Source organism: Anderseniella sp. Alg231-50 (assembly GCF_900149695.1).
Taxonomy (GTDB): Bacteria; Pseudomonadota; Alphaproteobacteria; order Rhizobiales; family Aestuariivirgaceae; genus Anderseniella.
This window is the reverse complement of sequence record NZ_LT703003.1, coordinates 2004115-2230831: the sequence shown is the minus strand read 5'-3', so window position 1 is coordinate 2230831 and position 226717 is coordinate 2004115. Positions and strand designations below refer to the sequence as shown.

Below are 226717 nucleotides of genomic sequence, written 5' to 3'. Positions count from 1 at the left end.
GCTCAACGACGAGCCTTCGCAATTGCTCGGAGAACAAGGTCAGGCACGGGGTATCCGGCGGTGGCGGGCTTTCCCCATGTCCGAACAGGTCGTAGGAGATCACTGTATATCGTTCGGCCAGTGCGTTGCTCTGCCATTGCCACATATGCCGGTTCAGGCCCAGGCCATGAACCAGCACAACCGCCGGGCCCGGGCCTTCAAACACTTCGAAACGGGTACCATCACTGGCAGTTTTCACTGTCACGTCACTGGCCTTCGGGTTTATAGGCGACAACTTCCACTTCCACCCTCACATCCACCAGCAGTTCACTGATCACAGCGGACCTTGCAGGAGGGTCATCAGGAAAGTACTCACCGTAAACGGCATTGAAGCCCGGAAAATCCGCCCGATCACGCAACCAGATCATGGCCTTGACAACATCGCCAAGTTGGCAATCAGCAAGGGCCAATGTCGACTTGATGTCATCCAGTACCGCGCGCGTCTGATCCTCGATGGTGCCGGTGGTCATGACTTCGCCGCCCTTGAACGGAACCTGGCCCGTCAGAAAAACAAAATCTCCGGCCCGAATGGCACGGGACAAGGACAGTTTCCTGCCACCGATTACGATCGGTTCGCCGATAACGGTTTTCTTGTTCATCCGGTTTCCTCCCTGCACTGCTTCGAGGCTAGCCGACACCAGGGAAAGTCGATTATCCTGAATTCGCCAACAGGTGGCGAATTTTTCTGATTTGATCTGCCGGTTTGCAAGCTACGCTTGATCCAGACACTTCATGGAGGAAGCGGGTATGACTGAACTCAAGCGCTACAAAATGCTCATCGATGGAAACTGGGTCGACTCTGAAGACGGCAGGACATTCGAGAGCATAAACCCTGCTACCGGCGATCCCTGGGCGATCATTCCCGAGGCCACCGCAGGCGATGTGGATCGCGCTGTGAAGTCAGCCTATCGGGCTTTTACTGAGGGAGAATGGGCCAGGGCCCTGCCGACGGCGCGCGGCAAATACCTGCGAAAACTCGGTGATCTCCTGGCCGACAAGTCGGAGGAATTGGGACGGGTCGAAACCGTCGACACCGGCAAGATGCTCAAGGAAACCCGCTGGCAGGCCAAATACATCGCGGAGTTCTTTCACTTTTACGCCGGATGCGCCGACAAGGTGCACGGTGAAACTCTGCCGATCGACAAGCCCGACATGATGGCAATGACCATACGGGAGCCTCTGGGTGTCGTTGCAGCCGTGGTTCCGTGGAACTCCCAGATGTTCCTGGTTGCGGTGAAAATCGGCCCGGCGCTGGCAGCGGGCAACACCGTCGTGCTGAAGACATCGGAACATGCGTCTGCACCATTGCTCGAATTTGGGCGGCTTATCGAGGAAGCCGGATTTCCTCCAGGCGTGGTCAACATTGTTACCGGCCATGGCGACCCGTGCGGCAAGGCACTGACCTCGCATCCGCTGGTGTCACGCATCAGCTTTACCGGTGGGCCGGGCGCTGCCCGGCACGTGCTTTACAATTCCGCGGAAAACTTCGCCGAAGTATCACTGGAACTTGGCGGCAAGTCGCCGTTCATTGTGTTTGATGACGCGGATGTGGAAAGCGCCGTCAACGGTTCGATCGCCGGCATATTCGGTGCCAGCGGGCAAAGTTGCGTTGCCGGATCACGCCTCTACCTGCACGACAAGATTGCCGACAAGTTCCTCGACACCATGGTGTCACAGGCGGGAAAAATCCTGATCGGAGACCCGTTGGCGGAAGAAACCCAGATGGGGCCACTGGCGACAACGGGACAGCTGGACAATATAGAGCATCAGGTCGCACTGGCGCAGGAACAGGGAGGCAAGCTGCTCAACGGAGGCCGGCGGCCTCCCGATATCAATCGAGGCTGGTTCTATGAACCGACCATCATTGAGTGCCCGGACCAGAAAATGCAGATCGTCGACACAGAATTGTTCGGTCCGGTTTTGAGTGTGCTGCGGTTCAAGGAAGAAGAAGACGTGATCCGCATGGCCAACGATACCAAGCACGGTCTGGCTGCCGGGATTTTCTCCCAGAACGGCGCAAGGACGATGCGGGTGGCCAGGCAGATTCGTGCAGGCATCGTGTGGGTCAACACGTATCGCGTCGTATCGCCTATCGCCGAATTCGGCGGTTGCAAGGACTCAGGTTACGGCCGCGAAAGCGGTATGCAGGCGATTTACGACTACACCCGGCCAAAGACAGTGTGGATCAACACCTCCAGTGAGCCGATGGGAAATCCGTTTGTCATGAGGTAGTGCAAAATGCATGCAGACCTGATCGATCAGTTGGCCGCAAGCGACGCGGAGCCCGAGTTGGCGGTGAGCCTGCCACCGGCCTGCTATCGGGATCCGAGTGTCCAGGAGGATGAAACCAGGCGCATTTTCAGGACCGGCTGGATAGGTCTTGGCCGGTCCGACATTGTGGCCGAGCCGGGCAGCTACGCGGCAATGGAAATCGCGGCTGTACCCCTGATATTACTGCGCGACCAGGCAGGTAAAATCAGGTGTTTCGCCAATTCGTGCCGCCATCGTGGCGCTTTGCTGCTGCAGGGACAGGGAACGACCAGGGGCATAAAATGCCCGTTTCACGGTTGGAATTACCGTTTGGACGGCACCTTGGCCGGTGCGCCGCGCATGGAAGCGTCATCGTGCTTTCAGAAATCCGAGAACGGCCTGATCGAATTCGCATGTGGCGAACGGGCCGGGTTTGCATTCATTTCAATGGACGGCGAGCGAAACGATCTTGATGATCATCTGGGCGATTTCGAAGCCGTACACCAGCCGTGGCCACTGGCCTCGCTCGTCACCACGCGCCGCCGCCAGCTTGACGTCAACTGCAACTGGAAAATCTTTCTCGATGTGTTCAACGAGTATTATCACCTGACCTATGTTCATGCCGATACCCTTGGTGGCCTGTACCACGACCCCGATGCCGGCGATCTTGTCGATGGCGCATTCGCCAGCCAGTTCGGCGAAACCCACGGCACCGGTGGCCTGCTGGAAAACCAGCAGAACCATGCCCTGCCCCTGATGCCCGGACTGGAAGGCCGCCCGGCACGTGGCACGCGGTACACGTGGGCCTTCCCCAATATGACGTTCGCCGCCAGTACGGACGCCCTATGGGTCTATGAGGCTTATCCCCTGTCACCGGACCGGTGCATGGTCAGGCAGAGTATCTGCTTTCCACCGGAAACCGTGGCGCTGCCTGACTTCGAGCAACATGCCAGGCGTTATTATGAGAGATTTGACGCGGCCATGGATGAAGACATCGCGGCACTGGAGGCGCAGCAACAGGGGCTGTCGTCACCCTATGCCCGGCAGGGAAGGTTCCAGCCTCACCTTGAGGCCAATGTGGCTGCATTTGCCCGCTGGTATGCGCGTCAGATGCTCGATTGAACAGGCAAATCAAGCGAAGCCCTCCCGGGTTTCGAGGCATGTCTCAGCTTTCAGTGCGCGCTCTGGCCGTAACCACTGATGATATCGCGAATACAATCGCTCACCGCTTCCGGCCGGTGTCCGAACATCGAGAAATGCGCCATGCCTTTCAGCAAGTGGAAGTGTCCGTTGCCGGCGGCTTCCGCCACAGCCCGTCCCCGTGCGGGCGGTGTCTGCAGGTCCTGTTCAAAGGAAATCACATGCATCGGCACCATGCAGCCAGGCAGACGTTCCAGTGAATCATAGTCCAGGCACGCCTGCCACTGTGCCGCCAGCATGGCCGGGTCGCGATCACCATACGCACTGGCGACATAGGGCCGTGCCTTCTCCCACAAGGCGTCATCGCCCATGACCTCGGACGGGTAAGACAGGATCGCGTAGTGAATAACCGAGAAGTCCTCCGGCATCCTGATCCCGTCTCTCGCCATGGCGATTTCCGCCTCCTCCCATTCCCGCGCAAATCCGGTCTTCCGGGCAATGGTTCCCATCGGAATGGCGAGACGGACAAGGTCAGGGTAGGAAATCGCAAGCTCCTGAGTGATCAACGCACCCAGAGAAAGGCCGGCTACAATGACAGGCGGATCACACACCTGCCGGATCAGTTCAGCAACGTCCGCTGCGAAGGCCTCAATCGGCCACGGCGGAGGGGTTTTGGCAACTGTTTCGCCAGCACCGCGAGGATCCAGGCAGGTGCATCTGAAGTCGGACGTGAATGCCGCAAACTGGTCTCTGTATACATCGCACGCCTGATCACCTGCCGGGATCCAGACGATGTCCGGGCCGCTTCCTTCCTGGATGTAGTGAACCTCGGCATCCTGGACGGTGACTACGCCTTCGATCATTTTTCTCTCCTGTTCAGCGCACCAAAAAATAACGCCGCCGCCGGAATATCCGGCGCCGGCGTCGCTTTCTTAAACAACTGTCAGGTTTGCGTCAGGCAAACCACCAACGATCAAGACACTTCCAACCGTCCAGTTCCCAGTTAGATGCCAGTTTCTCCGGAGTTGCCACTTTCTTTGACCGTGCATCCACATTGTTGGCATACATCGGTATCAGAGCACCGCCGTCGTCACTGACAATCTTCTGCATCTCCGCATACATTTCGGTGCGCTTTGCATGATCAAGTTCGGCACGCGCCTCGAGCAGCAGTTTCATGAACCTGTCATTTGACCAGAACGACTCGTTCCAGGCGCCGCCGGCGGCATAACCCACGGTGAACATCCAGTCTGCAGTCGGCCGACCGCCCCAGTAACTCATGCTCCAGGGCTTCTTCATCCAGACATTGGTCCAGTAGCCATCGTCCGCCTCACGGATGACATTAATGTCGATGCCGGCCATTTTGGCCTGCGATTGATACAGAACTGCAGTATCGATTGCACCGGCAAAGGCTGTATTCGCAGCGTGCAGATCGACCTTGAGGCCGTCCAACCCGGCTTTTTTCAGGTGGTGCCTGGCCTTATCCGGATCATAGGCCCGCTGTGGCAGGTCCTTGTTGAAGTAGCGCTGTCCGGGTCCGATTGGATGATCGTTTGCCGGGGTGCCATGACCGTTGAGGATCTTCTTGACCAGTTCCTCCCGGTCGATCGCGTATTTCAGCGCCAGCCGCACATCGAGATTGTCAAACGGCGCCACTGATGAATTCATCGGAATTGTGTAGTGCTGGTTTCCCGTTATGTCGTCGATGGTGACGGTGGGGTTGCGGGCCAGCAGGTCAACCGTCTTCAGATCTACTCTGTTGACGGCATCCACCTGGCCGTTGATCAGTGCATTTTGCCGGGCGGTCCAGTCAGAAATGCCGAGCAAAACGACGTCGTCAAAGTGTGATCCCTTGTCACCCTTCCAGTAATTGGGGTTGCGTTTCAGTTCCATACGCACACCCCAGTCATGCTCGCCCAGGACGTAACCGCCGGCACCTATTCCCGATTGCCAGTCGGCCTTTCCGTCTTTGGACGGCAGTATCGGCAGATGGTAGTCGTTCATCACGAACGGGAAATCAGCATTGCCATTGGCAAGTTTGAACAGGACCGTGTGTTTGTCTGGTGCAGACATTTCCTCGATATCGGTCAACAGCGGTTTGGCGGCCGACTTGGAGTCTTTACCCATGTGATGTTGGATGGAGGCGATAACATCCGCTGCCTCAAGCGACTTCCCGTTGTGGAACTCGACGCCCTTGCGAAGTTTGAAATTCCACGTTTTGGCGTCCGGGGATGATTCAAAATTTTCCGCAAGTTCAGGTATGATCTCGCCACTGGCGGTGACCTCGGTCAGATTGTTGTGCGCCCCGAAATTCAGGCCGATTTGGGTAAAAGTGGAAATGAATGTCGCCGGATCAAGCGAGTCGGTGGTGCTGGCTCCGCCCAGGCCCAGCCGGAACGTACCGCCTCTTTTTGGCACTGCTGCCGCGACCTTGTCGGTAAACGCGGTTGCCGCACTGACGCCAAGGCCCAGCGCCAGGGCACCTTCCATGAAATGGCGGCGGGAAATCTGCTTGTTCTGGTAGCGTGTTTTCAGCCCTTCCAGCTTTGTCATTCTTGGTCTCCTCCGAAACTGAATCAGGTGTGGGAGATGCACGTTGGCATCCCGGGAACATGTCTGTCGGACTTGCGCCTGAAATATTGGGCTGTCTGCATCAAGTGTGGACTGCCCGGCTTTGCCCGATCTCGGTAGTTGTCAATTCAAGCAACCCCTTCGATACAGAATTGTCGGAAATTCGCCGGAATTGTTTAAAATTCGCCATCAGGGTGAAAACAGGCAGTTGAGACAGGCTTGGCTTCACTCCTGTTTCGACACTGATTCCGCAGGGGCCGTGATGTGCATCAGTGCATCCACCGCACAAAGATTGTTTTCATAGACAAACATCGGGTTGATCTCGATTTCCGCCACATCACCCCGATTGAGCACCATAAAGCCCGCCAGCTTGAGCAGTTGGTCCGCCAGTTTGCGTTTGTCTGCCGTTGCGCCGCCTCGAAAACCGTCAAGCAGCCGCGATACGCGCAAGCTGCCAATTGCCTCGATCAAATCGTCCCTTGTGCACGGCAGCAGCACGGTAGTGGAATCTGCCACCAGTTCCACCAGCACACCGCCGCTGCCGATTGTCATGGCCAGTCCGAACTGGGCATCTTCGCGCACGCTGACGATGAGTTCGGCCAGGGGCTTCGCCTGCATCTTTTCAACCAGCCATCGGTCACTCGCTGCATCAGGCAGGCGGGTTGCTACAGCATTTTGAATTCGTGCAACCGCATCGGTCACTTCTGTTCGAGAGTTGATGTTCAACACGACTGCGCCCGCTTCCGTCTTGTGCAGCAGCTTCTCGTGAACCAACTTGATGGCGACCGGAAAGCCCAGCGCGGCAGCAGCGGCGGCGGTGTCTGATCGGCAGCAGACGGTGCCCGACGGCACCGGTATGCCCGCTTCGGACAGCCGGTTCTTTGCCGCAGCTTCGTCGACAGCCACGACTTTCTGCATAACCCCGCCGCCCAGCAATTCTGCTGGCGGTTGATGCGCAATGCGCTGATGCATCTGTCTCCATGCCGCCGCGGCAGCAATTGCATCCAGGCAGTCATTGATGCCCTGCATTGGCGCAACGCCCCGGGAAATGAGGTGGTCGCGTGTTGCGGTATCCATGTTTTCCGGCAAGGTAGAGCAAACCACCGCCGGTGTACCGGCGGCCAGTGCTGCGTCTGCAAAGGCATCAGCGTCAGCAAGGTAAACCAGTCGCGACTCATCCAGCCCGGAAGCCGGATAATCCTGCACCAGCACGACTGTACCTGCTTCAGTGGCGAGCGCTGCGGAGAAAACCGGCCGTGTCATCTCGGCGTGACCCCAGATCGGTGTCGTGTAATCGAGAGGGTTGGAGACAGTAGCGGTAGACGGAAGCAACTGGCACAATTTGTCGGTAACGGCACCATCGTGCGCCGGAAACGCCAATCCGATTTTCTCGCCATGGTCGGCCAGCATTGTTGCGCCGCCGCCGGAGCAGGTAAAACCAGCGACGCGATTGTTGGCCGGTATTCCCGCAATGCACATGAATTTGAGTGTTTCCAGCATTTGTGCCGGGTTGAACACCCGCACGATGCCGCAGCGTTTGAACAGGGCATCGTATAAATCGTCCTCTCCCGACAACGAGCCGGTGTGACTTGTCGTCAGGGACTTGCCGATGGTTGACGATCCGCTTTTCAGCGCAACGATCGGCTTGCCAAATTGTGCCGCCCTGGTAGCGGCAGTTGCAAATCGACCGGCATGTTTCAGCCCTTCGATATGCAGACCGATGGCGCGCACTTCCGGTTTTTCGCACAACACCTCCACCAGGTCTTCAATCGCAATAACCGACTGGTTGCCGATTGAGATCATGTGAGACAGGGGCAAGGAGCGTTGAGACATGGTCAGGTCGGAAGACAGCATCCCCGACTGGGTAATGATTGCAGCGCCATAGCCCGGTGTTGATCCGCCATGTGCAAATGGCCACAAGGCGGATCGGGTCAGATAGTTGATCATGCCGTAGCAGTTTGGCCCGACCAGTGCCATTGAGCCTGCTGCCTCGATCAGGGCCTGTTCCGCCTTCTGTCCAGCTGTGCCGACCTCCCCGAACCCGGCCGAGTAGCAGACAATGCCACCGGCTCCGATACCGGCAAGCCGTCTCACCGTATCGATAGCCTGCTGCACCGGTACGGCGAGGAACACGGCATCAGGCGCCTCCGGCAAGTCCTCAACGGATGCAAAACAGGTGATCCCGTGCATCTCGGCACGTTTCGGATTCACCGGCCAGATGGAGCCTTCAAACCCGATCCGTTTTGCTTCACCGATTGCCACTGCTGCGTCACGACCGCCTACAAAGGCAATCTGGCGCGGTTGCAGCAGCCGTTCGAGGTTTGCCCGCTGCGCCGGTGTCATGCGCCAAGTGGCCTTAGCATGGAGCGCGAAATGATGTGGCGCTGGATTTCCGATGTGCCGTCCCAGATGCGTTCAAGCCGTGAATCGCGCCACAGGCGCTGCACGGGGAACTCTTCCATCAATCCCATGCCGCCGTAAATCTGGACTGTATCATCAGCCACCCGATTGAGCATTTCCGAGCAGTAGACCTTGACCATGGCGGCATCGGCATCACTCATCACACCCGCTTCGGCACGCGCAACAGCATCCATGACCATGAGATCGCCGGTGCGGATACCGATTGCCATATCAGCAAGCTTGAAACCGGTTGCCTGGAACCTGCCGATTGCCTGGCCAAACTGTTTCCGGTTTGCCGCCCATTCGGTTGCCATTTCGCTCAATCGTTCGGCCTTGCCGCAGCAGGTCGCTCCGACCCAGATGCGGCCCATGCCCAGCCATTTTCCGGAAAGTTCAAGCCCCCTGCCTTCTTCACCCAGTATCTGGTCCGGCCCCAGTCGCACATCATCGAACCGGAGTTCAAACGTCTTGTAGCCGCGATAGGAAACACACCTGGTGCCTTCCTGTATGGAAAACCCGGGCAAGCCGACATCCACCAGAAAGGCCGTGATGCGTTTGCGTTCGCCGCGCGGTGTTTCATCGACACCGGTTGCGGCAAACACGATGGCGAAATCAGGCATGCAGGGACCGGAGATAAAGTGCTTGGAACCATTGAGCACCCAGTCATCACCGTCCCGCCGTGCATTGGATTTCATGCCCATCACGTCGGACCCTGCTTCTGGCTCCGTCAAGGCGAACAGTTCGCGCTTCTCGCCGGTGACACACGGCAGGAGGTAACGCTCGATCTGGTCTCCTTCACACGCCAGTAGAATTTCCGTGGGTCGTGCAATCCATGAGTGCAGGGCATGAGTGGTGCGGCCATACTGGCGCTCCATCAGCGCCATGGCGGTTTTGTCCAGTCCGCCGCCGCCTATATCTTCGGGAAGGTTGGCGGCATAAAGCCCCGCCTCCATTGCGCGCTGCTCGATCTGCCGGCCAAGGTCTTCGGGAACTTCGCCCAGCTTGTCGACCATGTCTTCGTGAGGATGAACTTCGGCGTCCATGAAGGCGCGCAACGTGGAAAGCAGAAGTTCATTTTCATGAGAGATTGATATGCTCATTCTCTAAATCTCCAGAGTTAAACTCTCTTCAGCTGACACTTGCGATTGGCTTTCAGCTTTCGACCCTATCCGTCCGCGCCTCGAAGTTTTAGCTTGTTGCGGGCCTCCTGCGGTGTCAGCGCACGCCCCCCCATGCGCTCAATGATTTCAATGACCCGGTCTACCAGCTGTCCGTTTGATGCCAGCACACCGCGATCCAGATAGAGATTGTCTTCAAGGCCGACGCGCACATTGCCACCCATCGCAACCGCCGCAGCAGCCATCGGCATCTGCATGCGTGAAATACCGAAACTTGCCCAGCTTGCCTCTGGTGGAAGATGATCTTTCATCACCTTCATCGTATCCACGCTCTGGTCGGCTCCCCATGGAATTCCAAGGCAGATCTGAAACATTGGGGGGGTCGCGATCAGCCCTTCGGATATCATCTGCCGGGCAAACCGGATGTGGCCGAGATCAAATACTTCCAGTTCCGGTTTGACGCCCCAGTCCCGGGTCAGTTCCGCCATCATGCGCAGCGTCGGCGGTGTCGAGATGTAGATATTGTCGCCATCACCGAAGTTCAACGTGCCGCAGTCCAGCGAACAGATTTCCGGTAGCAGGTCCTGGACGTGGGCGAGGCGTTCAAGCGGTCCGATCATGTCGGTGCCGGGGCCCGGCTGGGCCGGATCTGCCTGGCTTGGCACCCAGTCTCCGCCCATTCCGGCAGTGAGATTGATCACCACATCAGTGTCACTGGAGCGCACCATGTCGACAACCTGCCTGAACAGCTCCGGATCGCGCGAACCCTTTCCGGTGTCCGGATCGCGGACGTGAATATGGGCGACGGCGGCACCAGCCTTGGCAGCCTCGATGGCGGCATCGGCAATCTGCCGAGGCGTCACAGGTACACCCGGGTGGCGGTTTACGGTGTCTCCGGCCCCGGTGACAGCACACGTTACAACCACTTCGAAATTCACTTTTTCTCTCCCTAGCGTTTTGTTCTGGCAAAATAATTCGCCGCCGGGGGCTCAGAAATTGTAAAAAATTCGTCACAATTACTTTTTATCCGCCGTTCTGTTCTGATATCGTCGTGGCCCCGCCAGCGGGTCGATCAATCAGACTGCCAACATCCCGGAGCGAAATGAGTTCTCGTCCCACCAGAATAAATCTCGTCCTGATCCCCCGGTTCAACATGATGACCCTGACCACGGTTATTGAACCAATGCGAGTTGCCAATTATCTCGCGCCGCAGCAATTGTATGAGTGGGATTTTCGCTCGCCCGTCGCCGGCCAGGTTCAGGCGAGCAATGACATGTATGTGGAATGCGGCCCTTTGGAAGAGGACGATCAGGTCCGGCCTGATGTTATCGTTGTGTTCGGAAGCTGGGGGGCGGAGCACTATGACAATGTTGCCTTGAGCAATTGGTTGCGGCGGCAGGAGCGCAAGGGGGCAATTCTCGTCGCGGTGGAACTGGGCGTGTATGCACTGGCCCGCGCCGGATTGCTGGCAGGACAAAAAGTAACCACCCACTGGTCCTGGAAACCCGGTTTTGCGGAAGCGTTTCCCAACATCGAGGTTTGCGAACAGCTCTTCACGGTGAGCAACAAGATCATGTCCTGCGCCGGCGGCGCGTCAGGGCTGGATTTGATAATGCATCTCATAGCACATCATCATGGCGAGCAACTCGCCGCGGAGGTTTCCAACCAGATCCTGCACTATCCGCGCCGGCCGGCGGAAGGACCGCAGCGGTATGCGACCGGTGGTATGGATGGAGACATCCATCCCGATGTAAGGGCTGCCATGCGCATTCTGGAATCCGGTATCGAGGAACCGTGCTCGGTTCCGGATCTGTGCCGGGAGCTGAATGTCTCGCAACGCCAGTTGGAACGTCTGTTCAAACGTGACACCGGATGCACCATCGTACAGTTTTCCAGGCTGCTGAGATTACAGTATGCACGCGTCCTGCTGACCAGCACGCGCATGTCCATAAGGGAAGTTTCCGCCGCCTGCGGGTTCAACTCGCTGTCGTATTTCTCGCTTTGTTTTTCAACCACTTTCGGCAAGAAGCCCAGTGAGTACCGGCAGGCCTGGCCTGACAACGAGGCGGCTCCGTCATGGCCGGGAACCGTCTATTCATTCATCAGGCAACCGAAATTACCTGATGGCGAATTTTGGGAGGTGGATTAGGGTTTGCTGGCCGTCTTGGCGGCCGCCACGGCCTTCAGCACGCCAACAATGGCCCTGTCACGTTCTGCGGCCATCTCCTCGAAGTGCCGTCCGGCTGCAACCTCATTGCATCCCTCAACCATCCGGTCACGCAGCTGCTGCGTCAGTTCCGGTGCGTCCAGCCGTGTCCAGGGCAGTTTCAGCGCCGGTCCGAACTGGTCAAGATTGGTGGCCATGCCGCCTTCACCGCACGCGACGTGAAAAGCCATGCACTGGCCTTGTATGGCCATGCGCGGGGCCGGCCCGTTGATCAGGGCTGTATCAATGTCTTCCGGAGACGCTTCGCCATTGGCGACCATGTGCAGGGCCTCGCGCCACAGGGCTTCCTGCAATCGGGTCGCAACGAAACCGGGTATTTCCTTTTTCATGACCAGCGGTGCCTTGCCGGCATGGGCATAAAAATCCCCCGCCCATTGCACTGCTTCGGCAGATGTTTGCCTGCCGCCGACAATCTCGACCAGCGGCAACAGGTAGGGCGGGTTGAACGGGTGCCCGACCAGGGTGCGCTGTGGGGTCGGGCACCGGCTCTGTATCTCCGTCATGGTCAATCCGGATGTGCTGGATGAAATCACGACGTCGGCGGGCACGATGCTGCCCAGCACCTCATACAGGCCTTGCTTCAGGTCGATCCGTTCCGGCGCACTTTCCTGTACGAACTGAGCCTGTGACACCGCCTGTTCCAGGTCATCGGTGATAGTCAATCTGTCCCGCGAGGCATCGCCAGCCAGACCGAGTGCCTCAAGGCTGATCCACGCCGTGTCGAGAATTTCATTGAACGCCGGTATCTCGTCCAGAGAATGCAGATAGGCTGTCACGTCATAACCGCGGGCCAGGAAATGCGCGGCCCAGCCCGCACCGATTGGTCCGGCCCCGATACTTGTCACTCTCGTCACGCTGTCCGGAGCCGGTCTGGTCATGTCGCTCACCTGCCCTTGAACACGGGTTCACGTTTTTCAACAAACGCCTTGACGCCTTCCGCGGCGTCTTCCGACTTCAGCATGGCCCGATAGGTTGTCATCTCGTCGGTGCGCATCTTGGCAAAGGCCTGCTCCAGCGGAACACATTCGATACCGCGCAGCACTTCCTTGACTGTCTGCAGGGCCAGCGGCGCCGATTTTGCCAGCTGGCCGGCCCAGTCGCGCGCCGCATCCATCAGCTGGTCATACGGCACCACCTTGTTGACCAGGCCATAGCGGGCGGCTTCTTCTGCCCCCATGCGGCGGCCGAGCAGGAACATTTCCATGGCGATGTTATGGGGAATGCGTCTTGGAAGCCGCTGCAGCGCGCCTGCATCCGGCACGATGCCCAGCGGCATTTCCGGCAAGGCAAACTCCACATGGTCAGCAGCAATGAGCAGGTCGCAGGCCATCGCCAGCTCAAACCCGCCACCGATGACCAGTCCGTTCAGGGCGGCGATCACCGGTTTGTTGAGTTTCCAGTTCTCCGTCAGCCCGGCAAAGCCGCCTTCGCCATAGTCGGCATCATCCCACCAGTTGTCGAGCTGGGTGTCGCCGGCGTCCAGCGATTTCAGATCCCATCCGGCCGAGAATATGCGGTCGCCTTGCGCCGTGATGATGCCCACCCGCAGGTCCGGGTCATCTCGCAATTCCGCAAACGCAGCGGCGATATGCTGGCTCATCGGGATATCGATCGCATTGACCTTGGGCTTGTTGAGCTTGATTTCCAGCACGTGGCCGTTGCGGGTCAATTCGACGAATTCAGACATCGGTACACCTTTTTCCTGTGACTTATGAGAAGGCCGGGATGACTTCCTTGCAGAACAGTTCAAGCGACCGTTTCTGTTCTTTCAGCCCGAGGCCCAGGCTGGCGTAATAGGTAAACTGGTCAACCCCGAGATCCTGATAGAGCTTCAGTTTGGCAATCACCTCGTCCGGCGTGCCGAACATCAGGTTCTGGTGCAGCATCTTCGGATCGTATTCATCCCGGTTGGAGATTTCGTTCAGGTCCAATTGCTTCGGAAAACCGTTCTTCACGTCGCCCTGGTTCTTGAACAGATTCTCAAACTGACCCAGTTGCCGCTGCGCCGCCCTGACCGGCACCTCCCAGTCGTCCTTGCGGTCGTAAAGCGCCGTGTGCCGCATCATCGAGAAGATCGGCCGTGGCTTGTCAGGATTGTTGGCCAGCGCCTCGTCAAGCCGGGATTTGTACAGTTCCGCCTCCGACATGGGCCGGGTCAGCGGCCACGACATGATGTTGAAGCCGTTTTTCACCGCAAATTCATAGGTGATCGGCGCACGGGCAGCGACCCAGATCGGCGGGTGCGGCTGTTGAACCGGCTTCGGAACCGAGGTTGCGGTTGGAAACTGCCAGTACTTGCCGTTGTGTTCATAGTCGCCCTGCCAGAGCGCAAGCACTGCCGGCAGCATTTCCTGCATGTACATCCAGGCATCCGATTGTTTGAGGCCATGATGCATACGGTCAAATTCACGCTGGTAGGCGCCCGAACCGATGCCGAATTCAAGTCGCCCGCCGGTCAGCAGATCCGTCATCGCCGCTTCACCGGCCAGCTTTATCGGGTGCCAGTATGCGGCAACCGCCACCGCGGTACCCAGGCGAATATTGTTGGTGTGGGCCGACCACCAGGTCAGCAACTGAAACGGGTCCGGAGCGATGGTCATTTCAAGGGCATGATGTTCAGCAGACCAGGCGATATGAAAGCCGCCCTCATCGGCCATCTGCACCATTTCCAGGGTATGGCGCGCGACTTCTTCCATGCTGATGTCGTCAGTTATTCTTTCCAGATTTATGGCGAGCTGGAACTTCATTCCGAAACCTCCCGATGACCTGATCTGCTCGATGCGTCGGGCAGGATTGTCAGAGACGGGCTCAAGCGGCACTATAAATAATTCGACAGTTTCTGATAATTTTTGGCTGTTCGTCTTTTCCATGGCCAACGATACCGGCCGGTGCAATCCGCCTGTATTTCAGTAAACAGGTCAAATTGCACAGACCCAGACGAGATAGGAACTAGCCCTCCAGATCCAACTCGTGCTTGCGCAAGAACTCTACCAGTTGCCCGGTGCAATGATCTTTTGAGTTTCCGTTCCAAATGGCAACTGTGTCCAGCCGCTGGGCAACGTGATCAACAGGTATTGATTTGAGACCATTGATTGCAGTGGATTGAGAACTCTCTGTTAGAATGGTGATCCCCATTCCGCTTGCAACAAGGCCCAGTATCCCGTCTGAGTTGAATGCCTCCTGCACAATGTTCGGCATGAACCCGGCCTCCCTGCACAACGGCATGAGGTAGGAATAAAAATGCTCCCAGTCCCGGTATGGTCCATGCACAAATTCCTCATTGGCAAGTTCAGCCAGTTCGATCGATTTTCGGCCCGCAAGAGGATGGTTTTCATGAACGAAACAAACGAACCTGTCCTTCTGAACCAGGATTTGCATATAGCCCTCTATGCTGACCGGCCCCGTCACAAACCCGATATCGAGCAGTCCCGCATCCAACTTCTCCAGTTGTGTTCTGGTCACGTCATGATGAGGTTGCAGGGTGATACCAGGTTGATCTTTGCGGAACGCCCGCAACAGGTTTGGCAGCGCGCCTGCTATGGCAAAGTCCGTATACCCGATGCGCAATGTTCCTTTCTGACCACTATGCACCTGGCGCGCGTTCTCGACCGTGTGATCCACCGCATTCATAATTCCACGCGAGCCGTTGAGGAACTCCCGGCCAGCACTTGTCAGCGCAACCTGGCGGTTGCTCCTTTCGAACAATACAATCCCGAGTTCCAGCTCCAGATGCTGGATTGCACGGCTTAACGCCGGTTGCGCCACCCCTAACCGCTCTGCCGCCCGCCGAAAGTGAAGTTCCTCGGCGACCGCAATGAAGTAGCGCATATGTCTGAGGCCAAATTTCATGATGCCCAAAACTTATCAATACAGACCCAATTGATATTATACAGGCAATAAAAACTGTGCAACTAATCCTGGTTAACTTTCGGCGACCAAGCCGAAGGATACAAAAATCGGGAGGAAAACATCATGAAGAAGTTCAAGTTCACCTCAATTGTTGCATCTGTTGCAGCCATTGTTTTTTCGGCACAAACAGCCCTTGCAGATGACGTTGTAATCAATCTCGGCTACGCGGCTGCCGAGGGAAGCTCCTACTCTGTGCTTGCCAACAAGTTTGAGGAACTGGCCGAACAGTATTCCGGTGGCTCGATCGACGTGAAAGTGCGCTGCTGCGGGCAGCTCATGGGTGAGGATGAAGCATTCAAGGCAATGCAGCTCGGCACAGTCGACATGCACATCATTACCGGCAACAACATTTCCCCGCACTATCCGCTGATGGACGCATTTGTCCTGCCTTATATTTTCAAGGACAAAGACCATGCTTACCGTGTTCTCGAAGGAGAAGTTGGCGCGAAATTCGCCGCTTCGCTGAACAAGGCGACCGGTGTGCACCTGTTGACTTACGGTTTTGTGGGTGACCGCGATTTCTACAACTCCCGAAACCCCATCACAAAAATGGAAGACATGAAGGGCCTCAAGGTTCGTGTTCCAAAGAACCAGGTCATGATCGATACATTCACCGAGTTTGGAGCGGCTCCGATCCCGCTGCCATGGGCCGATACACCGACTGCACTTCAAACCGGTACAGTAGAAGGCGCTGACAACGGAACGTCCTTTATCAAATCCCAGAAATTCTATGAAATCATGCCGCACTTCACGGTGCTTGAGCACTTTTCCTACTTTTCCCCGCTTTTCGCGAGTGAGCGAATTATGGGCAAGCTGGACGATGCACAAAAGGCAGCGGTGCTGAAGGCAGCACGAGACGCCGGAATCTACCAAAAAGACGACATGACCAACAAGATTGGTAAAATCCGTGCCTTTTTGACAGGAGAAGGCGGCATGAAAACCGTTGAATTTGACCGCAATGATTTCATCGCCGCCGGTCAACGTGTCCAGGACAAATACGCTTCTGACAAAGGCGCCGAGTTCACCGACCTAGTGACCGCAATACGCTCTGCAGCGAACTAGCCCAATTTTCCTGAGGACTTGGAGGCGCGTCTCCATTCAGGTTACGCGCCTCCCTTTTCGATCCAACTTTCACAGGAGGCTGCGATGCTGTCCAAGCTCGACCGCTATTTTGAAGAGGTCTTGTGCACATTCTTTTTGAGTGTGGTCGTTGGATCGGTACTGCTTCAGGTCGTACAGCGCTTCGTATTCCATTCAGCGTCTGCCTGGGCAGAAGAAACTGCCGTTTACGGGATGATTTTTGCCGTTTACCTCGGCGCGACCATGGCGGTGAGGGACCGGGCGCATATCCGTATCACCTTGCTGGTCAGCCGCCTTCCCCGCCCACTGCAAATCTGCTCGATTGTCCTGGCCGACCTGCTTTGGGTCGGCTTCGTGATCTTCATGATCGTGCAAACAACGACATACACCCAATTGCTGTTCAAGGTGACTTACCAGACACCGGGACTGGGCATCGAGCAGCGCTGGATTCAGATGTTCATCCCGGCTCTCTTCTGCCTCATGCTGTTTCGAATACTGCAGGTCTACTGGCGGTGGCGAGCGGACGGATTCAGGGAGCTGCCGCTATGAATGGCCCGATTGTCATGGCCATGGTCTTCGTTCTTACGATGGCCATTGGCGTCCCGATTCCATTCGCAGCAGGCATCGCAACCGTCGCGGGTCTGATTATTGCGGACATCCCGATGACGCTGATGGCGCAAGCTGCATGGACAGCATTTGAACCTTTTCCGTTGGTCACTATTCCATTGTTCATCCTTGCCGGTCAGCTCATGGAACAAGGTGGGATGTCTGAAAAGCTGGTGAACATCGCCCAGAAGCTCGTCGGGGCTTACAAGGGCGGACTGGGATTGGTCACCGTGGTGGCGTGTATGTTTTTTGCTGCCCTTTCCGGCTCAGGACCTGCGACAACTGCCGCCATTGGTTCCATTACAATTCCTGCCATGCAGGAAGAAGGCTATCGGTCCCGCTTCGCCGGCGCGATAGCGGCTGCGGCCGGTGCATTGGGTTCAATGATACCACCATCGAACCTCCTGATCATCTTCGCACTGGTCACCGACGTCTCGATCCCGCGGCTGTTTCTCGCCGGCATTGTGCCGGGTATCCTGTTGGGCCTGATGTTGATGGTTGTCGTGTTCGTGATCTCTCTGCGAAATGATTACGGTGGAAGCGGCGAAAAGTTCCGCTGGACCCCGCTTCTGGAGGCCCTGTGGGACGGCAAGTGGGCAGTCATGGCGCCGGTTATTATACTGGGCGGGATTTATGCCGGCATCTTCACACCGTCCGAAGCAGCAGGAGTAGCAGTAGCCTATGGTTTGTTTGTTGGTCTGTTCATCTACAAAGGTCTGACCTGGGCCAAGCTTTTTCATGCCTTCAAGTTCACAGCGATAGTGATCGGTACCGTTCTGTTTATCCTGGGCTCCACAAAAGCATTTGGACAGCTTGTTACGATTTTCGACATTCCCGCCGCGGTGCTGGCCTTGTTCCAGGGGCTGGCAGCCCATCCATGGGCAGTGATGCTTTTGATAGGCGCGTTCTATATCGTTGTCGGTATGTGGCTGGAAAGCATTCCGCAGATCATCATTTTTACCGCAGTCTTCTTTCCATTGGCCACAAGCCTTGGAATTGATCCGGTTGTATTCGGTATCTTTACGGTAATGACCTGTGAAATTGGCTTCCTGACGCCGCCTATAGGTGTAAACCTGTTCGTTGCCGCTCGAATAAGCAACATCACAATTGAGGACATCTCGGTCGGCGTCCTGCCATTACTCATTCCTTATGTGGCGATGATCCTGTTGCTGGTATTCTTCAACGAATGGGTCACATACCTTCCAGACCTCGTCTATGGGCCGTTGCGATGAGACAAGACCCGAACCCGCCACTGCTGGGATATGTGGACAGGCTGGAAGCACGTGCTGGCGAAAGTGTGAATTTCAAAGTGTCGTCGGCATCTTCCTTGCCATACGCTGCGCGCCTCACCAGATCGATCAGCGCGGACCCCAACCCCGCCGGCCAGGGAATTGTGGAACAGGATGCTTCTGAGTACTTCGCGCCGGCAACCTTTCCATCAATCCATCAGCCCTTCTATCCGGGTTCTTATGGCGTTGGCCTCGCCAGAGTTTCAGCGGCGGCACATGATGAAATCTCTCTTGGTGCCGTGATTTACCCAACGCTTGTCTGCGATCACGAACAAACGGTCCTGAGCGTCGGGCATTTGTCGGTATCTCTGTCAACGTCCGGACTGTTGGTGTTGCGGTTTGGCGAACGGGAAATTATCTCGAACCTGCAGCCGGTACTGCGGAAGTGGTCCAAGGTTAGAGTCAGGATTACTTCCAACGAGGCGATAGTCCAGTTGACATCTTTGGAACGGGGTGATCAGCAATCATCACAATACGAAGGCACACTCACAGCCGATCTTTCAGTTTCCGGATTTCCGGTGATTGCCGCCCGGTTGGAGAATGACAAGGCAATTGACCATTTCAACGGCAAGATCGAAGCACCCTGGCTTTCCGTTGATGGCAAAACCGTTGCAGCGTGGGATTTCTCAAAGGAAATCCCGACAACGAAAGCCATTGCCTCTGCAGGGCCTGATCTGAAACTTGTGAATTATCCTGCACGGGCCATGACAAGTTCCGCCTGGGATGCTTCCGAAATGAACTGGACCCACAAGCCTGAACATTACGCAGCAATTCATTTCCACGACGATGATATCTATGACTTCGAATGGGACACAGATTTCACATTCACGATACCTGAAGACATGCCGTCCGGCATATATGTAATGCGTTTGAGTTGTGACGGCAGCGAAGACGCGATCCCGTTTTTTGTGACACGGCCCCGTGGCAAACCCAATGCGAAACTCTGTGTCCTGGTATCGACCTTTACCTATACCATTTACGGCAACCACGCGCGGCCGGACTATGCGCCCGAATGGCAGGATCGAATGGACGCATGGGGTGCCTATCCACACAACCCCGCAAATCACCGGTCCTATGGCTTGTCGACATACAACTATCATTCCGACGGCGCCGGCATTTGCCACGCTTCGCATCACCGCCCCCTGTTTAACCTGCGCCCCGGTTTCCTTACATTTGGAACAACACCATGCTCAGGCCTCAGGCACTTTCAGGCCGACAGCCATTTGATTAGCTGGCTGCACGCCAAGGGAATTGAATATGACATTGTGACGGACCAGGATCTGCATCGCGATGGTGTATCTGCAATCCAAGGCTATGAAGCGGTGACGACCGGATCGCACCCCGAATACCATACGGCACAGACACTGAATGCACTGCAGGATTACCGGGACGGTGGCGGCCATCTTCTGTATCTCGGAGCAAACGGGTTTTACTGGCGCATTGCGGTGCACAATGAGAACGACAGCATATTGGAAATTCGCCGGGCTGAAGACGGCATCCGCGCCTGGGCAGCCGAGCCGGGCGAATACTACAACGCATTCGATGGCGGCTATGGCGGATTGTGGCGCAGAAACGCCCGTCCACCGCAGGAACTTGTCGGAATTGGCTTTGCTGCTCAGGGCGAATTTGTTGGTGATCCATATAAACGGGTTTGTACGGATCCCGAATTCGAATGGGTATTCGACGGTATCAAAGATGATATCCTGGGCGACTTCGGATACTCCGGCGGAGGGGCAGCCGGCTTCGAACTTGACCATATCGACTACAGGTTAGGCACACCGGAAAACGCGGTTTTGCTGGCACGTTCCATAACTCGTGATGATGAATTCATGCTTGTGCCTGAAGAGCAGCTGACCCACCTTACCAACCTGACCGGGGGAACCGAAAAAGACGCTCTTAGATCCGACATCGTTCATTTTGATGTGCCAGGCGGCGGATCGGTCTTTGCCGTCGGTTCAATTACGTTCTGTGGCTGCCTGCCCTGGAACAATTTCGATAACAATGTCTCGCAGCTTTTAGAAAACGTCTTGAGAAACAAGCTGTCGGGTTGACCGCGACTCAGCTCCCTGAACGATAGAGCGGTGGTGTGGGCAGTCTGTCGCGAAGCGGTCTCCGGCGCCATTTTCCCTGATATACGCGAAAATACAGGGAAAATTGCCGAAATGAGAAGGCGTCGGTTATCTGACAGTTAAAAATACCGCTTAAAAACAGACGCTTAAGGTTCGATTTCTCTAAAATTGCGAACAGGGAAAGAAATTCGTCTTTCAGCCGAACTTACAAAATCAGCAGGGAAACGCTCTTATCCGCTTCGGATCTAAGCCAAGCAGATAAAACTGCAATCTCGTGAGTGTTGCGCGGATGTGTGCGCTCTATACAATGTGGTTTACTCATCCAGTTAAGCACAGAAGAATTGTCGGACCATCGACGGGCCAACCTGGGGTCGAGCCTGGATGCTACAGTGCCTGGACGTAAAAACCCTATGACGCCGACATTGAACTAGAGATGCGCCGTCGCCACGGCTGTGTCACCGTCACCCGCGAAGCTCGTGACGAAATCTGAAAAGCTTCCCATGAAAGGCAAGAAAAGCAGTACTCCAATGACATTAAAGAACAGGTTGGCAAGTGCAGCCCGGCGTGCAATCAGGCTCATGTTTAGGGGCGCAATGAGAGCAGTGGATGTCGTGCACTCTTAATTTGGGCCACAATCGGTACCAATAATACCGACGAAGGACAGAGTCGGCTCTGGACAGCGGTGGCACTTCTGCTTTGACAGGTCTGCGAACACAGGTAAGGTTTTGACTTTGCGGTTTGTCTCAAGCAACTGATAACACAAACGAGATCCAACGGGAGAAACGTAGATGTTTAGAGTACCTGTCGCAGTTTTGTTCATGTTGCTTGTCGTTCCAGCATCCCACGCTGAAACCGGCTCAAACACGGTTTATACGGCCAAGAAAATCGTCACGATGAACGGCTCTGTTCCTGAAGCATCAGCAGTTGCGGACGGGCGCAAAGCGGGGATGCCGGAACAGCAAAAGAGCTTGCTGCGGATGCCGGGTCAAACTGGGCAGAAGCAACTTTTGACCCGCTCGACAGCCAACCAGCAACTGGCAAGGCCGTTTGCAGACGGTTTCTTTTGTCCGATTCATCAGCGTGTAGAATCGTATGGCACGGTTTTGAACAGAATGTTGGGCCGCTCCTCGGGTAACCTGGCCGGAGATCACAACTGACGGATCTGTCGCGGTTTGATGCCACTTCTTTGATAACATTTGTCGCAACAAGCGGACACTGCCGGAGGAAAACTGGTTGAGACCGTCAGGGCAGTTTTATAGTGCCTCGCTGTAACCAAACACAGTGTATTTCGATGTTTCAAAACCAGTCCCGAAATCATCCCTCTTGCGGTGATGCTCTATGACCGGTTTCCACTCTCACCTCGTAATGTCGAAGACATGTTGCATGAGCGTGGAATCGAATCGAGCCATGAATCGTTCCTATATTGGTGGAACCGATTTGGTCCAATGTTTGCCTCAGTGATCCGGAAGAAACGCGCCCAACGGTAATGATGCTGAACCCGCCATCAAGGGTATTCGCCGCGCGGCATCGGCAAAGCCTGTCATCCAACTGATCTGACGGGCGGTATACCCCCGCAGGCCACGCTGTGCCTAGAGTTCGTGATTTAAAATCTTCCACGAATTATCCGTCTCAAATTTCGTTCTAAGTCACGCAATCTCAGTCGAGCGATATATAATAACCATTCTAATTTACTTATATTTTTGCCAATATATTACTCACGTATTCCTGTATCTTCGTATTTAAATACTAAATCTTTTTTGGAATTCGATGATTGAATATTTTTTCGATAGCAACTAACAATTCAGCTCCGTCCACGAACAGATACTCACGATTGATTGGGTTTCTGTTGGAGTATCCGTCATAGCGGTCGACCCCCAATTCCGTGTACTGTCTATCCAACAGGCGACATAGGTTGTGGTAATCCGCCTTGTGAAAGTAAGGACGTACGGTCAATTCGCTGTCGCATTCTTCGTGGTCCGCCAGCATACCGTGAAAATGTAGGTCACATACTGGGTCACAGTTCCAGTGCTTTCTAAAGTTGTATTCTATCACCCCGCAATGCAGGGGCGTAAATATGATGTTTGAGCAGCCCGCCCCGTGGGCCGAGATGAATATCCTGGCGCCCCGGCACAATTGCGCCTGGTCTTTAGGTGTCATCGTGGAAAAATCACAGGATCTGAAAGGGATGCCGAGTTTGCCGAGTGAATTGTATAAATACTCTTGAAGAGGTAGACCGGAATTTTTCTCCATCAAATACCGGTTACCCACAGGGCGCTGGTTGAGCAAAACATAATCCTGTTCGGGGACCGTGGTACCGGTATTTTCCTTGATGAATTCGGTCAGCCGTATGTACTCCGCATTCGGAGGATAGTCTATAAATTTATGATGAATGTATCCATTAGAAGTATTAACCAGTACAGAATTGGCAATCCGGTAAAATTCAACCGCTCTGATGTATATCGCTTGGCAGAAAATTCTATAAAAAACAAATAGCCGCCATTTTTGACACGGGTCATTCTTGTCTATGTTATCTTCTATGATAAATATATTGCTTATTTTTAAATTTGAGGGATCTATATTAGCCAGCGAAAAGAATTCCAAGTGTAAACTATGAAATATATTGTTATCATCGAATCGAGTTACATAGTTAATAGATGAAGTCCTCTCACCTTGCGTTAAATAATCGGGGTTCCGGATGTTGTTGTCCGGGCTATGTGGATCCAGATATCGGGGCCTGTCCTTCCACCCCATGTTGAGGTGATGGAACACCCAGCTATCCGTCACGATGTAGAATGCGGCCTTGGTTGACCGCATTTTCATCCGCTCCTGAATATCAAATTCGTTGTTTCCGAACGGACGTTCGGGATCGAAGAACCGCCAGTCATCAAACAGCTTGAGCTCCGGCCTGCCCAGGGTGAAGCCCATGCAGAACCCCAGCAATCTCTTTGTGCGTCTCAGACCTTTGAACTTGGGGCCCGTTGCCAACTGCCGTTTTCCTCCCCCCGGCCGGTTCGTCAACGGGCTATAAATACAAAAGTCGGATTCAATGGCCTGGATGAAATTGCCCCCAGGTGTTGTCAACGATGACATCGTGATTCACGAGAATTACTTTGGCAAAGCCATGTTCTCGCGCCCTGCGTATTCCGTCATTCCAGGTTCCGGTAAGACCTCCGAAGGTTTTCTGGTCGTCAATGCGGATAAATTCGACTTCCGATCGGCTATCCGCAAGTTTCCTGAGGTTTTCAACTTCGGGATCGGTCGATTCATTGTCGTAAACATAAATACGGGCGCCACCGCTATGTTTCAGTAACGATTGCAGGCAGGGAAGCCCGAACATTTCAATGTGGTTGTGAACCGTAAGAATGATGGCACAATCAGAATTTTGACTTCCTTTTTTGACAATCATCAACGTCCACGAAAATGCAATCCAAGCCTGCTGACTGCCGTTGCCGTCGCGCTGTCTAACAGTGGTCAATCGGTGAGCGCGGCGTCAACTTCTGCAAGCATGCGGCCAAAGTCAGATTGTCTCGTCCTTGTGCAGGCGCGTGACCGCGGCACTGGTTACCAGGTCGCGCAACGCAGTCTCGCGTTTGTACTTGCTCGCCATTGCATCGCGCTTGGCAACCAGGCGACGGGGCACGGTGCCTTTGAGTTCTTGCATGTATTTCTCCATGTGGTCGACGGAATTGGCCCAGTGCAGGCGGTCCTTCACCAACTTGAACCCAGCGGCTCGCTTTTCTTCCAGCGCCGGTCGGCCTGCGTCGTACACTTCGCGCATTTTGGCCGCCAGATCTTTCACCCCAATTTCGCAAAAATCGACTGATTGCACTTCCATCACAAAACCCGCGGCCAGTCTGAAAGTCCGCGCATATGGCAGTTTTATTCGACGCGCCGGTACGAAAAAAGACGTCTCAGGCGAACAAAAATCCAAGCAAGCGCCGAAATTAGGAACAATGGCCGGCGTTCCGCTCGCCATGGCCTCTGCAATCGGCAGGGCAAAACCCTCTGCCCGATACGGGAACACTCCGACATCGCAACTGCGGAAAATCGCCGCCAGGTCCTCGCGATCAAGATGATCGTCAATGTGGACAATGTTTGGTGGGTCGTTGACGTCGCTGTCTCCCAAGATCTCTTCAACTTCGTTGAAGCCCTGATAGTGGAGGTTTTGCGAATTTCCCTTTATCACAAGGGATACTTTGTCAGACCCCGAAAATGTCGACTGGTACGCCTTGATCAGTGTGTCAATTCCCTTACGCAGGACGGCTCCCCCAACGAAAAGAAACGTAAAGTCATCGGGTGGAACGTAGGGGGACTTGGCGCCATCCGGTCGAAACGCCTCGGGATCAACGCCAAGCGGAATGACCCGAATGAGGTCGGGATCTATGCCACTTGCCTGCGCCTGTTGTGCTATCCAATCTGTATAGACCCAAAGTTGATCAAACTCTTCTTCGATCTTGCTTGCCCAGTTCTGAGGGTACGGCCCAAAATCCGAAGTTCGAACGGCAATATAATGGCCGGTTTCTGGTGGCACGAAGGTTTCAAAATCTTTCGAATAGTCATGCAAAATCACGTGGTCGGCCGGCAGATCGGTGTCCAGGCTCGCATCTGTGGTGTATCCGCGGGAATTTAGTTCCCGCGCCCAGGCCCCATTGACGATTGTGTTGGATTCTTTGCCGTCAATCCCGCCAACAAAAACGACGGTTTTCTTGTCACGCGCCGGCTTTGACTTCGCGCACAGAGTTTCTATTGTCTTGGCAACCACGTGCGCTGGCTCAGCCTTCAGAAAGGCACGGGCACGCAATTCCGCTGAATCCAACTGTTTCGAACCAATTGTCTGTCCGTCCAGCTGGTCGCGCAGTCTTTGCTCCCAAACTTCAATGCTTGTGAATTCGTCCACCCCCGAGGGACCGTCACCGATAATTTTGCACAGGCCACCTGTTCGACTTGCCAGAATTGGAATTCTGTTTGCCATCGCCTCGACCGCTATGCGCCCAAACGGTTCCGGCCATTGAGATGGGACGAGCACGAGCTTGCTGCTCGCAAGGAAGTCGCGCGGCCGCATGTGCCCCGGCAATTTAACGTTCTGGCAGGCCACGGCATCTTCGATGATCTTAGGAGGAAACTCGTTTCCCGGTGCGCCAGCCAGCATGAACTCTTCGTTCGGAAATCGACGTGCGAGCTCCAGAAAAATCTCGATTCCCTTGTGGGGGCTGGCACATACGGCAGTAATAAACCGACCGTCGCGGTCAGATGATTCTTGAATCAGGGCTTCCTGGTCGTCCCATGCGTTTGGCAATACGTCACTTTGCACCTGTGATCTGTTGTGCAGAAACTGCTGCATGAATTCAGAACAGGTGAAAACATGATCCGCAGTCTCAAGAACAAAGTCGATGTCGGCCTGTGGCAGAGGGCGAAAGCCCGGGTGAATTGCCCAGGCACACCGCTCCTGTTCATTTGGCGGCGTATATTCATAGCCGTGAATGGACAGGATACATGGAACTCCAAAACGGGCGCCGACTTTGAAAGCCATCACGGCATCGTGCAGCGAGCCGATGATGATATCCGGTTTTTCCGCCCGGGTAATCTCGGTCAACTCTTCCAGGTCACGAAATCCGCGCAGGCGAGTCCCATCGCGAACCTCGTCGTGCGGGATTGGGTGGCGGGAGAGCATTTCGCACTCGAACTCATAATGTTCCCGCAATCGTCGCAACAACAGCGAGGCGGTCTTTTCGGCTCCGCCAGAGATCCGAATTGCATCGCTGATAACGTAGAATACTTTCGTAGAGTTCATTTCATTTTCCAGTTTGACAGCGAAGTCCAGGGAGATGCACGGTTTAACAAATCCGTGGACGTGCAAGACGGGAGAATACCCGCAGAAAATTCGGCCCTATTCATCTGATCTGAGAAAATCAAAGAGATCATCGAGACCCTTGAAATCGCGGCTGAGTGTCAGTTCAAACACCGAAACCCGGTCAGCGATATCTGTAAGCATCTGCAGTGTCTTCGAATGGTCGCTGTGTCCCGCGAAACGATTGGCCGGGACAAGGATGCTCATCAACCGCATGACCAACTGGCTTGGCGGCAACCTCTTGATCAGAAAGTTCTCACCCACTTTTGGGAAAAAGATCCTATGAAGGCCATGATCGACGTATGGATCAGTGGAAAATTGAGTGGCTGTTCTGATCTCTTTCTTCAGAAAGCCGCCAAACTCCTGCGGCCGGACGTCCAATTTACCAAACAGGTATGCTTCGGTATCAGGCATAATCCGCATCCGTTCGTCGCAACCGCTGACCAAGACAGATTTGCCATCAAAGCGCATCATGACATCGTCGTCCGCGAGGATAAGACCGCCACGCTTGGCCAGGTATGCACATGTTGTGCTTTTCCCTGCACCACGGTCCCCGATGAATGCATTGGCCTTTCCGTCCAAAGATACCGCCGAGGAATGCAGCCTGATATACCCCATCTGAAAGAGTATCTTGTTCAGCAATACAACAAGGTACATATGTCTCCGGTCCATTCGCAAGCTCGTGTCCATGACCGTCAATCGAACACGCGGCGCCCCATTGCCAAAGGTCGTTCGGGTGAACATTGCCTCGGTGTACAACTCACCCGGTGGGACAATCACCAATCCGTCCTCCGGAATTTCGACATCTGGTTTTCCGGGATTCTCAACAATATCAAGATAGAGTTCGGCGGGAGGGATCTTATCTAAATCGTGCAACGCAGCAGCATAGATTGCAGCAAAATCTTCCAGATACATGCGGCTTGGGGCGCTTATATGGATGCAGAGATTCCCGAGACGCAGCGCTCCAAATTGGCGCTCGGAATCTGTGTCAATAAAATCCGTCACATCAAAGAACGCCTTTTGGCGCGCCTTAGGGTTCTTGGTATTTTCCCCAGTGCCGAAAGCGTCTCGCGGACCACTGCTCGACCCGTGGCCCGCAGTGCCACAAGCCGCCACTCCAGGCTTGACGACGTAATCCAAGATCCATCGCGGCACCTGGCCTCGGCTCGGCCAAGAACGTCATCGGCTTGAACATCGTCGACGTACTCTGGCCAACCGTCGCAGCGAACACTCAGCCCAGCGGCGCCTTTAAACAAAACACGCCGGGTTGGAAACTTGTCCTCGCTTCGATACGTTACAATGTCCCCGCACTTGATGTCTTCCCAGGACACAGGCCTTACGATGACCAAATCCCCTTCCCGTAGAAAAGGCAGCATACTCAATCCATGAAAATACAGAGCATGCTGTTCGGATGACAGCTCGAGTTGAAGCTCTTTTCCGACTAGTTTCACCTGCGCTGAGTTCATTTTGCCGGATTCACTCACCGCTAAGAATTAGCTGCTCGAGTTCCCCGTGGCGTTCCAAAATGGGCTTCTCGTATATTTCGGGCAAATCGACGTCATCGCCACCGTCAATGAACTTCGCTTCTGCGTTGTCTCCAGCTTTCAGGATAAGGCCTTCGGCTTCCAGCACTGCGATGGCGTCTTGGATGTCGCCCTCCAATTCCCCGGAATTCTTACCAAAATGACTCTCCATCGTGCTTGATATTTCGACCGGGCTACGACTGGAAACGATCAGCTCGCGCAAGACGAAAGAACCTGTTTGATTCAAGCTGTAATAGGCTGAAGTTTCAGCGTTAATCATCACCGCTTCTCGATCGATAAAACGGCAAGCTGATTGGTCCCCTTTAAGCGTATACATCTTCCTACCTATTCCGTTTTCAAATTCCAATGGACAGTGGACTAAAATTCTTCAAGACGTCCACTAATATAGAAACGCAATCCCAAGTTCTGCCACTTCACAAAAAAGACTTCAACCATCCAATGGCGGTTCAATCCTGAAAAAATGTGCCCTGACCGCAAGCGGCTTGTATCGATCAGCAAATTCTTGCGTTTCGTTCCCCCTGAGGTGACGACTTGGGCGGGCCTCCAACCAGATACTTTGGTCTTCGACCAGCAGATCCAGTGATCCGCTAAATCGCAAAATCACAACCCCCGATCGGCGCCAAAAGGTTCGCGCTCGAAGCCCCACCAAGTGCCGGGTATCCGTATTCAATTCAAACTCGATGGATCGGGTAGTGCCGGGACGGTCAATCTCCACCTCAAGCTTGAACTGGCAATGATGATTTCGCTGATCGTCAATTTTGAAAAGCTGAACTTTCTCTTCCGCAGGTGTGTGAGAAACGCCGTCCTTTATGGCGTGCGTAGTGACTCGCCCAACTATCGTAGGCCCGGTCCCAGCGGCCTTTTTCTCGCGCCTCCTGTCGATTGCCAGGGCAACTCCACGCCCAGCCATTGACACCAGATTCCAGTCCGTCCGCGGCTTTGCTCGCAGCACTGAAGAAACACGCGAAAGGTAACTTGACCCCCGGTTGTCAAATAACTGCGCCATAAAATCCGAAGGTATGGAACACCCGAGATGTCTTTCCAGATAGCTGAAGGCACACTGCGCCGGAACCGCTGATCCAGTACGATCCAGCGTTTTGGCTAGCCTGTCCCAATCCATGTTGTTTTCCATCAGAAACCGAGCGCAATCGACCAACCAATCGCTGTGATCATGTGATTCTCGACCGCTATGACCGATCGCCAGGGCAATCCGGTCCGATGGACATGGTACCAAAACCGTAACCCCGAAAAAATCTGCTTTTTGTGACTTCTTCCAAAGGTCGTCTTCCAACTCCAAATCCGGTGCTGCACTTCTAAATGCCCATTGGTGCAGGTCGATATCTCCAAACAGCCCTTTGAAAAAATTCAGGGACCGAATGTTACGTATTCGTGGCGCGATACGGAGTCGGGACTCACCCCGGACGTAGCTCCAACCTTCCTCAAAAAGCAACTCAATCGCCTCTGCGAAGTCGCCAGATTTAACGACGATATCCAGGTCATAAGACACTCTGGCAAGCTGCTCGTCGGGACGCAACGCAATCCGGGCACCACCTTTGATAAGCATCGGGACAATGCCCGCCCCCTCAAGCCTGCGCAGAACTGGTGTTGCCGTTGCAACTGACATGCTTGACGTCGTCCACAACTGCCGTTGCAACTTCACAAGGTCGTCATACTGGGGAAGATCTGCCAGCTCCCTTCCAAAGCGATGAGCAACGGCTGCTAGAAGGCGCTGTTCGCGGAATTCCGTCTCTTCAATTTTCTGATTGCAGATCCATTGTCTAAATGTAGCAAGCGCACGATCCCGATCAGGACAAACCGCTGCACAGATCAACTGATCCGTTGGTCCCGACGGCCATGCCCAACTCGGATTGGGAAACCGGCGGAAAAGACGGTCTTCGCGGGCAATCTTAACTGTTGCGATGTTCCGTCCTTTCGCTGCAATGTCTTTCAATATGGACTGATAACCATGAGCTGGCAACCGACTAAACTTCAGCCTGGCAAGCGGTGCCGGGGTGTTTCCAATCATTGAACGGTCAATAAACTCAGATGAAGATGGTGTCGCCCAACCTTGCTCTGGGTGATTGGCGCAACGCTCGTCAGGCGGACCGCGCAAAGGCCGCATTGATGCGCTGAACGGCAGCTTTCTTCTCGGCTTCGTAGGCGATCTCGTTTGCGAGGGTCCGTCCATTGGCTGCGATCTGCCGGCACTCCGCATCGTGTTCGCGACACCATGCGATCGTTTGCTTGAGGTCGGAAAGGTCCGACTCTATCGGAATGAAATGCACCCATGGTACAAGTGAATCATAGAACCACTGGCACCAGTTTTCGGACGAGCCCACCTTAAGCACGCAGCAGCCGAGAATTAGACGGCACAGCATTGTGCCGAACGAGTTCGAGTTGCCGTCGATGTCAATTGCGAATTTGTGCCGTGCCCAGGCCTCCACCGGCACGCGCGTGCCCATGATCCCGGCTTGCGCGAGGCGATCCCGGTCCAAATCGGGACTTTTCGATTGAACGATATCGGTGATCTTCATGTCGGTTCCAGGGATTTTTTTCGCCAACAGGCATAGTTGAATCCGTGGAAGCAGTTGATCGGGGATCATCTCGGGGTTGCTTAAATCGCCGGAGCCGGTCGTTGCACCTCGCCAGAGTACCGTTGGGTCGCGTGATGTCCATTCCTGCCAGTTGAGATCAGCCCATTGACGGAGGTCTGCATAACCCTTTGTCTGTAGAAACGAATAATCCGGAATGAGAGCTGCGGCCTGCCCAGGCGTGGCGCAAAATGCAATCATGAGATGATGATCCGCATCCTCGGAGGTGACGCCCTCACCAATACAGACAATGGTCTTTGTTGCGATGCAATCGGGGTGCTGCAGCAATTCCAGCACCCAAGGTGCACGATTTCTGAATGTTTGTCCCAACCGTCTCCCACTCTTGCGGTCGGTGTAGATATTGAAGCCCTTGGACGTTCGTTCGACCTCCAGCACCCCCCGGCGATACATAGGCTTGTCGAAAAACTTTATCCTCGCGGACCTGCCACTGGCCCGTGACACTGTCAACGAAATGGCCCGATCAGTTTGCCAGTGCAGGGGCCTCCGCAGTAGCGATGCAAGCCGGGACAGATCAATCGGGTACTTCATCGGTCTTATCGCTCTTGGCATTCTGATGGAATCCGTCGGCAGATGTTTTAGGGCAATCTGAAGTCAGAACCAAGAGAGTATCTGGCTCATCCGGATGGTCATTTTATTCGGCAGCTCTGCGGTGGTGCAATCGCCCGGATTCAAGTGCCCGTCGTTTGAGCCTTTCTCGTTGCGGCAGGAAGGTCTGGCCGCGTCCGAAGTAGACGTCGGCAGGCGCGAGGTTGTTCAGGCTCTCGTGATAACGCAGGTGGTTGTCGTGATCGACGAACGCTGCGACCTGGGCGTTGAGGTCGCCTGGCAAGAAGGAAGCGTGACTTGCCACGCAGGAATGTGCAGGACATCAACTATTTCGATATCTTAGCGCCCACCCGCACCTGAAGGAGCGGATAGAGTTCGCCGGTCCCATGGATGAAGTTGAACAGTTTGATCTTTACCGCAGAGCATTGTTCGCGATCATGCTGTCGTTTACTAACGGTCAGGGGGATGTGGTGTCTGCCTGTCTCGACTTTTCGCTCCCGGTTATCGTTTCAACGCATCCAGCTTTGATAGAGGCGGCACAGGGCCTCATGCCGATGATTGATCCCAACGACCGGGACGGTTGGTTGGCTCGCATTCTCCAGTTGACAGAAAACAAGACCGACCTGGCGGATATACAACGGTCTATTGTCCGAATCCATCGGCCGACTGTATAGTATGAGAGCTACAATACGATCCTTGCAGCGATCACTGAGTATTCCTGACCGTTGGAGGCGGGACGCACGATCTACTATAGAGATTATTACCCTTGACGAGATATTTTCCCAGTATGATTGCCACTCTCGGCGACGTCTGGCGCCGCGATATATTGGGAGATCCACCGATCGGCTCTGCGACCCTGGCGCATCTTCACGTCCCGAAGACGGCCGGTACCTCCATGCACCACTGGCTGGAAAAAAGGCTGGGACGCAGACGCGTATTCTGGCACGACAAAGAGAATAATCCCGACATAGATGTCATCATGGCCGAGCGTGGCGTGGAGTACTTCCGCCGATTCGCCGTCATCGGCGGTCATATTGCATTCACGGACCAGTCCGTCTGCGCGCTGCCAGGCCCAAAGATTTTTTCAGCTGTTTTCCGCCGGCCGGTTGAGCAAGTGGTGTCCCATTTCGAATATGTTTCTCGCCGGCCACAACATGGGCAGCACACAGGTGGCACTCTGGAAGACGCGCTGAGCAGAGATACCGCATTTCTGCGGGAATCCACCAACATTCAATGTCGCTTTGCGACCGGCAGCACCAATGCCGTCGATGCTTTGAAAGTCATTGAAGAGAACCCATTTATTCTCGGTTGCTTCGATTACCTACCCCAATTCATTGATTGCGTTGCCTCGACACTTAACATTCCGCGGCGGGGCTTGCCACGCAGGAACGTGCAGGGCCCCAATTACTTCGAGAAACACTACACGCCAAGGGTCGCCGAGATCATCAAGGAGATTACCCAGGAGGATGAAGTGATCTATCAACGCGTTCGCAAGGAACGGTTAATCTGCACCGTGCATCCCGGTGCAGATCCACCACGATCCGTTAGCAGCTGACTGGCAAGGTGGGCCTCAGGCCGGCGCGGCCATCTGGTCGCATGAGAACCCGGAAGATTGATTGGAATTCCAACCCGCATACTCCGAAGAAATCTGCTTTTATGCCTATCTGGCTCCAGCGCTCTTTAACCAGATTGCTTCGTCCGGCGTGGCCGCTTCAGCCGGACTCATGCATTGCAATGTTGACGCAGCAAACAACTTCCGGGACGATCCAAATGCTGTCGTCACCGCTCGGGAGGCTTTATCGTAGTCAGCGATGGCGCGGTTCGTGTCGCCGTTGTTGACAATACCCAAGGCCACGGTTGAGGAAAGCCCCGGCATCGTTCCACGAATAAGGTTTGATGATAATGCTATTCATGCGCAAACGTAAATTGCCAGACTTGGACCTCCAGGGGTTTTCATGGGCTTTTGCGAAGTCACTGTTTGAAGCCAGCGGACATAAAGAGGGAACACTGCTGTCTATTATCTCCGGAAGCCCCGCGCGCGCGCGCGAAATCAAAGCTCAGGTGAAATTCATTCGCGCAAACATAAAGGAGGGTGACCGAGTTCTTGAAATCGGCACCAATTGTGGGCACTTCTCCTACTTGGCGTCCCTTTTAGGGGCAACGTCAATCGTCACCATCGAGCTACGTGAGGAGTGTGCCCCTGCGATAGAAATGTTGTTAGCTGAACGAGCCGGGATTACGTCAATCATCGGTGATAGCGCCCATGTGGTGCCACAACTCCGCGGGCCTTTCGACGTTGCCTGGGTAGACGGCTCTCATTCTATGGCGTCGGCCCTCAAGGATTTACGGAACTGTGCCGGCAAATCACCGCTGCTTCTGGTCGACGATTACAACAATACCTCAGTTCGCGAGGCAGTTGCCGCATTCATCGCCGATAGTGAGTACGTGCTTGATTCTGTCTCCAATAGCAAACGGATAATTGCGAAGCTGATCAACCCCGAGGGTCAATCCACACCATGAGTACACGGCCAGTGTTGCATCGTTCTGGAGCTTGCGTTGGTCACCCGAAGCTGCGGCAAGAATTCCGGAAAGGTTGCTTCGACAAATTGCCGGAATACATGGAAAGCGTTGCGACAACGCTTGATGTGCCCCAGCGTGACTTGCCACGCAGGAATGTGCAGGACATCAACTATTTCGATATCTTGGCGCCCACCCGCACCTGAAGGAGCGGATAGAGTTCGCCGGTCCCATGGATGAAGTTGAACAGTTTGATCTTTACCGCAGTGCATTGTTCGCGATCATGCTGTCGTTTACYAACGGTCAGGGGGATGTGGTGTCTRCCTGTCTCGACTTTTCGCTCCCGGTTATCGTTTCAACGCATCCAGCTTTGATAGAGGCGGCACAGGGCCTCATGCCGATGATTGATCCCAACGACCGGGACGGTTGGTTGGCTCGCATTCTCCAGTTGACAGAAAACAAGACCGACCTGGCGGATATACAACGGTCTATTGTCCGAATCCATCGGCCGACTGTATAGTATGAGAGCTACAATACGATCCTTGCAGCGATCACTGAGTATTCCTGACCGTTGGAGGCGGGACGCACGATCTACTATAGAGATTATTACCCTTGACGAGATATTTTCCCAGTATGATTGCCACTCTCGGCGACGTCTGGCGCCGCGATATATTGGGAGATCCACCGATCGGCTCTGCGACCCTGGTGCATCTTCACGTCCCGAAGACGGCCGGTACCTCCATGCACCACTGGCTGGACAAAAGGCTGGGACGCAGACGCGTATTCTGGCAAAACAAAGGGAAAAATCGCGACTTAGATGTCATCATGGCCGAGCGTGGCGTGGAGTACTTCCGCCGATTCGCCGTCATCGGCGGTCATAAAGCATTCACGAACCAGTCCATCCGCGCGCTGCCAGGTCCAAAGATTTTTTCAGCTGTTTTCCGCCGGCCGGTTGAGCAAGTGGTGTCCCATTTCGAATATGTTTCTCGCCGGCCACAACATGGGCAGCACACAGGTGGCACTCTGGAAGACGCGCTGAGCAGAGATACCGCATTTCTGCGGGAATCCACCAACATTCAATGTCGCTTTGCGACCGGCAGCACCAATGCCGTCGATGCTTTGAAAGTCATTGAAGAGAACCCATTTATTCTCGGTTGCTTCGATTACCTACCCCAATTCATTGATTGCGTTGCCTCGACACTTAACATTCCGCGGCGGGGCTTGCCACGCAGGAACGTGCAGGGCCCCAATTACTTCGAGAAACACTACACGCCAAGGGTCGCCGAGATCATCAAGGAGATTACCCAGGAGGATGAAGTGATCTATCAACGCGTTCGCAAGGAACGGTTAATCTGCACCGTGCATCCCGGTGCAGATCCACCACGATCCGTTGGCAGCTGACTGGCAAGGTGGGCCTCAGGCCGGCGCGGCCATCTGGTCGCATGAGAACCCGGAAGATTGATTGGAATTCCAACCCGCATACTCCGAAGAAATCTGCTTTTATGCCTATCTGGCTCCAGCGCTCTTTAATCAGATTGCTTCGTCCGGCGTGGCCGCTTCAGCAGCAGGAGGTCCTGGTAGTTGAGTGCTCCGCGCTCGACGTGAGCCAGGACGTCGAAGTACCGGCTCCAATGTTGGAAGATATACCACGTCGCGTGATACGCCGATTGGTAAAAATCGGGAAGCCCAACGTCTTCATCAGGTAAGAACAGAAGGCCGTGTTTGTCTCGTCGCGCTCGCAGGAGTTTCGGATCCGCCCCTCGATTGGCTTCTTTCTGCATACGCCTCGCGAAGACGTGCTCTCCCATAAAACTGATCAAAAGTATCGCGTCGTCGGCAGTGACGCGGCTCAACTCCTGGAGCCAGGCATCCTGGTAGGTCTCATCTAGGTGCGTGAACACGCTGTGACAGAGCACAAGATCGAAATGCGTGGATGGGTAGTCGAGGCCCGGGAGGGGCTCGTTACTGAGTATCGCGAATTGAGGTAATTCTGATCGGAGCCACTCCGTGGCCTCGGGATCGATGTCACATCCGTGCACTGACGTCGTGGCGGGCAGATCGTTGAGCCAGCGCAACACGCGACCGCAGCCGCAACCGAAGTCCAGCACACGCTCGAAATCCTCGAAACGTCGTCCGATTCGCCCGAGAGCCCGGCGATAGTCGTCGACCGACTGCCGACCAGATTGATCAAACCAGTTGGCGTCCGGGTTCCCGGCCACTCTCCTGCGGAGCCGTTCCGGTGGTAGCGCGCCGGCAGGCCGCGCTGTCGCAGCATTCGAAGGGAATTTGAGCCAGCCAAGCAGGCGATGCAAACGGCGCTCCATCTCTCTAGCCGATTTCACGGTGTGTCTAATACCTGACGACCTCCGGCAAGCCGAGATTTGAGCCCACGCGACCATTGGTGAGCGACGAACAAAGCCGACCGACCGGTTGCAACAGAGAGATCATCTCATACTTTCGGAGATATTACGATTACTGCAGTGCAGTTTGTTTACGCTAGCGCCATTATGACAATAATTGTCTTATGGGCACAGGTGCTGCACATGCTTCTCGTAAAGCAGCCTCATCATCTCATACACCTGGTGGCAGTCCTCGAGCTGAGGTTTCCTTGTGCGTCGGTGCGCAAGCCTTGTCAGCGGCCCCCGGTGCGACCGAAGTCTCTTCGTCAGTTTGAGAGTTTCGACCAGATAAGTCTCCACCTCACGCTCCGCTCGGTTCTCATAGGCGCTTGAAATCTTCCGCGCAAAACCAACCGCGTGGAGCAGCTTGGTCTGTCGTGACGTCACGGCCCCGGCTGAAATATGTTGCCAACGAACATTGTAGGCGTCCGGCAGCAGTTGAAACCGATAGCCTTGGAGTTGTAGGGTGTGAATGGCGGTCGCGAGCGACGGTTGGTTACTGATAATATTGTCGGCACCTGTAACATGCGGCGGTAGGTTCCGGATCCGTTCCAGATGCTCTCGCCAGAGGTTGCCCAAGCCCGCGGCCCACGGCGAATAGACGATCCCTCCATTGTAGTAGGGCGGGAAGCGGTCCTCACGGCGGTAGCGAGCGCGCTGGAAGGTATCGAGTTCCACATTCAACGGAATACTCTGGTGTTCGGGGTACGGCAGCCCCAGCGCCTGGTGGATCTCGCGCCAGGGCTTCCCCCGGAGCGGGCAAGGCCCGTTCGTCGCGGCAGCGGAGATGGTGTTTTCACCGATTGCAGAGGGAAGCAAATGGATCTCAGAGAGCACCAGCACGTCTGAATCCACGAGCAGGATGTGATCCGTTTTCGGGCGTGCCTCGAACCCGCGCAGCTTGTTGGCGAACCCGCCAAACAGCAGAGGGGCGTGTTCCGTAATCTCAGCACCGCATCGCGCGGCGAGAGTCCGCACACTCTTCGGAGCCTCGCCAATGCCGGCGATATGTAGCGGCAACTCTCGCGAGCCGCCGCCAAATTCCAACCATGAAGCCAGAAAAAAGAGGGTCTGGATTTCGAAACTGCGCGCGAACGGGCCAATGAAGTCGGGTACGACGACCACATCGAATGGGTGGGCCGGATCCGTCGAATCTTCGACGATAGACATAGGCTGCTCCTGAAGGTGAGATCTCTGAACTTTTCGGTTAGCATACCCAGGAAGACGAAGCGGTCTATCAATTCGTTCTGAAAAAAGGGGGCAACGCCACCGTGCGCGGTCGTTAGGGTGAGTAATTTCTCAGCACCTACATCACCGCCACCGGGAAAATTTGTCCTCTGCCAACCGTCGTCTTCTACGGATTTTGATCTGAGCCGGAATTCGGTGACTTCCGGCCGAAGAATGTCATGTAGTTCCGGATTGATGTTCTTGTTGGTCCTTCCATCATCTCGATCAATTCGATTGCGTTGCGGCGGAGGATGGCATGAACATTGGGTTGGGGCAGCACATGCATTTCCATGCCGGTTTGCGGACTCGCCAAATAGGCGTGGACGTCGAACTGGTAAGATTCATTATAAGTCGGAAGTTGGAAGAGGCATAGTCCGCCCGGAGATAGTCGGCTGAGCGAGACGTTCAACACATGCGCCATGACCGGCGGCGGGTTGTGCTGTAAAGTGAGCCGTGAATAGAAAAAATCGTGTACCGAAAGACCCTGAATATCCTCCACCTTCTTAAGATGAACAAATTCAACATTTGATTGCCCGAGCATTGCGATCCGTTTGGCGGCAAGGCGGAGGTGCGGTGCGGAGACATCGACCGCAACGACGCGGTCAAACATGTTGGCGAGCTGCGACGTCACCCGCCCGACACCACAGCCGAGTTCGAGACAGGAATCCCCCGCCGCCTCGGCCAATCCAGCCCGGGCGAGACACGCTTCGATTAGATCGACATCCCAATGGGCCGTCTTGAAGAAGGAATCCTTGGTCTGGTCGATCTTTTCCCTTCGATAGATGCTGTTTGTCAGCACCGACCAATAGGGCTCGCTAGCGCCGAGTTCGCTCCACACCGAGGCGACACGATCGAAGAGCGCAGACATCACGGCTTCGTCGACGTCGACGTCCACCGATAACGGTGGAGCGAAAATGTGACGACCAGCCGTCGACCACGGTGGCCTTGGATCGGACAGCAATCCGAAATTGCGGAGCAATTTGGAAAGACGACTCATTCGGCGCGATTCCAAGACCCCAGCCAGTTGCGATCTGCCGCCAAACTCCAACCATGATGCGAGAAAAAATGCACTTGGACTTCGAAGCTGCGCGTAGCTGGGCCGCTAAAGTCGGGTACCGCGACAACATCGAACGGGTGGGCTAGTGGCTGGGGCAGTTCGTCCATCTCTGATATCGGCCTGCGCTGATGATGAATTCAGTACTCTGTTAGGTTAGCATAGCTTGTGACACATTGCGGGACAACCAGGAGCAACTGACGGCAGCATTTGGCACATCTCGGACTCTCTGCCCCAGTGCCAAGTGGGTCCGTTGTCGGGGGTACAGCAGACGTGCCTTCCGTGTGCCACGGACTTCCGAAGTTGACCCTGCGCGGACATCTCGGTGCAGCGCAGCGAACAACAACAACAAGGCGCCCATTTGAGACCTTGAGTGATTGTCGCGATCCGAACAATCTAACATGCACCTGATCGTCAATGTTGACCCCTTCCAGACATGCGGCACGGTTGCAGCTTACCAGGACGTCGGCGGAGAATCGACGACGCGCGACAAAATGCGAGGCTTGCCGCAGAGACTATATTGAAGGGCGAGCCTATAGCGCTATCGGCAACAAATCTTGTATTGAGTTTTTAGATCGGACAAATTGGCTTATGGCATCAGAAGAGCACATCACCGGGGTAAGTTGGCCGCGAAGTGGCCACCATTTGCTCGCGCGCATTTTGCGAGCATATTATGGCAGAGAGTTTAAGTACTGTGGTTATTATAGTTCTGCAAATTGCTGCAAAACAATCCCGTGTTCTCGTAGTAATATTATCAATTTTAGTAAAAACCATGACTATAGGAGTATCGTTCCCATAATAAGTGGTGGAAAATACATTATACAATATAGGAAATTTTTACCATCTGTCGTATCAGATTTTGAGTTATATTTAAGACACACCAATAGAAATAATAATACTGCAAGTGGTTTTCTGAACTTTGCCACAAGGAAAGTAAAGGTATACCTACGATTCATGGAGCGGTGGTCACGCGCGGAGGCAACGAACGCGACCTTCGTCAGATTGTCATACGAAAGACTGACCAGCTCACCTGAGCAAACATTAAGATCCCTCGTCAATGTGTTTTCCCCAAACCTGCCATGCGACGAGAAGAAACTCGCCTCTTCGATAATAGGCGTCCGTGAGGAACGTGAAATTCGCTCTTTCCGTTTCTGCGACGAGGAGCTGTTTCAATCCCTCGATCAGCTGACCACGCCGGCATACGACAAAATGGCGGAGCTGCCGTGGCTCACGAGAATTGACGGGCCCACAAAAGGTCCCGGCGCAACCAGTGTTTCGGAGCCCAATCGTCGAGAAAAGTCGCGGCAGCTATTTATCGATACAACCGGCGCACTCGAAAACGCCGGAAACGCACATAACGGTGCTACTCGCCTTCAGTACTTTGTAGCACGGCGCGCGCTTGAAGACCCCAACGTTGAAGTCGTTCGTTATGACCGCAGAATTCATACATTTCGCAATCTCACCGTTGGCGAAAAAATACTGCTCGACATCGGGCCGCAGTCGGGGTTGACAACAAAGCTGTTCAAAAGCACCAGCAAGCCGGCCTTGCAGATTGCGGCCCTCTGCTTGGCAATTAAAAGCTGCTCGATCGCAATTGGCTTTGACCACAAGGACCGCAAGTACGCCGCCAAGATCGCGAACGCCAGTTTTATCATGTCGGGTTACTTCTTCGTCAGAAGATTTATTCGCGCCTATCACCACAAGCGACGCGCGCTGGACGCGAGCAAACAGCGCATTAAATCCATCTCCGCCGAGATTGATGATCTCAGCAACGGCATTCTATTGATGCCCGACATAGTACCATTCGGCTCGCAAGATCCCGATAGAATGGCAGCGAATGCACGTTATGCATTCATTTGCAACGATCTCAGTGCATGGCGTCATTCAGAACTCGTCAACGACTCAATGTCAGAGCAACGCATAGACTCACGACGGACGAACCGGTGGGAGAGCGGAGCACTGGTGCTTTGTCCCTCGGATACTTCACGGGCGATGCTTCAGGAGTTGATTGATCCGTCGGGCAGCCCAAACGTCCAGATTGGTCAGTTCCGGCCAGCCTCGCTTCTGCTTGAAAAGGCACAATCACTTGGTCGCGCGTCGCGGATGAAGCCAAAGCAGCCGTTCATACTTTGTAATTCGACCATCGAGCCGCGCAAGAACCACCTGCTGCTCGCAAGGGTCTGGAAGCAAGCGCATGACGAAGGCGTCGCGCTTCCCAAGCTGGTATGCGTCGGAAAATGGGGGACGGGCGTTGACGAGCTCCGCAATTATCTTGGCGCGCACGCTTATCTGAGGGAACGAATCGAGTTCCGGGGGCCGGTCAACGATTTTGAATTGATTGATCTCTATCGCAGTGCGCTATTCGCCGTCGTGCCGTCATTCGTGGAGGACTGCAGCAATGGCGCCTCCGAGTGTCTCGATTTCTGGTTGCCAGTCATCGTGTCAACTGCACCGGCTTTGACAGAGGCGGTACAAGGCCTCATGCCGATAGTAGAGCCATACGACCAGGACGGTTGGCTGGCTCAAATTCGACGGTTGAGCGAAAACAGTGACGAACTGGCAGACTTGCAAGACGTGTTCATTGACCACTATCTATCGATCGAGTTTCAAGAGAGCTGGAATTCGATAAAAAGACCTATCGTCGATTATTCGTGACAGATGAATCTCGTAATACTTTGAAGAAGAGTTCCAGCCAGATTCCTCCCCGACCGCTGCAATCATTGTCCGCCCCGCTCTGGAAAGTGGCTATTGATGCGAATTAGAGTTCGACGCCAAATCAGGCGATAAGATTGCTGAAGTAACACAATTTGGTTGAAGGGATTGTCGCGATAGCATTGACAACTTAACATCGCCTGGGCGCAGTAAACTCACTTGCTATAAGCACCTATGCAGCCCTGACGACATCAAGCCATTCCGCTGCTGCAGCACCGCGAAACTCGCGCAATGTGTTTCGTGAAATCAGATGGCGTTGAAAGTTGAACAGATTGTGGAAGGAGGAATGAACTGAGAGAAAGCGTTGCGCAGAACCGGCTGACTTGAACCGTTGCATCTTTCGTTCCCGCCGTCGGACAGGCTGATGTGAGTTTTCAGCTCGATCGTTCTTTCTGCCACCAAAATCATGGCGCCTAAATAGTCCCAGTTCCCTCAATGCAGCGCCATATGAAGGAAGTCTGTCGGTTACAATGGCGGATGGCAGAAAACAATGTTTCTTCAGCAATTTGCGCATCAGTTTCAGCGCAACTTTCTTGTTCCGGCGTGTTTGAACCAGGACTTCCAGAACCTCGCCTTCATCATCAACAGCACGCCAAAGGTAGTGGATCTGACCGTTGATTTTCGCGAACACCTCGTCCAGATGCCATCGGCAACTTGGGCTTGATCTTCTGCGATCTATCCCTCGAGCATATTGTTTCCCGAACTTGAGAACCCAATATCGGATGCTTTCGTAGGATATGTCCAAACCACGTTCTGCGAGAAAGTCTTCCACGTCACGGAATCTCAACGTGAACCGGAAGTACAGCCAGACAGCGTGTTGGATAACCTCTGCTGGAAACCGGTGTCGTTTGTAGGAAATCTGGGTCATGCAATTAAGCTAAAGCTTCTGGCAAAACCAATCCAGCGAGTTAACTTGTCAATGCCGCCAGAAGGTTCCACCAACTGTCCCGCTAACCCGCCGGAATGTCGGAGTATTCCTGGAGCAGGTCAAATTACACAGACTGAGACAGATAAGGGTGGTGGGCCCGGCAGGACTCGAACCTGCAACCAGACGGTTATGAGCCGTCGGCTCTAACCAATTGAGCTACAGGCCCACCATATAAATCACCTTTCAAAATCGGCATTCGAGCCGGATTGTGCGAAAGGGTGATCGCTCGATTGGCGAACGCTGCATGTATTATTGAAATCTGCGAAAACCGCAACAGGCAATCAGCACATTCCGGACGCGGCGCCCTAACTGGTGATTGACTTGCGCACCCGGCGCACACCCATGGCGACGACAAGCAGGACAACCGGAATGGCAAAGGCGGTAACAAGGTCAGGGCTCACCGGCAACACGCCCAGCGACTTGGCGCCCTTGGCGGCATACCCCACCAGGCCGACAATGTAGTAGGTGATGGCTGCAATCGACAGGCCTTCAACGGTTTCCTGCAGCCGCAATTGCAGCTTGGCGCGATTATCCATGCTTTCCAGCAGCGCCTGGTTCTGTCGCTCGCGGCTGATCCCGACCCGGGTCGACAGCAACTGCGTCGCCCGCGCCACGCGCTCTGAGGTGATGGACAGGCGCGCGGCTGCCGCCTCGCAGGTGCGCATGGCCGGTGACAGCCGCCGCTCGGTAAATTCGGAAAACAATTGCAGGCCTTCAATACGATCTTCGCGCAGTTCCGAAATACGCAAAGCCACCAGGTCGGCATAGGCCCGCGCCGCGGAGAACCGGAACTGGCTGCCGGTATGCTCGCGCACCACATCTGCATGCAACAGTGTCAGCCGGTCCAGCAATTGCGGTTCGTCAGCTTCGTCAGCTCCACTCATTGTGGAGGTGGCCTTGCTCAGCTCGGCCTCAAACCCTCCCAGCACAGGCATCAGCTTGCGGGCAACCGGCAGGGTCAGCAAAGCCAGGACACGATAGGTGTCTATTTCAAGCAGGCGCTGCACGGTTCGCCCGCGCTGGCGCGGGGTCATCGCATTGTCAAAAATCAGCATCCGGCCGAAGCCGTCAGCATGAATGCGGAAATCGGTAAATGCCCGGCCCAGCCCGCCGGCGATTTCAGCGCCGACCATCGGATTGCCGTCAAAATGCTCCTGCGAGAGCTTGTCTTCATTCAGCCTGGTTTTCGGCAGCGGCTGCATCTCGACATGGTTGGCAACCAGCACCTCACCGGCCAGCGTGCGCAACCAGTCCTGCGGCACGGCTTCCAGCGCGGTCGAGCCAAACAGGTTGGCAACGCCTTTTGCCGGCACAAAAAACCAGTAGCGGGTAAATTCCGTGTGGCGTTCCCACTTCAGCCGGAACGGCCCCAGATCAGCACTGAAATGATTGGCGTCCGGTGCCGGCGGCAACACCCCGAAGCGCTTGCACAAGTCAGCCAGCGGCGCCATGTCCAGCTCGCCGAACAATACCAGGTAGGTAAGACGCGCCCGTTTCGGCAGTGCTTCCGGCGGGCGGGCGTGAACCTCGTTGTTCAGCGGCAGGCGTGCCACATGGTCAGCCGGCAAAGCATGTCCGTCCCTGCCAATCATCGTTGCGTGCCCTTTGTGATGGTTTCCCGGTAGACGGCGCAACGATAACAATACACACGGCCTGCACCAGCAGTCGAACTGACGCATGACATTTCACAACCGGCTTCAACCCGGTTTCAAAAGATGAGGGTTACCGAAACCCGGTCAGGCCGAAGAGTCCCGGTCCGATGATTTCGCCAATTCGGCAAATTGTGGCGCATTGGGACAGAAGTCGCCTGCCGCCAGATCGCCACGCTTGCCCGCCAGCCATTTGCTGCACACCCGGCGCTGGCCGCAATGACCGCAGGCGCGGGCCATGTCGACTTCACGCCAGTGCTCGCGGCTCAATACGTCCGGCGCAAGCCCGTGCGCTGCAGCCATCGCCTCCATGCGATCGCGGGTGTCGGTGGGACACGAAGACAGTGACCGCAGGTCCGTAGAGGAAATGCCAACATCCGATTGCTCGGCACTGTTGAGGGCAAACAGGAACTGACTGTCTCTGCGCTGGTTCAACATGCGGCGAACCCGTTTCAAAACCGACGTCATGATTGTCACCTTTCCCGAAATCCATTGGCCCTGACAACACACTCCCACAGGGCAACGCAATGCACATTGATCTCGATCAACGGAACCTTTCCCGACCGATGCAACGATGGTCTCTGTCAAAACTGTGCTGGAGGTGAGCGATGAAGCTGTTGATTGCCTATGCGACCACGGAAGGGCAAACCCGTAAAATTTCCCAGACGCTAGCCGATCAGGTTGTTGAACTGGGCCATCAGGTCGAATTGCTGGATACGGCCCGTAAACGCCGGGATGTTCATATCGATGATTTCGACGCCTTCATCGTTGCCGCCTCAGTCCACCAGGACAGGCATCAAAACGAGATCGAGGTGTTTGTCGCAGCCAGCCTGGATGTCCTCAAGGCGAGACCGGGCCTGTTCATTTCCGTCAGCCTGGCCGCAGCTTTTTCGGAAAAGGCAACTGACGCTACCGCCTACATCTCGGATTTCATCAGCCGCACCGGCTGGACGCCTGACCACAGCCTCACTGTTGCAGGCGCGGTGAAAAGTGAGGAGTATGACTATTTTCAACAGCAGATCCTGGAACACATCATTCTCAAGGATCGCGATGAGTTGCGCCCTGATGAGCCGCAGGAGTTCACTGACTGGACGGGACTCGCCAATTCGGTGAAGAAATTTCTGGCGCAACTTGACTCAAAGTGAGTTCAAACTGCCACAACACTTTGGAAACGTTCATCTTTCAGATTAGACAGCCATGGAATATCTGGCTGCCTTTTCTTTCATCCTGGTATCGAACCATGACGCCACTGTGCGCACAAATCCATGCCCGTGGGGCTGGATCCAGAACGTATCCCCGTCAAAAATGGCAAGGTCATGTGCGTCAGCGTCCAACGCATCCTGGATGTGAGAGGCGATCCGGTCTGCCAGCGGGCCATGGTCGCGACGCAGCGCTGAAATACTGAACGCATACCGGCACATCAGATTTTCGATGATGTCTGCGTGCAGTTTGTCTTCATCCGTCAACGCGATGCCGCGTGACACTGGAAGCCGGCCCGATGCCACTGTGCGCATGTAGTTGCCTGTTGCCGTGTCGTTCTGGATGTAGCCCGCCGGCAGGTGCCCTATTGATGACGCGCCGACGCCCAGCAGGGTGGCGCAAGGGTCATCGGTGTAGCCCTGGAAGTTGCGGCGCAACCTTCCTTCGACTGCCGCTATCGCCAGTGAATCCTGCGGCAACGCGAAATGATCCATGCCAATCGGCAGGTAGCCGCCATCCTGCAGAATGTCGGACGCCACGTTGGCCTGCCGGACCCTTGCAAGCGCATCAGGCAGTGCTGCTTCAGGTATCAGTTTCTGATTTGGCTTCATCCATGGCACATGCGCATAACCGAACAGTGCCACCCTGTCAGGCTCCAGCGTCCGAACCTGCTCAATGCTTTGCGCAACGGTTTCCTCGGTCTGATAGGGCAGTCCATACAGGGCGTCTATGTTAAGCGACCGGACGCCGACACCGCGCAGGCCTTCCACAACGGCAGCGGTTTGCATGAATGTCTGGGGACGATTGATTGCCTCTTGAACACGCTCGTCAAAGTCCTGGACACCGATGCTGGCGCGGGTAACGCCGAATGCCTTGTAGGCTGCAAACTCCTCGCCGGACAAGTCGGACGGGTCGATCTCGATGCTGATCTCGGTGCCTTCATGCAGGTGAAAATGCGTGTCTATGCTGGTCCGCAGGCGTTCAAGGTCATCGCGCCGCAGCATGCTGGGAGATCCCCCACCCAGGTGGACCCGGTTGAGTGAGGGTGAAAATCCGATGGCATCCCTCAGCAGGACAATTTCCTGCCTCACGGCAGACAGGTAGGGAGGGATCGGATCGTAACGATTGATCTGCTTGGTATGGCATCCGCAAAACCAGCACATCCGGTCGCAGAACGGAACATGGATGTACAGCGACAAGCCTTCGTGTTCCGGCAACTGGCGAAGCCATTTGCCGTACTCCGCCTCGCCAACACCGTCATGGAAGTGCGGCGCAGTCGGATAGCTGGTATAACGCGGCACCGGCGCACTCAGACGGCTGACAATTTCCGCTTCGCTGATGTTTTTCATATCAAGCCCTCTGTTTGCGATTGCAGTAGACCTGAGCTGGGGAATTTCAACCTTGATTTGGATCAACGGCGACCCAACCTAGCAGGAACGGATCCGGCAACGGCAAACCTGACTTTCGCCGCATTCCGACCTAAAGTCTGCTCGAACCAACAACCCTGTTTTTTGAAAAAGGCCCCTGCCCCATGCTCTCTCATGTCATGCCCAGACCTGCACTCAACCTCGCTTTCGCCGGCGTGCTTGCCGCCGCCGCAGTGCTGGCCACGCCTGCACTTGCCCAGACCACACAACAGGTCCCGCAACGCACACTGTCGCTGACCGGACAGGGCGAGGTGAAATCGGCCCCCGACATTGCGATCATTTCTGCCGGTGTCGTGTCGGAAGCCAAAACCGCCCGCGAAGCCCTGACAGTGAACAATGAGGCCATGGCCAGCGTGCTGCAAACCATCGAGGCTGCCGGCGTCGCAAAGAAGGACATTCAGACCTCGAACTTTTCCGTACAGCCGAAATACAAATATGCAAAGCGCTCCAGCACTGGCGAACAGGAGCCGCCCCGCATAACCGGTTACACCGTCTCTAACTCGGTTACGGTGATCACACGCGATCTGGCAATGCTTGGCCCCGTCCTCGATGCGGTTGTGTCATCAGGTGTCAACCAGATGAACGGCCTGAGCTTTTCCATTGCCGAGCCGGCGCCGCTGCGCAACGAGGCGCGCAAACTCGCCGTGGCCGAAGCCAGGGCACGCGCTGAACTCTATGCCGCCGCAGCCGGGGTGTCACTCGGCAAAATCCTGTCCATTTCCGAGGCTGGCGGACATCGCCCGCCGCAACCGGCATATCGCCGCGCCGCACTGGAATCCGCCGCCGCCGATGCCGTTCCCATCGCACAGGGCCAGCAGTCGGTACAAATGCAGGTCAACATCGTGTGGGAGATTGAGTAGAGAAACCTGTACCCCGGACATGGGTTCCCAGGCTGTGCAAAAGCGAACCCGCGCTCCGGTCGTGGCCGAAGCGCGGGCTGCTAAACGGGGAACAGGGAGGCCTCCCCCGCTTTATACCCCCGGTATCTGAATACCCCCGGTATCTACAGATTGCCTTTCGACATTTCGCCGGCAATGAAATCTGCCTGGCGAAGCGCCAGCGCCACAATGGTCAGCGTCGGGTTCTCAGCCGCCCCCGTAGTGAACTGACTGCCGTCGGACACGAACAGGTTTGCGATATCATGGGTCTGGCCATGCTTGTTCACCACCCCGTCCTTGGCGTCCGAACTCATGCGGTTGGTGCCGAGATTATGGGTCGACGGATAAGGCGGCGTGCGGAAAGTCTTTATTGCACCGGCAGCCTTGTACACTGCTTCACCCTGGCCGAAGGCGTGGTCGCGCATCTTGATGTCATTGTCATGATCATCGAAGTGCACATTCGGCACCGGCAGGCCATGCTGGTCCTTTTCGGTAGCATGCAGGGTAATGGCATTCTTCTCCTGCGGCATGTCTTCGCCCACAAGCCACATGCCGGCCATGTTCTCGTAATTGTCCATCCACCACGAGAAATCCTTGCCCCATCCGCCCGGATCAAGGAACGCCGCCATGAACGGCAAGCCCAAAGCAAGTGTCTCCATCTCGTAGCCACCGACGAAACCGCGCGACGGATCATTCTTGGACTCGTCCGTGATGATGCCGGCCATTGTCGTGCCGCGATACATGTGCACCGGCTTGTCAAACACTGCATAAACCGAGCCGGTCATGTGTCGCATATAGTTCTTGCCGACCATGCCGGACGAGTTGGCCAGCCCATCGGGAAACTTCGACGACGCCGAATTCAGGAGCAGGCGCGGACTTTCAATCGAGTTGCCGGCCACACACACCACGCGGGCTTTTTGCAGGTGCTGTTTGCCGTCCTTGTCGGCATACAGTACGCCCGTCACCTTGCCACTGTCGTCATGCTCGATCTTGAGCACCTGCGCATTGGGCCGCACTTCAAGATTGCCGGTCGCTTCGCCTTTCGGAATTTCAGCAACCAGCGTTGACCATTTTGCACCCGACTTGCAGCCCTGGAAGCAGAACCCGATCTGCAGGCACGAAGCCCTGTCGTCACGTGGCTCGGAATTGATCGCCATGCGGCCGGTGTGGACTTCCTTGTAGCCCAGCTTCTTGGCGCCGGCTTCCAGCACCTTGTAATTATTGTTGCCGGGAAGCCCGGGAATGCCATTGGTGCGGGTAACGCCCATGCGGTCCTCCGCCTTGGCATACCACTGATCCATTTCCGCCATGTCGATGGGCCAGTCGAGCAGGCTTGCGCCAGCCACGTCGCCATAGGTGGTTTTGGCTTTCCATTCATGTTCCTGGAAACGCAGCGATGCGCCCGCCCAGTGTGTCGTAGAGCCGCCCACCGCCTTCACGATCCACGCCGGCAGGCCGGCAAAGTCCTTTGCCACCCGCCAGGAGCCTGACGTGGTGCGTTTGTCGAGCCAGGAGATCTGGCCGAACGAGCCCCACTCATCGTTTTGGAAATCGTCGGTTTCGTGGCGGCCGCCTGCTTCCAGGATCACGGTTTTCACACCCTTGATCGCCAGTTCTGCGCCCAGTGTACCACCGCCTGCGCCAGAGCCGACGACGACCACGACGCTGTCGTCATTCATGTCAAATGTAGCCATATTGTCGTCCTCCCTTACAGCCAGTTGATATCGTTGAAGCCGCGATCGATGTATCCGCCCTTGTCGGCAGACGCACCCTCGTAGCCAAACAGCGGCCAGGCTTCCTTGTTGTTGTACAGTCCGGTCACCAGGTTGCCGCGCACCTTCTGGAAGAAGCCGTCACTCTCCATGGCCTTCAGAAGCGCCACCCGCTTGTCTGCATCCTTCTCGCCGGAATAAGAGCCTCCCGCGGCCTTGTTCAGGCCGGCAACACCGTCCGTGAGCATGGTTTTCAACGCACCGTCATCCTTGGCCGCCTTGTCCAGGCCGGATACGGCAGCAGCATAGAACTTGTCCTCCAGCCGGTCGTGCGGATAGGTATCGCGCGACATCTGCACCAGCGTTGCAAAGGTATCGGCATCCAGATTTTCAGCCGTTGCAGCCCATGCATCATTGTGGCCGTAAACCAGGCCTCCGGCACCAGTGCCGGCAACAATGAGGCCCGCACCGGCAGCTTTAAGCGCGGTACGCCTGGATATGTTCGTCTTTCCGTTCATCTTGCCATTCCTCCTCGGTTTTCTTGTCTTGATTTCAGGTGTACCTGCCATGGCGCTGCAGAACCTCGATCTTGTATCCGTCCGGGTCCTGCAGAAAAAAGAACTTGGCCATCAGGGCACCGTCGCGATGAAATTCCTTCACGTCGGTCGGGTTGAGGCCATGGGCCTGTGCCGCCGCATGCTGCTCATCGACATTGTCGACGGACACCGCCAGGTGACCATATCCGTCACCGTGCCCATAAGGCTCGGTGCGGTCATGATTGATGGTCAGCTCGACTTCAAAATCGTTTTCAGGGTTCTTCAGATAAACCAGTGTGAACCCGTCAAATTCAAAGCGGTCTTCTATGCCCAGGCCAAAGGCCTTGCTGTAAAACTCAACAGACTTCGCCTCGTCGAGCACACGCACCATGGTATGAATGGCTTTTGCCACCGGCACTCCTCCCTTGCAGTCTTGTTATCCTGCAAAGGCTAACACCATCGCCATCCATGTGGTGTTATTCAGCTACTACACCCTCGAAAGCGTCAATAACGACTTCCCTTGGTGTTACTCGGCAGCAACGACGTCCATTTTGGCACGTGCATCCTGCGCTTCCAGCGCCAACTGCTCGTGATTGAATGCCGGGTCGAGAAAATTGATGCAGCAGCATCTCAGCAGAGATGCAAAATTGCTGACTTCGCCGTGTATTTCTGAAGCTTCCTCATACAAGGCGGATAAAAATTTGGACATCGGCATGTCCTGGGCATCAGCAAGTTGCTCCAGAACAACCCAGAATTTGGCTTCAAGACGCACACTGGTCGGGTGCCCCATCAGGCGAACCGATCGTGTTTCGAAAGTATAGTTGGACGGTGACTGACCCGCAAATACGTGACACATGACAAACATCCTCCCTGTCGTGCGCACAAAACTGCTCACCAGAAGTAGCAAAACGCGCACTTTTCGGCCTGTTTCAGGCTCTATGAGTGTCAATGATGTCTAGTTGTGAAGTGATTGGCAACCGCTGCGTGCATCAATTCTGCCATGCGAGAGCACTGGTCCTGTCGTCAAACCCATGTCGATGTTTGTCGGCAGGCACTGGTCAGGCTGGATCAGCGCCCTCCAGCATGGACCAGTCGCCGCTGCGGTCGTCAAGCACATGCAGTTCGCCAAGAGCAATATCAAACCATGCTCCGTGCACGCTTAGTTCGCCACGCTGCTCGCGTTGCCGGATCCAGGGAAATGTTCTCAGGTTCGCCAGTGAATGTTCGACATTGGCCCTCTCCACCCGGGTTTCATGATGGTGTTCCGAATTGCCGCTGTCGCGTTCCACAAACTGCGCCACGTCGCGTATCTGACTCAGCCACTGGCCAATGAAGTCGCCGCTGCTCAGCGGATCGGAGTCGTTCACAATTGCTGAAATACCGCCGCAGCGGCCGTGTCCCATGATGACAATGTGTTCAACCCGCAACTGCAGCACCCCGTATTCAAGCGCAGCCGAGGTGGAATGATGACTGCCGTCCGGTGCATATGGCGGCACAAGATTAGCAACATTGCGGACCACAAAAACCTCGCCCGGACTGGCATCAAAAACGATCTCCGGAGCAGCCCGGGAATCGCAGCAGGCAATGATCATGATCGTCGGCTTCTGGCCATGCGAGGCCAAAGCATCATAGCGTTGCCGTTCGCGGGCAAAGGAGTCTGTGCGGAAGCTGCGATAGCCTTCGCTCAGCCGCTTTGGAAAAGAACTCGTCAATTGAGTGCCCCTTGTCTATGTCGGTTTCAGAAATGCTCAGAGCGTAGCACTTCTACATCGCAAACCGACACAATGCCAATATAGCGTTCGACAATTTCCTTGGTTGCCAACAGGACATCTTCCTCTTTCGACGGGTCGGTAATACACACCACGCTCACAATGCGGGCAGTATCGCCAAAGGCATCATCGCGCTGCCAGTCTCCAGACATACCGCGCCCGGCCAGCACCGGCAGGACCGTATATCCGGTGACGCCAAACCGGTCCAGCACTTCGACAATCCGGTGCAGTGCCGCCGCTTCGATCATGATCTCGATGCGCTTTTTCTTGTGGGTCTTCAGCGTCATGTCAAAACCTCTGCAAGCCAGATATAGAGTGGAATGCCAATTGCCAGATTAAACGGGAAAGTAATGCCCAGAGACAAGGTCAGATAGATGGATGGCGTTGCTTCCGGCAGCGCCAGCCGAAGTGCGGCCGGAACGGCAATGTACGACGCTGAGGCTGACAGGGTAATCAACAACGCCGCACTGCCGGCGGTCAGACCGACGAACATGGCCGCACCTGCGCCGACAGCCGCGCCAACCAGCGGCATGTACAGTCCGTACAGCAGGACAGGCATCGACAGTTTGCCCAGACCGGAGCGCAACCCACGCGCTGCAATCAGGCCCATGTCCAGCAGGAACAGACACAACACGCCACGGAACGGATCGACAATAAACGGCGCGATGGCGTCCAGCCCGGGCTTGCCGGTAACGTAGCCGATGATGAAAGCGCCCGTCAGCATGAGCACCGACGAATTAAAGAAAATCTCGCGACCGATGTGGGCACCGTGATCGTCGGGCGGACCTGCCGCATCGGCCCGCTTGGCCAGAAGCAATGCCATCATGATCGCCGGGCTTTCCATCACCGCTGCGACAGCGATCATGTAACCATCATAGGCCAGCCCCGCCGTTGCCAGCGCTTGTGTGGCAGCGACAAAAGTAACAATGGAAATCGAACCGTAATGGGCGGCAACCGCCGCTGCATCCACGCGCGACAGGCCGCTGGTCGCGCGCAACAGGCCAAAGCCGATTACCGGCAGCAGGGCAGACAGAATTGCACCGGCAATCAACACCGCAAACAGTGTCGCCGTCAGGCCGCTGCCGGCAAGCTCCACACCACCCTTGAAGCCGATAGCCATCATCAGATACAGCGCCATCGTCTTGGCGATGGCTTCCGGCACCGAAAGATCGGACCTCACAAAGGAGGCAAACAGGCCAAGGGCGAAGAACAGCACCATGGGGGAGATCAGGTTTTGCTGAGCAATTTCAAGCATGCCGCCCGTACCCCGTTTTCATGTGTTGCCAGCTGGTACCTTGGTCGCGACCCTAGTCGAGTAGAACCGTCCGTGCACTGGGAAGCAATGCCGCACCCGGCTGTTCTCCCCAGTGATTATAGGTTTGCACGCCGCCTGATCCGCGCACCTTCGCAAGCAAGCCAAGATCCACCTCGGCATACACCCACTGCGGCTTGTTCAACTCGCCAAGAGCAATTACCCCGCCGGCAGGAAATCCGGTATCAGATGCGACATACACCCCTGCCGCGCCAACATTCATCTCTACCGGCGGGCACCAGGGTGCCACGCCGACAGTCGGCGAGTGCACCGTGTAAACCTGGTTTTCCAGTGCGCGTGCCATGCACCCGGTGCGCACTCTCCAGTAGCCGTGCTCTGTTTCAGTGTTGGATGGCGCCAGTATGACTTCAGCGCCCGCCTCCGCCAGAGCGCGGGACAGTAGCGGAAACTCGATGTCATAGCAGATCACCAGCCCGACCTTCACATCGCCGAGATCAAACACGCACAGGCCATCAGGCGGTCCGGCGCTCACCTGCCATGGATCGCGCTCCCACGGCGTCATCATGAGCTTGTGATACTCACCTTGCCTGGCGGATGGCGCAAAAATCCGGGCCACATTGGTTGCACTGCCGTCTGCATGGCGTTGCGGGCCGGATGCCGCAACAATTGTCACCCCGTACTCGACCGCCAGCTGCTGATGCAACTCCGCCTGCAGTGGCAGCCGCTCTGACACCGCATCAATTGCCCCTTGCAGGTCCGCTGCCGCATCCTGGCCGGCAAGTGCTGCCAGTTCCATCGCACCATATTCCGGGAACACCAGCAATTGCGAACCCGCTGCTGCGGCCTCGTCCACCCAGCCGGTGATCTTGTCTGTGTATTCAGCCAGCGATGACAACTCATCGAGCGGATATTGGGCAGTAGCAATCTTGAAGGTACGGGTCATAATTGCTTCATCCAGAACTGCATCGACTTCTCGGTTTCTTCCGGCGCGCCGACATCTTTCCACGAATAGGCCGTCGTCATGCCGTCCAGCTTGTCAAACCCGCGCTTGCGCCAGAAGGCATCCAGCGGAACGTAAGTCTCCGGCTTCATCGGGTGACCGCTGGCGCGCACCACACCACAGAATACCGCGTGGCTGTAACTGCCGAAGCTGCGGGCATGGGCTTCACGTGCCTCGAAGAATTTTACGCCTGCTCCCTGACCGCGATAGGCAGGCAACAACAGGCTTTCAGCGAAATAGAAAATTTTCGACGTATCAAACCCGGCACGCTCGAACGGTCCTCGAAATTCTGCCGCCTCGCCTGCCATGGGAGCGGCTGTGGCGGCTCCCACAATGGTATCGCCATCGAAAGCGGCCGCCAGAAAGGCCCGGTCCGCATGCCTGAACCGGGCCAGGTAACCTTCTTCATAAGCCGGGTTTCCGTCATACAGGTACGGCCATGCCCGAAACACCTTGATGCGAAGGTTCGCCAGTGCGGGAATTGCAGCATCGAAATCAGGCCCGGCAAGCGATCTTACTGTGACGCTCATCGGTTAGCCGATCACCTGCCGGGTCCAGTCAGGCAGGCTGTAGTGAGTGGACACACGGCTAATCTTGCCGTCCTTGACCTCAAAGAAGGCGCCAACTGTCAGTTTGTAGGTTTGTCCGGCAGCCGGCGGCAATCCTTCATCGGTTGCAAGGTACTTGCCCTTGAGTTTGAATTCCGCCGCAGCGCGAGATCCGTCCGCCGACGTCATCACCACAATGTCTGACAATTGCTCATGGTAACACGCGTGCATATGGGCCAGGAACTCGGCAAACTTCTTCTTGCCCCTGCGCCTTTCACCCTGGCTTACGTCATGCACGAAACCTGCGCCCAGGCAATCCAGCATGGTGCCGGTGTCTTGCGCATTGAAGGCGGTGTAATAGCGATTGATGAGTTTACGTGTCGCTGCTGCGCTCATGGGTGAACTGCCCCGGAGTTTCGAGTTTGATGCCTGCTTCAGCGTCATAGCAGTGGCAGTCAAACCGGGGCAAGCCGGATTACGACCGGTCAGGGTACCGTTTCCGGCAGCAAAAAACCTGGCGCGCCAACCGGAGGGGAAATCACGGTGCGAGACTGGCGCGCCAGCAGTTGCCGCATCCGGGATTCGGATGTCGGCGTGGTGGAGACCCGGTTACGGTTTCAGGACCGGATAGGCGTACGAATAAATCAGGTCGCTGTCGCGCACCGGTTCATGGCAGGCAAGACACTCAGCCTTGTAGTCTTTTGTCGTTGTCTGCTTTTTGTCGTCCGCGCCGAAGAACGCCCAACCCCATCCGTCACCCCAGAGCGGGCCGGTATTCTTGCCTTCGGCATCCTTGACCATGACGAAATAACCGGCCACCTCGGCAGCAGACGTGGCACTGCCGGTGGTCAGGTCTTCGGTCTTGCCTTTAAACAACTCCTTTACGAGTACAGCACCATCAGGGAATTTCCCGGTTTTCCGATAGGCTTTGACGGTGCCGGGTGACGCATAAACTATGTGCTGGCCGATGTTGCCGCCGGTGTCAGCATCACCTGAAACCGCCCACGCGCCGAGGAACTCGTAATCGGTGCGGAAGTTGGCTGGAAGCTGTATGGTCTGTCCGCTTTGGGCGTTGGCCTGCTTGGTTGCCGGCAAGTCGCCCATCACAAGGCCTGCGACCATTGCCAGTCCCAGTATGCCGACACCGGCCTGGACTTTAGTGAAGTTCATTTCAATTTTCTCCGTTATCTATCTGAATTTTCTGAATATTTACTCGTTCAGCGGGCCGTAGAACCTGGTGAACACCATGTCCTTGGTCGCATTGTCGATATGGCACTGGGCGCAGTTCTCGACTGGCGCGGCAGCGGCTGTCTTGGCATATGGCGGAGCATGATGGCCGAAGTTGAAGTAGCCCCAATTGTTGCTTTCCGCGAAGCGTTTGGAGTCTTTCACGGCGATATCGATGCCGTTGAATGCGCCGGGGAAATATCCGCGCCCTGAAACTTCCGTCCGTGATCCGTCGGCTTCTTCGCTTTCCATCACAAGCTGCAGCTCCTTCAGCAGGATGGTGCCTTCCGGAAACTTGCCGCTCTGCTTGTAGATCTTGTAGGCCTGCGGCTGGATGTAGACATTGTGGTATTCCGGAAAACCTGCCTTGCCGTCGTTCAGGGCATTGGGTGTCAGGGGCGATCCCAGATAAACCCATTCGCGGTAACCGACGGGCAATTGCAGCTTGCCGTCACTGGCCCATTTCGGGCCCCAGTCGGCCATCTGCGCCGTGGCGGTCTGGTGCACACTGCCTGCGGAAAGCACTGCAACGGCACCGGCCAGAGCCACGGCCACTATAGTAGACTTCTTCATGATGGTTTCTCCTTGGACATATTCAGGCCTTCAGGCCCGGTTGCCACACAGTGTTGCGGCGACCGGCGCTTGCAACCAGCGCCCAGCGTTCTAGAATTCATGCAGATCGTACAAAGCAGGCCGATCGACATTGGCAATTCGAAAGGACGGAGGTAGGCCCGGTAGTCATGGACACAATCAGCAAGATCCTGGACATGATCCATGTGCGCAGCACGGTGTACTTCTCCAAGTCCGTGCTGGCTCCCTGGGGCATGGAAGTCATCGAGCAGCCCGGCATGTGCAGGTTTCATTTGATCATTGCCGGCTCGACCTGGATCAGGCTGTCGGATGGCAGCGAGGAGGTGCAACTGCACGCAGGTGATTATGTGATCATACCGCGTGGAAAATCCCATGTGCTTTCAAGCGAACCCGGCATCGTTGCGAACTCGACGCACAACGTCCCCGGTCCCGAACCGCTGCCGGTACCAATGTTCGAACCACGCCCGGCTCCGGAGCAGTCGACCCAGCTGCTGTGCGGTTACTTCCGCATTTCCTCGTTTGCACCGGACCTGATACCGGAACAGTTGCCGGCACTGCTGGTGGTTCGGGCCAGCGGTGCGCAGCGCCCCGAATATGTCGCGAACGTCAGATCACTGATACAGCACGAACTCGACACAATGGGTGCGGCATCCCTCATCATCCTGAACCGCCTGACCGAAGTGCTGTTTTTCTGCGCGCTTCGCGAATGGGCCAGCCAATCGTTTGTCGAGGGAGGCGCGCTTGCGGCCCTTTCCGATCAAAGACTGCAACGCGCGCTCAGTGCAATCCATGACAGTCCGGACCGCAACTGGACGATCGAGAGCCTGGCCCAGGTCGCGGGCCAGTCCCGCACTGCATTTGCATCAGGCTTTCGCCAGGCCATGGCGACAACCCCGATGGGCTATGTTACCCGGTATCGGACACTGCTGGCGCGCCGCATGCTGACCGAAACCAGCCTTGCTCTTGATGATATTGCCAGCCGCACCGGGTATTCCGACACCAACGCCTTCAGCCGGGCGTTCCGGCGCGCCATCGGCACATCACCCGGCGCATTCCGAAAATCTTCACGTACCTAGGATCTGTCGTCCGCCAGCTGCGTCACATCTTTGTACAAATAATCAACATATACGTTGACTATCAACATTACGGTTGATAGTTATCCAGCATGACACGAGCTCAGCCGACCAACGTCACCGATATCGCCGAACATCGTCTGGATGCCGTGTTTTCGGCTTTGTCGGATCCGGTCCGGCGCACCATTCTGGAGATGATCGCCGAGCGCGAATTGCTTGTGTCCGAGATTGCATCTGCTTTCGATATTTCGCTGCAGGCGGTCTCCAGGCACATCCAGGTTCTGGTGCGGGCCGGCCTGGTGCAACAGCAGCGCAGCGGCCGCATCAGCCGTTGCCGTATCGAAACCGGTCCGCTTTACGACGCAGCCGTGTGGCTCAACAGGTACACACAATACTGGCAGGACCAGTTCGATCTGCTCGCCACGCTGCTGGACACAGGCACCGCGCCAACCCGTGAGGAGAACAGTTCATGACCGTACACAAGCCGGATTTACAGAAGATGGGCGACTTGCATCAGCGCATCGTCGAGCTTCGCAAGCAGATGACCGAATTGATGAAAGCCGCACCACTCGAGGTGCCTGACTATACGTTCGAAACAATCGAGGGCAATGTCACTCTTTCCGGCCTGTTTGCCGGCAAACCCGATTTGCTGATGGTTCACAATATGGGCACCGGTTGCACCGGATGCACCTTGTGGGCGGACGGCTTCAACGGCATCTATCCTCACCTGGCAAACCGGGCGGCGTTTTGCGTATCCAGCCCCGACAAACCTGAAACCCAGCAGAAGTTTGCCACATCGCGCGGTTGGCGCTTCCCGATGGTCTCCCATCAAGGCAGCAGTTTCGCCGAAGACATGGGATATCGTGGCGAAGACGGAAGCTGGCATCCCGGGCTGTCGTCGTTCCGCATGGACAACGGCAAGATCACCCGCATCGCCACCACGCCAATGGGTCCGTTCGACGATTACTGCGCCATCTGGCACATGTTCAACCTGCTGCAAGACGGACCTGACGGATGGGAGCCGCAGTACAAATATGACGAAGCCGGGTAAAGCTGCTACCGGGGCCGGGTGGCGCAAGTCCCCGGCCGACCTGATTGACCTGTTTGCCTCGGTCCTGCCGGACGCGCCGAACGTGGAAAAACGGCAGATGTTCGGTTATCCGTGCGCATTCGTGAACGGCAACATGTTCACCGGCCTGCATCAGGAAGCACTGATTGTGCGGTTGGACGAAGAACACAGGAAACAACTCATTGACGAGGCCGGCGCCTGGCAGTTTGAACCCATCCCCGGTCGGCCGATGAGGGAGTATGTAGCCCTTCCCGATGCAGTGCTGGAAGACCGGGGCAAGCTCACCGAAGTCATCACTTCGGCCATGGAGTTTGCAGCGTCGCTTCCACCCAAGGTGAAAAAACCGCGCAAGAAGAAAACTACTGGCCTACGGTAGGCAAGGCGTCCACCCCTGACGGAAAAAAGCCGGGCCACGATTTCGCGAGGCCCGGCTTTCATTCATGTTTTCAGGGCTTACTTGTAGCAGGGATAACCTGCTGCTCTGCAATGATGCCATTTGCCCTTCTTGGTGCAATCATAGTGACGCACATGCGCCCAGTCCCACTTTCGGTAGCTGAGACCCACGAGAGCGGCCTTTGTTTGCCACTTGCGGCGGGCCCGCTGTTTGGCCTTTGACAGCTTCTTGGCCTTGGCAACGTTGGAGTGCAGGTAGCCCATGCACACTTCGCCATGGGGTGCGGCTGTTGCCGGTCGGCCGGCGTTGGCGGTGGAAGCCAGCGAGGTTGCGGCAATCGTCACGGCAACCGCCGCAAGAGTCAGTTTCAACATTTTCATCGTTTCGTTCCTTTACGTGTTCTTGTGGTTGCGCCGGTTCATTTGCACGGATAGGCAGCGGCCTTGCAGTGCCACCAGCCGCCGGGCTTGGAACAGTCATAGTGCTTGAACTTGCCCTTGTTCCACTTGCGATAGCTCCAGCCATAGTTCTTGCGAGCAAGCGATTCCCACTTGCCGCGAGCCCGCTGTTTTGCCTTGGATTGCTTCTTGGCTTTCGCCGTTGGGGAGTGGTGAAACCCCTTGCAGTCCAGTCCGTTGACGAAACCGGTGGGCAGACCGGCGCTTGCCGATCCGGCGTTCAGGACAAACAGTCCGGCAGCAATGGTGGAGAGAGTGAGTACGCGGGAGTACATGATAGTTTCCTTTTCGTTGCTCAAGTCGCCCGACCCGATGATCCGCACATTGATGAACTTGATCTGAACGAAAAGTGACTCCCGTGTTCACGGCGGGTTCAGGTTGCAGCAACGATTCTCGGAAGCTTTGTCCGCATAAAGAAAAAGGCCGGGCAAACTGCCCGGCCTTCAATAAGCCGTTGAAAGATTTGTATGCAGCCGTACCTGGCTGCAGCCGCGCTAGTTATCGAGGAAGCTCCGCAGTCTGCGCGACCTGCTTGGGTGTTTCAGTTTCCTCAGCGCCTTGGCTTCAATCTGGCGAATACGCTCGCGCGTCACCGAGAACTGCTGGCCGACTTCTTCCAGTGTGTGATCGGTGTTCATGCCGATACCGAAGCGCATGCGCAGCACACGTTCTTCACGCGGTGTCAGTGAGGCAAGCACGCGCGTCGTTGTCTCGCGCAGGTTTGCCTGAATGGCCGCGTCAATCGGCAGGATGGCGTTCTTGTCTTCAATGAAATCACCCAGATGCGAGTCTTCTTCATCGCCAACCGGTGTTTCAAGGCTGATCGGTTCCTTGGCGATTTTCATCACCTTGCGAACCTTTTCCAGCGGCATGGACAGCTTTTCAGCCAGCTCTTCCGGCGTCGGCTCGCGGCCAATTTCATGCATCATCTGACGCGATGTGCGCACGATCTTGTTGATGGTCTCGATCATGTGCACCGGAATACGGATGGTGCGCGCCTGGTCGGCGATCGAGCGGGTGATCGCCTGCCTGATCCACCAGGTTGCATAGGTCGAGAACTTGTAGCCGCGGCGGTATTCGAACTTGTCGACCGCTTTCATCAGGCCGATATTGCCCTCCTGGATAAGATCCAGGAACTGCAGGCCGCGATTGGTGTACTTTTTCGCAATGGAAATCACCAGGCGCAGATTGGCTTCGACCATTTCCTTCTTGGCGATGCGGGCTTCACGTTCGCCCTTCTGCACCGCATGCACGATGCGGCGGAATTCCGGAATCTGCAGGCCGGTATCGGATGCAAGCGAATGGATTTCCTCGCGGATATCCTTGATCGTGTCCTTCTCCTTGGCCACGAAGTCCTTCCAGCCGTGCTTGGAGAGCCGGGAGATACGGCGCAGCCAGTTGGCGTCGAGTTCTTCGCCCTGATATTCCTCAAGGAAGACCTTGCGCGGCACCTTGTGGCTTTCGGCCAGACGCAAAAGCCTGCCTTCCAGGGAAATCAGGCGACGGTTGATATCATAGAGCTGCTCAACCAGCGCTTCGATACGCGCCGCGTTCAGAGACAGGGATTTCACATCCTCGATGATCTCTTCGCGAAGCTTGCGGTAACGGCGTCCCTGGGACGGAGACAGCGCCGTCTTTTCGGAAACTTCCTGATCCTGCAGCTTGCGCAGTGACTTGTAGGTCTTGGCGATGCGGTCGAAGGTTTCGAGAACATGCGGCTTCAGTTCCGCTTCCATTGCGGCAAGCGATACATTTGCCTCTTCATCCTCATCATCTTCATCTTCGTCCGGCTGTTCAGCGGGTTCAAAATCATCCGCAGACAACACGTCATCGCCACCACCGCGGCGCGACCGCGACTTGGCGCGCATTTCTTCAGCGGCCTTTTCGCGTTTGTCGGCTTCCGCCTTGCGGGCTTCCTTTTCCTTGCGTTCACGCTCTTCAGGCGTCGGGGCTTCCACCTTCTTGGCATCCGGCCCGGCATAGGTTGCTTCGAGATCGATGATGTCACGCAGCAGGATTTTGCCTTCGTTCAGTTCGTCTCGCCAGATGATAATGGCCTGAAATGACAGCGGGCTTTCGCACAGGCCGGAAATCATTGCCTCGCGGCCGGCCTCGATGCGTTTGGCGATGGCGATCTCGCCTTCGCGCGACAACAGCTCGACCGTGCCCATCTCACGCAGATACATGCGCACTGGATCATCCGTACGGTCAGCTGACGCAGGCGTGTTGGAGGCCGTCTTGACGATGCCGGTCTGGGCGGTTTCGGCAACTTCCGTGGTGTCTTCGGTTTCTTCTTCGGTCTCGACCACGTTGATGCCCATATCAGTGAGCATCGCCATGATGTCTTCGATCTGTTCAGAAGATGTGTCGTCGGACGGCAGCACTTCGTTCAATTCGTCATAGGTCACAAACCCGCGTTGCTTGGCGAGTTTGATCATCCGCTTTACCGCAGCATTGCTGAGATCAAGTACCGGCCCGTCGGCAACGGCTTCTGTCGTTTCTGTATCGTCGGCCGACTTACCGGCTGCCGCATTCTTAGCGGGTGCTGCTGCGCTGCGTGCCTGTGCTTTCGCCATGCGTGTACGCTCACTTTTCTGTTTCGCGCTGTGCCCGATCTCTTTAAAGAAGGCTGTCACAGCACTATTGATTCGCTCGTTCGGTTTGCATGTCTTTATGCGGGATACCGCGTTAAACATGCCTTAATCATGTTTGGCCTGCCGCCAGAGCCGTTCATCTTGCCTCATTCAAACTTTCATTGGAGCTGGTAAGTCGGCCGGAATGCCTGTTTGCCTACCCGGCAGGGTTTGCCGTTCGACCGGAAGCTTCTCCGTATCCGTCAATCGTTGCCTCCGCTCCTGCCATGGAATTCAACTGTTCTCTCACCTCGTTGAGATGATTGAGATTTTCTTCCGTGGGGTCTTCGGCAAGGCGCATTTCCGCGCGTTTGAGTTCCTTTTCCAGCGTCACCAACTTCCGGTTCATCACCACCAACTGCTTTAGGCCGGTTCGAGCATCTGCGTCCGCAGCGTCCGTACCGGCAAACCAGCAATCATGATGCCTTGCCTGGGTATCGAGTGCATCAAGAACTGCGCCCATCCCGGTGTGGATTAAGTGGTCACGCAAGTCGTGCTTTTCAAGGTCTGCCCCAGAGGCACACGTATCTATGATTCGTCTGCGCAAAGAGTCAAGCTCGCTTGTTGGCACATCCATTGCGACAATATCGTCGATCATCTCTTCCGCCAGCACCGGATGGTTGATCAGCGTCAGCAGAATCAACCCTGTCCGGCGCTGCGTCGCGGCGTCGTGAACCGGCCTGCCCGCCATGGCCCGTAATTGCGGCGAGGCCGGGGTTTCAATCTCCCACGGCTCCTTCTGCCAACGTCCGCGCCCGGCTCCCGACGCACGGGCACCGCCAAACTTGCGTCCGCGTGATTTCTGCCATCTGTTGCCGCCGGAGCCCTGCAGCAGGGCTGCTACCCGCCCGCGCATGTCGTCGGCATAGTATTTACGCACTGTCGGATCTGCGATCGCGTTGACCGTCTGCATGAGATCCGCCTCGAAGCGGGCCTTGCGCTCAGGCGTTGAACGGTCGTTGCGCAACAATGCCCGCCGCCACACCATGCTCGCCATGGGTTCTGCCTGCTCTATGACCTGTTGCACGGCTTGCGAACCGCCGGAAGCCAACAGATCGTCCGGATCCTCGCCTTCCGGCAGGACCGCAAACTTCAACGAACTGCCCGGTGTCAGGCGCTCCAGCGCCAAATCAAGCGCCCTGTAGGCAGCTTTCATCCCGGCATCGTCACCATCAAAACACAATACCGGTTCCGGCGTGACCTTCCACATCATGGCAAGCTGGTCTTCGGTAAGCGCTGTGCCGAGCGGAGCAACCGCATGTGGCAGTCCTGCACGCGTCAGGGCGATCACATCCATATAGCCTTCGCAGGCAATCAGCGCGCTCACATCATGGGCGGGCTTGCGCGCCTTATCCATGTTGTACAACACGGTGCCTTTATGAAACAGCGGCGTTTCCGGCGAATTCAGGTATTTGGCCAGTGCATCCGGATTCATGGCCCGGCCGCCAAAGGCGATCACCCGTCCGCGAGGATCCCTGATCGGAAACATGATGCGGTCACGAAAGCGGTCATAGGCAGGCTTGCCATCATCCGGACGGATTACCAGCCCGGCCTCGTCCATCTGGTCGATTGTAATGTCACTGCTTGCCAGCACCTTCGACAGCGCATGGCGGTCATTCGGCGCAAACCCGATGCCAAACTCCCGCTGCACGTCTCCTGACAAACCGCGGTCGGACAGGTAACCGCGTGCCCTGGCTCCGGCCGATGCCTGCAGCTGCGCCACAAAAAACGCCTGGGCCAGTTCCATCACATCATACAGATTGGCCCGGCGTTGTTCGCGCGCTTCGGCCTCCGGGGAAAGCTGCGGCAGCTGGAGACCGGCCTCGGACGCCAGCCGCTCGACCGCTTCGGGGAACGGCACGCCCTCCTTCTGAACAAGATAGGTGAAGATGTCACCGCTTTCCTTGCAGCCGAAGCAGTGATAGCGGCCCTTTCGATCCTCACAGTGAAAGCTCGGCGTCTTTTCCCCATGAAAGGGACAGCACGCCCAGTAATCACCCTTGCCGGCATTTGTCTTGCGCTTGTCCCACTGCACAGACCGGCCGATGACCGAAGATATCGAAATCCTCGCTCTTATCTCGTCCAGAAATGATTGCGGAAAACGCATGTTCTACCCGTATGACCCGATCCAACGCCTTTGAACTAGCACGGTATCGGTATCACAGCATACTGCTACTCAACAGGCCCCAAAAGCAACGGCCGGCCTTCCATTCAGACACGGGGTTATCGCAACGAACAATGCGTCCGATTATGTCGTATGACAGCACGTTGTCCGGCAAATCATGCCAGGTTCACAAACGGCACTATCCAGGTTCCATTTACACAAATACAATCTGGAGTTGTGCTCGCCTCACCTGTCGTCGCCGAAGCGGGTGCAGCTTTGCGATTGAAATTTCTACGTTTTCTGAGTCTGACGGCATCAAATTTGACCGTCGTCAGTTTCAGTGCTTATTGATGTCTCTACCAAAAAATCGATGGTAAATCTATTTACCCAATCTGCAACACGAATCACCATGATCGGCACACGGTATTTCACTAAGGTAATGCATTCTTGCAATTGTTTTGACCCCCTCTAACTGAATAATATTCCTTCAACAACGCAACACAGCCCCTAACAGGGTTGCGTATCAGTGGGTGCGGCTGAAGGGATTGCGGAGTACTTGCTCCCCCCAGTTAAGGCATCGTGATCAATTCGAGGTCGCACCCACTGACTACTTGCGCTGACATCCTGATCCTGAAAAATCTGCACGACGGCGACAGCATGGATTGCGTCAGCCGAACATTTTCACGCCAAACTGATCTCGACGTACGGTCGAACCATTTCCGCTTCAGCCGGGTTCAGCCAGTTGTCGGCTCAAGCCGAAAATGCCCTGAAATCCTGAACTCGAACAAGCGATCCTCTATCTGGGTACCCGCACCAATATTGTGCACCACCAGTGCATGATTGCGCCCTTTTGCCGGGCGATTGGTGACAATGGCTATATGCGGCAGGTTTCCCGGCAGGCGCTGCGTGACAAGGTCCCCGGGCTGATAGTCCGCGCCGTCTTTCGTCACCGGCAGGTCAGCACCGCGGCGTTTCAGAAAATGTTCCAGGTTCGGCACTCTGCGATGGTCGATATTGCGGTCCGGCCGCTTTAGCCCCCAAATGGCCGGATAACCGCCAAACGCCGATTTCATGTCCTCATGAACGAGCTTCTGCAGATCGATACCGAATGCCGCCCTGTACGCCCGGATGACAACATCCGTGCACACGCCTCTTTGCATCGGCACATCTCCCAGCGGATAGGCAAGCCGTTTATAGGCCGGGTCATAGACCGTGGTCAGCCCGACCTGGGATTCCGCAGCCTCTACCAGCTTAACCGCCCAGTCTTCGGCCTTGAAAAGCGGCCGGTTGCTCTGTTGAGCCTCAACAGCAGAACCGGCAAACATGGACGCTGCAGAGCCGCCGAGTATGCCGGTGATACCCAGACCAAAAATCACGTGTCGCCGCAAAATCATAACTGTCCTCCCTGGCAATCAGTGCGATTCTTGAACACTAATGTGGCGAAAAACAGTGCTTCCGGGTTGTTGCAGATCATTCACGGCTTCAGCCGGGCACGCTGCATTCAACAGCTCCTAGCCGAGCAGATTCTTGACGATGGCACCGGCTTTGGCAAAGTCCATCTGTCCGGCATGGCGTTCTTTCAGAGCCCCCATCACCCGGCCCATGTCTTTCAAGCCTGATGCGTCCAGCTCTTTTACGACACCGGACACGGCAGCCTCGATTTCCGCAACCGAGAGCTGACGCGGCAGAAACTCTTCGATGATCTCTATCTCGGCGTTCTCGGTTGCAGCAAGTTCCGGTCTGCCGCCTTTTTCATAGGTTTCGGCAGACTCCCTGCGCTGCTTGATCATCTTGGACAGGATTTCCTGCATGCCGGCTTCCGTCAGGCTGTCATCCTTGCCGGTGCCACGGTTCTGGATTTCGCGATCCTTGAACGCCGCTGAAATCAACCTCAGCGTTGAAAGCCGCGTCTTGTCCTGGTCACGCATGGCCTCTTTCATGAGGGCGCTGACACGATCACGGATAGAATCACTCATCTGTATTGCCTTTCATGGCGGAGCGTCAAAAAGAGGGGCGACAATCGCACAATTGATACCCCCACCGTCTGACCCGCGCAAGCCGCACAGCCAAAACGTCACAATTCATGCAATTTCACGGGGACTGCGGGTCCGGCAGTGCTTGACGCAGACAGCACTGCTAACTAGTTTCCCGCCAAATTGCCCGAACGCATCTTTTGCGCACGGCAGCACCTCTCAAGTAAAAGGCCAGGAATTTCCTGGAAGGCCGATGTCGCCCACAAAGTCATCTTCCCGCCCGGCAAATCCCTTAACCGGCAGCGGTGTTGCAACCACGCCTGCCTGGACCGAGCAAGCCATGACAGCCCGGCTGGTTCTGGCCGACGGAACGGTGATCGAGGGCATCGGGCTCGGCGCAACAGGCCACGCTTCCGGCGAGCTGTGCTTCAACACCGCTATCACCGGCTATCAGGAAATCCTGACCGATCCGTCCTATGCCGGCCAGATCATCACGTTCACCTTCCCGCATATCGGCAATGTCGGTGCCAACGATGAAGACATCGAGACATTCAACCTTGCTGCAACGTCAGGGGTGCGCGGCTGCGTTCTGAAAGCCGATGTCACCAATCCTTCCAACTACCGCGCCGCAAAACATCTTCATGCCTGGTTGAAGGCCCGCAACATCATCGGCATTGCCGGAGTAGACACCCGCGCTCTCACGTCCCTGATCCGCGACAGGGGAATGCAAAATGCCGTAATCGCGCACAATGCCAAAGCAAAGTTTGATACCGGCGCACTGACCAGGCAAGCGGCCAAATGGCCCGGCCTTGAAGGAATGGATCTGGCAAAGGAAGTCTCCTGCACCCAGCGCTATGACTGGGATGAGACCTTGTGGGACCTGAAGACCGGCTACGGTCGCCAGCAGGACCCGAAACATCATGTCGTGGCGATGGACTTCGGTGCCAAGCGCAACATCCTGCGGTGCCTGGCGCAGCAAGGCTGCAAGATCACCGTGGTGCCCGGCAACACAAGCGGCGAGGAGATTCTTGCCCTCGAGCCGGACGGGGTATTTCTGTCAAACGGGCCCGGCGACCCGGCAGCAACCGGCGAGTATGCGGTACCCGAAATCCGCAAGCTGGTTGACAGTGGCAAGCCGGTGTTCGGCATCTGTCTCGGCCATCAGATGCTGGCACTGGCACTGGGCGGCACCACCGTAAAAATGCATCAGGGTCATCACGGGGCCAATCATCCGGTCAAGGACCACACCACCGGCAAGGTCGAGATAACCTCCATGAACCATGGCTTTGCGGTGGACGGAAAATCCCTGCCCGAAGGTGTTGCCGAAACCCATATATCGCTGTTCGACGGCTCCAACTGCGGCATTCAGCTTGAAGGCAAGCCGGTATTTTCGGTACAGCACCATCCGGAAGCATCACCCGGTCCGCAGGATTCGCACTATCTGTTCGCCCGCTTTGCTGATTACATAGCCGAAACGAAGTGATCCCGACCCAGTCCGGCCAGGCCCGATATGAACAAGACAAATATTGCCACCATGTTTGGTGCAACGGATGTATCCACTTTTCTCGGACTTCCATCGTGCCCGTCACCTGACCAGGTAAACGCCAAGGCCGCCATACTGGGCGTACCATGCGCGACACCTTATGCGTCCGTGGGCCCGTATTGCGCCAACGGTCCTGACGCCATCCGCGCAGCGGCGGCACCATATGCGGCCAATCTGGAGCACATGGACTTTGATTTTTCCGCCCCGCTGTTACCCGGAGGCCCGCAGGATGCATGTGATCTGGGAGATCTTGATTTCAGCGAAGACAGCGCATCCAATCGTGCTGCGATCAAGGCCGCGGTTTCCGCGATAGTCGAGCGTGGAGCCGTACCCATGGTTCTGGGTGGTGACGACAGCATACCGATCCCCATGTTGCAGGCGTTTGAAGGCCGCGACAAATACACCATTGTCCAGATTGACGCCCATATCGATTGGCGCGATGAGGTTGACGGTGAGCGCTGGGGGCTGTCGTCCACCATGCGGCGCGCATCCGAGATGGATCACATCGAACGCATCATACAGGTTGGCGCCCGCAATATCGGCTCGGCCCGGCCACAGGACTATGCCGATGCACTGGCCTGGGGCGTGAAGTTCTTCACGGCCCGCGACATCGCGTCCGGCGGCATGACACAGGTTGCAGATGCCATTCCGAACGGATCCAACGTAATCATCTGTTTCGACTGTGACGGACTTGATCCGGCAATCATGCCCGGCGTCATTGGCCGGGCGCCCGGCGGTCTCGGTTACTGGCAGACAATCGAACTGCTGAATGCAATCTCCGCAAAGGCGCGGATTTCAGCATTTGACCTGGTCGAGTTCATGCCGGATTGCGATGTTGACGGGCTTGGAGCGCTGACCGCCTACCGCATGGTGGCCGCAACGCTGGGTCTCGTTTGCCGGCAATAGGCCGGTACATGGGCAACGGCAATCAGTTCACGAACTGCAGCTTCCTGCCGCCGGCGTAAAAACCATCCGACTTCTGCTCAAAACTGCGACATCCGGCACCGCGGCCGGGGAAGTCACCGGATGGATCATAGCGATCACATATCCGGCCCTTTTCAACCCACCATCTGCCCTGCCCGCTGCTGGAGGCCGTTTTCCAGTTCAGGACACCTTCTTCACCCAACGTGATGGTTGCTCTTTTTCCATCGATACGCGAGGCAAGCACCTTTCCGGTCAGAGCTTCCTTGATCTCTGTTGAGTCCAGCGAACCGCGATAAGGAGCACTTGTGTTGCCTGATCCGTTGTCCGACGGGGTAAGCCCGGCCTGCACATCCGCCTTCGGTTTGGTCTTCTTGCGCGGCACAGGTGCCTTCTTGGTTTCCTTTTCCGCCGTTTTTGCTCTGGCTGCATCTGCTTTCGCAGCTTTGCTGCCGGGCTTAGGCCGGGGCACGGGAATATCGGATGCGGTACTGGTGTCGGTCTCTGTGGGTTTTTTTGCGTCACTGGCTTTCTTTGACCAGTTTCCGGCCCGCTTTACCCCGCTTTCATCAGAAAATGCACGATCACCCGCCAACACTCCCGGGCTGTCCACCACAGTAGCAGCAACGCCAAATGCAGATGCAGCCAGCAACACAAAAACACGTCTCATAAGGAACCTCTGTCACAATCCGTCTCCCGGCATAAACCGGGTTGATGACGACAAGTTACCAGTACTGCGGTTCAATCTCAACGTCGAGTAAGAAGTCTTCTGTCGAGCGCTGTTGCCTTCACCATCGCGTGTACGGCTTTGCCCGGTTTCAATTGCAATTCGTGGGCAGATGCCCGGCTGATACGCGCCCGTACCGCCTGACCTGCAACTGACAGCCTCACTTCGGCAAATGCCGTGTCTGCTTCCGCCTGTACTTCTTCGACCCTGGCCGGCAGGACATTGCGCAAAGACACACCCTCCGGCTTCTTGACCGCAATGGAAACGTCACGGGCCCGGATACGCAGCCGCACGACCTCTCCCACGGGAAAATCCAGGAACGGCACCTCGACCTGGACGCCTTCTGCGACGTCAAGCTCCGTCAGCGCAAACGCGGCGTTATGTTGCTTTACCTTTGCCTCAATGATCGATCCGGCTTCGAACCTGCCGGTAAACGGCGGCAAATCGAGCCGTGACATGAGATCAGCCGCGCGCCCGCTAGCCTCGATGCGTCCGCCGGCGATCAGCACCAGTTGGTTGGCCAGCCGGACAACCTCGTCGATCTGGTGCGTGACATAAATGACCGGCACCTGAAACCGTTCCGGAATCTGTTCGATGAAATTCAGTGCCTGGGCCCGCCGTTGCACATCCAGCGCACTTAGAGGTTCGTCCATCAACACGAGCCGCGGCCGGGTCAGCAGCGCGCGCGCCATCGCCACTCTTTGCCGTTCCCCGCCGGAGAGGCCCTGCGGCATGCGCTGCAGCAGATGCGCGATGTCGAACACCTCAATCACATCGTCGCGTGAAACCTCGGAGCCGTCGCCCTTGGCGCGGCGCTGCGCAAACGCGAGATTGCCCGCCACATCGAGGTGCGAAAACAACCGCGCATCCTGAAACACATGCGCCACCGGGCGTCGATGGGCCGGCACGAAAGTTTCGGCACCTGACTGCAACCAGGCCGTATCGTCAAACCGCACAACACCTTCGGCACCGCTCTCCAGTCCTGCTATTGTGCGAAGCGTCATGGACTTGCCCGACCCGTTTGGCCCGAACAGAACCGTTACGCCGTCAAGCGTCAGGGTTTCTGAAATGGCCAGATCAAAGCCGCCGCGAACCAGGCGGAAATCCAGGTCTAGCCGGCCGGCGCTCATTGACCCACCTTCATCGGTATAGACCGGTTCGCCGCAAAAACCCCGACCAGCACCGCAAACGACAGCAGCAGCAGGCCCGCTGACAGCATGTGGGCGGTTGCATAGTCGAGAGTTTCAACGCTCTCATAGATTGCAATGGAAACAACTTTCGTACGGCCGGGAATGTTGCCGCCAACCATCAACACGACACCGAACTCGCCCAGCACATGGGCAAACCCCAGTACCGATGCTGTCACGATGCCGCGCTTGGCCTGGGGAAGGCCGACACTGAAAAACCGGTCAAGCGGTCCTGCCCCAAGAGTGGCGGCATCTTCCAGCGGACCCGTACCCATGTCCTGGAATGCCTGCCGCATGGGCTGCACCACAAACGGCAGCGAATGGATCATCGAGGCAACCACAAGCCCGGTGAAACTGAATGTCAGCGTTCCTCCGGTCAGGCTTACCCACCAGCTGCCCAGCCAACCGGCGGGTCCTAGCAGTATCAGCAGATAAAACCCCAGCACCGTAGGCGGCAGCACAAGCGGCAATGTCGTCAGTGCTTCAACCGGTATCTTCATTCGCGACCGCGTGAACGCCAGCCACCACGCAACCGGCGTCGCCAGTATCAGCAGCAGTACCACGGAGATGGTGGCCAACTGCGCAGTGAGCCATATGGCATCGAAAACCTCAGCCGTCATGGACGAGACACTCCATAGCCGAACCGGCTGATAATGCCGGCAACCCGGTCTGATTTCATGAAGTTCATGAACGAGCGTGCCACGGGATTGTTCTCGGCCCGCATGATCAGCACCCCGTCCTGCAATATCGGCTCGTGCAATGTGTCCGGTACATCAATCCAATGGCCCTTCTGGTTTTCAGGCAGGCTGGCAAGTTGTGACTTTGCAATCAACCCCGCCGTCACGTTGCGCGACGCGGCCATTGCAAAAGTCTGGCCGATGTTCTCGCCGTATACAAACCTGCCTGCAAGGGTTTTAAGCAAGTCCAGCCGATCAAGTGCCTGCTCTGCGGCAAGGCCGTATGGGGCCAGTTTCGGATTGGCCATGGCAATCCGCGAAACTCCCGTGACGTCAAGAGATCCAAGCTCAGTTCCCGTCAACGGCAATCTGTCGCGTGACCACAATACCAGCGTTCCGGTTGCATAGGTGAACCGGCTGCCTGCCACGGCCGCCTTTTTGTCGATCAGCAGTCGGGGCCGCGCCTGGTCGGCAGCCAGGAAGACATCAAACGGCGCGCCGGCCAGAATCTGTGTTGCCAGTTTGCCCGTTGCACCAGCCACCAGCACTACCGAATGGCCGGTGTCTTCTTCGAAGACTGCGGAAATATCACGTGCAGGCAGCAAGAAATTGGTCGCCACGGCAACCACCACCTCACCTGCCCTGGCCGAATCCGCGGACAACGCCATCAAGATCATGCCGGCGACAAGCCAGTTCAGCGCGATTTTTTTCATGAACAGTGCATACACCAGAAACCGGCGAAGTATTCAAGGTTTCACCCTTGCATCGCAAAAAACCCCGAAAATCAGCCATTTCTACATGTGTCTGATTCCTGAACGGCAGATGAACGGCCTGTTCAGCCAACATTCGGCCCTGCCCGACTAGTGTGATCTTCATCAGACGGCCTCCGGCACCCCTCAACTGCCGAAACGAAAAGGAGGAAGAAATGACAAAGACACTAACAGCAGCAGGCCTGGCAGGCGCGCTTGTGATTTTCGCAGCCTTCTCATCCATGGCAGCACCGGCAATTCAGACACTGGAAACCAACGAAACCAACGTCACGGTGATTTACAAGACCAACCCCAACTGGCCGATCCGCGGCATGATGAGTGTTGACCCTTGTGACCTTCGCCAGTGTCAGGAGATTTAACGTATCGAACGAACAGCCTTTGAAGAACCACTGTCCGGGGCAGCCCCTGGACGGTGTCAGGGAACCGGGTCGCGACGAGCTCCGCATGACCCATCCGCCCCTCTCGCCATGCTTGTTTGGCGTGTGCCCGGTCCCTGACTTGGATTCGTCTCTGACGCTCACTATATCAATGAGTATGAGACTGGTAGCCTGCCCCAATCCTCTCGACCCCTAGAGGATCTCCCCTGCAAACCGGGACGGACTGCCAAAACTCGAAGGGCCCCGCTCACACCATGTGTGACGGGGCCCTTTTCTTAATCTGAAGAAGATGGGAAGTTTTAATCCACAATCACTTTCGCGCCAACCTTCACCATGTCGTACAGCGAGATCACGTCTTCATTGCGCAGGCGAATACAGCCTGATGATACCGATTCGCCGATCGTCCATGGCTGATGCGTGCCGTGGATCCGGTACAGTGTATTGCCCAGATAAAGCGCGCGCGCGCCGAGCGGGTTGTCTTCGCCGCCTTCCATACGCTCCGGCAGGTGCGGCTCACGCTCGCGCATTTCTGCCGGCGGATGCCAGGCCGGCCATTCGGCCTTTCGTGACACTTTTTCTTCGCCACGCCAGCGGAAACCGCGACGACCGACACCAATGCCGAACCGCTTCGCCTTGCCGCCTTCCTGTACCACGTACAAATACTTCTTGCGGGTGCTGATGATAACAGTTCCCGGCTTTTCGCTACTGCTGTAGTTTATTTCGGCAGGCAGGTATTTGGAGTCCATTTTCCAGGTGTTGGACCCGAAATTGTATCTCACATTGTTGTAGACCGACCCGGTCTGGTTTTCAGCACTCGCTACGCCCGCATTCATCGAGACTGCTGCCGCAACAATGGCCACTGCTGAAAGAATAGTTCTCGCCTGCATCGTCCACTCCTCTGTCGCCATGTGATTAATCCCACATCTTCGACGCCACAATCACTCTACATTCTACCCAACGTCAAGACTTGACACCGCATTAACCGCACCTGAACACACCATTCAGGCGAGATTTTGCCAGACTGTGGCACAAAAGACACACAGAAACACCGTTGCAACAGGTGTTTAACAAAGAATCAGGAATGGAACCGATCATGATCAGAAATTCAAAGGCAAAAGCCCTGTTACCGGCCAACGGCTCCACAGCGATGTTCGCCATCGCTGCGGCACTGGTATTCAACACCCTGTCTCCGGCACACGCGGCAACATCTGCAAGAATGTTCTCTTCACCGGACTATCTCGGGCAGCCGGTTGCATTCTGCCTTGAAGGCGACCGGGGCTGCGGCAAGCCTGCAGCAACCGTATGGTGCCAGCGGAACGGATATGAAACAGCCCTGAGCTACGCCCGGCGCTCGCCTGCGGCCGGGACTGAACTGCGCTTTGTCGATACCGGCAACATCTGCACCTCCGGCAACTGCATCTCGTTCCGGCAAATCAGGTGCCTGAGGCAGACCGACTAGGGCCCCAGCGCCGACCCGCCGCGTCAGATCATCCGGTATCACTCAATTGGTGACAGCAGTTCCGGCGCCGTCACCAACTGACGAATACCGTGAGAGTGATCTTCCTCGAACACATTGCCGTCCCCGGCCCATTTGTGCAGTGAATTCACGTCAATCTTGGCGCACTGCGGACGCACGCTCCAGGTAACCTGCAAAGGCGAACACTTGGATTGAGTGTACTTCGGCCCTGTCGTGGACCCGGCAAAAACGACCGGCGTACCGGTTCCCTCCGGCAACGACTTTGGCTGATGCAATCCATTCTGGATATTGCCCGCATATGCAAAGTCCGCAAAATTCAGGGCATTCTTGTCGTTCACGACCAGAAAGACCTGGGTTTCCACCCGTAATTCGGGGTTGCTGCATTTTTCACTGAGGCAGGAACCAAGCCCTTTGCCTGGTGAGACATCACATGACGAGTGAACCCAGTGCACCTCAATCGTATCGCCCGGCTTGATGCCTTTGAACGAGGCGGTTCCGGCATCCGGTTGCTTCAACTCCGCTTCAGTCAGTTCGGAAGTCTGGTTACATTTGTAACCGCCATGCTCGCCGGGCCCGGCATGTACAGTAAAACCCGGTCCTTTGTGTTCCGCGTTTGTGTGAGTGTGAATGTTACAGAGATTCATTTCAGATGCTTGCGGCGCAAGAGTGAATTTGCGTGCATTTACACCCAGCTTGCTCGAAATATCTCGTGGCGTTTGCGGGCCAAATCCTACGCACAAGTCCTGACCAGATGCTGTACCTGACACCATCAATCCTGCTCCGAACGCAAACATGCAACTCGCTAAACCCACTTTGTTCATGGCTCTCATGTTCCTCTGTTGTCTTCAGCCAGATCCCAGGGGCCAAATGCTCCTTGATGCAAAGCGATCTGGAAAAAACCGGGAATCCATCCGCATTCATCACCGGACATCTCGGCTCAACGAGTACACCTGCGCTTCCACAATGAAACGAAAGATTTACGCTTTGTTTACCTGTTGGGCGGCAATGTTTCCAATCAACTCATCAACCTGGCTTTTTGGACATTTGCTAACCTATGCGCGCCGGCACCCCTGACACCTCACTGCTCTCAAAGCTCTTGCGCGAGCGCATTTCGTCGAGCCGGCAGTCAGCAACCGGCGAACCGGCAACGGCCAGCCAAGCTTCACCTGAGCGCATCGAACAACGCTCATCTGCCGTTATCGGCGCGTTGATGCGCGATACCCGTGACGCCTATGATCGCCAGCAGGCTACCCGGCCAGCACCTGAAGCGGATACCGCCGAACCGGTGCCGGAAGTCCCGGCCCAGGTATCCACCGACGACCCCGAACCTGGAGATTTGTCGGCCTTCATCCTGGCCACCCTCAACGACTGTGAATGGCCCGAGTGGGTTTCAGCGCGGTGCAGTTTTCCACAAAACGGGCCTGTCGCGGCCACCGGCAGCGAAGCCGCGCTTGCGGCCATTGCCGCGCTGACCCAGCAGGTGTTCACGGATGCCGGTGAAGATGGCGACGATCTGACCGTTGAGGTGTTCACCGGCTCTGCGTCCGGTTCAGCCCGCCTCATCGTATCCGGCCCGTTCGGACTGTCCATGAAGACACTGAAATTGATCATGAAGTCGCGTAGCGAAATTGAAGCCATAGGCGGCGCGCTGATTACCGTCAGGGCCTCCGACACCGCGGGCTTTGAAGCGCTGATTCCCGAAAAGCAATAGCAGAACATCCGTTTGCACCGGCGAATCTGCGCAAATTTCGTGCAATTCATCGCCAAACTGTGGATCGTCCGCCTCAAATCACCTTGCGCGACAGCTTGGCCTTTGCACCGGGCGGATTGATAGTGTAACTCACACGGAATTTGCGCCCGCCCATCCGACGGCTTGGGCTGCATCCGCAAAAAGAGTGCTCATGCCCAAACGTGAAGATATCGACACGGTCCTGATTATCGGCGCAGGGCCGATAGTTATCGGCCAGGCCTGCGAGTTTGACTATTCCGGCACCCAGGCCTGCAAGGCCCTTAAGGCCGAAGGCTACCGCATTGTCCTGGTCAACTCCAATCCGGCCACGATCATGACCGACCCTGATCTTGCGCATGCGACATACATCGAACCCATCACCCCTGCCGTCGTTGAGAAGATTATCGAGAAGGAGCGCACCGAACGTCCCGGTGACAAGCTGGTATTGCTGCCGACCATGGGCGGTCAGACCGCTCTTAACACCGCCCTTTCACTGAACAAGCAGGGCGTGCTGGACAAATGGGACGTGGAAATGATCGGCGCGCGCGCCGAGGCCATCGACAAGGCTGAGGACCGCGACCTGTTCCGCACCGCCATGAAGAAGATCGGGCTGGAGACGCCGCGTTCCGCCTTCGTCAATACCTCAGACCTGAAGCAACGCTTCAGCAAGAGCTATGAACAAGGTCTCGAGCAGGCGTCCGGAAACGGTCCTGACGCAGTTTCCGCATTCAAGACCGAATGGGCCAAAACCGAATTTGAACGCCGCGAAGAGCAGCGTCTTACCGCGCAGCAGCAGGCCTTTGAAGCCTACAAACTCACCGGCCTGCCGGCCATTATTCGTCCGTCCTTTACGCTGGGCGGCACCGGCGGCGGCATCGCCTACACGCTCGAGGAGTTGTATGACATCGTTCTTTCCGGCGTCGAGGCTTCTCCCACTTCCGAGGTGCTGGTCGAAGAATCCGTACTTGGCTGGAAAGAGTTTGAGATGGAGGTTGTGCGTGACCGCGATGACAACTGCATCATTATCTGCTCCATCGAAAACCTTGATCCGATGGGCGTGCACACAGGCGATTCGATTACCGTTGCTCCGGCTCTGACGCTGACCGACAAGGAATACCAGGTGATGCGCAATGCATCCATTGCGGTGCTGCGGGAAATCGGTGTTGAAACCGGCGGTTCCAACGTGCAGTTCGCTGTAAACCCGGCCAACGGCCGCCTCATCGTTATTGAAATGAACCCGCGGGTTTCGAGATCATCCGCGCTCGCCTCCAAGGCAACCGGCTTTCCGATTGCCAAGGTCGCGGCCCGCCTTGCCGTGGGATACACGCTGGATGAGTTGGACAACGACATCACCGGCGGTGCCACGCCGGCATCGTTTGAGCCATCAATCGATTACGTCGTGACCAAGATCCCGCGCTTCGCCTTTGAAAAATTCCCCGGCTCCAGGCCCAACCTGACCACCGCCATGAAATCTGTCGGCGAAGTGATGGCCATCGGACGCACGTTCGCTGAATCCCTGCAAAAGGCGCTGCGCGGCCTGGAAACCGGGCTTTCCGGCCTCGACGAGATTGAACTGGAAGGTCATGGCAAGGATGAGGACAAAAACGTCTTCCGTCGCGCCATGTCGCTGCCCACACCTGACCGGTTGCTCAAGGTTGCCGAGTGCATGCGTCGCGGCGCCACCAAAAAGCAGGTGTTTGAATCGTCGAAGTACGACCCGTGGTTCATTGAGCAGCTGTCCGCGATAATCCAGACTGAAAACCGTGTGCGCGAACACGGCCTGCCAAAGGATGCCGCCAATTTTCGCATGCTCAAGGCTGTGGGTTTTTCGGATGGGCGCCTTGCTGACCTTGCTGGTACCAGCGAGGCCAGGGTTCGCAAGGCCCGTCACAAGCTGAAGGTCAAACCGGTCTACAAGCGCATCGACACCTGCGCTGCCGAATTTGCTTCGCCGACAGCTTACATGTACTCGACTTATGAGGTTGGCCTGCCCGGCAATGATGGTAACGAGGCACAGGTATCCGATGCGAAAAAGGTCGCCATTCTCGGCGGCGGGCCAAATCGCATAGGCCAGGGCATCGAGTTCGATTACTGCTGCTGCCATGCCGCGTTCGCCCTGTCGGATGCCGGCTATGAAACCATCATGATCAACTGCAACCCAGAGACAGTGTCTACCGACTACGACACTTCGGACCGGTTGTATTTTGAGCCACTGACCGAAGAAGACGTGCTGGAAGTTCTTCTGGCGGAGCAGGCAAACGGTGAACTGCACGGCGTTATCGTTCAGTTTGGCGGCCAGACGCCGCTCAAGCTGGCCGACGCCATAGAAAAAGCCGGCATTCCCATTCTCGGCACGTCTCCGGACGCCATTGACCTGGCCGAAGATCGTGACCGGTTTGCAAACCTGCTCAAGAAGGTCAAGGTACGCCAGCCGAACAACGGCATTGCCAAGTCCGGCCCCGAAGCCGTCAAGATCGCGGAAAAGATCGGGTATCCGGTCGTTATACGCCCGTCTTATGTGCTGGGCGGCCGCGCCATGGAAATCGTCCGGGACACCGAAGATCTCAAACGCTACATCAACGAGGCTGTTGTTGTTTCCGGATCGTCCCCGGTTCTCATTGACAGTTATCTGTCCGATGCCATTGAGGTTGATGTGGACGCACTGTGTGACGGCAAGGATGTATTCGTCGCCGGAGTGATGCAGCATATCGAGGAAGCCGGCGTCCATTCGGGCGACAGTGCATGCTCGCTGCCGCCCTACTCGCTCAAAAAGGCCACCATTGATGAACTGGAGCGCCAGTCGGCCGTGCTGGCGCGTGCGCTCGGGGTGGTCGGTCTGATGAATGTGCAGTTTGCCATCAAGGACGGCGATATCTATGTGCTCGAAGTAAACCCGCGTGCCTCGCGCACGGTACCATTTGTGGCCAAGGTGGTCGGTCGCTCGATCGCCAAGATCGCCTCGCGCATCATGGCCGGAGAAACGCTCGCCTCGTTCAAATTGAAGAAGCACAAGCTCAAACACATCGGCGTCAAGGAAGCAGTATTCCCGTTTGCGCGCTTTCCCGGTGTTGATACGGTGCTCGGCCCGGAAATGCGCTCCACCGGCGAGGTCATGGGAATCGACACTGATTTCGCCATGGCATTTGCCAAAAGCCAGATTGGCGGCGGAACAACGGTTCCGGTTGACGGCACCGCGTTCATTTCAGTGCGCGACCATGACAAGTCCCGCATCCTGCCCACAGCACGGCAACTGGCCGATCTGGGCTTCAAGATAGTCGCAACCGGAGGGACCCAGCGCTATCTGACGGAAAAGGGTGTCTCTGCACAGCGCGTCAACAAGGTTCTGGAAGGCCGCCCGCATATTGTGGATGCCATGGCAAATGGCGAGGTTCAACTGGTAATCAATACCACGGAAGGTCAAAGCGCACTGTCGGATTCAAAATCGATCCGGCGAGCGGCCCTGATGGCCAAGATCCCGTACTACACGACCCTGCCCGCGTCCCTCGCCGCGTCCCAGGCGATTGCTGCCGTCAAACATGGTGACTTGTCCGTCAAGCCGCTTCAGGACTATTTTGACCGAAAATTCTCCTGACCAGGCCCGATAAACCGGGTTGCAACACCGCTATGGAGCCATATACATCTCCATCCGGTCCGAACAGATGACCCTGTGATCGGCTTTCCTCTACGACAATCAACGTTAAACAGGTCTTGCAGGACGCATTTGTTTTGCGCATATTTACATCAGACCGAAACATTCCCGCACACAGTCAACAGACGAACGCGTTGGTAGCTTAACGGCTTCCATGGAGTTCTGAGGCTTGGGCGGCTAACAAGATTCTGGATTACGTAGCGATGGTTGAAAAAGTTCCCATGACTGCAGAAGGACATGCCGCCATGTCCGATGAAGTGAAGCACCGCAAGTCTGTTGAGCGTCCCCGCATCATCAAGGCCATTGAGGAAGCGCGTGCCCATGGCGATCTTTCGGAAAACGCCGAGTACCATGCGGCAAAGGAAGCCCAGGGCTGGAACGAAGCCAGGGTTTCCGAGCTGGAAGACATGATCAGCCGGGCAGAAATAATCGACGTGTCGAAACTGGGCGGTGATACTGTCAAGTTCGGTGCGACAGTAACGGTTGTGGATGAAGACACGGACAAGGAAGCGGTGTATCGCATTGTCGGTGATTTTGAAGCTGACGTGAAATCCGGCAAGCTTTCCATCTCCTCGCCGATTGCGCGCGCCCTCATCGGCAAATCGGCTGGCGACAGCGTAGAGGTGATGACGCCGGGTGGCGGTAAAAGCTACGAGATTCTGAAAATAGCGTTCAAGTAAGTCGTTTTCAGGCATCTTCAACCTGACACCGGGAAACCCCCGTATCAGATCAGGGTGACAATAAAACTGTGAGTTGTTAGTGAACTGACAGACTGAAAGCTATGCGGTCAGGTCATGGCTGTGGCAGATTGTTATGGAGTACGGGGCAAAAAACACCCCTTTCAGGCATCTTGTGATCGTCGGGCATGACCTGTCCGAAGCAGAGATGTGCGACGTCGAGAGATCAAATTATTGCCGGAGACTGAAATCATGAGCGTACAACATTCACGCGTGCTTATTCTGGGATCTGGCCCTGCTGGATATACGGCAGCCATCTATGCCGCACGCGCCATGCTGGAGCCCACCCTGATTCACGGCATTCAGCCTGGCGGTCAGCTCACCATCACAACCGACGTTGAAAACTATCCCGGATTTGCGGACCCCATCCAGGGTCCATGGCTGATGGAACAGATGCAGGGCCAGGCCGAACATGTCGGCACAAACCTGGTCAGTGACCACATAGTCGATGTCAATGTGGAACAGCGGCCGTTTCGCCTCAAGGGTGATTCCGGCGCCGAGTACACCTGTGATAGCCTGATCATCTGCACGGGAGCGCAAGCCAAGTGGCTCGGCTTGCCCACTGAAGAAAAGTTCAAGGGTTTCGGCGTATCCGCCTGCGCAACGTGTGACGGATTCTTCTACCGCGACAAACGCGTCGTGGTTGTGGGTGGCGGCAATACCGCGGTCGAGGAAGCTTTGTTCCTGACCAGGTTTGCCTCCGAAGTTGTGGTGGTTCATCGCCGCGACGAATTCCGCGCCGAACGCATCCTGCAAAACCGGCTGTTTGAAAACCCGAAGGTCAAGGTCATGTGGGACACCACTCTGGATGAGGTCATCGGGGACGAAAATCCGCTTGGCGTTACGGCGGCCCGTCTGCGCAATGTGAAAACGCAAGCTGTCGAAGACCTGCCCTGCGATGGCATTTTCATTGCCATTGGCCACAAGCCGGCGACCGAGTTGTTTGAAGGCAAGCTGGAAATGAAGAATGGCGGCTACCTGATAACGCAGCCCGACTCCACTGCCACCGACATTGCAGGCGTCTATGCGGCCGGCGATGTCACTGACGACATTTACCGTCAGGCTGTCACAGCCGCCGGTATGGGATGCATGGCAGCGCTTGAAGCTGAGAAATTTCTGGCTGAAGCAGGCAACGAAGCCTCGCAGGCAGCCGAGTAGGACAAGGCCGGAATTCCATGCCATTTTCAAAGCGGGACAACAACTTTGACTGGGACAAGTTGCGCATCTTCCACGCGGTGGCGGAGGCCGGCAGCTTTACCCACGCAGGTCACGATCTGAACCTGTCGCAATCTGCGGTCAGCCGCCAGATTTCAGCCCTGGAATCGGAGCTGCACGTTACGCTTTTTCACCGCCATGCTCGCGGCCTGATCCTGACCGAGCAGGGTGAGATGCTGTATCGCACGGCACATGATGTGTTCACCAAACTGGCAACGGCGCGAACCCGCCTTACAGACAGTCGTGACAAACCGACCGGCGACCTGCGCATTTCCACAACCGTTGGCCTGGGCACAATCTGGCTGACCCCGCGCCTGCAGGAATTCATTGAACTGTATCCGCAAATCAGGGTCCAGCTGATCCTGACCGATGAAGAGCTCGATCTTGGCATGCGTGAGGCTGACGTGGCCATTCGCCTGCGCCGGCCGACCCAGCCTGATCTGATTCAGCGCAAGTTGTTCACCGTGCACAATCATGCCTATGCATCGCCGGACTATGTGCAATCGAACGGCCTGCCGAAAACCGCAGAAGAACTCGACAATCACAAAATCCTGGCGTTCGGACCGACGCCTACGTTCCTCAGCGACCTCGGCTGGCTGCTGCGCGCGGGCCGAGCGGAGGGCGAAACGCCGCGTGAATCAAGTTTCATGATCAATTCCATCTACGGGTTGCGGCGTGCCGTCGAATCCGGCCTGGGCATCGGGGTTCTGCCGGATTACATAGTGGGCGAAGACTCACCCCTCATCCGTGTTTCCCTGGGCGCGGACGCACCGGGAATAGACACCTATTTTGTCTATCCGGAAGAGATGCGGAATTCCAAAAGAATCGCTGTATTCAGGGATTTCGTGGTGTCAAAAGCACGGCAATGGAAGTTCTGACGCTCACGTAAGTGCGTGCAATATATGTGCTTTTGCCTGATATGCAGTCACCGCATGACATACATGCCCAATACCGGATTGCACTTGATGGTTCATCCGTGTGAGCCTTGTTTTGTCAGCGGCTAGTTTACTCCCTCATAAAACACATGGCCGCATGCCCGAAGGGTTCACCGAAGCGCGAGGCAACAACAAGTGCTTCAGGTTGAACCGCCGGGTTCCTGACGACGAAGGGGCCAGACACACTCTCCACCCGGGTGTCTGGCCCCTGATTTTTCAAACAGGCAAGATATCTCTCGAAAACCTGCTCGGGATCACTTGAACAGCGCAGTTCCCAATTCGTCCTTCATGCCGTCGTAAAGCGACGCGACCTGCTCGGCGTAACCATTGTAGATCACGGTCGGGATCTTCTCACCCGTTTCCAGATCACGTTCCGACGCCTGGCTCCAGCGCGGATGCGAAACGTCCGGGTTTACATTGGCCCAGAAACCGTACTCTTTGGGCCCGAGCACTTCCCAGAAGCTCTTGGGGCGTTCGGACGTGAAAGTGATCTTGTTGATCGACTTGGCCGATTTGAAGCCGTACTTCCAGGGCAGGTGCAGACGGATTGGCGCGCCCATGGACTTGGCCACCGGTTTGCCATACGCACCGGTCGCCATGAACGCCAGGTCATTGTTGGCTTCTTCCATGGTCACAGCTTCTGAATATGGCCACGGATAGCTGCCGCCGAACAGGCTTGGCTTCTGGCCGGGTGCCATTTCAGGATCGTTGAAGGTTTCAAACTTCACGTATTTCGCGTTGGCAGTCGGTTTGGCAAGGGCGACAAGCTGCTTGAGGGTGAAACCGCTCCACGGCACCGTCATTGACCATGCTTCCACACAGCGGTGCCGGTATACCCGCTGTTCAATCTGCACCTTCTTGATCAGGTCATCGAACTGCATCTTGAAAGGAGCTTCAATCTCACCTTCGAAGGCGATCTCCCAAGGCCGGATAACCAGCGCTTCGGCAGCCTTTGAAATACGCTTGGATGTGCCAAACTCATAGAAGTTGTTGTAGGTGATATTGAGTGCCTCAGGCGTAATCTTGCGCCCGGCGTCCGCATAGGCGGGGTTGAGCTTGCCCGGGTACAGGCCTGCCGTTGGATCAGTTTCGGCAAAAGCCGGACGAATACCTGAAGCGAGCCCGATACCGGCAAACCCGGCAGCGGCAATAAATTTTCGCCGGTTCAGAAACACGTGTTCCGACGTGGCTTTGGATTCCGGAATCTGCCAGTTGTGAATCGTCTTGATCAGCATGCGCAAGCACTCCTTGCAATTTGCGAGTAAGCCGCCCGCGAAAGGCACCTTCACTCACCAACCTAGGCATACTCACCTGGCTTGCCAAATCACTCCTTTGTCAGGCAAATGCGATCAGCCGTTATCAGCGACTGTCATGACAACAGGCAAGAGGCCAGATCAGTCAGCCGGCTCAAGTGTCATGCTGGACACACCAAGCGCCGCGTTGAGACCAGTCTGCACCTGGACGCTCAATGGCTGCAGTGTGATATTGGCCCCACCGACCAGGGCGTTTGCACCGGCGCCAACACCAGCTGTGGCTTCCGCGGATGCGCCGACATACCGGCCCGAAAGCGCGCCGTATTCAACGATACCAGGAGCGAAAACCCCCCATATCATGCGGGCTTCGCCGGTTACCCCGATATCGAGACCGAACTTTGTCAGCCTTCCGACATAAACATCTTCGCGCCCGCTGGTTGATTTGTAGACGCAATCCATGGATTTTGACGAAGTGACGATCAAACCGATCCCGCCTTCGACAAGACATTCCAGATTACCGATATTGATCCCCACCCCGTCGGCTGACGCCGGTCCGGAAGAGGCCGCAACAATCCCAAGGGTCAAAACAGCGGCTGAAGCAATACGTTTCATGTAAGTCTGCCTTTCTGGCAAGTGTGGGGGTCGGGCTGCGTGACCGAAACCGCCACGCAGCCGAACTCCCGAATCGCCGTCCCGAGCGATTGACTAATAGATAGCCATCGTTGGTGACAAATCCAATTACAATTTCGACATAATTGTAACAAATTTTTTAACTGGCGAAACCGGCTATTTCAGATTGTTGCAGAACCGCTGAATACGTTCGCATGCGTCCTCCAGCGCTTCGTTGGACGTTGCATATGAAACCCGGAAAAACGGCTCCAGTCCAAATGCCGCGCCATGCACTGCTGCAACACCCTCGTCAGCCAGCAGGGCTGTCACAAAATCCTCATCATTCTTGATCAGGTGGCCTGACGGTGTGGTCTTGCCAATCAGCCCTTCACAGGATGGATACACATAAAATGCACCTTCCGGGGTTGGGCATGACAATCCTCTCGCCTGGTTCAGCATCGACACGACCAGATCCCGGCGATCCTTGAATTTTTCATTGTTGCTGGCAATGAAATCCTGTGGCCCGTTCAGGGCCTCGACCGCCGCCCACTGCGAGATCGACGACGGGTTGGATGTGGACTGCGACTGCAGCTTCCGCATGGCATTTATCAGAATTTCCGGACCGGCCGCAAAACCGATACGCCATCCGGTCATTGCATAGGCCTTGGATACACCGTTCATGGTCAAGGTGCGCTCGAGCAACGCAGGTTCGACCTGGGCCGGGGTCACAAACTTGAAATCATCATAGACCAGATGCTCGTACATATCGTCGGTCAGCACCCAGACTTGCGGATGTCTCATCAACACATCCGTCAGGGCCTTCAGTTCGGCATGACTGTATGCCGCGCCCGACGGGTTTGACGGCGAGTTGAACACAAGCCACTTGGTTTTGGGGGTAATCGCGGCTTCCAGGGCGTCCGCCTGCAGCTTGAACCCGTTGTCCAGGGTCGTCTCGACAAACACCGGCTTGCCACCGCCGAGCAATACGATATCGGGATAGCTCACCCAATACGGTGCCGGCACAATCACTTCATCGCCCGGGTTGAGCGTCGCCAGCAGCGCGTTGAACAAAACCTGCTTGCCGCCGGTTCCGACCGAAACCTGCGATGGCTTGTACTTGAGCCCGTTGTCACGCTCGAATTTGGCGCAAATTGCCTGCTTCAGTTCAGGCACGCCATCAACCGGGGTATACTTGGTGCGTCCGTCACGGATCGCCTTGATGGCGGCTTCCTTGATATTGTCAGGTGTATCGAAGTCGGGCTCACCGGCGGACAGCCCGATGACATCGCGGCCCGCTGCTTTGAGTTCCATGGCTTTCGTTGAAATCGCGATCGTAGCTGACGGTTGAATACGAGTGAGCGAGTCTGCGATGAAACCCATTGGAATGACTCCTTGAAATAATCTGTGATATTGGTCCTGATTGACCGGCGCGGACCGTAGTCCTGCCGTTTTTGTACCGCAAGGGCAAAGTCTCTGTTTTTGACTGTTTTGGCTGTTGAGGGTTTCTAAAATTGCATATTTCAATCGCCGGGGCAGGTATTGCGGGCTTGGCGTCTGCCATCGCACTTTCACAAAACGGTCACTCGGTATCGGTTTTTGAGCAAGCCGCCCGTCTTGAGGCGATTGGCGCGGGGCTTCAATTGGGCCCCAACGCCGTCCGGGTACTTGAAAACCTGGGCGTCTGGAGCGAGCTCGAAGCGCAATGCTGCGCACCGGATCGAATTCGCATCTGTGATGCGATCAGCGGTCGGCAGTTGTCTGAGCTGGATCTTGGCGACAGTTTTACCAGGAAGTTCGGCAGCCCCTACCGTGTTGCGCACCGGGCCGACCTGATCAATGCACTGGCGCAATCCGCATCGCGCATTGCCGATATCACGATCGTCAACGATTGCCGGATTACCGGGTTGGAACCGGGTGCATCCACATGCGTGAAAACCCTGTCCGGAGAGGCCCATGAAACCGACCTTGTGGTCGCGGCAGACGGTATCCGCTCGCAGCTCCGGGCGCATATCGGACTTGAAAACCAACCGCGCCTGAGCGGTGAGACGCTGTACCGGGCCCTTGCACCAGCCAGCGACCTGCCCGCCGGCCTGGACCCCGACGCAGTCTACCTCTGGCTGGCACCGGGCGCCCATGTCGTGCACTACCGGGTATCAGGCGGCCGCCGGCTCAACATCGTCGCCAGTATTGAACAACCGGCAGACCAGACAGGCTGGAACAACATAGCCAGCCGCGGCGACGTGCTTGCCGCACTGCCGGGTGCCGCGTCCGCTCTGCGCGACCTGTTGTCCGCCCCGGCAAGCTGGCTCGCCTGGACCGGTGCCGACCTTGACCCGTTCACCTCATGGAGCCGGGACAATTGCGTGCTGGTCGGTGATGCCGCTCATGCATCCCTGCCCTACCTTGCCCAGGGCGCTGCCATGGCCCTGGAAGACGCCGAATGCCTTGCCGCCTGCATCGGTGATGGAAGCGGTGATCTGACAGCCGCCCTTGTCCGCTACGAAAGCCGCCGCCAACCGCGCACCGCCCGCATTATCGAAGAGTCCCGCCGCAATGCCGGCATCTACCATATGCGCGGCCCGAAGGCTCAGGCCCGCAACCTGGCTCTCCGGTTCATGCCGGGATCCATGCAGATGCAACGGCTCGCCTGGATTTACGCGTCACCGCCGGATAACGGCTCGCCCCGGTAGCACGCCGCCAACCGTCTCACCATCTGAAGAAATCCCGTAAAGCCCATCGATCTGGTTGACTTGATCGATTCGTTGCGACCACTGTGACAACCCGCTTCCGACAGTTCGCATGAGGTTCACCGATGCAACATCTTCCCGCTATTCTCGCCAACAGAATTGCCGACCGCGGGCCGGTTCGGGTCGGCGTAATCGGTGCCGGCAAATTCGGCTCGATGTTCCTCAACCAGGTCCCGTTCTCGCCGCACCTGTCGGTTGCCGTGATCGCAGACCTTGATCCTGAACGCGCCCGCGCCGCCTGCCGCACGGTGGGCTGGCACGACGACCAGATATCCCGGACACGCTTCACCGATGACGGCATGGACCTGATCGCCGACCCGGCTGTTGAGGTTGTCATGGAAATCACCGGCTCACCGGCCGCCGGCTGCGCCCATGCACTTGCCGCAGCCCAGCACGGCAAACACATCATCATGGTCAATGTCGAAGCAGATGTCCTGGCAGGCCCGGTCCTGGCTGACGCACACCGCAGCGCAGGCACTGTTTACTCCATGGCATCCGGCGACCAGCCGGCCCTGGTCTGTGAGATCGTCGACTGGGCCAGAACCTGCGGCCTGGAAATCATCTGTGCCGGCAAAGGCACCCGCTACCAGCCCGGGTTCCATGATGTCACTCCGGATGATGTATGGACCCATTATGGCCTTTCCCCGGAACAGGCGGCGGCTGCAGGCATGAACTCGCAGATGTTCAACTCGTTTCTGGACGGCACCAAATCCGCCATTGAAATGGCGGCAATTGCCAACGCCACCGGGCTCAACGCCCCCGGCAACGGGCTGAAATTCCCCGCCGTCGACTTCGATAACCTGCAAAACACACTGATTCCGACCGATGCCGGGGGCACGCTTGACGGCGAAGGGTTTGTTGAAGTCGTTGCCTCCGAGCATCGTGGCGAGGCAACCGAAATGCACAATCACCTGCGCTGGGGTGTCTACGCAGTGTTCAAGGCCCCCAACCAGTATGCCCGCGACTGTTTCCTGCAATACGGCCTCAAGACCGACCAGTCGGGCTACTATGCAGCCATGTACCGACCCTATCATCTGATCGGCCTCGAACTTGGTGTTTCCGCTGCCAACGCCGCAATCCGTGGCGAAGCAACCGGAACCACAGCTGAGTGGCGGGGAGATGTTGTGGCCGTTGCCAAGAAAGACCTCGCTGCCGGCGACATGTTGGATGGCGAAGGCGGGTACACCGCATGGGGCAAGTTGATGCCTGCCGGTGCATCACACCGCTCCCGCGCCCTGCCCATCGGTCTTGCACATGGTGTCAGCCTGATCCGCCCGGTGAAACACGGCGCAACGATCACATATGACGATGTGGACACTCTGCCTGACAACGCAGCCCGCACATGTCGCCAAAAACTCGAGAATTCCGCCGATTTCTCGATATAACACCTTGATATTGTTAACTTTTTATTAACCATATGCCACCGGTTTGCCACACAATGACCCGGCCAGAGGCATGGTTTGTCTGATTTTACGCCATGCTTTTATGGTTTTTTGCACGCTCAGAGGGGTTCGTGAATGAACCGGGATGCGCGCATTATGATTATCAGAAACGATGAAACTGACGGCTTGTACGGCTTCGGTGCTGGAGCGCGTGCCGGTGCTTGTGCGCAGAAGCGCAGAAACACCCATATGCTGTCGTTTTTCGTCGTGGCATTGTCTACCGCGGTGCTGGCGGTAATGGTCGCTGTATTACCCATGGGTGCGGCGACTGCCAGCCCATTGCTCACCCAGGCAGGCAATGCGCCACACACTCTTGGCGTTGCCGCTATAGCAGCGTTTTGTCTTTCAACAATCGTGTGCGCCGTCATGCTGGCTGTGCCGATGCTCGCATCACGCAGGTCACGCCGCCGGGGCCGTCGCTAGCTTTTGCTCCCACATTCCGGATAAACAAAAAGGCCAGCATCGCTGTGAAGCGATGCTGGCTTTGACTGTTCGTCAAACAGGGCGAAGATCAGAAGGTGCCGCCGGCGCTTCCGCCGCCGTTGCCGCCACCGCCGCCGCCGCCACTGCCGTTACCTTCGCCGCCGACTTTGCCGATATCGTTGGAAAAATCACGACCGGAGAAATTCTGGCGCTTGGTGGGACGGTCATTGGCTCCGCGGACGAAAGGAGGCACGCTTGTTTTTTTCTTGGCTTTCTCTTCGCGCAATATACCGGTGCATCCGTACTGAGCCCGTTCCGTCTCGAAAATCCGGCCATGCATGCCGTTGCACATCTGCTTGGCTTCGCGGAATGAAGTCTCATAGCCAAAATAGACCGTTTCCGCATTGGCGGTCGTAGTGACATTACCGGCAAAAAAGGCACTGGCAACTGCACCGGCGGCAAGGATCATGGCGGATTTGGCTGTCTTGGTAATCTGGGACATTTTGCTTTCCTCGTTCTTGTTACTGTGCGCGACCTGCGAGATCGTCACGTGCTTACTTGAGGACAACAATGCCAATGCCGAGATGACTGAAACCTGAGTGGTTCGTTCATCTGACGTTCATAAAGTGACTTAGGGTAATATTGCCGGTCAGGCGGGCCTACTGCCAGTAAGCTGACGCAAGGTCCACATAAGCCTTGGTGTTGCGTCTGAGGTGACTGGTGTCCACATCGCGGTAAGCAGCATGCACCATGGCATTCATTTCCTCGGCACGTCTAATACCTTGGGGATAGCCATCGAAAACATCGAAAATGCTTTTTTTCTGCGCATCGACTGTAATAAGGGCTGCAAAGCTGCGCGGTGCCTCGTGAGGATCGTAACCCGCGGAAACGAAGTACCGGAAACCAAGCATGTCGGCTTCTTCTTCCTGGGCCCGCGTATAGCTGCTCAAACTGGTGTCAGCCAGCGCCTTTACACCGCTGCTAAGCCAGGGAACTCCAAGCCCGTCATCAAAAATCCGTTTCCCGAAGGCCGTGACGCGCTTGTTCAACGACTGGCCATCGTGCCCCTTTACCACATGGCTTGCCCGGTTGTGTGCCATTTCATGCGCTAGCACCATCGCCATCTGGCCTTCGGTGCGCAGCTTGGTCACAATGCCGGTTGTGACAAAGATATGACCACCGCCCGGTGTAAACGCATTGGCATGCGGGCTGTCCACCAGGTACACCTTGTAAAACAATCCCGAAGCGCCGTGTTCCGGGGTCGTCTTCAGCCGTGTCACGATCGCATTCAGATGGTCTTCAAGCTCGGTGTCTCTGGACCGCTTCATCACGCCGAGCGCGCGTTGGGCAAGATCATTACCAATAATTTGCTGACGCCTGAAATTGGACGTACCTGCCGGAGCTACCGAAACACCTGTTGCTTCTTTTTCGGCGCTCAAACGGGCGCCTGAAACTCCAGCATCCAGCTGCGCAAGCAACTTGGTTTCGGCACACCCGCTTACGGCCAGAGCCATCACCAGCATCAGTGCGGTTTGTAATGTTGAACGTCTTGTCACGTTGCCAGCCGTTGAGCCTGAAAAAATAGTGAGTGCCGCCCACGAAGCAGCATCATAGCGCCCATCGTCTAAAGCCTCAAGCAAACTTCTTAACGAAATTTGATCTGCGGATAATTCATTAAAAAATCAATTATTGGCCTTCCACCACCCGCAGTGCCAACACAAAATTGTTACATTTTTGATGCCTCTTATTGATCCAGCGCTGCTCGAACTTGCGTAAGCAGCCTGTTATAGTTCACGGCAGCAACTATCGTTAAAACCCTGATCGATAAGTCCAATAAGGAAGACTGACCATGAAGTTTACCCCTATTGCCCTGGCCGCAATCCTTGCCATCGGCACATCGTTTACTGCAGCTCACGCTGCTGGCTCAGACAGTTCAACTTCAACCAAGACCTGCAAAAATGGCTGGGTTTATTCCAGCAGCAAGAAGAAATGCGTAAAGCAGACCTCTGAAGTTGTTCCTGACAAGTCACTGAAAGCCCAGGGCTGGGCTCTTGCCCGCGCCGGCCAGTATGAGAACGCTGTCGACCTGTTCCGCCTGGTCGCTGACAAGCGCGACCCCGAAGCTCTCAACGGACTCGGCTATACGCACCGCAAAATGGGCAAGGTGGAACAAGGCATCACGTTCTACCAGAAGGCCCTGGACGCCAATCCGGATTACATCCTGGCCCGCGAATACCTCGGCGAAGGGTATGTAAAACTGGGCAAGATGGACCTTGCACGCGAGCAGCTGACCGAAATCGGTACGCGCTGCGGCACAGCATGTGAAGAATACCTGCTGCTGTCCCAGGCCATCGATACCGGCAAGCCGATTTACTGATCGCAAGGTCAATCTGACGAACATCTGCGCCACGGTCCTTGCCAAGGGCCGTGGCTTTTTGTGTTCCCTGCCCTTCAGCAAACCGTTAGAGGTTGCCATAAATCAGGCGCAAAACTACCCATCTCCTGCTGCAAACTCCCGCTAAACGTAAATCAAGCCTTAACCAAGAATTACTATGCTTTGCTGCATGGAAATCGAACGTTTGAGAGCCGGGGTTTAACTGATGAGTGACCGACAGATATCACGCCGCAACATGCTGGTTGGCACCAGTGCGACGCTATTGGCAGCTCCACTGACAAGCCCTGCAACGGCCGAACCCTTCAGTATCGACAGTATCTCCAACTGGATAAAAACCCGCGGTGGTTTTGACGAAGAGCCGCGCCGCGGTGACATCACAGGTTCGGTTGCACCGACCAACGCCCCTGCAGCACCACAGCCGCAATATCAGCGCCCTGCGGATACCTATGAGCCGCAGCCGGTCCCGGGCCAGCGCCCGCCGCTCGAATCACCGATCGACTATCCGATCGAGAAAGTCAGCCCGGCCAGCATCAAACCGCAGTTCCGCCGCCAGCTTGTTCGGTATTCCGGCAGGGAATGGCCCGGCACGATTGTCGTGGACACCAGGAAGCGGCAGCTGTTTCATGTTCGCGAAGGCGGCATGGCCATGCGCTATGGCATTGGGGTCGGTCGCGCCGGCTTTACCTGGGCGGGCGAGGCTTACATCGCCCGCAAGGCACGCTGGCCGCGCTGGACGCCGCCGGCCGAGATGGTCGCCCGTGATCCCAAGGCAGCGAAATGGCCGCTCGGCATGCCGGGAGGGCCAAAAAATCCGCTCGGTGCCCGCGCGCTCTACCTGTTTGATCTTACCGGCCGCGATACATTGTACCGCATTCACGGCACCAATGACCCATCCTCTATCGGCAAGAACCTGTCATCAGGCTGTATCCGCATGTTGAACCAGGACATTGCAGAGCTTCACTTGCGGGTGACACTCAAATCCCGTGTCGTGGTGCTCAATCATCGGGCAGGTTGACCGGCGGCCGCTTTCTTCTTGCGGTTGACCAGCACGATACCGGTACACACCAGTGCCAGCGCACCGACAAACTCCAGCGTAATGGTCTCGCCCAGTATCATCCAGCCGAACATCACCCCGAACAATGGCGTCAGAAAACCGAATGAAGCCATATCGGAAGCCGGGTAAACTGCCAGTACCCGAAACCACATCAGAAAACCGAAACTCACAACCACCAGGACCTGAAAGACAAACAGGCCTCCGATCAGCGGTGTAAAATCGCGCACCAGGTCGCCGAACACCGGCGCCAGCGGCAGCATGATCGCCGCAGATACCGCAAGCTGGTAGACAAGCTGCATCTCAGGCGACGATCTGGACAATGCTGTGGTACGGGCCAGCAGCGCGATACCCGCCCAGCAAAACGCCGCAACAAGACACATCAGGTCGCCCACCAGTGCATATTCGGTTGCCGGGTGATCATTGCGCAACAGTGCCCAGCCGACACCGGCGACGGCCATCGCCAGCCCCAGCACCCGAAGCGGCGTCAACCGCTCGCCCGGGATCATGAAATGAGCAGCACATGCCAGCCAGAACGGCATGGTGTAAAACAGCATCGTGGCCCGCGCGACAGAGGTGTAATCGAACGCAGAAAACGTCAGCATGAATTCAGCGGCAAACAATGCGCCGCAAAAAAGTCCCGGCACCAGACTGCCGTCACTGATCGACAGCTTGCGCCTGGTGAAGTGAGCATAGAGCAACACCGGCACCAGCGCGCAGGCCGAACGCAAAGCGGCCTGAAACACAGGCGCCAACCCCGCATTCACCAGTTTCACAAGCACCTGGTTGATACCCATAACCAGCGCAAAGGTCACCAGCCACCCGGCACCGGCCAGATCAATCCTGTCCTTGCGCTCACCACTCACCGGCTGAATATCCCCACCATTTCCACATGGGCGGAATACCTGAACTGGTCCACCGGTACAACGCGTTCAAGCGTGAACCCGCCCTGGACCAGCACGCTTGCATCGCGCGCAAATGTTGCGGCATCGCACGACACTCCAACAACTTTTTGAATGTTTCCGGCAGCTGCCAGTTCCGCTGCCTGTGCGCCAGCCCCGGCACGCGGCGGATCGAACACCGCGCCGGTGATGCCCTTCAGCTCAGGCGCAGTCAGCGGATCCCGCATCAGGTCGTGCGTCCGGGCAACCAGCGGTTTCAGCCCGGTTGCGCCGCGGGCAGCAGTCTCAAGAGCCGCAATCGCGGGCTTGTCGGAATCCACCGCAAGCACCCTTGAAGCCTTCGCCAGTCGCAGGCCGAACGCCCCCCATCCGCAAAACAGGTCAGCCACGACGGCATGCCCGGCAAGTGCGGGTACGACGATGGACGCAAGCGCCTGTTCGCCCGCCGCGGTCGCCTGGGCAAACCCGCCCGGTGGCGGTGTCACTGTTGCGCCGTCTACATCAAGTGCGGGCCGGCCGCGCTCGATCAGCATGTCCCCCGATGCAGTCACCCGCGCCAGGCCATACTCCTCGGCTATGTCCGCTATCCGTACACGCGCATCAAGCTCGGGATCGTCAACTCCCACGAGTTCGCAATCCAGCCCGGTATCACTGGCGAGCAGATAAACCCGCTGCGGTTTCTTGAGGCCGAGAGCCTGAACGAGGGCAGTCGCAATTTTCGGGGCCTGCGCCAGTTGGGGCACCAGGACCGGGCAGGTGATGACAGGCACATGGTCATGCGAACGGTGCGCTGAAAACCCGGCCTTGCCGCGCGCCACCGTCAACGTGACGCGCCGGCGCCCGGCCCCGTGCGCATCAACCAACGGTGCAACTTCAATTTCGGTCAGCCCCTTGCGCGACAATGCTTCGACGACCAGTTGCCGTTTCCATTGGGCATATGGGAGTTGCGACCAGTGCTGCAGCAGGCAGCCGCCGCAGCTGCCGAAATGTGCGCATTCCGGGCTCACCCTGTCCGGCGAAGCTCCAACGACGTCGGCCAGCCGGCCACGGTCGCCCTTCACATCGGCCCGGACCCGTTCGCCCGGCAGAGCGTACGGTACATAGACCGGAGCACCATCACCGCGGGCGATGCCTTCGCCGCGCGCCCCCATCGCCTCGATTGTCAGGTCAGCCACAATTCACGCCTTGAATGACGCCAATGCGGCACGTGCAACATCAGCTCCCCACTCCTGCACGAAATGGCCCGCGTCTTCCAGCACCATCGGCGCCGGGCATCCGCGAATGATCTGCTGCAAATCGCTCATCACCGGCACGCCGAGTACCGGATCTTTGGCGCCAACCGCCATGAAACTCTCGCCGAACCATTCGTGCTGCCAGAATTCACGCGCCCGCTTCATGGTCTCGATGCCTTCCATGCCAGGCTCTATCATCACCAGTTGCGGAAACCGGCGCACACCGGCCTTGTAGGTTGTATCCGGAAACGGTGCCTCGTAGGCGGCGGCTTCCGCTTCGCTCAAGTGCGGCACGGCCCGCTTCATAAGGGCACCGCAGTCCATGTCCGGCTTGCTTGCCACATAATCCTTCCAGTCCTGAAACCCGGACCCGAGGCTCTCGCCGACCGGCATCGCCGTGTTCATGACAACCAGCCGGTCGAAGCGCTCCGGCATTTCAACCGGCAGGCTCAGGCCCAGAATACCGCCCCAGTCCTGCACCACCAGGGTGATGTTGAACAGGTCCAGGCGGCTGATCAGCGCCAGCATCATGTCGCGGTGGAAATGAAACGTGTAGAGCGCATCGTTTGCCGGTTTGTCGGAGCGGCCGAAGCCCAGCCAGTCCGGCACGATGACCCGTGCATCGGCCTCTGCAAACACCGGGATCATGTGACGATACAGATACGCCCAGGTCGGCTCGCCCGGCAGGCACAGAAAGGTCTGTAGCGCATCGACAGGGCCTTCATCCAGGTAATGCACCCGAAATCCTTCATAACCCGGCAGATCGTCCACATAATTCGGGGCAAAGTCATAGCCCGGCAAATCATCGAAACGCTCGTCCGGGGTTCTCAGTGCTTCCATGAAACAAACTCCATATCGTCATTATGCCTGTGACCGGTTTCGAGCTGCTGCCCGGGCTTCGCGCAAGGCAATGAACCCGCCGGCACCTGCCACGATCGCAGCGCCCAGCCATGTCCAGGCCGATGGCACCTCAGACCACACAATCCAGCCGATAATGGCGCCCCATACAAGCGCCATGTACTCCTGCGGGGCAATAACCGCCGCCGGTGCATTTCGGTAAGCCACGATAACCAGATAATGCGCCATGCCGCCAATCAGGCCAAGTACTGCAAATCCGGCCAGGTGATCGGCCTGCGGCAGCTTCCAGGTCCACCAGGCCAGCGGCGCGAACACCAGCAGGGCCACGAAGGTTGTCCAGGTAAACATTGTAGTCACGGTTTCGGTCCGCGCCAGCCGCCGCGTATAGGTGATGCCGAGAGCAAACACGGCGGTTCCCGCGACCAGGATCAGCATTTCTGGCTGGAAGGCCTCGGCGCCGGGCCGCACGATAACCAGCATGCCGGCAAACCCGACGACAACAGCCAGCCACCTGGCCACGCCCACCCGCTCGCCCAATACCGGCACCGACAGGGCTGTAATGAACATTGGTGCGGTAAACGCCACCGCAATGGCTTCCGCCAGCGGCACATATTTCAGGCCCCAGAAAAACAGGGCCAGTGCCACCGACATCAACACGCCCCGGAAAACATGTGCCACTGGCCGGCGTGTCCGCACCTGGTGAAAGCCTGCCACGTACAGGGCAATGGCGACCGGGACCAGTCCGAAAAAATACCGGAAGAACACGATCTGGACTGCCGCAAAACCCTCCTGCCCGTGCCATTTGGCAATCGCATCGGCAATCGAGAACGAGGCAACCGCGACCCACATGGCCACCAGTCCCTGGGTAACGCTGCCCGCATCGCGGCTGTTGATGGTATTTGCGTCCATGGTTCACACACTAAAGCGGATTGTGCCCCACCAGACATGCCACAAACACATAGCGCGTGCGCGTATGTGCTGTGTCACACCGGCGTCAATTGGTGTCTTATAGCAAGCCATGAACTCTCAGACAGCCTCCGCAGCCCCCGTCGCAAAACCACGCGCACCCTACGGCATTCTCATTGCCATGGCGGCAATCGGCCCCCTGGCCATGAACATGTTCGTGCCGTCGATGCCGGGCCTGCAGTCCACCTTCCAGGTTTCCTCAGGCGTGGTTCAGATGACACTGACCGTGTATCTGGCAGGCCTTGCCACGTGCCAGCTGGTCTACGGCCCGCTGTCGGACCGTTACGGCCGCCGCCCCATGCTGCTGGCCGGGCTGGCATTGTTCGTCAGCGCCAGCATCATGTGCGCGCTTTCCACCTCAATCGAAATGCTGATTGTCGCGCGCGGACTGCAGGCGGTCGGCGGTGCGGCCGGCATGATCCTGTCGCGCGCTATCGTGCGGGATCTTTTTTCCCGTGAACAGTCTGCCTCGGTTCTGGGATACATCACCATGGCCTGGGTGCTGGCCCCTATGGTGGCACCGGTCATCGGCGGCATACTGGACCAGTGGTTTTCCTTCAGGGCAGGCTTCTGGGTTCTGGCCGGCATCGGCTCGCTGGTCTTCCTGACAGCATTCGCGCGCCTGCGCGAAACCAATCAGTCGCTGCAGCCTGACGCCAGTCTCATTCGCACCCGGCTGTATGCCACCCTGCTGAAGAACAGTTCGTTCCTCGGCTACACCGCCACCATATCTTTCGGCAGCGCCGTGTTCTTCTGCTACCTGGCGGTGGCACCGTTCATCATGGTGACGGTACGCGGCTACTCGGCAATCGATTACGGCATCTGGTTCATGTGTTCGGCGCTCGGGTACATGGCCGGTAACTTTGTCTCCGGACGCTACTCGATGCGTCTCGGCAATGACCGCATGATCCGCATCGGCAACATGCTCACCCTGGCAGGTGCAGTGTTGCTGCTGGTGTTTGCCGTCACCGGATTCACCCATCCCTCAACCCTGTTCCTGCCCATGGCACTGTGTGCATTCGGCAACGGCCTGACCATTCCAAACGGCATTACCGCGGCCATATCCGTCGACCCGAAAAACATCGGATCGGGCGCCGGGCTGGCCGGCTTCATCCAGATCGGGCTCGGCGCGCTTGCCTCGCAGGGCGTCGGTCACCTGCAGGCCACCTGGACCCATGTCGGCTTCTGGGTGATGGCCCTCATGGCCCTGGCGGCAGCGCTTGCACATCGGCCCGATGCACGGCAATAGTGACATCCCATGAACAATGATTCTTCCAACTCCGCGCCCAGGGGCGATCTGACAATGCGGGTGCCGGCCATGCCGGCAGACGCCAATGCCGCCGGCGATGTGTTCGGCGGCTGGGTCATGGCGCAGATGGACCTGGCAGCCGGCATCAGGTCCGGCGAACGCGCCACCGGCCGCGTCGTCACCGCCGCCATCAACGCCCTGTCATTCAAGCTCCCGGTCAAGATCGGCGACACCCTGGAGCTCTATACCAACGTGTCGAAAGTGGGCCGGTCGTCCATGACCATCGAGGTCGAAGCCTGGGCGCAGCGCTACCTCACCCTTGAGAAAGTCAAGGTCACCGACGCCGACTTTGTCATGGTCGCCGTTGACAAGGACGGCAATCCGCGCACCGTGCCGGACGAGTAAATGCTTGAATCAACGTTTCCGGCAGCGGTCGCAACCGGTTGAAATGAATCAGGGTTTCATACGCCGTTAAACCTGCAGTCAGGCTACCGACGGATAAGGGCCCGGCGCCAAGCCCGCCCGGACAGCTCCAAATGCCTGATGTAACAGGTTAAGTGGAATCGCGGCGCCCGGGGATCTTTCTACCGGCGCAAACAAGCCCAGACCTAGTAGTATCCTTCCGCCGGTCCCTTGTATTCCATCAGCGTATTACCACCGTCCGCCACGATCAGCTGGCCGGTCACGAAGCTTGCTTCTTCACTGGCCAGGAACAGTGCCACCTGCCCGATTTCGTCAGGTGTGCCCGGCCTGCCGATGGGCGCCTGTTCACCGGCGAAGACTTCTTCTGGTGATGATGACGGGGTTTCAACCCAGCCCGGCCCGATGCCGTTCACCGTGATATTGTACTCGGCCAGTTCAATGGCCTGCGCCCGGGTCATGCCCATGATGGCCGCCTTGGCGGCGGAGTAGATGGTGCCCTTCGGGTTGGACACCAGCGGCCCGGTCACCGAGCTCATATTGACGATGCGGCCGTACCTGCGCTCGATCATCGACGGCACCACCCGGCGGGTCACGTTGAACACGGTGGTCAGGTTGATGTCCATGCCGCGGCGCCATTGCTCGTCGGGAATATCCTGTATCAGCCTTGAGGGTTCATCATGACCGATCTGCACCATGCCGGCATTATTGACGACGATATCTATGGGTCCGTGTGCTGCCTCTGTTGCCGTCACCAGCGTGTCCACCTGGGCCACGTCGGTCAGGTCGCAGGCGTGGGCAAACACACCAGCGCCCAGTTCCCGCGCCCGTTCCTGGATGCGGTCGGTCGTCGAGGTGATGGCAACCTTTGCCCCCGCCGCCTGGAGCAGTTTCGCACAGGCAAAACCAATGCCGCCCGCACTGCCGCATCCGGTCACCAGCGCCACCTTGTCCTTCACCCCTGCCATCGCAATACTCCCGCATACTTGAATTGCCACAATTGTGAGCGCATCTTTGCAGGACCAATTCACCTGTGCAATTGAAAGTGCCTAGTCATGAAAAGCAGTCTCTTCGCCGCTCTTGCAATCCTGGCAATGACAGCATCACCGGCATTGTCCGGCAAGCTCAGTTTCGACGTGGCAAAGACGGCGTCATGCGGCTGCTGCAAGGCCTGGGTCGAGCACATTCGCGCAGCCGGCCACAAGGTCGAAACCTCCGACATGGACATGGGCTCTCTCGCCCAGCACAAGATCAAGCTTGGCATCAAGCCGCAGCATGCCTCCTGCCACACCGCCACCGTGGACGGCTATGTCATCGAAGGTCATGTACCGGTTGCCGACATTGAGCGGTTGCTGAAACTGCGGCCAGAGGCCATCGGCCTGTCGGCACCAGGTATGCCTGCCGGCTCACCCGGCATGGAAATGGGCACTTACCGGGAAGCCCACGATGTCGTGCTGGTGAAGCTGGACGGCACCAGCGAGGTCTGGTCTCACTATGAGGAAAAGCAGTAGGCGCCCTTACTGACAATCACCTTCTACTCGCCAGCCAGCCAGTCAACCGTCCATGAAGCCCCGCCCTGGCGCAGGCGCTCTGACAAGGCAGGCATCAGGCCGGGCAGTTCTTCGGCCAGCGGCCACGGCGGGTTGACGATGATCAGGCCGGAGCCTGCCAGTCCGCCGCTCATGGCGGCCGGCCGCACCATCAGTTCCACCTGCAGCATGCGCGCGATACCCGATTGCCGGGCCGCCTCGACCAGCCGCTGTGACAACCCGTCTCCGGTCACCGGATACCACAGCATGAAGCAGCCGGTGGCAAAGCGCTTGTAGCCCTGCTGCAGCATGGCCAGCGCACGTACATCATCATCACGCCGTTCAAACGGCGGATCGATCAGCACGATACCGCGCCGTTCCGGCGGCGGCAGATTGGCCTTCACCGCAATGGTTGCCTCGGTTTGCGTCACCCGCACCCGCTTTTCACGGGTATACAGACCGGCGAGTGTTTCATGATCTTCCGGGTGCAGCTCGTTGAACACCAGGCGGTCATCCGGCCGGGTCAGCAGCACGGACAACTCAGGCGAACCGGGATACCATTCAAGGCCCTGCCCTCGCGAGTTCACCGCCTCGACCATGTCACGCCACGGCGACAACAGGGTTTCCGCCGTTTCATCATCCAGCACCAGCCGCCCACCTGCTCCATCATACAGGCGCCCCAGCCCGTCACGCCATTCCAGCGTCTTGCCCGCTTCGTCGCTTGCAAGGCTGTACAGCCCGATGCCGGCATGCGCGTCGATCACCCGAAACGGCTTGTCCTTGCGCGCCAGGTGCCCGATGGCGCGCGCCAGCACCACGTGCTTGAGCACATCAGCATGGTTCCCGGCGTGGTAGGCGTGGCGATAATTCATGGGTCGGAGAGCTGTGCAGTCGCGGATGAAACAGGACGGTAGGGTCTTGTTCACCAGTTTCGGCGGAACTGCAAACGAAACAGATTAAATGAATTTAACGTGAGCCCACACATTCGCCGCAGTTCCGCCGAACCGGTGCCATCCGGTTTGTGTCTAACTCGTTCAAAGTATTCAACAAGGAGGAATAAGACATGCTGTTAAAACGCATCATCTCCACGGTCGCAATCTTTGGCGTCATGGCTGCGTTCGCGGTTGCCGGTTCACCGGTGTTCGCCGCCGGCAAGAAGCCGCTCGAGGTCACGGTGTTCGGCAATTACAACAATTCCGCCCCGGCAGAAGACAAGTTCATCCCCGGTCCCGATCCGGTCGAAGGGATTGCTGAAGGTTTCTATTTCACCGGCAAGGGCCTCGCTGACGGCGCGCTGGAAGTCGGTGACGGCATTGGCGAAAGCGGCGGCAAGGTTGCCGACGACGCGGTTGCCTACGGTCCTCCCGGCCTGGTATCCGGCACCTTCAAGGGCGTCGGCCGCATTGGTGAAGGCGCGGTTCGCGGCGTCGCCGCCGTCGGCCACGGTGCTGTCAAAGGCGCTGGTTGTGTCTTTACCTTCGGCGCGGGTTGTTAACAACACGAAGTGTTGTTCAAAACTGCCCGTTGATACCCTGATAAATGATAGACCGTCGACCAATACGTCGGCGGTTTATCTGATTCTGGCCCAGGAATAGTGCTCGATACGACCCGCCAATTCCGGCTTCAGCTTCACAATATCTGCCAATTCCTGCTCGTTGAACGGTCTTGATGCCGAACTGAAGCTCCGAAACTGTCCTGTTCCGGTTGCCGGACCATTTGTTTTTATCTGGATCACGCCGAGACTAACGACTTTGCCACTCGGAATGCTGAACTTCTTCTGTCTGGACGTCCTGCCATGGGAAAATGAAAACCTTCTCGGACCACTTTTCCAGATACTGTGAACGGGACAGTCGACGTTAAGCAGTACATAATCGTCCGGGGCCGCAACGCTGGCTCTTAAGTCGGTGATTCTTCCATCAGAATACTGCATGCTCGGAACAACAAATTTACTCGCAAAGGGATTGGAAACACTGCGCTTGTTGTCGCCTTGCAGGCGGACAGCATTCAGTTTTCCACATGCCTCGCCGTCCACTTCCGCCCTGGCGATAACAAGTGAAGCCGGTTGCGTCGCAGCGTCGCTGCCGGCGCGCGCGTCAAGCTGTGGCGCACTGTTGCCACCGGCACACCCGGCCAGCGCCAGCGCCATACCGCCAATCATCATGTCCCGAAAAACAAACTTCACCGCCGCGCCCCCAATTGTAGAATCGGCGGGACATTACCAGACGCAGCGAAACCATCCTACTTTTATATTCCGCCCACTGATCGCGGTGGATTTGACGTCGGCCGCGCTAGATCTCCTGGCCCTTCTTGATCAGCTTGTCGATCAGGTCGCGCTGGATGATGCCGCGGCTGTCGCCGCCGCCGAAGCTCAACAGGCCGGACGAATAGGTGGTGCCATAGGATTTCGCGGCGTTCACCGTCTGGCCGATGCCGGCAATGAACTGTTTCTCGTGCAGTTCGCTCAGCGGGTGGATGAACGTCGCCCACAACAGTCCCTTGGCTATGGCATAGCGGGCATCGAGTGCGGTGTCGAAATTGGCCTGCGACAGGCGCAACAGTTCCTGCGGCGACATGGTGTCGGCCTTTTTCAGCGCGATCATGATGCGCATCCGGTTGTTGCCGGCATCGGTGACCACGACGACCGGCACCTCCTCGATGTGGAACTGCCAGGCGCTGGCATTGGCCGCGGCTTTCGCCTTGGCATCAAGCCGCCTGATGATCTCGCCCATGCGCTTGGTCGTCATGGTGCCTTCAGCGGCTGCTTTCGGCGTGGGAGCAGCGGGCGGCGGTGTCTGGCTCTGTGCGAGTGCGCCTGAGGCCATCACTGCAACCAGCATTGCCGTACCTGCCATACGAATCATTTTCATCGCCACTCTCCTTCCACATAACCGTCAGCTTCCACATAACTGTCAGCAGAACCACTATGCTGCCTTTAACCGGCGCGACCAATGCACTATGTTCTCACAATAACGACAACAGCTGCTCAGTTTCGCAGCAGCAACAGCTCAGGACATGGAGATCGACCCGCCGACACCATGTGTCGGCGGACAAGTTGATCGAACAACAATATGGGTCACAACAAGCAAAGCGGCGGGTTCAGGGAAGCCCCGGTTGAACCACTGGAAGGTTATGAAACCATTCCGACGGTAGATGACCTCCAGGCGAAGCCTGGCAAGCGCGACCGCGCGCCGGCCGGTCAGGCCGCCCCCGCGGAGCCGACCGGCGACGGCCGGTCCGGCACGGGCGCAAAAAACGATCCCGCCTTTGATCCCATAACCGGCCAGCCCCTGTCCGAAGCCCTGCGCGCACGTCCTGATCCGGCCGCCGGCAAGAAACTGCAGGAGGCCCGTGCCGCTGAAGCCATCGAGCAGGAAAAACGCATGGCGGCGGGCGCCACCACCCGGCCGCGCGAGGGACTGGAGTTTCTGCGCCCGCAGCTGGAAGACCTGCCGACCCCTGAAGTCTTCGTGCCGTACAAGCCGGAACGCCCGGAAAAAACCGAATCCGGCGTATCGCTCAAATCCGTGTCGGAATTCGAACCCAAGGGTGACCAGCCCACCGCAATCAGGGAACTGGTAGACGGCATCAACACGGCCGAACGCGACCAGGTGCTGCTCGGCGTCACCGGCTCGGGCAAGACCTTCACCATGGCCAAGGTGATCGAGGAGACCCAGCGCCCTGCCCTGATCCTGGCCCCCAACAAGACACTGGCCGCCCAGCTGTACGGCGAGTTCAAACAGTTCTTCCCGGACAACTCGGTCGAGTATTTCGTCTCCTATTACGACTATTACCAGCCGGAAGCCTACGTGCCGCGCACCGACACCTATATCGAGAAGGAAAGCTCGATCAACGAACAGATCGACCGCATGCGTCACTCCGCGACGCGCGCGCTTTTGGAGCGCGACGACGTCATCGTGGTGGCCTCGGTGTCGTGCATTTACGGTATCGGCGACGTGGAAACCTATTCCGCCATGACCTTCCAGCTCAAGCTGGGTGAGCGCATTGCCCAGCGCCAGTTACTGACTGACCTTGTCGCGCTGCAGTACAAGCGCAACGACCAGGCCTTTACCCGCGGCGCATTCAGGGTGCGCGGCGACACGGTGGAAGTATTCCCGTCGCATCTGGATGATCGCGCCTGGCGGCTGTCGCTGTTCGGCGACGAGATCGAGAACATCACCGAGTTCGACCCGCTCACCGGCCAGAAGACGGCGGAGCTCGAGCACGTCAAGATCTACGCCAACTCGCACTATGTGACGCCCAAGCCGACGCTGGACCAGGCGGTCAAGCGCATCAAGCACGAACTGACCATCCGGCTCGACGAATTCCATGCCGCCGGCCGCGTGCTGGAAGCCCAGCGGCTCGAACAGCGCACCCTGTTCGACATCGAGATGATGATGGCGACAGGTTCGTGTGCCGGCATCGAGAACTATTCGCGCTACCTGACCGGGCGCGCACCCGGCGAGCCGCCGCCGACGCTGTTTGAGTACCTGCCCGACAACTGCCTGGTGTTCCTCGATGAAAGTCATGTCACCGTGCCGCAGATCGGCGGCATGTTCCGCGGCGACTTCAACCGCAAGGCGACACTGGCCGAATTCGGCTTCCGCCTGCCGTCGGCCATCGACAACCGCCCGTTGCGGTTTGAGGAATGGGAAGCCATGCGCCCGCAGACCGTGCACGTATCGGCGACACCGGGGTCATGGGAGATGGAACGCACCGGCGGCGTGTTCGCAGAACAGGTCATCCGGCCCACCGGCCTGATCGATCCGCCGGTTGAAATCCGGCCCGTCGCCACACAGGTCGATGACCTGATTGCCGAATGCCACGAGGTGGCCAAGGCAGGCTACCGGACGCTGGTCACCGTGCTGACCAAGCGCATGGCCGAAGACCTCACCGAATACATGCATGAACAGGGCATCCGCGTGCGCTACATGCATTCCGACATCGATACGCTGGAGCGCATCGAGATCATCCGCGACCTGCGCCTTGGCGCGTTCGACGTGCTGGTCGGCATCAACCTGTTGCGCGAGGGCCTGGATATTCCAGAATGTGCGCTGGTCGCCATTCTGGACGCCGACAAGGAGGGCTTCCTGCGCTCCGAAACCTCGCTGATCCAGACAGTGGGCCGCGCCGCGCGTAATGTCGACGGGCGCGTGCTGATGTATGCCGACAAGATCACCGGTTCGATGCAGCGTGCCATCGACGAGACCGACCGCCGCCGCACCAAGCAGCTCGAATATAACGAGGCCAACAACATCACGCCGCAGTCGATCAAGCGCAACATCGCCGATATCCTGGACTCGGTCTACGAAGGCGATCATGTGCGGGTCAAGGCAACCCACGGCACAGGGCTGGCCGAAGAGGAAGGCGCTTTTGTCGGCCACAACCTCAAAACGGTCATCGAGGACATGGAAAAGAAGATGCGCACCGCCGCAGCCGACCTCGAATTCGAAACCGCCGCCCGCCTGCGCGACGAGATCAAGCGCCTGCGCGAAACCGAACTGGCCGTCATGGACGACCCTTTGGCCAAGCAGACCGGCATGGAAATCGGTGCCCGGGGAACGGAGAACAGCGCGAAGCCCGCAGGGCGAAGCAAAGCTGTTCGACCAGCAAAGGAAGCAAGCTCCCGCATCGTCGCGCCGGAAGAACTCTGGCCAAAAGGCAAGCCTGTTCCGAAGGGTAAGTCATCTGGTGGAAAACCGGGGACAAGGACGTATCGGGGTAAGGCGAAGTAACCGGTCCAATGTCGACGTCTGCATTACGCGTTGCGGTTCAGATGAACATCGCCGCGACCAACAGCGCTGCTGCGGCGCCGGCCAGCGAGAACAGCAGCACTTTCAGCATTGCGTGATTGGGTGACATGATACCGCCGCGGGCTTTTCTCGACGACAGGTCAGGCATGGTGTCAGTTCCTTTCAAGGACTATCCCAGCCTGAAGAGAGTGTGCTCGCGCAACGCCCGGCCGGCAAATCAATCTGCATCACGTCCCCGGTACCGGGCATTTACCAAGCCTTCCACCAGCCCTTCCCCGGCCGGGTGGCGTGTGCAACCATGTTTTCATGCGCTGGGGAGCGATACCAATATCCCGTCAGGGAAAGGATTTAAGTCATGTCAGTAGCTCGCGTAACAGAAATCATCGCGTCATCGCAGGACAGTTTTGAAGACGCCACGCGCAAGGGCGTCAAGCGCGCCTCCAAGACGCTGAAAAACGTTACCGGTGCCTGGGTCAAGGACCAGCGCGTCATCGTGAAGAACGGCAAGGTCGCCGAATACCGCGTCGTGCTGAAAGTGACGTTTATCCTCAAGTAAGGGCTAGGGGTGGTTTGATTCCGCTCACGCCAGCAGCCTGTCGGCTGCGCTCCGCTAGGGCGCGCTTCGCGCGGCGCGCAGTCGCGCTTGCCTCAGCACTTCGTGCCTCGGAGGAGTTCATCACTACGGTTGTTCAGGGTCGGAGAACGGCGCGAAGCACGAAGTGCTGAGTAAAGCTGTTCGACCAGAATAATGTCTAACCGCTCGCTCCTGCTTCAATTATGAATTCCAACTAGGCCCGACCGGGCCTCGGGCCGGTCAGGCCCGCCCTAGCGGAGCGGTTGGCGACAGCCAACTCGCGTGAGCGGGATAATCCTGTCTCGCGTGGCTTAAACCCTACCTTGATATCCGGTGAATGGCATCTTCGCGTTTCAGCAACCCCGGCAAAAGGTCCATGCCGAGGCCGGGGCCGCCGGGAATGGTGATCATGCCGTTTTCGACCGGCGGCAGATTGTCGACGAAGTCGGGATACCAGCCATAGTAGAACCCGCGCGCGATTTCCTGTTCGCGCACATTGCGCAAGGCTAGCGCCAAGTGCGTCGAGGCGGCCAGGGTGACCGGGCCGGAACAGTCATGGAAGGCAATCGGCCGTGCCCGCGCTTCGGCCAGTGCGGCAACCTTGCGGGCAGCGGTGATGCCGCCGGCCCAGGTGACGTCCATGATCGGCGTGGCGATATTACCCTCGTCGATCAGCGCCTTGAACTGGCCCAGGCCGGCCAGCGTCTCCCCGCCGGCCAGCGGCGCGCTGGTTGTGCCGGCAAGTTCCGCAATCTCCTCGGTGCGATCCATCCATAACGGGTCTTCGATCCAGTCCATGCCGATGGGTTCCAGCGCGGCGGCGATTTTCTGCGCGGCATTCAGGCTCCACAGCCCGTGCAGTTCCGCCTTCAGCCGCATCTTGTCACCGTGGCGGCTGCGGATTTTCTCAAACGGCTCAAGCGCCTTGTTCAGGTCGGCAGCGGAAATGTCGACACCGTCAACCGCACCGCCGGCCAGGTCGAACGGCCAGATTTTCATGGAGAAAATTCCCATCTCCATCAGCGAGGCCGCGAGGTCTTCCGGATGATGCAGGAACGCATCCAGGTCTTCGTAGGTCGCACCGGCTGTGCCCCCGGACCCTGCCCCGAAATTGTCGGGGCGGACGGCAGACGTCTTGGAAACATAATTCGGACCGGCACAGGTATTGTAGACCTGTATCGAGTCTCGTGTCCGGCCTCCCAGCACATCGCACAACGGCATATTCGCCGCCTTGCCGGCAATATCCCAAAGCGCCACATCGACCGCCGACAGAGCGCGCACTTCCGCGCCGCTGCCGGTGAAACCCGTATAGGGTTGCATCTTCATGTTGAGAAATTCGATGCGGCGGGCGTCCTGGCCCAGGATGACGGGAGCAATGCGGTCATGGACATCGGCTTCGCTGGGGCCTGCCCCGAAATAGGTTTCTCCAAGCCCGGTCAGCCCGGCGTCAGTATGCACGCGCACCCATAAAAGGTTCGGATGATCGCCAAGACGCAAGGTTTCAACCGCTTCGATACGCACTGATAACTCCTTCTGAAAGCACCTGGTTCAGACCAGGCCTGCACGTTTTGCAAACGGGTCCCACCCGGCATCTTCGTGCCATTCGTACTCCGTCCCGTGCGCCATGTCATCGGCGACCTGTTTGCCGAACATCCGGGCAAGAGCAGCCAGGGCCATGTCCATGCCGGCCGAGACGCCCGACGATGTAAAGAACTTCCCGTCCTCGACCCAGCGCGCCTGTCTGACCCAGTCGACCTTCGGCCCGAGCGGCACGGTCTGGACAAAATCCAGCTTGTTGGTTGTGGCCTTGCGGCCATCAAGCATCCCGGTCATGGCCAGCAGGATACTGCCCGTACACACGGTCATGACGAGTTCCGCATGGGTGGCAGTCTCGACGATCCAGTCGGTTACTGCCTTGCTTTCGCCGGCCACGAGTGCGGTGTCGCCGCCGGGTATCAGGAGCAGGTCATAGTCACTGCCGTCCGCCACGGTCTTGTCGACCAGCAGGCCCTGACCGTGAACGCTTGGAACCGGTTCGAGTGTTTCAGCCACGATGGTGATCCTGATGTCATCGCCGACACCGCCCAGCATTTCCAGCGGGCCGAACAGGTCAAGGGTCTGGAACCCCGGAAACACCAGTACAGCGAGAGTTTTCATGGCAACCGGCCTACTGCAGGAACGGATTGTTCACCCGCTCATTGCCGATATTGCTGGCCGGCCCGTGGCCGCAGATGAAGGTGAAATCGTCCGGCAGCGGCAACAGCTTTTCCTTGATGGCTGCAATCAGCGCGTCATGGTCGCCATAGGGAAAGTCGGTGCGCCCGATCGAGCCCTGGAACAGCACATCGCCCACATGGCCGAATTTTATCGCCTCGTTCAGCATGACCACGTGGCCCGGCGAATGGCCCGGACAGTGGCGCACCGCAAACGTGACCTTTCCGACCGTCACCGTGTCGCCCTCGTCGAGCCAGGTGTCCGGTGTCACCGCCCGGCCCGGCACACCGTATTGCTGGCCCGATGTTGCCAGTTCATCGAGCAGGAACTTGTCGTCGAGGTGCGGACCGGTGATCGGCACGTTCAGTGCCTCCTTCAATTCGGCGGCTCCGGCGGCATGGTCGAAATGGCCGTGGGTCAGCCAGATGCCGACCGGGTTGATCCCGGTTTCCTTGACGCCGCGCAGGATGTTCTCCACGTCGCCGCCGGGATCGATGACGACACCGTCCATGGTTTTCGTGCACCACAAGATGGTGCAGTTCTGTTGTAAGGGCGTGACGGGAAGTATCGCTGCGCGCAGCGGCATGTCGGGTGTGTCTGTCATGGAAAAATTTCTAACGCTCTTCTTTCAGGTACCCGCAGGTCGCCTCGCCGACACCCTCGCACGGTTCGTAGATGCGCACCGGTGTAGTGCTGCCGTCGTCAAACTCCAGTTGGATGGCAAGGGTCTTGATGCTGCCGATCTTCCCCGGTTTGTTGTGAATTTTCGCGTCATCGGGAATGGTGTTGGGTATCAGCTTGTTGCACTCAGGCAGCGGCCAGGTCTTGTCCAGCGCGTCTGAGTTTTCCGAATAGCGCACCTGTTTGATGCCACAGCGCCACGACAACAGGTGGGTGACATAATAATACTGCCGGCCACTATAGATGCGATAGGCCACCCAGCTGTCCTTGGTTGCCTCCAGGATGCTCTTCACCTGCTCCAGCGGCATGACGCGCGACTGCTGTTCAGCTTGCGCCGGGATGCTCAACAGCATCGGCACGGCAAGTATCGCAAGCCGTTTCATGGAAGCTGCCCTCATTTTCTCAGGTTCGCACGGCGGATCAGCGGGTGCCTGCCAAGCCTGCGGGTTTCCTTGGCATCGAACCTGGCATGGCGCTTGTCGCATGCTGCGTTGGAGCGTTTGTAGATACGTTCCAGCTTCTTCAGCAACTGCCCGCAGGTCCTTGCGCGGGCCCGGTTGACCTGTTTTTCAGCCTTGCGCGCGCAACTCAGCCAGATCTTGCGGTGCTGGCCCTCATGCCATTTCACGTGCTTGGCAAAGGCGCGCCAGTCCCTGCGCAAGCTGCGGCGCAGGCGCTTTTCCGACCGGTGACGCGGCAACTGGGTAGTGAAATCGAGACGGATGGTATGGCTTTTGACGCGGCAGGATTTCTTGGTCTCGGAGAATTCCCATTCGATGCGGCGCTTCATCTTGGTGCGGCCCACCCGGCCATGCCCGCCCAGCAACCGGTGCCGCTTCATCATCGAGGAAACGATTGCCGCAGCGTCCGAGCCATCGACGCGATAGTGCTGGGTTTTGGTCTTCACCTTGGGCCGTGCATCTGCAGCAGGGCCGGTGATCAGGAAGGCAAGACCGATGCAAGCGGCAACGAATCCGGTGTACAAGCGTGTAGTCATGGCACGAAAGCTAACCGGGGATTACGTAATGGACAACACGAAAATGCCACTATGGTTGCTCACGCGGTGTCAACAAATCGCCATCGCTTGACGACAGGTTCGCCTTACGTCATCCAAAAGGCACAATAAAGCAGGGACTGGATCATGCGGCACAACGGTACGGTGAAGTTTTTCAACACGACCAAGGGCTACGGTTTCATCACGCCCGAAGACGGTTCCAAGGATGTCTTCGTCCATATTACCGCCGTTCAGGCCGCCGGAATCCCGGATCTCGCCGACGGCGCAAAGCTGTCATATGAGCTGCAGGACGATAAGCGCGGACGCGGACAGCAGGCCACGGAACTGCAGCTTCTGTAGCCTTCGGGATCACTTTTGATCAGATTTAACTGGTTGTTTTTAAAGGTGAGATCGTCTCAAGAGCGGTTCGGCCTGCTTATGCTCCCTGTAAGGAATATTTGTTGCTCTAGCGTAAAAATCCCATTTACGCTATCATTGCGCCATGAAATCGATGGCATATTTGCTCATTTCAAGCGTTTTCCTGCTGGCCGCTCCCGCTGCCAGTGCTGATCCCAATTGCCGGTGCCGCCTGTATGGCGAGTATTTCGAACTCGGCACCACCTTGTGTATTCGCGGCAATCTTCGCCGTTGCGAAATGAACCTGAACAACACATCGTGGAAGCAGATTGCGGATTTCTGCCCGCAGGCCCACCTGCAGCCGCTGCCTCAGTCGCTGCCACAGAAGAAGCTGGCCAAGATTACCGCTGAATGACCCGCACTGCACTTGTCTTCCGTCATATGAGTGATGATACCGGCGGTTGTTTCCCCGCGCTTCTGCGCGACCGCGGATTCGATGTCTCGTTCCTTGACTGGCACAACGGTGAAACCCCTGACAACATGTCCGGCATCGACCTGGTTGTTGTCCTGGGTGGTGCCCAACAGGTCTGGGAAGAAGACGAACACGCCTGGCTGAGCGCAGAAAAGACTGTGATCCGCGACTGGGTGGAGACGCGCGCCAAACCCTATATCGGCCTGTGCCTGGGCCATCAGTTGCTGGCCACCGCTCTGGGCGGCGATGTGGGCTATGGCGGCACGACGGAGGTCGGCGTGTGTACCGTGGCATTCGATGATACGGCCCCGGTCAAAGGCAGCCAAACCGTCACCCAGTGGCATTCTGCGGAGGTAAAACAGGCACCAGGTGCGGCGCTGGTGCATGGGTCGTCGGACCTGTGCGCCATTCAGATGATGACCGTCGGCACGCATGCCTATTCAACCCAGTTCCATCATGAATGGGATGCCGCAACTGTCCGCGGCTGGGCACCGTCCTGGCAGACGGAAATGAACAAGACCGGCAAATCCGAAGATGCCTACACGAACTTTGTCGGCCATGTCGAAGAGGCCCAACCGCAGCTCACCTCACTGACCCGAAACCTGTTCGACAACTTCATGACGACACAGGGCTGGTAACAGAACGGCGCGAGGCAAGGGAACGGGCCGAGCAAAGCTGTTCGGCTATCAAGAACGGCGCGAGCGAAGCGGGGACAAGCTGTTCCAGGATAAAGTTGATTTCGCTCACGCAAGCAGCCGAAGGCTGCGCTCCGCGGCGGCGGGCCTGACCGGCCCGAGGCCCGTCGGGCCTGGTTCCAGAATTCATCCCCACGGTTGTTCAGAGTCGGAGAACGACCCGACCGCAGGGAGGATAAGTTGTTCGACCAACAAGAACTCCCATCACGCTACGCCTGCCGACCCCCAGTAATTATAGGCCAGCGGTTTCGGGCCACTGATATAGGCCTGCTCCATTTCGCCGATTTTCCATCCGGCCTGCTCAAGCAGTTGCGGAATCGGGCGCCCGGAATGACAACCGCCGGCAATCCGCTTCCATACCGGATCGATGCGGGCCTGCCATTTGCGCACGCTCTCTTCCGGCGCGGCACCATGTTCAAGGAACAGCAGCCGCCCGCCCGGTTTCAGGATGCGGCGCATCTCCATCAGCGCGGCGACCGCGTCAGGTATGGTGCACAGCGAGTACGTGACCAGGACCGTGTCGGCCATATTCTTGTCCAGAGGTATCTGTTCGCCGGAAAGCCCGACCCGTTCAACCGGAACCGCGGACAGCCGAACCCTGTTATGGCCGGCTTTCCACATTTGCTCATCCGGATCAACGCCGATAACCTTGTGGACCTTGCCCGCATCATAATGCGGCAGGTTAAGTCCCGATCCGATGCCGATCTCGACCACCAGACCTTCTGCCCGGGGTACAATTTTCTGCCGTTGATCGGAAAATTGCCCCATGCTGCACACGCAATTGATCATGCGCGGCATGATGTGCCGATTGTAGAAACCCATAACGAATTGCTCCAGTTAATCAGTTAGTGGCAATCCGTGTAACGATCAACGCACTGTCGGCATGTGCAGCAAGTCACATACCGGTTGCGTGCTGCCGCCGGTCAGCAGCCCGGACCCCTGGAGAACAACCGGCAGCGCGACGCATTGAGCAGCATGTCGCCCATCACCGCCTGACCTTCTGCTGTCGGGTGAAAAAACCCCGACACGCCGGCCTGGTAGTGATAATCGATGGGCTGGCGCGGATTGCGCGCCAACTGTTCGATCCGGCTCACATAAAATTGCATCAGCACGCTGTCATTGAAAGTGCGGAACCAGCGCTGGCGCGGTGCATAGGCCAGCATGTCAGCGGGACTGACCGGCTCCCAGCCGCCGCTGATCATTTGCAATGACTTGAACGCGTCGGACTTTCTCTCACCGCGCGCGCATACGCCATGACGGTCGAACGCTCCGGACCATGCAAGCGCATCCACCCAGGTCCAGCCGGTCTTGGAGACCGCCTTTTTCATCGCATTGGTCAATTGCTTCTGCGCAAACAGCTTGTCGTGCAGGGACCGCAACCGCTTGTCGGAGGTTGCGATGAAGTGCTCTGAATCAGCACCTTGATTGACCGTTTTCGCGGAACACACTGCGCCTGCTTCATTGCCCATCGGACCCGGATATGGTCCGGTCACAACCTTGTTGCGGTCTGTCAGCCCCAGCCGGTTTTCAAATGCCACGGCAAGCGACGCATAGCGTTCCGCCAGGCGGCATTGCAGGCCCGCCTCGTCACCTGAACAGCCCGCCAGGTCTTTCTTGCCGCCGGCGCGTTTCAGCATGGTGCCCGGTTTTTCGCCACCTGACAGAAACCGCACCTGGCCAACGGCGGTTCCCGCGACCGCCCATTTCACCACATTGGCAAAGCCGATGTCATTGCCGCCGACGCTCAACAGGACCAGGTCCGGCTTGCCGTGCCATGAGTTGCATCCCTTGATGGGTTTTTTCGATTTCGCCGAGCCTTCATCGGCACACAAATCGCGCACGGCTTGATCGAGCTGTGACCAGTCCGCCTGCGCAACCGTGGTGGCAATGCCCTTTTTGACACGGGCATCACGCAGGGTCTTGTCGGTGACAGGTTCCATATGGTCATTGTGGGTATCAACCGACGCCATCACATTGGCAATCGACGCACCGGAACAGGCATATCCGATATAGCTCACCACCGACTGGCGGTGCTCGGCGGCAAGCTGCATGGCGATACGCTGCTGGTGCGAATACACGGAACGATGACAGGCAGGGTCGAGCCAGCGCGGAAAGGTGCTGGGCTGCGGACGCGCGGTATCTGCCAGCGTCACGGACTTGGAGTAGTTCGCCGGGTAATCCGGATTGCCCTCGCCGGAGCCGTAACTGTCCCCAAACCCGGCGACCAGGCGTCCCTGCACCTGCTGGTACACAGCGGTCACCTGGGTCAGCATGCCGTTTGCGCTGGCGGGGTCCAGCACACGCGCCAGCATTGAAAACTGTTCATTGACCGGCGCGGTCAGTTGCGCCGGCCTGGCGCAGTCAACCTGCGTGACGGTGCGCCAGTCCTTGCCGGTGCCGGTATGAATGAACCACTCGCACTGCTTGCCGGCGAAGACCTGGGCCGCAGTGGCGTCCAGCGACGCCGATATGGTCACCTGTTTAGGGAACAGGCGCGACCCCTTCTCATCATGCGCTTTCAGGCACCTGCCGCGCACCCGCCGCCTGCCCGTATCCCAACACGTGAAGGCCTCCTTGCTGGCGGTATAGGCCTGCGCGGCCCAGCCGTCATGACCGTTCCTGATGGCGCTCGCGGCCAGGCTGCGTTCTGCAAACTGGATCGGCCCGACCCATTCGCCGTCGATCTTCTTGCGGCCAAACTCGTCGCGCGGCGCATCAACCGCAGCAAACGCGTCACTGGCCTTCCGGTGCGGGGTGAAAAACGTTTCGTCAGAGAAAAACCGGAACCGGTCCTGCACCTGCCAGACAATCTTGCCCAGGGGCGCATCCTGGGCCTGTGCCGGCAGGCACACTGCCGCCGACAGGCCAAAAACAAAAGCTGCTGATAAACAAGTTTTCATAGGCCACCAGTCATCCGAGAATTGTGGCGGCGTGATGGAAGGCGGGTGTGACAAGCTGGCTGGCAAGTCCGGGATTGCAGGCCCGTTCCTGAGCGTTGATCAATTGATCCGTTATCTGCCACAATGAACAATGTCTGACGCTCCCCGCCCTCCCAAATCATGTAACTGGCAGTCCGGCCCGATCATCAGGTGGTTGCTGGATGAGGGCCGCCTGCTTGCAGATGTGGACGAAACCGTCAGCCATCTCGGCCAGAAACTGCAGGCATCCGGGGCTCCCTTGTGGCGGTTGCGCCTGTCAATGCGGACCCTGCATCCGTTGATTGCCGCGTTGAGTTCGGTATGGGAAAAAGATGCAGAGCGTACTGAACGGATCGAAACGCCACACGGGCTTGAAGGCCGTTCCGGCTATATCGGCAGCCCCTTGGAAATCATCAACCGGACCGGAACCGCGTTCAGGAAGCGGCTTGCCGGTGAACTGACGTCATCCGACCATGGCGTTTTGCACGACCTGAAGGCCCGCGGCGGCACCGATTATTTCGGTCTGCCGGTCAGGTATTCCAATGGCACCGTCGCCAACCTGGTTTTCACCTCTGACACCGCCGGCGGTTTCACCGGAACAGACATTGAAAAGTTTTCGGAGATCGCGGCCGTGCTGGCGCCGATCGCGGAAGTGTTCAGCACGAAACGAATATCGCTGGCAGTTGCCGAGGCCTATCTGGGGCCTCGAACCGGCCGCCGGGTGTTGGACGGACAGATCACAAGAGGCCACATCGACAGCATAAATGCGGCCATCATGGTCAGTGACATTCGCGACTGGACCGGGCTGAGCAGCCGCATGGCTGCCGGGGATGCGCTGGCACTGGCAAATGAGTACTTCGAGATCATTGCCCGGGCAGTCGAAGCAAATGGCGGGGAAATCCTCAAGCTAATCGGCGATGGCGTATTGGCCATCTTTCCCTCCGACGAGCAGGACGAAACGTCCCGGACAGCTTGCAGGAATGCGTTGTCGGCCGCCCGCCAGGCGCTGCAATCCACTGATAGGCCAGCTGATCTGCGCTTCGGTATCGGGCTGCATTTCGGAGAAGTTCTTTACGGTAATATCGGTTCTACAACCCGAATAGACTTTACCGTGCTCGGCCAGGCAGTAAATATTACCGCTCGCATTGAGGGGTTTTGTGGCCCGCTTGAAGTGCCGTTGCTGTTTTCGCGGGAGTTTGCCGGTCAGACCGGCGAATCAGCCCGCGTGGTGGCAACTGAAACACTCAAGGGGTATGACGGCCAGTTCGAAATCCTCACATGCTGATCACACGCCTGGATCAGGAAACAGTACAATGATCGATGATGAAACAATCGCCGCCTACAACAACCAGGTTGATGCCTATTCCGACCTGACCGGGTCAGCCCCACAGGATCCACACCTTGCACCTTTCGCCGCTCAGGTAAAACCCGGCGGACACATTCTCGACCTGGGATGCGGGCCTGCCCGCGAGGCTGCCGAATTTCGCAGTCGCGGGTTCACCGTTGATCCGGTTGATGCATCGCCTGAAATGGTCAGGCTGGCAAACGAGACCCACAATATCGGTGCGCGGCTGGCCAGCTTCGACGACATCGACGAGACAGATGCTTATGACGGGGTATGGGCGAATTTCAGCCTTCTGCACGCGCCGGCAGCGGACTTTCCCCGCCACCTGTCCGCATTGCACCGCGCGCTCAAGCCGGGTGGGCACTTCCACATCGCCATGAAACTGGGAACTGCGTCAGCCCGGGACCGGCTCGGGCGACATTACACGTATTATTCGCAATCGGAACTGTCAGACCACCTCAGCCAGGCAGGATTTGTCATCGAAGAGACCACCACCGGAGAAATCAAGGGGCTTGCGGGAGACATCGAACCCTGGATTGCCCTAAGGGCCCGCAAGCAGCCTGTGTAGACAGGTGGCACAGTACAGGTGCCAGCCTGTCGGCAGGCACGCTGCGGCGCTCATCGCACAACCTTGCCCTCAAGACCGGCGGCAGCGGCATCTCCGGCTCCGGGTATCTGCATTTCGAAAACATCGCGGACAACCGTATAATCGTAATAACCCATGCGCGCGATCGGCTGCAGTTTCGCGATATCAAGCTTTCCCGAACCATCCACATAATCGTCAGCCACGTGAATGCGTTCAACCCTGGCAAACACCACATCCACCGTACCGACCGGTGAGTTGCCGTCCAGCGTATGGGTGGACAGGTAACGGCATTCATAGTGGGCCGGCGCTTCGGCGACGCGCGGCGCAGCACAGTGAACGCTCTCACCCTTGCTGACGCCTGCATGAGTGAACTCATCTTCGTCCGCGGCAAGTGCGGTGGCTGATATGTTGACGGCTTCACGCAGGTCCCACGTCGCCATGTTCCAGACAAACCAGCCGGTCGCCTGCGCGTTCGCCACGGTATCCTTGACCCGCCCGTCCGGATACCGGTTTGCCGCAAACATGACCATGGGCGGATCAAAAGTCAGGTTCTGCCACTGGCTGTAGGGTGCAAGGTTCGCCACGCCGTCCTGACTGATTGTCGACAGCCATCCGATTGGCCGGGGCACGGTGCAGCTCTTGAAGGGCGAATAGGGCAGCGGGCAGGCCTCCCGCCCCGGATCATATTCCAACTTCGCCTCCCCAATTCCAGTTCGCGGCCATAACAGAGCCGTTCAATCTACACCGGTCAACTCAGACCTTGAGGATCAGTTTACCGAAATTGCCACCCGTATAAAGCAGCTTCAGTACATCCGGAAACGCATCCAGCCCACCGTCGCGGACGTCTTCCTTGAATTTCAGCTTGCCTTCCTTGTACCAGGTGCCGAGCTGTTTATAGGCCTCCGGGTACTTGTCGATGAAATCGAACACGATGAGCCCCTGCACCCTCAACCGGTTCACCAGTATGGACCGGAAGTTGTACGGACCCGGCACCGGGGCTGTGGCATTATAGGCTGAAATCAGCCCGCAGATGGCAATTCGGCCCTTGAAATTCATCAACGGCAGGATCGCATCCAGTATGTCGCCGCCGACATTTTCAAAATTCACGTCAATGCCATCGGGACAGGCGGCTTTCAGGTCATCGGCCAGCCAGCCGTTCTTGTAGTCAACGGCAGCATCGAAACCGAACTCGTCTTTCAGAGCCGCACACTTGTCCGGGCCGCCGGCAATACCGACGGTGCGGCAGCCGTAAATGTTGGCGATCTGGCCGACAACCTGGCCGACGGCGCCGGAGGCGGCTGACACCACCACGGTTTCTCCCTTTTGAGGTTCCCCGACATAGGTCAGCCCGCAATAGGCTGTCAGGCCCGGCATGCCGAGACCGCCCACCCAGGTCTGCAGGGGGGCCAGCGAGGTGTCGGCCTTGGCCACGCCCTGCCCGTCGGTAATGGCGTGCGACTGCACCCCGAGCAGGCCGGAGACCGTGTCACCCTCCTTGAATTTCGGATGGCGCGAGGCATCCACCGTGCCGGATACGAAACCGCGCATGACCTCGCCGATGCCGACGGGCGGCACATAGGATTTTGAGTCGTTCATCCACCCGCGCATGGCCGGATCAAGCGAAACATAAGCTGACTTCACCCGAAACTGGCCTTCTGCAGGATCGCTCAATGCCTCTTCGGCGATTGCAAAATCCTCCCGCTGCACCTCACCATGGGGCCTGCGAGCCAGCCGGACAGTCTTGTTCATTGTCATGTTGTCTGATTTTCCTTCTTACGCCTGCTGCTGCGCCCGGCGCAGCCACATTCCCAGTAAGAACACAGCGAAGCACACTGCAAGCGACAGCGGAAGACCGTGTGGCCCCATTGCCTGCATGGCGCCGCCGGCAATCAGTGACCCCGCCAGCGCACCTGATCCCCACATTGTTGCAAACGACGAGGAGCCCGCGATCAACTGGTGACCGGTATAGCGATCTCCCAATATGGCCAGCGCGCAGGTATAAATACCGTAGCCGGTGGCCCCGACCGCGAACAGCACCGGCCATTGCACCCAGCTACCCGCCACCAGCGGCAGTACCAGCAGCAAGGCCAGGGTCATCGCCCCCAGCGCAGCCATTACGGTGCGCCGGTCCTTGTGGTCGATCAGCCAGCCGATCGGCAACAGCAGGATGACATTGCCGACAATCAGCACGGTCAGCATGTTGGACGAAGCGGCCAGGTCGTAACCCAGCCTGACGCCGTAGACGGGAATGAGGCTCAGGGTCGCCGCATCGAACACGGCGAAGATGAACACTGCTGCAAGCAGGATCGGTGCCTTCGGGATGAAGGCGAGGATATCACCCCAGCCGGCGTGGGCTTCCGCCTCAAGCCTCTCTTCACGGATCATAGCAATGGGAAGCGTAGCGACAACCAGAACGGCCGCGCCGATGGCAAACGGCAACCAGCCGTCAATGCCGATTAGCGAAATCAGCAACGGCCCTGCCCCGAAACTGGCCGCCAGTGCCGCACCGTAGATTGCCACCACCTTGCCGCGCGATCCCGGGTCGGCATATTTCACCACCCAACTTTCCGACAATACGAACAATGTCGACACGATCATGCCGTGGACCAAGCGCAGGACGAACCAGGCTTCAAGCGATGGGAACACTTTGTAGCCCAGCAGAATGAATGCCGCTGAGAATGCTGCCGCAATCGTCACCGTTCGCGCACCGTAGCGCCGCGCCAGCACCGGGATGAAAACGGAAAACACCAGGATGCCGAGCGGCGACATGGCCGCGTTCATGCCGATAACGGTTTCCGACACCCCGCGACGCTCAAGCAGCAGCGACAGCAAGGGGTAAGTCAGCCCCATGGCAAAGCCGAACACGATGATGGCAGCACATGCCGCAAGCAGGTTACGGCGCCGGACACTCGGGTGGATGTCTGCAATAACAGTCATGGATCATGACTGGACACGAGGCCGCCAATAGGGTCAAGCCACGGCCCGGTCAATACTGTCATGCCCCAGGGTCAGAGCTGTTTTCGCCAACTCTGCCGCACCAGATGGCCACCGGAAACCGCAAGCAGCACGGCAAACACAACATAAGGTGCTGCCAGCACATAAGGCAGCGTCTCATGTCCGGCGACCTTGAAAATCCATCCTGTCGCCGACGGGCCGATAATCCCGCCAATCCCCCACATGGCTGCCACCGCAGCGGATCCAGCCACCAGCATAGGCCCCTTGAACCGGTCTCCCAGCGCAACCAACGCCAGTGAGTAGAGTGCATAGGCACACGTGCCCAGCGCCACGGCCAGCGGCCAGGCCAGCCAGGTCTTGATGACCAGCGGCATTGAAAGTGCCAGTGAACAGGTGCCGAGCGTAGCAATCCAGATCACCCCACGCCGCGACCAGCGGTCAGCAAGCCAGCCGATGGGCAACTGGAAAAGGGCGGCGCCAGCCACCGCCGCGCCGAGCAGCCAGGCCGCGGTCGACAGTTCCAGCGAGAGGCGAACCGCATAGATCGGGAAAAACGACAGCATGATCGAATCGAACAGGGTCATGGTCAGCACTCCCAGCAGCAACAGTGGTGCTGCCAAGGCAAACACAATCATGCCGGTCTTTTCGCCACTCTCGTCCGCCTTGAATTCAGACCCGTCAAGCCGGATCAGCAGAAGTGGCAGCGAACCCACCGCGATGAACGCAGCACCCATCACAAACGGCAGCATGCCTTCAGTACCCGCAAACGGCAGTATCGCCGTACCGGCTCCGAAACCGGTCGCCATGACCGTGGTATAGATTGCTGTGGTGCGCCCCCTGTTTTCATCCGCTGTAAAATGCATCAGCCATGCTTCCGACAGCGTGAACAGCGCGCCAGCTGCCGCACCCAGCGCAAACCGGATGGCAAACCAGGCCGGCAGGCTGGTGAACCACCCCATGGCCAGTATCGAGGCAGCCAGGCACGCCATCGCGATCCAGGCGATCGGCGCGCTCGATCTTTTGGCCACAAGACGCGGCAGTATCACCCCCATCACAATGATGCCCAACGGCGACATGGCCGCGTTCAGCCCTATAATTCGCTCGTCGACACCGCGTGCCTCCAGCAGCAGGTTGAGCAACGGATAGGTCAACCCCATGGCGACATCGGCGCCGAACACCAGTGTGATGGCGCCAATTACGTTACGCCTGGCAACTGATGTCGCAATACCGGATTGCGTATGCTCGTTCAGGGCCATTTCACGGAAGGAGGCATGGATGACAGGATCGAATTGACATTACCACCGGTTTTCAGTCCGAACAGCGTACCGCGGTCATACAACAGGTTGAACTCGACATAGCGCCCGCGCCGGACCATCTGCTCCTCGCGATCTTCATCCGTCCATGGCGTGTCCACATTGGCCCGCACGATATCGCAATACGATTTCTCGAAGGCAAGGCCGGTGTCTTTCACGAACGCCAGGTCTGCACTCCAGTCGCCGCTGTCGAGATAGTCAAAGAAAATGCCGCCGATACCACGCGGTTCGTTACGGTGCTTGAGCCAGAAATACTCGTCACACCATTCCTTGTATCGCTTGTAGTCGGCCACGGCATGCGCATCACAGGCGCCCTTGAAAGCCGCATGAAACGCAGCTGAATCGGGATCTTCCTGGGTGCGCCTGCGCATCAGCACCGGCGTCAGGTCTCCACCGCCGCCAAACCAGGATTTCGACGTCACCACGAATCGGGTGTTCATGTGCGCCGTCGGCACGTGCGGATTCCACGGATGGGCAATCAGCGAGATACCGGATGCCCAGAACCGCGGATCCTGGTCGGCACCGGGTATCTGCTTGCGGAATTCCTCGGAAAACTCCCCATGCACGGTTGAGCAGTGCACGCCCACCTTTTCAAACACGCGGCCTTTCATGATCGACATGACACCGCCGCCGCCATCATTTTCCCGGCTCCAGGGCGTGCGCTCGAACCGGCCGGCCGGCTCCGCCGTCATCGGTCCCGAGGCAAGCTCATCCTCAATTCTCTCGAGGCTTGCGCAAATCTGGTCGCGCAAACTTTCAAACCACTGCCGGGCCGTGGCCTTGTTGGATTCAAGTCGAGTGTGAATATCTGTCGATGTTTCAGTCATGCGCAGGACAATAATCCGGCATTGCGGGATTTGGGAAGTGCGGCAGAAGCATAGCTGATGCTCAGCTTGTCTGCCACGCGGTCTGACGCATAGCTTCTCCAGCGATCATGGCCGTGGCCACCGCCACATTAAGCGAACGGGTTCCCGGCTGCATGGGAATGGAGATGTGATGGGCAACCGTGTCCCGAACGTGATACGGGACACCCGCACTCTCCCGGCCCACAAGCAATATGTCATCGGTCTGAAAACCGAACCCGGTGTACGCTGTTTCTGCCTGGGTGGTGGCAAGGACGATGCGCCTGGCTGCCATTGCCGTCAGGAATGTCTGCCAGTCCGGTTGGCGGACAATGTCAGCCTGATCGATGTAATCCATGCCTGCACGCCGGAAATCGCGGGTGTTCCAGACGAACCCCGCCGGTTCAATGATGTGGATGGTCAGCCCGAGACAGGCTGCCAGCCGCACACTTGTCGCCGCGTTCTGGGCAATGTCCGGTTGATAAAGTGCAATTTCGATCATGTATGCAGCCTTTGGAAACTCGCCGGTCTGGAACCATCAATTCAGGCCAACTGGGACAGCGCGCCTGTCTTAACTCTTCTACAGTAGTCGAAACTGCGAAGGAGACATTTATCATGTGCGACGACACCGCCGAAGGAACCGCCATACCAACCGAATTTATCAACAATGATCGCGCACGTGTCACCGAGTGGCGGTTTAAGAACCGAGGCGACAATACCGGCTGGCATCGTCACGAGTACGATTATGTCGTCGTGCCGTTGTTTGACGGCATCCTTGAGATTGAGACGGAAAGCGGTAGCAGGACGACAGGAGAAATGAAAACCGGCGTGCCCTATTTTCGCGAGGCGGGGATAGAACACGACGTGATCAACGGGAATGATTTCGAATGCGCATTCGTAGAGATTGAACTGATGAAATAGCTTGTTATCGATGCATCCCGGAATCCGCTGCTGCCTGCTGGATTTCCTGTGGCTTTGGCGTGGCGGCTGTGTATCATCTGAGCTTCGACAGACGATCAAAATGCCGAAATCAAAAACCGTGGACGTGCGACACTTCATATCTGGACTTTCAACCGCGCGAATGCCACAAACCGGTCCCATCTGTTCAGCGTCGTGGCAGAATTATGACGAACGTGAACGGGTGGGGTATTTAATAAGGTAAGCCGAACGAGGGGTAAGCCCGTGTCAACTGCTGAAGCACCAGACGAAGACCGTCGAGATTTTCTCTATATAGCCACCGGCGCGGTTGGCGCCGTCGGCGCAGCCGCACTGGCCATTCCACTGATCGACCAGATGAACCCGTCAGCCTCCGTGCTGGCGCTGGCCTCTATCGAGGTAGACTTGTCTCCCATTGAGGAGGGCCAGTCCATCACGGTTAAATGGCGCGGCAATCCGGTGATCATCCGGCATCGCACCGCCAAGGAAATCGAGGAGGCAAAGGCTGTTCCTATCGCAGATCTGCCGGATCAGGACGCCCGTAACGCCAATGTGGCGGACGGCAGCGAGGCAACTGACACAAACCGTGTCGTGGACGGCAAGGAACAGTATCTGGTCCAGATGGGCGTCTGTACTCACCTGGGCTGCGTTCCGATCGGCAATGAAGGCGAATATGACGGCTGGTTCTGCCCGTGTCATGGCTCGCACTACGATACCGCTGGCCGCATCCGCAAGGGTCCCGCTCCAGAAAACCTTCATGTCCCCGAGTATGCATACTTGAGCGACGCGAAGATCAAGATCGGCTGAGGGAACACATCATGAGCGGACACTCTACTTACAATCCGACCAACCCAGTCATGAAATGGGTCGACGACCGGTTGCCGTTGCCGCGGCTTATGTATGACAGTTTCGTCACCTATCCGGTGCCCCGTAACCTGAACTACTGGTACACGTTCGGCGGCATCCTGATGATCATGATGGTCTCGCAGATCATCACCGGCATCGTACTCGTCATGCACTACACACCTCACGTTGACATGGCGTTCGATTCCGTTGAACACATTCGCCGCAACGTGAACTTCGGTAACGTGCTGCAGAAATGGCACGCCGTTGGTGCATCATTCTTCTTTATCGCGGTCTATATCCATATCGCCCGCGGCATGTACTACGGCTCCTACAAGGCGCCGCGAGAAATCCTGTGGATGCTCGGCGTGGCCATTTTCCTCGTCATGATGGCGACCGGATTCATGGGGTATGTATTGCCATGGGGTCAGATGAGCTTCTGGGGTGCCAAGGTTATCACCAACCTGTTCTCCGCCGTGCCGTTCTTCGGTGAGGCGATCGTGACCTGGCTGTGGGGCGGTTTCTCGGTGGATAACGCCACTTTGCAACGCTTCTTCTCGCTGCACTACCTGCTGCCTTTCGTTCTGGTTGGCGTTGTCATCCTGCACGTTTGGGCCCTGCACGTCACCGGCCAGGGCAATCCGACCGGTGTTGAAGTGAAATCCGGACAGGACACGCTTGCGTTCACGCCGTTTGCCACCGTCAAGGATGCGTTCGCACTGTCGGTGTTCTTCATCGTGTTCACGGCATTTGTGTTCTTCGCGCCTGATTATCTCGGCCACTCGATCAACTATGAAGAAGCCAACCCGCTGGTGACGCCGGAACACATTGTGCCTGAATGGTATTACCTGCCGTTCTACGCGATCCTGCGTGCCGTGCCGGACAAGTTGTTGGGTGTTGTTGCCATGTTCGGTTCGATCCTGGTGTGGTTCATCCTGCCCTGGCTCGACACCTCAAAGGTCCGTTCAGCGACGTACCGGCCAATCTTCAAACAGCTGTTCTGGTTGTTGATGATCGACTTCTTCGTCCTGGGTGTCGTAGGCGCCAACCCGCCGGAAGGCTGGTGGATCACCGTTGGCCAGATCGCCACCGTGTACTACTTCGCTCACTTCCTCATCCTGCTGCCGCTCGTCGGACTGCTTGAAACGCCGAAACCGCTACCATCGTCCATATCGGATGCGGTGCTGGCGAAGAACGCCGACAAGCAGCCCGCAGCCCAACCGGCTGAGTAACAGCAGCATTCAGGAGACAATTCAATGAAGACGACAAAAACACTCCTTGCTGCCATTGCTCTTGGAACCTCCCTGGTTCTGGGCGGCACGGCTGCCATCGCGGCGGGCAAGCAGAAAAACGCCGAAGACATCGACTTCTCCTTCGAAGGTGTCTTTGGCCATTTCGACCGGGCGCAGTTGCAGCGCGGCTATCTGGTTTACAAGGAAGTCTGCGCCGCGTGCCACTCGCTGAACCAGCTGGCCTATCGCAATCTTTCGCAGCCCGGCGGGCCGGAACTGTCGGAAGCCGAGGTGAAAGCCGTTGCTGCCGAAGCAAGCGTAATGGATGGCCCCAACGGCGAAGGCGAAATGTTTGAACGTCCGGGCTTGCCGGCTGACAAGTTTGCCAGCCCGTTTCCCAACCGGGAAGCGGCAATGTCTGCCAATGGCGGAGCTTATCCGGTTGACCTGTCGCTGATCACCAAGAAACGCGAAGGCTACCATTTCCCGTGGTATGTATCGCCATTCATCAAACTGGTGAAGGGTAATGGCGGGCCGGAATACGTTCGCTCCGTGCTGATGGGATATCAGGAACCGCCCGCAGACGCAGCCAAGGATGCGCCGGAAGGCAAATCCTACAATCCGTACTTCTCGGCAGGTCCCTGGATTTCGATGGCAGCGCCTCTGTCAGAAGATTCGGTTGAATATGCTGACGGCACCAAGGCCAGCGTTGAGCAGATGTCGACGGATGTGGCAGCCTTCCTGACCTGGGCCGGCGAACCGAAAATGGAACAGCGCAAGTCAATGGGCTTCCAGGTTGTCCTGTATCTGATCCTGCTGTCCGTGCTGCTGTTCCTGACCAAGAAACGTGTCTGGGGCCGCGAACCGCACTGATCCCGGCAGCGATCGGGATATTTTTGAACAACAAGCCCGGATGGAAACGTCCGGGCTTTTTCAATCCGGAGCACAATTGAATGAGCAAAGCAGTTCTCGGTATTGTCGGCGGATCCGGTGTCTACGACATCGAAATGGACAATGCCCGCTGGGAGAAGATCGAAAGCCCCTGGGGCACCCCTTCCGATGAGGTTCGCCGCGGTGAGATCGCCGGATTGCCGGTGGTGTTTCTGCCACGTCACGGCCGGGGCCACAGGATACCGCCCGGCGATATCAACTACCGTGCCAATATCGATGTCCTGAAGCGCGCCGGCGTCACCGATCTTGTGTCTGTGTCCGCCTGTGGCTCTTTCAGGGAAGACCTGCCGCCCGGCACCTTTGTGATCATCGACCAGTTCATCGACCGCACCTTTGCCCGCGAAAAAAGTTTCTTCGGCACAGGCTGCGTCGCGCATGTCTCCGTTGCCGATCCTATTTCACCATTGCTGGCCGATGCCCTGGAGGCCGCAGCGACGGCGGAGGGCATACCGCATGCCAGAGGCGGCACCTATCTGTGCATGGAAGGCCCGCAGTTCTCCAGCGTCGCTGAAAGCAAGCTCTACCGGCAGTGGGGTTGTGACGTCATCGGCATGACCAACATGCCGGAAGCCAAACTGGCTCGCGAGGCCGAGATCTGTTACGCCACAGCCGCCATGGTGACCGACTTCGACTCCTGGCATCCTGATCACGGTGCGGTGGACATCACCTCCATCCTTGAAGTCATGCGCGCCAACGTCTCCAACGCCATCAAGCTGGTGACGCGACTGGCCCGCGACCTGCCCGGCGAGCATCAGCCCTGCCCGATCCATTCAGACACCGCGCTGGAATTTGCCATCATGACAGCGCCTGAAAAACGCGACGCGGACCTGCTGGCAAGACTTGATGCCGTAGCGGGCCGCGTGTTGAACCGATAAAACTGAACCCTGATTTCTGGTGACAAATGAACCTTGCCCGCCTTATCGCCGATATGCCCAAGGCAGAACTGCATCTGCATATAGAGGGCACGTTGGAACCGGAACTGATGATGCAACTGGCCAGCCGCAACCAGGTCACCCTGCCCTATGCCACCGTGGAAGACATCCGCCAGGCCTATGAGTTCAACTGCCTGCAGGATTTTCTTGATGTCTATTACCTGGGCATGTCGGTACTGCTGAAGCGGGAGGATTTTTTTGATCTCGCCTGGGCCTATCTGGAAAAGATGGCTGCGCAGAACGTCACTCACGTTGAGGTCTTCTTCGATCCGCAGGGCCACACATCGCGCGGTGTCAGCTTTGACACCGTGCTCTCCGGCCTCACCGATGCGTTCGACAAGGCCAGGCGGGACTTCGGTATAAGCTCGAAACTGATCATGTGTTTTCTGCGTCATCTCAGTGAGGAAGAGGCATTCGACACGCTTGAACATGCCTGTTCGTGCAAGAGCCACATCCACGGTGTCGGCCTGGACAGCTCCGAAAACGGCCACCCGCCGTCAAAATTCAGACGTGTCTTTGCCGAAGCCCGCGATCAGGGTTTCACGCCGGTTGCTCATGCCGGTGAAGAAGGCCCGCCGTCTTATGTCACCGAAGCGCTGGATGAGTTGCACATAGAGCGCATCGATCACGGCAATCGGGCGCTGGAAGATCCCGCACTGGTCAAACGCATCGCCGACAGCGGCATGGCCATGACCGTGTGCCCGTTGTCCAACAAGCGGCTTCAGGTCGTGCCTGATCTGGCAGACCATCCCCTCCGGCTGATGCTGAACGCCGGTATCTGCGCCACGGTCAACTCCGATGACCCGTCTTATTTCGGCGGCTATGTGAACGACAACTACCTGGCGGTCGCGGATGCGTTGGGTCTGACGCATGCGGAAATTGTGCAACTGGGACGCAACAGCTTCATCGGCTCTTTCATGAACGATGCCGACAAGCGCGCCGCTGTTGCCCACTTCGATGATTTCGTCGATAAAGCCAATTAGAGAGTTTTACCAGAACACATAGGATTGCCTGATGGACCTTCGCAACGGCTTTGACATTCGCCGCCATATCCGCACCATTCCCGATTATCCCAAGCCGGGTATCAAGTTTCGCGATATCACGACCCTGCTGGCCAACAAGCATGCCTTTCGCGCAGCCGTTGATGAACTGATGTGGCCATTCCTGTCTGCCGGTGTGGATTACGTGGTCGGCATTGAGGCACGCGGGTTCATCCTGGGCGGCGCCATCGCCCACGAGCTCGGTCTCGGCTTCCTGCCGATCCGCAAGAAGGGCAAGTTGCCGCGCAAGGTCATCGGCAAGGACTACCAGCTGGAATACGGCGTCGACACCATCGAAATCCACGCAGATGCTATCTCTAAAGGTGACAAGATCCTGCTGATCGATGATCTGATTGCAACCGGCGGCACGGCGGAAGCGGCCATTGACCTGATCCAGGAGTCCGGCGGCGATGTTGTCGCGGCCGCCTTCATTGTCAGCCTGCCGGACCTCGGCGGCGCACAAAAACTCATCGACAAGAACATCAAGGTGCATCGCCTTGTGGACTATGACGGGGAATAGACATGGCTGACCTGGACACACTGGCTGCATTTTTTGTCGCCACCATGATTTTTGCCTACATGCCAGGCCCGGCTCTGCTTTACGCCACTGCCCAGACCATTGCACGCGGCCGCAAGGGCGGGCTGATGGCGGCATTCGGCATTCATCTGGGCGGCTATGTCCACGTTATCGCCGCCGCCCTTGGCCTTGGATTTCTCCTGTCTCAGGTGCCGACTGTCTATCTGGTCATCAAGTTTGCCGGTGCCGCATATCTGGTGTGGCTGGGAATTCGGATGATCACCCAGCGTATCGAATCTGATACCTCTCAACCTGCAGCGCCAAATCCGCGCCGGACCTTCGCCCAAAGCATACTGGTCGAGGTGCTGAACCCGAAGACGGCGGTGTTCTTCATAGCGTTCCTGCCACAGTTCGTTGACCCGGCAGCTTCGCTGCCGGCATGGCTGCAGTTTCTGGTGCTGGGCACCATCGTGAATGTGGCTTTCTCGTCAGCTGACCTTGTCGCCGTCGCGCTGGCTCATCGCATCGTGGGCCGGATCAAGCAGAGCCTGCAAGGCCAGCGTATCGCCCGCTGGATCGGTGGCTCGATACTCGCCGGACTTGGCCTGCGGCTTGGTCTGGAAGGCAGCGGAAAGTAACCCCATGAAAGTTGCAGGAAAAGCCTACCGCTCGATCTGGCTCAATGACGATGGCTGGCGGGTCGATATCATCGACCAGACCCGGCTGCCGCATGAATTTGAGATTGTAACGCTGAAAACGCTCGAAGACGCAGCCCGGGCCATCGAGATCATGCAGGTGCGTGGCGCGCCGCTGATCGGTGCGACTGCCGCGTATGGCATCTGCCTGGCCCTGCGCCGTGACCCGTCCGATGAAGCTCTTGAAGCAGCAGACGCCAGGCTGCGCCGCACCCGGCCAACCGCTATCAACTTGATGTGGGCGCTGGATGAGATGCTGGCCACCGTGCGCAACCTGCCGCGCGATGACCGGCTCGCTGCAGCCTACAAACGGGCTGGAGATCTTTGTGACGCCGATGTGGAAACCAACGCCGCCATTGGCCGCAACGGGCTCAAACTGATCGAGGACATCGCAGCTGGCAAGCCCGGTGAGACTGTTCATATCCTGACCCACTGCAATGCCGGCTGGATCGCAACCGTCGACTGGGGCACGGCACTTGCCCCGATCTACATGGCGCACGACAAGGGTATCCCGGTACATGTGTGGGCGGATGAAACCCGGCCGCGCAACCAGGGCGCGGCCCTGACCGCGTGGGAACTTGGCAGCCACGGCGTGCCGCACACCATCGTGGTCGACAATGCCGGCGGACACCTGATGCAGAAAGGCCAGGTGGACCTGGTCATCACCGGCACCGACCGCACCGCGAGCAATGGCGATGTCTGCAACAAGATCGGCACCTATCTGAAAGCGCTGGCGGCACAGGACAACGACATCCCGTTCTATGTCGCCCTGCCGCACTCGACCATAGACTGGTCCGTGGCCGACGGCGTCGCCGACATCCCCATCGAGGAACGTGACGGCGACGAGGTGACCCACCTGAGCGGGCGGGCAGATGACGGGTCCATCGTCAAGATACAGGTGTCGGCTCCCGGTTCGGGCGCCGGCAATCCGGCCTTCGATGTCACCCCTGCCCGCCTTGTCACCGGGCTCATCACCGAACGCGGTGTCTGCGAGGCATCCACTGAAGGCCTGTTGTCATTGTATCCGGAGCGCAAGACATGAGAGATGAAACATCCTTTCGCCGTGAGGTGGTCGAAACCGCCCAGGCAATGAGCGCAAAGGGCCTGTCGCCGCAGCGCTCCGGCAATGTATCTGTGCGCATTGAAGACGGTATTCTGGTCACCCCGACCGGCCTGCCCTACGCCGACTACCAACCGGAAGACATGGTCAAAATGTCGATGCATGGTGTCATTGCGCCAGACCAGAAAAAACCGTCTTCGGAAGCCCCGTTTCATCTGGCCATCTACGACGCCTTTCCCGACGCCAAGGCCATCGTGCACTGCCATTCCATGGCAGCCACGGCACTCGCGTGTGCCCGCATGCAAATCCCGGCATTTCACTACATGGTGGCTGTTGCCGGCGGCAAGAAGATACCGCTGGCTGACTATGCAACCTTTGGCACCGAAGAGCTGGCGGTAAGTGCGGTCAGTGCGCTGTCGGGTGGCTACAAGGCATGTCTGCTGGCCAACCATGGCCAGATCGCCTTCGCCGGCAATCTCGGCAAGGCGCTGGAATTGGCGGGAGAGGTCGAAACGCTTGCCCGGCAGTACATTGACGTGCTCGCCCTGGGCGGCGGCCATGTTCTCGACGACGAGGAAATGGACCAGGTGATCGCCCGGTTCAGGAGTTACGGCAAGCAGGCGTAATCAGCATTTCCGTGACGGCGATGCTGGCCACTACAACCATGTCTTCAAGCGCTGCTAACAGCCTGATTTTCCTGCCTGTTTGTGATCAGCCTCAACAGTTATATATTTCGCGGGTTTCGCCCTAGCCGCGACCGATGAACGGCATGTTGGTTGCCATCACCGTCATGAACTGCACATTTGCTTCCGGCGGCAGCCCGGCCATGTAGACCACTGACGAGGCTACGTGGGAAACATCCATCACCGGCTCCGGCTTCATGCTGCCGTCTGCCTGCGGCACGCCTTTCTTCATGGCATCGGTCATGGCAGACGCGGCATTGCCGATATCAATCTGCGAACAGCCGATATTGAACTCCCTGCCGTCCAGCGAGATGCACCGCGTCAGCCCGGTTATGGCGTGCTTTGAGGCTGTGTAAGGCGCTGATCCCGGCCTTGGAACATGTGCGGAAATCGAACCGTTGTTGATGATCCGTCCGCCCTGCGGGGTCTGGTCACGCATCATGGTGAACGCTCCCTTGGCGATCAGGAAGGCTCCATCCAGGTTGACCCCGATGACCTGGCGCCACTGATCATAGGTGAGGTCTGCCAGGTTGAGCGGCGGCACGTTGGTGCCGGCGTTGTTGAACACCACATCGATCCGCCCCTGTGCCTTATCAATACCAGCATACAGTGCCTCAACCGAAGCAGGATCAGTGACATCACACGCAATGGCCTGCATCTGCGCGCCGGCCTCACCGGCCTCGGAGATGGTTTGCTGCAGGGCGTTTTCGCGCCTGCCGGTCAGCACCACGGTCCAGCCGTCTGTCGCCAGTGCAGTGGCGCATGCCCTGCCGATACCCGATCCTGCGCCCGTTACCAGCGCGATACCCTTGCTCATCTGTCAGTTCCTTTATGTTCCGGTATTGCCGCGGCAGGCGAACATCACCGTTGAATCGTATGAAAACACCTTGTCGCCGTCCTGGTTGTGGCCGTGTGGCGTCAGGGTGACAAGCCCCCATCCGGGCCGTGAGTTCATTTTGCGCGCACCTGTAATGGTGCCGCCATAGGTTACCGTGTCCCCGGGATACACCGGCCGGTTCCATTGCAGGTTTTCAAATCCCGGCGAAGGGCCGAGCGCAGGCAGTGGTTCACCGCGCGCAGCCGCAGCGTCCCGCAATGAAAAATGGTAGTGCGCAAGCAGCTTCATGCACGCAGATGCGGTATGCCACCCGGAAGCTGCCAGCTTGCCGAAATAGGTCCGGGCCGCCGCCTCGTCGTCCAGGTGAAAGGCTTGCGGGTCATATTTCTGCGCATAATCGATCACCGCCTCGCGGGTGAAGTGATAATCGCCGTAAATCGCGTGCTGGCCTGCTTCAAAATCTTCCAGCCAGATCGAGGTGTATCCGCTCATGGTTCAAGCCTCCCCTGCGCCACGGACGCGGAACAGGTTGGTGCCGGTCATTTCGGTCTTGGCCTGGCCGGTCTGGTCCAGGGCTTCCCAGCGCATGCGCACAATGCCCATTTCGGGCCGTTTGGATGACACCCGTTTTTCCAGCACCGTGTAACGCAGCGACAGAACATCACCGGCATAAACCGGCTTCATCCACTTCACCTGCTCGATGCCGAAGGAGCCCATGCCGGCGGCCTGGTTGGCATAGCCCAGCACCATCAGCCGGTTCATGATCGAGCACACCTGCCAGCCAGATGCGCACAGGCCGCCGAGCACCGAGGCATTGGCCAGTTCTTCATCAAGGTGAAACGGCTGCGGGTCCCATTCGCCCGCATATTCGCGGATCAGGTCTGCCGACATGGCGAACGCACCACAGGTGTGCGTATCGCCGACATTGAAATCTTCGTAATGCAATAGTTCCCCAGACATGGACGTTGTTTTCAAGCCTGCATGAGCTGTGGTCAAGGGGCAGGATAGTTCATCACGCGGGAAACCCACATTTGATTGAATTGTACTGCACTGCGGGTACATGCGAGACTTGCAGGATGACAGCGGGCAATGTCAGGAGCTTGAAAACGAATGAAAGCACTCAGCGCCGCCGCGGCAGTCGCCATCACTGCACTCCTGCCGCATATTGCTTTTGCAAAGGACGAGGAAAACAACGCCACCAGCCGTTGGCAGGCCCAGGTGCAGGATCAGCCCATTCGCGCCGCAGCAAGCGTGCAGGATGAATTCACGACAGACCAGATAACCTTGTCCCTTCAGTTCAGTTCCGTGCACCAGACGTTTGATGGTTTGATCACCACACTGCGACGCCGGAAAAGCGATGTCATCCGTGAGACGCAACAGGTCGGCATGCACGTGGCTGAAGCCACCATCACCCACATGGAATTGCGTCAGCGCCGCTCAAATTCCGATGACTTCAAGTATTTTGGCAACGTCACGGTTCTGCTGACCGTCACCGGATCAACAGACCCGCTGGACGTAGCGTCCAGGTTGAAACGCCTGTCAGCCCGCAGCGTTGGTGAATTGCGGTATTCCTTGTCAGAATCCGCTCTTGAAATGGCGGAACACGCACTTCGCAGTCAGGCACTGGTGAAAATCAAGCACGAAGCCGCGAGCGAAGCGCGACTACGCAATACCGAACTGGGAAACATGCTTCGGTTTGAGTTTGAAACCCATGTCAATCACGGATCACCGAGTGCCGGAAACGTCGTCGTCATAAGCGGCCGCGGGCTGGCTGTGTTCAAACCACATGGACAGCAGTAAACATCGCCTGCAACACAGATGCGAAGATCAGTTGTTGAAGCGGAAATGCAGCACGTCACCGTCCAGGACAATGTATTCCTTGCCTTCAAGCCGCATCTTGCCGGCATCACGCGCGCCTGCCTCGCCTGACAATGTCACGAAGTCATCATAGGCAATGGTTTCAGCCCGGATGAAACCCTTCTCGAAGTCGGTGTGGATGACGCCTGCAGCTGCAGGTGCCTTGGTCCCGGTGGTCACTGTCCAGGCTCGCGCCTCCTTCGGACCAACCGTAAAATAGGTCAAAAGCTTCAGCAGTTTGTATCCGGCACGAATGACCCGGTTCAGGCCCGGTTCGGCCAGTCCGATGGCATCCAGGTATTCACGCTGTTCATCGTCGTCCAGTACGGCAATTTCGCTTTCGATCTTGGCAGAGACAACAACCGCCTGGGCACCTTGTGCCGCCGCGAATGCCTTTACCTTCTCAGAAAATTCATTGCCCTGGTCTGCGGCATCTTCTTCAACATTGCAGACATACAGCACCGGCTTGGAGGTCAAAAGGCCCAGCATACGGAACGCCTTTTGTTCATCATTCGCGATTTCAAGTTCACGCGCCGGCTTGCCTTCGCGCAGCAGCTCCAGCGGCCGCATCATGAAATCATACTCCGCTTTCGCGGCTTTCTCGCCGGACTTGGCCTTCTTCTCGACGCCCGCAATGCGCTTTTCCAGGCTTTCCATGTCCGACAGCATCAATTCGGTCTCGATGGTTTCAATGTCGGCGATCGGATCGATGCGGCCTTCCACATGGGTAATGTCGCCGTCCTCGAAGCAGCGCACCACATGGGCGATGGCGTCAACCTCGCGGATATTGGCCAGGAACTGGTTGCCGAGGCCTTCGCCCTTGGACGCACCTTTGACCAGGCCCGCAATGTCGACAAACGTCAGCCGGGTCGGGATGGTTTGGGCAGACTTTGCTATTGACGCCAGTTGCACAAGGCGCTCATCCGGCACCGCAACGTCCCCGACATTCGGTTCAATGGTGCAAAACGGATAGTTGGCCGCCTGCGCCGCCGCAGTCTGCGTCAACGCATTGAACAGGGTCGACTTGCCGACATTGGGCAACCCGACGATACCGCACTTGAAACCCATCTATTCCTTGTCCTTCTTGCCCAGCAGCCTGTTCAGCATGTCGGCCATCGGGCCGGTTTTTGACAATGCAGGCTTGCGGGCCGCGGCCCGGGCCTGGTGAATGTGACTTTGCTTTTTGCCCGACGCCCTGGGTGGCTCCCTGGAGGCCGGGTTATCTTTTCCGTCCGGACGCACGCTGAGCGCCACCTTGTTCATGAACCCCGCATCGTCGCCCTTGACCAGCAATCCGGCACTGCGTGCGACCTCGTCCAGCAGTGGTTCGAGCCACTCACGATCGGCCTTGGCGAAATCACCCAGGACATGCCCGGTAACCCTGTCCTTTGACCCCGGATGGCCGATACCGAGACGCACCCGGCGGTAGTCCTTGCCGCAATGGGCGTCAATCGAACGAATGCCGTTGTGGCCGCCCGCGCCGCCACCGGTTTTCACCCGCACCTTGCCTGCCACCAGGTCGAGCTCGTCATAGAGCACCACCAGGTCTTCAGGCCCGAGATTGTAGAACCGCATGGCCTCGCCCACGGCACGTCCGGATTCGTTCATATAGGTTTGCGGCTTCATGACCAGCACCGTCTCGCCTTCGAGCAGGCCTTCGGAGATTTCTGACCGGAACTTCTTGCGCCATGCAGAAAAGCCATGGCGGCGAACGATCTCGTCCACCGCCATGAAGCCGATATTGTGCCGGTGCCCGGCATATTTGGTGCCTGGATTTCCAAGTCCCGCGATAATCAGCATGTGCGCCTCATTTCGCAACCATCGGGGCTGAACCGGAAAGGCCCGGCGAAGAGATTACTCTTCGCCGCCTTCGCCAGCGGCTCCGTCGGCGCCTTCTGCACCTTCTTCGCCTTCTGCACCTTCTTCGCCTTCAGCACCTTCTTCGCCTTCAACTGCTTCTTCCTCATCCTCGGCGCCACCAGAGGGTGCGGCGATGGTAGCAATGGTGAAGTCGCGATCGGTGATGGTGAAGGTCATGCCTTCCGGCAGGGTCAAGTCGGTGGCATGCAGGCCGTCACCGATATCCAGCTCCGAAATGTCCATGTCGAAGCTTTCAGGAATTGCATCGGCAGGGCACATGATCTCGACACTGTGCCGAACCACGTTCAGCACACCGCCGCGCTTGAGGCCCGGGCTGTCGTCATCGCCGAGGAAGTTGATCGCAACTTCAACCGCAATACGCGCGCCTTTGCCAAGCCGCAGGAAATCAACGTGCACGACAAAATCGCGAACCGGATCAAACTGCACATCGCGCGGGATGGTGCGAACCTTGGTACCGTCAACATCGATGTCGACAAGTGTTGACAGGAAACGACCCGTCTGCACCTGTTTCATCAATTCACGGTAGTCCATGGAAATGGTCTGGGGGTCTTTTTTGTCGCCGTAGATTACGGCGGGTACGCGGCCTTCGCGGCGGACTGCACGGGCGGCCCCCTTGCCGGCCCGTTCGCGCACCGAAGCGTTCAGTATGACGGTCTGTGCCATCGTCTGTCTCCTGCTGTCGTGCAAGTGGTAAAATCACGGCGCGTCAACTGTTGACGCGCCAACCTGTATCCTGCCGGAGATCTCCTCCAGGGGTGAACGAGCCCGGCAACGGATTGCGGGCTTATACATAAAGCAGCGCCGGTACGCAACATGTACCGCACCGCGACATAAATGCCGCCTTGCCGGGCATGGTCCGGCAATTTGTCCGCAGACGCACTGTGGCTCAAATGTCACACTTTTCAAAAAACTGCGTGTACTACTCAAACGTGACTGTGCGGAAGCTGGGGAATCTGCCTATTATGAGACCAGTTGATGTTTTGCAGGGGTTTTCGTGATGAAAAAGACGCTTTTGGCAACATCCGTTGCGCTTTTTGCGTTTGCCGGCCCGGCCGGTGCAGCAGATTTCGAGCGTGATCTGGGCCTGATTGTATCCGGCGTTGTGGATAGCTGGGCGGGCGTCCAGTTCATTGACGACGGCACTGATGACGACACGGTGTTTACCAATGGCGGCGAGGGCCTTTTGAGCCTGCCGCTTGGCGAGAATATCTCGATCCAGTCCGACGTTAAGTACGAGTACAACACATACGCCACGGAATCGGCAATTAACAATGATGCAGCCGGACCACGTTTTTCCTACCAGTTCGCCACTCATGGCAGCTGGCGCGATCCGTCGCGCGGCCTGTTTGGCGCGTTCGGTGGCATGGGATCTGTTGACGCCGGCATTTTGGGTGGCGGCAGCTTTCGCCAGGATCATCGCTTTGTGGGCGGTGAAGCCCAGATATATATTGACAACATAACCTTGTATGGCCAGGGCGGTTATGTCGACACCGTCAATGATTTTGGTGGTCTTGGTCTTGACGACGGGTTTTTTGCCCGTGGCGTGGTGCGCTATTTCCCGACCAGCGACAGCCGCATCCAGCTGGAAGGCACCTACATCAACATAGATTATGTCAGCGCGTTAACTGGCGACATGGAAACCTTTTCGGTGAAGGCCCGGTATGACTTTCTCCTGACTGGCATGCCTGTCATCGGTGATACCCCGATCTATATCGGCTATCGGGGTACATTCCGTGAAAATTGCTCATTTGACGGAGCCGACAGGGATGATCACACCATCATGGTTGGGACATCCTACTCGTTCTCCGGTGACCGCCTGACGGTTGATCGCCAGGGCGCAACACTTGATACACCAGACTTTGCAATTGGATGTACTGACGCAACATCATAGTCAAACAGCATTACAGGCCTGAAACGCCTGGTAAGTAACAACCGTGAGTGAGTAAACCTCCCTGAAACTGCCCCGGGTGCCTGAACAGGCGTCCGGGGATTTTCAGTTCAAGGCGCCAGCACTTCGATTTTTATGTCTGTCGGATTGAAGTTGTTGCACGGATTCAGCACCTGTGGGCAGTTGGAAATCACCGCCAGCACATCCATCTCGGCACGAAGCGTCACGAAGTCTCCCGCACGCGATGTGCCCAGCGCTACATGCGCCCCGCCCGTCGTGTCCACAGGCACGGTCATGAACCAGTTGACATTGGGTACGATGTCCTTCCAGCCCAGCCCGTGTCCAGCAAGGGCTGTCAGGAAATTCTCCCGGCAGCCGTCATTACCGACACCGTAAAGCATTTCATTGGATGGTTTCGAACAACAGCCGCCAATGGTGTCATGGCCGCCGAAACTGTCTTCCTCGATGGAAAACAGTTTACGCGCTTTATCGGAATACAGCGCATGACCCGCAGTCAGCGTGATGGTGCCGGCCTTCTTGATGGTATTGGGCGCGTGATAGCGCTCAGCCGGGTCTGCCGCGCAATAACACAGAAAATCAACAGCCTGCGCCCCATGGCTATCGACAATGCGCAACCGTTGCGACTTATCGATCACCCGCGACCACGGCGCACCGGCGGGAATCGTCTCACTGTGGATGATGGCAGGGTTCATGCCGCCAGACTGGCAGTCAGGGCATCAGTCGTCAAACAGGCTGGAAACCGACTCTTCAAGTGCGGTACGCTTGATGGCTTCACCAATCAGGCTTGCCATGGTGATGACGCGAATGTTGCGCGACACGCGCACCGCCTCTGTCGCCTGGATACTGTCCGTCAGCACCAGTTGCTTGAGTTTGGACGCGGTAATGCGCGCCACTGCCCCGCCGGACAGCACTCCATGGGTGATATAGGCCGACACATCTGTTGCGCCTGCATCCAGCAGGGCTTCGGCGGCGTTGCACAATGTGCCACCGGAATCGACAATGTCATCTACCAGGATACAGGACATGCCCGAGACCTCGCCGATGATGTTCATGACTTCGGAAACACCGGCGCGTTCGCGGCGCTTGTCCACAATGGCCAGCGGCGCTCCGATGCGCTTGGCAAGTGCGCGCGCTCGAACCACACCACCCACATCGGGAGAAACGACGCACACCTCGGTGCCGGAAAACTTGTCCTTGTTGTCCTTGATGTCACGCACCATGACAGGTGCCGCATAAAGGTTGTCTGTCGGAATATCGAAGAAGCCCTGAATCTGGCCGGCGTGCAGATCAATGGTCAGCACCCGGTCTGCGCCGGCGCGCTCAATCATGTTGGCGACCAGCTTGGCTGAGATTGGCGTCCGCGGACCGGGTTTCCGGTCCTGCCGGGCATAGCCGAAATACGGCACGACAGCCGTCACGCGCTTGGCCGATGCACGGCGCAACGCATCGATAATGATCAACAGTTCCATCAGATGGTCATTGGTGGGAAAGGCCGTGGACTGCACCACGAACACATCCTCACCGCGGACATTTTCCTGAATCTCGACAAACACTTCCATGTCGGCAAACCGCCGCACTGAGCACTTGGTCAAAGGAAGGTTGAGATAGGCGGCAATGGCTTCCGCCAATGGCCGGTTGGAATTACCCGAAACGAGTTTCATTACGACGTTCGCCCTGTGACGCCGGTTCCCGGTTATTGCTTGTGCGGGAATTCCAGCTGATCCAGCCCTTAATCACAAGGTTCTTACAACCTTGGATGGCGGTCTGCCAACCACAGATTTCCGCAATTCCACATGAAGATGACAATTTTGGCCGGCAAATGCCGTTTATTTGCCGCGCACCTGCTCAACGAGATTGAAAATACCTTCAGCAGCGGCCTCTGCCGCATAACCGGCCGTCTGTCCCCAGCCCTTGTTGAGCGAGCCGGCCGGAACGTCGTTGGCCTGCCGTACGGTGCCGAGCACCTTGCCTGTCGGTAGGGTGACGGCCCAGGCGAGTTTCACCTGCTGCACGCCTGATTTGGGTGCGGTGAGCGCAACCCGGCCCGAAATCGACAGGGCCGTCTTGCCCGGTTTGTTCACCACCGGCCAGCCTGCATCACGCAACACCTTGCGCATGGCCCGGTAAAGCTCGTCATTGCCGCGCCCTGGCGATCCGGTCACCCCGACAAGGGCCACCTTGTCTATCCCGCCACGCGCAGATGTATCCGCATATGCCTGCATGTCGCCGAGATCGGTTTTTGCATCCGGCGCCGGTCTTGCAGTGGCAAGCTGCTCGCGATCCACAGTCGGTGATGCGCGGTCCGCCAGCCTGGATGCTTTTCCTGACCCTCTGGATGTTTTCACCGTCTCGGTTGGCTCTGCCGACTCGGTTGCCTCATCTGTTTCGCCCATCAGCTCATCGAGCGAATTGACGCCTGCATCCCGCAATCGCTCCTGCGCCTGCTTGCGGGCCACAACGGTCAGTCGCTCGTCCAGTTCTTCCGGTGTCAGCGTGTATAGTTCATCGGGCGTGATCGCCGCTCTTGCAAGTGCTGATCCGGCACCATGATAGGTCTCTAGGTCAAGTTCCCTTTCAGCACCCGGACCGGCTTGCGCAAAAGTGTGGGTCGGCGGCATAACACCTGCCTGCCTGACCCTGAAGCCCAGCTGTGCCAGCTTGGTCGACAGGCTTTCTGCGGTGACCGACGCCATGCGTTTCAGGATAATGTCCGACACGCCCGCCCACGGGTCGGCATTGGGAGCTGCCACCAGTTCCTGCCCGTTGATCCGGTGCAGTTCGCCACCGGTATTTCCGGTCAGCACCCAAGTGTAGATAACCCTGACGCCGCCCCCTTCAAAGACCGCCTGGAAATTGCCGGCCAGCTGGTACCCATCGGAAAAATTTCCCTGCACAATGGCAATGTCGCGCTTGCCCGCCTCTTCGGCCAGGGCATCCGCCAGTACACCGGCCCTGGCGGGAGGCACACCGTTCATCGCAATAATGGCAATTGTGGGCGGGATGCGGCCTGACCCGCCTCCTGCGTCCAGCGAGGATTTCGCAAACGGCTGATTGGGGCTTGCCGAACAGGCAGCAAGCAACATCAAGGTGGCCAGCAGCGCGGTGATACCCGCTACTGTCCGCGCCCATCCGTGCCTGTCTGCAACCCGCATCATGTCCCAGCCTGCATGTCGTCTGACCTCGCCGATACAATGTGCCTTAATCATGCCCTGCACCGCAAGACACCCGCCTTGTCTCAGACCGGCCGGCGATACTGAATGAAAGGTGATTTGGCAGCGACCTTGTCGTACAGCATTCGGCCCTTGTAGTTGAATTCCTGAGTTGCCCAATAGGTACGTGTAGCGCCTTTTGCATCGGCTGCATCATAGACCGCATTGATCAATGCGCGCCCGGCGCCGCCACCGCGAACTGCCGGATCCACGAACAGGTCTTCCAGGTAACAGTAGACCGTTGCCGACCAGGTGGAGCGGTGAAACACATAATGGGTGATACCGTCGATTTGTCCGTCGGCATTGATTGCCACAAGACCGGACGGATCCCATTCACCATCGCCCAGCAGACGTTCAAATGTCAGTTCGATGGTCTCTTCCGGCACCGAAGACTCGTAAAACCGCAAATAGCCGTCAAACAATTCACGCCAGCGCGGTTTGTCATCTGCCTGCAACGCCCGGACTGAGTAGGCCATGTCTGTTCCTATCTGACGATCATTTTCAATGGATATCTGGAGACCGGTTCCGGCGCACCGCGCCCGGTAATGTAGGTACGAGCCAGTGTCATCGCCGTATTGGTCTTCGAATCTACAAGGATCATGTGCGCAAAAAAAGTCATGTTGGCTTTGATCTGGAACTCATTGCCGTGAAAAAACATCGGCGTGTCCATCCAGCTGGGCGTGAACTTCGCGCCCAGCGAATACCCGCACGCATTGAGCCGCGCATGCGCTAGGCCGTGTTCATCCATGACGCGCGCATGCGCGTCGAACACGTCACCGGCTGTCTTGCCGGGCTTCATCACATCTTCCACCGCCTTGAGCGCCTCAAGTGCTGCGGCATGCATAGAGATGTGCTGCTTTTTCGGCTCTCCGACAATGAATGTACGCATGTATGCCGCGTGGTAGTGGCGGTAGACCCCGGCAAATTCGAGAGTCAGCTGATCACGCTTCGACAGCTTGCGCCGGCCGGATTTATACCGGCACAAAAGCGCGTCGCGGCCAGACCCGATGATGAACTCATTGGCCGGGTAGTCGCCACCACCGGCAAAAATAGCCGCATGCTGTGCTGCCAGAATGTCGCCTTCGTCAGCCCCGGCATGGGTTGCTTCAATGGCAGCCTTGAGCGCGGCATCGCCCAGCTTGCCCGCCTTGCGCACATATTTCAGCTCGGCGTCGGACTTCACGCTGCGGATAGCGTCCACCAGCCGGGATGCGTCGGAAAGCTTGCACCAGGTGCCAAGCGCTGCATCGACCGCCAGCCCGTTCGAATGCACCAGACCATAGGATTCATTCTCGATGCCCAGTTTCTTGCCTTTCGCACCAAGGCTGTCCAGCATGTCGCGCAGTTGCACGGCGGGCCGAGCACCTGCTTCATCCGTCCAGATGCGGATGTCTTCAATGGTTGAGGTGTGTTGCGCCTGGCGCAGATCCGCAGACCGGGTCAACAGCGCGATCTTGCCGTCCGTCCCGAGATACAGGCACTGGAAGAAACAGAACCCGAACGTGTCATAGCCGGTCAGGTAATACATGGACTCCTGCTGAAACATCAGCAGTCCGTCCAGCCCGCGTGCCTCCAGTTCCCTGATGACCTTCTTCTGCCGGGCCTTGTATTCCTTGTTTTCAAAATGCAGTGCCATGAGTGTTGCCTATTCCTTGATGCAAATAGCTGAAAGCTGGCGGCCGTAGTCCCCCTCGCCGCGATGAACCGTACGCCGGTACGAGAAGAACCGCTGCTCGTCGGCATAGGTGCACAGCGCGGTATCCTCGATTGATGCCAGCTCCAGATCATCCAGGCGGGTTCGCACAAACCCTGGCAGGTCAAACATGAAGTGTTCAGGTTTTGCCGACGGGATGAAAAACCGTTCCGATGCCGCATCGCGTTCGACAAACTGAGCCCGGTACTCCGGCCCAACTTCATAGTTCAACTGGCTGATGGTCGGCCCGACCGCGGCGTGAATGTCCTTCGCGCCCAGATCTTTCATGCGCGCGACGGTTGACCCCAGCACACCCCCGATTGCACCTTTCCATCCGGCATGCGCCGCGCCGACCACCTGACCGTCACCCGAACTGAACAAAACCGGTGTACAATCAGCCGTCAGGACCGCAACTGCAATTCCGGGCCTGTCGGTTACCACCGCATCACCTTCCGGGGGCTGGCGCACATTCCAGGGTTTGTCGGCATGTACAGTATCTGCACTGTGCCACTGGTGAATGGTCAGCAGCCTGTCAGCGTCCACGCTCAGCTGAGCGGCAATCCGGCGCCGGTTCTCCGCTACCCTGGCTCCGTCATCGCTGGACCCGAAGCCTGCATTCAGCGATCCGTAGATGCCGTCGGATACGCCACCTTCGCGGGTGAAGAACCCGTGTCTTATGCCGCTTATGGAAGAAAGGCCTGAAGCTTCGATCATGCTGGCTCCACGTTGAAAGGGGCAGGCTTTGGCATGTCGGGATGGGTTACCGCCAGCACCTTGAACAATTGCCCCATCTGGTTGCCGGACACCAGTCTTTGCGCGCCTTTCGACAGGCGAATACGCTGCCGGGCATCGGCACGCACGCGCAACATCTCTTCGCGCTCCTTCAGGCCCATCTTGATCAGGAAGTCACCTTGCATGACCGGGCCGTAGGGTTTCGCACCATCAGCGGTTACCGCCGCTGTCAGCGCTTCAAAGTCCACATGAGAAGTTATGTCGGCTTCACCGGGCTGGGCCAGTACATCGGCGAACTGGTGCTTGCGAATGGCTTGCAGTGTGTCGCCCGCCGCCGAGCGCATATGGCCGTAGTCGATGATAAGCGCTGCACCCATGTCCCTGGTAATGCGACGGCCGATCTCGCGCGCCACGGCATCGCGGGCCGGCGAAAACTCGGCAATATCGCCATCTGCCCCCGGTGCAGCCCATGGCGGCACAAGCGCCGGTGCGACAGGATCGCTGGCAACACCGAATGCCAGCTTGCCATCCTGCCCCAATCCGACAACACGCTCATGCCAGTGGCCGGCCTGTTTTTGCAGTTGGCTCACCGGCAGCGCATCAAAAAACTCGTTGGCAATGATCAGCGATTGTCCGTCCGGCACATCTTCCAGCCGATCATGCCAGGTGGCGTCTATTCCTGCACGTTTGAGCGTCTCGCCTTGCATTGTCTTCAGTGCCGGTGACGTTTCAACCAGGTGGACCTTCATGCCGTCGCGCAGGCCCGGCATGACCGAACAGGCACGAACCAGATCGGCCAGCAGTGTACCCCTGCCCGGTCCAAGTTCGATGAGGTTCCACTCCGCCGGTGCATCCATCATCTGCCAGCCCGCAGCACACCATATGCCGACCAGTTCACCGAACATTTGTGATACTTCAGGCGCGGTAATGAAATCTCCGGCCCGGCCAAACGGATCGCGGCCCATATAATACCCGTGGCGTTCGTGACCCAGCGCCAGCGCCATGTAGCGGTCCACCGGCACAGGCCCGTCAGCCGCGATCATGTCGGCAATGACGGTGCCAAGCGCGGACTGGCGCTCAACTGTCTCAGGTTTCGGTTTGCTCATGCGGTGCTCCCGGATTTTGATGGTCTTGACCTTGCCAGCAACCAGATGCCGACACCCAGCAGCGGTAGTGACAATACCATGCCCATGGTCAGCCAGCCGCCCGTCAGATAGCCGATATGGGCATCAGGCTCACGGGCAAATTCCACGATGATCCGCGACGCCGCATAACCTGTTGCAAACACGCCGGACGCCACGCCTGCGCGCGGCAGGCATTTCATCCGGTGAGTGGCAACCCGAACCGCCAGAAACAGCAGAATACCCTCAAGGCCCGCTTCATAGAGCTGGCTCGGGTGGCGCGGATCCGGGCCGCCTCCGGGAAATACCATGGCCCAGGGCACGTCTGTCACCTTGCCGTAGAGTTCCGCGTTGATGAAGTTTGCCAGGCGCCCGAGAAACAACCCGATCGGGACACTGGCAGCGCCCAGGTCCAATAGCTGCCACATGCCGATGCCATGGCGGCGACCGTAGAAATAGCACGCAACGACGACGCCCAGAAACCCGCCATGGAATGACATGCCACCATTCCACATCTGCAGGATCTCGGATGGATTTTGCACGAAGTAGGCTGGGTTGTAGAACAGCACATAGCCCAGCCTGCCGCCCAGCAGCACACCAAGGGTCGACCACAACAGCAGATCGTCAAGCTGCGCCGGTGAGGTGTGCGGCTTCGCACCGGGCCACAATGCTTCATTGCTGACCAGCCGCTTGGCATACCAGATCGCCCCCATCAGCCCGACCACATAGGCCAGCGCATACCAGCGGATTTCCAGCGGGCCGAGCGACAGCGCCACCGGATCAATCACCGGAAAGGGAATGGCAAACAAAGTGGGCATTAAGAGACCGCCGGATAGGTTGCGTCATCGGTTCAGGTGCAAGAGGCTTGCGAAAGCCTTCGCTGCACCCTACCTAAAGGATACAACACTGGTTTCCAACAGCCGAGACACCTGAAATATGACAAGCCCGTCCTCACGTTTCTTTGACGAACTAGCCAAGGTAATGACCAATGCCGCCGGTGCGGCGCAAGGCGCCAGGCGCGAGGTGGACAATCTGGTCAAGGCGCAGATCGAGCGGGTATTGGCGGACATACAGATTGTGCAGCGTGAGGAATTCGACGTTGTACGCGACATGGCCAGCATGGCACGCACGGAAAATGAAGCACTGCGCGCCCGCATTGCAGAGCTGGAGACGAAGCTGGAAACGTTGCAATCAAAACCGGCACCGGCTGCAAAAAAGAAAGCTGCTACAAAGTCTTCCACAGCCAAGAAGTGAATTCTATGCGCTGAAATGTGATTTATCCCCATTGCAGTGTGGAGGAATCACAGCTTATTGCCGCCGACTCTTGCGGCGCAGCGGAACATTCGTCAATTTCTGTACACGACTTGATTCGTTGCGTCGTGCAGCGATTCAACACTGCAGCATCTTGAGGCGAAACAGGATCACCTGATTCCAGACAAGATGCTCAGTTACTGGATGGTCGAGCAACTAGATGTGTTCAGGTGAACACAGGTTGCCTTTGGAGCGACGAATATGACGGCAGCACTGGCAATAAAGCATGATCTGGCTCATCCACTGGAAACAGTGGAGCTGCTGGCTTCACGCAATGAATGGTTCGTCGACCGTTCAGCCGATGACGAAATCAACATGATCGTTGCCGGTTCGTGGACGGACCTGCATTTGTCGCTCAACTGGAATGCCCAGCTTGAAGGCCTGCATCTGGCGTGTTCGTTTGATCTGAAGGTGCCTGAAGGCCGGCGCGACGAAATCGTGCGGCTCGTGGCGCTGATCAACGAGCAGCTGTTCTTTGGCCACTTTGATGTGTGGCGCAATGAAGGATCGCTGATGTTCCGCAATTCGTTGCTGTTGACCGGCCAGGCCGACCTCAACGAAGCCCAGTGCGAGGCGCTGGTACATACGGCACTTGACGCGTGCGAACGGTATTTCCCGGCATTCCAGTATGCCATCTGGGCCGGCAAGACAGCAGAAGACGCCATCCGGTCCAGCCTTCTGGAAACCGTCGGAGAGGCCTGATTCCATGTCCGTCACTCCAAATCTTTCAGGACGTCTCGTCCTGATCGGTGCCGGCAAGATGGGAACAGCAATGCTGCAAGGCTGGCTGGAAGCAGGCGTAACCGGTGACCAGGTAACAATTTTTGACCCTGCCCCGCCGCCTGAAACCATGACGGTGATTGCGCAGCATTCAATCAGTCACAACCCGCCCATCGAGAGAGTCGGCGGTGTCGAGGCCATCCTGGTCGCGGTAAAACCACAAATGGTCGACGAAGTACTGCCGGCCATGGCGGCTCTCGCCAAAGACAATCCGCTGGTTGTCTCCGTTGTGGCAGGCAAGACGATTGCTGCTTTCCGGCAGCACTTTGGTGCCACGACACCGGTCATCCGCACCATTCCCAATACGCCCGCCGCCGTTGGCCGCGGCATCACAGCCATGGCGGCAAGCGACGGCGTGTCATCGGCACAGTCCGAGCTGGCAATGGCACTGCTGGCGTCTCTGGGCGAGGTGGTCACTGTATCAGATGAGGCGCTGATTGACGCCTGCACTGCCATTTCAGGCTCCGGGCCTGCCTATATCTTCTACATGACCGAATGCATGACGGCAGCAGCCCTGCAGCTGGGCTTGCCGGCAGATGTTGCAGAGCAACTGGCGCGTGCCACTGTTGCCGGTGCCGGCGAGCTGATGCGCGCCACCGGCACGCCCGCAGGGGAACTGCGCGAGAACGTCACTTCTCCCAAGGGCACCACCCATGCAGCGCTGCAGGTCCTGATGGCTGATCCGGACGGCATGAAGCAGCTGATGATCAGGGCAACCGCCGAAGCTGAAAAACGCTCCCGCGAACTGGCCGGTTAAAACAGCACGCGCCAATCCGCCCGCTTGTGTTCATCGTTTCCACATTGCAGTCTGAAAAGCTGGTAGACGGAGCCAACAGGAGCCTTGTCATGGAAGAACGCGAGAACGCTATTGTAAGTGCTACATTTCGACTGGCTGCCACCCGGCCGTGGAGCGAAGTCAAACTGGCAGATATTGCCGCTGAAGCTGATCTGTCGCTGGCAGACCTTGCCGGTGTTATCGGCGGCAAGGCAGACATCCTGCAGCTTTATGGCCGGCAGCTTGATGCAAAAATGCTGGCTTCCCTGGAAACCGAGCCTGTATCCGGTTCTGCCCATGACCGGGTGTTCGACATTCTCATGCGCCGCCTGGAACTGATGGACGGCGACAAGGCCGCCATCCGGTCGATGGTTGAAGCACCTGCAGCCTCCCTGCCCGACTATGCCCGCCTGGCCGGTTCCATGATGCAATCCCAGGATTGGGTCTTGTCGGCAGCCGGCATTGAAGACACCGGTCTGCGCGGCGCCGTGAAAACCACAGGCCTGGCGCTGGTCTACGTGCGCACCCTGAAAGTGTGGGCCAATGACGACGATGCCGGGCTTGCGCGCACCATGGCACAGCTGGACCGCTCCCTGCGCGATGGCGCGGACTGGATCAAGCGGCTTGAAGCCCCAATGACACTGGCAACCGCCTTGTCCAGCCTGGCGCGAGGGTTTATGAAAGCCCGCCGCGGCCCGTCGTCATCGCATGAACACGACAAGGCCGGTTCTGCCACCCCGCCGCCTCCGGCACCGGAAGCGCCCACATCGGAGACGACGACCCCATGACGACCATTACCTTCGACGATTTCATGAAGGTCGACATCCGCATTGGCACAGTTATCGAAGTGTCGGATTTTCCGGAAGCCCGCAAACCCGCATACAAGCTGAAGATTGATTTTGGCGACGAGATCGGCGTCAAGAAGTCATCAGCGCAGATAACCGTCCACTACTCGCGCGAAGACCTGGCCGGACGCAAGGTGGCTGCCGTGGTCAACTTCCCGCCGCGCCAGATCGGCCCGTTCATGTCGGAGGTGCTGACACTTGGTTTCGCCGACAACAATGGTGATGTCATCCTGGTCGGCATAGACAAGGACGCGCCGAACGGTTCACGGCTGCACTAGGGCGCATCGAACCCCGCAACCACACATCAATTGTGGTGATTGAAATTGTACTGCCGCTTGGGAAGCGCGGTATCCACGCCGGAGCCGTACTTGTGCCGTGTAATATGCCTGTTTCGGTCCCTGAAGCGGACACGCCTGGTACCGTCCTGCTTATCGCGCAGGCTCTGCAGGTACCACTTCATCTTGTGATCGGGCAAACTGATCTGGAACAGCATTTTCCGGAAAGACCGCTTTGAAAACTGCGTCGCCTGCTTTGCCGTGCCATACAGATAGTAAGGGCCGGTCAGGAGATTGAGAACCGGACCGATATGGACAAACTGCTGCTTGTCTCCTCGGGTCTGGTCAGGCAATAGCGGCACGGTGTCATTCTGGTATACAACTCTCAAGATCGGCAGGTTCCTGTAAGCCGTGGCGCCCTGCAAATTGGTGAATTTAGGCTGCCCGAACGTATAGATCCCGCCGAGCCTGAGCGCCTCTTCATCCCACAGATAGATCCCCAGAATTGCCGCCACCGCCCCACCCAGCGAATGCCCCGTCAGGTAAGTGGTGTAGTCCGGTCTGAGCCGTTGCCTGACGTCGTCGAATATGGTGTCGGCAGCGCGCCGGAAACCACGGTGCAGCATCACACCCGACCTGCCGTCGCGAACAATTCTCTTGTCCCTGTCGAGTTTCCAGTTGGTGTCGTCCACCGTTCCTCGAACAGCTATGATTTGTATTCGGCGCTGGTGATCGTGCAGCAGGACATACTGCACATTGGTCTTGCCGGGCGTCGCCACCCGGGTGATTCTCGCCCCATACCTGACCAGTATTTTCGACCTTTTATCATAGGCATGGCTGGCCAGTTGAGCCGCCCTGTAGATCAGCCTGAAATCCAGCGGCGGCGCGGCCTGCGCACCGGCCGGTGAACGGTCCGATGGCGATATGACCAGCAGCAATGTCAGGATGAACAGGGAAAAACTATACTTTGGGACAGACACATTGAACTCCTGAACTGTTGCGGCATCTGCACGCCATGATCATCAGATTGGTATCCGGACTTCCGCGCGCAAGCCACCCAGCATCGACGGAGACAAAGCAATGTCGCCGCCGTGACTCTGGGCTATGTCGCGTGCAATGGCCATGCCGAGCCCGGTGCCGCCGGAATCCTGGTTGCGGGCGACATCGAGGCGGACGAAGGGCTTGAAAACCTCATCATACTGCTCCGGCGGAATTCCCGGGCCATCGTCATCCACCACCACTCTCAGGTAATCGCCGTCATGCACCGCCGTGATCTCGACCTGGCTGGCAAACCGTGACGCATTCTGCACCAGGTTGCCGACACAGCGTTTGAAGGCATCCGGTTTCAAGGCCACAATCAACTTGCGCGGCGTGTTGAGCACAATCGGATGGCCTGACCGGCTCATGTCATCGGCCACGTCGCCGAGCAGGTCGACGATCTCGGTCGCCGCCGTCGGCTCACCGCCATCGCCGCGCACGAATGCCAGATAGCCTTCCAGCATGCGCTGCATCTCGCCGACATCGTCCGACAGGGCATGCACGGTCGGTGACTTTTCCAGCAACGCCAGCTCCAGCTTGAACCGGGTGAGTATGGTTCTGAGGTCATGGCTGACACCGGCCAGCATGGCGGTTCGTTGCTCGACATGGCGTTCGATGCGCGATTTCATCTTCAGGAACGCGCGCGCGGCAGACTGCACCTCGGCTGCCCCGTCGGGGCGGAAGTCAGGCACGTCCCTGCCCATGCCGAAACTCTGCGCCGCGTTGGCGAGTTTGACGATCGGCTTGATCTGGTTGCGCAGGAACACCACGGCAATCAGCAACAGGAACAGCGAACCGCCGATCATCCAGGCAATGAAAATCGGGGTGGTGGATGCATGTGCCCTGTCCAGGTCAGTGAGGAACCGGAACACGAACCCGTCAGGCGTCAGAACCCGTACATCGACATAGCCGCTGCTGCCAACGGTATCGACCCATAAAGGCAGCGCCACACCACCTTCCAGATAGCGCACCAGTTTGGGGTGCACTGAAGACAGGAACGGTTTGTTGGTCGCCGGCGGGAGCTCGGATTTCTTCTCCACCGTCAGGCCCAGCGCCAGATCTTCGTTGGCCATGGCCAGAACCTTGGCCAGGTCAGCTTCCGTACGCGGGCTGTTGTCCCAGGTTTTGACAACCAGCGACACGTCACGCGCAAATGACTGCGACAGGGATTTAGTCACGGTTTCATAATGCCGGTCGAGAAACACCCAGGCCATCAGGCCCTGCAACAACACAACCGGTGCTATGACAATGATCAGCGAGCGCTGATACAGCCGCTCCGGCATATAGCGTTCAAGAAACCGGTTGAAATGCCAATACAGGGTACGCTTTTCAAGCGGAGTATCGTCGCGGCTGGCAATGGCCGACATGTGAAAAACCTTTCAAAATACACTCAACGTGTGCAGGTGCGCCCAGGGTCGCGACCCTAGTCCACGTGCAAAGTATAACCATGTCCACGCACGGTTTGCAGATAAACCGGCATGGCAGGCTGATCCTCAATCTTGCGCCGAAGCCGGTTGATCTGCACATCCACCGCCCGGTTCGTGTCTTCCTGGGCCGGTTCGATAATATCTGCGCGGGCCACAGGCTCGCCGGCGCGTTGCGCCAGAATGCGCAATATGTCGCGCTCGCGTGTCGTCAAATGCACAATCTGGCCGCCCCGGCGTAATTCTCCCCGCAACAGGTTGAACGAGAATGCGCCGAAACTCACTTCCGCCACTTCCGTGCTGGCAGGTAGCGCCAGCGCATGGCGCTTCAGGATGGCCTGCACCCGCAGCAGCAACTCGCGCGGCTCAAACGGCTTGGTCAGGTAATCATCGACACCAGCGCTTAAGCCTTCGATCCTGTGTTCTATTTCGGCCCGCGCCGACAACATCAGTATCGGCACGTCATTGCCGGCCGCACGCAGTGATCCTGCAAAGTCGAGACCGGTTTCGTCCGGCATCATCACGTCCAGCACCAGCAGGTCAAACGACATGCCCTGCATATGCAGGCGTGCCTCGGCTGCCCCACTCACCGCAGACACCCGGCATCCGTTAGCCGACAGAAACGACCCCAGCAATTCACGAAGCCGCTTGTCGTCATCAACAATCAGCACATGTGGCAGATCATCGAGCGGCCCGGTCATGGACTGACCACCTTTTCCACCCGGTCGCGTTCATCCTCATCGATCAGGCCGTACAATATCTGCTGGAAAACCGGCGCGGCATCACCGCCTGCATGTCTGATTGCCGCCTGTACCCGTTCAATTTGCGGTTGCATCAGCCTGTCGTGCAGCGAAACGCCGTCCGCAGTCAGATGCAGCAGCCGCCTTCGCCGGTCAGCATTCCCGGACCGCTGCTCAATGATCCCGCGTTCGACCAGTTCCTTCAGCACCCGCGCCAGGCTCTGCTTGGTGATGCGCAGGATATCAAGCAGCTCTGCCACGCTGATACCAGGATTGCGGCCTACGAAATGCACAACACGGTGATGCGCCCGGCCAAACCCGAAATCCAGCAGCAACACATCCGGATCCGAGGTGAAGTCACGGTAGCCGAAATACAACAGCTCGATCAGTTCAATAACGGCGTCGCGCGAAACTTTCCGCTCTACAGAGTTCTCGTCTGCCTGTGCGTCCATGGCAAAAGTCATTTCCGGATCCGTATTGGCTATCACGATTTATGTCAGCTATATTGACATAAATTACGGCTGTTGTTAGTGCCATAATCGATTTTTTTGAATATCCGCGTTAGTAATGACAACCCCGGTAGGTGAATTCAGGATTCGATACCGGCCACATGAGGAGCGCCAGCCATGGCCGCGTCACTGCCTTTTGATCAACGTGATGGTGATATCTGGTTGAACGGTGAATTTGTACCGTGGTCTGCTGCACAACTGCACGTATTGTCCCACGCATTACATTATGCGTCATCGGTATTTGAAGGTGAACGCGCCTATGGCGGTGAAATTTTCAAGCTCACCGAACACACTGAACGCCTGTTCCGTTCGGCAGAATTCCTCGACATGGAAATTCCCTACACGGTTGCTGAAATAGACGATGCCTGCAAGGCGTTGCTGGCCCGTCAGGGGTTGCAGGATGCCTATGTACGCCCGGTCGCCTGGCGCGGGTCTGAAATGATGGGCGTATCGGCCCAGACCACAAAGATCAATGTTGCCATCGCGATCTGGGAGTGGCCGAGCTACTTCGATGCCGAGGAGCGCCTCAAGGGCATCCGGCTGGACATGGCAAAGTGGCGGCGTCCCGATCCTGCAACCATTCCTTGTGAAGCGAAAGCAGCCGGTCTCTACATGATCTGCACCTTGTCGAAGCATGCAGCCGAACGCAAAGGCTATGCCGATGCACTGATGCTCGACTATCGCGGCCAGGTGGCCGAGGCAACCGGTGCAAACGTGTTCTTCATCAAGGATGGCGAACTGCACACACCGACACCGGACTGTTTCCTGAACGGCATTACCCGCCAAACCGTCATGGAACTGGCTCGCACTCGCCAGATCAAGATCAACGAGCGCGTCATCATGCCGGAGGAAATGGCCGACTTTGAAGAATGCTTTATCGTCGGAACCGCTGCCGAGGTAACACCGGTGTCTGAAATCGGACCCTACAGTTTCACCGTCGGCGACATTACGACGACGCTGATGAACGACTACACCAGCGCGGTGCAGCCAAAGGTGGCTGCCGCCGAGTAGCGGTTTTCAACCCGGCCAGCAGTGTTTGCCAAAAAGACGTGGCGCAGCCGGTCATCCGGCCGCGCCACTGTTTCATTGTGTCACCTGATCAGAACAACAGGCCGATTGCCTAGCTGTCGGGCAGCATGACCTTGTCGATCACGTGCACAACGCCGTTTGATGCTGCAATATCGGCAGTAATGACATTGGCCTGGTCTACGGTGACACCTGAGGACGACTTGCTGACGGCCAGCGTGCGGTCACCGGAAGACTTGATCGTGCGCACGTGAATGGTGCGGCCGGGCAACTGATTGGACATCAGCTTGCGCGGCAGCACATGGTAAGACAGCACGGCTGCCAGCTGATCCTTGTTTTCAGGTTTCAGCAGGTTCTCCACCGTGCCCGCCGGCAACGCCGCAAAGGCTTCGTCGGTTGGTGCAAAAACGGTGAGGTTGTCACCCTCTGCAAGTGCACCGGCAAGGCCGGCAGCCTTGGCCGCGGCGATCAGCGTGTTGAAAGTGCCGGCGCCCTGAGCGACTTCGACAATGTTTGCAGCCTGTGCCGAGCCCGTCATAAGGCCGAGTGCCACGGCGATACCAAGAGTTGCTTTGCGCATAATTTGTTCTCCCATTTTCAGTCAGGTTGACCCGGGCCGACCATACGGCTGGCGGGCATGATCACCCGGTTGCATCATTGCGTCGGCTGATCGTGCCGCTGTTTACTCATGCCAAGGCTGTTCAGATCTCCGGTAACCGGTCACAAAAATATGCGTGAACCAAATTGAATTTTTCACCGTTCTAATTTGGTTTAACGACGTTATACTGGCTCACATCGGGGGCAAAGATGGAGATTTCCAATATGCGGTCGTTCGCTCACTTCCTGCTTTTCGCTCTGACACTTTCAGCATGCATTTCGCTGGCAAGGCTGCCGGCCCACGCAGCAGGCAACGAAGTTGTCGGCAAGACGATTGAATCAATCATCATCAACGGCGAGAGCAATATCGGCTCCCTGGACGACGATGACCGACTGATCCAGGTTTTCACCTACTATTCCGACCGCTCCTTCAAGCCCATCTGGGTGCGCGACAACGGCATGAAGACCAAAGGCCGCATGCTGCTGCAGTTTCTGGGCAATATCGAAAACCACGGACTTCGCGAGTTCAAATACCGGCTGGCCGATATTCGCGCCCTGATCGGTGATCCGCATCCGCGTGCCCTGGCCGAACTGGAAATGCTGCTGACCAGTGCGTTTATCGATATGGCCCGCGACCTGACGCGCGGGCGTGTTTCGCCAAAAGATGTCACCCGCGACAATGACATCAAGGTTCGCGAGCTGGGTGCGGCCTACCTGCTCGATGGTGCTGAAAAGGCAGATGACCTGCTGCCCTACATCCAGACCCTCATGCCGCAGGACAAGCGCTATCACCGGCTGGTTGCGAAGCTTAAAGAGTACCGCGCAATCGCTGCGGCCGGCGGCTGGGCAACCATCCCTCCCGGAAAGGCCATGAAGCCCGGCAAGGAAGATGTGCGCCTGCCGATCCTGCGTGAATTTCTCATGACCACCGGCGACATGGATCCGGCAACCCGGCCGGTCGACGATGCCTATGATGAAGTGACCGTTGCCGCGGTAAAGAAATTCCAGCGCCGTCATGGCCTGACCGATGACGGTGTTATCGGCCCCACGACCCTGAAACAGATGAACATACCCGTCGCCAAGCGCATCAGGCAGCTGGAGGTCAACCTGGAACGCCGGCGCTGGCTTGATCGCGAGCCTGGCGGCTTCTACGTGTTTGCCAATCTGGCCGACCAGGAATTGAAAGTGGTCAATAACGGCAAGACCATCCACACCGCCCGGATTGTCGTCGGCAAGACCTATCACAAGACACCTGTATTTACCGAGGAGATGAGCTATCTGGTTATCAACCCGTATTGGAATGTGCCGTCTTCAATCGCCAACAGGGAATATCTGCCGAAGCTGAAAAAAGACCCCGGATATCTGCAGCGGCAGAGCATTCGCGTGCTCAACAAGTCAGGCAAGGTGGTCAATCCCTACACGGTCAACTGGGCCGGCATGCGCCGGATGCCGTTCCGGCTGCGACAGGATACCGGCAACAAGAACGCGCTCGGCCGCATCAAGTTCATGTTCCCCAACAAATACAATGTCTACATTCACGACACCCCGTCAAAGAGCCTGTTCAAAAAGGATTTGCGCGTGTTTTCCCACGGCTGCATGCGCGTGCAGAACCCGACGAAGCTGGCAGAAGTTATCCTTGGAAAGCAGAACTGGACCTTGAACAAGATCAACAATCAGATAGCGTCCGGCAAGCGGCGCATCGTCAAGCTGAAAAAGAAGGTGCCGGTGTACATCACCTATATTACGGCCTGGGTAAACAAGGATGGCACCACCAACTTCCGGCGTGACATCTATGGCCGTGATGAGACACTGGCTGAACACCTGCTGACCGGCGGCAGGTTTGCCGAGGCGGACAATCATTGAAGATTTCCGTCGCAAGTCGGATTGAGCAGCGTGCGGTGTTGCCGGATCGCGGCAAGAGAGCAGGCTCAGTCGACCACATCAGCCTGATCTAAGCAGCAAGTATCCGGCGAAACACCCATAGCCGTGCCGGCGGTATGTTGCGCACCATCCAGTCAAACGGTTCGACCGAGTAGGTCTGCCAGTCAGGCGGTATCGGCGAGACCGGGCCATAGGAAATCTGTACGATCGGACGCCCCGGATTGAGCCGGTCAAACAGTTCGTTCAGCAGTTCGACCCTTTGTTTGACCGGAAAATTCAGCATCGGGATGGCGGATATGATGGTGTCGAACCTGCTTTCACCCATATCGGGCAACACATCGTCCAGGCGAAAAGCGTTGCCGTGGAGTATGTTCACCCCGGGGAAATCCGACATCAGTTGCGGAATGAACGCTTCGGTATACTCGACTGAAAACAGCTTGGCCGGTTTTACACCACGCGCCAGGATTGCCTTGGTTATGACACCTGTGCCGGGACCGAGTTCAAGCACCGGATCATCGCACCCCGGGCTGATAAGGCTTGCCATGCGCTTTGCGGTTACGCTGCTTGTCGGCAACACCGCGCCCATAGCCTTGGGCTTGTCGATCCAAGTCTTGAAGAACCGGATTTCCTCGTCAAAACGATTGGCAACATGCCTTGCCATGCGATTGGCCACGAGCGTTTCCCCTTTTTTATGTCAGCCGGTGCCGAGCTGGTCCGCCCAGGTCGGTGCTGTATCGTGTTTGCAGACTGCACTGGCTGGACCCGAGTCACCATCACGGACTCGAGCCATATCATCCAGACCTAACCTTAAACCGTGGCAAGAATTGTACACGGATGATGCCGTGTCATCCACCCGTGACCGGTGGAAAAAATGCAATTTCGCGTGCATCACCGAGCGGATGGTCAAGCGCCACATGCTCCTGGTCCAGCGCTGCACGGATAACACGCATATCAGCAAACGCGGCAGCATAGCCTTCATCGCGGGTCGCCAGATGCGCCGCGAGATCAGCGACAGTGCTTACATCCGCTGGTACCTCGATCATTTCCTCGCCCGTGCCGGTGCGCTGCCGCACCCAGGCAAAATACATAACCTTCATTCGTCTTCTTCCATGACATGCTTCACGCCGGCGCGGAAATAATCATAGCCTGTGTAAAGCGTTGCAACGGCGGCAATCCACAAAAACGTCAGCCCGATCGTGGAGGTATGATGAAATACCTTGTCACCGGCAGGCCCGACAATCAAAAACCCTATGGCGATCATCTGGAAGGTGGTTTTCCACTTGGCCAGTTGGGTCACCGGAACGGACACCTTGATTTCGGCGAGAAATTCCCGCAGGCCCGATACCAGTATTTCGCGGCACAATATGATGATTGCCGCCCAGATATGCACGCCCTTGATCTCACCGGTATACGTCACCGCCAGCAGAACTGACGCAATCAGCAGCTTGTCGGCGATCGGGTCCAGCATTCTGCCCAGCGAGGATTGCTGTTCCCAGATGCGGGCCAGGTATCCGTCAAGGAAGTCGGTGATGGCAGCGAAGATAAAAATCGCCACCGCGATCCAGTGATTGGTGTCGCCGCCATAGATCAGCAGGCCCACCACCACCGGCACCGCGGCAATTCGCAGGTAGGTCAGGATATTGGGCAACCAGGTGGCAACGTTGCCGCGCCGGTTCGGATGCCTGATTTTGTCAGCGCCAGCGCTCAAGTTTCGCCCTCGTGGAAATAACCGTATATGGCAGTTGCCAGACTTTTGCTGATTCCTTCAACCTGCTCGAGATCAGCCGCCGATGCGCCGGAGACCGCGCGGGCCGATCCGAAGGCGCGAAGCAGTGCCTTTTTGCGTCCTGGTCCGATGCCGCCAATCTCGTCAAGAGGATTGGCAAGCGCCGCCTTGGCTCGCTTGGCCCGATGTGTGCCGATGGCAAATCTGTGTGCTTCATCGCGCAACCTTTGCACATAATACAACACCGGGTCACGTTGTTCGAGCATGAAAGGCGCCTTCCCCGAAATATGGAACTGCTCGCGGCCCGCATTGCGGTCCGGCCCCTTGGAGATACCGGCCACCGGCACGTCCTTGATGCCCAACTCCTTCAAAACGTCCTGGACCGCCGAAAGCTGGCCTTTGCCGCCGTCAATCAACAACAGATCCGGCCACGTGCCGACGCTGGTGTCATCGGCACTCGTGTCATCGGCACTCATGTCATCACCACTGGTGTCGTCGCTGGCCGGCAAGTCCTCTCCGGTGTTCGCAGGACGGTCGCCATGCTCCTTCAGGAGGCGTGAAAACCGCCGTGTCAGAACTTCCTTCATCATGCCGAAATCGTCGCCGCCGGTATCCTGCTCGGTCTTGATGTTGAATTTGCGATAATGCGCTTTGGCCAGCCCCTCCGGCCCGGCCACGATCATGCCGCCGACCGCATTGGTGCCCTGGATGTGCGAATTGTCGTAGACCTCTATGCGCCGCGGCATGCGCTCCAGCCCGAACACGTTCTTCACCCCTTCCAGCAATTTCTTCTGGGATGACGTATCAGCCAGTTTGCGGCCCAGCGCCTCACGCGCATTGGTCATGGCATGTTGCACCAGTTCGCGTTTCTCCCCGCGCTGCGGCACCAGAACCTCCACCTTCCGGCCCGCCTTGGTCGAAAGCGCGTCGCGCAACAGATCAAGTTCGCTGACATCCGAGGACAGCATGATTTGGCGCGGCACCGGCTTGTCATCGTAAAACTGGGCAATGAAGGCAGCCAGCACATCAGCCGGTTCAACGGATTTATCGGCGCGCGGGAAGTAGGCACGCGTGCCCCAGTTCTGCCCCGCCCTGATGAAAAACACCTGAATGCAGGTTTGCCCCCCCTCCTGTGCCAGGCCAAAAATGTCAGCTTCTGCCACGCCCTGCGGATTGATTCCCTGCGACGCGGTGACATGGCTGAGCGCTGAAATCCGGTCACGGCAAACCGCCGCACGCTCAAAATCCAGCTCTTCCGACGCCGCCTCCATCTGCTTGGCCAGGGCTGTTTTCACCGCGTTGGATTTGCCGGACAGAAAGGCTTCCGCCTGCTTCACCAGTTCACTGTAGCCATCTGCGGAAATCTCACCGGTGCATGGTGCGGCACAGCGCTTGATCTGGAACAGCAGGCACGGCCGGGTGCGGTTCTCATAATAACTGTCGGAACACGATCGCAGCAGGAACGCCTTCTGCAACAGGTTTATGGTGGTGTTTACCGAGCCGGCTGATGCGAACGGGCCATAATAACTGCCCTTGCGATTACGCGCGCCGCGATGCTTGGTGATCTGGGCAACGTCGTGATCCTTGGCGATCAGGATATAGGGAAACGACTTGTCGTCGCGCAGGATGACATTGTAGCGCGGTTTCAGCCGCTTGATCAGGTTTGCTTCCAGCAACAGGGCTTCCGGCTCTGTCTTGGTGGTCACGAACTCCATCGAGCAGGTATTGGCGATCATTGCCGCAATGCGATTGGTATGGCCGCCCAGGCGGGTATAATTCGAGACACGATTCTTCAGGTTGCGCGCCTTGCCCACGTAAAGCACATCGCCCTTGTGGTTATACATCCGGTAAACGCCCGGCCTGCCCGGCAGCGTTTTTGCGAACCGCTTGATCACGTCGGGGCCGCTTTCGACAGCGTCTTCGACAGGTTCACCGTCTTGCGTAGTCAGGGGATCGTTCATCGGCTTCGTCAGCCTCGCGCGCGCTCGATCTCGATGCCTACGCTTGAGGCCTCGGGAATGATGTCGAGCTTCTCGACCCGCACCCGGACGCGTTTGATCGCTCTGTTCTTCAACACCTTGTCGGCTATTTTTTCTGCAAGTGTCTCGACCAGATTGACATGACCGTCCTGCACGATGGCCTTGACGTTCTTGACCACTTTTTCATAGCTGACGACATTCTTGATATCGTCTTCCAGCGCGCCGCCCTGTTCTTTCACGGCACAGTCGATGTTGACCAGGATACGCTGCGGATGCCGCTTCTCGTGTTCATAAATGCCGACCATGGCGATCAGTGCCAGATCACGCACGAAGACATGCCGCAATCCGTGCGTCGCGTCTGCATACTCCGAAACCAACTGGCGCGGATTATTGTCCATATCACCTACTCGTTTGCGTCCGTGACATCCGGCGTTTGCCAGACAAGATGCTGACCACCATCAAGCACGATCATCTGTCCGGTCAAGGCCGGGGCCGACAAAATGAAGGACAATGCTGACGAAATCTCTTCCGGTGATGTGCCGCGCTGCAAAAGTGTCTGCTCGGTGCGTTCGGCAAAATCGCCTTCTTTCATCCGCACGTGCGGCAGGGCAGGCCCCGGACCGATGGCGTTTACCCTGATGCGCGGGGCCAGCGACTGGGCCAGCGTGCGCGTGACTGTCCACAGTGCGGACTTCGATGCCGTGTAGGAAAAATACGTTGGATTCAGTTTCAGCACACACTGGTCGATGAGATTGACGATATTGCCGTGCGCGCCGCCGGGAAACTGCGCAACGAAGGCCTGGGCCAGAAACACCGGCGCGCGCAGGTTGGTGTTCTGATGCAGGTCCCAGCTTTCCTGCGTCATGGTTTCGGCCTCATCCGGCTCAAACCGGGACGCATTGTTGATGAGGCATGTCAAGGGTCCCAGGGCCTCTGCGGACCTGGCAACTATCTGTTCCGGCACTCCACTGAGCGAAAGATCGCCCTGCACCGCGACCGCCCGTCCTCCTCTGGCCTCGATCTCCGCAACCAGCTCATCGGCATCGTCGGCTGACGTGTTGTAGTGCGCCGCCACTGCCCAGCCTTTATCTGCAAGGTCCAGCGCCATGTGCCGGCCAATACGCCGCGCCGCACCGGTTATCAGGACTGTTCCCGTCATCTCGTCATCCATTAATCGATCGCTTCCAATATCATCCGCCTTGCAATCACCCGACCGCAACGCAAACCCCGCAGTGTGAAACGAGACGACGGACAGATCAGATTTGCGGGTTCAGCTGAACTCATGGCGCGCCGAAACGAACTGACATCAGTTGAAACTGATCACAATCGGTGATCCGGGCTTGGCGTCAGGCTGTGGCGCGTTTGCCGGTGCGGGCATCGATTGCAGCCACACATTGCCGGGCCCGCGCAATATCGCCACGTTCAATTTGTTGTCAGCCGCAACGCCATGACTTTCGGATGCTTTTTCTATCACCACGGTCGCGCCCAGCGCCGCTATGGCACTGCCTCTCGCCGCCAGGATTTCTCCCGGTCCAAGCTTGATATGGGATACTTCGCCTGTTGCAGCAGTAAACACCCAGCCTTCACCATCGGCCTGCAGCAACACCAGCCCGTCAGGACGGTTGGCGGATTTCAGCGACTTGATATGGCTGTATGGCCGTAGCCGTACGCCGGGGCCAACGGCCAGAAAATTCTCCTGCGGCAGCAGAATGCGTCCGGCCAGCTGCTTCAGGTCAAATGCACCGACAGAGCCGCCGGGCGACAGGATGACCCGGGAATCGGCATCACCGACATTACACGCCATGACCAGCGCTTCATTGCCGGCATCTTCCAGGATAACACCATTGTCATGGGCGATAACCGACCGTGCCCAGCCAACCATCCGGCGACCGGGCCTCAGCGTTACCGACAATTGCTGCATGAGCTTGCCGGACACGACAAAGGACAGATCAGCGGAATCCGCTTCATCAGCTGCATGCTCATGTACTGTGTCTGCAATAGACTGAAATGTCATCGCCCAAACCCGACCCTAATCCGCGCAGGCTGGCTTCACGGTCCGAACCTGCAAAACCATCTTAAACCATGTGTCGTAGCGCAATGACAACAGGCTTGACGAATGTTTACCCAGGTCCGGTCCCCGCACCTGCGTCACTGCGCAGCCTGTTTCATTTCTGCCGCCCTTATTGCTTCCCAGACTTTCATGGGTGTGAGCGGCATATCGATATGCGCGATCCCCAGCGGTTTGAGAGCATCGACCACCGCATTGACAACCGCAGGCGGTGCGCCGGTGGCGCCGGCCTCACCGGCCCCCTTGACCCCGAGCGGGTTGGACTGGGTCGGCGCATCCTGGTTGAACTCAAGTCCGATCGACGGCAGGTCCAGTGCCCGCGGCATGCAGTAATCCATGAATGAACCGGTCAGCAGCTGGCCTGTTTCATCATATGTCACGCCTTCCAGCAGTGCCTGTCCGATGCCCTGCACCGCTCCGCCCATTACCTGTCCGCCGGCAATCAGCGGATTGATGATCCGGCCGAAGTCATCAACCACCGTGTAACCGGTGATATCGATCATGCCGGTGTCGGGGTCTACCTCAACCTCACAGACATGCACGCCGTTGGGATAGGAAAACTGCTCGCGTTGCCAGGTTTTTGCCGAAGACAATGTCTCCGGAACATCATTCGGCAGGCTGCCGGCGATAGCCCGAAGCCTGGCTGCAAGTTCGAGGATGCCAATGCCGCGGTCTGTGCCCATGATGGCGAACTTGCCGGCCTTGAATTCAATGTCCTGCACCGCTGCCTCAAGCACATGAGCTGCTGCAAGTTTCCCCTTGTTCACAACTTCATGGGAAGTGGTGAGCAAGGCCGACCCGATTACCATCAGGGATCGCGACCCGCCGTGACCACCACCGGACTTGATGACGTCGGTATCGCCGGTGACATAACGCACCTTGTCCGGATTGATTCCCAGTTCCGAGCTGATGATCTGCTTGTAGGTGGTCTCGTGGCCCTGCCCCGTCGCCTGACCGCCGGTCATCAGGGACACCGTCCCGTCGTCTTCAAACCGCAGTTCGGCAAAATCCGCCGGCATGCCCAGAGTGACTTCCAGATAGCTGGACACACCAAACCCGCGCAATCTTCCCTTGCGCGCGGACGCCTTGCGCCGCTTTGCAAAGCCGTCTGCATCGTGCACAGCCAGCGCCTTGTCCAGCGTGCCTTCAAAATCGGCACAGTCGATAATCATGCCAAGTGCCATCTTGTAAGGATACTGGTTGATGAAGTTCTGGCGGCGCAGCACGACCGGATCGCGCCCGGTCTCAAAAGCCGCCAGATCAACCAGACGCTCGATCAGATAGGCCGACTCCGGCCTGCCTGCACCGCGATAAGCGTCTATTGGAACCGTATTTGTAAACACCGCATCGACAGACATCGAAACCGACGGAATGCGGTAATTGCCTCCCATCGACACCCAGCTTGCGGACGTCGGGATGATCGTCGCATAGGATGATAGATAGGCTCCCATGTTGGCGCGGGTATCAACCTTAAGCGCTGTGAAATTGCCGTCTTCGTCCAGCGCCAGCTCTGCGGTTGTCAGATGGTCGCGGCCATGGATTTCCGACAGGAAATTTTCCGACCGCTGTGCAATCCACTTGACCGGCCGGCCGACCAGCTTGGCGGCCAGCATCACCATGACATTTTCCGGGTAGACAAAATTCTTCGCCCCGAAGCCACCGCCCACGTCAGGCATGACCACGCGGACCTTTTCCGGCGGAACCTTGAAAATCACGTCGGCCATCTGGCCCTTCTGGCCGTGCACCGCCTGGCCCGACACATGCAGGATCAGCTGGTCCTTGTCCTTGTCGTAATCGCCGATGGAGCCGCGCGGCTCGACCGCCGACGGCGCAACCCGGTTGTTTACGAAGGTAAGCCGGGTGACATGGGCTGCCGAACCGATGGCCTTGTCGACCCCTGCTTCATCCCCCTTGTGGAAATGATAGGCCCGGTTTGATTTCAGTTTCGAATGGATCAGCTTGGATTTCCGGTCGAGCACCGAGGCCAGATCGACCACTGCTGGCTTGTCGCTGTAATCGACCATGACTGCTTCTGCGGCCTGTTGGGCCTGTTCGGGGGTTTCGGCGATAACCATGGCCACGGGGTCACCGACGAAACGCGCAACATCGCCGGTCAGCGCGAAGCGCTCAGGCACGGCGATACCGTTTTCATCAACCCCGTCCACAGCCGTCAGCGTCGGAAATGCGCCAAGGCCTGCCTTCTTCACATCCTTGTAGGTAAGCAGCCTGATGACACCCCGCATGGCGACAGCCGCCGAGACATCGATCTTGCCGATTCTTGCATGCGCAAACGGTGAACGCACGAAGGCGGCATGGGCCATGTTGTCCAGCCTGATGTCGTCGACATAACAGCCGTCTCCCTTGAGAAAGCGCTCATCTTCCACGCGACGGACAGCCTGCCCGACAGCAAATTTCTGCATGTTTGATTGCCTGTTTTGGAATTCAAATTGCGATGCTCAGCGCAGGTCCGATATGTCGCTTGCATGCGCTGAGACCTCAATCTTAAACCACAGCTAGGCTGTAAGTCTAGCCAGTAGCTCTTCCCGGGACGCCACAAAGCCTCCAGCAATCCACCAGTCTTCCAGTGCCTTCAGTGCCTCGCCGATCTGGGGTCCCGCTGCAACGCCGGTCGCAAGTACATCGCTGCCGGTCACCGGGAAAACCGGAATTTCCCATTGCTCCGGCAGCGCGTAAAGGCCCGCCCAGTCCTCATCTGCCGCATTTGCGTCGCGCGCCCATGCCAGTAACACCGCCCGTTTCCAGGTTTCAGCACCTGTCTGGTACAGCACCACCTTGCGTTCATTGTCCCGCAACGCAGGCGATGGCGGCAGCGCCGATTGAACGTCCCGCAGGGAACGAGTTTGAACATTGGATAATCTGAGCAGCTCGGACTGTTCGTCCGCGCCCAGCGGCAGGGCCGCGGCCAGCAGCGTTGTGTAATCGGGTGTGCCACCCAGGGTTCCGGCCCGCGCGATAACCGACGCCAGCAATACCGCATCCATGTCGGCCCCGAACAATGTCCGGTTGATGCCGGTGTCATTCATCAGCACGGCAACCTCCCCGGCACGCCTGCCGCACAACAGCTTGCAGGTCTCCTGGCCCACACGCTCCCTGGAAAGCTGTTTCAACCCGGCCTTGAGCTGCCGGCAGGCATCCAGGCCGTCAGCGTCAACGTCGTCCTGGCCATATTGTGAGATAAACCGGAAGAAACGCAAAATCCGCAGGTAATCCTCCCGGATTCGCGCCTCAGGATCGCCGACAAATCTGACCGTCCTCGTGTCCAGGTCGGCACTGCCTCCCATCGGATCGAACACCTCGCCGTCTTGCGAACAGTAAAACGCGTTGAGGGTAAAGTCGCGCCTGGCTGCATCCACGGCCCAGTCGTCTGTATAAGCCACCTTTGCCTTGCGCCCGTCGGTTTCAACATCATGGCGCAGTGTCGTCACCTCGAACCCGCTGTTGTCGCTGATAACCGTCACGGTGCCATGTTCAATGCCTGTTGCCACTGTTTTCAGTCCGGTGGCAGCGGCAGCCGCAAGCACCTGTTCCGGCGTCAGGGTCGTCGCGATATCAATGTCGCGGACCGGCTCGTCCAAAAGTGCATTGCGCACGGCGCCGCCGACGATACGGGCCTCGCCGCCTGCATCCGCAATGGCCTGAAACACCGCGCCCAGTCCAGCGGTTTCAAAAATCGGGTGACCATGTAGCGAAGGCAGAGTCATCACCTGGTTATCCTGTCATGCAGGTTACGCAACATGCCTGCGGTTGCCCCCCAGACATACCTGTCGCCATAGGGCATGGCATAATACTGCCGCTCGCGCCCCTGCCAGACCCGCGAATGCCGCAAATGATTGGCCGGCTCCATGAAATGGGCCAGCGGGACATCAAAAATCTCGGTAACTTCACCGGGTTCCGGGATCAGGTCGAAACCGGTCCTCAACAACCCGACGACCGGCACGATACGAAAGCCGGTACCTGTCTGGTAGACATCCAGAAAACCCGCCGGCTCTACGAACTCCGGCGAAACACCGGTTTCCTCGTGGGTTTCGCGCAGCGCGCATTCCACCGGGCCTGCATCTTCGGCATCGATCTTGCCGCCGGGAAACGCAATCTGGCCGGCATGGGTCGGCAATTCGTCGGAACGTTGCGTCAGCAGAACATGCAGTTCGCCATCGCGCTCGAGCAGTCCGACAAGGACGGCGGCTGCACGGATTTTCTCCATAGTTCCCGGCGCGATATCGGCATTGAGATCTGCGTCGGAACGCAGCGCCGGAAGCGCTGCATCAACAGCTTCGGCAGGCACCTGTGCATGCAGCCGCGGCACGGCATGTTGGCGAAACCAGTCTGGTGAGTAAATTGCCATGCCGGTCACGCACCAGCCTCGTCAGCCGGCATCATCGGCCAGAACACTCCTGACGACCAAACGCCAAACCAGTCATCTCCATCGCGGTCTTCCACGCAACCGGCATCGACCAGGTCAGGAAACACGGCACGCGCAACCCTGGCTTCAAGGCCACCCCTGATCGTCACATAAGGCAACGAAACGCCCTTGGCAGCGGCACCTGCAGCGAAACGCATCGGGTGATCATTGTCTATGGTCACCGCGTCTCCCACATTGGTAGTCAGTGTCACGACCTGGTTTGCAGCCTTTCCCTCGACCAGGATTCCAACTGCCACAAACGGCACATCGGCAATGCTGATGGTTCGTTTTTCAACCGGTGTAACGAGCACATAACTGCCGTCCGGCTCGCGCCGCAGGATGGATGCAAACAACGCTACGAGACCGGCGCGGCGGATCGGGGTGCCATCGTGGAACCAGTTGCCATCGATATCGATTGCGATATCAATGGAACCGGCATGTTCAGGATGCCAGGTTTCCACCGGCGCCGGCGCGCGATTTGGCATATCGCCTGCCGGAATGGCGTCAAGACCGCGTATGTGGCGCATTTCAGTCATATTTTCAGTCACTTTGCCATCCTGGAACAACTCTGGATAAGGTCAGGTTTACAGATTCCGGTTGATCCAGCCAAAAACCGGCCGGTTATGGCCTGCTGACGACATTGTGAAGCATTAAACGGTCCAACAGGGAAGCGCCATCGTTACATCATGGTAACTTGCTCTAACAGCCATGTTACGGCCAGTCTTATTGTCGTATGGTTATAACCTGATCGCGAATCCGGTTAGCATACGAAAAACGTGAGGACCTTAATTTCCCATGAGCACCGTTACCAAAGCCGATGCCAAAATCCTCGATGATCTCGAGGCGACTGCTGAACGACTTGAAAAGGCTCAGGACGCGCTGAAAACTGTCATTTTCGGACAGGACGACGTCATCAGCCAGGCGATGATCGCCATTCTTGGCGGTGGTCATGCACTGCTGGTTGGTGCACCGGGCCTGGCGAAAACCAAGCTGGCAGTCACTCTCGGCACCGTTTTGGGGCTGGAGGAAAAGCGCATCCAGTTCACGCCTGACCTGATGCCAGCAGACATTCTGGGCTCGGAGGTGCTGGACGAAGGCGAGACCGGCCGTCACCAGTTTCGTTTTGTGAAAGGCCCGGTATTCTGCCAGCTACTGATGGCGGACGAGATCAACCGCGCCAGTCCGCGAACCCAGTCAGCCCTGTTGCAGGCAATGCAGGAGCACCACATCACCATTGGCGGCCAAAGCTATGACCTGCCATCACCATTTCACGTGCTGGCCACGCAGAACCCGATTGAACAGGAAGGCACCTATCCGCTGCCCGAGGCACAGCTCGACCGTTTCCTGCTGGAGATAAACGTCCCTTATCCGGACCTTGAGTCAGAGCGGCGCATGCTGTTTGCCACAACCGGCAACGACGAAGCAGAAGTCGCCAATGTGTTCACACGCGAAGATCTGATGCGCGCGCAACGCCTGACCCGGACCATCCCTGTCGGCGAAAAGGTTGCCGACGCCATTCTTGAACTGGTGCGCTCGGCCCGGCCCGGCCCGGACGGCTCAGACTATGCCAACGAGACAATTTCCTGGGGACCGGGGCCGCGGGCCAGCCAGTCGCTTATGCTCGGTGTCCGGGCACGCGCCTTGCTGGACGGCAGACTGTCACCGTCGCTGGACGACGTTGTCGCATTGGCGGCGCCTGTGTTGCGCCACCGCATGGCCATTACGTTTTCCGCCCGTGCCGAAGGCGTCACCATCAATGACGTCATCAGCAGGCTCACAGAGCCGATCAGGCTTTAAGGACAAACGGTTTGGCCAGTATGACCTCCCCTTCTCTCACTGCTGCCGGACTTCGCGGGTCCGCTGACCAGCTGGCCAGCGCCTATCCGCCATTGCTTATCCAGTCCGAGCGCATCGCCAATGCGATTGTGCACGGAGCCCACGGGCGCAGGCGGACCGGCCCCGGTTCCGACTTCTGGCAGTACCGGCCATATTCGCCGGGCGATTCAATTTCGCGCATCGACTGGCGCAAAACCGCCCGTGCCGGAAAAACCCTGATCCGTGAAAGCGAATGGGCAGCTACAAATACCGTGTTTGTGTGGGCAAGCCAGACGGCCGGGATGGATTTCCGGTCGGACCTGTCCAGTACAACCAAGCGCGAGCGCGCCGCGGTTCTGGCGCTCACCATTGCAACGCTTGCCGTTCGCGCCGGAGAGCGCGTCGGCGTGCTCGGCTGGCCGCAGGCGCCGGGCCACACACGACTGCTGCTGCGCCGCATGGCGGCCTGGTATTCGGGTGAAGCGGACGAACAGTTCATGTCCCAGTCCCTGCCGCCGCAGGTACCTTTGCCCCGCCATGCCAGTTGCGTGCTGATCGGTGACTTTCTTGATCCGCTCGACAAGCTGCGCGCCAGGCTGGGTGATATCGCAGATGCCGGCTTGCACGGCCACATAGTGCAGGTCACCGACCCGGCGGAAGAAACCCTGCCCTACCACGGCCGCACGGAATTCATCGAAATGAACACCGGCGAAAAACTGGTGGCAGGACGTGCCGAAACCCTGAAACAGGACTATATCGCCACGCTCGCCAGGCATCGCGAAGGCCTCAGGCAGCTGGCCCGGCAACTTGGCTGGACGTTTGTGGTGCATCACACGGACCAGTCACCGCATCCACTGCTGGTGTCGCTGTATTCACGCCTGTCGCAACGCACTGGTGCGTCTGCGTTGGTCAAGGCAGGATAGTCCATGTCCACACTGCTGACAGGCCTGGCTTTCACGACACCGCTGGCACTCGCCGGCCTGTTGGTGCTGCCGGTCATCTGGTGGCTGTTACGCTTCACACCGCCAAAGCCTCAACAAGTGAAGTTTCCGCCCTACCGGCTGCTGCTCGACCTGATCTCACGCGAGGAACAGCCGCAACACACACCGTGGTGGGTCTTGCTGATGCGTCTGGCCATGGCGGCAGCCGTCATACTCGGCGTTGCCGGACCGTTGCTGAATGCCTCTGACGTGCGCGACAGGTCATCCGACCCGTTGCTGATCATTGCCGATGACGGCTGGGCATCGGCGCCCCACTGGCAGCTTCGCCAGAACCTGATCCGCGATTTGCTGACCGAAGCACAACGCGCCGGCGCAGCGACGGCCATAACCGGAACCACCGGAACCTCTGATGTGCGGGAATTGAACCTCGCCGATGCCGCGACGACGCAGAAGAGTGCCGCCGCAATGAGCCCCAGCGCACTGTCTCCGAAACGCGAGGCACTGGGCACAGAACTTGCCGGCACTTTTGCCGATACCGAAAACCTGCGCGTGCTGTGGCTCAGCAACGGTGTCGCCGATACCGCGGATGGCGAATTCACCAACCAGCTTGCCGGCCTCGGCAATGGCACCGCCCGGGTGGAGGTGCTGCTTCCCGATACGGCCCGCATACCATCCGCCCTGCGCAAGCCCGAACTGGAAGCATCCCGGCTGAAACTGTCTGCAGAAAGAACATCAGGTGGCGAAGCCAGCACGCAGCAGGTGACCGTGCGTTCCCTCAGTGGCCGTGCACTGGCGGAAGCGCCCCTGGTGTTTGCCGCAGGTGAGACCAGCGCAACCGCGGTCGTCGAACTGCCGCTTGAGCTGCGCAATGAAGCGTCGCGCATCGAGATTACCAACGGACGCTCGGCGTCGGGCGTGTACCTGTTCGATGATCGCTGGCGGCGGAAATCGGTCGCCATGCTGTCAGGAGCGTCGCAGGAACTGGAACAACCACTTCTGTCGCCACTTTATTATGTGAGCCGAGCCATCCAGCCCAGCGCGGAAATCACCGAGATTTCCTCCGTCGACGGCATCCAGGATGCCCTGAAATCCGGTACATCGATGATGATACTGGCTGACATCGGCGTGCTCGGCGACAGCAATGTCACAGCCCTTGAAGGTTGGGTCGACAATGGCGGCGTTGTGGTGCGGTTTGCAGGCCCCCGACTGGCCGGCGGCCATGACGGGCTTGTACCGGTGGAACTGCGCAGCGGCGGACGCTCGCTGGGTTCGGCATTGAGCTGGGAGCAGCCTCAGGGATTGGCGCCGTTCGCCGAAAAAACACCATTTGCCGGTCTCCCCAGCGACAGTTCGATAAAGGTCACACGGCAGGTTCTTGCCGAGCCATCCGCCACCCTGCCCGGACTTGTCTGGGCCAGCCTCGATGACGGCACGCCGCTGGTAACGGCACGTGCACAGGGCAAGGGACTGGTCGTGCTGTTTCATGTCACCGCAAACGCTGACTGGTCCAACCTGCCACTGACGGGCCTGTTCGTGGAAATGCTCAAGCGGATTGCCGACATTGCACCTGCCGCCGGCAGTCTGGGCGCGGAAGCGACAGAAACTGCTGCTGCCAATGCGTCTGCGGCCAGTGCCAGCCAGGGTGCTTTCACGCCACTGCGCAGCCTTAATGGCTTTGGCGAACTTACCGCGCCACCTGCCAGTGCATCCCCCGTTGAAACCGATGCCTTTTTCAAGATGCAGCCCACGCCGGATCATCCTGCCGGCATCTACAGCCGGGGTGGTGCGCGCCATGCACTCAACCTCGATGCTGCCGGTGACGGTCTGGAAGCACTGAGCGGATTGCCGGCGTCATTTGCCGTGTCAACCTATGACCGCGCCCGGCCGACCGACCTGTCAGGCTGGCTGTTTGCAGCGGCACTGGCGCTGTTTGCCGCCGACTGCCTGGTCATGTTGTACCTGACCGGTGCCGCGGCCGGGATGATGAGGCGCGCAGCGCCTGCTGCTTCAGTCTCAATCTTGTTCGCAGCAGTTCTCATTGCCGCCGCTTCACCGCTTGTGAAGGCACAGGAAACCACCAGTTCGCAGGGCCTCGACGCGGCAGAACAGTTTGCCATGCAGTCAAGCCTGCAAACCCGGATCGGGTATGTCCTGACCGGCGACATGCAGGTGGATGCCACCTCCAAGATGGGACTTGAGGGACTGAGCCGGGTTTTGCAGCAACGCACCTCAATCGAGCCGGCGGACCCAATCGCCATTGACCTGCAGCGCGACGTCATCGTGTTCTTCCCGGTCATCTACTGGCCGGTGATCGCCAGCGCTCAACCGCCGGATGATGCCCTTCTCGCCAAACTGTCGGACTACATGAAGAACGGCGGCACGATCTTTTTCGACACCCGTGACGATAATGCATCCACAGCATCCCTGACCGGTTCGCCGTCACCGTCAACGATTGCCCTGCGTGGCATTCTTGACCGGCTGGATGTGCCCGCACTTGAGCCGGTGCCGGATGGTCACGTCATGACCAGGGCCTTCTATCTTCTGCAGAACTTCCCCGGCCGTTGGGCCGGCGGGCAGTTGTGGGTCGAAGCCCGCACGTCCGGCGAAACCAGCATCAAGGCCGCCGCCAGTGATGGTGTCAGTTCAATCATCATCGGGTCAAACGACTATGCCGCCGCCTGGGCAACGGATGAGGCCGGCAATCCGCAATACCCTGTATCGCCCGGCGGTGAAGGCCAGCGCGAACATGCCTGGCGCACCGGCGTCAATGTGATGATGTATGCGCTGACCGGCAACTACAAGGCGGACCAGGTCCATGTGCCTGCCCTGCTCGAACGATTGGGGCAGTAGAACCGTCATGCAATGGACCATGGATTTCCAACCTCTGGTGCCGGTATGGCTGGCAATCGCACTGGGCGTGATCGTTACCATTGTCGCCTTCGCCGGCCTGGTGGCGCGTGCACGCGGCGCGTTTTTGCGGGCCCTGACCGGCGCCGTGCTGACACTTGCCGTATTCAATCCGGTCCTGTTGCGTGAAGAGCGTGAGAGCCTGCCTGATATTGCCGTCATCGTGACAGACCGCAGCCAGAGCCAGACCATAGGAGACCGTGCCGCCCTTACCGATGCTGCTGAAACGGAACTTCGCAAACGGCTCGGCACAACGGCAAATCTGGAAGTGCGGCAGACCGAGGTACGTTCAGGCATCACCTCCGCTGATGAGGGCACCCTGGCCTTCGCGGCATTGCGCCAGGCATTGTCCGACATTCCGCCTGAGCGCTATGCAGGCGCCATCATGATCACCGACGGGCAGGTGCATGACATTCCAGACAGCATGGAACAACTCGGTTATGACGGACCTCTGCACGGGCTCATCACCGGCCGCGAAGGCGAGATCGATCGCACGATCAAGCTCACCCAGGCGCCGAAGTTCGGCATTGTCGGACAAAGTCAGGCCTTGCGGTTCATCGTAGCGGACCAGGGCGCGGCAAAGGGCCAGCCGGTGCAGGTCACGATCACGGTCGACGGGGTGGTCGCCGGAACGGTGACGACGCAGAGTGGCGTCGAGACGGAAATGGAGCTGGACATCACCCACGGCGGCGACAACATCATAGAATTGTCCGCCGCCGAACTGGCCGGTGAACTGACGACCCGCAACAACCGTGCGATCATCGTTACCAAGGGCATCAGGGACCGGCTGCGCGTGCTGCTGATTTCAGGCAAGCCGCACCCGGGCGAACGCACCTGGAGAAACCTGCTGAAAGCCGACACGTCGGTCGACCTGGTTCATTTCACAATTCTGCGCCCGCCGGAAAAACAGGACGGCACGCCCATCAACGAACTGTCGCTGATCGCATTTCCCACTCGCGAACTGTTTGTTGAAAAACTCTCCGAGTTCGACCTGATCATTTTCGACCGCTATGAACGCCGCGGTGTTCTGCCAGTGACATATCTGGCAAACATCGCCGACTATGTGGAAAAGGGCGGCGCTGTTCTTGTCGCGGCGGGGCCGGACTACGCCCAGGCCACCAGCATCTACCGCACGCCATTGTCCGCGATCCTGCCGGCCATGCCGACCGGCGAGGTCACCGTGGGGCCGTTCAAGGCGCGGGTCACCGAGAAGGGCGAGCGCCATCCGGTAGTGCGCGGCCTGCCCGGCGCCAGCAAGACCGAACCCACCTGGGGACGCTGGTTCCGCATCATCGATTCGGAAGTGCGAAATGGCGACATTGTCATGGCGGGGCCGGAAGACCGGCCGTTGATGGTGCTGTCGCGCGTCGGTGAAGGCCGCGTCGCGGAACTCATGTCGGACCATGCCTGGTTGTGGGCGCGCGGATTTGAAGGCGGCGGTCCGCAGGCCGAGATGCTGCGGCGCATGGCGCACTGGCTTATGAAGGAGCCGCAGCTTGAGGAAGAAGCGCTGTCGGGAACCCAGACCGGCACGCAACTGACCGTTGAGCGCAATACCATGGGCGAAGAGGTCGACGACGTGACCGTCACCCTGCCGTCGGGCGAAACCAGGACAATAAATCTGGAACAGGCACAACCAGGCATCTGGCGCGGCAAACTTGAAGCGACGGAAGCAGGCCTGCATCGTTTGTCGGACGGCAAACTGGAGGCGGTTGCAGCCATAGGGACGGTTGATCCTCGAGAGGCAACGGATCTGTCCGCCACCACCGAAAAATTGAACCCGCTGGCAGCCAGTACGCGCGCCTCGGCCCGCTTCATCTCCGAAGATGGCAAACCGGCCTCAATGACGCTGCCGCGTATCGCCAAGGTAAATGCAGGCCGCTCCATGTCAGGATCCGGCTGGATCGGCCTGAAGGCCAACAACGCCTATCGTGTGCTGTCGATTGGCGCGTTCCCGATGTTTGCGACACTGCTGGCCCTGGCAGCCCTGCTGGCGCTGGTTTCACTGACCTGGTATCGCGAGGGCCGCTGACCGGGCACCGGGTGCTCGTGCGACAAGCTCAGCATCACGTCACAGGCGATGCATGCCGTGTCGCCTGAAATCGCGACGGAGACAGCACCAGCCCGCCAACATTGTCGAATGCGCCAGGTGTCAGTTCGCAAAACAGCAATCGTGCCGGGTCCACCGGTCCCGGCAATGTCAGTCGTCCGTCCGGCACCCGCGAAAACCCGAACGGAGCATAATAAGGCTCATCTCCGACAAGAATAACCAGTTGGTGTTCCAGCCTTGCAGCCTGCTTGAGAGAATGCCTCATGAGCATTGCGCCCAGTCCGGTCCCCTGCAAATGCGGTTCGACCGCTATCGGCCCGAGCATGATCGCACGATGGCCCGGCTCACCTATGCACAGATGCCAGAAACTGATCACGGCTCTGAGCGTCGAACCGGTTCTTTCATCATCGAGATAGAGCCCGAAACTTAGTCCCTCCACTGCCCGTTCGCCCTCGCGAAGCCGGTACGAAGTTTTGGCTCGCCGGCCGATGCCAAACGCCCGGTCAAGCAGCCCGTCCGCTTGAGCGACAAGCGCTGCGTCATCATGGTTGAATGGTTTTATACAGTCTGGGTTGGTGAGCATCGACCTGTTTCCGATTGAACGAGAAATTGTGCAGTGTGGGTTTCACACCGGACTTCCTCACCGGTCGCAGGTTGCATCAGGGCAAAAAGCAGATCGCGCGCGAGGACAGTCCGGCAGTGCGGGAAGGAACTCCGCATCGCCTGGTCACAAATCGTCGCTGACGCACTTTCACTGGCATTCTGGTCGTCCTGACTACTTTACCGTTCGCCATCGCCTGCACGGGATTTTCGTCCGCCGGAGCAACAGCAGTGCTGGCCATATCATGTTGTCGGTTGGAGCGTCAAATATTGCGTGTAGCCGCCGCATGCCGGATGAGCCGATTGCCGACCTGTCGGCATTACCAGATTTCAGATATCGCACGCGTTCCGTCCAGCTCTTGCAGGCGCCGCCGCATAGGATCCGAACAGTCCCCGGCGATCTCCGAAGGATCCAGAAACGCACGTTCGGTTATCTCAAGTGACGGCTTCCAATCACCGTCTTCAAAGCTCGTGGCGATGTATACCGCCACATAGTCGCCGGGAAAGTTGGCGTGGTTCGAGAACAGTCCATGCATCGCCACATCCCCTTTCAGCCGCACCCCGGTCTCCTCGACCACTTCACGCTTCAGCGCGCTAACCGGTGCCTCTCCCCTGTCCACTCCGCCGCCCGGAAAAATCCAGCCATGGGTGTATCGCTGGCGCACAACCAGCATTCGCCCGTCTGCATCACGGATCACGCCGCGCGTCCCCAACGTCATCCCGCGTGTCAACCGTCCCAGCGGCTGCAACAGCAGCCGGTTGGCAATTGGAAACATGACCGACTTCAACATCGAAACCCCATCTGTTTCTGTTTAGAAATTCGTTGTGGTTGAGAAAGTTCACAAAACTGCGCTCTAACTACTGGCTTTCGCATAACTTTGCTCGCAAAATCGCCTTTATTCTGAGAGACATGCTATAAAACCAATGAACAAATTGCACGCGGCTCCACGGGTCGCATTCCGCTGCGATTTTAACAAGATGATCAGGTAGGTAAAATTGGGTGCGCCGGTCAGAAATCATCCCGATCTGATGTGCCTGAACCACTGCTGATCCCGTTCCCGTAACCGAACTCAATCAGGAAGCCGCCATGGCCACAACAGCTAAGCCAGAGAGATCAGCCTTGAATCAGGCTTTTGTGACCTATGGTCGCCGGTTCAGAAACCTGATCGCGAGTTTCCAATCAAGACAGTCTCTCATCGGCGATACACCCGTTCTGGACACGGCGCATTTTCCCGAGTTCAAGGTGCTGGAGGACAACTGGCAGGACGTGCTCGTCGAAATCAGGGAAATCCTGAAGTTTCGCGAACAGGTACCGAAATTCCACGAAGTCTCCACCGATCAGAAGAAGATTTCCAAGGGAGACCAGTGGCGCACGTTCTTCCTGTTCGGGTTTGGAACAAAGCTGGAGCGCAACTGTGCCAAGGCGCCCAAAACCGCAGCCATGCTGGAAACCATTCCAAACCTGCAGACCGCGTGGTTTTCGATCCTGGCACCTGGAGCCCATATTCCGCCCCACAAGGGAGTAACCAAGGGTATCGTTACCTGTCACCTGGGATTGATTGTGCCGCAGGACCAGCAGAACTGCCGGTTACGTGTGGCAGACGAATACTGCACCTGGCAGGAAGGCAAGATTTTCGTTTTTGACGATACCTACAAGCATGAAGTCAGCAACAACACCGATGAAGAACGGGTTGTGTTGTTGTGGCACGTGGACAGGCCAATGAAGACACCGGCCCGCTTGCTGCACAAATTCTTCATTGCCGGTCTGAAAAAGAGTTCGTTCTTCAAAAACCCGCAGAAAAACATGGAAACCTTTGAAGACAGGTTCGAACAGGCCACCAGGGATGCTGCGGAGACCCTGGAAAAAATGAGTACGCGCGACTGAGACGCTGCTCGCAGCCCGCGCATGGCTGCTTGTATGATGTCCGGGCTTGCTGTTCGGTCTTCATGGCTGAAAATCATCGCGAACTGTTGGCTTCATTCAACTCCGCCCTTGCCCAAGCGACGAGACGCCTCTAATCGTTGTGGAATGCGTGATCCTGTAACAAATATCAACACTATGATGACGGTTGCCTGATGCTGAGACTTTTCCGGATTTTTGCATCTGCAAAAGGCACCAATCCATGGCTGGTCCTGACCTGCCTGATTCTGTCATCGGTAGCTGAAATAGCATCAATGAGCGCATTGTTGCCCGCACTTCTGACCGTGTCGGGCGAACAAGGCGATCTGCCACCGGCGTTCCAGACGGTTATTGATGCAACGCTGGCGGTAACCGGGCTGCCTAACACCGTTCTCGGGTATACAATTGCCGTAGTAGCGATGCTGGTCCTGCGCACCATCTTGCTGGGTGCCGCACTTACATATGCCGGTTTTTCGATCGCAAACGTCTCGACCAAATTGCGCGAAGACCTGCTGAACGCCATGTTCGACACGAAATGGCGCTACTTTGTCGATCATCGCGCCGGGCGGATTGCCAATACCATTTCGGTTGATGCCACGCGTGCTGGCCAGGCCTATATGGAATCCGCAAAGTTTGTCGCTGCAATTGTCCAGGGCACTGGCTACCTCATCTTTGCAATGATGGCGTCGGTCAAGTTTGCAATTGCCGGTGTCATTGCCGGCGCAATCATTGTGCTGGGGCTGGGTAAGCTGATTGCGATCAGCCGTCGTGCCGGCAAGCGCCAGACGGCTTCGACCAGCCAGCTTGTCACCATTGTCGCTGACGCCCTGAACAACATCAAGCCAATCAAGTCAATGGCTCGAACGGTGCCGTTCATTGCCATGTTCGGTTCAAACCTGCAGACCCTCAACAAATCGATGAAGGTCCAGGTCTTGTCTTCCCAGGGACTGGAACGCGGCAGCGACATTCTGATTGCAATAATGATCGGGGTCAGTTTCTTTCTGGCCGTTGGCGTTTGGGGAATAACACTTGCCAGCGTCACGGTGCTCGGCATCATCGGTTATCAATCCTTTTCCATTGTGCGGCGCCTTCAACGGTTCCTGCAGCGCGGTGCCGAACTGGAGGCTTCCTACTACGCCGTTCACCAGATGTCGGAAAGACTGACCAGCGAAGCTGAACGTACCGGCGGTGCGCAGGACATAACCCTGGATGAAGGATGCACCTTCGACCATGTGACGTTTGCACACGAGGACCGGCCAACCGTCGAGAACGTCTCGCTGTTCATTCCTTCCGGCAAGATTACCGTGCTGCAGGGACCGTCCGGCGCCGGCAAGACGACAATTGTCGATCTGCTGCTTGGTCTGCATGAACCTGCCTCCGGAAGCATCAAGGTCGACGGCCGTCCGCTGACCGAGTTATCGCTGAAAGCATGGCGTTCAAACATCGGCTATGTACCGCAGGAACTGTCACTGCTGCACTCCAGCCTGCGCGACAACATTGCGCTTGGCAACACTGCGCTCTCTGATGACGACATAGCCGATGCGCTGCGGCTTGCAGATGCTGAAGACTTCATCAACTCCCTGCCTGATCGGCTGGACTCGAATGCCGGCGAAATGGGTGGCCGCCTGTCAGGTGGGCAACGACAGCGTATTGCGCTGGCCCGGGCTCTGGTGAGCCGGCCCAAACTGCTGATACTTGACGAGGTTACCAGCGCGCTCGATCCTGAAACCGAAGCCAGCATTTGCCGCAATGCCCTCGAGCTTGCCGGCGAGTTCACGATCATTGCTATTACCCATCGGCCGGCCTGGTCCAGAATCGCAGATCGCCTGTACAAGGTGGAAAACGGCGCCGCTGTGGAAATCAAGACTCCGGCCAGGCGTAACCGGAAAACGGCAGAAACGCCCGCGCATGAGTGACGTTGAAATCCGATTGGTCGATGACCCGCGTGACTACAGGGCTTTTGTCCAGGTACCTCATGCCGTTTTCGCTGACGACCCGGCCTGGATCGCGCCTCTGAATTTCGAACGCTCACAGCACCTTTCTCCCAGGCACAATCCGTTTTTCGAACATGGCCGGGCGCAATTGTTTCTGGCCATCCGCGATGGTCGGCCCGTTGGCCGGATTTCGGCACAGGTTGATGAACTCAGGCTCGCCCGCTACCGCGACGCAACCGGCATGTTCGGTTTCCTCGATGCCATCGATGACCGCGCTGTCTTTGCAGCTTTGCTCAATGCCGCGGAAGACTGGCTCAAGACAGAAGGAATGACCCGCGCCGTTGGTCCGTTCGGCTTTTCCATCAATGAAGAAACTGGTTTGCTGGTGGACGGCTTTGAACATCCGCCGGCGGTTATGATGGGCCATGCGGCGCCTTACTATGAGGGTCATGTTACAGCCGCCGGGTACACGCCGGTGAAGGATGTGCTGGCCTATGATTTCGACAACTCGAAAGCATTGCCCCGCGGACTGGCGGGAATGCTGGCCAAGGTAAAGGCCACCGGCGATCTTGAAGTCCGGCCGCTGAGCAAGAAGAACCTGGACCGGGACCTCGCCATTCTGATTGATATTTTCAATGATGCCTGGTCTGACAACTGGGGATTTACACCGTTCAGTGATGCGGAAATCCGAAAGCTTGGCCAGGATCTGAAAATGCTGGTCGAAGAGCAGTTCATCGCGTTTGCAATCTATCAGGGCGAACCCAGCGCCATGGCCGTGACACTCCCCGACATCAATCGCGCGGCCCGCGACCTGAACGGAAAACTGCTGCCGTTTGGCTGGCTGAAACTGTTGTCGCGCCTGAAGTTTTCCACGCCGGAGGCGGTTCGTTTGCCGCTGATGGGCGTACGCAAGAAGTTTCATGGCACACCGGTCGGATCGGCCCTTGCGATGTCGGTTATTGATGCTATCCGCACCTACCATGTCGGCAGGGGCACGCAGCGTGCGGAATTGTCCTGGATACTGGAAGACAATCTGCCAATGCGCCGCATGATAGAAGCCGTTGGCGGAACAGCCTACAAGACCTATCGGATTTTTGAACGCAACATTGCCTGACGGACATTTCTGTGACTTTTCGCATTGCGCACATATCGGATGTTCACCTGGCGCCCTTGCCACCGGTCAAGGCGTCAGAGATGACCTCAAAACGCATCGTGGGCTATAATTCCTGGATGTTCCGGCGCAAGGCCATCCATGACCCCTCTATTGCCAGCGAGATTGTGCGTGACATCAAGGCCGCCCAGCCCGGCCATGTAATGGTGACCGGGGACCTGGTGAACATTGCCCTGCCCCGCGAATTCATCAATGGCGAGAGCTGGCTTCGGAACCTCGGCAGGCCCGACTGGATTTCGTTTGTGCCCGGCAATCATGATGCCTATGTGCCGGTGCAGTGGGACAAGGGAATGGGCCGACTGGGCGACTACATGACCGGCGACCTGATGGTGCAGGGAGCTGTCGCGACAGCCGGTATTGCCATGCCGTTCCCGTATGTGCGCCAGCGCCGCAATATCGCGCTTATCGGCGTATCAACGGCCGTACCGACGAGGCCCGGCCGCGCCACAGGTATTCTGGGAGACGCGCAGCTCGATGCGCTTGCAAACACCCTGCAGAACCTGCGCTCGAAGGGCTTCTACCGGATATTGATGATCCATCATCCGCCATTGCCCGGCCTGGCCAAACGGCGCAAGGCCCTGACCGACGCCAAAAACCTGAAACAGGTACTGGAGGACCAGGGCTGCGATTTGGTTGTGCACGGTCACAATCACATCACAATGCGCAATACGCTGGCCTCCCGGCACGGGCCGGTCCATATTCTCGGCATGCCTGCAGCCACATCAAGTGGCGCACGCAGTACCGAACCGGCCGCCTGGAACGAATACCATATCCGCCGCACATCCGGCAGGTGGCAGTGCACCGTCAACACCAGATGCTGGGACACGGAAAAGTGCAGCTTCGTGCCGCAAACAAGTTATAGTCTGGATTGACAATTCAGGTAATGCATTGTTTGAACAGTCGGAGCGGTTTGCTGTAGAGCACCAGGGGATCAAGTGGCCCCATAAACCTGATCTGGCCATTCCGGCAGCAACAGAGGACGGCGCGCGGCCGAAAGCAATATTTTCAGAATTCCGATTATCGAGCGATATGTCATTCGCCAGGTATCAATTCCGTTGCTGACTGCACTGGGAGCCGGATTGTCCGTGCTGTGTGCTGAACGCATCGTGCAGGTACTGGATATCACGCTTGGCAATCGCAACTCGTTTGGCGTGGTCCTCGAACTGCTGGCGTACTGGATGCCGCACTATATCGGGCTTGCCGCACCTGTGGCCCTGTATCTCGGCTTGTTGTTCGGCTTCAACAAAATGTCCAAGGATTCCGAACTGGATGCCTTTCTGGCAGCCGGTGTCGGGCTTGGAAGACTGACCCGTCCGGTCTGCATGATTTCGGTCGTTCTCGCCGTCAATGCCGCCTTGATGTTTGGCTGGATACAACCCTATTCGCTGTATGCCTACCGGGCCACTGTCTACACCCTTGCCAATGTCGACGTGTTCTATCTCGCGGAAGAAGGCGTCTTCATGCAAACCGGCAAGCGCACCTTCATTCTCGACAAGCTGGAACGCCGGGACAATTCATTCCAGCGCATCTTCATGTATGACGACAATGGCCGGAAGGGCAGCGAAACCATTACCGCCCTGAACGGCAAGCTGGTGGATGATCCGGCCAATTCCCGACCTGTCCTGCGGCTTGATGACGGTCACCGCATGGAAATGAAGTCGAAGAACGCAACGGCTTCGACGTCCACACTGGAGCCACCGGTGGTCGGTGACTTCCAGTCGGCTGATGTGGCACTGGGCGAACTGTCGAAAGAGGTGTTCCGTCCGCGCGGGCGTAATGAACGGGAACTGACACTGACGGAATTGTACATGCAATTGCAGAGTGCAGACCCGAGTGACAATCGAAAGACAAAGATGGAGGCGCAATTCCATATCCGGCTGGCGCTGGTGGCACTGGTACTGATCCTGCCGTTTTTGGCGCTGCCCTACGCGATTGGTTCGCGCCGCGGCAACCGGGCCTACAGGTTCGCCATAGCACTTATCCTGCTGGTGGCATTTCATGAAGTGCTGCAGCAGGGACATCTGATAACACGGGTGTCCGGCACTTCTGTCTGGTTGACTATATGGACACCGTTTTCGCTGTTTGCCGGATTTGCATTCTGGCGGTTCTACGTCACTTGTTACACCTTGCCCCGGCCCTGGCTGGAACCGGTGATGGAGGACATAGCTGATCATATCAAGACCGTCTGGCGCAAGATCAGGCCGTTGCCTGCCCCGGGTTCACCATGAAGACAATCGGCTGGCTGCTGTCAAAAATGATCCTGCTGCGGTTCGTGATGATCCTCACCGGCATTTCGGTCTTCGTCGTTTCACTGACGCTTGTGACCTATTCGGAAGAAATCCTGAAACGTGGCCCGGGCGGCGCGGCGGCCATAGCCGAGTACGCCTTGCTGCTGTTACCGGTTACAGCTTCGACCTTCATGGCGATTGCCGTATTGCTCGGCATTCTGCTGGCACTTGTCGAACTGTCCTATCGCAGTGAACTTACCGCCATCTGGGCAACCGGCCTATCGCCGGTGAAAATTGTGTTCATGCTGTTTCCGCTCGCTGTGATTATCGGCGGCATGACATTCCTGATTGCCGATCAGGGCGTACCGAGGGTCACGCCCAAGCTGATAGATTGGGGCATCGGCGAATATGGCAGCAAGAAAGCCGGTGCCGGCAGCGGCAAGGCAATCTGGATGCGCGCCGACAATGACATCTTGCGCGCCTCGGGCGCAAACAGCGATGCAACCGAGTTGACCGACATCATCATTTTCCGCCGCGGCCCCGACGGCAAACTGCTGGAACAGATCAATGCCCACAAGGCCACTTTGGTGAACCGGCGCTGGCAACTGGAAGATGTGATTATCTACCACGCAGAAAACGTAAAACCCAACCGCATCAAACGGCTGGTGTACTCGGGAAATATGCGTCCCGCCCGCGAAGGCAAACGCTCCGGTGAACCTGCGGAGATGTCGACAGTTGACCTGGGATATTTCATCCGCAACGCCGGTTTTGGCATCAAGCCTGTGCACGTGTTCGAAACCTGGTGGCATCGGCGCATGTCGTTGCTGTTCACGCCATGGCTGATGATTGCCCTGTGTATTCCGCTGGCGGTTCAGTTCAGGCGCGGCGGTGCCGCTGGTCGCCTGTTCATGGTCGGGCTGGCTCTGGGCTTCACCTTCTCGATATTCGAAGGCATAGCACTGACCATGGGAGAAGTGGGTTTCGTGCCGCCCTGGTTTGGCGCCTGGGCACCATTTCTCGTTTATGCGGCCATTGCCGGCGCCATGACATTCAAGGCGGAAACGGTCAGCTGACGCCCGTGCTTGCGGCACGCGGCATTGGGCCAGGCCAAAAACTCTCTAGGCTGATGCGCTCGCAAGCTGCTTGTCGGCCACGACCGTAGCGAACAGTTCGATGATCCGGTCAATTTCAGCCTCGGTGTGCGCGGCTGAAACCGAACACCGCAACAGGCACAACTTGCCGGGCGTGCCGGGTGGCAGCGCGATATTCACGTAAACACCGGCGGCCAGCAGTTCGTTCCACATCACCAGGGTCGACGGTTCATCGGCACACTTGACCGCTATAACCGGGCTCACTTCATCACAGCCCAGTTCAAGCCCCAGTCCACGCAATCCGTGGAACAAGCGCGCCGAGTTCGACTGCAACCGGTCGCGCCTTTCCGGCTCGCGCGCCAAAACCCTAACTGCCGCAGTAGCAGTGGCAACCGATGCCGGTGACGGCGAAGCGGTGAACATGTACGGCTTGGAAGAATAGCGAACAGTTTCAAACATCGGATGGTTCGAGGCGCCGAACCCGCCAATTGCACCAATCGATTTGGAAAACGTACCGACGACAAAGTCAGCCTCATGCATCAGTCCGGCTTCATCCGCCAGGCCACAGCCATTGGGTCCGAGAACGCCGAATGAATGGGCTTCATCGACCAATAGCTGGAAGCCGTGCTTCTTCTTGACTTCGACGAATTCAGCCAGCGGGGCGCGGTCGCCCAACATGGAATAGATCCCTTCCAGAACCACCAGGTGCCCGCCGCCGGTATCCCCCATGCGGGTCAGGCGCTTGTCGAGGTCCGCAGCATCGTTGTGCCGGAACCGCACAAGCTGTGCACCTGAAAGCGTGCATCCGTCATAGATCGAGGAATGACTGTCAGCATCCAGGAAGATCGTGTCCTTGGGTCCGGCAAGCCCCGCCATCATGCCCAGGTTGGCCTGATAGCCGGTAGAGAACACTATGCAGTGCTTCATGCCCAGAAAACCGGCCAGTTCCTGTTCCAGTTCCTCATGAATGGCATAGCTGCCATTGGCGATCCGCGAACCGGTAGTACCTGTTCCATGTTCGGCCAGGGCACGCTGGCCCGCCTCGACGCAGGAAGCTTCGAACGTCACGCCCATGTAATTGTTGGTGCCGGCAAGAATAGTGTCACGCCCGTCAATCATCGCACGGGTCGGTGACAGCAGCTTCTCGTTCACCGGGCCTACGCGCGAGCCAGCTTCCGCCACCTTCTGCATCCGGTCCAGGAGCCCTTTGTTCTTGTCGAGCAGATCAACCATTACAGTACCTTTGGTCTTATGTTTTCTTTCGTGCCTGAACAACCGAGATCAGGTCTTTCATGGTGTGGGTTTCCGACAGCACATTCAGCGGAATATCCATATCAAAATGATCCTCCACTTCCATGACGAAATCCATCACCGAAACAGAGTCTATTGCCAAGTCCACAGCAATTTCAGTCTGAGGTTTCAGTTCGACCTGCTTTTCATTGAACGGTTGCAAAAGCTCGCTCAGCTTGTCGAAAATTTCCTGCTCGTCGTCCGTCATACTCTGTTATCTCCATCAACAATGTGCCGCTTTGTAGGCGCGTCTTATCCCGCAGGCAACCATCCATGCGCCCGATACCAGCGAAGGGTGTCAGCAAACCCCTCGTCAAACTTCCTTCGGGCTTGCCAGTGCCCCGTCGCGTCCAGGCGAACCCCCTTTATCACCCAGTCAGCATGATAAAGTTCGCGGGCTTTTCCAGCCGTCAAAATCTGTGCCTTGCCGGTTATCCCGGCCATCATCGCACCGGCAGTACCGGCCATCTGCACAATCGGGCGGGGTAACAGGTGAACCCGGGGCGTGAACCCCAGGCTGCGCCCGGCGGCGGTGGCCACATCCTGCCAGCTGTATCCGTTCACAGTTGCATCATCCGCCTCATAGACCGTACCGCCTTCAACAAGTCCTTCCGCCGCCGCAACCAGCCCACTTGCCAGGTCTTCGACATGCAGCAGAGAAATCCGCTGATCGTGCGTACCGGTCAGGATCGCATGCCGCCTGGACAGCTGCTGCACCAAAGGCAGCGTTGCGCGATCCCCCGGTCCGTAAACCGCCGGCGGGCGCACGCAGATCCATTCCATGTCGCCTGCCGCGCCTGCAACAATCGATTCCGCCGCCGCCTTTGACGCACAATAGCCGGATAACGCAGGCTCTCTGGCGGCCAGCGACGACACGTGCACAAACCTGGTCACGTCGGCACGGCCTGCAGCTTCAACAACCGCACGGGTGCCGTCTGCATTGACCGCCATGAACCGGGCTGCGTCGATCGCCTTTATGGCACCGGCCACATGCACAACGACCTCTGCCCTGCCAACCAACTCGTCCAAGGCCTGCGTGTCGTCCAGCGCCCCTTCAACAACAACTGCGGAAGCCGGAAATTTCTTGCTCAACCGCGATCGATCGCGAACCAGCGCTGTGATGTCATGGCCGCGTGCAGCCAGCTGGCGCACCAGGTGTGAACCCACAAATCCGGTAACTCCGGTGATCGCAATCCGAAGCGGCGCAGGGTGCGCTTGTCGTGAAGGCATGGCTCAATCACTTAACAGCAGATTGTTCAGCAGAAATGCCGGACTGGTGCGAACGGGCGCGAACCTATTCGGCAGCCACAGACATGGCGTTTTCGACGGTGTCCAGATCTGTCACGATTTCAACGATGTCACCATTGCTGAACATGGTTTTCGCGCCGGAACGTGACAACTTGCCTGATGACGTGAACGGCAGTGATTTGGGCGGCACCATAACCACTTGTGCCTCGATACCGATTGTCCGGGAAATCTGGGCTTTAACGGCTTTGCGAAGTGCGTCGATTTCATCATCCTTGCGCACGCGGCACTGCACCAGAACACGCACGCAATCTTCACCCATCGAGCCTTCGACAGCAAACGCGGCCACGTCCCCGTCACGCACTGCGGACAGTTTCTCGACGGACCATTCAATGTCCTGCGGCCAGATATTGCGTCCGTTGTGCAAGATCATGTCCTTGGCCCGGCCCGTAATGACAATCTCGCCACCCAGCCAGTACCCCATGTCACCAGTGTCCATAAAACCATCGTCGCGCATGATCGCCGACGTGGCGGCATCATTACGGAAATAGCCGCTCATCAGGCTCGGGCCGGCAATCTCGATGCATCCGATCTCGCGGTCACCCAGTTCCTTGCCGGTGACATTCACGACCCTCATTTTGTGAGCGGGAAGCGGACGTCCGCACACGACGAAACTGCGGACCCGATCGGGATCGGTTTCGGTCGAGACTTCGGCAACACCGTACTCTTTCATTGCCGTGCGATCGATCACGTCAACCCGGATCTCTTCATCCGCATCGACAAAGCATACGCCGAGCGTGGACTCGGCCATCCCGTAGCTGGGCAGGAACGCCTTTGATTTGAAGCCGGTGACACCGAGTGTTTCCGAAAACAGTTTCAGCACGTCGGCACGCACCATGTCGCCGCCGATACCGGCTACACGCCATTGATCCAGCTTGAGATCGGGCAGACTGCCGTTTGCACGGCGCGCCGCGAGGTCATAACCGAATGACGGGCCATAAGCGACCGTGCACTGGTTTTGCGACATCAGCTTGAGCCACAGCGCCGGACGGCGCGCGAACGCCGGGGTGGCAAGATAGTCAACCGACACCTGCCCCATCATTGGCGACAGGCAGAATCCGACCAGCCCCATGTCATGATACAGCGGCAGCCAGGAAAAGGCCCTGTCGGTCGGGCGAATCTTCAGTCCGTGACGCAGAATGGCCATGGTGTTCGCACACGCGGCTTTCTGGGAAATCAACACACCCTTCGGGTTGGATGTGGAGCCGGATGAATACTGAATGTAGGAAATATCTTCCGGGCCGAACGGCTGGAGTGCAGGACCTTCGGTAGAAAGGCTCGCCAGCTGCTCATGGCTCAACACGCGCCTGATACCGGCACGGCCTGCGGCATCGCGAACCAGCTCATCAAGATCAGCTGTTGTAACCACTGCGGTTGCGTGCGCACTTTCGAGCATGCCGGCAATACGTGTCACATAACTCTCGCGTCCGCCGATATACATGGAATAAGGCAACGGGCACGGCACCATGCCGGCATACTGGCATCCGAAGAACACCACCATGAATTCAGCACCCGTCTCGGCCACCACGCCAACGCGCTCGCCCGGCTTGATGCCGGCGTTGACAAGCTGATGCGCTGCGGCAATCGCCCGCTTTCTCAACTGATGATAGGATACGATCTCTTCAAGCTGGCCGCGGGGGCCGTAAAAATTCATCCCCGTCTGGCCCTGGGCTGCGTAATCAAGCCCCTCGCACAAGGTGGTAAATCCGCCAAGGCGCTGCACCAGGTCTGCATTGATTGTCGGTGTTCCTGCCGGTGTGAAGGGGCGGACTTCCGCCCCGGCTCCCGTGCCAATTTCGGTTGTCGTGTCTACACGCACCAATCGAACCCCTTTTTTCCGGCGAACCGGTAACAACACCCTGCCGTTGTCACTCGATGCAAATCGCCTTCACCACCAATTGACTAAAGTTTTACCAGATGCGGCGCGTGACACTGAAATCACTTGATATTTCAGAATGTAACGTGTCGGAACGGCAGTTTCTCCGAGACCGGGCCCAGACGGCCCAAAACACCCCAAAAACCGGCCGATCCAGCCTGAAATTCGTGTAACAACCGGATACAAATCTGTCATCATCGCGACAAATCCGCAGGATTGTCATGGTGGAAGGCACTGAATGCACGGGTCATCATGGCTAAAAAACGATTCGTCCCGTCATGACCCCTACAATCAGCAATGCCAGGACACCGAAGGTGAAACCGGTAAGCCACGCCATCATCAATTGCGAGGTGATGCGCCCGTTGCCTACTTCGAAACTCCGTTCTCCTCTTTGCGCTTCTATCAGCGAATGCGAGGCATGCTCACGGACCTTGGCGATCATTTCCTTCATGTCGCGGGTCTCAAGCATGGTTTCATGCCTGGCCTGTTCCTGGCGTATCAGGCGGAATGTCCGGGGATCGGGCTCCATGACCACAAACGATATATTGTCAATCCAGAGCCGCGGCGGAAATCCGTCCACCATCTGCAAGGGCAGCAGTCCAGCCAGGCGGGGTTCCTGGGAAATCTGCTTTTTCAGGCTTTCATGCAGAGCGGCAAGACGCAGGGTCTGTGCGTCCTTTATGTCAACAAGAGCATCAAAGTGCGCAGCCTGTGCCAGGCGGGCCCGGCGCACATCGCGTTCCAGCCCGTCAATCTGCCGGTTGGCGCTGACACCGCCGTCCCCGCTAATTTCCGGTTGCTGTTCGCTCACCTCTTTGACCCTTTCAATCCGTAATCGGGAAACTGGCGGTCACATTCATCCACTGCTTGCGCGCATGGGCGTTACTTGTGCCAAAAAGGCACATTCACGACGGTTCGCAATGATCTCTCATCGAACTGTTGCATACGTCATGCCAATGTTGGAGTCGCGACGGGTGTGCCCTGCATGTGCCGGTATGGAGTATCGACCGGATTAGCTTCAGCACCAGATCAGCGGTTTCTGAATGGCCGTGTCAGCAAGCCGAAAAAACTCTCGTCATGACGGCGTTCAACCCCTATCGGCATGTCCTTCCAGCGGTTCGTAGCCGACCGGCTGGCGAAGACGATGTCCCATATCGACAGGATGTTGGCGTAGTTGCTGTCGGTGTCGGACCGGATAGCATGATGATGCACCCAGTGGATCGATGGTGTCACCAGTACTTTCGACAGCGGCTTTTCCAGCCAGCGCGGCAATGCCACATTGGAATGGTGGAACAGCGCCATGGTCAGCACGCAGGTCTCGAACACCACCACCGACAGGAGGGGAATATCCAGCAGCCAGATCACGGCTGCACGCACCAGCGCCGACATGACCACTTCGCCAAAATGAAACCGAACGGCCGAACTTGCGTCGAGAAACTCGTCCAGGTGATGAACTTCGTGAAAACGCCACAGAAACGGAATTTCGTGATTGGCGCGATGCCACCAGTAAATCCAGCAATCCAGAATGATGATATCAGCCATCAGGCCGACACCGCCCGACCACCAGTCGGGGCGCCAGCCCAGCGCATGAGTGGCAGCCAGGGCCGAAATCGGAATGACCAGGACCGGCGACAGGCCGGCATTGAGCAACAGCAGCCCAAAATTCTTGGCCAGCCGCCAGGCATTTTGTGCCAGCGTTTTCAGATGTGCACCGGCAAGCGGGCGGGCATTGGGAAAAACCCGTTCAAGCGCCAGAAATGCGATTGCAACACCGGCAATCCACAGGGTCTTGTATTCCAAAAGGCTGTCAATCTGGTCCATGGCGCCATTGTAGGGTTGTTCCGGGTTCAACAACACCTAACATCCCTGTGAAAGACCTGCGGCAAAACTTCACTCTGGCGCACCGGGTTTTTGCTGAATGAACCGCCACACCAGCGGCATCGCCAGTGCAATCAGCACAAACCGGCCGATCTGGTGCGCTCCGACAAAGGCAGGGTCAAGCCCGAGGGCGAATGCCATGATGGTCATGGCCTCCATGCCGCCGGGTGCAAACGCCAGCACGGTCCAGGCAAACGGCACATCCGCAATCATGCTGGCGGCCGCAGCGCCTGCGATGCTGACCGCCAGCGCCACGCCCAGTCCGGCCAGGCCTGCACCCCCGATACTGGCAATATCGGCAGGTTTCACCCCGGCAAACCGCATCCCGATCATGGTGCCGAGAAACACGAACACCGGCACCAGCAGCCACAACGGCAATGTGCCATGCACCACTTCACCCACATGCATGGCAGCACTAGCCAATGCAGGTCCCAAAACCAGGCCGGCGGGCACCTTGAGCTTGTCGAAGATGAAACCGGCCACCAGCCCTGCGCCCAGCACCATGACAAGATCACGCAGGGAGCCCGGTTGCGGCAACACCTGTGGCGGCGCATCGGACAAATCCCCCAGAGATGAAATCAGCGACGGCAGGATTGCCACCAGCACAAACAGCCTGATCACCTGGGACACACTGACTTTCTTGAGGTCCGCGCGAGTATCAGCCGCCAGCGCCAGCGCCACCGACAGGGCACCGGGCATGACGGCGAAGTACGAAGTTGCCCGGTCCCAGCCATACACCTTTCGAAAAAACACCACGCCGCTCCACACCAGCACCACCATGGTTGCCGCCAGCGCCATGAAGCTCAGGGGCCACCGCGACAGCGTGTTCAGTGTTTCAGGTGTCACCGCACCGCCGATCTGCAGGCCAAGCAGAATGAATATGATCTTGGACAGATGCCGGGGCATGGGCTGCCTGATAACGCCCGACAGGGACGCTGCCGCCACCGTCACCACGGATCCCGCCAGCCACGGCGCCGGCAATCCAAGCCACCAGAACACGGCACCGCCGCCGAGCCCGATTGCCAGTGCGGCAATGACCTGTTCAAGGTCCTGTTTGGTCAATCCGGCAATCAATTCTTGCGTTCTTTCAAACCGTTCACCACTTCGTCCGTGTGTTCGCCGAGCCTCGGGCTTGCCCGGTCGAGTTTCAATGTGCTGTCGGAAAACACAATCGGTGTGCGCACACTGGGCACCATGACACCGTCGCCGTCAGCTACGTCGACGCACAGTCCGCGGTGTACGATTTGCGGGTCGGTAAATGTGTCCTCGACCGAGTTGATCGGTCCGGCCGGGATGAACTTCGCATCAAATTCCGCCAACATGTCATCACGCTTGCGCTGCGAGGTTTTTGCGGAGATCAGTACCGCCAGTTCATCGCGGTTCTTCACCCGGTCCTGGTTGGTCCGGAAACGGGCATCGTCAATCAGCTCGTCAAGACCCAGCACCTGGCACATTTTCGCCCATTGCGGCTGTGATCCGGTGGCAATGATCAGGTGACCGTCACTCGACGGGAAAACCTGGTAGGGCACGATGTTGGGATGCGCATTGCCCATGCGCTTCGGCGATGTGTCCGACACCAGGTAGTTCATGGCCTGATTGGCCAGTACCGCACTCATGGCGTCCAGCAGGGCCATGTCGATATGCTGGCCTTTGCCTGTCTGGCTGCGCACCATCAAGGCCGACTGGATTGCGATAACACCGTAAAGCCCGGTGAAAATGTCGGCAAACGCAACACCCATTTTCTGCGGCTGGCCGTCAGGTTCGCCGGTCAGGTCCATGATCCCGGCAAGCCCCTGGATCATGAAATCATACCCCGCCTTGTGGGCATACGGCCCGGTCTGGCCGAACCCCGTCAGCGACAGGTAAATCAGCTTCGGGTTGAGTTCGCGCAAGGACGCATAGTCAAGGCCATATTTGGCCAGGCCGCCAACCTTGAAGTTCTCGACGAACACATCGGCGTCCTCGACCAGGGCACGAATGGTTTCGCGCCCCTCTTCCGTCTTGAAATCCACAACGACCGATTTCTTGCCCCGGTTGGTGGAGTGGAAATAGGCCGCATCGCCATCCGACCCATCGGCCCGCTTGACGAACGGCGGACCCCAGTTGCGGGTGTCATCGCCGCCCGGGCTTTCCAGCTTTATGACCTCGGCACCCAGGTCAGACAGTGTCTGCCCGATCCACGGACCTGCCAGGATCCGCGCCATTTCAATAACCTTGAGGCCCGCCAATGGTGCCGTCATGTATCAGTCTCCAGTTAACTTCAGCCGACCGGTGTGTGGCCGAAACTCTTCATTGCCAGCAGTGCGTCCACACCACCCAGTTTTTCAATCAGCATTTTCTGATCCGCAAACGCATCCCGGCTGACACTTTCCGGATCGACAGCATGTCCCATGAGGTTGCGAAGCATGTCACGCTGGCGTTCATGTTCACGCGACCTGCCAAGATCATTCAGTTCCTGCGGATCATCATCCAGATTGAATAGCTGTGCAGCGTGGCCGTTTGCGTAATAGACGTATTTCCATTCGCGATAGCGCAGCATGGTTATGCCGCACGGGCTGCCGCCATCGTGATACTCCGACAGGATGAAACGATCAGGTTCGGGGTCGGAAATGATGTCCTGAAGCGGCCGAGACATCCAGGGCTCGCGCGCGGGCTTTGGCTCAAGACCAACGGTTTGCTGTACCGTGGTGGCCACATCGGTCAATGAGACCGGTGTTGAATTTATGCCCTCGCCGATCCCCGGACCCATCATCATCAGTGGTACGGCTACGGCATCCTCGTACATCACCGACTTGGCCCAGAAGCCATGACTGCCCAGCATTTCTCCATGATCCGACAAATACATCACGGACGTGTCGCGCGCGCCGCCGGTATCTTCGAGCGCTTCCATGACCCGGCGGATATTGTCGTCCAGAAAACTGACAAGGCCATAATATCCCTTGCGCGCCACATCGCGCATGCCGTCGTCGAAATGATCGTCATAGTTCCAGAACTGCGCCATCTGCTGCAGCACATCATGCTCGGGCGGTTGTGCTGCCGGCCCTGGTATTTCGGCGCGCTCATACAACCGGTAATACGCTTCCGGGCATTTGAGCGGATAATGCGGGCTGACGAACGATACAAACAGGCACCATGGCCGGGTCTTGAATTTCGTCGCATATTTTTTCAGCCATTTGACAGCTTCGTGGCTTACCCGGCGGTCATACTCGGTGTACTCGGTTTCACCCGGCCCGATGTCTTCACTAAACGCTTTTGTATCGTCATAGGCAGGCACCGGATCGCGCAACAGACCCTGCACCCACCCTGCTCCGTCATTGGCCAGATACATCGGTTCGATTTCTTCATCGAAACCATGATCGTCGCCGGCCCGCCTGAAGTGCAATTTTCCGATGGACACCACCGGGTGGCCTGCTTCGCGCAACCGGTGCATCCAGCTTTCATGCTGACCGTGATAGGGCTCAGCCGACGACCAGCAGCGGGTTTCATGCACCTGCAGGCCGGTTGCCAGGGACGCCCTGGCCGGCACGCAGATCGGCGAAGGTGTGTAGGCATTGGAGAACCGGGTGCCGAGCCGGGCAATGGTGTCAAGCGTCGGGGTCCGCGCCACCGGATCCCCGTAACAGCCGGTCACGCGCCGTGCATGTTCGTCAGAGCAGAAAATGATCAGGTTGGATGGGCGATGGTCGGGCATGATGCGCGGCAATTTGCGTTAATTTTCACGCCGGTGGAAGCCCCTGTCGCGCATGGCGTGCCTGCATATACCAAAGGGATCAATAGTTACTTGCCCCGGCATAAACAACTTGACCTCGACTGAACTGTTTTGGAGTGTGCAATCAATCAACAAAAAAGGAATGACTGTTCATGCTGCTCAAAGACAAGATCGCAATCGTAACCGGCGCTTCAGGTGGACTGGGCCTGGCCATCGCAACCAGTTTTGCCGAACACGGCTGCAAGGTCGTGACCTCTGATGTCACCGACGAACAAGGCGAGAAGGCCGCTGCGGACTTGCGTAAACAGGGGTATGACGTGCGCTACTCGCATTGCGATGTAACAAAGCGGGCAGACATTCAGGCCCTGATCGATTTCACGGTCGAAACCCATGGCCGGCTCGACATCATGATGGCGAATGCAGGCATCGTGACCGTCTCCGATCCGCTGGAGCTGTCCGAGGAAGACTATGACAAGGTGATGGCGGTCAACCTCAAGGGCGTGTTCATGTCGGGCCAGCTGGCGGCGAAACAGATGCTGACGCAGGCACCGGATGAAAACGGCTCGAAGGGCAATATCATCAACATGTCTTCCGCCAATGCCGTGCTGACCATCCCGGAAATCTCGCCTTATGTCATGTCGAAGGGCGGGGTGAACCAGTGGACCAAAGCGTTTGGCATCCGGCTTGCCCAGGAAGGGGTACGCGTCAATGCCATCGGTCCTGGGTCAATTGCCACGGAAATGTTCCAGACCGTTGCCGCCAACCCCGAAAAGATGCGTGCCATCATGTCCCGCACACCGATGGGACGCCCCGGCGAGCCTGACGAAATAGGCAAGATTGCCGTGTTCCTGGCATCCGACTTGTCCAGCTATATCACCGGCCAGACCATCTACCCTGATGGCGGCAGGCTTGGGTTGAACTACACCGTACCTGTGAAGGAGTAAGTCATGAGCAAGGCCACCCGCCGGGGCAGACGTGGTGGCCGTGCCGAAGGCGCAATCCGGCCTGAAATCCCTGTGCCAGCGTACGTCAAGCGCCGGATACCCTTTTTCGAGTTTCTCGATGAGGCCGGTCTGGTGGCGCTTGAACGGCAGGCCGACTGGCTGATTGAGCAAATCGGCCTGGAATTTCGCGAAGACGCCGACGCGCTGGAGACCTGGCGCACGGCCGGCGCGAGGGTCACTGACACCCGCGTGCGGGCCGATGCAGCCATGATCCGTGAACTTTGCAAGACGGCGCCATCGCAGTTCACCCAACTGGCCCGCAATCCGGAACGCACTGTCACCATCGGCGGCGACAACCAGGTATTCGCGCCCATTTACGGTGCACCCTTTGTGCGCGACCTGGAAAACGGCCGCCGCTACGGCAGTATTGCCGATTTCGAAAAACTGGTGAAACTCACCTATATGCTGCCGGGTTTGCATCATGGAGGTTTCGTCACCTGCGAGCCGTGCGACGTGCCGGTCTCCAAACGCCATCTCGACATGCAGTACCTGCACATGTCCCTGTCGGACAAGCCGCATCTCGGCGCCATAACCGAAGGCTCGCGGGCCGAAGATTCTGTTGCCATGGCGCGCATTCTTCACGGCCGCGAAACCTTCGACAACAATTGCGTCATCATGGGCAACGTGAACACCAACTCTCCCCTTCTGGTGGACAAGGTGGTGACCGAAGCCATCCGCGCCTATTGCGGCAACGGCCAGGGCATCGTGGTTGTACCGTTCATCCTGTCTGGCGCCATGGGGCCGGTTTCAACGGCAGCATCCATCGCGCAGGCTCTGGCGGAAGCCATGATGGTGTGTGCGTTTTCGCAGCTCATAAAGCCGGGAGCCCCTTTCATCCTTGGCAATTTCCTGTCCTCCATGAGCCTCAGGACCGGTGCGCCCACATTCGGCATGCCGGAACCGACCATGTCGAACTACGTTATCGGGCAGCTGGCCCGCCGGCTCGGCCTGCCATTGCGCTGCGGCGGATCGCTGACCGCGTCAAAGATCGCGGACGCGCAAGCGGCCTATGAAAGCGCCGACTCCATGCATTCAACCGCTCTGGCCGGGGCCAACTTCGTGCTGCACGCCGCCGGATGGCTGGAAGGCGGGCTGTGCACCGGCTTTGAAAAGCTGGTCATGGATGCAGACCGGCTCGGCGCCTATCAGGTATTGCTTCAAGGCTTGCCTGTCGATGACAATGCGCTGGCACAGAGCGCCTACCGCGAAGTTGAACCCGCAGGCCATTTTCTCGGCTGCGCCCATACCATGGAAAATTACCAGACCGCATTTTATGAAGCGGTGATGTCAGACAGCGAAAACGTGGAGAACTGGGAAGAAAAAGGCTCGCAGGACATGGCCCTGCGCGCCTCGAAAAGGGCCAGGCAGTTGCTTGACGAATACCAGCCGCCGGAACTTGATGCGGCAGTGGACGACGAGTTGAAAGACTTCGTTGCCCGCCGCAAGGCAGAACTGCCCGACGCCTGGTACTAGGGTTGCCGGCAGTGCAAAAAACCCCTGGTCAGCTGGCCAGGCTTTCCACGCGGGCACCGACGATCTGATCAGCCAGTTTGCTGTCAAGGCGTTCCAGATGATCGAACTCGGCGGTGTAGGTTGCCACACCTGCAGTGGACGATCGCAGTTCAATGATCATGTCCGACAAGGTCGATTTCGGGATCAATGCCTGCACCGTGTCCCAGCCGGGCCAGCCTTCGCGGGGCTCGAACCCGAGCAGTTGTCCACGCCGTTGCGGTACCATTGTCGTGATGCTGGCTATTGCGTCGGACGGCGCATGAACGGACACCTTCATGATCGGCTCCAGCAGCACCGGGCCGCACTGCGGCATGCCTTCACGCATGGCAAGATTACCGGCCAGCTGGAACGCCATGTCGGACGAGTCCACATTGTGATACGAGCCGTCGGACAGGTTGACGGCGACATCTACGACGGGAAACCCCAAAGGACCGCGTCCCAGATAGTCACGCACGCCCGACTCCACCGAACTGATGAACTGTTTCGGCACCGCGCCGCCGACAATGGTGTTGGTAAATTCGAAACCGGAACCGGGTTTCCGTGGCTTGATCTCCAGCACCACGTCGCCGTACTGGCCATGTCCGCCGGACTGCTTCTTGTGGCGTCCACGCTGGGTAACAGATTTGGTAATCGTCTCCTGGTAGCCAATGTCGGGAGCATGGGTATGGATTGTGATCTGGGAGCGGTTCTCCAGCCTCTCGACAGCGATCCGCAAGTGCATCTCGCCGGACCCGTGCAATACGGTTTCAGAAGCTTCCTGATTGTGCTCAACCCGGATTGACGGGTCTTCATCCACCAGCCGGGACAGGGCCGTAGACAGTTTTACCTCGTCACGCCGGTCGGTCGGTCTGATACCAACAGCGTACAGGGACTGCGCGGTTACCAGGGGTACGATGTCCGGTGGGGTGGTTTTCTCCGCGTACAGGACAGACCCGGTCGTAACCGGGTCAAGCTTGCCGAGTGCCACGGTTTCACCCGTTGCTGCTGATGACACCTTGCTGGTCTCGCGACCGAGCAGGCTATGCATGCCGGATACTCTCAGATTGCTGTGCTCGACAGTTGCCAGGTTGTCCCCTTCTCCCAGCTTGCCCCTGAGCACACGGACCACCGACAGCTTGCCCGAGTGCGATGTATGGATGGTCTTGATGACCCCTGCGGCAGTGTCTCCGGTGTCTGAAATACCCAGCCGTTCACGGGTTGAACTGTAGTCCGGCGCATCGTGGCGAAGGGTTTTCAGCAAACGCAGAATGCCGGTGCCGTTTTCCGCAGACCCGAACAGCACCGGTGTGATCCAGCCGTCATGGAGTTCCGTCGTCAGGTCCTGCAGCACCACATCTATCGGCGGCGATACATCTTCCAGCAACTGCTCCATCAGCACATCGTCATGATCGGCCAGTGTTTCCAGCATCGCAAACCGGGCATCTTCCTCGCGTGACCGGTCTTCATCACCCACCTCGGAAACTTTCGCTTCGGCATGCGCACGGTAGGTGTAGGCGCGCTCCAGCGCCAGATCGATGCAACCCGTAACCGCCCCGTCTTTCCAGATCGGAATCTGACGCAGCAATAGCGGGTTTTCACTGGCTGTTTGCAGCATCTGCAAGGTCTGCTGAACCGAGCCGGCCGCCTTGTCTATCTTGTTGAGGAACAAAACCCGCGGCAGGCCGATCTCGTCCAGCCGTCTCAAGGTCAGTTGCAGGGCCGGCAGTTTCTTTTCATCCGCCTCGACCACCACGATGGCAAAGTCACAAAACCGCAGAACCGGTTCTGCTTCATAGGCGTACTCCACTGATCCGGGACAATCCACCAGTGTCAGGCTGTCTCCCTGGTTGGATACTGTGGCAACAGTTGCCTCGACACTCATACCGTGGGCACGGGCTTCCGGCGACCCGCATCCGACCATATTGCCTGAAGCGGCAGTGTTCTGCCGCGGTATGGCACCGGTACGCGCCAGTATTGCTTCCAAAAGTGTTGTCTTGCCGCTCGACATTGGCCCGATCAGTGCGGCGCACTTGGGCCCTGACGGTCTGCTACGGGGGGATGCTTCCATGACTCAATAACCTCCGCTCAATCGCATTACGCGAAATCCCGGATGTTATGGTTGGATCGACCGGGACACCGATCTCTGCCTGGTATTAGTCTGCAGTCATCATGCTTTCACCAATTGAGGAGAAGAGCAAGAACCCGGAGTCGGGTTTGCCGGTCGACCAGTTCTGAAACAATGGAATTTGGGCGCTAATGATCCAGCCGACGGGCCAGTTGCCGGTAAGCTAAATGCTAACGGACCAGGTGCCGGGTCAGCCGTTGTTCCAGCCAATCCCAGGTTCTGCGCAGGATTTCGACGATCGAGAAATACATGATCGCCGCCCACAAATAGACGTTGAAGTCGAAGGTTCGCGAAAACGCCAGTTTTGTAACCCCCATCAGATCAAACACTGTGACCAGGCTGGCCACCGCCGAACCCTTGACCATGAAAATGATTTCATTGCCCAGAGGCCTCAGTGCGGTGATCATGGCTTGTGGAAAAATGATCTTCCAGAACGTCACGCTTTTTTTCAGGCCGAGTGTTTCGGCCGCCTCGCGCTGGCCGCGCGGAATGGACTCGATTGCAGTTTTGTATATCTCCGCCTGATAGGCGGCCGTGTTGAGAACGAAAGTCAGCAACACACAATTATAGGCATCACGGAAAAACCACCACAGGCCTGCCGATTGCAGCTCGTCCGCAAACTGCCCGGCTCCGTAATACATCAGGAACATCTGGCACAGCAGCGGCGTACCCCTGAACAAATACACGTAAGCAAACGAGAGACCCTGCACGACCGGTGAAGCCGACAAACGGGCCAGCGCCAACGGAATGGCAACCAGACCACCAAAGACAATCGGGAACACCACCAGCTTCGCCGTAACGATCAGGCCGTCGACCATCCGGGGCATGTACTTGAAGAAAACGTCCGGATCGAAGGAACTGTAGAGCGACCAGACAAGGCCTGCTCCTATCGCAATCCACACGCCACACAGCGCTGTCCCGACGATGCGCGACACTGTCCATTTGCGAACGGTTTCGGGTGGTGGATTTCTGGCTTCGATTATCTGGACAGTGGTATCGCTCATGCCACGCGCTGCTCCCCGCGTTTGACATGGGCCTCAACCGCGCCCAGTCCCCTCGACGATATGAGCGAGAGCACCAGATAGATGAGCAGAGCCACTGCATAGAAGAACAAGGGCTGTTTGGTCGATCCTACCGCGATATTGGTGTTTCGTAACAGATCATTAAGTGCAATTACCGAAACCAGCGAGGTTTCCTTGAGCAGGATAAGCCACAGGTTGCTCAAGCCGCCAATCGAAAGCCTGATCAATTGCGGCAGTGTGACCAGTCGAAATGCCTGCCAGCGGGTCATACCCAGCGCCTGGGCCGCTTCGGGCTGTCCGGCCGGAATCCCCTTGAACGCCGACACGAACACCTCACTGGAGAACGCTGAAAACACCAACCCGAGCGCCACCATGCCGGCAACAAAACCATTGACCTCGATATAGGCATCGGTAAACAGGGCAAATATCTGCTGTAATATGATCTGCCCGCCATAGTAAACTATGAGCAGGGTCAAAAGCTCCGGTAATCCGCGAAAAATTGTAGTGTAGACATTGGCTGCGGTTTGAAGTGATCTCTCGCCCGACGTCTTGGCCAGCGCAACCAGCAGGCCGATGGCCAGTCCAAACGGCAAGGTTGCCAGCGCAAGACTGACCGTCAGCAGGGTGCCGGCGGCAAGTTCGTCGCCCCAGCCGGTAGGTCCCCAGGCTAATTGTGTGATCAGGTCCATCATGCGGCCATTCACTCACCCCTTAAAAAAAACCCGCCGTGACTGTAGCACGACGGGTGATAATGTATAGCAGACTAATCTGAGCGATCAGTAAACAGAGAACGGGAAGTACTTGTCGTTAATCTTCTTGTAGGTTCCGTTTTCAAGAATCACAGCCAGAGCGGCATTGAGCTTGTCTTTCAACTCGTCTTCGCCCTTGCGGACCGCCATGCCGGCACCCAGGCCGAACCACTTGGGATCATTGTGGCTCTCACCAATGTGCTCGCAGCAGGAGCCGTCGCCACCGAGCCAGGCGAGAATGACAACACTGTCAGCCAGCACGGCGTCGAGACGGCCGGCGGCCAGGTCGGCATTGGCTTCATCCTGCGTTGCATAAAGCTTGACGGTCGAGTCCTTGTAATTGTCTTCAAGGTATGACGAATGCGTGGTCGAAGACTGCGCACCAATTGTCTTGCCTTTCATGGCTGCCGGGCTGGTGTCCGACATATCGGAGCCCTTCTTGGCAACAAACTTGGCAGGCGTGTTGTAGTACTTGTTGGAGAAGTCGACCTTCTTCTTGCGCTCTTCGGTGATCGACATCGACGCGATGATCACGTCGTACTTCTTGGCCAGCAAGGCCGGAATGATACCATCCCAGTCCTGGGCAACGAAACTGCACTCTGCTTTCATTTCGGTGCAGATCGCCTTGGCGATCTCAACATCAAAGCCCTGCAGCTCGCCGTTGGAGTCGATGTAATTGAACGGCTTGTAGGCACCTTCTGTACCAACCCGGACTTTCGACCAGTCTGCGGCAAACGCGCCACTACTCATTACAGCCGTTGCAAGTGCTGCCAGGGCCAGGCTTTTAAATCTTTTCATGTTGCAAATCCCATTTGTAATTTTGCTCACTACGGTAAACGTCTCTACTCCCCCCGTGTGACCGGCAAATCATGGAGCAGAATACTCAGGATTGTAAAGACTGTCCCAAGGTCAACTTGCACTATTTATAGGCACTTAAGCAACAGTGGCTCACCTCAACTGGTTATCTCTAATAATCTGAAAGCATTCAAGTTTACGAATTCGAGTTGGAACAGCACGAAATCATTGCAACCCTAACGGTTGATGACATACTCCCCCGTCAGGTCCGCCTCTATCAGTTCCTGTGTCCTGTCAGCGGGGTCGCCATAACCTCCGCCACCGGGCAGTTTCAACACCAGGCGCCTGTCGTGCGGCACATGTTGCCTGCCTTTTCCTGCGAGCTTGGTCCCGTCATCCAGCGCCACACTGCCAGCAGCCCCTGCTGCGCCACCCTCGCGCCCGCGCGGTGCATGATTGATGCGGTCGAACATGGCGTTGAAGAAAAACTCATAGCCTTTGTTCGGGGCAATTTCGATCACCTGTCCCAGGCCGCCGCGATGCATGCCTGCGCCACCCGATCCAGACCGCAGTTCCTTGCGCCATACGGTTATCGGCCCGACCTGCTCGGTTGCCTCGACAGACATGGTGCTCACACCCGACGGAAACGCCGTTGCATTCAGCCCATCCAGTGTCGGCCGCCCACCGGTGCCGCCGGAGTTGAACATCAACACTTCCGACCGTGGCAGGCCCGACATCGGATCGACCGGCCGGGCAGCTATCTGGACATTCCACAAACTGCTCGACCCTTCAGCCGGCACCACCCCGCCCATGCATTTGTGCAACGCGCCAAGCACCACGTCCGGCAACATCTGCCCCGTGACATGGCGTACCGACACAGCCGACGGGCGCGGCGCGTTCAGAATGCTGCCCTCAGGCGCGATGATACGGAACGGTTCCAGCGAGCCTGCATTGTTCGGCACTTCCGGCGCAATGGCGCATTTCAGGCCGTAGCAGGCATAGGCACGGGTATAGACCGCAGGCACATTGACACCGAATTTGCTGACGCCCGAGGTGCCGGCGAAGTCTGCCACCAGGTCGTCCCCGCTGATCGTCAGCGCCACCTTCATCACCACCGGCGCATCATAGCCGTCAGCCGTCATTTCGTTGTCGTAGGTACCGTCCTGCAGGGCCGCAATCCTGGCATGTGTCGCATTGCGGCTGGTATCCATGATGAAATCCGAAAGCCCTTCCAGATCATCAAGCTGGAACTCGTCCATCATGTCCTGCAACCGGTTGTCACCAGCTTCGTTGCAGGCGGCAAGCGAATAGATATCGCCGACCACCTGGTCGGCTTCGCGCACATTGTTGCGCACGATCTTGATCAGGGGTTGGCTCACCTCATCGCGTTCGGCAAACTTCATGATCGGCAGCAGAATGCCTTCTTCATAGACTTCATTGGCATCAGGACCAAAGCCGCGCCCGCCGACATCGACCACATGCGCGGTGGACGCGAAAAAACCGACCAGCACGCCTGCCCGGAAAGACGGCGTCACAACCGTGAAATCGTGCAGGTGACCTGTCCCCTTCCACGGATCGTTGGTGATGTACACATCACCTTCAAACATGTTTTGCAGGCTGATTTCTTCCATGAAATGCGACACCGACTCAGCCATGGCATTCACATGTCCCGGCGTGCCGGTAACCGCCTGCGCCATCATGCGCCCGCGCCTGTCATAGACCCCCGCAGACAAATCTCCGGCTTCGCGCACCGAGGTGGAAAATGCTGTCCGGATCAGCGTTGTCGCCTGTTCTTCGACGACCGCAATAAGCCGGTTCCACATGATCTGGTTGTCGACATTGCCCAGGTCACTCATTGGCTTTTTCCCCCGTCCTGCCTGGCGCTCAGCCACAATGCCCCGTCAGCCTGCGCAACCGCCGTGAATGAACTGGTCACGATGGTACAGGTCTCGTCCTCCACGATAAGCGCCGGCCCATCGACGAAATCACCAGGCGCCAGATCGCCGCGCATGACCTCCTGCCCTTCCACAAATTGCCGTGTCTGCGCGTCAAGGAAGCGCCGTTTTCGATGCGCTACAGCCGCGCGCAACCGCTTCTGGTTATCCAGTTTCATCACGTCCGGCAAAGGTGTCGTGGCCACAACCGACCAGTTGGCAATCTCGATATCAAGGTCATCGATGGTGCGCCCGAACAGGGCCCGGTAGGCCTTCTCGAATTCAGATGTAAACAGGCTTACATCACCTGCCTCAAACCGCTGGGCCGGTATCGGGACAGGAATCTCCCAACCCTGCCCGCGATAGCGCATAAAGGCGACAATGCGTGTTTCGGTCTGCGCATCACCAACCCCGTGGCGCACAAAGGCGGCCGCAGTGTCCTGCATTTCGCCAAGCAGTTGATTGATGCGGCCAGCGTCAAAACTGCTCAGCCGAAAGAATGCGCCGCGGGTTTCTTCATAGGAAAACGGTGCCCGCAGGAAACCGATTGCCGAACCGACGCCGGCTCCCGGGGGAACGATAATGTCCTGCACTCCCAGCTTTTCAGCCTGGCGGCAGGCGTGAAGCGGCGCGCCGCCCCCAAACGCGATCAGCGCGAACTGCGACACGTCCTTGCCGTTTTCAACGGCATGAACGCGCGCCGCATTGGCCATGTTTTCATCCACCATCTCCGTCGTGCCAAACGCCGCGGCCGCGACATCCATGCCCAAGGGTTTGCCGATATCCGCTGCAAGCGCCTGTTCGGCATTCGCGGCTGACAGGACGATGCTGCCACCGGCGAAATTGTCCGCATCGATCTTTCCCAGCACCAGGTTGGCATCGGTCACCGCCGGTTTCGTACCACCTCGCTGGTAGCAGGCAGGCCCCGGTTCTGAGCCTGCGCTTTGGGGCCCGACACGGATCTGGCCCATGTCATCCACATGGGCAATGGACCCGCCGCCTGCGCCGATCTCGACCATTTCCACAACCGGCGTCGACACCGGCATGCCCGAGCCCTTCTTGAAGCGATAGGTCCGCGCCACTTCAAACCGGTTGGCTGTCTTGGGCTTGCCGTCCTCGATCAGGCATATCTTGGCCGTGGTACCGCCCATATCAAACGAAACCACTTTCGAAAGCCCGTGGCTGAGAGCAAAGTTGGCAGCGTAGATCGCACCGCCGGCCGGTCCGGATTCAAGCAGGCGCACCGGAAACTGCATAGCCGTCTCAATGGAAATGATACCCCCGCCCGAGTGCATCAGAAACACCGGGCAGGAAATGCCGATTGCCGACAGTTGGTCCACCAGGCGGCCCAGATAGGCTTTTGCCATGGGCTGCACATAGGCATTGGCTATCACCGTATTGAATCTCTCAAACTCGCGCATCTGCGGCGAGACGGCCGAGGACACCGACACCACCACGTCGGGACAGGCCCTTGCCAATGCGGCAGCCATGGCACGTTCATGGGCCGGGTTTGCATAGGCATGCATCAGGCCGACCGCCACTGCCTCGTAACCGCCATCGGAAACCTTTGCCGCCAGCGCATCCGCTTCAGCCGGATCCAGGGGTTTAAGTACCTTACCGGTGGAATCCATGCGCTCCGACAAGGTCAGCCGGTGCGCGCGATCCACCAGTGGTTTCGGCAAGACAATATCGAGGTCATACTGCTCGAAGCGGTTCTCATTGCGCATCTCGATGACATCACGAAAACCTTCCGTGGTGATGAATGCCGTCTTGGCACCGCGGCGTTCAATCAGCGCATTGGTCACCAGGGTCGTGCCGTGGATCACCATCGAGATTTTCGATGCATCTATGCCGGCCCGTTCAGTCACCTGTTTCAGTGCAAGCACCACCGCCCGGTCCGGGCTTTCATGGTCGGTCAGCACCTTGGTGGAGATGATCGCGCCGTCTACTTCGAGGGCAACATCGGTGAATGTGCCGCCAATATCCACGCCGGCGCGAACCGGCTGTGCTGTACCTGACCCCATGAAAATCCAACTCCGTATCGCAACCTTGAAACCCTGTGGCCTATCTCGTGATGATTTCCGGCCCCATCAATGTAGTCGGCAGCCAGGTCGAGATGATCGGAATATAGGTGATCATGATCAGAAACACGAACATGATTCCGACCCATGGCAAAGCTGCCCGGACAACATTGATCACCGACATCTGGGCGACACCTGCGGTGACAAACAGGTTCAGCCCCACCGGCGGTGTTATCATGCCGATTTCCATATTCACCACCATGATGATGCCCAAGTGAATTGGATCAATGCCCAGTTCAACGGCAATCGGAAACACCAGCGGTGCTACAATCACCAACAGGCCCGACGGCTCCATGAACTGCCCGCCGATCAGCAGGATGATATTGACGATAACCAGGAACATGATCGGTCCGAACCCGGCTGCCAGCATGGCTTCGGTAATCACCTGCGGGATACGTTCTTCGGTCAGCACGTGTTTCAGGATCAGCGCATTGGCGATGATGAACATCAGCATGATGGTCAGCTTGCCGGCATCGACCAGCGTTTTGCGGGTGTCCGGATGGGTAATCACCGTCATGACACTGGAAAGATGGCGATGGAACGGCCTGTTGGGTTCACCGTCGGCAGTCGCCAGGGGTCCCATGTCCTTGTAGACGAAATTGGCAATGATGAAGGCATAGACGGCCGAGACGGCTGCAGCTTCGGTCGGCGTGAAGATGCCGCCATAGATGCCGCCGAGAATGATGATGATCAGCATCAGGCCCCAGCCCGCATCACGGCCGGCGTCCCACACTTCGCCCCAGCCTTTCCAGGGTTGCGACGGCAGGCCTTTCCACTTGGCCCAGACGAAAATCCCGGCCATCAGCATGAAGCCGGCGAGCAGTCCTGGAAACACGCCGGCCAGGAACATCCGCCCGACCGACACATCGGTGGCGGCTGCATACACCACCATGACGATGGACGGCGGGATCAGGATGCCGAGGGTACCGGCATTGCAGATGACGCCGGCGGCAAACTCTCGCGAATACCCGACCTGGCGCATGCCGGCGATAACAATCGACCCGATCGCCACCACCGTTGCCGGGGATGACCCCGACAGGGCCGCAAACATCATGCAGGCAACAACGCCCGCAATGGCCAGGCCGCCCTGGAAGTGGCCCACCAGAGCAATGGAGAACCGGATGATGCGCCGGGCCACGCCACCGGTGGACATGAAACTGGACGCGAGAATGAAAAACGGGATGGCGAGCAGCGTATAGTGCCCGTCAAAGGCGGAAAACAGCGTCTGCGCAATAGACGACAATGATGTGCCGGAATGCAGCAGCAGGAACGCGATACTCGACAGGCCAAGGGCAAATGCAATCGGCACGCCGATCAGCATGAGGCCAATGATCAGGCCGAACAGCAGGACGACTTCCATCGGATCAGCCTTCCTCTTTGTCACTGGCCGGGATCTGGTCCTCGACCTCATGGGAGACGATGAGCATGTCATCCTTGCCGGTCGCGATGCGCCAGGTCGCCTGCAGCATTCGGTACAGGAGTAATGTCATGGCGATCGGCAGCACCGCATAAGGGATAAATCGCGGCAGTTTCTCATAGCGTTCGCCGTCATTCAGCCAGTCGGCAAGGAACTGCAGAAAGAACGGCATCGGCACATCGTCGGTTTCATAGAACGCCTGCGGACCAATGAACGGCGACCAGTAGTCCCATGCCCCTTTCAGCATCAGCACGGCGAATGCCAGGCAGCACCCGGCTGCGATCAGCGAACAGGCTCTCCGGCCACCGGCGGGCAACAGGTTCACCACCACGTCAACGCCAATGTGAAAGCGCTTCTTGATGCCATAGGAAACCCCCATCAACACCAGCCAGGCAAACAGGAACACGGTGGTTTCAAGTGCCCACAGGATGTTGGAATTGAAGATGTAACGCGCCACCACGTTGGCGAAGGTGATCAGCGTCATGATGGCAAGCGTGACTGCCATGAAGGTTTCTTCGATTGTGTCGCCAATTGACGTGCCGCTGTCTGCTCCCTGCCCCGACATGACTGATCCCTCCCGATTGTCTGCCCACAAAGGTTTGCATATATAAAAAAACTCCGCCACCGGCTTTGATAACCGGTGACGGAGCCAATTTGTAATATCTGCAGCCTAGCTGCCCTTGTTGTAGGACTGTGCTGCCTCGATCAGGTCTTTGCCGATATCGCCTTCGAACTTGGCCCACACAGGCTTCAGTGCATCGACCCAGGCCTTGCGCTGCGCCGCATCAAGTGTGCGCACGGTTCCACCGGACTCGATGATCTTCTGCTTGTTGGCTTCGTTGACTGCGGTGGACTCTCCATTGCGGGTCTCGGTGACCTCCTTGAGAATCTGCGCAAGCTGGTCACGGGTACCGGCATCAAGTCCGTCCCACCATTTTCCCGACGTCACAACCAGGTAATCGATGATGCCGTGATTGGTTTCCGTCACACCGTCCTGCACCTCGAAGAACTTCTTGCCATAGATGTTCGACCAGGTGTTTTCCTGACCGTCGATGACCTTGGTCTGCAAACCGCCATAGACTTCCTTGAACGACATTTTCTGCGGGTTTGCGCCAAGCTGTTCAAACTGCGCCACCAGCACGTCTGATGCCTGCACACGGAACTTCAGTCCCTTGGCGTCTGCCGGCGACATCAGCGGTTTGGACGCCGACATCTGCTTCATGCCGTTGTGCCAGAACGCCAGTCCCTGCAGGCCGCGCTTCTTCATGGCGTTTTTCAGCTTCTCGCCGTCGGCAGAAGTCTGGAACCGGTCAACCGCATTGATGTCTTCAAACAGGAACGGCAGGTCGAAGACGCGGAATTTCTTGGTGAATTTTTCAAACTTCGACAAGGACGGAGCGGCCAGTTGCACATCGCCGGACAACAGCGCTTCCAGCACCTTGTTGTCATCGTAAAGCGACGAGTTCGGGAACACTTCCATGCACGCCTTGCCGTTCATTTCCTTGTTGACGCGTTCAGCCAGCAGGGTTGCGGCAATGCCTTTCGGGTGCTTGTCGGTATTGGTCACGTGGCTGAACTTGATCACCTCTTCACCGGGATCACAATTGGCCAGTGCACCGGTCGCTGACACGGCCAGAAAACTGGTGGCAACTGCCAGTGCTTTGAAAAATTTCATGGGTACTTCCTCCACTCGGTTTAATAACTTTTTTGCTCAAGAAACCCGAAACGCCGGTTTCATCGTCTGCCTATCGACGCATATTCAGCATACATCGATCAAGACCAATTACCCTTTTTAGACAACTGAATCTACACCGGGTGTCATCCCTGCCCGGTTGATCGACGTCAATGATGGGTTTTGCCAACCGATGCATGCTGGGCAGTAAAGCAAAAAAGGATAGTCCATGAAACAATTGATCATGACCGGTGCAATGCTTGCGCTTGTGGTTACGGCAGCAAGCCAATCGGGACTGGCCGAAGATGTGCCGGCATGGCAACTGGCATTGCAAAACCAGTTACTGGCCGAAAAGCAGTGCAACCTGAACTACCTGACCAACGTCAAGGTGCAGGAACTCGGCGCCATCACCAGCGTTGAAGCGCGTGCGCATTGCGTAAACGGACAGGCCTATGATGTGCGCTCATTGAGCGGCACCAACAAATTTGACATTCGCGAATGCGGAATAACCATTTGCTGAGACAGCCTGGGATGGAGCCGCAGAGCAGGTATCGTCGTGCTATCTCTGCACAACAATCCGGCTGACGTTACCGGCTCCGTCGAAATGGATCTCCTCCACGCCGGAAGAGCTGTTTCCGTCCATTGTGATCACAAAATCAAACACCACATGGTCGCAACGCTGCCGATAGTTTTCCGCCTGCCAGTGGACATCCGGGTTGGCTGCAAAGAACGACTGCATCATGGTCATGATCGCGTCTGCACCATCATGACGCCCGACACCGGCCGAACGGTAGCTGCATGCAGGCGCAAGCATCGGCTTGATACGGGCAATGTCATGAGCATTGGAAGCCGCGACATAGGCTTTCGCTTTTTCGATCAACTCATCCATAGACCGTACCCCTTTTTCATTTACCCCCTATCCGCTACAGCACCGGATATGAGCCATCTTCATCATGGGTCTCCTCACCCACCAGCGCCGGTGTAAACACGCAGACAATGCGCAGGTCTGTGACGGCCTTCAGTTCATGGCGATCATGCTTGTCGAGCGTGTACATGACGCCTGGAGCCAGGGCATGCGTCTCACCGGTTGCACAATCGGTAACAATGCCTTCACCTTCGATGATCAGGTTTGCTTCGACATGGTTCTTGTACTCCATCATCTGGATGGTTCCCGCAGCGACCATGGTCTGTGTCAGGGTAAAACCGACACCGTCGTCACGCAGCAGGTAGCGTGAACTGGCCCATGCGCCGGGCTTTTCACGATACCTGCCTTGTGCTTTCAGGTCTTCCAGCGAACGGACAATCATGACGGCGTCTCCATTTTGTTTTCGGCCCTGTCACTGCATATCATGAGCCGGCCCGCACCGGTATGACGGCTTTGGCTATCTCGTCTATGTGAACATGGTCGGTACCGCAGCATCCGCCCCACACATTGATGTGCGAAAATCTCCGGGCCATGTCGGCCATCTGCTGTCCGAGTTCCACTGGATTGCCTTCCTCGAGATGGCCAAGCTGGCACAGTGTACCGTGATCGAGTGACGATGCGTTGGGACGCAGTCCATAAATTCGCTTTACCCATGGACCGGGCGCCTCGAACGCAGCGGCGAAATCAACCGGGTGCGTGCAGTTGACCATGTAATATCGCGGCCCGTCACCGGTGGCGCGGTCCACTGACCTGATCGCTTCGCCCAGCGCCGTTCCGGATTTGAGATGGCCGTCCTTGTTCAACGCAAAAGACACCACCACGGGCATGTCATGATCCTGGGCGGCACGGGTAACCCCGATTGCCTCATCGACCTGGCTGAATGTTAGCGCTGTGACCAAGTCGGCTCCAGCCTGCTTCATGGTGGCGATCTGTTCTGAATGGTAGTCTTCAGCTTCATCGGCTTCCATGATGCGGCCAATGTCATAGGCATCGCCGCGGGGCCCCACAACACCGCTTACCGGCATAGGGCTGTCTGCGGTTTCGTACTCCCGCGCCAGGTCCTGGTAAAACCTGATGCCCCGGACAACAATGTCGGTGAGAGCCTCGGCGGAATAACCGAGCTTCTCGCCCCAGTCGCGGCTGGTGCGATAATGCAGGCCGTCAAGCACTGCGCCCACCTTGTGCTTCAAAGCCACCTCGATCAGGTTGACATGATAGGCACGCAGGTCGGCCATGGCATGCTCGTCGTTGATCAGTTCAAACAGGCAGAAGTTTCTGAGTTCGTGGCCTTTCTTGTATTGCATATGGGTTTCAATACCACCTTCGGTGAGGAACATCCGGCCATCAGGTTCTGGTAATCTAGCGTTCATGAACAAGGTCTCCTTGTTGATAAGGGATGAGCGGCATGGTCGCGGCATGCGCGCTGCCGGTTGACCTCCAGCCCGGCAGAGCTGCCAGGCTGGAGAAAACCGGTTCAGTTGTTTGGTTACGGGGCAAGCGCACGCCTTCTGCGAGACCACTTGCGGGCTTCGCCATACGGGCAATGCCTATCTGTGCCTGCCGAAATTCTGCAGGTCGACGACATCCGATCGGCTCAGGCCGATATCCCTGAGCATGCGATCGTCAAGATCCCGCAAGGCCGTGTAGGCGGCGCGGGCCTCGCGCATGCGCTGGATGCGGCCGGCAATCTGCATGGCCGCACCGCGTAGGGCTTGGAATATGTTCGAGCCGAGTGGCCCTTGTTTCGACCGGCTCGCGGTCGTGATTGAGGTATTCATGGTACTTGTCCTGGTCTGTTGTATTGACAGCCTGCCCGGCACCGGACATGGGTCAGGAGGCAGGCTGGCCATTGCTTGGCGGCGTAAATACCGGACCCTGTATTTCCGTGAGGTGATAATTGTCACAAGCAGGACAATTCTTCCGCAGGTATCTTGCTGGACGGGTTGTGGGTTTACAGATTACTAGTGTAAGAACCGCACTGTTCCAGCAAATTTGCGGCGCACTCGGGGGAAATGGTGATCCGGCACAGTCTCATTCACAGAAGCGCTGACAGGGAAGAAATTTTCCGGCAACTTGAGCCGGTCTGCTGGTCGGACGAACTCGATTGCTGGCTGGTAACCGGCCCCGATCAGATCAGGACCGCTCAAAAATCCAAAGACCTTGTTGTGATCAACCACCAGGCTGAAGTTCAACAGGTCAGTCAGCGGTTAAAGCTGAACCTGGATGACATCTCCGATGTGCTGGGCAGTATGCCGTTAAGCACCGAAGGAACTGACCACTCTACCAGGCGCAAAAGAATTACGGAGAAAATCAAGGCTGCAAAACCGGCCACGCTTGCTCATTTTGCGGACCTGGCAGACAAGACATTCAAACAATGCATCGCCGGAAAGCGCAATGTAGAACTGGTTTCAAGTCTGTTTTACCCGCTTGCTTCCGATATTGTCCTGAATATCAGCGGCGTCAATCCGCGAGGCAGGCCGGATTACCTTTCCGTCACCCAGATATTCGACAGGGCACTGGGCCTGAAACGCCGCTTGTTGATCAACGATGAATTGCAGCACATGCGTTCACAGGTTTCGCAAAGCTCAAGCACTGACGATGCAAGTGATGCTCTGGCGCTTGCCATTCTGGGATCCGATTCACTGCTGGGTTCATTCTCATTGAGTTTCATGGAGCGCGTCAGGTCCAACCCGGACGCGCTTCTTTGTGACATGGACTGGAGCCGTCAACTGACCGCGACGTCTGTTCCGTTCATTGAACGACAGGCCGTCAACGATCTTGATCTGGCAGGCACACACATCTCGGCCGGGCAGCGCGTCAGGCTCTATCTTGATCGATTTTCATATGAAACGATTGGCAACAGGGCGGGTTTTTTCGGCCTCGGCCGTCACGCCTGTCCTGGTCGCTCTGTCTCGCAGGGCGCCTGGCAAATTCTCGGAAACATGTTCGCGCAGTACCGCCTCAGGGTCACCGTCAACGACATGGAATTTCGACGCGCCGACAGCATGTTTTCGTTTCCAACCAGACTGGAGGTGAACTTTCATGAAGGATGATGTGCAGACAATATGCCTCGCCATTATTCGAGACACCTTGAAGGACAGCCTCCAGGCCGGATTGACTGACGAAGAGCTTTTGCAGACCGAGGTGCAATCGCTCCGGCTGGACAGCCTCGCCAAGATGGAGATGATCCTGAACATTGAAGACACGCTGCACATCATGATGGACGAGGTTGAAATATCCAACGCGGCCTGCCTGCAGGATATAGTCAACCTGGTAGACCATCGCTCGACTGAAAAAGTCTGATGCAGGTCGCCAGGAGCTTCGACTATCTGAGAATAAAATTGGCCCTGCTTATCCTCCAGTTGAACATTCTGGCAAACCGGACGAAAGACCATGATGCTGTTTTTAACGCTGCGTGGACCCTGTCGAAGAGGCTTGGATTTTTGTTCAACGCCTTTTCATCGAACGGCAATCCCTGGGGTTACGAGGTCCACCATGTGGTCTATCTGCGGCTGCTGAGAATGCTGCACCGCATGAAGCCCGGCTACATCCCGGTGGTGAGAGTGGCCAATGAAGATGTCATCGCGAATGTATGTCGGAACGGGTCACCAACCGTCATCGTCGCACTGCATTCGCCGGTGGATGCCGTGCTCTCTCGGGTCCTTCAGGAACGCGGCTTTCAACAAGCGGCAGTGGCGGCAAATCCCGAAACTGTAGGCGACAAGGCGGCCATACTGGGCTTTCAGGGACAGCAGCATTTCATTGCCAGTACCGAAAATACACTGTTGCAGATCAGACGGGAGTTGCGTCGCAACGGGACCGTGCATCTATGTATCGATTTCAGGGGAGACGATGCAGACAAGCCGGGATATTTCATGAGCAGTTCAATTTTCAAACTTACGAAACTGATGGCGCTGAATGTTGTCTTTCTGGACACACAGGTTACCCGAGGCGGACAGATCAAGCTGTATATGCAGGTCCACCAAGCAACAGAAGCAGACACCCCGCATGATGTCGCGGGTGCTTTCCTGCACTGGCTGAAGACCGACCGCGGCCATACCCGCAACTGGACCATTGTGCAGACAAGGCCGGAGAGATGACCTCTCAATCCTGGCAACGCAGTGCCTGATCCAACGGGTGGCTGATCTACAGACTGCCAGACGACACTTCCGTCTGACTGACAATGACCTTCGATCTCTGCGCCTCAACATCAATCCTGATGTTTAACCCGCACCCGGTATTCAAACTCCAGATATCCGGCTGGCGGCTTGTAGGCCAGCGCAGGAACAACTTTGCCCATGAACGCCAGGATCGAACGCTCATTCATGGACAGGGCATAGGCGACATATGCCGGATCGCGGGACAAGTGCATCTCTTCTGTTCTAGCCCGCCACCAGTAGACCGCATTCACACACAGTAACAAGAAGCAGTTGGCGACCGCGACGCCACCCCCCTCATTGATGATGAATGGCAACCCGATCATCCACCAGACGATGTATTTGAACAGGCAGGCAGGATGCTAGGTATAGCGGAACAGACCATCGGTCAGTAGCGAAAGGCGCCACGGTGCAACTGATCATGCGGGCGGAAAGTCTTCAGTTGCACACTTGCAAGGCGCCAGCCGGTAAGGCGGATACCAACAGATTCGCTGGGACTGTAACAACCGTCGACTGTCAGGGGCCAGCTTGTTCGCTACTTCGTTTCTGCAGGGCCACGTGAGCTTGAAGTGATCAGTACTATCGACGGTTCGCTTCTGGTTGAGCCCACCCGTACTTTTCTCAGTCTTTTGCCGCGTTGGCGTTGCAACTCGCCGCGTTGGTTTGCGACGGCAAGTCCAGACATGGATTGCGGTCAAAAAACCCGGACGGAACCAGCTTGAAACCGGATGAAATACACGGCTGAACCGGAAAATCCTCCGGGCGTGGCTGATGGTGCAGGCCGAATGTGTGCCATGCCACGATGTCGGTGTTTTCAACGCTGGAATCGTCGCTGATGAAGCGTGGCAAACCATCCGTCCCGTCAGAATGGTTCATGTATTCTCCGGCGGGATAGCGTTCCTCGGGATCAAAATCCGTCACCCACAGGTGATTGTAGGTGAAGGCCGCGCGCTTGCCGGACGGTGAGTCCGGCGCCATGAACGGTGTCACGCAGTGTGACGGCTCAAGCTTGTAGGCCACCGGCTGTCCCATGTAGTTGGTCTTGTTTGGATTGACGAACTTCCAGAACCGCTGATGTTGCGGACTGATGTTGCGGGCCGCGGCTTTCTCGGTCTTGAGGACGATCTCCTCCTGGTAAAATGCGTTGCCGTACGGATTGTCGTCTCCCGCCGGCACGGCATGGGTGTTGCACTCTACAACCGAGTTGTCGTCGCCATCCACCGCCATGTCGAGGCGGCAGCAGAATACATGCTGGTGGATCTGTCCGAACACGCCAGGCGCCACTTCAGTGGCGAATTTGTCCGGCACGCCAGGCTCACCGGCAACAGTGTTCAAAACGCCTGTTGCCTTCATCTCGAACTCCATTGTGCCATCGAGATAGAAGTACCAGTACATCGCGTATTCGTAGTTGCCGACGGTCGCGATAGACGAAATCACCAGCCGCCGGGCACGGCGCACTTCAACCCGCTCCGTCCGGAAATCCGTGTGCTTCCACAAAATCCCCTGGTCTTCCTCATGAATGCAGATCGCCTTGGGAATATGGAAGATGTTGCCATGCATGTCATTCAGGTCAACGTCGAGATACTGGATTGCGCCGAGGCAGTCACATCCCAGTTCCAGTGAATTGACCAGCTTGCCGATCCCGTACTCGCCGACGTCAAAAACACTCTTCCTGAAATGGCCGTTTCTGGGGCTGCCATAAGGTACAACCATCTCGGCAACCGAAGCGCGATAAACAACCGGCCGGTCGCCGAATTTGATGTCGTGAAGCGTCAGGGATTCACGCGAGTTGAACCCTATCACCAGCGACCAGTCGTGCCATGATATCTGCCGGCCGGTAAGTGAGAAACTCACGCCGTCGGGCTGGACGACGTTGATCGGCTTGAGGTGATCCCGGGTTTGTGCCTGGAACTGGCTTTCATAGTTGTGCTCGGCCGCAGGAATTGGGCTCACGCCATAATCATCAATGCGGATCACTTCACCCGTCTTGATGTCGACAACACCGTTCAGGCCCTCGACGGGATGGGCATAGAGGTTGTCGAACTCGCGAGCGCGCACCCAGACAAAGGTGTGGCACAGATGGCGCCCCTCCTCGCCGGGGATATCGAAATTACCCGCCGACCAGGGGTCCACGCACACCAGTGACATGTCCGTAATACCGCGGCGTTCGCATGCGGCAATGAAATCGGGATGGGTTTTGACCATCTCCTCGATGACCATGAACTCTTCCAGCTGGATCATCGGCCTGGCGTCCGGCCGGCGCTCCACTTCTGCAACACAACCATCGTCAATCGATACGGTCATTCGCCAGATCCCGATCCCGCCGGGGCGAAACACGGCAGCACGCGCCTGCCTGTTCAGCCCGTCACCGGACTTGAAGGCCCGCACCTCAGACTTGGGTGGTTCTTTAAGTTCTATTGTCTCGAAACAAATGTCTTCGCCAAAGTCGGGGTGCGCCCGGATAGCGGCGGTAACCGCGAGTATCTCATCAGCGGTCAGCGCATCAAGAGGATGCCTAGCCTGTTTGTGCGCTGCTGAGTGACCACAATTTCCGGTCTGTTCATGCGTGACGATATCATCCATGGCTTGGCTTCCCTATAGGCTCTTGAACCACGACCTGGTCTTATTTGCAGGTACTGCGTGCCGGAGTTCGTCATGGCCTTGACTGTTTCAACGGACAGGTTTCCAGACGTCCCGGTGAAAGTGTAAGCGTGAAGCAAGGCAAAAGCCAATTCGTGTCACCACGATTTCTGTCGTGGATCACAAGATCGGACTTGCCACAGTTTTGATCCGTGTTCTTTCAAGGGACGATTTCCACCAAACCTTGGAGAAGAAAACAGGTCTCAGATCGTTGAAAATTTGGTAGCGGGAGAGGGAAACGTGCTCGCTACGTCTAAGTTATTGATTTAAAACGTTTCATTAATTTCCAAACAGTACCAAATGGTACCAACAATTGGAACCTCTATTTCGCAGGCAGCAAAAATGCTGAGGCTAGGCGCGCGGGGGGATTTGCAATTGATGGCTGTCAGAGACTGCGTTCGATAGATATATACGTTGAATTGCGGGTGAACGGACGATTGCGCCACGCTGAACAATGGCTTGTTCCACCCCCTTTTCACTGCAATAACAAGATTGGCATTCTATTTGGGAAATTTCAGCTTAAACAGCTTAAAACGCACAGTAGATAAAGCGAGGCACTGTTGTTTCAATCATTCAGATCGGTCCATCTTCCAGTAACCGCAAGGAAAGCCATTGAGAGAGGCAAAGACCTCCTAATGCAAAAAATAGACGAGGAAAAACGCCCTCTAAACCTGCCGATGCTCGAAAGTGAATTTGGATTGGCATACCGATCGATGTACGCTAGCGGTTTAGCACTTGTGGCAAGTTATCGATGTATCGAGATTACGACATTACATTTTTTTCGAAAAATGGAAATTCGCATCACAGTTCATGAACTTGAAGCTTGGGAAGGACCAATTCGTGGAGAATGCATCTTCACAAGTGTTCTTGGCCTACCAAACAGTGAACATGACATATCATGGATCGTGAATGCGAGTAACAAAGAGATTTCCAGTGTGAGAGCCATAGCTGATCTTCGCCAAGCTGGCGAATGCATTTCTATGTGATCTGCTGGTACTGTAGGTGTGGTCTGCCGCAAATTAGTAAAGTCGATTTACAATCATGCCGACGCCATCTTAACCGAAAAAGTGACTAATCTTTTCTAAGTCTAAAACGAACTTAATCATAAGGCTTCGGAGCCAAACAGTGCTTGAGGGAAAAATCCATTTTGCTTCCATCCACTCTAACAATCCAGAAACATTTGCCGGGATGTTCTGGTGGCAATCCAACTTCAAAGTAAGAAATGCCAGCCCCAATCTTTTCAATTCTCTGATCGTGGCGGTTAAGGAGTGCAATAAGGTCTGCTGCGTCCTCCTCAGAAGCACGCTCACCAATTGAGTAGCTGTTTAACATCTCTTTGAAGAATTCTGAGGCTTCACCCACTTTGTTGAACGAACGGGTCTCTAAAACAATCTTGCGTGCTTTTGCCAATCTGATCACCTCTCATTCCCATCGTCACAGACACAACAAAATATCTTAGTTTGCAAAATCTAGGCTAGGTTCTGCTTCAGTATAATGTTTTCCAACCACTAGGTTTTTTTCCTTCAGTTGAGGTGAGATCTTTGCTGTGGCATAAATAATTTGATGCTCAACTTCGGCGCTCTCAGAACGCTCAAAAACTAAGTTTTGCAGGTTGTGGCTTCTTTCATCCTCCATACCCTTGTCTTCAATTGTATCAATCAAGCAAATGCGCAGATGTCGAAAATACTGATGGTCTAGCGAAGCGAACAAAAAGCCAACGAAAAAACTAGTCTTTAATACCGCACGCGAACTAGCAGAAAAATATGTACTATCGTTGACGCTGATCTTATTGGCACCAAAATCAAAAATTACCGAACGAGGGTCAATAAACTCTTTTTGTCTAGGTAAGTCATTTCTAAGAAAATACTTAATCTCATCAGATATCGCTGTATATGCAGTTGCAATCCTTTGTTCTTGAGCAGTTTCCAGCGCTATATTTTCATTTCGCAGTCGTTCGATAGTGGTTGCCAATTCTTCTTTTCTCAGAGTTATACTCTTAACCTTATCAGCAACAGTACCCTTCCGGTCCTGCTCTTCAATTTGCCTCTCCAAATAGCCTTTTCGCGATTGGAGGCTGCGAATTCGTGCTTGCGACTTCGATGTGGGACGAGAACGCAATTCTGCCAATTCTCTCGCAGCATGTTGCCAATTATTTTTGGCCTCTGTTAGAGCGCTGTTCACAACCTCTAGCTCAGTTTGCCTTTTTTCAATAATTGCCTCTGTTTGGCGCACCTGCAATGCTAATTCATTGACCATCGCAACCATTTGCTCGCGCTGCCTTTCTGGTTGAACAGGTGTCTTGCATAAATGGCAAACGTATTCGTCATTTTCGATTACTGGCTCGAAGCAAGCAGGACAGGTATCAAAAATTACTGCACCCAATGCGACTTGCACTGCTTCAGAATTTCGTAGGTCGTCCAGCTTGTTTGAGATACTTTTTCGGTAGCTCCGAAGGTCAGCCAAACCAAAGGCCAAGCTGTCGCGTTTCTCTTTTGTTTCAGTAATTACATTCTGGGCATTTTCCAGCCCCAAATATGCAGTTTGTTGCAGCTCCAGAGTGAAATCGTCTTCACTTGCAGCCAACTGGTCTTCTTCAGCACGAGATATCTCGACATTCACTGATTGAAGGTCAGCAATCAAACTTTGCTTTTGCGCCTCAACCCACTCCGGCGTTAGGTTTTCTCCAACTTGACCAAATGCAGAAAAAATTGCCCGCAGCTCGCCTTCAAGTGCAGACGTCTGCTTATCCAACTCCCTCAACCTAAGCCTGTTTTCGAGTAGTTTTGTCTCTTCTGACCCACAAAGGAGCCTTCCGATAGCGTCACGAAGCACCGGGGTGTCCCACCTATCATCAACCTTGAAAAGGTTGTCCGGCGGGCTCAGTTGATCGGCATAATGCAGCCGCAATATCTGGTGCATCGTCAGCTTGCCCGTAGCTTCGCTTGCGGCTTCAGGAACATCTAGAAGTCTAAAAAGCGTCTGAGAAAAGCTCTCCTTGCCATCAGCATTTGCGGCCCGGGCGTACGGATACCGCTTCCAGTTTTGTGTTGGTGCATTTAGCGCAAGCTCCATACCTCCACTGATTATTTCCATAGGCCGCCGCGGCTCATCACCGATTGAACGCGATAAAGTCGCTAGCAGTCCGTTCAAACCCACTTCAACCATGACCCGTGAACAAAGCTTCGCTTCGTCACTCCATTCAATTACATCTCCCCCAAGCGCAAAGTGAATGAAGTTCAAAATCGTTGATTTGCCAGAGCTGTTTTCACCGCTAATAATGTTTACGCCAAGGTGAAACTCTTCATCGTAGGCAGAAAGACCGTCTCTCTCGACCCTCAGGCGGCGAACATGCAATGAAGGTTCATACAAGGTCATATCTGTACTCTAACAAGCTTGAACGATCTTTGAGGCCGTTTTTGCCCTCAAGCGGATATTCGTTCAATAGCAGCCCAATCGCCTCAAGGAGTGCCGAATTGCCTTGGCATTTTTCTGCGACCCGTTGCTTTAACACTCCAGGCAGTTCTCGTTTTGTGGGTAGAATAAACCTCTGGTCCCATTTTTCCGCATCCATGTATCCACTGTGAACAAGCCCAGCGATTGCTGCAGTTTGGAAAGGTCTTATACGACGGAACAGCGTTTTTTTATCTGGCAATCGGCTAAAGGGGCGATCTGCTTCATATTTCTTTCCAACGCTCCGAATTTTTTGGTCGCCCGAGCGATAGCGAATGTCACTGTCTTGCAGCATGAACGGAAACAACAAAAAGAAATCACCTATGCGCAGAGCATCTAAAGGAACCGCGACACTGCTCGAGCAAACAGTTTGCAATTGAAGAATGCGAAAAATGGCATTGTAGGCGTCAAAGGCAGGCTGGTAAGAGAGCTGTGTCATTCGTGCCACCGGATGAAGCAATGATCAGCCAACCAATATAGCATTCCGAGCGCAACATTCACGTTGACAAAAAAATGATTGATTTTACTGCATTCATCGATAATCGGATTGAGAACCAGTTTATCAACCATGCTGTCGGCCACGTCATGCGACAAATCAGGAAGTTTCGGTTTGATCTGTTGTTTAAAGGCTCTTTCGACTTTAGCTAGCATATGAGCAAAAATTTCTTGGGCAGACGCATACATTGACCACGTCTCCAGGAGCATCTCAAATTCCACTTTTTGGTCTAACGCGTCTTCGTCCCAGAGATCAAGACGCCCGCCTGCTTTGAGCTTAGCTTCAAGCCCCACTATTCCGTCACCAGCTTCCTTTCTCCGTTTGTAATATGCCAAATTTCTAATGGTGTGCTGAACTGTAGCTTCGTCAGCAACCTCTTGCTTCAACTTGCTTGCAAGAGCTTCTATAGCCTCATACGCGCTTTTATGATTAGAAAAGTCATACTTGTTTCCCCCAACAATATCTTGTCCGGCTGTTGCATGTGATTGATCTATGTTTGGGCCAGTACCCTGGTCATTGTTCATTTCTTGTTGGGTTCATTTCCAACTGTTTTGTTGCCCCCAACAATATCTCCCTCTGCGTGAGCTGATTGCTGGTCCACTAAACTACCTTTGCCTTTAACCTGCTTTTTCGTCTTCGTTAAGCTAATCGTAATTAGTGCGCCTCCGCAGAGCCCAGCCAAAAAACTGACTATTTCTGAAAGATATTCCATCGCCCACCCCAATCTACTGATATACCCAACAAAGCATAGTTTAATTAGATATCATTCTAACCACTATCTCAAGTGAGTAGTTTAGCCGTACAGAATGAGTACCTTGGTACACTCTTGGTGAGCTGCTCTATTGAATTGTTCTCGTTTCGAGGCTAGTCCATTCTCCCCGTGAAGCGCTGCGCCTACTTGGATGATCACTAGCCGAAAACTGCTTTATCTACTTGTGCAGAACATTGGCATGTAAATCGAGATCGCGCGCCGCCTGAGCAACCGACACGCCCCATTATCTAGTCGAATTTGCATCCATGGCTTCGTTCCTAGATTGACCTCTTACTTGCGTGAGAAGCATCAAGCCGTCGGTGAATGAGAGAAACCAAGGAAAGCAAATCTTCTGCGTCCGCCTTTGTCATGCTCCATTTAATTCTTGCTTCGTGAGCAGTAGGATTGCGAAACATACCGTAGGTGCCCTTAAGCAAGTTTGCGAAGCCCCTCTGTTCAGATTTCTCACTTTCTGTTGATAGTTTATTGATCCTAATTGCTGGAGACGAACTGGCCAAAACCTCATTTATCAAGGCTCCACCATCTTCAGCCTGACCCGACAATAGTCTGAGTTTATCGAAAACACTTTTAACAGCCTCTTGCACAGCATGAAAATAGTCGTCGGCCAGCAACTCGGCGCGACAGAATTTGATGACGTCTGGATGAACACCACGTGTTTGCAAATCTTCCTTCAATTCAGCAGCCCTGCGCTCGGCTTCTTCGATGGTAGTAGCTACCTTTGCAGATTTCACTTCGCCTGTTTCCAACACCATCAATCCAGCAAATGAAAGAGCTGTGTTGAGTTCGCTCCGCATCGCCTTAAAGCGATCTGGGTTTCCTAAATGCCTAGCTGGCTTCATTGCTTGCCTAATGAATTCAATGGCGTTTGTTCGAGTGTTCCTCCTAATCTGATGATTGTACAGATTGACGAGAATACGCCGCCATTTAGTCCCCGGCCCCATTTCGTCAGGCACTTTGCATATGTGCAGCAAATCATCAATTTCAGTGTTTGTGAGACCAAAGTCTGTATTGCCGAGGATTTTGGAAACCGCTCTCAATTGATCCTCTGAGAATAGTTTCGATTTGACTTTGGGCATGGACGTTCCCCTCTATGCCATAGAGCTTAAAAATACTTCAGTTTGACGAGTTCGATTGCGCTAAGATACGATAAACTGAAGCTCGCCCGATGGACAATCTGGCAGCAATTTCGGTAGGGCCTATTCCTTCCCCATGCAAGTCCAACACTTCGTCTGATTTCGCCATTGCTGTAGGCTTGCGGCCTTTGTACTTTCCCTCGGCTTTGGCCTTGGCAATGCCTTCGCGTTGCCGTTCCAACATCATCCCACGTTCAAACTCAGCCATGGCAGCGAACATCGTTACTGTCAAACGACCAGCTGGTGTCTTAGTGTCAATCTCGCCACCACCAAAATCTAGAATACGCAGTCCCACCCCGTTGTTCTCGAGACGGCTAACGATGTTGAGTAAGTCTGAAGTAGATCGAGCTAACCGGTCGAGCTTGGTGACAACCAGAGTGTCGCCTTCTCGAACATACTCCAAAGCGTTTTGAAGCTCATCACGCTTCGCTATCGATGACACTTGCTCCACGAACAGCTTTTCTGCTCCGCATGCACCCAGGTCACGTTCTTGGGCTTCAAGGCCCGCCTGCTGTTCAACGGTAGACGTTCTCGCATATCCAACCAACATCAATCAGCCTCATGTCTCATTGAATTCATAGACATAGTAACACATATGTCTCAAAATACAAATATAATTTCTATGAGACAATTACGTTGAACTTTTAGAAGTCTCACAAGGGCGAGCTCGTGCGAGACGTACCATGAGGACAAGTAATGACAATTCTTCGAGTGGTGAAGTCGAGGAGATCATCGGAGGCGAAAGAAACATTTTAGTTTCGGCCGATCTTAACCGGTCTTCCCCGGCCGTCCTGTAGCACGAAGAAACAGTGGTGGGTTCACACCGTCCAACACGGCGGCTGTCAATAGGCCGTTGGACGTGGCACCAGTATCAATGCAAATTCTGTTTGGTTTGACGAAGGGTTCGTCGCCAGGCGTGTGGCCATGCACAACCACATGACCATGATCGGCATCACTCTCCAGAAATCTACTTCTGATCCAAAGAAGGTCTTTAGTCTGTTGCTCTTCCAAAGGAACACCGGGGGCAATTCCTGCATGAACGAACAGATAGGGCTCGACAACTCGATACAGAGGAAGCGAATGAAGCCACGATACGCGTTCTTCGCCAAGAGCTTTGCCCAGTGCCGAAGGATCGTAACCTCCAAATCTCAAAGAAATTCCAAGACTTGTCAGAGTTTCGTCGCCGCCATTTGATAACCAGGTATACCAAGCTTGACGGTTATCAGTTTCGAGGCATTCAAGCATCATGGCTTCGTGGTTTCCAAGAAGGCAGGTGCTGTCAAAACCTTCTGTGCCGCGCATGAGCCGGTCGATTACTTCGACACTATGGGCTCCGCCGTCAATGTAATCACCCACATGCACAATCTCTCCAATCGCCTCCGGATATCGAGAGCGGTGATAGGCATTTATGTTTTCATGCAGTTGCTTGAGGAGATCGTCACGGCCGTGAATATCGCCAATAGCGTAGATGATGGTTTTCATTTCTATGACAGTACTTCGCTAGAATGCATTTGGCACAATATTGCACCTACTAGTGACCGGTCTAAAGCGGTCCGGTTTTCGCTCAATGATTGCCAATGCACGGAAAATGCGCAACCGTCATGAGACAATCTTCCGGTTCCAGGGAAAGGCCCCAAAATTCTGGGATGGGTTATGATGCGCGCATCAATATTCGTGGCCTGGGATTATCTGACTTAGCCCCATAGCGCTGCAGTCGGACATTTTCGAAGTGTATTCTTTTTTGTAGGCAACAATTCTGCTTGAACAATCAAATTCCATGAATGTAGTCATCCATGTCATTGAGCGGTCAACAATCCGGGATATTTTCACCTCCAACGTGACGCTAAGTTCAACTGCCTCAAGGATACTGAAATCAATGCCGTGCTTGGCGCACTGATCGCCTAACCATTTCCGGTAGCTAATACAGTAGAACAGCGGGCAGATAGTCAACCTGTTGTGGGTGCATCGCTGGGACAGAAAATCCATTGTTATGATACCACTTCCAAATATCACGAAATTTATGCGGTCTGAATTGTTATGAGATGTAAGGAACATCTGGTTGCATACGTTTGCGAAGTCCTGAATTACTTTCCGCTTCATTCAGTGTTCTCCACAAAGTGTTACATTCAAACAGGTTGAAACAGTTCCCAATGAACCCGGGTGCATTCGATGACCGCCAAGCGCCAGGAAGGTATCGTCATTCTGGAAGACGTCGTATGGCAACGTTTAGCCCTTCTTGGCTTTCGCAGAGTTCTGGATCGATTGCTAACGCTGATTGAAAATCTGCGATGGCCAGCGAGTATTTTTTCAGACGAAGCTGAACATGCCCTCTTGTGTCCAGTGCGTCCGAGTTCTTTGGATCAAATTGCAAAGAGCGGTTAGAAGATTGAAGCGCTGCGTCAAATTCCTTGGTTTCGAGCTGACACCATGCCATGGCATTCCACACTTGGGATATGAATGACAGGCTTGCAAAGTCAACTTGTTTCTCATCGCGAGGCGCTGGAAACAATTCCAAGGCATTAGTGAAATCAGACATCGCGTCGTCATGCCTGCCCAGGTCGGTGAACACCTGCCCACGTTCGAACAAGTAACCCGCCTGCATCATCGGAGTGTCGCTCCACGCATTGAATAGCCTCGTGTACTCGGACAAAGCCTTGTTATAGAGCCCGGCGTTGCAGTAGGCGCCCGCCAGTTCCTCTGCGATAATTTCGCGATCCACACCGTTTGATAGTGCAAACTCGAAGTCAGTTACAGCACCGAGACTATCTTCCGCTTCCAATTTCGTTCTTGCACGTTGACAGATCGCGTTAAGATCGGTGGGATGGCTCTCGACAATCTTGTCCAGATCAGCAATCGCTGCTCCATGAACCAGTTTAGACTGCAGCAGGTGAGCACGACGTCTCAACGCTGGCAGGTTTCCATTATCCGTTGCAATTTTTTGGTCAAGATAGCGAAGGGCTTGCTCGTCATGTTTTGTCTTTAACTCCTCTATCTTCGACGGATCTGTGACAACACCACTGCCGGGCTCCCCACAACCTGTCGAACCAGTCTTTTGCATCGAATGATCGTCGCGGCCTAATAAACCAGCCCACACGATTTTTGCGTCAGAGAGATCATTCCCGGTGTTAATTTGTAGAGAGCCGCTCGGGTGATGTTCGAATACATGCGGCGCGCAGAACACGCGCCCAGCGCCGACAATCGCTACCTGCTTGCCAATTGTATCAAGCGTATACTCAGACATCCAATCGGCACCCGCGTGCGTCAAGAACACATGCACTGCATATTCGCCACGTTGCTTGTCCAAACAAATTCTTGCGTCTTCAACCCATCTGTCTTGGTAGATAGGGTTCTCGAAAATTATGATTGGATTACCATATATATCGACTAGTTCAATCGCCCCATTTGGGAGCGGCGACGTTCCTTGTTGTGCGGGAGCTTTACAGACTTCATGCAATCTCGGTTGCATCAATGATTGTCGTGGCATAGGCATTATTGACGCGCTCCCGAGAACACTCGAAAACGTCTAAATACGAATAGTAACGAACAACAATGAGGTGGTTGATTGTCAACAATCTTCATATCGTATCTTTCAATTGCATGGTATCCATGAGAGCCGAAACTGAGTTCCAATCTCAAAAGTTGGTAACCTTGCGCTTGTGAATTTTCACCCTAATTGAAGTACTTGCGGTCTTTGACATTCGCGGAATTTAAGAACTTCAATTCTAAGCCGTTACAGCTTTGATTTCCAACCGGTGCCAACCTCACCAATGACGTTGGTTCCTGGATCGATTTCGAACTTGCGCCCCGAAGGATACTTGTTCGCAGGGTGCTGGATTTCTACGAGATCTTTTCGCTCCGGATCGAAGATACCGTAGCGGAGAAAATTCACCCTACCGAGAGTTAGATTTACATCACCATTGGGTCCACATCCGGCTCCATCGGCATCTTCGTTGTCGGTGCCATCATCTTCCCACCAACACACTCGACATATTTCATAGTCCCCACGATTGGTTATCGTTCGGAGGCCGCAACACGGACAACTTACAAGTTCGTCAAACTCCCCCAGCACACGTTCGACTTCACTGTCGAGTAGCTTCGCTTGCTTCAAAAGAAACAGGTTGGTTGCACCTCGGTACTCGAGTTCAAGTGACAATGTCAGAGCCTCATCAAAACGGCTGCTTTCAGCGTCATCAAATTCTCTGTTCTCTATCTCTTGTCGTAAATCTGTTGGTAACTGCCACCAACTTGGATGATCTTCCCAAATCGCAGCAGACATATTAACGAGCTCATCATCTCGTTGTTCATTGTTCAGCCTTTTCATATCTTGCCAAGCAAGAAGGCGAATGGCTTTCTGTCTAGTGATCGACTTCATTTCAGCTCCCAACTAAACCGAAAAATCCTCGAACGTGCGCGACCGACGACTTCAACCTATAACGACGTTGCACTTAGAGGCCTGCCGTCGCAAACTTGCCACATAGCGTAGCGTTTTCATTTTAGTTGCGAGCGGGAAATTGATTTCTTTAAACGAAGCTGTTCTCATAGCTCAGAAATACCTTTCTGAAAATGTCGTATTGGATGAAAAGCCAATATTGCAAGGTGAATATGGGTGGATCTTTGGATATCAAAGTGCCGCCTATCTTTCTTCGGGCAAGTTTGAGGACATGTTGGTTGGCAACGCACCTTTGCTTGTGGAAAAAAGCACAGGAAATTTGATATGCTTGGGAACCGCGTACCCAACTGAATTCTATGTTGAGAACTACCTTCTAACCGGTGACCCGCACAGAGGTGCAGGGCCAAGCTTGACCTTGGATGGATGGAGGGAAGGTGTACAAAAGGTTGAGGCCACCAAGGTGATAAAAGTGGGCGCCAACATGGGTCTAAAAGAAGCAAAGAGCGTCGTGGACCAATGCCTTGATGGAAGTCGTCCAAACGTTCGCTGTGAAGATGTCGCTAGCGCCGATGTCCTCGCAACTCGGCTGAACGAGCTAGGCTTTGATGTTTCCCGGAATGCTGAATAGAACTTGGGAGTAAACAACCAACTGATGTGAGCTTTGTCCGTGTAGCTGTCGTTTTCGCTGACATCCAATCGGCACACTCACGGGTTAATAATGCCAAAATCTCATTCTTCGATCTTTGCCTTTTCCTCGTATGGATGAGCCAACTTCAGAATACGCTCATACATTTCGGTGAGTTGATATTTTGATGGCGCAACCGTTATCAAACCATTGCTTAGTCGTTCCAGGCTTCGATGTGCTTTTTGGGTCGGTACATACCGATTGTTTCTTGGTTCAAGAGATCGATCTCTAAATTGCCAATCACCGAAGCGCCATTTCTTTTCACGGACAATGTTGTGAATGGTTGTAGCGCTGACACCAAATTCTTCCGCAAGCACCCGACAGTTTGCATCTCTTGAATGGTGTCGGTAACGTCTTCTGATTTCATCCACCTGTTCAACCGATAGTTTCTCATCATGCTTTAGATGAGCAATTCGTCTATTCGGGTAACCATTTACTTCACGATGTCGCATATTCACCTCCATAATTCAAAACTAAACAAAAATTAATTGTTTATTATTTGATTTTATCATTGTTTTTTGAATATTTCTAGTGATGGTAATTGAGCAGTTAGTATCCGCCAATGACCTGGGGCACATTTAGACGATCAATCCCAGCGAGTGGTTGGAAAATATTGATACGAATTACGCCGCGGGATCACATAACCAATCAGGCGATCAGAAGGGATTTTGCCATTCCTGATATCATTATCAACAATGCCCGCTATTTCATAACCTATCGCCGCCGCCTGAAATGAAACGCTTTTGGCGAGTTCGATTGCGATCCCAGCCAAAGCATTCTCAATCGGTTCACGCCAACTGGCGCTGTTTTCACGATCGCCGAAGGGCCAACCACCGACAGCGGGACAAGTGCTCGATAACCCTCCGAGCGGAATGCCAATATAGAGCCAATCTTCTCCATCGTCGCAGTCGGTTTCCCGCACGACCACGGTCGTGATTGCTATCAAACCACACGTGTCGTGAGACATTGAGCCTCGCAGGTTTAGAATTCTCTCAATCGTTTCCGTATTGCAATCATTCGTTGAACGATTGCTGGCGAGAGTTTGCGATCCGATAGACCAGGTCGCTACAATAGCTGAACGCAATCGTTGGTCGGCAAAGTTGTCGCTGCATTTGCCCAAAATGACTGCCGCTTCATAAAATCCGCCATACCAAGTTTCATTGGAAAACAAGTCGATTGGAACCACAGTTTTCAATTGAAGCCTCTCACTAGGATAAGGTCGTTCTTTCTGTTCAACGTCGTCTTTTCCGTGACATTTCGGATTGCCATCGATCAAGCCGTTTTTGTGCGAAGGCGCCGATTAGAGGGGTCTCGCACCTGACCAAGCGTTCCAACGCTGCTTGGGCTTCCTCGGTCCCGATATCCGCAAGCGCCCAGGTACACTTCCGCGCAAGAGCATGATTTTCATCCCACAGAAGATACTCCGGACACGTGGTCGCTCTTGCTTCAAGGACGCCTATAGCATCCACGCATCTTAATTCTTGAATGCCGAGCACTACATCTTCGTGGCGAAAATGCCAATCCTGAGGAAGAGCTTGGATCAATACGGGGCACAACCCAATCAGATTTCTCTCTTGCCAACAAGCACCCAGAGCTTCCTCGAAAGCATCCGGGTCGGCTTTATCAATAGCACGTTCCAATGCTGTCCTAAGACCCGACACAACAGCACTCCAACCGGGTGATTTTGATGGTTGATCCGACAAACAAAACTTACATCTTTCCAGTGTATTCGAACCCAATGGCACTAACAAAAGACTTCAGATCAGGAGCGATCTCTTCTGCGCTGTCCGGTCCAGATATTGTGTCGATTGCCACAATTCGATGGGGTTGATTTGTCTCACGGAGATCTATCGCAAATCTCTCAAGCCCGCCATTTCCACCAAAAAACAAAAAACCTGAAAACTCGGTTTTAAGAAACTCGTCTTGAACACTCTCGATAATCTCCTCCACTGGATCAATGACAAAAACCATGGGTTCCAAAGCTAAATCCGCTTCACCGCCATTTGAGAAACTGAGCAACTGCAACAACTCGATTGGCACTTCTTGAGGTGATGTTGAGATCAATTGATCTAACTGTTCACTGCTTGCTCCCGGCTTCTTCGAACGCCAAATCCGACATGGCTGGCTGAGGGTTTCTTGTATGTCCATATAGACCTAATTCCAGGTAAGCTCGATTGAGGAGGTTTGACTAACACACAAACACTCTAGTCCGCGAAACCGTAGCTTTTCGCAACACGTTTGATTTGCGTACAATGTGCCGTCTTTTGCGATTGGCCCATTTCATTGAACAGGGCTTTTGATCCCATAACCTGCATCTCCAGGTTGCCAGCAAATCCCATATCGTCGGCTTTTACTTTCTCTTCTACGAAGGCAACGATGGCATCTTGTTTGTAAGTTAACCCGCAAAACTCTTCAGACGCCAATACAGTCCCAAGTTCGGTGGCGATTGTGAGGGACTGCAGACTGCTATCTGCCGACGCCGGGACGATCATCCAATGGAGCGACAAAACCAACGCGTTAGACACTAGGCATTGTTTGATTTTCATTCGCTTTTCCAATAAATTTTCGTGTTAGGATGGCCAGTAATATTTGTATAGTGAGCTAGCAAAATCCTTAGGTCGTCTGGGTTCAGTGTACTGTGCTCAGGACGTCCGTAAAGGGTGCCTCAAAGAGCTCACTACGTTCGCCCTTGACTGACGTCCTCACGCTCAGTTCTCTTCCCCATACGCCCTAAGGATCAATCTACCTCGGTGCTAATACTTGTCTGGCATGGCGTCGTCTATTTTCGCGATCAATGATCGGTACTTATTTGTCAGTACATAGACATGCCTGCGCTCGCGAGACTGGGTTCGGAGCCGCCGAATTACACCTCCTTCAATCAAACCTTCTATCGGACGTCTGAGGTTTATTCTGCCGTCATTCATATTGGTATCCGTCTCTAGTTGCCCATCTGCAATCAGTGGTCTTATGACGTGATGTAGATATGCGACATTGCCGGATGTGTGTTGAGCAATCTTGGCGATTAGTAATCCCAGCAACTCAGAAGATGGTTCTACCCCCACCCGGTCCATCGGCAGTTGCCTCAGATATACAGATGTCTTTTCAGCCGCCGCACCCTGCAAAAGTTCAATGAACTGAGACAGGGCTTCCAGGCCATCATTTGGATACTGAGCAATGCGTGCACGGTCGCCAAGTCCTCGCCGTATATTTTTCGAGAACCGTAGTTCGAGGCGTACCCGATCTTCAGAC

At 56.9% G+C, this 226717-nt stretch carries 228 protein-coding genes, 1 tRNA gene and 1 pseudogene (2 of these 230 running past the window's edge); 81 read left to right on the top strand and 149 right to left on the bottom strand.

Annotated elements, in window-relative coordinates:
* Both DHN55_RS10605 and DHN55_RS10600 read right to left on the bottom strand, forming a co-directional pair.
* On the bottom strand, positions 1-244 hold the 5' portion of the coding sequence (locus tag DHN55_RS10605) for an alpha/beta fold hydrolase (RefSeq protein ID WP_337660150.1). Its footprint begins 572 nt before the window's first position; 244 of the gene's 816 nt are visible here — the first part of the coding sequence; the start codon lies at positions 242-244; the stop codon falls past the left edge of the window.
* A 1-nt stretch (position 245) separates the two neighbouring features.
* Entirely contained in the window at positions 246-638 is a 393-nt protein-coding gene (locus DHN55_RS10600) for a Rid family hydrolase (protein WP_108881251.1), read from the bottom strand.
* 148 nt (positions 639-786) lie between these two features.
* Here DHN55_RS10600 and DHN55_RS10595 point away from each other — a divergent pair, with 148 nt between their 5' ends.
* Entirely contained in the window at positions 787-2271 is a 1485-nt protein-coding gene (locus tag DHN55_RS10595) for an aldehyde dehydrogenase family protein (protein WP_108881818.1), read from the top strand.
* Positions 2272-2277: 6 nt separating this feature from the next.
* The gene (locus DHN55_RS10590; protein WP_108881250.1) at positions 2278-3411 is read left to right on the top strand and encodes an SRPBCC family protein; all 1134 of its coding nucleotides are present in this window, start codon (positions 2278-2280) and stop codon (positions 3409-3411) included.
* Between the two features lie 50 nt (positions 3412-3461).
* Here the strand turns inward: DHN55_RS10590 and DHN55_RS10585 are convergent, their stop codons facing one another.
* From DHN55_RS10585 to DHN55_RS10565, 5 genes are all read right to left on the bottom strand, one after another.
* Positions 3462-4292, bottom strand: a complete 831-nt coding sequence (locus DHN55_RS10585) for an alpha/beta fold hydrolase (protein ID WP_108881249.1) — start codon at positions 4290-4292, stop codon at positions 3462-3464.
* Between the two features lie 91 nt (positions 4293-4383).
* Complete coding sequence (locus DHN55_RS10580; protein ID WP_108881248.1) at positions 4384-5979, bottom strand: ABC transporter substrate-binding protein; 1596 nt, start codon at positions 5977-5979, stop codon at positions 4384-4386.
* Between the two features lie 243 nt (positions 5980-6222).
* A complete protein-coding gene (locus DHN55_RS10575) occupies positions 6223-8340 on the bottom strand; it encodes an acetate--CoA ligase family protein (protein ID WP_108881247.1) in 2118 nt (705 codons plus the stop codon).
* Positions 8337-9497 (bottom strand): acyl-CoA dehydrogenase family protein, encoded by a 1161-nt coding sequence (locus DHN55_RS10570; protein ID WP_108881246.1) that lies wholly within the window; start codon positions 9495-9497, stop codon positions 8337-8339. Before DHN55_RS10570 ends, DHN55_RS10575 begins: the two co-directional genes overlap by 4 nt.
* A 65-nt stretch (positions 9498-9562) precedes the next feature.
* Entirely contained in the window at positions 9563-10453 is an 891-nt protein-coding gene (locus DHN55_RS10565) for a 3-keto-5-aminohexanoate cleavage protein (RefSeq protein ID WP_108881245.1), read from the bottom strand.
* 164 nt (positions 10454-10617) lie between these two features.
* On the opposite strand from DHN55_RS10565, the gene DHN55_RS10560 reads away from it, so the two are divergent.
* On the top strand, positions 10618-11664 hold the full coding sequence (locus DHN55_RS10560) for a helix-turn-helix domain-containing protein (protein ID WP_108881244.1): 1047 nt from the start codon (positions 10618-10620) through the stop codon (positions 11662-11664).
* Here the strand turns inward: DHN55_RS10560 and DHN55_RS10555 are convergent.
* From DHN55_RS10555 to DHN55_RS10540, 4 genes are all read right to left on the bottom strand, one after another.
* Positions 11661-12620, bottom strand: coding sequence for a 3-hydroxyacyl-CoA dehydrogenase NAD-binding domain-containing protein (locus DHN55_RS10555; RefSeq protein ID WP_108881243.1), 960 nt, complete (start codon positions 12618-12620; stop codon positions 11661-11663). The two genes, DHN55_RS10560 and DHN55_RS10555, sit on opposite strands and share 4 nt — an antisense overlap.
* Positions 12621-12625: 5 nt before the next feature.
* Positions 12626-13429, bottom strand: a complete 804-nt coding sequence (locus tag DHN55_RS10550; protein WP_108881242.1) for an enoyl-CoA hydratase-related protein — start codon at positions 13427-13429, stop codon at positions 12626-12628.
* A 22-nt stretch (positions 13430-13451) separates the two neighbouring features.
* On the bottom strand, positions 13452-14489 hold the full coding sequence (locus DHN55_RS10545) for an LLM class flavin-dependent oxidoreductase (RefSeq protein ID WP_108881817.1): 1038 nt from the start codon (positions 14487-14489) through the stop codon (positions 13452-13454).
* Between the two features lie 202 nt (positions 14490-14691).
* Complete coding sequence (locus tag DHN55_RS10540; RefSeq protein WP_108881816.1) at positions 14692-15591, bottom strand: LysR substrate-binding domain-containing protein; 900 nt, start codon at positions 15589-15591, stop codon at positions 14692-14694.
* Positions 15592-15714: 123 nt separating this feature from the next.
* On the opposite strand from DHN55_RS10540, the gene DHN55_RS10535 reads away from it, so the two are divergent.
* The 5 genes from DHN55_RS10535 to DHN55_RS10515 all read left to right on the top strand — a co-directional run bounded on the left by DHN55_RS10535 (position 15715) and on the right by DHN55_RS10515 (position 21852).
* A complete protein-coding gene (locus DHN55_RS10535; RefSeq protein WP_108881241.1) occupies positions 15715-16713 on the top strand; it encodes a DctP family TRAP transporter solute-binding subunit in 999 nt (332 codons plus the stop codon).
* 84 nt (positions 16714-16797) lie between these two features.
* A complete protein-coding gene (locus DHN55_RS10530; RefSeq protein ID WP_108881240.1) occupies positions 16798-17280 on the top strand; it encodes a TRAP transporter small permease subunit in 483 nt (160 codons plus the stop codon).
* Positions 17277-18569: a TRAP transporter large permease subunit gene (locus tag DHN55_RS10525; RefSeq protein WP_108881239.1), complete on the top strand. Its 1293-nt coding sequence runs from the start codon at positions 17277-17279 to the stop codon at positions 18567-18569. Before DHN55_RS10530 ends, DHN55_RS10525 begins: the two co-directional genes overlap by 4 nt.
* The gene (locus tag DHN55_RS10520) at positions 18566-20677 is read left to right on the top strand and encodes a N,N-dimethylformamidase beta subunit family domain-containing protein (RefSeq protein ID WP_108881238.1); all 2112 of its coding nucleotides are present in this window, start codon (positions 18566-18568) and stop codon (positions 20675-20677) included. Before DHN55_RS10525 ends, DHN55_RS10520 begins: the two co-directional genes overlap by 4 nt.
* A gap of 806 nt (positions 20678-21483) precedes the next feature.
* The gene (locus tag DHN55_RS10515; RefSeq protein ID WP_337660149.1) at positions 21484-21852 is read left to right on the top strand and encodes a hypothetical protein; all 369 of its coding nucleotides are present in this window, start codon (positions 21484-21486) and stop codon (positions 21850-21852) included.
* Between the two features lie 589 nt (positions 21853-22441).
* On the opposite strand, the gene DHN55_RS10505 is transcribed toward DHN55_RS10515, so the two are convergent.
* The 8 genes and pseudogenes from DHN55_RS10505 to DHN55_RS22300 all read right to left on the bottom strand — a co-directional run.
* Complete coding sequence (locus DHN55_RS10505; RefSeq protein WP_337660148.1) at positions 22442-23620, bottom strand: glycosyltransferase 61 family protein; 1179 nt, start codon at positions 23618-23620, stop codon at positions 22442-22444.
* Positions 23621-23738: 118 nt separating this feature from the next.
* Positions 23739-24170: a glycosyltransferase gene (locus DHN55_RS10500; protein ID WP_108881235.1), complete on the bottom strand. Its 432-nt coding sequence runs from the start codon at positions 24168-24170 to the stop codon at positions 23739-23741.
* Between the two features lie 42 nt (positions 24171-24212).
* Positions 24213-26486: a glycosyltransferase family 4 protein gene (locus DHN55_RS10495; RefSeq protein WP_337660147.1), complete on the bottom strand. Its 2274-nt coding sequence runs from the start codon at positions 26484-26486 to the stop codon at positions 24213-24215.
* 96 nt (positions 26487-26582) lie between these two features.
* The gene (locus DHN55_RS10490; protein WP_337660146.1) at positions 26583-27683 is read right to left on the bottom strand and encodes a hypothetical protein; all 1101 of its coding nucleotides are present in this window, start codon (positions 27681-27683) and stop codon (positions 26583-26585) included.
* A 336-nt stretch (positions 27684-28019) separates the two neighbouring features.
* Positions 28020-28403 (bottom strand): PqqD family peptide modification chaperone, encoded by a 384-nt coding sequence (locus tag DHN55_RS10480; RefSeq protein WP_108881231.1) that lies wholly within the window; start codon positions 28401-28403, stop codon positions 28020-28022.
* A 111-nt stretch (positions 28404-28514) separates the two neighbouring features.
* A complete protein-coding gene (locus tag DHN55_RS10475) occupies positions 28515-30113 on the bottom strand; it encodes a nucleotidyltransferase family protein (RefSeq protein ID WP_337660145.1) in 1599 nt (532 codons plus the stop codon).
* A 70-nt stretch (positions 30114-30183) separates the two neighbouring features.
* Entirely contained in the window at positions 30184-31227 is a 1044-nt protein-coding gene (locus tag DHN55_RS10470) for a glycosyl transferase family 90 (protein WP_337660144.1), read from the bottom strand.
* Between the two features lie 103 nt (positions 31228-31330).
* Positions 31331-31534: pseudogene (locus DHN55_RS22300) on the bottom strand (IS3 family transposase); the annotation flags it as partial.
* Positions 31535-31631: 97 nt separating this feature from the next.
* Between DHN55_RS22300 and DHN55_RS10460 the strand changes: the two are divergent.
* The 5 genes from DHN55_RS10460 (at position 31632) to DHN55_RS10435 (ending at position 35163) form a co-directional block, all read left to right on the top strand.
* A complete protein-coding gene (locus DHN55_RS10460) occupies positions 31632-31919 on the top strand; it encodes a hypothetical protein (RefSeq protein WP_108881227.1) in 288 nt (95 codons plus the stop codon).
* Positions 31920-32032: 113 nt separating this feature from the next.
* Complete coding sequence (locus tag DHN55_RS10455; RefSeq protein ID WP_108881226.1) at positions 32033-32800, top strand: hypothetical protein; 768 nt, start codon at positions 32033-32035, stop codon at positions 32798-32800.
* Positions 32801-33156: 356 nt separating this feature from the next.
* Positions 33157-33765 carry a class I SAM-dependent methyltransferase gene (locus tag DHN55_RS10445; RefSeq protein ID WP_337660143.1) on the top strand — a complete coding sequence of 203 codons (609 nt, stop codon included), beginning with the start codon at positions 33157-33159 and terminating at the stop codon, positions 33763-33765.
* 229 nt (positions 33766-33994) lie between these two features.
* The gene (locus tag DHN55_RS10440; protein ID WP_108881223.1) at positions 33995-34282 is read left to right on the top strand and encodes a hypothetical protein; all 288 of its coding nucleotides are present in this window, start codon (positions 33995-33997) and stop codon (positions 34280-34282) included.
* 113 nt (positions 34283-34395) lie between these two features.
* Complete coding sequence (locus tag DHN55_RS10435; protein WP_108881222.1) at positions 34396-35163, top strand: hypothetical protein; 768 nt, start codon at positions 34396-34398, stop codon at positions 35161-35163.
* 125 nt (positions 35164-35288) lie between these two features.
* On the opposite strand, the gene DHN55_RS10430 is transcribed toward DHN55_RS10435, so the two are convergent.
* The 3 genes from DHN55_RS10430 to DHN55_RS10420 all read right to left on the bottom strand — a co-directional run bounded on the left by DHN55_RS10430 (position 35289) and on the right by DHN55_RS10420 (position 38385).
* Positions 35289-36086 carry a class I SAM-dependent methyltransferase gene (locus DHN55_RS10430; protein WP_337660142.1) on the bottom strand — a complete coding sequence of 266 codons (798 nt, stop codon included), beginning with the start codon at positions 36084-36086 and terminating at the stop codon, positions 35289-35291.
* A 198-nt stretch (positions 36087-36284) separates the two neighbouring features.
* Positions 36285-37331: a hypothetical protein gene (locus tag DHN55_RS10425; protein WP_108881220.1), complete on the bottom strand. Its 1047-nt coding sequence runs from the start codon at positions 37329-37331 to the stop codon at positions 36285-36287.
* Between the two features lie 184 nt (positions 37332-37515).
* Positions 37516-38385 (bottom strand): methyltransferase domain-containing protein, encoded by an 870-nt coding sequence (locus DHN55_RS10420; protein WP_108881219.1) that lies wholly within the window; start codon positions 38383-38385, stop codon positions 37516-37518.
* 1011 nt (positions 38386-39396) lie between these two features.
* Between DHN55_RS10420 and DHN55_RS10415 the strand changes: the two genes are divergently transcribed.
* The gene (locus DHN55_RS10415) at positions 39397-41097 is read left to right on the top strand and encodes a glycosyltransferase (RefSeq protein ID WP_337660141.1); all 1701 of its coding nucleotides are present in this window, start codon (positions 39397-39399) and stop codon (positions 41095-41097) included.
* Positions 41098-41326: 229 nt separating this feature from the next.
* Here the strand turns inward: DHN55_RS10415 and DHN55_RS10410 are convergent, their stop codons facing one another.
* The 4 genes from DHN55_RS10410 to DHN55_RS10395 all read right to left on the bottom strand — a co-directional run bounded on the left by DHN55_RS10410 (position 41327) and on the right by DHN55_RS10395 (position 44199).
* Positions 41327-42022 carry an IS6 family transposase gene (locus DHN55_RS10410; RefSeq protein WP_108881217.1) on the bottom strand — a complete coding sequence of 232 codons (696 nt, stop codon included), beginning with the start codon at positions 42020-42022 and terminating at the stop codon, positions 41327-41329.
* Positions 42023-42171: 149 nt separating this feature from the next.
* Positions 42172-42248, bottom strand: a tRNA-Ile gene (locus DHN55_RS10405).
* 139 nt (positions 42249-42387) lie between these two features.
* The gene (locus tag DHN55_RS10400) at positions 42388-43674 is read right to left on the bottom strand and encodes a DUF3422 family protein (protein WP_108881216.1); all 1287 of its coding nucleotides are present in this window, start codon (positions 43672-43674) and stop codon (positions 42388-42390) included.
* Between the two features lie 144 nt (positions 43675-43818).
* Positions 43819-44199 carry a DUF6455 family protein gene (locus DHN55_RS10395; protein WP_337660140.1) on the bottom strand — a complete coding sequence of 127 codons (381 nt, stop codon included), beginning with the start codon at positions 44197-44199 and terminating at the stop codon, positions 43819-43821.
* A 140-nt stretch (positions 44200-44339) separates the two neighbouring features.
* On the opposite strand from DHN55_RS10395, the gene DHN55_RS10390 reads away from it, so the two are divergent.
* Positions 44340-44876 carry a flavodoxin domain-containing protein gene (locus DHN55_RS10390; RefSeq protein WP_108881214.1) on the top strand — a complete coding sequence of 179 codons (537 nt, stop codon included), beginning with the start codon at positions 44340-44342 and terminating at the stop codon, positions 44874-44876.
* Between the two features lie 42 nt (positions 44877-44918).
* Here the strand turns inward: DHN55_RS10390 and hemN are convergent, their stop codons facing one another.
* Positions 44919-46280, bottom strand: a complete 1362-nt coding sequence (hemN, locus tag DHN55_RS10385) for an oxygen-independent coproporphyrinogen III oxidase (protein WP_108881213.1) — start codon at positions 46278-46280, stop codon at positions 44919-44921.
* A gap of 197 nt (positions 46281-46477) precedes the next feature.
* On the opposite strand from hemN, the gene DHN55_RS10380 reads away from it, so the two are divergent.
* Entirely contained in the window at positions 46478-47218 is a 741-nt protein-coding gene (locus DHN55_RS10380; RefSeq protein ID WP_337660139.1) for an SIMPL domain-containing protein, read from the top strand.
* A 143-nt stretch (positions 47219-47361) separates the two neighbouring features.
* On the opposite strand, the gene DHN55_RS10375 is transcribed toward DHN55_RS10380, so the two are convergent.
* The 12 genes from DHN55_RS10375 to DHN55_RS10320 all read right to left on the bottom strand — a co-directional run bounded on the left by DHN55_RS10375 (position 47362) and on the right by DHN55_RS10320 (position 55874).
* The gene (locus DHN55_RS10375; protein ID WP_108881211.1) at positions 47362-48930 is read right to left on the bottom strand and encodes a GMC oxidoreductase; all 1569 of its coding nucleotides are present in this window, start codon (positions 48928-48930) and stop codon (positions 47362-47364) included.
* Positions 48931-48944: 14 nt separating this feature from the next.
* On the bottom strand, positions 48945-49466 hold the full coding sequence (locus DHN55_RS10370; protein WP_108881210.1) for a twin-arginine translocation signal domain-containing protein: 522 nt from the start codon (positions 49464-49466) through the stop codon (positions 48945-48947).
* 34 nt (positions 49467-49500) lie between these two features.
* Positions 49501-49896 (bottom strand): VOC family protein, encoded by a 396-nt coding sequence (locus DHN55_RS10365; RefSeq protein ID WP_108881815.1) that lies wholly within the window; start codon positions 49894-49896, stop codon positions 49501-49503.
* Between the two features lie 114 nt (positions 49897-50010).
* Positions 50011-50340: a ribbon-helix-helix domain-containing protein gene (locus DHN55_RS10360; protein WP_108881814.1), complete on the bottom strand. Its 330-nt coding sequence runs from the start codon at positions 50338-50340 to the stop codon at positions 50011-50013.
* A gap of 202 nt (positions 50341-50542) precedes the next feature.
* The gene (locus DHN55_RS10355) at positions 50543-51196 is read right to left on the bottom strand and encodes a carbonic anhydrase (protein WP_108881209.1); all 654 of its coding nucleotides are present in this window, start codon (positions 51194-51196) and stop codon (positions 50543-50545) included.
* A 26-nt stretch (positions 51197-51222) separates the two neighbouring features.
* On the bottom strand, positions 51223-51540 hold the full coding sequence (locus tag DHN55_RS10350; RefSeq protein ID WP_337660138.1) for a DUF190 domain-containing protein: 318 nt from the start codon (positions 51538-51540) through the stop codon (positions 51223-51225).
* Positions 51537-52508: a sodium-dependent bicarbonate transport family permease gene (locus DHN55_RS10345; RefSeq protein WP_108881208.1), complete on the bottom strand. Its 972-nt coding sequence runs from the start codon at positions 52506-52508 to the stop codon at positions 51537-51539. The genes DHN55_RS10350 and DHN55_RS10345 overlap by 4 nt, the downstream gene beginning before the upstream one ends.
* Positions 52509-52560: 52 nt before the next feature.
* Entirely contained in the window at positions 52561-53469 is a 909-nt protein-coding gene (locus DHN55_RS10340) for a nitrilase-related carbon-nitrogen hydrolase (protein ID WP_108881207.1), read from the bottom strand.
* Entirely contained in the window at positions 53466-54056 is a 591-nt protein-coding gene (locus DHN55_RS10335) for a GNAT family N-acetyltransferase (RefSeq protein ID WP_108881206.1), read from the bottom strand. Before DHN55_RS10335 ends, DHN55_RS10340 begins: the two co-directional genes overlap by 4 nt.
* A gap of 3 nt (positions 54057-54059) precedes the next feature.
* A complete protein-coding gene (locus DHN55_RS10330) occupies positions 54060-54470 on the bottom strand; it encodes a ketosteroid isomerase-related protein (RefSeq protein ID WP_108881205.1) in 411 nt (136 codons plus the stop codon).
* 213 nt (positions 54471-54683) lie between these two features.
* Positions 54684-55244: a cytochrome P460 family protein gene (locus DHN55_RS10325; RefSeq protein ID WP_108881204.1), complete on the bottom strand. Its 561-nt coding sequence runs from the start codon at positions 55242-55244 to the stop codon at positions 54684-54686.
* Between the two features lie 39 nt (positions 55245-55283).
* Positions 55284-55874 (bottom strand): cytochrome P460 family protein, encoded by a 591-nt coding sequence (locus DHN55_RS10320; protein WP_108881203.1) that lies wholly within the window; start codon positions 55872-55874, stop codon positions 55284-55286.
* Positions 55875-56041: 167 nt separating this feature from the next.
* Between DHN55_RS10320 and DHN55_RS10315 the strand changes: the two genes are divergently transcribed.
* The 4 genes from DHN55_RS10315 to DHN55_RS10300 all read left to right on the top strand — a co-directional run bounded on the left by DHN55_RS10315 (position 56042) and on the right by DHN55_RS10300 (position 58410).
* Positions 56042-56968 (top strand): cupin domain-containing protein, encoded by a 927-nt coding sequence (locus DHN55_RS10315; RefSeq protein WP_108881202.1) that lies wholly within the window; start codon positions 56042-56044, stop codon positions 56966-56968.
* Positions 56969-57057: 89 nt separating this feature from the next.
* Positions 57058-57438: a metalloregulator ArsR/SmtB family transcription factor gene (locus DHN55_RS10310; protein WP_108881201.1), complete on the top strand. Its 381-nt coding sequence runs from the start codon at positions 57058-57060 to the stop codon at positions 57436-57438.
* Complete coding sequence (locus DHN55_RS10305) at positions 57435-58016, top strand: DUF899 family protein (RefSeq protein WP_108881200.1); 582 nt, start codon at positions 57435-57437, stop codon at positions 58014-58016. Before DHN55_RS10310 ends, DHN55_RS10305 begins: the two co-directional genes overlap by 4 nt.
* Positions 58000-58410, top strand: coding sequence for a TfoX/Sxy family protein (locus DHN55_RS10300; protein ID WP_108881199.1), 411 nt, complete (start codon positions 58000-58002; stop codon positions 58408-58410). Before DHN55_RS10305 ends, DHN55_RS10300 begins: the two co-directional genes overlap by 17 nt.
* A gap of 77 nt (positions 58411-58487) precedes the next feature.
* Here the strand turns inward: DHN55_RS10300 and DHN55_RS10295 are convergent, their stop codons facing one another.
* From DHN55_RS10295 to DHN55_RS10270, 6 genes are all read right to left on the bottom strand, one after another.
* Entirely contained in the window at positions 58488-58808 is a 321-nt protein-coding gene (locus DHN55_RS10295; protein ID WP_337660137.1) for a hypothetical protein, read from the bottom strand.
* 38 nt (positions 58809-58846) lie between these two features.
* Positions 58847-59161 (bottom strand): hypothetical protein, encoded by a 315-nt coding sequence (locus DHN55_RS10290; protein ID WP_337660136.1) that lies wholly within the window; start codon positions 59159-59161, stop codon positions 58847-58849.
* 219 nt (positions 59162-59380) lie between these two features.
* Positions 59381-61462, bottom strand: a complete 2082-nt coding sequence (gene rpoD, locus DHN55_RS10285) for an RNA polymerase sigma factor RpoD (RefSeq protein ID WP_108881812.1) — start codon at positions 61460-61462, stop codon at positions 59381-59383.
* Positions 61463-61676: 214 nt separating this feature from the next.
* The gene (dnaG, locus tag DHN55_RS10280; RefSeq protein ID WP_108881196.1) at positions 61677-63626 is read right to left on the bottom strand and encodes a DNA primase; all 1950 of its coding nucleotides are present in this window, start codon (positions 63624-63626) and stop codon (positions 61677-61679) included.
* A 731-nt stretch (positions 63627-64357) separates the two neighbouring features.
* A complete protein-coding gene (locus tag DHN55_RS10275) occupies positions 64358-65017 on the bottom strand; it encodes a DUF1287 domain-containing protein (RefSeq protein WP_337660135.1) in 660 nt (219 codons plus the stop codon).
* A 117-nt stretch (positions 65018-65134) separates the two neighbouring features.
* Positions 65135-65599: a GatB/YqeY domain-containing protein gene (locus DHN55_RS10270; protein ID WP_108881195.1), complete on the bottom strand. Its 465-nt coding sequence runs from the start codon at positions 65597-65599 to the stop codon at positions 65135-65137.
* A 337-nt stretch (positions 65600-65936) separates the two neighbouring features.
* Here DHN55_RS10270 and carA point away from each other — a divergent pair, with 337 nt between their 5' ends.
* Together carA and DHN55_RS10260 are read left to right on the top strand one after the other, a co-directional pair.
* On the top strand, positions 65937-67079 hold the full coding sequence (gene carA, locus DHN55_RS10265; protein WP_108881810.1) for a glutamine-hydrolyzing carbamoyl-phosphate synthase small subunit: 1143 nt from the start codon (positions 65937-65939) through the stop codon (positions 67077-67079).
* 27 nt (positions 67080-67106) lie between these two features.
* Positions 67107-68045 carry an arginase family protein gene (locus tag DHN55_RS10260; RefSeq protein WP_108881194.1) on the top strand — a complete coding sequence of 313 codons (939 nt, stop codon included), beginning with the start codon at positions 67107-67109 and terminating at the stop codon, positions 68043-68045.
* Between the two features lie 22 nt (positions 68046-68067).
* On the opposite strand, the gene DHN55_RS10255 is transcribed toward DHN55_RS10260, so the two are convergent.
* From DHN55_RS10255 to modA, 4 genes are all read right to left on the bottom strand, one after another.
* Positions 68068-68730 carry a hypothetical protein gene (locus DHN55_RS10255; RefSeq protein WP_108881193.1) on the bottom strand — a complete coding sequence of 221 codons (663 nt, stop codon included), beginning with the start codon at positions 68728-68730 and terminating at the stop codon, positions 68068-68070.
* A 77-nt stretch (positions 68731-68807) separates the two neighbouring features.
* Positions 68808-69917, bottom strand: coding sequence for a molybdenum ABC transporter ATP-binding protein (gene modC, locus DHN55_RS10250; protein ID WP_108881192.1), 1110 nt, complete (start codon positions 69915-69917; stop codon positions 68808-68810).
* Positions 69914-70594, bottom strand: coding sequence for a molybdate ABC transporter permease subunit (gene modB / locus DHN55_RS10245; RefSeq protein WP_108881191.1), 681 nt, complete (start codon positions 70592-70594; stop codon positions 69914-69916). The genes modC and modB overlap by 4 nt, the downstream gene beginning before the upstream one ends.
* Positions 70591-71364, bottom strand: coding sequence for a molybdate ABC transporter substrate-binding protein (modA, locus tag DHN55_RS10240; RefSeq protein ID WP_108881190.1), 774 nt, complete (start codon positions 71362-71364; stop codon positions 70591-70593). Before modA ends, modB begins: the two co-directional genes overlap by 4 nt.
* A 212-nt stretch (positions 71365-71576) precedes the next feature.
* Here modA and DHN55_RS10235 point away from each other — a divergent pair, with 212 nt between their 5' ends.
* Positions 71577-71780: a hypothetical protein gene (locus DHN55_RS10235; RefSeq protein WP_337660134.1), complete on the top strand. Its 204-nt coding sequence runs from the start codon at positions 71577-71579 to the stop codon at positions 71778-71780.
* A gap of 317 nt (positions 71781-72097) precedes the next feature.
* Here DHN55_RS10235 and DHN55_RS10230 read toward each other — a convergent pair whose 3' ends face one another.
* On the bottom strand, positions 72098-72706 hold the full coding sequence (locus tag DHN55_RS10230) for a L,D-transpeptidase family protein (protein WP_108881188.1): 609 nt from the start codon (positions 72704-72706) through the stop codon (positions 72098-72100).
* Between the two features lie 185 nt (positions 72707-72891).
* Here DHN55_RS10230 and DHN55_RS10225 point away from each other — a divergent pair, with 185 nt between their 5' ends.
* Positions 72892-73257 (top strand): hypothetical protein, encoded by a 366-nt coding sequence (locus DHN55_RS10225; protein WP_337660133.1) that lies wholly within the window; start codon positions 72892-72894, stop codon positions 73255-73257.
* Between the two features lie 38 nt (positions 73258-73295).
* Here the strand turns inward: DHN55_RS10225 and DHN55_RS10220 are convergent, their stop codons facing one another.
* On the bottom strand, positions 73296-73919 hold the full coding sequence (locus DHN55_RS10220; protein WP_108881809.1) for a delta-class carbonic anhydrase: 624 nt from the start codon (positions 73917-73919) through the stop codon (positions 73296-73298).
* A 410-nt stretch (positions 73920-74329) separates the two neighbouring features.
* Here DHN55_RS10220 and DHN55_RS10215 point away from each other — a divergent pair, with 410 nt between their 5' ends.
* The 5 genes from DHN55_RS10215 to DHN55_RS10195 all read left to right on the top strand — a co-directional run bounded on the left by DHN55_RS10215 (position 74330) and on the right by DHN55_RS10195 (position 81483).
* On the top strand, positions 74330-74986 hold the full coding sequence (locus DHN55_RS10215; RefSeq protein ID WP_108881186.1) for a hypothetical protein: 657 nt from the start codon (positions 74330-74332) through the stop codon (positions 74984-74986).
* Between the two features lie 190 nt (positions 74987-75176).
* Positions 75177-78596 (top strand): carbamoyl-phosphate synthase large subunit, encoded by a 3420-nt coding sequence (gene carB, locus DHN55_RS10210; RefSeq protein ID WP_108881185.1) that lies wholly within the window; start codon positions 75177-75179, stop codon positions 78594-78596.
* 260 nt (positions 78597-78856) lie between these two features.
* Entirely contained in the window at positions 78857-79333 is a 477-nt protein-coding gene (gene greA, locus DHN55_RS10205; RefSeq protein WP_108881184.1) for a transcription elongation factor GreA, read from the top strand.
* Positions 79334-79582: 249 nt separating this feature from the next.
* Positions 79583-80548, top strand: coding sequence for a thioredoxin-disulfide reductase (gene trxB, locus DHN55_RS10200; RefSeq protein ID WP_108881183.1), 966 nt, complete (start codon positions 79583-79585; stop codon positions 80546-80548).
* A gap of 17 nt (positions 80549-80565) precedes the next feature.
* On the top strand, positions 80566-81483 hold the full coding sequence (locus DHN55_RS10195; protein ID WP_108881182.1) for a LysR substrate-binding domain-containing protein: 918 nt from the start codon (positions 80566-80568) through the stop codon (positions 81481-81483).
* Between the two features lie 311 nt (positions 81484-81794).
* Here DHN55_RS10195 and msrP read toward each other — a convergent pair whose 3' ends face one another.
* From msrP to DHN55_RS10180, 3 genes are all read right to left on the bottom strand, one after another.
* Positions 81795-82775 (bottom strand): protein-methionine-sulfoxide reductase catalytic subunit MsrP, encoded by a 981-nt coding sequence (msrP, locus tag DHN55_RS10190; RefSeq protein ID WP_108881181.1) that lies wholly within the window; start codon positions 82773-82775, stop codon positions 81795-81797.
* A 159-nt stretch (positions 82776-82934) separates the two neighbouring features.
* Entirely contained in the window at positions 82935-83405 is a 471-nt protein-coding gene (locus DHN55_RS10185) for a DUF992 domain-containing protein (protein WP_108881180.1), read from the bottom strand.
* Positions 83406-83579: 174 nt separating this feature from the next.
* Positions 83580-84782 carry an aminotransferase class I/II-fold pyridoxal phosphate-dependent enzyme gene (locus DHN55_RS10180; protein ID WP_108881179.1) on the bottom strand — a complete coding sequence of 401 codons (1203 nt, stop codon included), beginning with the start codon at positions 84780-84782 and terminating at the stop codon, positions 83580-83582.
* Positions 84783-84913: 131 nt separating this feature from the next.
* Between DHN55_RS10180 and DHN55_RS10175 the strand changes: the two genes are divergently transcribed.
* From DHN55_RS10175 to DHN55_RS10165, 3 genes are all read left to right on the top strand, one after another.
* Positions 84914-86092, top strand: coding sequence for an FAD-dependent monooxygenase (locus tag DHN55_RS10175; RefSeq protein ID WP_108881178.1), 1179 nt, complete (start codon positions 84914-84916; stop codon positions 86090-86092).
* A gap of 122 nt (positions 86093-86214) precedes the next feature.
* Complete coding sequence (locus DHN55_RS10170) at positions 86215-87534, top strand: Gfo/Idh/MocA family oxidoreductase (protein WP_108881177.1); 1320 nt, start codon at positions 86215-86217, stop codon at positions 87532-87534.
* Positions 87535-87687: 153 nt separating this feature from the next.
* The gene (locus DHN55_RS10165; protein ID WP_337660132.1) at positions 87688-88014 is read left to right on the top strand and encodes a hypothetical protein; all 327 of its coding nucleotides are present in this window, start codon (positions 87688-87690) and stop codon (positions 88012-88014) included.
* Between the two features lie 88 nt (positions 88015-88102).
* Here DHN55_RS10165 and DHN55_RS10160 read toward each other — a convergent pair whose 3' ends face one another.
* A complete protein-coding gene (locus DHN55_RS10160) occupies positions 88103-88516 on the bottom strand; it encodes a hypothetical protein (RefSeq protein ID WP_337660131.1) in 414 nt (137 codons plus the stop codon).
* Between the two features lie 157 nt (positions 88517-88673).
* The gene (locus DHN55_RS10155) at positions 88674-89570 is read right to left on the bottom strand and encodes a M48 family metallopeptidase (RefSeq protein ID WP_337660130.1); all 897 of its coding nucleotides are present in this window, start codon (positions 89568-89570) and stop codon (positions 88674-88676) included.
* Between the two features lie 293 nt (positions 89571-89863).
* On the opposite strand from DHN55_RS10155, the gene DHN55_RS10150 reads away from it, so the two are divergent.
* Together DHN55_RS10150 and DHN55_RS10145 are read left to right on the top strand one after the other, a co-directional pair.
* Positions 89864-90391 (top strand): tetratricopeptide repeat protein, encoded by a 528-nt coding sequence (locus DHN55_RS10150; RefSeq protein WP_108881173.1) that lies wholly within the window; start codon positions 89864-89866, stop codon positions 90389-90391.
* A 223-nt stretch (positions 90392-90614) separates the two neighbouring features.
* The gene (locus tag DHN55_RS10145; RefSeq protein ID WP_337660129.1) at positions 90615-91424 is read left to right on the top strand and encodes a L,D-transpeptidase; all 810 of its coding nucleotides are present in this window, start codon (positions 90615-90617) and stop codon (positions 91422-91424) included.
* On the opposite strand, the gene DHN55_RS10140 is transcribed toward DHN55_RS10145, so the two are convergent.
* Genes DHN55_RS10140 through DHN55_RS10125 form a run of 4 tightly spaced genes read right to left on the bottom strand, consistent with a single transcriptional unit; the run spans position 91409 to position 95361 of the window.
* Positions 91409-92326: an EamA family transporter gene (locus DHN55_RS10140; protein ID WP_108881172.1), complete on the bottom strand. Its 918-nt coding sequence runs from the start codon at positions 92324-92326 to the stop codon at positions 91409-91411. The genes DHN55_RS10145 and DHN55_RS10140 overlap by 16 nt on opposite strands.
* Positions 92323-93537 (bottom strand): class I SAM-dependent RNA methyltransferase, encoded by a 1215-nt coding sequence (locus DHN55_RS10135; protein ID WP_337660128.1) that lies wholly within the window; start codon positions 93535-93537, stop codon positions 92323-92325. The genes DHN55_RS10140 and DHN55_RS10135 overlap by 4 nt, the downstream gene beginning before the upstream one ends.
* A 3-nt stretch (positions 93538-93540) precedes the next feature.
* Entirely contained in the window at positions 93541-94434 is an 894-nt protein-coding gene (locus DHN55_RS10130) for a haloalkane dehalogenase (RefSeq protein WP_108881171.1), read from the bottom strand.
* Between the two features lie 21 nt (positions 94435-94455).
* Positions 94456-95361, bottom strand: a complete 906-nt coding sequence (locus tag DHN55_RS10125; RefSeq protein ID WP_108881170.1) for an EamA family transporter — start codon at positions 95359-95361, stop codon at positions 94456-94458.
* Positions 95362-95470: 109 nt separating this feature from the next.
* Between DHN55_RS10125 and DHN55_RS10120 the strand changes: the two genes are divergently transcribed.
* The gene (locus tag DHN55_RS10120; RefSeq protein WP_108881169.1) at positions 95471-96667 is read left to right on the top strand and encodes a Bcr/CflA family efflux MFS transporter; all 1197 of its coding nucleotides are present in this window, start codon (positions 95471-95473) and stop codon (positions 96665-96667) included.
* Between the two features lie 9 nt (positions 96668-96676).
* Complete coding sequence (locus DHN55_RS10115; protein ID WP_108881168.1) at positions 96677-97072, top strand: hotdog domain-containing protein; 396 nt, start codon at positions 96677-96679, stop codon at positions 97070-97072.
* 203 nt (positions 97073-97275) lie between these two features.
* Here the strand turns inward: DHN55_RS10115 and DHN55_RS10110 are convergent, their stop codons facing one another.
* Positions 97276-98055 (bottom strand): SDR family oxidoreductase, encoded by a 780-nt coding sequence (locus tag DHN55_RS10110; RefSeq protein ID WP_108881167.1) that lies wholly within the window; start codon positions 98053-98055, stop codon positions 97276-97278.
* Positions 98056-98142: 87 nt separating this feature from the next.
* Here DHN55_RS10110 and DHN55_RS10105 point away from each other — a divergent pair, with 87 nt between their 5' ends.
* On the top strand, positions 98143-98598 hold the full coding sequence (locus tag DHN55_RS10105) for a DUF411 domain-containing protein (RefSeq protein ID WP_108881166.1): 456 nt from the start codon (positions 98143-98145) through the stop codon (positions 98596-98598).
* A 23-nt stretch (positions 98599-98621) separates the two neighbouring features.
* Here the strand turns inward: DHN55_RS10105 and DHN55_RS10100 are convergent, their stop codons facing one another.
* Positions 98622-99488, bottom strand: coding sequence for a 23S rRNA (adenine(2030)-N(6))-methyltransferase RlmJ (locus DHN55_RS10100; protein ID WP_108881165.1), 867 nt, complete (start codon positions 99486-99488; stop codon positions 98622-98624).
* 191 nt (positions 99489-99679) lie between these two features.
* Here DHN55_RS10100 and DHN55_RS10095 point away from each other — a divergent pair, with 191 nt between their 5' ends.
* Entirely contained in the window at positions 99680-100111 is a 432-nt protein-coding gene (locus DHN55_RS10095) for a hypothetical protein (RefSeq protein ID WP_108881164.1), read from the top strand.
* A 75-nt stretch (positions 100112-100186) separates the two neighbouring features.
* Here DHN55_RS10095 and DHN55_RS10090 read toward each other — a convergent pair whose 3' ends face one another.
* Positions 100187-100798, bottom strand: coding sequence for a hypothetical protein (locus DHN55_RS10090; protein ID WP_337660127.1), 612 nt, complete (start codon positions 100796-100798; stop codon positions 100187-100189).
* A gap of 106 nt (positions 100799-100904) precedes the next feature.
* Complete coding sequence (locus DHN55_RS10085; RefSeq protein ID WP_337660126.1) at positions 100905-101483, bottom strand: hypothetical protein; 579 nt, start codon at positions 101481-101483, stop codon at positions 100905-100907.
* 252 nt (positions 101484-101735) lie between these two features.
* Between DHN55_RS10085 and uvrB the strand changes: the two genes are divergently transcribed.
* Positions 101736-104348 carry an excinuclease ABC subunit UvrB gene (gene uvrB, locus DHN55_RS10080; RefSeq protein ID WP_443111127.1) on the top strand — a complete coding sequence of 871 codons (2613 nt, stop codon included), beginning with the start codon at positions 101736-101738 and terminating at the stop codon, positions 104346-104348.
* A gap of 37 nt (positions 104349-104385) precedes the next feature.
* Here uvrB and DHN55_RS22295 read toward each other — a convergent pair whose 3' ends face one another.
* A complete protein-coding gene (locus tag DHN55_RS22295) occupies positions 104386-104514 on the bottom strand; it encodes a hypothetical protein (RefSeq protein WP_337660125.1) in 129 nt (42 codons plus the stop codon).
* 207 nt (positions 104515-104721) lie between these two features.
* Here DHN55_RS22295 and DHN55_RS10075 point away from each other — a divergent pair, with 207 nt between their 5' ends.
* Positions 104722-104922 carry a dodecin domain-containing protein gene (locus DHN55_RS10075; protein ID WP_108881161.1) on the top strand — a complete coding sequence of 67 codons (201 nt, stop codon included), beginning with the start codon at positions 104722-104724 and terminating at the stop codon, positions 104920-104922.
* Positions 104923-105258: 336 nt separating this feature from the next.
* On the opposite strand, the gene DHN55_RS10070 is transcribed toward DHN55_RS10075, so the two are convergent.
* From DHN55_RS10070 to DHN55_RS10050, 5 genes are read right to left on the bottom strand one after another with little or no spacing between them, the layout of a single operon-like run.
* Complete coding sequence (locus DHN55_RS10070) at positions 105259-106461, bottom strand: enolase C-terminal domain-like protein (protein WP_108881160.1); 1203 nt, start codon at positions 106459-106461, stop codon at positions 105259-105261.
* 27 nt (positions 106462-106488) lie between these two features.
* Positions 106489-107097, bottom strand: coding sequence for a DJ-1/PfpI family protein (locus tag DHN55_RS10065; RefSeq protein WP_108881159.1), 609 nt, complete (start codon positions 107095-107097; stop codon positions 106489-106491).
* 10 nt (positions 107098-107107) lie between these two features.
* Positions 107108-107758 carry an MBL fold metallo-hydrolase gene (locus DHN55_RS10060; protein WP_108881158.1) on the bottom strand — a complete coding sequence of 217 codons (651 nt, stop codon included), beginning with the start codon at positions 107756-107758 and terminating at the stop codon, positions 107108-107110.
* Between the two features lie 10 nt (positions 107759-107768).
* Positions 107769-108218: a hypothetical protein gene (locus DHN55_RS10055; protein WP_108881157.1), complete on the bottom strand. Its 450-nt coding sequence runs from the start codon at positions 108216-108218 to the stop codon at positions 107769-107771.
* An 11-nt stretch (positions 108219-108229) separates the two neighbouring features.
* Entirely contained in the window at positions 108230-108832 is a 603-nt protein-coding gene (locus tag DHN55_RS10050; RefSeq protein WP_108881156.1) for a DUF922 domain-containing protein, read from the bottom strand.
* A gap of 144 nt (positions 108833-108976) precedes the next feature.
* Between DHN55_RS10050 and DHN55_RS10045 the strand changes: the two genes are divergently transcribed.
* The 3 genes from DHN55_RS10045 (at position 108977) to DHN55_RS10035 (ending at position 110296) form a co-directional block, all read left to right on the top strand.
* The gene (locus tag DHN55_RS10045) at positions 108977-109189 is read left to right on the top strand and encodes a cold shock domain-containing protein (protein WP_108881155.1); all 213 of its coding nucleotides are present in this window, start codon (positions 108977-108979) and stop codon (positions 109187-109189) included.
* Between the two features lie 151 nt (positions 109190-109340).
* Positions 109341-109601 (top strand): hypothetical protein, encoded by a 261-nt coding sequence (locus DHN55_RS10040; RefSeq protein WP_337660124.1) that lies wholly within the window; start codon positions 109341-109343, stop codon positions 109599-109601.
* Positions 109598-110296, top strand: coding sequence for a glutamine amidotransferase-related protein (locus tag DHN55_RS10035; RefSeq protein WP_108881154.1), 699 nt, complete (start codon positions 109598-109600; stop codon positions 110294-110296). The genes DHN55_RS10040 and DHN55_RS10035 overlap by 4 nt, the downstream gene beginning before the upstream one ends.
* Positions 110297-110557: 261 nt before the next feature.
* Here the strand turns inward: DHN55_RS10035 and DHN55_RS10030 are convergent, their stop codons facing one another.
* Together DHN55_RS10030 and DHN55_RS10025 are read right to left on the bottom strand one after the other, a co-directional pair.
* On the bottom strand, positions 110558-111175 hold the full coding sequence (locus tag DHN55_RS10030; protein ID WP_108881153.1) for a methyltransferase domain-containing protein: 618 nt from the start codon (positions 111173-111175) through the stop codon (positions 110558-110560).
* Between the two features lie 101 nt (positions 111176-111276).
* The gene (locus DHN55_RS10025) at positions 111277-113253 is read right to left on the bottom strand and encodes a hypothetical protein (protein ID WP_108881152.1); all 1977 of its coding nucleotides are present in this window, start codon (positions 113251-113253) and stop codon (positions 111277-111279) included.
* 130 nt (positions 113254-113383) lie between these two features.
* Here DHN55_RS10025 and DHN55_RS10020 point away from each other — a divergent pair, with 130 nt between their 5' ends.
* Entirely contained in the window at positions 113384-114556 is a 1173-nt protein-coding gene (locus DHN55_RS10020) for an adenylate/guanylate cyclase domain-containing protein (RefSeq protein WP_108881151.1), read from the top strand.
* Between the two features lie 28 nt (positions 114557-114584).
* The gene (locus DHN55_RS10015) at positions 114585-115184 is read left to right on the top strand and encodes a methyltransferase domain-containing protein (protein WP_108881150.1); all 600 of its coding nucleotides are present in this window, start codon (positions 114585-114587) and stop codon (positions 115182-115184) included.
* A gap of 50 nt (positions 115185-115234) precedes the next feature.
* On the opposite strand, the gene DHN55_RS10010 is transcribed toward DHN55_RS10015, so the two are convergent.
* The 6 genes from DHN55_RS10010 to DHN55_RS09985 all read right to left on the bottom strand — a co-directional run bounded on the left by DHN55_RS10010 (position 115235) and on the right by DHN55_RS09985 (position 120814).
* Positions 115235-115894, bottom strand: coding sequence for a flavin reductase (locus DHN55_RS10010; protein ID WP_108881149.1), 660 nt, complete (start codon positions 115892-115894; stop codon positions 115235-115237).
* A 61-nt stretch (positions 115895-115955) separates the two neighbouring features.
* The gene (locus DHN55_RS10005; RefSeq protein ID WP_108881148.1) at positions 115956-116957 is read right to left on the bottom strand and encodes a zinc-binding dehydrogenase; all 1002 of its coding nucleotides are present in this window, start codon (positions 116955-116957) and stop codon (positions 115956-115958) included.
* A gap of 18 nt (positions 116958-116975) precedes the next feature.
* Entirely contained in the window at positions 116976-118139 is a 1164-nt protein-coding gene (locus DHN55_RS10000) for an MFS transporter (protein WP_108881147.1), read from the bottom strand.
* Between the two features lie 71 nt (positions 118140-118210).
* Positions 118211-119413, bottom strand: a complete 1203-nt coding sequence (locus DHN55_RS09995) for an MFS transporter (RefSeq protein WP_108881146.1) — start codon at positions 119411-119413, stop codon at positions 118211-118213.
* Positions 119404-120297, bottom strand: coding sequence for an oxygen-dependent coproporphyrinogen oxidase (gene hemF / locus DHN55_RS09990; RefSeq protein ID WP_108881145.1), 894 nt, complete (start codon positions 120295-120297; stop codon positions 119404-119406). Before hemF ends, DHN55_RS09995 begins: the two co-directional genes overlap by 10 nt.
* A 61-nt stretch (positions 120298-120358) precedes the next feature.
* Positions 120359-120814, bottom strand: coding sequence for a TrmH family RNA methyltransferase (locus DHN55_RS09985; protein WP_108881144.1), 456 nt, complete (start codon positions 120812-120814; stop codon positions 120359-120361).
* A gap of 113 nt (positions 120815-120927) precedes the next feature.
* Between DHN55_RS09985 and DHN55_RS09980 the strand changes: the two genes are divergently transcribed.
* The 10 genes from DHN55_RS09980 (at position 120928) to DHN55_RS09935 (ending at position 129144) form a co-directional block, all read left to right on the top strand.
* Complete coding sequence (locus tag DHN55_RS09980) at positions 120928-121233, top strand: cupin domain-containing protein (RefSeq protein ID WP_108881143.1); 306 nt, start codon at positions 120928-120930, stop codon at positions 121231-121233.
* Positions 121234-121494: 261 nt separating this feature from the next.
* Positions 121495-122055 (top strand): ubiquinol-cytochrome c reductase iron-sulfur subunit, encoded by a 561-nt coding sequence (gene petA / locus DHN55_RS09975; RefSeq protein WP_108881142.1) that lies wholly within the window; start codon positions 121495-121497, stop codon positions 122053-122055.
* Positions 122056-122066: 11 nt separating this feature from the next.
* Positions 122067-123323, top strand: coding sequence for a cytochrome b N-terminal domain-containing protein (locus DHN55_RS09970; protein WP_108881141.1), 1257 nt, complete (start codon positions 122067-122069; stop codon positions 123321-123323).
* A gap of 24 nt (positions 123324-123347) precedes the next feature.
* On the top strand, positions 123348-124196 hold the full coding sequence (locus tag DHN55_RS09965; RefSeq protein WP_108881140.1) for a cytochrome c1: 849 nt from the start codon (positions 123348-123350) through the stop codon (positions 124194-124196).
* Positions 124197-124276: 80 nt separating this feature from the next.
* Positions 124277-125149, top strand: coding sequence for an S-methyl-5'-thioadenosine phosphorylase (locus tag DHN55_RS09960; RefSeq protein ID WP_108881139.1), 873 nt, complete (start codon positions 124277-124279; stop codon positions 125147-125149).
* Between the two features lie 26 nt (positions 125150-125175).
* Positions 125176-126189, top strand: a complete 1014-nt coding sequence (locus tag DHN55_RS09955) for an adenosine deaminase (RefSeq protein WP_108881138.1) — start codon at positions 125176-125178, stop codon at positions 126187-126189.
* 31 nt (positions 126190-126220) lie between these two features.
* On the top strand, positions 126221-126766 hold the full coding sequence (locus DHN55_RS09950) for an adenine phosphoribosyltransferase (protein WP_108881137.1): 546 nt from the start codon (positions 126221-126223) through the stop codon (positions 126764-126766).
* Positions 126767-126768: 2 nt separating this feature from the next.
* Positions 126769-127401 (top strand): LysE family transporter, encoded by a 633-nt coding sequence (locus DHN55_RS09945; RefSeq protein WP_108881136.1) that lies wholly within the window; start codon positions 126769-126771, stop codon positions 127399-127401.
* 4 nt (positions 127402-127405) lie between these two features.
* Complete coding sequence (gene mtnA, locus DHN55_RS09940; RefSeq protein WP_108881135.1) at positions 127406-128500, top strand: S-methyl-5-thioribose-1-phosphate isomerase; 1095 nt, start codon at positions 127406-127408, stop codon at positions 128498-128500.
* Positions 128497-129144: a class II aldolase/adducin family protein gene (locus DHN55_RS09935; RefSeq protein ID WP_108881134.1), complete on the top strand. Its 648-nt coding sequence runs from the start codon at positions 128497-128499 to the stop codon at positions 129142-129144. The genes mtnA and DHN55_RS09935 overlap by 4 nt, the downstream gene beginning before the upstream one ends.
* Before the next feature lie 121 nt (positions 129145-129265).
* On the opposite strand, the gene DHN55_RS09930 is transcribed toward DHN55_RS09935, so the two are convergent.
* From DHN55_RS09930 to DHN55_RS09920, 3 genes are read right to left on the bottom strand one after another with little or no spacing between them, the layout of a single operon-like run.
* The gene (locus DHN55_RS09930; RefSeq protein ID WP_108881133.1) at positions 129266-130018 is read right to left on the bottom strand and encodes an SDR family NAD(P)-dependent oxidoreductase; all 753 of its coding nucleotides are present in this window, start codon (positions 130016-130018) and stop codon (positions 129266-129268) included.
* Between the two features lie 12 nt (positions 130019-130030).
* On the bottom strand, positions 130031-130531 hold the full coding sequence (locus DHN55_RS09925; protein WP_108881132.1) for a MaoC/PaaZ C-terminal domain-containing protein: 501 nt from the start codon (positions 130529-130531) through the stop codon (positions 130031-130033).
* A 3-nt stretch (positions 130532-130534) separates the two neighbouring features.
* Positions 130535-130999, bottom strand: coding sequence for a MaoC family dehydratase (locus tag DHN55_RS09920; RefSeq protein ID WP_337660123.1), 465 nt, complete (start codon positions 130997-130999; stop codon positions 130535-130537).
* Between the two features lie 150 nt (positions 131000-131149).
* Here DHN55_RS09920 and DHN55_RS09915 point away from each other — a divergent pair, with 150 nt between their 5' ends.
* The gene (locus tag DHN55_RS09915) at positions 131150-131839 is read left to right on the top strand and encodes a hypothetical protein (protein WP_108881130.1); all 690 of its coding nucleotides are present in this window, start codon (positions 131150-131152) and stop codon (positions 131837-131839) included.
* A gap of 27 nt (positions 131840-131866) precedes the next feature.
* On the opposite strand, the gene ychF is transcribed toward DHN55_RS09915, so the two are convergent.
* From ychF to DHN55_RS09900, 3 genes are read right to left on the bottom strand one after another with little or no spacing between them, the layout of a single operon-like run.
* Positions 131867-132964 (bottom strand): redox-regulated ATPase YchF, encoded by a 1098-nt coding sequence (gene ychF, locus DHN55_RS09910; protein ID WP_108881129.1) that lies wholly within the window; start codon positions 132962-132964, stop codon positions 131867-131869.
* On the bottom strand, positions 132965-133696 hold the full coding sequence (pth, locus tag DHN55_RS09905) for an aminoacyl-tRNA hydrolase (protein WP_108881128.1): 732 nt from the start codon (positions 133694-133696) through the stop codon (positions 132965-132967).
* 54 nt (positions 133697-133750) lie between these two features.
* Positions 133751-134440 (bottom strand): 50S ribosomal protein L25/general stress protein Ctc, encoded by a 690-nt coding sequence (locus tag DHN55_RS09900; protein WP_108881127.1) that lies wholly within the window; start codon positions 134438-134440, stop codon positions 133751-133753.
* Between the two features lie 334 nt (positions 134441-134774).
* Between DHN55_RS09900 and DHN55_RS09895 the strand changes: the two genes are divergently transcribed.
* Complete coding sequence (locus DHN55_RS09895; protein WP_108881126.1) at positions 134775-135668, top strand: hypothetical protein; 894 nt, start codon at positions 134775-134777, stop codon at positions 135666-135668.
* A gap of 107 nt (positions 135669-135775) precedes the next feature.
* Here the strand turns inward: DHN55_RS09895 and DHN55_RS09890 are convergent, their stop codons facing one another.
* The 8 genes from DHN55_RS09890 to lgt form a co-directional block, all read right to left on the bottom strand.
* Positions 135776-136378, bottom strand: coding sequence for a DUF1989 domain-containing protein (locus DHN55_RS09890; RefSeq protein WP_108881125.1), 603 nt, complete (start codon positions 136376-136378; stop codon positions 135776-135778).
* A gap of 24 nt (positions 136379-136402) precedes the next feature.
* Entirely contained in the window at positions 136403-137347 is a 945-nt protein-coding gene (locus DHN55_RS09885) for a ribose-phosphate diphosphokinase (RefSeq protein ID WP_108881124.1), read from the bottom strand.
* Positions 137348-137512: 165 nt separating this feature from the next.
* The gene (locus DHN55_RS09880) at positions 137513-138892 is read right to left on the bottom strand and encodes a hypothetical protein (RefSeq protein WP_337660122.1); all 1380 of its coding nucleotides are present in this window, start codon (positions 138890-138892) and stop codon (positions 137513-137515) included.
* Positions 138893-138921: 29 nt separating this feature from the next.
* Entirely contained in the window at positions 138922-139371 is a 450-nt protein-coding gene (locus DHN55_RS09875) for a GNAT family N-acetyltransferase (RefSeq protein ID WP_108881122.1), read from the bottom strand.
* Positions 139372-139379: 8 nt separating this feature from the next.
* The gene (locus DHN55_RS09870; RefSeq protein WP_108881121.1) at positions 139380-140531 is read right to left on the bottom strand and encodes a M24 family metallopeptidase; all 1152 of its coding nucleotides are present in this window, start codon (positions 140529-140531) and stop codon (positions 139380-139382) included.
* A gap of 9 nt (positions 140532-140540) precedes the next feature.
* Positions 140541-141302 (bottom strand): peptidoglycan editing factor PgeF, encoded by a 762-nt coding sequence (gene pgeF / locus DHN55_RS09865; protein WP_108881120.1) that lies wholly within the window; start codon positions 141300-141302, stop codon positions 140541-140543.
* Entirely contained in the window at positions 141299-142426 is a 1128-nt protein-coding gene (locus DHN55_RS09860) for an SAM-dependent methyltransferase (protein ID WP_108881119.1), read from the bottom strand. The genes pgeF and DHN55_RS09860 overlap by 4 nt, the downstream gene beginning before the upstream one ends.
* The gene (gene lgt, locus DHN55_RS09855) at positions 142423-143259 is read right to left on the bottom strand and encodes a prolipoprotein diacylglyceryl transferase (RefSeq protein ID WP_108881118.1); all 837 of its coding nucleotides are present in this window, start codon (positions 143257-143259) and stop codon (positions 142423-142425) included. Before lgt ends, DHN55_RS09860 begins: the two co-directional genes overlap by 4 nt.
* A gap of 118 nt (positions 143260-143377) precedes the next feature.
* Between lgt and DHN55_RS09850 the strand changes: the two genes are divergently transcribed.
* From DHN55_RS09850 to DHN55_RS09830, 5 genes are all read left to right on the top strand, one after another.
* Entirely contained in the window at positions 143378-143695 is a 318-nt protein-coding gene (locus DHN55_RS09850; RefSeq protein WP_108881117.1) for an accessory factor UbiK family protein, read from the top strand.
* Positions 143696-143953: 258 nt separating this feature from the next.
* Positions 143954-144454 carry a YbjN domain-containing protein gene (locus DHN55_RS09845; protein WP_108881116.1) on the top strand — a complete coding sequence of 167 codons (501 nt, stop codon included), beginning with the start codon at positions 143954-143956 and terminating at the stop codon, positions 144452-144454.
* A 4-nt stretch (positions 144455-144458) separates the two neighbouring features.
* Positions 144459-145289, top strand: a complete 831-nt coding sequence (gene proC / locus DHN55_RS09840; RefSeq protein WP_108881115.1) for a pyrroline-5-carboxylate reductase — start codon at positions 144459-144461, stop codon at positions 145287-145289.
* A gap of 89 nt (positions 145290-145378) precedes the next feature.
* Positions 145379-146095, top strand: coding sequence for a hypothetical protein (locus DHN55_RS09835; protein ID WP_108881114.1), 717 nt, complete (start codon positions 145379-145381; stop codon positions 146093-146095).
* Positions 146092-146430 carry a tRNA-binding protein gene (locus tag DHN55_RS09830; RefSeq protein WP_108881113.1) on the top strand — a complete coding sequence of 113 codons (339 nt, stop codon included), beginning with the start codon at positions 146092-146094 and terminating at the stop codon, positions 146428-146430. The genes DHN55_RS09835 and DHN55_RS09830 overlap by 4 nt, the downstream gene beginning before the upstream one ends.
* 26 nt (positions 146431-146456) lie before the next feature.
* Here the strand turns inward: DHN55_RS09830 and DHN55_RS09825 are convergent, their stop codons facing one another.
* The 4 genes from DHN55_RS09825 to DHN55_RS09810 are packed head-to-tail and all read right to left on the bottom strand — an operon-like array spanning position 146457 to position 150117.
* Positions 146457-147407, bottom strand: coding sequence for a lipase family protein (locus DHN55_RS09825; RefSeq protein ID WP_108881112.1), 951 nt, complete (start codon positions 147405-147407; stop codon positions 146457-146459).
* Between the two features lie 42 nt (positions 147408-147449).
* A complete protein-coding gene (locus tag DHN55_RS09820) occupies positions 147450-148832 on the bottom strand; it encodes an ATP-binding protein (RefSeq protein WP_108881111.1) in 1383 nt (460 codons plus the stop codon).
* A 56-nt stretch (positions 148833-148888) separates the two neighbouring features.
* Complete coding sequence (locus DHN55_RS09815) at positions 148889-149590, bottom strand: response regulator (protein WP_108881110.1); 702 nt, start codon at positions 149588-149590, stop codon at positions 148889-148891.
* Complete coding sequence (locus tag DHN55_RS09810) at positions 149587-150117, bottom strand: MarR family winged helix-turn-helix transcriptional regulator (protein ID WP_337660121.1); 531 nt, start codon at positions 150115-150117, stop codon at positions 149587-149589. The genes DHN55_RS09815 and DHN55_RS09810 overlap by 4 nt, the downstream gene beginning before the upstream one ends.
* A 138-nt stretch (positions 150118-150255) precedes the next feature.
* Between DHN55_RS09810 and DHN55_RS09805 the strand changes: the two genes are divergently transcribed.
* Positions 150256-151149, top strand: a complete 894-nt coding sequence (locus DHN55_RS09805) for a branched-chain amino acid aminotransferase (RefSeq protein WP_108881108.1) — start codon at positions 150256-150258, stop codon at positions 151147-151149.
* A 109-nt stretch (positions 151150-151258) separates the two neighbouring features.
* On the opposite strand, the gene DHN55_RS09800 is transcribed toward DHN55_RS09805, so the two are convergent.
* Positions 151259-151744, bottom strand: coding sequence for a fasciclin domain-containing protein (locus tag DHN55_RS09800; protein WP_108881107.1), 486 nt, complete (start codon positions 151742-151744; stop codon positions 151259-151261).
* A gap of 242 nt (positions 151745-151986) precedes the next feature.
* On the opposite strand from DHN55_RS09800, the gene DHN55_RS09795 reads away from it, so the two are divergent.
* Positions 151987-153624 (top strand): L,D-transpeptidase family protein, encoded by a 1638-nt coding sequence (locus DHN55_RS09795; protein WP_337660120.1) that lies wholly within the window; start codon positions 151987-151989, stop codon positions 153622-153624.
* Between the two features lie 88 nt (positions 153625-153712).
* Here the strand turns inward: DHN55_RS09795 and pmtA are convergent, their stop codons facing one another.
* The 11 genes from pmtA to DHN55_RS09740 all read right to left on the bottom strand — a co-directional run bounded on the left by pmtA (position 153713) and on the right by DHN55_RS09740 (position 164383).
* Positions 153713-154315, bottom strand: coding sequence for a phospholipid N-methyltransferase PmtA (gene pmtA / locus DHN55_RS09790; protein ID WP_108881105.1), 603 nt, complete (start codon positions 154313-154315; stop codon positions 153713-153715).
* A 172-nt stretch (positions 154316-154487) separates the two neighbouring features.
* Complete coding sequence (gene moaD, locus DHN55_RS09785; RefSeq protein WP_108881104.1) at positions 154488-154739, bottom strand: molybdopterin converting factor subunit 1; 252 nt, start codon at positions 154737-154739, stop codon at positions 154488-154490.
* Complete coding sequence (gene pgsA, locus DHN55_RS09780) at positions 154736-155350, bottom strand: CDP-diacylglycerol--glycerol-3-phosphate 3-phosphatidyltransferase (protein WP_337660119.1); 615 nt, start codon at positions 155348-155350, stop codon at positions 154736-154738. The genes moaD and pgsA overlap by 4 nt, the downstream gene beginning before the upstream one ends.
* Complete coding sequence (gene uvrC / locus DHN55_RS09775) at positions 155347-157329, bottom strand: excinuclease ABC subunit UvrC (RefSeq protein ID WP_108881103.1); 1983 nt, start codon at positions 157327-157329, stop codon at positions 155347-155349. Before uvrC ends, pgsA begins: the two co-directional genes overlap by 4 nt.
* Before the next feature lie 8 nt (positions 157330-157337).
* Entirely contained in the window at positions 157338-157745 is a 408-nt protein-coding gene (gene folB / locus DHN55_RS09770; RefSeq protein WP_108881102.1) for a dihydroneopterin aldolase, read from the bottom strand.
* Positions 157746-157750: 5 nt separating this feature from the next.
* Positions 157751-158518, bottom strand: a complete 768-nt coding sequence (locus tag DHN55_RS09765; protein ID WP_108881101.1) for an SDR family oxidoreductase — start codon at positions 158516-158518, stop codon at positions 157751-157753.
* A 135-nt stretch (positions 158519-158653) separates the two neighbouring features.
* Entirely contained in the window at positions 158654-159361 is a 708-nt protein-coding gene (locus tag DHN55_RS09760) for an AIM24 family protein (RefSeq protein WP_108881100.1), read from the bottom strand.
* A gap of 134 nt (positions 159362-159495) precedes the next feature.
* The gene (locus DHN55_RS09755; protein WP_108881099.1) at positions 159496-161835 is read right to left on the bottom strand and encodes a molybdopterin cofactor-binding domain-containing protein; all 2340 of its coding nucleotides are present in this window, start codon (positions 161833-161835) and stop codon (positions 159496-159498) included.
* Positions 161836-161928: 93 nt separating this feature from the next.
* Positions 161929-163137: a CCA tRNA nucleotidyltransferase gene (locus tag DHN55_RS09750; RefSeq protein ID WP_108881098.1), complete on the bottom strand. Its 1209-nt coding sequence runs from the start codon at positions 163135-163137 to the stop codon at positions 161929-161931.
* Complete coding sequence (locus tag DHN55_RS09745) at positions 163137-163778, bottom strand: NUDIX hydrolase (RefSeq protein ID WP_337660118.1); 642 nt, start codon at positions 163776-163778, stop codon at positions 163137-163139. The genes DHN55_RS09750 and DHN55_RS09745 overlap by 1 nt, the downstream gene beginning before the upstream one ends.
* Before the next feature lie 5 nt (positions 163779-163783).
* Positions 163784-164383 carry a DUF1285 domain-containing protein gene (locus tag DHN55_RS09740; RefSeq protein ID WP_337660117.1) on the bottom strand — a complete coding sequence of 200 codons (600 nt, stop codon included), beginning with the start codon at positions 164381-164383 and terminating at the stop codon, positions 163784-163786.
* Positions 164384-164630: 247 nt separating this feature from the next.
* On the opposite strand from DHN55_RS09740, the gene DHN55_RS09735 reads away from it, so the two are divergent.
* From DHN55_RS09735 to DHN55_RS09720, 4 genes are read left to right on the top strand one after another with little or no spacing between them, the layout of a single operon-like run.
* Complete coding sequence (locus DHN55_RS09735; RefSeq protein WP_108881096.1) at positions 164631-165632, top strand: AAA family ATPase; 1002 nt, start codon at positions 164631-164633, stop codon at positions 165630-165632.
* Between the two features lie 20 nt (positions 165633-165652).
* A complete protein-coding gene (locus tag DHN55_RS09730; protein WP_108881095.1) occupies positions 165653-166573 on the top strand; it encodes a DUF58 domain-containing protein in 921 nt (306 codons plus the stop codon).
* Between the two features lie 3 nt (positions 166574-166576).
* Entirely contained in the window at positions 166577-169441 is a 2865-nt protein-coding gene (locus DHN55_RS09725) for a DUF4159 domain-containing protein (RefSeq protein WP_108881094.1), read from the top strand.
* A gap of 19 nt (positions 169442-169460) precedes the next feature.
* Complete coding sequence (locus tag DHN55_RS09720) at positions 169461-171530, top strand: hypothetical protein (RefSeq protein ID WP_337660116.1); 2070 nt, start codon at positions 169461-169463, stop codon at positions 171528-171530.
* A gap of 34 nt (positions 171531-171564) precedes the next feature.
* Here DHN55_RS09720 and DHN55_RS09715 read toward each other — a convergent pair whose 3' ends face one another.
* Both DHN55_RS09715 and DHN55_RS09710 read right to left on the bottom strand, forming a co-directional pair.
* Positions 171565-172131 (bottom strand): GNAT family N-acetyltransferase, encoded by a 567-nt coding sequence (locus tag DHN55_RS09715; protein WP_108881092.1) that lies wholly within the window; start codon positions 172129-172131, stop codon positions 171565-171567.
* A gap of 337 nt (positions 172132-172468) precedes the next feature.
* Entirely contained in the window at positions 172469-172939 is a 471-nt protein-coding gene (locus tag DHN55_RS09710) for an NUDIX domain-containing protein (protein ID WP_108881091.1), read from the bottom strand.
* A gap of 296 nt (positions 172940-173235) precedes the next feature.
* On the opposite strand from DHN55_RS09710, the gene DHN55_RS09705 reads away from it, so the two are divergent.
* From DHN55_RS09705 to DHN55_RS09680, 6 genes are all read left to right on the top strand, one after another.
* Positions 173236-174033, top strand: a complete 798-nt coding sequence (locus tag DHN55_RS09705) for an aspartyl/asparaginyl beta-hydroxylase domain-containing protein (protein ID WP_108881090.1) — start codon at positions 173236-173238, stop codon at positions 174031-174033.
* Positions 174034-174224: 191 nt separating this feature from the next.
* Positions 174225-175964, top strand: coding sequence for an ATP-binding cassette domain-containing protein (locus DHN55_RS09700; RefSeq protein ID WP_108881089.1), 1740 nt, complete (start codon positions 174225-174227; stop codon positions 175962-175964).
* The gene (locus DHN55_RS09695) at positions 175957-177096 is read left to right on the top strand and encodes an N-acetyltransferase (protein WP_108881088.1); all 1140 of its coding nucleotides are present in this window, start codon (positions 175957-175959) and stop codon (positions 177094-177096) included. The genes DHN55_RS09700 and DHN55_RS09695 overlap by 8 nt, the downstream gene beginning before the upstream one ends.
* Before the next feature lie 11 nt (positions 177097-177107).
* Entirely contained in the window at positions 177108-178025 is a 918-nt protein-coding gene (locus DHN55_RS09690; protein WP_337660115.1) for a metallophosphoesterase family protein, read from the top strand.
* A gap of 129 nt (positions 178026-178154) precedes the next feature.
* Positions 178155-179381 carry an LptF/LptG family permease gene (locus DHN55_RS09685; protein WP_108881086.1) on the top strand — a complete coding sequence of 409 codons (1227 nt, stop codon included), beginning with the start codon at positions 178155-178157 and terminating at the stop codon, positions 179379-179381.
* Positions 179378-180454 carry an LptF/LptG family permease gene (locus DHN55_RS09680; RefSeq protein ID WP_108881085.1) on the top strand — a complete coding sequence of 359 codons (1077 nt, stop codon included), beginning with the start codon at positions 179378-179380 and terminating at the stop codon, positions 180452-180454. Before DHN55_RS09685 ends, DHN55_RS09680 begins: the two co-directional genes overlap by 4 nt.
* A gap of 45 nt (positions 180455-180499) precedes the next feature.
* Here the strand turns inward: DHN55_RS09680 and spt are convergent, their stop codons facing one another.
* The 9 genes from spt to DHN55_RS09635 all read right to left on the bottom strand — a co-directional run bounded on the left by spt (position 180500) and on the right by DHN55_RS09635 (position 190512).
* The gene (gene spt, locus DHN55_RS09675; protein WP_108881084.1) at positions 180500-181705 is read right to left on the bottom strand and encodes a serine palmitoyltransferase; all 1206 of its coding nucleotides are present in this window, start codon (positions 181703-181705) and stop codon (positions 180500-180502) included.
* Positions 181706-181721: 16 nt separating this feature from the next.
* Complete coding sequence (locus DHN55_RS09670; RefSeq protein WP_108881083.1) at positions 181722-181970, bottom strand: phosphopantetheine-binding protein; 249 nt, start codon at positions 181968-181970, stop codon at positions 181722-181724.
* Between the two features lie 44 nt (positions 181971-182014).
* Entirely contained in the window at positions 182015-182992 is a 978-nt protein-coding gene (locus DHN55_RS09665) for an NAD-dependent epimerase/dehydratase family protein (RefSeq protein WP_108881082.1), read from the bottom strand.
* Positions 182993-183056: 64 nt separating this feature from the next.
* On the bottom strand, positions 183057-184886 hold the full coding sequence (locus DHN55_RS09660; RefSeq protein WP_337660114.1) for a fatty acyl-AMP ligase: 1830 nt from the start codon (positions 184884-184886) through the stop codon (positions 183057-183059).
* A 313-nt stretch (positions 184887-185199) separates the two neighbouring features.
* Positions 185200-185754: a hypothetical protein gene (locus DHN55_RS09655; protein WP_108881080.1), complete on the bottom strand. Its 555-nt coding sequence runs from the start codon at positions 185752-185754 to the stop codon at positions 185200-185202.
* 218 nt (positions 185755-185972) lie between these two features.
* Positions 185973-186794, bottom strand: a complete 822-nt coding sequence (locus tag DHN55_RS09650) for a sterol desaturase family protein (RefSeq protein ID WP_337660113.1) — start codon at positions 186792-186794, stop codon at positions 185973-185975.
* A gap of 39 nt (positions 186795-186833) precedes the next feature.
* Positions 186834-187883, bottom strand: a complete 1050-nt coding sequence (locus tag DHN55_RS09645; RefSeq protein ID WP_337660112.1) for an AbrB family transcriptional regulator — start codon at positions 187881-187883, stop codon at positions 186834-186836.
* An 8-nt stretch (positions 187884-187891) separates the two neighbouring features.
* Complete coding sequence (locus tag DHN55_RS09640; RefSeq protein WP_108881077.1) at positions 187892-189061, bottom strand: CoA transferase; 1170 nt, start codon at positions 189059-189061, stop codon at positions 187892-187894.
* A 20-nt stretch (positions 189062-189081) separates the two neighbouring features.
* Positions 189082-190512 (bottom strand): sulfatase-like hydrolase/transferase, encoded by a 1431-nt coding sequence (locus DHN55_RS09635; protein ID WP_337660111.1) that lies wholly within the window; start codon positions 190510-190512, stop codon positions 189082-189084.
* A 170-nt stretch (positions 190513-190682) separates the two neighbouring features.
* On the opposite strand from DHN55_RS09635, the gene DHN55_RS09630 reads away from it, so the two are divergent.
* The gene (locus DHN55_RS09630; RefSeq protein WP_108881075.1) at positions 190683-191474 is read left to right on the top strand and encodes a glucose 1-dehydrogenase; all 792 of its coding nucleotides are present in this window, start codon (positions 190683-190685) and stop codon (positions 191472-191474) included.
* 3 nt (positions 191475-191477) lie between these two features.
* A complete protein-coding gene (locus tag DHN55_RS09625; RefSeq protein ID WP_108881074.1) occupies positions 191478-193007 on the top strand; it encodes a trimethylamine methyltransferase family protein in 1530 nt (509 codons plus the stop codon).
* A gap of 28 nt (positions 193008-193035) precedes the next feature.
* Here the strand turns inward: DHN55_RS09625 and DHN55_RS09620 are convergent, their stop codons facing one another.
* The 9 genes from DHN55_RS09620 to DHN55_RS09580 all read right to left on the bottom strand — a co-directional run bounded on the left by DHN55_RS09620 (position 193036) and on the right by DHN55_RS09580 (position 204823).
* Complete coding sequence (locus DHN55_RS09620; RefSeq protein WP_108881073.1) at positions 193036-195093, bottom strand: elongation factor G; 2058 nt, start codon at positions 195091-195093, stop codon at positions 193036-193038.
* Between the two features lie 227 nt (positions 195094-195320).
* The gene (locus tag DHN55_RS09615; protein WP_108881072.1) at positions 195321-196154 is read right to left on the bottom strand and encodes an ABC transporter permease subunit; all 834 of its coding nucleotides are present in this window, start codon (positions 196152-196154) and stop codon (positions 195321-195323) included.
* Positions 196151-196864 carry an ABC transporter permease subunit gene (locus DHN55_RS09610; protein ID WP_108881071.1) on the bottom strand — a complete coding sequence of 238 codons (714 nt, stop codon included), beginning with the start codon at positions 196862-196864 and terminating at the stop codon, positions 196151-196153. Before DHN55_RS09610 ends, DHN55_RS09615 begins: the two co-directional genes overlap by 4 nt.
* A gap of 84 nt (positions 196865-196948) precedes the next feature.
* The gene (locus tag DHN55_RS09605) at positions 196949-197719 is read right to left on the bottom strand and encodes a lysine/arginine/ornithine ABC transporter substrate-binding protein (protein ID WP_108881070.1); all 771 of its coding nucleotides are present in this window, start codon (positions 197717-197719) and stop codon (positions 196949-196951) included.
* A 233-nt stretch (positions 197720-197952) separates the two neighbouring features.
* Positions 197953-199572 (bottom strand): hydantoinase B/oxoprolinase family protein, encoded by a 1620-nt coding sequence (locus DHN55_RS09600; RefSeq protein ID WP_108881069.1) that lies wholly within the window; start codon positions 199570-199572, stop codon positions 197953-197955.
* Positions 199569-201674 (bottom strand): hydantoinase/oxoprolinase family protein, encoded by a 2106-nt coding sequence (locus tag DHN55_RS09595; protein WP_108881068.1) that lies wholly within the window; start codon positions 201672-201674, stop codon positions 199569-199571. Before DHN55_RS09595 ends, DHN55_RS09600 begins: the two co-directional genes overlap by 4 nt.
* Positions 201675-201714: 40 nt before the next feature.
* Positions 201715-203091, bottom strand: a complete 1377-nt coding sequence (locus DHN55_RS09590) for a TRAP transporter large permease subunit (RefSeq protein WP_108881067.1) — start codon at positions 203089-203091, stop codon at positions 201715-201717.
* Between the two features lie 4 nt (positions 203092-203095).
* Entirely contained in the window at positions 203096-203713 is a 618-nt protein-coding gene (locus tag DHN55_RS09585; protein ID WP_108881066.1) for a TRAP transporter small permease subunit, read from the bottom strand.
* 105 nt (positions 203714-203818) lie between these two features.
* Positions 203819-204823 (bottom strand): DctP family TRAP transporter solute-binding subunit, encoded by a 1005-nt coding sequence (locus DHN55_RS09580; RefSeq protein WP_108881065.1) that lies wholly within the window; start codon positions 204821-204823, stop codon positions 203819-203821.
* A 226-nt stretch (positions 204824-205049) separates the two neighbouring features.
* On the opposite strand from DHN55_RS09580, the gene DHN55_RS09575 reads away from it, so the two are divergent.
* Positions 205050-205340: a hypothetical protein gene (locus tag DHN55_RS09575; RefSeq protein WP_337660110.1), complete on the top strand. Its 291-nt coding sequence runs from the start codon at positions 205050-205052 to the stop codon at positions 205338-205340.
* A gap of 39 nt (positions 205341-205379) precedes the next feature.
* Here DHN55_RS09575 and DHN55_RS09570 read toward each other — a convergent pair whose 3' ends face one another.
* From DHN55_RS09570 to DHN55_RS09555, 4 genes are all read right to left on the bottom strand, one after another.
* On the bottom strand, positions 205380-205709 hold the full coding sequence (locus DHN55_RS09570; protein ID WP_108881063.1) for a nuclear transport factor 2 family protein: 330 nt from the start codon (positions 205707-205709) through the stop codon (positions 205380-205382).
* A gap of 34 nt (positions 205710-205743) precedes the next feature.
* Complete coding sequence (locus tag DHN55_RS09565; protein WP_108881062.1) at positions 205744-206127, bottom strand: ectoine synthase; 384 nt, start codon at positions 206125-206127, stop codon at positions 205744-205746.
* Between the two features lie 40 nt (positions 206128-206167).
* Positions 206168-207115: a homocysteine S-methyltransferase family protein gene (locus tag DHN55_RS09560; RefSeq protein WP_337660109.1), complete on the bottom strand. Its 948-nt coding sequence runs from the start codon at positions 207113-207115 to the stop codon at positions 206168-206170.
* A 177-nt stretch (positions 207116-207292) separates the two neighbouring features.
* A complete protein-coding gene (locus DHN55_RS09555) occupies positions 207293-207523 on the bottom strand; it encodes a DUF1127 domain-containing protein (RefSeq protein ID WP_337660108.1) in 231 nt (76 codons plus the stop codon).
* Between the two features lie 234 nt (positions 207524-207757).
* On the opposite strand from DHN55_RS09555, the gene DHN55_RS09550 reads away from it, so the two are divergent.
* From DHN55_RS09550 to DHN55_RS09540, 3 genes are read left to right on the top strand one after another with little or no spacing between them, the layout of a single operon-like run.
* Positions 207758-208798: a cytochrome P450 gene (locus DHN55_RS09550; RefSeq protein WP_108881059.1), complete on the top strand. Its 1041-nt coding sequence runs from the start codon at positions 207758-207760 to the stop codon at positions 208796-208798.
* Positions 208788-209048: an acyl carrier protein gene (locus tag DHN55_RS09545; protein ID WP_108881058.1), complete on the top strand. Its 261-nt coding sequence runs from the start codon at positions 208788-208790 to the stop codon at positions 209046-209048. The genes DHN55_RS09550 and DHN55_RS09545 overlap by 11 nt, the downstream gene beginning before the upstream one ends.
* Positions 209049-209107: 59 nt before the next feature.
* Positions 209108-209845, top strand: a complete 738-nt coding sequence (locus tag DHN55_RS09540) for a hypothetical protein (protein WP_337660107.1) — start codon at positions 209108-209110, stop codon at positions 209843-209845.
* 110 nt (positions 209846-209955) lie between these two features.
* Here DHN55_RS09540 and DHN55_RS22290 read toward each other — a convergent pair whose 3' ends face one another.
* The 12 genes from DHN55_RS22290 to DHN55_RS09480 form a co-directional block, all read right to left on the bottom strand.
* Entirely contained in the window at positions 209956-210117 is a 162-nt protein-coding gene (locus tag DHN55_RS22290) for a hypothetical protein (RefSeq protein WP_337660106.1), read from the bottom strand.
* Positions 210118-210523: 406 nt separating this feature from the next.
* Positions 210524-212485, bottom strand: coding sequence for a primary-amine oxidase (locus DHN55_RS09530; protein ID WP_108881055.1), 1962 nt, complete (start codon positions 212483-212485; stop codon positions 210524-210526).
* A 1155-nt stretch (positions 212486-213640) separates the two neighbouring features.
* Entirely contained in the window at positions 213641-213952 is a 312-nt protein-coding gene (locus DHN55_RS09525; protein WP_108881054.1) for a DUF3223 domain-containing protein, read from the bottom strand.
* A 45-nt stretch (positions 213953-213997) separates the two neighbouring features.
* Complete coding sequence (locus tag DHN55_RS09520) at positions 213998-215917, bottom strand: AAA family ATPase (RefSeq protein ID WP_108881053.1); 1920 nt, start codon at positions 215915-215917, stop codon at positions 213998-214000.
* A complete protein-coding gene (locus DHN55_RS09515; protein ID WP_108881052.1) occupies positions 215904-216431 on the bottom strand; it encodes an ABC-three component system middle component 5 in 528 nt (175 codons plus the stop codon). The genes DHN55_RS09520 and DHN55_RS09515 overlap by 14 nt, the downstream gene beginning before the upstream one ends.
* Positions 216428-217012, bottom strand: a complete 585-nt coding sequence (locus DHN55_RS09510; protein ID WP_108881051.1) for an ABC-three component system protein — start codon at positions 217010-217012, stop codon at positions 216428-216430. The genes DHN55_RS09515 and DHN55_RS09510 overlap by 4 nt, the downstream gene beginning before the upstream one ends.
* Positions 217009-217200 carry a hypothetical protein gene (locus DHN55_RS22285; RefSeq protein ID WP_337660105.1) on the bottom strand — a complete coding sequence of 64 codons (192 nt, stop codon included), beginning with the start codon at positions 217198-217200 and terminating at the stop codon, positions 217009-217011. Before DHN55_RS22285 ends, DHN55_RS09510 begins: the two co-directional genes overlap by 4 nt.
* Positions 217201-217517: 317 nt before the next feature.
* Positions 217518-218336 carry a TIGR02391 family protein gene (locus DHN55_RS09505; protein WP_108881050.1) on the bottom strand — a complete coding sequence of 273 codons (819 nt, stop codon included), beginning with the start codon at positions 218334-218336 and terminating at the stop codon, positions 217518-217520.
* Positions 218337-218373: 37 nt separating this feature from the next.
* A complete protein-coding gene (locus DHN55_RS09500) occupies positions 218374-218943 on the bottom strand; it encodes a recombinase family protein (RefSeq protein WP_108881049.1) in 570 nt (189 codons plus the stop codon).
* Between the two features lie 218 nt (positions 218944-219161).
* Complete coding sequence (locus tag DHN55_RS09495; RefSeq protein WP_108881048.1) at positions 219162-219875, bottom strand: metallophosphoesterase; 714 nt, start codon at positions 219873-219875, stop codon at positions 219162-219164.
* Positions 219876-220590: 715 nt separating this feature from the next.
* On the bottom strand, positions 220591-221883 hold the full coding sequence (locus DHN55_RS09485; protein WP_108881046.1) for a SecDF P1 head subdomain-containing protein: 1293 nt from the start codon (positions 221881-221883) through the stop codon (positions 220591-220593).
* A 240-nt stretch (positions 221884-222123) separates the two neighbouring features.
* Positions 222124-222765 (bottom strand): CPCC family cysteine-rich protein, encoded by a 642-nt coding sequence (locus tag DHN55_RS09480; protein ID WP_108881045.1) that lies wholly within the window; start codon positions 222763-222765, stop codon positions 222124-222126.
* Positions 222766-222904: 139 nt separating this feature from the next.
* Between DHN55_RS09480 and DHN55_RS09475 the strand changes: the two genes are divergently transcribed.
* A complete protein-coding gene (locus DHN55_RS09475) occupies positions 222905-223411 on the top strand; it encodes a YrhB domain-containing protein (protein ID WP_337660104.1) in 507 nt (168 codons plus the stop codon).
* Positions 223412-223512: 101 nt separating this feature from the next.
* Here DHN55_RS09475 and DHN55_RS22280 read toward each other — a convergent pair whose 3' ends face one another.
* From DHN55_RS22280 to DHN55_RS09445, 5 genes are all read right to left on the bottom strand, one after another.
* Entirely contained in the window at positions 223513-223920 is a 408-nt protein-coding gene (locus DHN55_RS22280; protein WP_337660103.1) for a hypothetical protein, read from the bottom strand.
* 134 nt (positions 223921-224054) lie between these two features.
* Positions 224055-224744 carry a hypothetical protein gene (locus DHN55_RS09465; protein ID WP_337660102.1) on the bottom strand — a complete coding sequence of 230 codons (690 nt, stop codon included), beginning with the start codon at positions 224742-224744 and terminating at the stop codon, positions 224055-224057.
* A gap of 434 nt (positions 224745-225178) precedes the next feature.
* Entirely contained in the window at positions 225179-225616 is a 438-nt protein-coding gene (locus DHN55_RS09455; RefSeq protein WP_108881040.1) for an SMI1/KNR4 family protein, read from the bottom strand.
* A gap of 56 nt (positions 225617-225672) precedes the next feature.
* Positions 225673-226014, bottom strand: a complete 342-nt coding sequence (locus tag DHN55_RS09450) for a signal recognition particle (protein ID WP_337660101.1) — start codon at positions 226012-226014, stop codon at positions 225673-225675.
* Positions 226015-226221: 207 nt separating this feature from the next.
* Positions 226222-226717, bottom strand: the end of a protein-coding gene (locus tag DHN55_RS09445) for a hypothetical protein (protein ID WP_337660100.1). Its footprint extends 533 nt past the window's final position; only the last 496 of its 1029 coding nucleotides appear in the window; its start codon lies off the right edge, out of view — the gene reads right to left on this strand; its stop codon occupies positions 226222-226224.

Excerpts from the sequence above, each read along its gene's own strand:
- DHN55_RS10555 (WP_108881243.1), bottom strand. The coding sequence starts at position 12,620 with ATGACCAGACCGGCTCCGGACAGCGTGACGAGAGTGACAAGTATCGGG.
- DHN55_RS09615 (WP_108881072.1), bottom strand. The coding sequence starts at position 196,154 with ATGAGCGATACCACTGTCCAGATAATCGAAGCCAGAAATCCACCACCC.
- DHN55_RS10470 (WP_337660144.1), bottom strand. The coding sequence starts at position 31,227 with ATGAAGTACCCGATTGATCTGTCCCGGCTTGCATCGCTACTGCGGAGG.
- DHN55_RS10195 (WP_108881182.1), top strand. The coding sequence starts at position 80,566 with ATGCCATTTTCAAAGCGGGACAACAACTTTGACTGGGACAAGTTGCGC.
- DHN55_RS10150 (WP_108881173.1), top strand. The coding sequence starts at position 89,864 with ATGAAGTTTACCCCTATTGCCCTGGCCGCAATCCTTGCCATCGGCACA.
- DHN55_RS10390 (WP_108881214.1), top strand. The coding sequence starts at position 44,340 with ATGAAGCTGTTGATTGCCTATGCGACCACGGAAGGGCAAACCCGTAAA.
- hemF (WP_108881145.1), bottom strand. The coding sequence starts at position 120,297 with ATGACTGAAACATCGACAGATATTCACACTCGACTTGAATCCAACAAG.
- DHN55_RS10395 (WP_337660140.1), bottom strand. The coding sequence starts at position 44,199 with ATGACGTCGGTTTTGAAACGGGTTCGCCGCATGTTGAACCAGCGCAGA.
- DHN55_RS09870 (WP_108881121.1), bottom strand. The coding sequence starts at position 140,531 with ATGGCACTGCATTTTGAAAACAAGGAATACAAGGCCCGGCAGAAGAAG.
- DHN55_RS10475 (WP_337660145.1), bottom strand. The coding sequence starts at position 30,113 with ATGATTGGAAACACCCCGGCACCGCTTGCCAGGCTGAAGTTTAGTCGG.
- DHN55_RS09950 (WP_108881137.1), top strand. The coding sequence starts at position 126,221 with ATGGACCTTCGCAACGGCTTTGACATTCGCCGCCATATCCGCACCATT.
- DHN55_RS10590 (WP_108881250.1), top strand. The coding sequence starts at position 2,278 with ATGCATGCAGACCTGATCGATCAGTTGGCCGCAAGCGACGCGGAGCCC.
- DHN55_RS10160 (WP_337660131.1), bottom strand. The coding sequence starts at position 88,516 with ATGTCCCAGATTACCAAGACAGCCAAATCCGCCATGATCCTTGCCGCC.
- DHN55_RS09890 (WP_108881125.1), bottom strand. The coding sequence starts at position 136,378 with ATGAACCCTGCCATCATCCACAGTGAGACGATTCCCGCCGGTGCGCCG.
- DHN55_RS10115 (WP_108881168.1), top strand. The coding sequence starts at position 96,677 with ATGAACAATGATTCTTCCAACTCCGCGCCCAGGGGCGATCTGACAATG.
- carB (WP_108881185.1), top strand. The coding sequence starts at position 75,177 with ATGCCCAAACGTGAAGATATCGACACGGTCCTGATTATCGGCGCAGGG.
- DHN55_RS22295 (WP_337660125.1), bottom strand. The coding sequence starts at position 104,514 with ATGCCTGACCTGTCGTCGAGAAAAGCCCGCGGCGGTATCATGTCACCC.
- rpoD (WP_108881812.1), bottom strand. The coding sequence starts at position 61,462 with ATGGCGAAAGCACAGGCACGCAGCGCAGCAGCACCCGCTAAGAATGCG.
- DHN55_RS10300 (WP_108881199.1), top strand. The coding sequence starts at position 58,000 with ATGACGAAGCCGGGTAAAGCTGCTACCGGGGCCGGGTGGCGCAAGTCC.
- DHN55_RS09800 (WP_108881107.1), bottom strand. The coding sequence starts at position 151,744 with ATGCGCAAAGCAACTCTTGGTATCGCCGTGGCACTCGGCCTTATGACG.
- DHN55_RS09875 (WP_108881122.1), bottom strand. The coding sequence starts at position 139,371 with ATGGCCTACTCAGTCCGGGCGTTGCAGGCAGATGACAAACCGCGCTGG.
- DHN55_RS10600 (WP_108881251.1), bottom strand. The coding sequence starts at position 638 with ATGAACAAGAAAACCGTTATCGGCGAACCGATCGTAATCGGTGGCAGG.
- DHN55_RS09725 (WP_108881094.1), top strand. The coding sequence starts at position 166,577 with ATGTCCACACTGCTGACAGGCCTGGCTTTCACGACACCGCTGGCACTC.
- trxB (WP_108881183.1), top strand. The coding sequence starts at position 79,583 with ATGAGCGTACAACATTCACGCGTGCTTATTCTGGGATCTGGCCCTGCT.
- DHN55_RS10055 (WP_108881157.1), bottom strand. The coding sequence starts at position 108,218 with ATGAAACGGCTTGCGATACTTGCCGTGCCGATGCTGTTGAGCATCCCG.
- DHN55_RS09580 (WP_108881065.1), bottom strand. The coding sequence starts at position 204,823 with ATGAAATTTTTCAAAGCACTGGCAGTTGCCACCAGTTTTCTGGCCGTG.
- DHN55_RS09900 (WP_108881127.1), bottom strand. The coding sequence starts at position 134,440 with ATGGCACAGACCGTCATACTGAACGCTTCGGTGCGCGAACGGGCCGGC.
- DHN55_RS10050 (WP_108881156.1), bottom strand. The coding sequence starts at position 108,832 with ATGACTACACGCTTGTACACCGGATTCGTTGCCGCTTGCATCGGTCTT.
- DHN55_RS09500 (WP_108881049.1), bottom strand. The coding sequence starts at position 218,943 with ATGTTGGTTGGATATGCGAGAACGTCTACCGTTGAACAGCAGGCGGGC.
- DHN55_RS09585 (WP_108881066.1), bottom strand. The coding sequence starts at position 203,713 with ATGTCGGGGCAGGGAGCAGACAGCGGCACGTCAATTGGCGACACAATC.
- DHN55_RS09620 (WP_108881073.1), bottom strand. The coding sequence starts at position 195,093 with ATGGAAGCATCCCCCCGTAGCAGACCGTCAGGGCCCAAGTGCGCCGCA.
- DHN55_RS09845 (WP_108881116.1), top strand. The coding sequence starts at position 143,954 with ATGACGGCAGCACTGGCAATAAAGCATGATCTGGCTCATCCACTGGAA.
- DHN55_RS09965 (WP_108881140.1), top strand. The coding sequence starts at position 123,348 with ATGAAGACGACAAAAACACTCCTTGCTGCCATTGCTCTTGGAACCTCC.
- moaD (WP_108881104.1), bottom strand. The coding sequence starts at position 154,739 with ATGAAGGTTATGTATTTTGCCTGGGTGCGGCAGCGCACCGGCACGGGC.
- DHN55_RS09480 (WP_108881045.1), bottom strand. The coding sequence starts at position 222,765 with ATGAAGTCGATCACTAGACAGAAAGCCATTCGCCTTCTTGCTTGGCAA.
- DHN55_RS22290 (WP_337660106.1), bottom strand. The coding sequence starts at position 210,117 with ATGCACTTGTCCCGCGATCCGGCATATGTCGCCTATGCCCTGTCCATG.
- DHN55_RS09595 (WP_108881068.1), bottom strand. The coding sequence starts at position 201,674 with ATGGGGTCAGGTACAGCACAGCCGGTTCGCGCCGGCGTGGATATTGGC.
- DHN55_RS10000 (WP_108881147.1), bottom strand. The coding sequence starts at position 118,139 with ATGACTGTTATTGCAGACATCCACCCGAGTGTCCGGCGCCGTAACCTG.
- DHN55_RS10275 (WP_337660135.1), bottom strand. The coding sequence starts at position 65,017 with ATGATTTTGCGGCGACACGTGATTTTTGGTCTGGGTATCACCGGCATA.
- DHN55_RS09630 (WP_108881075.1), top strand. The coding sequence starts at position 190,683 with ATGCTGCTCAAAGACAAGATCGCAATCGTAACCGGCGCTTCAGGTGGA.
- DHN55_RS22285 (WP_337660105.1), bottom strand. The coding sequence starts at position 217,200 with ATGGAATATCTTTCAGAAATAGTCAGTTTTTTGGCTGGGCTCTGCGGA.
- DHN55_RS10085 (WP_337660126.1), bottom strand. The coding sequence starts at position 101,483 with ATGAAAATGATTCGTATGGCAGGTACGGCAATGCTGGTTGCAGTGATG.
- DHN55_RS10515 (WP_337660149.1), top strand. The coding sequence starts at position 21,484 with ATGTTTAGAGTACCTGTCGCAGTTTTGTTCATGTTGCTTGTCGTTCCA.
- DHN55_RS09720 (WP_337660116.1), top strand. The coding sequence starts at position 169,461 with ATGGATTTCCAACCTCTGGTGCCGGTATGGCTGGCAATCGCACTGGGC.
- DHN55_RS10305 (WP_108881200.1), top strand. The coding sequence starts at position 57,435 with ATGACCGTACACAAGCCGGATTTACAGAAGATGGGCGACTTGCATCAG.
- DHN55_RS09745 (WP_337660118.1), bottom strand. The coding sequence starts at position 163,778 with ATGGCAATTTACTCACCAGACTGGTTTCGCCAACATGCCGTGCCGCGG.
- DHN55_RS10225 (WP_337660133.1), top strand. The coding sequence starts at position 72,892 with ATGATCAGAAATTCAAAGGCAAAAGCCCTGTTACCGGCCAACGGCTCC.
- DHN55_RS10095 (WP_108881164.1), top strand. The coding sequence starts at position 99,680 with ATGCTGTTAAAACGCATCATCTCCACGGTCGCAATCTTTGGCGTCATG.
- DHN55_RS09600 (WP_108881069.1), bottom strand. The coding sequence starts at position 199,572 with ATGAGTGACCTGGGCAATGTCGACAACCAGATCATGTGGAACCGGCTT.
- DHN55_RS10425 (WP_108881220.1), bottom strand. The coding sequence starts at position 37,331 with ATGTCTATCGTCGAAGATTCGACGGATCCGGCCCACCCATTCGATGTG.
- DHN55_RS10120 (WP_108881169.1), top strand. The coding sequence starts at position 95,471 with ATGAACTCTCAGACAGCCTCCGCAGCCCCCGTCGCAAAACCACGCGCA.
- DHN55_RS10340 (WP_108881207.1), bottom strand. The coding sequence starts at position 53,469 with ATGACCCGTACCTTCAAGATTGCTACTGCCCAATATCCGCTCGATGAG.
- DHN55_RS10045 (WP_108881155.1), top strand. The coding sequence starts at position 108,977 with ATGCGGCACAACGGTACGGTGAAGTTTTTCAACACGACCAAGGGCTAC.
- DHN55_RS10495 (WP_337660147.1), bottom strand. The coding sequence starts at position 26,486 with ATGAACTCTACGAAAGTATTCTACGTTATCAGCGATGCAATTCGGATC.
- DHN55_RS10315 (WP_108881202.1), top strand. The coding sequence starts at position 56,042 with ATGGACACAATCAGCAAGATCCTGGACATGATCCATGTGCGCAGCACG.
- DHN55_RS09895 (WP_108881126.1), top strand. The coding sequence starts at position 134,775 with ATGAAAAAGACGCTTTTGGCAACATCCGTTGCGCTTTTTGCGTTTGCC.
- DHN55_RS10505 (WP_337660148.1), bottom strand. The coding sequence starts at position 23,620 with ATGGGCTTCACCCTGGGCAGGCCGGAGCTCAAGCTGTTTGATGACTGG.
- DHN55_RS09795 (WP_337660120.1), top strand. The coding sequence starts at position 151,987 with ATGCGGTCGTTCGCTCACTTCCTGCTTTTCGCTCTGACACTTTCAGCA.
- ychF (WP_108881129.1), bottom strand. The coding sequence starts at position 132,964 with ATGGGTTTCAAGTGCGGTATCGTCGGGTTGCCCAATGTCGGCAAGTCG.
- DHN55_RS10255 (WP_108881193.1), bottom strand. The coding sequence starts at position 68,730 with ATGAGACGTGTTTTTGTGTTGCTGGCTGCATCTGCATTTGGCGTTGCT.
- msrP (WP_108881181.1), bottom strand. The coding sequence starts at position 82,775 with ATGCTGATCAAGACGATTCACAACTGGCAGATTCCGGAATCCAAAGCC.
- folB (WP_108881102.1), bottom strand. The coding sequence starts at position 157,745 with ATGGACAATAATCCGCGCCAGTTGGTTTCGGAGTATGCAGACGCGACG.
- modA (WP_108881190.1), bottom strand. The coding sequence starts at position 71,364 with ATGAAAAAAATCGCGCTGAACTGGCTTGTCGCCGGCATGATCTTGATG.
- greA (WP_108881184.1), top strand. The coding sequence starts at position 78,857 with ATGGTTGAAAAAGTTCCCATGACTGCAGAAGGACATGCCGCCATGTCC.
- DHN55_RS10375 (WP_108881211.1), bottom strand. The coding sequence starts at position 48,930 with ATGGCTACATTTGACATGAATGACGACAGCGTCGTGGTCGTCGTCGGC.
- DHN55_RS09485 (WP_108881046.1), bottom strand. The coding sequence starts at position 221,883 with ATGCCTATGCCACGACAATCATTGATGCAACCGAGATTGCATGAAGTC.
- DHN55_RS09805 (WP_108881108.1), top strand. The coding sequence starts at position 150,256 with ATGGCCGCGTCACTGCCTTTTGATCAACGTGATGGTGATATCTGGTTG.
- DHN55_RS09835 (WP_108881114.1), top strand. The coding sequence starts at position 145,379 with ATGGAAGAACGCGAGAACGCTATTGTAAGTGCTACATTTCGACTGGCT.
- DHN55_RS10445 (WP_337660143.1), top strand. The coding sequence starts at position 33,157 with ATGCGCAAACGTAAATTGCCAGACTTGGACCTCCAGGGGTTTTCATGG.
- DHN55_RS10020 (WP_108881151.1), top strand. The coding sequence starts at position 113,384 with ATGTCTGACGCTCCCCGCCCTCCCAAATCATGTAACTGGCAGTCCGGC.
- modB (WP_108881191.1), bottom strand. The coding sequence starts at position 70,594 with ATGACGGCTGAGGTTTTCGATGCCATATGGCTCACTGCGCAGTTGGCC.
- DHN55_RS10100 (WP_108881165.1), bottom strand. The coding sequence starts at position 99,488 with ATGAATTATCGCCACGCCTACCACGCCGGGAACCATGCTGATGTGCTC.
- DHN55_RS09920 (WP_337660123.1), bottom strand. The coding sequence starts at position 130,999 with ATGTCTGGGGAACTATTGCATTACGAAGATTTCAATGTCGGCGATACG.
- carA (WP_108881810.1), top strand. The coding sequence starts at position 65,937 with ATGACAGCCCGGCTGGTTCTGGCCGACGGAACGGTGATCGAGGGCATC.
- DHN55_RS09670 (WP_108881083.1), bottom strand. The coding sequence starts at position 181,970 with ATGACGGACGACGAGCAGGAAATTTTCGACAAGCTGAGCGAGCTTTTG.
- DHN55_RS09680 (WP_108881085.1), top strand. The coding sequence starts at position 179,378 with ATGAAGACAATCGGCTGGCTGCTGTCAAAAATGATCCTGCTGCGGTTC.
- DHN55_RS10075 (WP_108881161.1), top strand. The coding sequence starts at position 104,722 with ATGTCAGTAGCTCGCGTAACAGAAATCATCGCGTCATCGCAGGACAGT.
- DHN55_RS10320 (WP_108881203.1), bottom strand. The coding sequence starts at position 55,874 with ATGAAGAAGTCTACTATAGTGGCCGTGGCTCTGGCCGGTGCCGTTGCA.
- DHN55_RS10480 (WP_108881231.1), bottom strand. The coding sequence starts at position 28,403 with ATGTATACGCTTAAAGGGGACCAATCAGCTTGCCGTTTTATCGATCGA.
- DHN55_RS10170 (WP_108881177.1), top strand. The coding sequence starts at position 86,215 with ATGCAACATCTTCCCGCTATTCTCGCCAACAGAATTGCCGACCGCGGG.
- DHN55_RS10540 (WP_108881816.1), bottom strand. The coding sequence starts at position 15,591 with ATGAAATTTGGCCTCAGACATATGCGCTACTTCATTGCGGTCGCCGAG.
- DHN55_RS10295 (WP_337660137.1), bottom strand. The coding sequence starts at position 58,808 with ATGAAAATGTTGAAACTGACTCTTGCGGCGGTTGCCGTGACGATTGCC.
- DHN55_RS10065 (WP_108881159.1), bottom strand. The coding sequence starts at position 107,097 with ATGAAAACTCTCGCTGTACTGGTGTTTCCGGGGTTCCAGACCCTTGAC.
- DHN55_RS10230 (WP_108881188.1), bottom strand. The coding sequence starts at position 72,706 with ATGGCGACAGAGGAGTGGACGATGCAGGCGAGAACTATTCTTTCAGCA.
- DHN55_RS09450 (WP_337660101.1), bottom strand. The coding sequence starts at position 226,014 with ATGAAAATCAAACAATGCCTAGTGTCTAACGCGTTGGTTTTGTCGCTC.
- DHN55_RS10185 (WP_108881180.1), bottom strand. The coding sequence starts at position 83,405 with ATGAAACGTATTGCTTCAGCCGCTGTTTTGACCCTTGGGATTGTTGCG.
- DHN55_RS10410 (WP_108881217.1), bottom strand. The coding sequence starts at position 42,022 with ATGACCCAGATTTCCTACAAACGACACCGGTTTCCAGCAGAGGTTATC.
- DHN55_RS09640 (WP_108881077.1), bottom strand. The coding sequence starts at position 189,061 with ATGACGGCACCATTGGCGGGCCTCAAGGTTATTGAAATGGCGCGGATC.
- DHN55_RS10270 (WP_108881195.1), bottom strand. The coding sequence starts at position 65,599 with ATGAGTGATTCTATCCGTGATCGTGTCAGCGCCCTCATGAAAGAGGCC.
- DHN55_RS10580 (WP_108881248.1), bottom strand. The coding sequence starts at position 5,979 with ATGACAAAGCTGGAAGGGCTGAAAACACGCTACCAGAACAAGCAGATT.
- DHN55_RS09610 (WP_108881071.1), bottom strand. The coding sequence starts at position 196,864 with ATGATGGACCTGATCACACAATTAGCCTGGGGACCTACCGGCTGGGGC.
- DHN55_RS09980 (WP_108881143.1), top strand. The coding sequence starts at position 120,928 with ATGTGCGACGACACCGCCGAAGGAACCGCCATACCAACCGAATTTATC.
- DHN55_RS10570 (WP_108881246.1), bottom strand. The coding sequence starts at position 9,497 with ATGAGCATATCAATCTCTCATGAAAATGAACTTCTGCTTTCCACGTTG.
- DHN55_RS09545 (WP_108881058.1), top strand. The coding sequence starts at position 208,788 with ATGAAGGATGATGTGCAGACAATATGCCTCGCCATTATTCGAGACACC.
- DHN55_RS09915 (WP_108881130.1), top strand. The coding sequence starts at position 131,150 with ATGAAAGCACTCAGCGCCGCCGCGGCAGTCGCCATCACTGCACTCCTG.
- DHN55_RS10180 (WP_108881179.1), bottom strand. The coding sequence starts at position 84,782 with ATGGGTTTCATCGCAGACTCGCTCACTCGTATTCAACCGTCAGCTACG.
- DHN55_RS09765 (WP_108881101.1), bottom strand. The coding sequence starts at position 158,518 with ATGGATGACGAGATGACGGGAACAGTCCTGATAACCGGTGCGGCGCGG.
- lgt (WP_108881118.1), bottom strand. The coding sequence starts at position 143,259 with ATGCCCACTTTGTTTGCCATTCCCTTTCCGGTGATTGATCCGGTGGCG.
- DHN55_RS09455 (WP_108881040.1), bottom strand. The coding sequence starts at position 225,616 with ATGGACATACAAGAAACCCTCAGCCAGCCATGTCGGATTTGGCGTTCG.
- DHN55_RS09755 (WP_108881099.1), bottom strand. The coding sequence starts at position 161,835 with ATGCAGAAATTTGCTGTCGGGCAGGCTGTCCGTCGCGTGGAAGATGAG.
- DHN55_RS09930 (WP_108881133.1), bottom strand. The coding sequence starts at position 130,018 with ATGAGCAAGGGTATCGCGCTGGTAACGGGCGCAGGATCGGGTATCGGC.
- DHN55_RS10525 (WP_108881239.1), top strand. The coding sequence starts at position 17,277 with ATGAATGGCCCGATTGTCATGGCCATGGTCTTCGTTCTTACGATGGCC.
- DHN55_RS10460 (WP_108881227.1), top strand. The coding sequence starts at position 31,632 with ATGGATGAAGTTGAACAGTTTGATCTTTACCGCAGAGCATTGTTCGCG.
- DHN55_RS09960 (WP_108881139.1), top strand. The coding sequence starts at position 124,277 with ATGAGCAAAGCAGTTCTCGGTATTGTCGGCGGATCCGGTGTCTACGAC.
- DHN55_RS09955 (WP_108881138.1), top strand. The coding sequence starts at position 125,176 with ATGAACCTTGCCCGCCTTATCGCCGATATGCCCAAGGCAGAACTGCAT.
- uvrC (WP_108881103.1), bottom strand. The coding sequence starts at position 157,329 with ATGAACGATCCCCTGACTACGCAAGACGGTGAACCTGTCGAAGACGCT.
- DHN55_RS09695 (WP_108881088.1), top strand. The coding sequence starts at position 175,957 with ATGAGTGACGTTGAAATCCGATTGGTCGATGACCCGCGTGACTACAGG.
- mtnA (WP_108881135.1), top strand. The coding sequence starts at position 127,406 with ATGAAAGTTGCAGGAAAAGCCTACCGCTCGATCTGGCTCAATGACGAT.
- DHN55_RS09710 (WP_108881091.1), bottom strand. The coding sequence starts at position 172,939 with ATGTTGAAGTCGGTCATGTTTCCAATTGCCAACCGGCTGCTGTTGCAG.
- modC (WP_108881192.1), bottom strand. The coding sequence starts at position 69,917 with ATGAGCGCCGGCCGGCTAGACCTGGATTTCCGCCTGGTTCGCGGCGGC.
- DHN55_RS10535 (WP_108881241.1), top strand. The coding sequence starts at position 15,715 with ATGAAGAAGTTCAAGTTCACCTCAATTGTTGCATCTGTTGCAGCCATT.
- DHN55_RS09700 (WP_108881089.1), top strand. The coding sequence starts at position 174,225 with ATGCTGAGACTTTTCCGGATTTTTGCATCTGCAAAAGGCACCAATCCA.
- DHN55_RS09935 (WP_108881134.1), top strand. The coding sequence starts at position 128,497 with ATGAGAGATGAAACATCCTTTCGCCGTGAGGTGGTCGAAACCGCCCAG.
- DHN55_RS09635 (WP_337660111.1), bottom strand. The coding sequence starts at position 190,512 with ATGCCCGACCATCGCCCATCCAACCTGATCATTTTCTGCTCTGACGAA.
- DHN55_RS09570 (WP_108881063.1), bottom strand. The coding sequence starts at position 205,709 with ATGGATGAGTTGATCGAAAAAGCGAAAGCCTATGTCGCGGCTTCCAAT.
- DHN55_RS10290 (WP_337660136.1), bottom strand. The coding sequence starts at position 59,161 with ATGTACTCCCGCGTACTCACTCTCTCCACCATTGCTGCCGGACTGTTT.
- DHN55_RS10400 (WP_108881216.1), bottom strand. The coding sequence starts at position 43,674 with ATGATTGGCAGGGACGGACATGCTTTGCCGGCTGACCATGTGGCACGC.
- DHN55_RS09715 (WP_108881092.1), bottom strand. The coding sequence starts at position 172,131 with ATGCTCACCAACCCAGACTGTATAAAACCATTCAACCATGATGACGCA.
- DHN55_RS10520 (WP_108881238.1), top strand. The coding sequence starts at position 18,566 with ATGAGACAAGACCCGAACCCGCCACTGCTGGGATATGTGGACAGGCTG.
- DHN55_RS10260 (WP_108881194.1), top strand. The coding sequence starts at position 67,107 with ATGAACAAGACAAATATTGCCACCATGTTTGGTGCAACGGATGTATCC.
- DHN55_RS10380 (WP_337660139.1), top strand. The coding sequence starts at position 46,478 with ATGCCCAGACCTGCACTCAACCTCGCTTTCGCCGGCGTGCTTGCCGCC.
- DHN55_RS10370 (WP_108881210.1), bottom strand. The coding sequence starts at position 49,466 with ATGAACGGAAAGACGAACATATCCAGGCGTACCGCGCTTAAAGCTGCC.
- DHN55_RS10360 (WP_108881814.1), bottom strand. The coding sequence starts at position 50,340 with ATGTGTCACGTATTTGCGGGTCAGTCACCGTCCAACTATACTTTCGAA.
- DHN55_RS10060 (WP_108881158.1), bottom strand. The coding sequence starts at position 107,758 with ATGACAGACACACCCGACATGCCGCTGCGCGCAGCGATACTTCCCGTC.
- DHN55_RS10220 (WP_108881809.1), bottom strand. The coding sequence starts at position 73,919 with ATGAATCTCTGTAACATTCACACTCACACAAACGCGGAACACAAAGGA.
- DHN55_RS10005 (WP_108881148.1), bottom strand. The coding sequence starts at position 116,957 with ATGACAATGAACAAGACTGTCCGGCTGGCTCGCAGGCCCCATGGTGAG.
- hemN (WP_108881213.1), bottom strand. The coding sequence starts at position 46,280 with ATGAAAAACATCAGCGAAGCGGAAATTGTCAGCCGTCTGAGTGCGCCG.
- DHN55_RS10030 (WP_108881153.1), bottom strand. The coding sequence starts at position 111,175 with ATGGGTTTCTACAATCGGCACATCATGCCGCGCATGATCAATTGCGTG.
- DHN55_RS09760 (WP_108881100.1), bottom strand. The coding sequence starts at position 159,361 with ATGACATTTCAGTCTATTGCAGACACAGTACATGAGCATGCAGCTGAT.
- DHN55_RS10585 (WP_108881249.1), bottom strand. The coding sequence starts at position 4,292 with ATGATCGAAGGCGTAGTCACCGTCCAGGATGCCGAGGTTCACTACATC.
- DHN55_RS10025 (WP_108881152.1), bottom strand. The coding sequence starts at position 113,253 with ATGAAAACTTGTTTATCAGCAGCTTTTGTTTTTGGCCTGTCGGCGGCA.
- DHN55_RS09560 (WP_337660109.1), bottom strand. The coding sequence starts at position 207,115 with ATGAACGCTAGATTACCAGAACCTGATGGCCGGATGTTCCTCACCGAA.
- DHN55_RS09830 (WP_108881113.1), top strand. The coding sequence starts at position 146,092 with ATGACGACCATTACCTTCGACGATTTCATGAAGGTCGACATCCGCATT.
- DHN55_RS09550 (WP_108881059.1), top strand. The coding sequence starts at position 207,758 with ATGGTGATCCGGCACAGTCTCATTCACAGAAGCGCTGACAGGGAAGAA.
- DHN55_RS10420 (WP_108881219.1), bottom strand. The coding sequence starts at position 38,385 with ATGAGTCGTCTTTCCAAATTGCTCCGCAATTTCGGATTGCTGTCCGAT.
- DHN55_RS10455 (WP_108881226.1), top strand. The coding sequence starts at position 32,033 with ATGATTGCCACTCTCGGCGACGTCTGGCGCCGCGATATATTGGGAGAT.
- DHN55_RS10235 (WP_337660134.1), top strand. The coding sequence starts at position 71,577 with ATGACAAAGACACTAACAGCAGCAGGCCTGGCAGGCGCGCTTGTGATT.
- DHN55_RS10015 (WP_108881150.1), top strand. The coding sequence starts at position 114,585 with ATGATCGATGATGAAACAATCGCCGCCTACAACAACCAGGTTGATGCC.
- DHN55_RS10130 (WP_108881171.1), bottom strand. The coding sequence starts at position 94,434 with ATGGAAGCACTGAGAACCCCGGACGAGCGTTTCGATGATTTGCCGGGC.
- DHN55_RS10560 (WP_108881244.1), top strand. The coding sequence starts at position 10,618 with ATGAGTTCTCGTCCCACCAGAATAAATCTCGTCCTGATCCCCCGGTTC.
- DHN55_RS09625 (WP_108881074.1), top strand. The coding sequence starts at position 191,478 with ATGAGCAAGGCCACCCGCCGGGGCAGACGTGGTGGCCGTGCCGAAGGC.
- DHN55_RS10215 (WP_108881186.1), top strand. The coding sequence starts at position 74,330 with ATGCGCGCCGGCACCCCTGACACCTCACTGCTCTCAAAGCTCTTGCGC.
- DHN55_RS10105 (WP_108881166.1), top strand. The coding sequence starts at position 98,143 with ATGAAAAGCAGTCTCTTCGCCGCTCTTGCAATCCTGGCAATGACAGCA.
- DHN55_RS09495 (WP_108881048.1), bottom strand. The coding sequence starts at position 219,875 with ATGAAAACCATCATCTACGCTATTGGCGATATTCACGGCCGTGACGAT.
- DHN55_RS10040 (WP_337660124.1), top strand. The coding sequence starts at position 109,341 with ATGGCATATTTGCTCATTTCAAGCGTTTTCCTGCTGGCCGCTCCCGCT.
- DHN55_RS22280 (WP_337660103.1), bottom strand. The coding sequence starts at position 223,920 with ATGCGACATCGTGAAGTAAATGGTTACCCGAATAGACGAATTGCTCAT.
- DHN55_RS09750 (WP_108881098.1), bottom strand. The coding sequence starts at position 163,137 with ATGACTCTGCCTTCGCTACATGGTCACCCGATTTTTGAAACCGCTGGA.
- pgeF (WP_108881120.1), bottom strand. The coding sequence starts at position 141,302 with ATGATCGAAGCTTCAGGCCTTTCTTCCATAAGCGGCATAAGACACGGG.
- DHN55_RS09860 (WP_108881119.1), bottom strand. The coding sequence starts at position 142,426 with ATGAGCAAACCGAAACCTGAGACAGTTGAGCGCCAGTCCGCGCTTGGC.
- DHN55_RS09605 (WP_108881070.1), bottom strand. The coding sequence starts at position 197,719 with ATGAAAAGATTTAAAAGCCTGGCCCTGGCAGCACTTGCAACGGCTGTA.
- DHN55_RS09555 (WP_337660108.1), bottom strand. The coding sequence starts at position 207,523 with ATGAATACCTCAATCACGACCGCGAGCCGGTCGAAACAAGGGCCACTC.
- DHN55_RS09520 (WP_108881053.1), bottom strand. The coding sequence starts at position 215,917 with ATGACCTTGTATGAACCTTCATTGCATGTTCGCCGCCTGAGGGTCGAG.
- DHN55_RS09735 (WP_108881096.1), top strand. The coding sequence starts at position 164,631 with ATGAGCACCGTTACCAAAGCCGATGCCAAAATCCTCGATGATCTCGAG.
- DHN55_RS10435 (WP_108881222.1), top strand. The coding sequence starts at position 34,396 with ATGATTGCCACTCTCGGCGACGTCTGGCGCCGCGATATATTGGGAGAT.
- DHN55_RS09665 (WP_108881082.1), bottom strand. The coding sequence starts at position 182,992 with ATGCCTTCACGACAAGCGCACCCTGCGCCGCTTCGGATTGCGATCACC.
- DHN55_RS10165 (WP_337660132.1), top strand. The coding sequence starts at position 87,688 with ATGATTATCAGAAACGATGAAACTGACGGCTTGTACGGCTTCGGTGCT.
- DHN55_RS09515 (WP_108881052.1), bottom strand. The coding sequence starts at position 216,431 with ATGACACAGCTCTCTTACCAGCCTGCCTTTGACGCCTACAATGCCATT.
- DHN55_RS09850 (WP_108881117.1), top strand. The coding sequence starts at position 143,378 with ATGACAAGCCCGTCCTCACGTTTCTTTGACGAACTAGCCAAGGTAATG.
- DHN55_RS10110 (WP_108881167.1), bottom strand. The coding sequence starts at position 98,055 with ATGGCAGGGGTGAAGGACAAGGTGGCGCTGGTGACCGGATGCGGCAGT.
- DHN55_RS10545 (WP_108881817.1), bottom strand. The coding sequence starts at position 14,489 with ATGAAGTTCCAGCTCGCCATAAATCTGGAAAGAATAACTGACGACATC.
- DHN55_RS09705 (WP_108881090.1), top strand. The coding sequence starts at position 173,236 with ATGGCCACAACAGCTAAGCCAGAGAGATCAGCCTTGAATCAGGCTTTT.
- DHN55_RS10310 (WP_108881201.1), top strand. The coding sequence starts at position 57,058 with ATGACACGAGCTCAGCCGACCAACGTCACCGATATCGCCGAACATCGT.
- DHN55_RS10335 (WP_108881206.1), bottom strand. The coding sequence starts at position 54,056 with ATGAGCGTCACAGTAAGATCGCTTGCCGGGCCTGATTTCGATGCTGCA.
- DHN55_RS09565 (WP_108881062.1), bottom strand. The coding sequence starts at position 206,127 with ATGATTGTCCGTTCGCTGGAAGACCTGAAAGCACAAGGCAGGTATCGT.
- pth (WP_108881128.1), bottom strand. The coding sequence starts at position 133,696 with ATGCTGATTATCGCGGGACTTGGAAATCCAGGCACCAAATATGCCGGG.
- proC (WP_108881115.1), top strand. The coding sequence starts at position 144,459 with ATGTCCGTCACTCCAAATCTTTCAGGACGTCTCGTCCTGATCGGTGCC.
- DHN55_RS10350 (WP_337660138.1), bottom strand. The coding sequence starts at position 51,540 with ATGACGCTGAAGACCCACAAGAAAAAGCGCATCGAGATCATGATCGAA.
- DHN55_RS10575 (WP_108881247.1), bottom strand. The coding sequence starts at position 8,340 with ATGACACCGGCGCAGCGGGCAAACCTCGAACGGCTGCTGCAACCGCGC.
- DHN55_RS09505 (WP_108881050.1), bottom strand. The coding sequence starts at position 218,336 with ATGCCCAAAGTCAAATCGAAACTATTCTCAGAGGATCAATTGAGAGCG.
- DHN55_RS10325 (WP_108881204.1), bottom strand. The coding sequence starts at position 55,244 with ATGAACTTCACTAAAGTCCAGGCCGGTGTCGGCATACTGGGACTGGCA.
- DHN55_RS10125 (WP_108881170.1), bottom strand. The coding sequence starts at position 95,361 with ATGGACGCAAATACCATCAACAGCCGCGATGCGGGCAGCGTTACCCAG.
- DHN55_RS09530 (WP_108881055.1), bottom strand. The coding sequence starts at position 212,485 with ATGGATGATATCGTCACGCATGAACAGACCGGAAATTGTGGTCACTCA.
- DHN55_RS10550 (WP_108881242.1), bottom strand. The coding sequence starts at position 13,429 with ATGTCTGAATTCGTCGAATTGACCCGCAACGGCCACGTGCTGGAAATC.
- DHN55_RS09985 (WP_108881144.1), bottom strand. The coding sequence starts at position 120,814 with ATGATCGAAATTGCACTTTATCAACCGGACATTGCCCAGAACGCGGCG.
- DHN55_RS09945 (WP_108881136.1), top strand. The coding sequence starts at position 126,769 with ATGGCTGACCTGGACACACTGGCTGCATTTTTTGTCGCCACCATGATT.
- DHN55_RS09575 (WP_337660110.1), top strand. The coding sequence starts at position 205,050 with ATGAAACAATTGATCATGACCGGTGCAATGCTTGCGCTTGTGGTTACG.
- DHN55_RS09510 (WP_108881051.1), bottom strand. The coding sequence starts at position 217,012 with ATGAACAATGACCAGGGTACTGGCCCAAACATAGATCAATCACATGCA.
- spt (WP_108881084.1), bottom strand. The coding sequence starts at position 181,705 with ATGGTTGATCTGCTCGACAAGAACAAAGGGCTCCTGGACCGGATGCAG.
- DHN55_RS10345 (WP_108881208.1), bottom strand. The coding sequence starts at position 52,508 with ATGCTTGAAATTGCTCAGCAAAACCTGATCTCCCCCATGGTGCTGTTC.
- DHN55_RS10035 (WP_108881154.1), top strand. The coding sequence starts at position 109,598 with ATGACCCGCACTGCACTTGTCTTCCGTCATATGAGTGATGATACCGGC.
- DHN55_RS10330 (WP_108881205.1), bottom strand. The coding sequence starts at position 54,470 with ATGAGCGCAGCAGCGACACGTAAACTCATCAATCGCTATTACACCGCC.
- DHN55_RS10530 (WP_108881240.1), top strand. The coding sequence starts at position 16,798 with ATGCTGTCCAAGCTCGACCGCTATTTTGAAGAGGTCTTGTGCACATTC.
- DHN55_RS10430 (WP_337660142.1), bottom strand. The coding sequence starts at position 36,086 with ATGGAGCGCCGTTTGCATCGCCTGCTTGGCTGGCTCAAATTCCCTTCG.
- DHN55_RS09885 (WP_108881124.1), bottom strand. The coding sequence starts at position 137,347 with ATGAAACTCGTTTCGGGTAATTCCAACCGGCCATTGGCGGAAGCCATT.
- DHN55_RS09925 (WP_108881132.1), bottom strand. The coding sequence starts at position 130,531 with ATGAGCGGATACACCTCGATCTGGCTGGAAGATTTTGAAGCAGGCCAG.
- DHN55_RS09820 (WP_108881111.1), bottom strand. The coding sequence starts at position 148,832 with ATGTCGGCCATTGCCAGCCGCGACGATACTCCGCTTGAAAAGCGTACC.
- DHN55_RS09730 (WP_108881095.1), top strand. The coding sequence starts at position 165,653 with ATGACCTCCCCTTCTCTCACTGCTGCCGGACTTCGCGGGTCCGCTGAC.
- DHN55_RS09995 (WP_108881146.1), bottom strand. The coding sequence starts at position 119,413 with ATGGCCCTGAACGAGCATACGCAATCCGGTATTGCGACATCAGTTGCC.
- DHN55_RS09880 (WP_337660122.1), bottom strand. The coding sequence starts at position 138,892 with ATGATTAAGGCACATTGTATCGGCGAGGTCAGACGACATGCAGGCTGG.
- DHN55_RS10145 (WP_337660129.1), top strand. The coding sequence starts at position 90,615 with ATGAGTGACCGACAGATATCACGCCGCAACATGCTGGTTGGCACCAGT.
- DHN55_RS10415 (WP_337660141.1), top strand. The coding sequence starts at position 39,397 with ATGGAGCGGTGGTCACGCGCGGAGGCAACGAACGCGACCTTCGTCAGA.
- DHN55_RS09590 (WP_108881067.1), bottom strand. The coding sequence starts at position 203,091 with ATGGAAGTCGTCCTGCTGTTCGGCCTGATCATTGGCCTCATGCTGATC.
- dnaG (WP_108881196.1), bottom strand. The coding sequence starts at position 63,626 with ATGCGTTTTCCGCAATCATTTCTGGACGAGATAAGAGCGAGGATTTCG.
- DHN55_RS10595 (WP_108881818.1), top strand. The coding sequence starts at position 787 with ATGACTGAACTCAAGCGCTACAAAATGCTCATCGATGGAAACTGGGTC.
- DHN55_RS09970 (WP_108881141.1), top strand. The coding sequence starts at position 122,067 with ATGAGCGGACACTCTACTTACAATCCGACCAACCCAGTCATGAAATGG.
- DHN55_RS09815 (WP_108881110.1), bottom strand. The coding sequence starts at position 149,590 with ATGACCGGGCCGCTCGATGATCTGCCACATGTGCTGATTGTTGATGAC.